Origin of the sequence: Pseudomonas sp. S11P7 (assembly GCF_023195435.1) — a bacterium.
GTDB lineage: Bacteria > Pseudomonadota > Gammaproteobacteria > Pseudomonadales > Pseudomonadaceae > Aquipseudomonas > Aquipseudomonas fluorescens_G.
The window spans coordinates 5,770,831-5,995,943 of sequence record NZ_JALPKS020000002.1 but is presented as its reverse complement, the minus strand read 5'-3'; the positions used below and the strand labels follow the sequence as shown (position 1 = coordinate 5,995,943).

Genomic DNA, 225,113 nt, shown 5'->3' with positions numbered 1-225,113 from the left:
TTCCGTGGTGCGTGCGCAAATGCCCGTATTGCGATTTCAACTCGCACACCGCAAGCCCCGTGCTGCCGGAACAGGAATACGTCGACGCGCTGCTGGCCGATCTCGATCAGGATCTGCATGCGGTGTATGGCCGTGAGCTGACCTCGATTTTCTTCGGTGGCGGCACGCCGAGCCTGTTCAGTGCCGAAGCCCTTGGACGTTTGTTGAAGGGCGTCGAGCAGCGCATCCCGTTCGCCGACGACATCGAAATCACCCTTGAGGCAAATCCGGGTACCTTCGAGCAAGAGAAGTTTGTCGCTTATCGCAAGCTGGGGATCAACCGGCTGTCGATCGGCATCCAGAGTTTCCAGCAGGAGAAGCTTGAAGCCCTCGGCCGCATCCATAACGGTGATGAAGCTGTGCGTGCGGCAGGTATGGCGCGCCAGGCCGGGTTCGACAACTTCAACCTCGACCTGATGCATGGCCTGCCGGATCAATCGCTGGACGATGCCTTGGCCGATCTGCGCCAGGCCATCGAACTGCAGCCGACACACATTTCCTGGTATCAACTGACGCTGGAGCCGAACACCATGTTCTGGAACCAGCCGCCAGTGCTGCCGGAAGACGACACGCTGTGGGACATCCAGGAAGCCGGGCAAGCGCTGCTGGCCGAGCACGGTTACGCGCAGTACGAAGTGTCGGCCTACGCCCAGCCCGGTAAACCGGCGCGACACAACCTCAATTACTGGAGCTTCGGCGACTTCATCGGCATCGGCGCCGGTGCGCACGGCAAGCTCAGCCACCCGGACGGGCGCATCGTGCGCACCTGGAAAACACGGCTGCCCAAGGACTATCTCAACCCGGCAAAAAACTTTCAGGCCGGTGAAAAAGCCTTGAGCAACGATGAGCTGCCGTTCGACTTCCTGATGAACGCGTTGCGCCTGACCGCGGGCGTCGAATCACGCCTCTACCCGGAGCGCACCGGCCTGTCGCTGGATACGCTTGCCGAAGGCCGGCGCGAGGCCGAACAAAGCGGCCTGATGCAGGTCGAACCGTCACGTCTGGCGGCCACCGAGCGCGGACAATTGTTCCTCAACGACTTGCTGCAACAATTTCTGAGCTGAGCCCAACGGCGGCCTAAGGATAAACCCATGGATTTGATACTCGACCTGCTCGCCACCGTCTCCCGCTGGAGCCGCAGCAACCTCTCGGAAATCGCCCTGGCACTGGTCGGTTGCCTGCTGGTGCTGTTCGGTGCGGATTTCAAAGGCTGGGTCGAGCAACGCCTGGGCAGCATCGCCGGCGCCCTGCGCGTGCCGCTGATGGCCCTGCTGTGCGTGATCGGCAGCGGCGCCGCACTGATTTACGCCACGCCGTGGGTAGTGAAGGGCTTGAGCCAGTTCAACAACTACAGCCTCGCGCCGGTGTTGCTGGTGGTGCTGGTGCTGATCGGCGTCGTTGCCGACCGCCGCTGATTCCGTAAACACCCCAAAACAACTGTGGGAGCGAGCCTGCTCGCGAAGACGTCTTAACATTCAACATCATCGTTGACGGTCAGACCGCTTTCGCGAGCAGGCTCGCTCCCACAGTTTTTATTGCGTGATGCTTAAGCGAGTTTTTCGAACTTCAGATCCCACACGCCATGGCCAAGACGTTCGCCGCGGCGTTCGAACTTGGTGATCGGGCGTTCGGCCGGGCGCGGTACGCATTTGCCGTCTTCGGCGAGGTTGCGGTACCCCGGGGCGACGTTCATCACTTCCAGCATGTATTCGGCGTACGGCTCCCAGTCGGTGGCCATGTGCAGAATCCCGCCGACCTTCAACTTGCTGCGCACCAGTTCAGCGAAGGACGCCTGAACGATACGCCGCTTGTGGTGACGACTTTTGTGCCATGGATCCGGGAAAAACAGCATCAGGCGATCGAGGCTGTTGTCGGCGATGCAGCGGTTGAGCACTTCGATCGCGTCGCAATCGTAGACCCGCAGGTTGGTCAGGCCCTGAGTCAGTACGCCGTTGAGCAGCGCGCCGACACCCGGACGGTGCACTTCAACGCCAATGAAATCCTGCTCCGGCGCGGCCGCGGCCATTTCCAGCAGCGAGTGGCCCATGCCGAAACCGATTTCCAGCGAGCGCGGTGCCGAGCGGCCGAAGACCTGGTCGTAATCCACCGGCGCATCGGCCAGCGGCAGCACGTACAGCGGCGCGCCCTGGTCCAGGCCGCGTTGCTGGCCTTCGGTCATGCGCCCGGCGCGCATCACGAAACTCTTGATGCGGCGGTGTTGGCGCTCGTCGCCTTCGTCCGGCTGGACAGGCGTGTCGTTCGATTCAGTCATCAATGGCTCTTACTTGATCAGACCATCCAGCGGCGAAGAGGCGCTGGCATAAAGTTTTTTCGGCATACGGCCAGCGAGGTAGGCCAGACGACCTGCGACGATGGCGTGTTGCATGGCTTGCGCCATCATCACTGGCTGCTGGGCGTGGGCGATGGCCGAGTTCATCAGCACCGCATCGCAACCCAGCTCCATGGCGATGGTTGCGTCGGACGCAGTGCCGACACCGGCATCGACCAGCACAGGGATTTTCGCTTCTTCGAGGATGATCTGCAGGTTGTACGGGTTGCAGATGCCCAGACCGGAACCGATCAGACCGGCCAGCGGCATCACGGCGATGCAGCCGATCTCCGCCAGTTGCCGGGCGATGATCGGGTCATCGCTGGTGTAGACCATCACGTCGAAGCCTTCCTTGACCAGGGTTTCCGCGGCCTTGAGGGTTTCGATCACGTTGGGGAACAGGGTTTTCTGATCAGCCAGCACTTCCAGCTTCACCAGGTTGTGGCCGTCGAGCAGCTCACGGGCCAGGCGGCAGGTGCGCACGGCTTCGATGGCGTCGTAGCAACCGGCGGTGTTCGGCAGGAAGGTGTAGCGCTCCGGCGACAGCACGTCGAGCAGGTTCGGCTCGCCTTCGATCTGACCGAGGTTGGTACGGCGCACGGCGAAGGTGACGATCTCGGCACCCGAGGCTTCGATGGCCTGACGGGTTTCTTGCATGTCACGGTACTTGCCGGTACCGACCAGCAAACGCGACTGGTAAGTACGACCGGCCAGCACAAAAGGCTTGTCGCTACGAACGATGCTCATAAGGAATCCTCTTTAGGAGTGAGGGTCTTGCAGAATGCTTCAATAACCAAACGCTGTGAAAACGTCGCGAGCGAAGTAAAGACAAGGCAAAAACAGGCGAGGAAGCGGAGTCTACTGGTTGTAAATGAGCATTCCGAGCCTGTTTTTAACGCAGTATTTACGAGCGCAGCAGTTTTCACAGTGTTTGTGATCAGCCGCCGCCGATGGCGTGCACTACTTCGACGTTATCGCCGTCGTTCAGCGTGGTGTCGGCATGCTGGCTGCGCGGGACGATATCCAGATTGAGTTCGACTGCTACCCGGCGTCCGGTCAGTTCCAGGCGGGTAATCAGCCCCGCAACGGTCTCGCCGTCGGGCAATTCAAGGGGTTCGCCGTTCAATTGAATGCGCATGCACAACGCCGCCATCATTTTTAGGGGCTGGCATTCTAGCCCGATCATGACCTAAAGGTCAGTACCAAGCGTCAAGCGGTTAGCTGCAAACGCCAGGCGGCGAGGCCAAGGCAAACCCAACCGATCAGAAACGCAAGACCGCCGAATGGGGTGATGATGCCGAGCTTGCTGATGCCCGTCAGGGTCAGCAGATACAGGCTGCCGGAGAACAACAGAATGCCGACGGCAAAGGACACGCCGGCCCAAGTGATCAGCCGCCCTGGAATCTGCGTAGCCAGAAGCGCGACCCCGAACAACGCGAGGGTGTGCACCAGTTGATAGGTGACGCCGGTGTGGAAGATCGTCAGATATTCCGGGGTCAGGCGGTTTTTCAGGCCGTGGGCGGCAAACGCGCCCAATGCGACCCCGGTGAAACCGAAAAAAGCGGCCAGCATCAAAAAGCCACGCAGCATTGGGAACTCCAGTCAGACGCAATCGGCAGGGTCTGTATAATGGCCCGCTCCACCGGTTCGGCCAAGCCATCTCTATGCTGCGTTCAATATTCCGTCGTCTTGTGAAGGCTCTGCTCTGGTTCGCCGGGGGCAGCATCCTGCTGGTGCTGCTGTTTCGCTTCGTGCCGCCACCGGGCACCGCGCTGATGGTCGAGCGCAAGGTCGAATCGTGGATCGACGGCGAGCCGATCGACCTGCAGCGCACCTGGAAGCCATGGGACGAGATCTCCGACGATCTGAAGGTGGCGGTCATTGCCGGCGAAGACCAGAAATTCCCCGAGCACTGGGGCTTTGATCTGCGCGCGATCCAGGCCGCCCTTGCCCACAACGAGCTGGGCGGCTCGATTCGCGGTGCCAGCACCCTGAGCCAGCAGGTGTCGAAAAACCTGTTTCTCTGGGCCGGACGCAGTTATCTGCGCAAAGGGCTGGAAGCCTGGTTTACCGCGCTGATCGAGGTGTTCTGGCCCAAGCAGCGGATTCTTGAGGTGTATCTGAACAGCGTCGAATGGGATGACGGCGTGTTTGGCGCCGAAGCGGCGGCTCGTCATCACTTTGGCGTGAGTGCGAAGTCGCTGTCGCGGCAGCAGGCGAGTTATCTGGCGGCGGTGCTGCCTAATCCGCGAGTATGGAGCGCGAGCCGGCCGACCGGTTATGTGTCGCGCCGGGCCGGGTGGATCCGGCAGCAGATGAGTCAGTTGGGCGGTGATAGTTATCTGTTGGGCCTCAATGATTCGCGGCGGGCGCCTTGGGCTGACTGATAGCCCTCCTACGCTCCCGACACTGAAAATCCCTGTGGGAGCGGGCTTGCCCGCGATAACAGTAGTTCAGCCAACGTCTACATGACTGAAACGACGCCATCGCTGGCAAGCCAGCTCCCACAAGGATTGATGCCGCCCTGAAATACGAGCATAAAAAAACGCCCCGATCATCACTGATCGGGGCGTTTTTGTTTGCCGGTGCGCCGGTTACGCGGCGATCGACAATTTGAGCTTGTTCATCGCGCTTTTCTCAAGCTGACGAATCCGCTCGGCCGACACGTTGTACTTCTGCGCCAGGTCGTGCAGCGTGGCTTTTTCCTCGGCCAGCCAACGCTGGTAGAGGATGTCACGGCTGCGTTCGTCCAGCACTTCCAGTGCTTCGTGCAGGTTGGTATTGGAGTTGTCGCTCCAGTCGGCATCTTCCAGCTGACGCGCCGGGTCGTACCGGTGGTCTTCCAGGTAATTGGCCGGCGACTGGAAAGCGCTGTCGTCGTCCGCTTCCGCGGCCGGGTCGAAGGCCATGTCATGGCCAGTCAGACGGCTTTCCATCTCGCGTACTTCTCGCGGCTCGACGCCGAGGCTTTCCGCCACACGGTGGACTTCCTCGTTGTTCAGCCACGCCAGACGCTTCTTCTGGCTGCGCAGGTTGAAGAACAGCTTGCGCTGGGCCTTGGTGGTCGCGACTTTCACAATGCGCCAGTTGCGCAGGATGAATTCGTGAATTTCCGCCTTGATCCAGTGCACGGCGAACGACACCAGACGCACACCCATTTCCGGGTTGAAGCGCTTCACGGCCTTCATCAGGCCGACGTTACCTTCCTGGATCAGGTCAGCCTGAGCCAGACCGTAGCCGGAATAGCTACGGGCAATGTGTACGACAAATCGCAGGTGGGCGAGCACCATCTGCCGAGCCGCCCCCAGATCCTGCTCATAGTAGAGACTCTCGGCCAGTTCACGCTCCTGCTCCGGCGTCAGCAATGGAATGCTGTTCACGGTGTGCACATAGGCTTCCAGGTTCGCACCCGGAACCAACGCGTACGCAGGTTGCAAAGAATTGGTCATGCGAAAAAACCTCCCACTTACATACTCGTGCCTCTCGGCACTGCGAAAAATTGACCGGGAACTCAGGTACAAGTTCCCATAAAAACCGCAAGGTCAATCACGCGCAAAAAAGATTCTACTTCGGCGCCAGCTCCCTGAGATGACGTGCGACTGCAATCCATGCACCGATATAACCCAACAGCACCGCGCCAAGCAAGAGCGACAGACCGTCGGCCACTGGCACGCCGGCCAGGGCGAAATCACTGCCGTACAAGCCGGCCAGTCCAACCACCGCATCGTTCAGCCAGTTCAGGCCGAACGCCAATACACCCCAGGACAACAGCCCTGCACCGAAGCCATACAACGCGCCCATATAAAGGAAAGGGCGACGCACATAACTGTCAGTGCCGCCGACGAGTTTAATCACTTCTATCTCGGTGCGGCGGTTTTCAATATGAAGACGAATGGTATTGCCTATCACCAAAAGTAATGCAGACACCAAAAGCACTGTCAGACCGAAGACAAAGCGGTCGCCCAGCTTGAGGATGGCGGCCAGACGCTCGACCCAGACTAGATCAAGTTGCGCCTGTTGTACCTTGGGCAGCTCGGAAAGTTTTTGTCTTAATGCTTCGAGTGTCGGCTTGTCGACTTCGTTCGGTGTCACCAGCACCACACCGGGCAACGGGTTCTCCGGCAGTTCACGCAAGGCTTCGCCGAGGCCGGACTGCTGCTGGAATTCCTCGAGCGCCTGATCGCGGCCGACATATTCAGCATCAGCGACGCCGGGCATGCCTTTGATCTGCTCGCGCAACGACTCGCCCTGCTCCGGCGTCGCGTCGAGTTGCAGGTACAGCGAGATCTGCGCCGCACGCTGCCAGGAACCGCCGAGACGTTCGACATTGTTCAGCAGCAGCGACAGGCCCATCGGCAAACTCAACGCCACGGCCATCACCATGCAGGTGAAGAAGCTGCCGATCGGCTGTTTGCCCAAACGGCGCAGGCTGTCGAGCAGGCTGGCGCGGTGACTTTCAATCCAGGCGCGGAACAGCGTGGCGAAGTCAGGGCCATCGTCATCGTCGTGTTTTTTTTTTTTCGGCGGCTGCGGATCGGCGGCTTTCGGCGCCACGCGTTCGGAAACCTTCGGGCTGCGTGTCGCACTCATACTCCGGCCTCCCCGTCGCCAATCAAGCGGCCGCGTTGCAGTGTGAGCATGCGGTGACGCATGCGCGCAATCAGTGCCAGGTCGTGGCTGGCGATCAGCACGCTGGTGCCCAAACGGTTGATGTCTTCGAACACGCCCATGATTTCCGCCGCCAGACGCGGGTCGAGGTTACCGGTCGGTTCGTCCGCCAGCAGCAAGGCCGGGCGATGGACGATGGCGCGGGCAATGCCGACGCGCTGTTGCTGACCGGTGGACAGGTCGCCGGGATACAGGTCAGCTTTATCCGACAGCGCCACGCGCTCCAGCGCCGAGTCGACACGCTTGGCGATTTCAACCTTGGACAGGCCAAGGATCTGCAACGGCAAGGCGACGTTGTTGAACACCGTGCGATCGAACAGCAACTGGTGATTCTGGAACACCACACCGATCTGCCGGCGCAGAAACGGAATCTGCGCGTTGCTGATGGTGCTCAGGTCCTGCCCGGCGAGCAGCAGCTTGCCACTGGTCGGCCGCTCCATCGCCAGCAACAGGCGCAACAGCGTGGATTTACCGGCGCCGGAGTGGCCAGTGACAAACAAGAACTCGCCACGACGCACTCGAAAGCTCAGCTCATGCAAGCCGACGTGACCGTTCGGGTAGCGTTTACCGACCTGTTCGAAACGAATCATGAACGCTCCCGCTCGGCAAACAATGCCTGGACAAAGGGTTCGGCTTCAAAAGTACGCAAGTCATCGATGCCTTCACCGACGCCGATGTAGCGGATCGGCAGACCGAACTGCTTGGCAAGGGCGAAGATCACCCCGCCCTTGGCGGTGCCATCGAGCTTGGTCAGCGCCAGGCCGGTCAGTTCGACGGTCTGGTTGAATTGCTTGGCCTGGTTGATCGCGTTCTGCCCGGTGCCAGCGTCGAGCACCAGCAGCACTTCGTGTGGTGCGTCGGCGTCGAGCTTGCCGATGACCCGGCGGACCTTTTTCAGCTCTTCCATCAGGTTGTCTTTGGTGTGCAGACGACCGGCGGTGTCAGCGATCAACACATCGATGCCACGGGCTTTGGCGGCCTGCACGGCGTCGAAGATCACCGAAGCCGAATCGGCACCGGTGTGCTGGGCAATCACCGGAATCTTGTTGCGCTCGCCCCAGACCTGCAACTGCTCGACTGCTGCGGCACGGAAGGTGTCACCGGCGGCGAGCATGACTTTCTTGCCTTCCAGTTGCAGCTTCTTCGCCAGTTTGCCGATGGTGGTGGTTTTGCCGGCGCCGTTGACGCCGACCACCAGAATCACGAATGGCTTGTTCTGCGAGACGATCTTCAGCGGTTGTTCGACCGGTTTAAGCATGGCGGCCAGTTCAGCCTGCAGCGACTTGTACAGCGCATCGGCGTCGGCCAGCTCCTTGCGAGCGACCTTCTGGGTCAGGCGCTGGATGATCTGGGTGGTGGCTTCGACGCCGACGTCGGCGGTGAGCAGACGGGTTTCGAGGTCATCGAGCAAATCGTCATCGATGGTTTTACGCCCGAGGAACAGGCTGGCCATGCCTTCGCCGATGCTGGCGCTGGTCTTCGACAGGCCTTGCTTGAGGCGGGCGAAGAAACCGGCTTTGGTTTCTTCGGTGCGCGGGGCTTCTACAGGAGGCTCGGCAGGTGCTTCAGCCGGCACGACTGGCGCAGCGACAACCGGCGCAGGCACTGTTGCAGGCGCAGGTGCAGGTGCAGGCTCGGGCTCGGGCTCGGGCGCTTGAGTGATCGGTGCCACTGGAGCAGGAACAACCGGCGCCGGCTCGATGACCGCTTCCACCACAGGCTCGGGCTCGACAGCAGGTGCCACAACCATTTCCGGAATCGCCGGCGTCACATGCGGCGCTGCCTCTTCAACGAAGGCCACCGGTTCTTCCGCCACCGGCAAGGTCAGCCACGGTTCGGCGGCCGGCGTCAGCGGCAGTTCGGCAGCGGCCGGCGCTTCAGGCTCGGCTTCAGCCTCCGGTTGCAGCACGGGTTCAGCGATCGGCAGCACAATCGGCGCCGGCTCTTCTTCTATGACAGGTGCTGGCGCTGGGGCAGGCTCAGCAATCGCAGGCGGCTGTTCGACGACGGGTTCCTGCGGTTTTTTCCGCAGCCATCCGAACAGGCTTTTCTTCTCGCCAGCCGCAGCTGGGCTCTTCTTGTCGTCGTTGGAACCAAACATGGAGGACGGCTATCTCACGGTAGCGACGCGCCATAAGGGCGCCCCGGCAAATAAATATTCGATGCAGAACAGACTGTGTTTCACCCAGCTTGTTCACGCGCAACATTTTGTCGAGGCGCTACAGGCACCTCAAGGATCGTTTTTACGATGGTTTAAACCGGCAAAGATCGGCGAAAACGCGGAGTTTAGTGGGAAAAACACAGCTTTGCGCCGCAAACCTATACAGCCTTATCAAACGTTGAAGCCTGATAGGCGTGGTCGCCGGTAAAACGGATCAGTATCCTAGCACCCTCTCGCCCGCTGACGCTAAGACGAAGCAGGCAGCCCAACAGGTTAAAAAACGAATGAATGCTCTAGCCCGCCGCGCTGCAGGCCTGCTGCTTTGCACAGTCTGCCTGCCCCTTTCGGCCCTGGCGGCCGACCCGCAACCAACCCACGAATTCACCCTCGACAACGGCCTCAAGGTCGTCGTGCGCGAAGACCATCGCGCGCCGGTGGTGGTCTCGCAGGTCTGGTACAAGGTCGGCTCCAGCTACGAAACCCCGGGCCAGACCGGTCTGTCTCACGCGCTCGAGCACATGATGTTCAAGGGCAGCGAGAAAGTCGGCCCCGGCGAAGCCTCGCTGATCCTCCGTGACCTGGGCGCCGAAGAGAATGCTTTCACCAGTGACGACTTCACCGCGTACTACCAGGTACTGGCACGCGACCGTCTGGGCGTAGCCTTTGAACTGGAAGCCGATCGCATGGCCAACCTGCGCCTGCCGGCCGATGAGTTCGCCAAGGAAATCGAAGTCATCAAGGAAGAACGCCGCCTGCGCACCGATGACAAGCCGATGTCCAAGGCTTACGAGCGCTACAAGGCGATGGCCTACCCGGCGAGCGGCTATCACACGCCGACCATCGGCTGGATGGCTGACCTCGACCGCATGAAGGTCGAAGAGCTGCGCCACTGGTATCAGTCCTGGTACGTGCCGAACAATGCCACGCTGGTGGTGGTCGGCGACGTCACCCCGGACGAAGTGAAAACCCTCGCCCAGCGTTATTTCGGGCCGATCGCCAAGCGCGACGTGCCGCCGGCGAAAAAGCCGCTGGAACTGGCCGAACCGGGCGAGCGCCAGATCACCCTGCGCGTGCAGACACAACTGCCCAGCCTGATGCTCGGCTTCAACGTTCCCAGCATCGCCACCGCTGAAGACAAGCGCTCGGTCAATGCCTTGCGCCTGATCTCGGCGCTGCTCGATGGCGGCTACAGCGGCCGCATCCCGACGCAACTCGAGCGCGGTGAAGAACTGGTCTCCGGCGGCTCGTCGGACTATGACGCCTACACTCGCGGTGACAGCCTGTTCACCCTGTCGGCCACCCCGAACACCCAGAAGAAAAAGACCATCGCTCAGGCTGAGGCCGGGTTGTGGAAGCTGCTGGAGCAGTTGAAAACCACCGCGCCGTCGGCTGCAGAGCTGGAGCGCGTGCGTGCGCAGGTGATCGCCGGCCTGGTCTTCGAACGTGATTCGATCACCAGCCAGGCCACCGCCATCGGCCAACTGGAAACGGTCGGTCTGTCGTGGAAGCTGATGGACACCGAGCTGGCCGACCTGGAAAGCGTGACCCCGCAAGACATTCAGAACGCCGCGAAAAAGTATTTCACCCGCGAACGTCTCAGCGTCGCCCACGTCCTGCCTTTGGAGACGCCTCATGAGTGAGCGCAAAGCCCCACGCCTGATGCTGCTTGGCCTGATCGCTGTCGCGGTGATCGGCTCGGCGGCGGTTTATCTGTCGCCAAGCGCTGACAGCCATGCCAGCGAAGCGCTGGATAACGCCAAGTCCACGCAGAAACTGCAATCGCTGGCCGAACTCGACGGCAAGGCGCCGGCCAGCCGCAAGCTCGACGTGCAGACCTGGAGCACCGCCGAAGGCGCCAAGGTGCTGTTCGTCGAAGCCCATGAATTGCCGATGTTCGACATGCGCCTGATCTTCGCCGCCGGCAGCAGTCAGGACGGCAACGCGCCGGGGCTGGCAGTGCTGACCAACGCGATGCTCAACGAAGGCGTCGCCGGCAAAGACGTCGGCGCCATCGCGCAGGGCTTTGAAGGCCTCGGCGCGGACTTCGGCAACGGCGCGTTCAAGGACATGGCGCTGGCCTCGTTGCGCAGCCTGAGCGCGGCCGACAAACGTGAGCCGGCACTGAAGCTGTTTGCCGAAGTGGTGGGCAAACCGACCTTCCCCGCCGACTCGTTCGCGCGCATCAAGAACCAGATGCTTGCCGGTTTCGAATACCAGAAACAGAACCCCGGCAAACTCGCCAGCCTCGAGCTGATGAAAAGCCTGTACGGCGATCACCCGTACGCGCATTCCAGCGACGGCAATCCGCAAAGCGTGCCAAAGATCACCCTCGCGCAGCTGCGTGATTTCCACGCCAAGGCTTACGCCGCCGGCAACGCGGTGATTGCGCTGGTCGGTGACTTGTCGCGCGCCGAAGCCGAGGCGATTGCCAATCAGGTTTCCGGCGCACTGCCTAAAGGTCCGGCGTTGGCGAAGATTGCAGCGCCACAGGAGCCGAAAGCCAGCGTCAATCACATCGAGTTCCCGTCGAAGCAGACCAACCTGATGCTTGCGCAACTGGGCATCGACCGTGACGATGCGGATTACGCCGCGCTGTCGATGGGCAATCAGATCCTCGGTGGCGGCGGCTTCGGCACACGCCTGATGAGCGAAGTGCGCGAGAAACGTGGCCTGACCTACGGCGTGTATTCGGCATTCAGCCCGATGCAGGCGCGCGGCCCGTTCATGATCAACCTGCAGACACGCGCGGAAATGAGCGAAGGCACCCTGAAACTGGTCCAGGACGTACTCGCCGATTACCTGAAAACCGGGCCGACACAGAAAGAACTCGACGACGCCAAACGCGAACTGGCCGGCAGCTTCCCGCTGTCCACTGCGAGCAATGCCGATATCGTCGGCCAGCTCGGGGCGATGGGCTTCTATAATCTGCCGCTGAGTTATCTCGACGATTTCATGCGTCAGTCGCAGAGCCTGACCGTCGAGCAAGTGCGCGACGCGCTGAACAAACACCTGAGCACGGACAAAATGGTCATCGTCACCGCTGGCCCGACCGTGCCGCAAAAGCCGTTACCGGCCCCATCTGATAAACCTGCCGAGCAACCGCTCGGGGTTCCGGAGCATTAATGGCGACTCGTTCCCCTAAAAAACCTGCGCATAACGTCCACAACGGTGTGAACCAGTTGCGCATCATTGGCGGCCAGTGGCGCAGCCGCAAGCTGAGCTTCCCCGACGCGCCGGGCCTGCGCCCGACGCCGGATCGCGTGCGTGAAACCCTGTTCAACTGGCTGGCGCCATACGTTGAAGGCGCCAAGGTGCTGGACCCGTTCGCCGGCAGCGGCGCGCTGTTTCTCGAAGCGCTGTCCCGTGGCGCGGCGATGGGCCAGGCGCTGGATGCCAGCAACATCGCCGTGTCCAGCCTGAAAGAACACCTCGGCACTTTGCGCTGCACCAACGGCCAGGTGCAGACCGCGGACGCCTTGCGCTATCTGGAAACCCAGACTGCAACGCCGTTCGATCTGGTGTTCCTTGATCCGCCGTTCAACCAGAACCTGCTGCCGGCGGTGTGCACGCTGCTGGAAGAGCGGCAGTGGCTGGCGACCGATTCGTGGATCTACACTGAAAGCGAAACTGCGCCGTCGACCCTCGGCCTGCCGGGCAACTGGCGCCTGCACCGCGAACAGAAATCCGGTCGGGTCTACTACGCGCTGTGGCAGCGTTCGACGCCAGTCGACGCCTGACCTGAAGGCGCGCGACAACCTGCGGCAAGGGAGCCTCCTCCCTTGCCCTACGCACATCGAGAACCATCGTGCCCCCTTCGTCTGAACGCTTCGTCCCCGCCTTCGGCCTCGGTAATCCGCATCTGCAGACCTTGTGGGGACCGCTGTGGCGCAAAACCGTACACATCGAACGCGAGCGTGAGCGCTTGTGGCTGGAAGACGGCGATTTTCTCGACCTCGACTGGCACGGCCCGCACAGCGCCGAAGCGCCGTTGGTGCTGGTGTTGCACGGGCTGACCGGTTCTTCCAACTCGCCTTACGTGGCGGGCATTCAAAAGGCCTTGGCTGATCAGGGTTGGGCCAGCGTTGCGCTGAACTGGCGTGGCTGCTCGGGCGAACCGAACCTGCTGCCGCGCAGCTACCATTCCGGCGCCAGCGAAGATCTGGCCGAGACCATCCAACACTTGCATGCGAAACGCCCGCTGGCGCCGCTGTTTGCGGTCGGCTACTCACTCGGTGGCAACGTTCTGCTCAAGCATCTTGGCGAGACCGGCAGCGGCAGTGGCCTGCTGGGCGCGGTGGCGGTCTCGGTGCCGTTTCGCCTCGATCAATGTGCCGACCGCATCGGCCAGGGTTTTTCCAGGGTTTATCAGGCGCACTTCATGCGTGAGATGGTCGCCTACATCAAGAACAAGCAGCGGCAGTTTCAGCATGACGGTCGTGAGGATGGCCTGGCGAAACTGGCGGCGCTCGGTTCGCTGGAAAACATGCGCACGTTCTGGGATTTCGATGGCCGGGTGACCGCGCCATTGCATGGTTTCAACGATGCCGAGGATTACTACCGGCGCGCTTCGAGTCGCTATTTCCTCGGCGAGATTCGCACGCCGACCCTGATCATCCAGGCGGCGGACGATCCATTCGTATTCCCGCACAGCCTGCCGCAGGCTGATGAGCTGTCGGCCTGCACGCAATTCGAGCTGCAGCCGCGCGGCGGGCATGTCGGGTTTGTCGATGGCTCGGTTCGCAAGCCCGGTTATTACCTGGAGCGACGGATTCCGCAGTGGCTTTGCGATATGAACCGTTGACTCATTGTGGGAGCGAGCCTGCTCGCGAAAGCGGTGTGTCAGTCAAAAACTTATGACTGACGGGACGCCTTCGCGAGCAGGCTCGCTCCCACAAGGGTACTGCGGCGTTATTCGCCCGTGGCAATGCCTCGCGATGGCTCGTTGATCCACTCGCTCCACGACCCGGCATACAGCGCACCCAGCGGGTAACCGGCCAGGCACAGGGCGAACAGGTTATGACACGCCGTCACCCCCGAGCCGCAGTAGGCAACCAACTCCGACGGCGAGCGATCGCCCAGTTTTGCCGCAAAACGCTGCTTGAGCTGAGCGGCCGGCAGAAAGCGCCCGTCGCTGCCGAGGTTCTCCGTGAACGCCGCGCACTGCGCACCGGGAATGTGCCCGGCGACCGGATCGATCGGTTCCACTTCACCCTTGAAACGTGGCAGCGCGCGGGCATCGATCAAGGTCAATGACGGTTGACCCAGGCGTTGCTGCAATTGCTCGGCGCTGAGCAGCAGGCTCATGTCCGGCTGGCCGCTGAAATGGCCGCGGGCAACGGTCGGCGGATCCAGACTCAGCGGCAGCCCCGCCGCATGCCAGGCCTTGAGCCCGCCGTCGAGAATGAACACACCGTCGCGCTTGCCCAGCCATGCCAGCAACCACCACGCCCGTGCCGCGTAGGCGCCCGGGCCGTCGTCGTAGAGAACAACGTCGCTGTCATTGCTGATGCCCCAATCTCGCAGGCGTTCGATCAGCGCCGCCGGCTCGGGCAGCGGATGACGGCCGCTCACGCCTTTGATGACTTTTCCGCTCAGGTCCCGTTCGAGATCGGCGAAGCTCGCTTCGGCGATGTGCCCTTCGGCGTAGCTGCGCTGACCGTAGTCGGGGTCTTCGAGGGCGAAGCGACAATCGAGAATCACCAGTCCCGGCTGCGCCTTGCGGGCGTCCAGTGCGACGGGGCTGATCAGTTGCGCAATCGGCATAACGGGCTCCTGGGTATCAACACAAAAGGCTTATTTGACGTCTTCGAGGGCCTGGGCCAGCGGCACGTAGAACTCCTCGAACAGCGCATTGACCTCGTCGCGCGCCTGCGCGGTGACAAACCCGGCCTCCAGCACCAGCACCTGATACACGCCACGCTTGATGGCTTGTTCGCTGAGGTGATTGGAGTTTTCCCGGGTGGTGCACAGAAACCGCACCCACGAAGTCAGGATGATCCACGCGTTGAGGGTCAGGGATTCGATCTGCACGCGGTCCATGTCGAGAATCCCGGCGGCGACAAACCCTTCGTAGATCGCCGCGCCCTGAATCACGCAGCGCTGGGAAAAACGCCGGTAACGCGCGGCCAGCTCCGGATCGCTGTCGAGCAGATGTTCGAGGTCACGGTGCAGAAAGCGGTAGCGCCACATCGCCGAGAGCAGTTCCTTGAGATAGAAACGCTTGTCCTCGACCGTCGCTGCGCGGCCCTGCGGCGGGCGCAGAAAGCTGTCGACCAGGCTTTCGTATTCACTGAACAGCACGGCGATGATCGCCTGCTTGTTGGGGAAGTGGTAGTACAGGTTGCCCGGAGAAATCTCCATGTGGGCGGCAATGTGATTGGTGCTGATACTGCGCTCGCCCTGCTGATTGAACAGTTCGAGGCTGTTGAGCACGATACGCTCGCTGGTTTTTATTCGTGGGGCCATGGCTTGAGCTTTAATTCAGGGTGCGTGTGGGGGCATCTTACGACCTAACCGGAAATGGATAAAACACTGCGGTGCAGGGAAGTCATTTGACTTTCTAGAGCATAGACTCTAAAAAGTTCGTCACTACAATAAAATCCGGAGCAGATCATGACTGCCGATATTGCCTACCTACAAACGCTGCAGCCCGCGCTGGCCGAGCTGGATCGGTTGTTCGAGGCGCAACGTTCTGCCTACGCCGCCAATCCGATGCCGCCCGCCGCCCAGCGCCAGCAATGGCTCAAGACACTGGCGGATCTGCTCAGCAGCGAACGGCAGGCCTTGATCGCCGCCATCAGCGCCGATTTCAGCCATCGCAGCGCCGATGAAACCCTGCTCGCCGAACTGATGCCGAGCCTGCACGGCATTCATTACGCCAGCCGTCATCTCAAAGGCTGGATGAAAGCCTCGCGGCGCAAGGTCGGCATGGCGTTCCAGCCGGCTTCGGCAAAAGTGGTGTATCAGCCGCTGGGCGTGGTTGGCGTGATCGTGCCGTGGAATTACCCGTTGTATCTGGCCGTCGGCCCGTTGGTCGGCGCGCTGGCGGCGGGCAATCGGGTGATGCTCAAACTCAGCGAATCGACCCCGGCCACCGGGCTGCTGCTCAAGGAACTGCTGGGGCGAATCTTCCCCGAAGATCTGGTCTGCGTAGTCCTCGGCGAGGCCGATATCGGCGTGGCATTTTCCCGCCTGCGCTTCGATCACTTGCTGTTCACCGGCGCCACCAGCATCGGCAAACATGTGATGCGCGCCGCGGCGGAAAACCTCACCCCGGTGACCCTCGAACTGGGCGGCAAATCCCCGGCCATCGTCTCGCACGACGTGCCGCTCAAGGACGCCGCCGAGCGCATCGCCTTCGGCAAGACCTTGAACGCCGGCCAGACCTGCGTTGCCCCCGATTACGTGCTGGTGCCGGAAGATCGCGTCGGCGCTTTCGTCGAAGCCTACCGCCAGGCCGTGCAAGGTTTTTACCCGACGCTCGCCGACAATCCGGACTACACAGCGATCATCAACGAGCGTCAGCTGGCCCGCCTCAACGGCTACGTCAGCGATGCCACCAGCAAGGGCGCGCTGTTGATTCCGCTGTTCGAACAGGGCCAGGGCCGGCGCATGCCGCACAGCGTGCTGCTGAATGTCAGCGATGAAATGACGGTGATGCAGGACGAAATCTTCGGCCCGCTGCTACCGATCGTGCCTTACCGCGATCTGCAGCAGGCATTTGCTTACATCAATCAGCGCCCACGTCCTCTGGCTCTTTACTACTTTGGCTACGACAAACGCGAACAGCAGCGCGTGCTGCACGAAACCCATTCCGGCGGTGTGTGCCTCAACGACACGCTGCTGCATGTCGCGCAGGACGACATGCCTTTTGGCGGCATCGGCGCGTCCGGCATGGGTCATTACCACGGTCACGAAGGTTTCCTGACGTTCAGCAAAGCCAAAGGTGTGCTGATCAAACAGCGTTTCAACGCCGCCAGGCTGATCTACCCGCCTTACGGCAAAACCGTGCAGAAACTGATTCAGAAACTGTTCATTCGCTAAACGCTGGTCACCGCCGGGTAATAAAAACAATGCACCCAAGCCTGACTGAAACACCCGCGCTGTCGCGCCGTGGCCTGCTGAAATTCAGCCTCGGCGCCACGGCGTTCCTCGCCACCGCTGGCCTCGGCGCCAGCCTCAGTGGCTGCTCGTCGAGCATCGCGGCCAACGGTTTTGTCTCACTGCGCGACGGCGATCTGCTGTTTCTGCGCGCGCTGATTCCGGTGATGCTCGACGGCGCCGTCGCGGCCGAAAAGCTGCCGACTGCGGTCGATGGCACGCTCAAGTCGCTGGACTACAGCCTCGATCATCTGTCGCCGGAAATGCTCAAGCTCACCCGGCAACTGTTCGATGTGCTGGGCATGGCCGTCACCCGCGGGCCGCTCACCGGCATCTGGGGCAGTTGGGAAAATGCCAGCGCCGACGCCATGCGGCACTTTCTCGAGCGCTGGGAAAACAGTTCGTTAAGTCTGTTGCGCATGGGGCATAGCTCGCTGCAGCAGATGGTGATGATGGCGTGGTACACGCGCCCGGAATCCTGGGCGCACTGCGGTTATCCGGGGCCGCCCACCGTTTGAAATCGGCGGCGCGGCCTTCGCGAGCAGGCTCGCGAAGAGGCCAGTCGCCACACCTTGCATCCAAAAATAATAAAAGAGAGCCCGACCGATGCCCGTACCCGATCCTTTCCGCGAAGGCCTCGCCCGCGGCTGGAAAACCTACAACGGTTCGCAACTGACCGACGACCTGACCCTTGAAGCCGACGTAGCGATCATCGGCAGCGGCGCTGGCGGCGGTACCACTGCGGAAATTCTCAGCGCGGCCGGCTACAAAGTCCTGCTGATCGAAGAAGGCCCGCTGAAAACCAGCTCCGACTTCAAGATGCTTGAAGCACAGGCCTACAGCAGTCTCTATCAGGAAGGCATCGGGCGCATGAGCAAGGACGGTGCGATCACCATCCTGCAAGGCCGCGCGGTCGGCGGCACGACGTTGATCAACTGGACCTCGAGCTTCCGCACCCCCGATCCGACCCTCGAACACTGGGCCCGCGAACACAACGTCAAAGGCCACAGCCCGGCCGAGATGGCGCCGTGGTTCGAAAAAATGGAGCAGCGCCTCGGTGTTGCGCCATGGTTGGTGCCGCCGAACGCCAATAACGACGTGATCCGCAAAGGCTGCGAACAGCTCGGCTACAGTTGGCATGTGATCCCGCGCAACGTGCGCGGCTGCTGGAATCTCGGTTATTGCGGCATGGGCTGCCCGGCCAATGCCAAGCAATCGATGCTGGTCACGACCATTCCGGCGACGCTGGAAAAGGGTGGCGAGCTACTGTACCTGGCGCGCGCCGAGAAACTGCTGATCAGCGGCGACAAGGTGACCGGTCTGCAATGCGCGGCCATGGACGAGCGCTGCGTCGAGCCGAGCGGTCGGCGCATCACCGTGCAGGCGCGGCATTACGTGCTGGCCGGCGGCGGCATCAACAGCCCGGCGTTGCTGTTGCGTTCGGACGCGCCGGACCCGCACGGAAACCTCGGCAAACGCACCTTTCTGCACCCGGTGAACATGTCCGCCGCGCGCTTCGATGAGGTCATCAACCCGTTCTACGGCGCGCCACAGTCGATCTACTCTGACCATTTCCAGTGGAAGGACGGCACCACCGGACCGATGGCCTTCAAACTCGAAGTGCCGCCACTGCACCCAGCGCTCGCGGCGACGTTGCTCGGCGGCTTCGGCGCAGAAAATGCGCAGCACATGGCCGACCTGCCGCACACCCACGCCATGCTCGCGTTGCTGCGTGACGGTTTTCATCCGGACAGCACGGGTGGCGCGGTCGAGCTGCGCGGCGACGGTTCGCCGGTGCTCGACTATCAGGTTTCGCCCTACGCCTGGGACGGTTTGCGCCGGGCCTTTCATGTCATGGCGGAAATCCAGTTCGCCGGCGGCGCGAAATCGGTGATGCCGATGCACGCCGACGCCCGCTACGTGAAAACCCTGGGCGAAGCGCGCAGCCTGATCGACGGGCTGAGCCTTGAGCTGTATCGCACGCGCCTGGGCAGCGCCCACGTGATGGGCGGCTGCGCCATGGGTGAGGATGCCAAAAGCGCGGTAACCGACAGCCTCGGGCGTCATCATCAATTGGCCAATCTGTCGATTCACGATGGCTCGCTGTTCCCCACCAGTATTGGCGCCAACCCGCAATTGTCGGTGTATGGCCTGACCGCGCAATTGGCGACGTCCCTCGCCGATCGGCTGAGAAACCCATGAAAAAACCGATGATTGCCGGCGTCTATAGTGCTTTCTTACCGCACAGGCGACTTGGCCGACCGGTTAGGCTGCGATACCATCCGACTCCCCAACGGACTCCCGCCAGGACGACGCGATGAACCGAGTGTTGTACCCAGGTACCTTCGACCCTATTACCAAGGGCCATGGCGATCTGGTCGAACGCGCCTCGCGCCTGTTCGACCATGTGATCATTGCCGTCGCCGCCAGCCCGAAAAAGAACCCGCTGTTCCCGCTGGAACAACGCGTGGAACTGGCGCGCGAAGTCACCCGGCACTTGCCGAACGTGGAAGTGGTCGGCTTTTCGACGCTGCTGGCGCATTTCGCCAAAGAGCAGAACGCCAATGTGTTCCTGCGTGGCTTGCGCGCGGTGTCGGACTTCGAATACGAATTTCAGCTGGCCAACATGAACCGTCAGCTGGCGCCGGATGTGGAGAGTCTGTTTCTCACGCCGTCGGAACGTTATTCGTTCATTTCCTCGACGCTGGTGCGGGAAATTGCCGCGCTGGGCGGCGATATCAGCAAGTTCGTCCACCCGGCCGTGGCCGACGCGCTGACCCTGCGCTTCAAAAAGTAACGACCGTTCAAACGGCGCCCGCGTGCACTGCGGGCGCCAATGCGGCACAATTGCGCGCATTGATTTATAGCGCCCGGGCCTGCCGCCCCGGCTGGAGTTAGCATGTCCCTGATCATCACCGACGATTGCATCAATTGCGACGTCTGCGAACCCGAGTGCCCGAACGCCGCCATCTCCCAGGGCGAAGAGATCTACGTGATCGACCCCAACCTGTGCACCCAGTGCGTCGGCCACTACGACGAACCGCAGTGCCAGCAGGTCTGCCCGGTGGATTGCATTCCGCTGGACGAAGCGCATCCGGAGACTGAAGAGCAGTTGATGGAGAAGTACCGCAAGATCACCGGCAAGGCCTGATTCTTCAGCGCCTGTCAGGTCCTCTTCGCGAGCAGGCTCGCTCCCACATTTGAAATGCATTCCCATGTGGGAGCGAGCCTGCTCGCGAAAGGGCCATCAGCAGCACCACAAAAACCCCGCTCACTCGCGCTGCTCAAACCCCTCCCCCGTGCACCCCAGACACCGCACAAATGCCGCCTTCGCCGGGTCGACCACCAGCGCCTGCCCGGCATCGCCGACGCCGCCGCCCAGCGCGGTGAACGGCAACGACACGACAAACGCTCCGGCACCGATCACCGTGGCCACGACCAATAATGGCCGGGCGATCAATAGATCGCCGAGCATGGCGTAGGCCGGTGGGTTCTGGATGGTGTAGCGCGGATCACCGCTGCCGTTTTCCGAGGCCCGGGCAACCAGGCTGGAACACAACAGCAGTGTGACGAAGAGGACTTGCAGGCATTTCATGGCGCGATCCTTCGGGCTGAACAGTGAGACTCCTCACTATAGACCCAAGGATTTTTTCAGGTCTGGCAGCGCGGGCAGAACACACTGGCGCGCTGCCCGAGCTTGACCTCGCGCAGGCCGGTGCCGCAGACCTTGCAGTGCTCGCCGCCTCGCCCGTAGACAAACAGCTCCTGCTGGAAATACCCCGGTTGCCCGTCGCCGCCGATGAAATCACGCAACGTGGTGCCGCCGCGCTCGATGGCCGCAGCGAGGATGCGTTTGATCTCGATCGCCAGCTTCAGATAGCGCCCTCGGGAAATTCCACCGGCCGCTCGGCGCGGGTCGATACCGGCGGCGAACAGCGCTTCGGTCGCATAGATATTGCCGACCCCGACCACCACGGCGTTATCCATGATGAACGGCTTGACCGCCATCGCCCGCCCGCGCGACAGCTGAAACAGCCGCTCTCCATCGAACAGGTCGGTCAACGGCTCCGGGCCGAGGCGAATCAGCAATTCATGATTGAGCGGATCGCTGCTCCACAACATCGCGCCGAAACGCCGTGGATCGGTGTAGCGCAGCGCCAGTCCCGACTCCAGCTCGATGTCGACGTGCTCGTGCTTGAGCGCCGGCAATCCGGCTTCGACCAGGCGCAGATTGCCCGACATGCCCAGATGGCTGATCAGCGTGCCGACTTCGGCATTGATCAACAGGTATTTGGCGCGGCGCTCGACCAGCACGATGCGCTGCCCCGACAGGCGCACGTCGAGGTCTTCGGGGATCGGCCAGCGCAGCCGCCGATCCCGCACGATGACCCGGCTGACGCGCTGGCCTTCCAGGTGCGGAGCAATGCCGCGGCGGGTGGTTTCGACTTCCGGCAACTCAGGCATGCTGTCCTCGAATCAATGCGCGCCGAGGTCGCGGATCGTTTGCTTGAGGGTTTCGAAGTCGTAGTCCGACAGGCCGACGTAGTCGAGCACCAGCGGGCCGACGGCGTTCCACTCGAAGTCTTCAGTCTGGTTGCCCAGCACCCGGTACGACGCGCAGATGTGCTCGGCCATTTTCAGGATCGCCAGGAGGTTTTTCAGCTGGCTGTTCTTCGACGACTCGTCGCTGAAAATCGCCAGGGCGTTGTGGTGGTTGGCGATGGCCGCGCTGACATGCTCCGGCAGGCGCCAGGACTTGGCGGTGTAATAACCGACTACCGCGTGGTTGGTGTTGAACACACGATTTTCCGTGTCGACCACACGGCATTCCGGGCTGGCACTGGCGTAGGCCTCTTCCAGCACGGTCATGTAATCGGGGAAGCGCTGCAGCATCAACGGCACACCGCAATCGTGGAACAGGCCCAACGCATAGGCTTCATCGCCAGCCTGGGTGCCGATGCGCTTGGCCAGGGTCAGGCAGGTCATCGCCACGTCCTGAGCGGTGTCCCAGAAACGGTTGAGGGTGACGATGGTGTCGTCGTTCATTTCGCCCTTGATCGACTGCGCGTTGATCAGGTTGATGATCGAACGGCTGCCCAGCAGGTTCACCGCGCGCTGGATCGAGGTGATCTTGTTGCTCAGGCCGTAATAAGGCGAATTGACGATCTTCAGCAGCGCGCCGGACAGGCCCGGGTCCTGGGAGATCAGCTTGGCGATCACCTCCAGGTCGGGGTCGGGCATGTACTGCTCCATTTGCAGATCCACCATGATCTGCGGTTGCGCCGGCACACTGATGCCTTGCAGCGATTGTTGAATCTGTTCGGTGGTCAGCTCTTGGGACATAAGTACACACTCTGGGACAGGCGGCGATTCTAACCGCTGAAACCGCGGGGCGACACACCGACGGGCACATAGTCGGAACTTTCATTCAAGCCCAGGCTTCGGAATCTGTAGGGCGCATAAGACCTGAATGGTTCATTGCGAAAGAAAAATCTCCACAGACTCAGGAGCTTACCGATGGCAACTTCCCTCAATGGCAAACGCGTGGCTATTTTGGTTACCGATGGTTTCGAACAGGTCGAAATGACCGGTCCCAAGGATGCCCTGGAGCAGGCCGGCGTGCAGGTCGATATCCTTTCGGCAGAAACCGGTACGGTCAAAGGCTGGAACCACGACAAACCGGCGGACGATTTTCCCGTCGCCAACACCTTCCAGGCTGTGAGCATCGATCAATACGATGCCGTACTCCTGCCTGGCGGCGTGCAGAATTCCGACACGATCCGTATTGATCAGGACGCCCAGCATCTGGTCAAGACCGCCGCATCGGCCGGCAAGCCGATTGCCGTGATTTGCCATGGCAGCTGGCTGCTGATCTCGGCGGGACTGGTCAATGGCAAGACCATGACGAGTTATAAAACCGTCAAGGACGATCTGGTCAACGCCGGTGCCAACTGGGTCGATCAGGAGGTGGTCAAGGACGGCAACCTGATCAGCAGCCGCCAGCCGGACGACGTGCCGGCGTTCAGTCAGGCCCTGATTGACGCATTGGCTGCGTAAGCGCTGAAATCGCTTTCGCGCGCAGGCTCGCTCCCACAGGTATTAGCGATACCCATGCGGGAGCGAGCCTGCTCGCGAAGACGGCATCCGCGTTTCATCGCCGATCAAACCCGACACAAGTCGCAACACGCTATACTCCCGCTCTTTTTTCCGGAGCGACGTCATGTCCCTGCCTAGCTTGCGCCTCAAAGCCAACGCCGACCGTCGCCTGCGCGCCGGTCACCTGTGGGTCTACAGCAACGAAATCGATGTAGCCGCCACCCCGCTGCATGGCTTCAACGCTGGCGATCAGGCCATCCTCGAAGCCGCCGGTGGCAAGCCGTTGGGCATCGTCGCAATGAGCCCGAACAACCTGATCTGTGCCCGCCTGCTGTCGCGCGACATTAAAGTAGCGCTGGACAAATCCTTGCTGGTGCACCGTTTGAACGTGGCCCTGTCGCTGCGCGAGCGTCTGTTTGACAAGCCGTTCTACCGTCTGGTCTACGGCGATTCCGACCTGCTGCCAGGCCTGGTCGTCGACCGTTTTGGCGACATTCTGGTGGTGCAGATCGCTTCGGCGACCATGGAAGCGCACAAGGACGACGTGATCGCCGCCCTGACCCAAGTGCTCAAGCCAAGCGGCATTCTGTTCAAAAACGACTCCGCTGCCCGCGATGCCGAAGGCCTCAACCGCTACGTCGAAACCGTGTTCGGTCTGGTCCCGGAATGGGTTGCACTGGAAGAAAACGGCGTGAAGTTCGAAGCGCCGGTGATTCAGGGGCAGAAAACCGGCTGGTTCTACGACCACCGTATGAACCGCGCCCGTCTCGCCCCTTACGCCAAAGGCAAACGCGTCCTCGACCTCTACAGCTACATCGGTGGCTGGGGTGTGCAAGCGGCGGCCTTCGGCGCCAGTGAAGTGTTCTGCGTCGACGCTTCGGCATTCGCGCTGGACGGCGTTGAGCGTAACGCGGCGCTGAACGGTTTCGCCGACAAGATGACCTGCATCGAAGGCGATGTCTTCGAAGCCCTGAAAGAACTGAAGGCCAGCGAAGAGCGCTTCGACGTGATCGTGGCCGACCCGCCCGCCTTCATCAAGCGCAAGAAAGACATGAAAAACGGCGAAGGCGCCTACCGCCGCCTGAACGAGCAAGCCATGCGCCTGCTCAACAAGGACGGCATCCTGGTCAGCGCTTCGTGCTCGATGCACCTGCCCGAGGACGACCTGCAGAACATCCTGCTGACCAGCGCCCGTCATCTGGATCGCAACATTCAGTTGCTGGAGCGTGGCGGTCAAGGTCCGGACCACCCGGTGCACCCGGCCATCGCCGAGACACGCTACATCAAGAGCATCACCTGCCGCCTGCTGCCCAACAGCTGATTCACGCGGATTACGGGGAGCCAGCAGGCTCCCCGTTTGTTTTGCACGCTGCCCCCGGCGTGACTTCTTCGATCTTTCCTCAAACTTCCTACGATTACTTTCCTCCATACATGCAGGACGTTTCTCTGCGCACCTTAATTAATGAAACTTTGCCTACAAGTTACTTCAAGCACAACGACAGCTCCGACAAAATTACTGGATTTTTCCTACCTAATATCCGCTTGCCAATAATCCATTACAAACTATTATGAAGTTGTCACCACGAGGTGACTTCAACTATCAATGAACATGGAGTTCACATCATGAAACGCATTTCTCTGGAAAGTAAAAAACTCGCAAACCTGGCTTTTCTGGTTGCCGCTAAAGCCCGTTAAGTAAGGCAGGACGCCGGGGGAGTGCCGGCAACCCGGCGTCCTTTTAGACTTTACCCAGAGTGAATCGCCCCCATGCACATCAATCCCTTTCTCTTCATATTGCCGCGCCCTTCCGGACAGGTTATATGGAACTATAAAAACCATACCCAATATGAACTTGGTCTCGACCATACAATTCGCCTGGCGCACCTGATCGACAACCCCAAACTTTTCGACCCGCAAAACATCATAGACACAGAACTATTAAACGCAGGCATTCTAACTATTTCAAAACTCGACAACTTATCCTGGGGCTGGGACGAATTGTCGAAGATTTATCATATTGGCACTCAAAATATTCCGTGTGAACATACGCCCCAGAATATCCAGGAGTGGTCCAGGCACTATCTGGCGCATTGCAATGAAGTGCTCGCCGCACCGCCACCGGCGACAGATCGTCCGGGATGCAAGGCTGCGCAACGCATTGCCTTGCCCCGGCCTCGCGCCTTGAAAGACGAGAGCCTGACGCGCGCCCTGCTGCAACGCAAAACCTGTCGCACCTACACAGGCGCAGCGGTCACGCTGGATGATGTCGGTACACTGCTTTATCTCTCTTTCGGTTATCTCGAAGAACGCGAGCATGACCGCGACGACAGCATCGCCCACGGGCTCGGCGCCCGCCGAAGCAGCCCTTCCGCCGGCGGGCTGAACGCCTGCCAAGCCTTTCTGCTGGTACAGAATGTCGATGGTCTGGATCCGGGCGTCTACAGCTACCACCCGGCCGAGCATTCGCTGAGCCCGGTCAATCCTTTGCCAGAACCCGCGCTGGGCCAATTGCTCGCTGGCCAGCATTTCATCAATGACCTGCCATTGGGTATTTTCATCACCGCTCGTTTTGACTGGCTCTGGTGGAAATACGAACACTCAAGGGCCTATCGCATGGCCTTCGTCGAAGCCGGCCATCTGTCGCAGACTTTCCAGTTGGTCGCTACGGCGCTCGGCCTCAATACCTGGCTGACCGGTGCGTTTGCCGATCGGCAGGTCGAAGCCCTGCTTGCTCTTGAGGACAGCGCCGAACAACCGCTGTTCTTCGTCGGCTGCGGGCACAGTGACGGCCAGGCGATGTGCGACGAGATGCACGAACTGTTGAGCGAGGGCCACGCATGAGCCTGACGACTGCCGAGCCGGATGAGGCGCCGGTGTCATGGGCACTCAAGTTCACCCTCAAGGATTGGGAAAGCCGCGCCTCGGTGCGCAGCAGCACCCACGACTACCTGTTACCGGACGACGTGGCCCTGCAACTGCAAACCCGTCACTGGTTTCCTCCGGCCTTCATTGCCTATCTGGCGCATCCGGCCGTTCAGGCAGCAGGGCGCGACGTGCAGCACCGATTGTCCGCCAACCACCTGGTGCACTTTCTCGATTACACCACCCTGCTCGAACACCGCATCGTCAATCGCGCCGTGGAAGTGATCGTGCACCGCGAGCTGCCGGTTTTCGTGCCGCTGGCGATGAAACACGCGGCGTTGCAGCTCTACACCGACGAGGGCTACCACGCGTTGTTCTCCAATCGGCTGGCTGAGCAGATCGCCGGGTTCTATGGCATCACCGGGCGTCCTGCCCTGCCGAAGCGCATCGCACGCCTTAACGCCTTGATCGCCCGCACCCCGGAAAAGCATCGACCACTGGCATGGTTTCTGCTCGGTTTCGTTTCCGAAACCATCATTGCTCGCGAGCTGCTCGACGTTTGCCGCGACAGCCTGGTGTCCAGCGTCAGCGACATGCTGCGCGATCATCTGACCGACGAGGCCCGCCATAGTCGTTATTTCGCCGAAGTGTTCCATTATTTGTGGCTGTCGATGCTCAGCCGCCAGCGCACCTTCGTGAGCAGAACCCTGCTGGAAATCATCGGCATTTTTTTCGAGGCCGACGAACGCTGGCTGCAACAGAGCCTTCGCGGCGCCGGCATTGCCGAGGCAGACGTGATGGAAATCGTCAGTGGCATGGCCACCGTGCAGGCCAATCGCGCACGGGCGCGATCAGGTGCCGTCGCCACGCTGGATGCACTGCACAAGGCCGGTTTTTTTGCACTGGCCCATAACCGGACACTTTTTGCCAGGGCAGGACTGATCGATGCATAACGTAACAGCCGTGGTAACCGCCGGGCAGCGTCGCGCAGCGGTGAGCCTGTTACTGGCGATGGTGCTGCTTGGCGTGTTCCCGCTGGATGTATTGCTGCCCTCATTTCCAGCATTGGCGGTGCACTTTGCCCGTTCACCGGCAGACATTGCGCTGTCGATCAGCCTGTTTGCGGTGGGCATTGCATTTGCCCAGTTGTTGATCGGCCCCTTGTCAGACGTGATCGGGCGCAAGGGCTTGCTGCTGGCGGGCATGAGCGTGTCGATGCTCGGCGCAGCCGGCTGCGTGATGACCCGTGATTACACCCTGTTCCTGGTGTTCCGGGTCATGCAAGCAGTGGGTTGCGGATGCTTCGTGCTGTCCCAGGCGCTGGTGCAGGATCTGTTCAAAGGGGCTGAGCGCGACCGACTGCGCATCCTGATGGTCACGGCCACCGGGATTTTCATCTCGGTGTCGCCGCTGGCGGGCACCTTTCTGCAGGCCACGCTCGGCTGGCGCGGCAGTTTCTGGGTGTTCATTGCGCTGTCCGCCGTGGTGCTGGTCAAGGCCTGGGTGTTTTTGCAAAACAGCCGGCCGGCTGACAGTGGTGCGCGGGTCGGCTTCATTCGGTCCTATCGCCGCGTGTTGGGAGATGTCGAATTCGTCGGTTATTGGCTGATCTCGGCGTTTGCCTTCGCCTGCCATTTTTCCTTCATCGTGATCTCGCCGCTGATCTTCATGGATCAACTGCAGCTCGCGCCCTATGACTTCTCCTTGATCTTGCTGGTGTACGGTGCCGCCTACGTGGTCGGCGGCATCCTTGCCGCCTTGCTGAACCGGCGCATCACCCCGGTTCAGCAGATATTCACCGGGCTCGGCCTGATATTGGTCGCGGGGCTGGCAATGCTGTATCTGGCCGCCGAGCATGCGCTGGCCCCGGTCACGGTGCTGATCCCGATGCTGATCTGCACCGCCGGCACCACCATTGCCCGGCCTGCCGCGACATCCCGGGCCATGGGCCTGTTTCCTGAAAACGCCGGCACCTCGGCTTCGGCGGGCAGCACGATCATTTTCATTTGCGGCGGGCTGATCAGCGCGTTGATCAGCCTCAGCCCGAGCAATCTGCAAACGACGCTGGGTTACTGCTTCGTGCTGCTGAGCGCAATAGCGCTGCTGCTCAACCATCGGCTCAACCGTCGCGCCAGTCACGTTGCTGCCAATGCCGTGGCACAACCCGGCGGCGATTGAAGCTGCCAGTCGTCATTCCACACCGACCGTCTGCACGGCGCAACGCGTTGCGCCATTCCCTCCAGACGCCAGCGGTGTAGAATCGCCTCATTCATCGCCATTCATCCCCGGCGGGTTTATGAGCTCAGGCTGAGACCAGCGGCGATCCCGCAACGTCATCGGCAACTTGCGTAACGCACGACTATTTCCGTGGGTTGCAGAGGTCCATAGAAGCTCACTCCCCTTTAGCACCTGATTAGCACCTGATTAGCCGCCCGGAGTGTTCCATGCCAGATTATCGTTCCAAAACATCCACCCACGGCCGCAACATGGCCGGCGCCCGCGCACTGTGGCGCGCCACGGGGATGAAAGATGACGACTTCAAAAAGCCGATCATCGCCATTGCCAACTCGTTCACCCAGTTCGTACCGGGCCACGTGCATCTCAAGGATCTGGGCCAACTGGTCGCCCGCGAAATCGAACGTGCCGGCGGTGTGGCAAAGGAATTCAACACCATTGCCGTGGATGACGGCATCGCCATGGGCCACGACGGCATGCTCTATTCGCTGCCGAGCCGCGAGATCATCGCCGACTCCGTCGAGTACATGGTCAACGCCCACTGCGCCGACGCCATCGTCTGCATCTCCAACTGCGACAAGATCACCCCGGGCATGTTGATGGCAGCGTTGCGCCTGAACATTCCGGTGATCTTCGTTTCCGGCGGCCCGATGGAAGCCGGCAAGACCAAACTCGCTTCCCACGGCCTCGATCTGGTCGACGCCATGGTGATCGCCGCCGACTCCAGCGCCTCTGACGAGAAAGTCGCCGAGTACGAGCGCAGCGCCTGCCCGACGTGCGGTTCGTGCTCGGGCATGTTCACCGCCAACTCTATGAACTGCCTGACCGAAGCACTGGGCCTGGCCTTGCCGGGCAACGGTTCGACCCTCGCCACCCACAGCGACCGCGAGCAACTGTTCCTGCAGGCTGGCCGTACCATCGTTGAGCTGTGCAAGCGTTACTACGGCGAGAACGACGACTCGGTGCTGCCGCGCAACATCGCCAACTTCAAGGCGTTCGAGAACGCGATGATGCTCGACATCGCCATGGGCGGTTCGACCAACACCATCCTGCACTTGCTCGCCGCCGCCCAGGAAGCCGAGATCGATTTCGACCTGCGCGACATCGACCGCCTCTCGCGCAGCGTTCCGCAGCTGTGCAAGGTTGCGCCGAACATTCAGAAGTACCACATGGAAGACGTGCACCGCGCCGGCGGCATTTTCAGCATCCTCGGTTCGCTGGCCCGTGGCGGCCTGCTGCACACCGACCTGCCGACCGTGCACAGCCGCAGCATGGAAGAAGCCATCGCCAAGTGGGACATCACCCAGACCAGCGACGAAGCGGTGCACCATTTCTTCAAGGCCGGCCCGGCAGGCATTCCGACGCAGACCGCGTTCAGTCAGTCGACCCGTTGGGAAACCCTGGACGACGACCGTGAAAACGGCTGCATCCGCAGCTTCGAGCACGCCTACTCGAAAGAAGGCGGCCTCGCTGTGCTGTACGGCAACATCGCGCAGGATGGTTGCGTGGTGAAAACTGCGGGTGTCGACGAGTCGATCCACGTCTTCGAAGGCAACGCGAAGATCTTCGAAAGCCAGGACAGCGCCGTGCGCGGCATCCTCGCTGACGAAGTGAAGGAAGGCGACATCGTCATCATTCGCTACGAAGGCCCGAAAGGCGGCCCAGGCATGCAGGAAATGCTCTACCCGACTTCGTACCTGAAATCCAAAGGCCTGGGCAAAGCCTGTGCATTGCTCACTGACGGCCGTTTCTCCGGCGGCACGTCGGGCCTGTCCATCGGCCATGCTTCGCCAGAAGCGGCCGCCGGCGGCGCGATCGGCCTGGTACAGGATGGCGACAAAGTGTTGATCGACATTCCGAACCGCTCGATCAACCTGTTGGTCAGCGACGAAGAACTGGCGGCACGCCGCGCCGAGCAGGACAAGAAAGGCTGGAAACCGGTCGAACAACGTCCACGCAAAGTCACCACCGCGCTCAAGGCCTACGCCCTGCTGGCGACCAGCGCCGACAAGGGCGCTGTGCGCAACAAAGCGATGCTCGACGGTATTTAAAACAGCTGCAAGCACCAAGCTGCAAGCAGGAGCTGCGTTGCTCTTACTTGCAGCTTGTAGCTTGTAGCTTGCCGCTTGCCGCTATCAGCTGCGTTTATTGAATATCTTCAGGCTTGACGATCACCCAGTTTTTATCCGCCGTCACCGGCAACCCCTCCTTGGCCTGCGCCGCAGCGTGCTTGGCCATCATGCCGTTGATTTGCGTCATGTACTTGTCCTTGCGGTTGATCCACAAGTGGATGCCGCCCTTGGCCACGTCGACATCGTGGAACAGCATGTAGCCGTCGCTGGTCGGGGTGTCGCCGCCGACCAGTACCGGTTTTTTCCATTCATCGATGTAGGTGAGGATCGCCGCGTGCTTGCCGGCCATCCACGTCGCCGGGGTCCACAGGTAGGGCGTCAGCTCCAGACCGAGGTTGGCCTTCTCGTCATACTTGCCCGCTGTAATCTGCTTACGCGCGGTGGTCAGTTCATTGGTTTCACGATTCTTCAACAGTGTGGTCACGCCAATAACGTTCTGCGGTTTGACGTTGTAGCCGTACTTCGGGTCTGCCGCGACCATGCGCACCAGTTCCTCGGAGGCGGCGGTCATCACGTAGACCTCGATGCCGTTTTCCATCAGCTTGTTGTACAGCTCTTGCTGGCCGGTGAAGATCTTCGGCGGATTGACGTCGAGCGTCTTCACCACATCGCCTTCGTAATAGGTCGCCGGCACCGGTTTGCCCGAGGCCATCAGCTCATCGACGTAGCCCTTGAGCTCCTTGAGGGTGAAGCCGGAAAACACTTGCGCCACCCACGGATAGCAGACCATGTCGTCGACTTCGCAGAGGCGATAGTAGTAACTGAACAGGCTCTCCTTGTGCTCCGCGGTGTCCTTGAACGGCATCAGTTTCAGCGACGGATCGAGTTTGTCGCGGGTGATCAGGCCCCTGTTTTCCATGAACGGCAACAAGGACTCTTCGAGGTCGTAGCGGTAACTGGTGTTGTCCATGTCGAACACCGCGTAATTACCCTTGTTGGCATTGGCGGCGATCATCGCGTCCAGCGCCTTGGCCTGATCCGCCGGCCAATGCTTGAGATCCGTCGCAAATGCCTGGCCGGCAAGGCCAGCCGCCAGTGCCACCGCCAACAACGTGCGTGCAATTCTCATAGCGCTACTCCCCGATCGAAAGAGTTCGACGCTAACAAATAAGTGTGACAACCCTCGCCTGTCTGCGACCGAACACGTCCGTATTGCGCCAGATGCATTGCCGACAGCGACACGCGCTTATTCCAAAAACGACGGACACCCAGTGATTTCGGTATTAAATCATTGCAAATCAAGCTGTTAGGCTTTCCGGTTCGCAGCAGCCCCGGATGGCTGTTGGCACAGCCTTTTCTGGAGTCCTCATGAATCTACCGTTGATTCTCAACCTGCTGGTGTTCCTTGCCCTGCTCGTCGGTCTGGCGCAAACCCGCCACACCACCTGGAGCCTGGCGAAAAAAGTCCTGCTGGCGCTGGTGCTCGGCGTGGCGTTCGGCGTGGCGTTGCATACGATTTACGGTGCCGGTAATCCAGTACTGAAAGCCTCGATCGGCTGGTTCGATCTGGTCGGCAACGGCTACGTGCAGTTGCTGCAGATGATCGTCATCCCGCTGGTGTTCGCCTCGATCCTCAGCGCGGTGGCGCGTCTGCACAACGCTTCGTCGCTGGGCAAGATCAGCTTCCTGACTATCGGCACGTTGCTGTTCACCACGGCGATTGCCGCGCTGATCGGCATCGGCCTGACCAACCTGTTCGGCCTCACCGCCGAGGGGCTGGTTGCCGGCACGCAGGAAATGGCTCGCCTGCAAACCATTCAGAACGATTACGCCGGCAAGGTCGCCGACCTGAATGTGCCGCAACTGCTGCTGTCGTTCATTCCGCAGAACCCGTTCGCCGACCTGGCGCGAGCCAAGCCGACCTCGATCATCAGTGTGGTGATTTTCGCCGCGTTCCTCGGCGTGGCTGCGCTGCAACTGCTCAAGGATGATGTCGAGAAAGGTCAAAAAGTGATCAACGCCATCGACACCCTGCAAGCCTGGGTGATGCGTCTGGTGCGGCTGGTGATGAAACTGACCCCGTACGGCGTGCTGGCACTGATGACCAAAGTGGTTGCCGGTTCCAACCTGCAGGACATCATCAAGCTCGGCAGTTTCGTCGTGGTGTCGTACCTGGGTCTGGGCCTGATGTTCGTGGTTCACGGCCTGCTGGTGTCGGCGGCCGGGATCAACCCGCTGCGGTTCTTCAGCAAGATCTGGCCGGTGCTGACGTTCGCCTTCACCAGCCGTTCGAGCGCGGCGACCATCCCGCTGAGCATCGAAGCGCAGACCCGGCGCCTGGGCATTCCGTCGTCGGTGGCGAGTTTTGCTGCATCGTTCGGTGCGACCATCGGCCAGAACGGTTGTGCCGGCCTGTACCCGGCCATGCTGGCAGTGATGGTTGCACCGACCGTGGGCATCAACCCGCTGGATCCGTTATGGATCGCGACGCTGGTGGCGATTGTGACCTTGAGTTCGGCGGGTGTGGCCGGTGTTGGTGGCGGCGCGACTTTCGCCGCGCTGATCGTGCTGCCGGCGATGGGGTTGCCGGTGTCGCTGGTGGCACTGCTGATTTCGGTTGAGCCGCTAATCGATATGGGGCGTACGGCGTTGAACGTCAGTGGTTCGATCACCGCGGGGGCGATTACCAGCCAGGTGATGCAGCAGACCGATAAAGCGCTGCTGGATGCTGATGAGCATGCGGAACTCGCTCAGGCTTAAGCCAAGATGGTCGTTCCCACGCTCCGCGTGGGAATGCAGCCCGTGACGCTCCGCGTCACTTGGACGCAGAGCGTCCCTTGAGGCATTCCCACGCGGAGCGTGGGAACGATCTATGCGCGCTCCCAGACTTCGAAGCTGTACGCCGGCTTATCTTCAACCGCCGGGTTTTCCACGTTGGAAACCAGCGTCCACTGGTTTACATCAAACTGCGGAAACCACGCATCCCCTCCCGGGCTCAGCGCAACGCGGGTCAGGTACAGACGATCGGCTTGAGCCAGCCCTTGCGCATACAACTGTGCGCCGCCAATCAGCATCAGCTCATCGACGCCTTGCTCTTTCGCCCATTCCTCGGCGCGAGCCACGGCGGCGTCCAGCGACGGATACACTTCGGCGCCTTCGAGCGACAGGTCGGTCTGGCGGCTGACGACGATGTTCAAGCGCCCCGGCAACGGCCGACCGAGCGAATCCCAGGTCTTGCGGCCCATGATGATCGGCTTGCCGAGGGTCATGGCCTTGAAATATTTGAAGTCCCCCGGCAGGTGCCAGGGCATGCTGTTATCGACGCCGATCACGCGGTTTTCACCGAGGGCTGCGATCAGGCTGAGGGGCAGTGATTTAGTCATGCCGGCGAGGATACCAGAGCCGCGCTTACCCCGATAAGCGCCACAGCGGTTATGCTCAACGCTCATTTAAGCGACGGGACGCCGCGTGACTGAACTGACTCCACTGCAAAACCTCTGGCTGACCGAAACCATCCGCCTGCGCGAAGAACACGCAGGCCCCCTGGATGATCTGGAAGCCAATCGTCTGGCGCGCACCGGTGGCGGTGATCTGCCGAGCCGTATTCAGCGCCGCGCGCGATGGCTGGCCGACCGCGACGGGCTGACGCCGGCACTAAGGCACTGGCTGCAAGGCGCTCGTCTGGCGCTGGTGCTGCTGAGCCTGTTCGCCGTGTTGAGCGGCGCCGGGCTGGCCTTCGCCGCACTGGGGCAAACCCCGGTCAACGTCTTCTGGGCCTTGGGCAGCCTGCTCGGGCTGAACCTGATTCTGCTGCTGAGCTGGGCGCTGGGCCTGGTGTTTGCCGGTGAACACGGAGCGACGCTGGGCCGCGTGTGGCTGTGGCTCAGCGAAAAACTCGCCCGCGACGCCAAAGCCGCGCAACTGGCGCCGGCACTGCTGTTGCTGCTGCAACGCCGCAAACTCAATCGCTGGGCACTCGGCACGCTGGTCAACGGTTTGTGGTTGCTGGCCATGCTCAGCGCCTTGATCGTACTGCTGATGCTGATGGCGACCCGACGCTACGGCTTCGTCTGGGAAACCACGATTCTCAGCGCCGAAACGTTTATCCACATGACCCGGTCCTTGGGCAGCTTGCCGGCGCTGCTCGGCTTCACTGTGCCAACGGTGGAAATGATTCGCGCCAGCGGCGACGCCGCGCTGGATATCGAAAGCGCCCGGCAAGCCTGGGCCACATGGCTGGTCGGCGTGCTGGTGGTTTACGGCGTGCTGCCGCGCCTGCTGTTGACGCTGCTGTGCTTCTGGCGCTGGAACTGCGGTAAAGCCGCGCTGCGTCTGGACCTCAACCTACCCGGCTACGCGCAATTGCGCGAGCGGCTGATGCCGACCAGCGAACGCCTCGGCGTCAACGATCCTGAGCCGGCGCAACTGCACCGCGTCGAAAGCAGCGTCGACAAACTCGCCAGCGAAGGCGCGTTGCTGGTCGCCATCGAACTCGACGAACAACGCCCCTGGCCGCCCGCGTTACCGAAAAACGTCAGCAACGCCGGCATCCTCGACAGCCGCGAGTCGCGGCACAAGCTGCTCGAACAACTCAGCCGTTTTCCCCCGGCACGCCTGGCGATTGCCTGTGATCCACGGCGCTCGCCGGATCGCGGCAGCCTCGCGCTGATCGCCGAACTGGCGCGCAATGCCGGCGCCACCCGCGTCTGGCTGCTGCAAGCGCCGCCCGGCGAAGCGCTGGATGCTGATCGCTTGGGTGACTGGCATATCGCTCTGCAACAGCTCGAGCTGCCCTTCGCCGACTGCGCGCCGCTGAACTGGCTGGAGACGGGCCATGATTGATCTGCGCAAAGCGCCGCTGAAACTCGCGGTGGTCGGCCACACCAACGTCGGCAAGACCTCACTGCTGCGCACGCTGACCCGCGATGTCGGCTTCGGCGAAGTCTCCCATCGCCCGAGCACCACACGACATGTCGAAGGCGCACGGTTGTCGGTGGACGGCGAGCCGCTGCTCGACCTCTACGACACGCCGGGATTGGAAGACGCCATCGCCCTGCTGGATTTTCTCGAACGCCTGGAACGCCCCGGCGAACGCCTCGACGGCCCGGCGCGGCTGGCGCGGTTCCTCGAGGGCAGCGAGGCACGCCAGCGTTTCGAGCAGGAAGCCAAGGTGCTGCGACAACTGCTCGCCTCTGATGCCGGCCTGTACGTGATCGATGCCCGCGAACCGGTATTGGCCAAATATCGCGACGAACTGGAAGTGCTCGCCAGTTGCGGCAAACCGCTGCTGCCGGTGCTGAATTTCGTCAGCAGCGCCAACCATCGCGAACCCGATTGGCGTGAAGCGCTGGCACGCCTTGGTCTGCATGCACTGGTGCGTTTCGACAGCGTGGCGCCGCCGGAGGATGGCGAGCGGCGCTTGTATGAAAGCCTGGCGTTGTTGCTGGAAACCGCCCGCCCGCAACTCGAGCGATTGATCGCCGATCAACAGGCCCAGCGCCTCGCCCGTCAGCAGAGTGCGGCACGCTTGATTGCCGAATTGTTGATTGACTGCGCCGCCTGCCGACGCAGCGTGATCAGCGAGGCCGAACAGGAACAGCAGGCGATCAGCGAATTGCGCAAAGCGGTGCGGCAGCGTGAGCAGAAATGCGTCGAAGCGCTGCTCAAACTCTACGCGTTCCGCCCACAGGACGCGGCGGCCAGTGATTTGCCGTTGCTCGACGGGCGTTGGGGCGATGATTTGTTCAATCCGGAAACCTTGAAACAGCTCGGCGTACGGGTCGGCGGCGGCATCGCAGCAGGCGCGGCCGCCGGGGCTGGCGTCGATCTGCTGGTTGGCGGCATCACCCTCGGCGCAGCGGCCTTGGCCGGGGCGATCGCCGGCGGCGCCCTGCAAACGGCGCGCAGTTATGGCAGCCGCTTGCTTGGCAAGATCAAGGGTCAGCGGGAATTGACCGTGGATGATGGCGTGTTGCGGTTGTTGGCGTTGCGGCAGCGGCAGTTGGTGCTGGCGCTGGATCAACGAGGGCATGCGGCGATGGACGCGGTTCAGGTTGCAACACCTGTGGATAAAACCTGGCGCGAAGGCAAATTGCCTGAAGCCTTGAACAAGGCCCGGGCGCATCCGCCGTGGTCGTCGCTCAATCCGCATCCGAAGCTGAATCAGGCGGAAAGGCAGGAGCAGGTTGAGTCGTTAGCCAAAGAGCTCTAGTGCCTGGCCTGGCCCCATCGCTGGCAAGCCAGCTCCCACAGGGATCTCGGCTGATCACGAAAATTGTATTCACCGAAAAACCTGTGGGAGCTGGCTTGCCAGCGATGGCAGCAACCCGGTTCCAAGACCTAAGCAGCCAATAACCGCGCTGCTTTCTCTTTCAGCACACCCAAATCAATCACCGGCACCGCCACCTCCTTCGCCAATTCATCCCACTGGCGCATCCGCAGGCTGAGCGCACACAGCGGATCCCGCTCAAACGCCCGCGCCTCGGCCTCCGTCATCACCCCGCCCTGATACGCCAGCGTGCGCCGACTCGCCTCACTCAAGCGCTCGAAATACCCCGGTTCGCGCAGCGTCAGATAACGCTTGGCCTGAACGTGATACTCCACCAGCCGCGCCAGCCGCTCACTGAAACCCGCCTCACGCAGATAATCCGCACCCAGCCGTTCATGGCTGACCACGCCATAGCCACCCATGTTCTGCGCGCCCTCGGCGCACAAATGGCCGATGTCGTGGAAGAACGCCGCGAGCACCACTTCATCATCGCAGCGCTCAGCCATGGCCAGCTCGGCGGCCTGCGACATGTGCTCGAGCTGCGACACCGGTTCACCGATGTAATCACTGGCGCCGAAACGCTCATACAAGCCGAACACCCGCGCCACCACTTGTTCCGGATTCATGCCTCCTCCAGCAACTGCGCAATGTTGCGCTCGGCCATGGCCGGGCCGACGCTCATGCCGACGCCGGTGTGCATCAGCGCCACGCTCAAACCCGGTGCCGGGCGCAGGAATGAGAACGGCCCCGGCCCGCGAGCACCATAGACGCCCTGCCAGCGCTCGACTACCTGCACCTTGCAACCGAGGGTCTGTTCGGCCAGTTCGAGCATCCAGTTATCCACTTGTTCGGCATTGAACGGTGACGGATCGCTGCCGTAATGGTGCGAGTCGCCGATGATCAGTTCGCCATGCGGCGTCGGGCTGATCAGCAGGTGGATGCCGTTGTCGTGCAGGTGCGGTTGCTCGCGCAGGATCTGCGCCTGCACCGCCGCCGCTTCGGGCAGATCGGCGAAGGCGCCGTAGTGCACGCAGCTCAGCCCGGTGAGCAAGGCGTGTTGCAGGTTCAGCTCACTGTGCGGTTTGGCGCGCAGCATCTGCAGGCGACAGACCTGCGGTTCGAGCGCAGCAATCGGCTCGGCGAGCAAGGTCTGATAATCGTGGCCGGAGCAGACGATGATCTGCGGCGCGGTAAAGCTGCCGGCGGTGCTGTGCAGCCGCCCTGGCTCGACGTCGCGTACCAGGCTGGAGAAGTGGAACTTCACGCCGAGGTCGCGGCGCAGGTAGTCAATCAGCGCCGGAATCGCTTCGCGCGAATACAGCTGTTGATCATCCCGGCCATGCAACGCGGCGCGGTGATGGCTGAATTGACCGCCATACAGATCGCGCAACGCGGCACCGCGCAGCAGCTCGACGTTGTAGCCGTGTTCCTGCGCACGACCGGCACAGAACGCTTCGAGCAGCTGTTCTTCGGCTTCGCTGCGGGCGAACAGGTATGAGCCGTTGCGCTTGATCTGCAGACCGCCGAGTTGCGCCCAGTCGCCCCAGATCTCGCGGCTGGCCTTGGCCAGTTCCAGCATGGTGCCGGGCGGCTGGCCGGTGACCAGCGCCTGGCCGAAGTTGCGCACCGAGGCGCCGAGGGGCGTGGCGGTGCGTTCAAACACGGCAACTTTGAGTCCGCGCTTGGCCGCCGCGTAGGCGTGGGACAGGCCGAGGATGCCGGCGCCGACGATGAGCAGGTCTTTGTGGTGTGTCATATCGCTACCTCAATGATCGTGCCCACGCTCTGCGTGGGCATGCAGCCGAGGACGCTCCGCGTCCTTTGTGACGCAGAGCGTCACGGGATTCATTCCCACGCGGAGCGTGGGAACGATCAGGTTCAGGACTACTGGCGCGGGCCAGCCCTGGCAGCTTGAGAATATTTACTTGGCAGCGACTTTCTCGGACTTGCCGTCATAGCGCTTGCGCCACTCGGTGAGGATCTCGTCGCGATTCTTCGAGGCCCAGGCGAAGTCGTTCTTGATCAGACGCTGCTCGTAATCGGCGGGCAGCTCGGTCTGCGGTTTGGCGATCCCTGGTTGGGCAAGCACGGCGAAGTTCTCTTTGTACAAATCCATCGCCTCGGCGCTGGCGGAGAAATCGGCGAGTTTCTTTGCCGCCTCTTCGTGCGGCGTGCCTTTGATTACGGCTGTCGCTTCGATCTCCCAACCCAGGCCTTCCTTCGGCAGGATGATGTCCAGCGGCGCGCCCTGGCGCTTGAGCTGAACGGCCGGGTATTCAAAGGAAATGCCGATCGGGAATTCCCCCGCCGCCGCCAGTTTGCACGGCTTGGAACCGGAGTGAACGTACTGGCCGATGTTCTGGTGCAGGCCGTCCATATACGCCCAGCCCTGCTTCTCGCCGAAGGTTTGCAGCCAGGCGCTGACGTCGAGGAAACCGGTGCCGGACGACGCCGGGTTAGGCATAACGATCTTGCCCTTGTACTCAGGCTTGGTCAGGTCCTGCCAGCTCACTGGCTTGGTCAAACCCTGTTTTTCGGCCTCGACCGTGTTGAAGCAAATGGTCGCCGCCCAGACGTCCATGCCGACCCACGCTGGCGGGTTGGCGGCGTCGCGGTAGTTTGCGCCGATCTTGCCGAGGTCCTTCGGCGCGTAGCTTTGCAGCATGCCTTGTTGATCGAGGATCGCCAGACTGGAAGCGGCCAGGCCCCACACCGCGTCAGCCTGCGGCCGCGCCTTCTCGGCGAGGAGTTTGGCGGTGATGATCCCGGTGGAGTCACGTACCCATTTGATCTCGACGTCCGGGTTGGCTTTCTCGAACGCTTCCTTGTAGGACTTCAACTGCTCGGCTTCGAGGGCGGTGTACACCGTCAACTCGGTTTTCGCCGCGAAGGCATTCAGGCTGAAAGTAGCGAGCACAGCAGCGGCCAGGGCCATAGGCTTGAACATGATCGGTTTCCTGTAAGTGAGTTGAATCAGTGACCGGGCGCGGTTTGCCGCCAGGCCTGGGAACGGCGCAGCAAGCCGCGCGAAGCCCACGCCAGCAGCAAGGACACGCCCGCCGAGGTGAACAGAATCAGGGTCGACATCGCCGCCGCGCCGCCGACGTTGCCGGCGTCATCCATGTTCAGCACCGCGACCGCCGCGAGAATGGTGTCGGGGCTGTAGAGAAAGATTGCCGCCGACACCGTGGTCATCGCCGAGACGAACAGGTAACGCACGATGTCCAGCAGCGCCGGCAGGCAAATCGGTGCGGTCACGCGCAGGTAATGCCGATACAGCGGTGCTTTGAGCGACAGCGCCGCCGCTTCAAACTCGGCATCGAGCTGGCGCAGCGCGGTGGTCGCGGTCATTTGCGCGGTGGTCAGATAATGCGCAATGGTGCAGATGATCAGCAGCGTCATCGTCCCGTAGAGCACATGCAGTGGGTTGCCGCTGAGGTTGAAGAAGAAAACGTAACCCAGGCCAAGTACCAGCCCCGGTACGGCCATTGGCACGAAGCTGAGCATGCGCAAAGCCAGGTTCAAACCGCGCTGGGTGCGGGTTTTCTCCATCAGATAGGCGCCGGTAAAAATCAGCACACTGCCAATCAGCGCCGTACCCAGCGCCATCTTCAAGCTGTTGCCGTAGGCCAGCCAGCCACCGCCAGCGGTCTCGTTGAACTGGTAATGGTTGAGCGACAGCGACAGGTTGTACGGCCAGAACTTCACCAAGGATGAGAACACCGCCATGCCGAACACCAGGATCAATGCGGCGCTGATCAGCACGACAATCGCCAGATAGCAGCCGTCGCGCAGTGTCGACGGCGCCGGTTTGAACACCTGCGCGCGACCGCTCATGGAGTCGCCATGCCGACGCCGCAGCCAGGCATCGACGGCGAAGCTGAACAGCGCCGGCAACAGCAACACCATGCCGATCAACGCGCCGCGCCCGAATTGCTGTTGGCCGACCACAGCTTTGTAGGCCTCCAACGCCAGCACTTGATAATCACCACCGACCACCACCGGCACACCGAAATCGGTGATGGTCAGGGTGAATACCAGACAGAACGCGGCGAACACTGCCTGCCGAGTCGCCGGCCAGGTGATGCTGCGGAACGCCTTGGCCCGGCTGGCGCCCATGCTCGATGCGGCGTCGAACAGGCGCGCATCGGCCAGCGACAGTGCCGACAGCAGAATCATCAGCGCATGCGGGAAGGTGTAAATCACCTCGCCGAGCACGATGCCCCAGAATCCGTAGATGTTGTCCGAGAGCAGCCCGCGCAGCATGCCTTGGTTACCGAACAGATAGACCAGCGCAATCCCCGGCAGCATCGACGGCGCCATCAGTGGCAGCAAAGAAATGCCGCGCCAGATGCCCTTCGCTGGGATCAGCGTGCGTTGCAACGCGAAGGCAAACAGGTAGGCCAGCGGTACGACAATCGCCGCGACGCTGAGGGAAACCTTCAGGCTGTTGCCGAGCAGCCAGTGGAAATTCGCGCTGGTTACCAACTCTTTCGCCGCGAGCAAACCACCGCCCTGCCCGGCCTCACCGCTGAAGCCGCGCCAGAAGATTGCCAGCAAGGGCAGCAGTACCGCGACGCCGAGCAACAGCAGCAAGAGGATTTTGCCGCCGACGACAAAGATCCGATCGCCGATTTCGGCACGGGAAGTCTGCCGTACCTGCTTGGTCGGCAAGGGCAAGGCAATCCCGGCGCTCATCAGGCAAACACCTGCAGGCTGCGCGGCGGCAAGGCGACCATGATCTGCTGGGCGCCTAGACGCGGCATGGCTTCCGGTGCCAGTTCGGCAAGCAGCGCATGGCCGGGCAATTGATCGAGTTCAAAGCTCATGCGGCAGCGGTTGCCGAGAAAGGTGATCTCGCGGACCTTGGCCGGGAACAGGTTTTCTTCGTGCACCGGCGGATTGACGTTGATCGCCTCCGGGCGGCAGAACAGTCGACCCGAGGCGCTCTGCACGCTGCCATCGGCCAGACGCAGACTCATTCCGCCGACCTGGGCATGACTGTCGCTGCTGCGCTGGAACGGCAGCCAGTTGCCCTGACCGACAAACTCGGCCACGAACGGCGTGGCCGGACGGTTGTAGATCTCCTGCGGAGTAGCGTATTGCTCAACGCGGCCGTTGTTCATCACGGCGATGCGGTCGGCCATCAGCATGGCTTCGTCCTGGTTGTGCGTGACCATCAGGGTGGTGATGCCGAGGTTGCGCTGCAGTTGGCGCAACTCGGTGCACAGATGCTCACGAACGCGAGCGTCGAGGGCCGACATCGGCTCATCGAGCAACAACAGCGACGGTGCCGGCGCCAGCGCGCGGGCCAGCGCAACACGCTGTTGTTGGCCGCCAGACAATTGGCCGGGGTACTTTTTCTCGCTGCCGGTGAGGCCGACCAGCTCAAGCATCTGCCCGACGCGGCGGCGTACTTCGTCGCGACCGCTGCCGGCGAGGCCGTAGGCGATGTTCGCTTCGACGGTCAGATTGGGGAACAGCGCGTAGGACTGGAACAGAATTCCGTAGTCCCGCGCTTGCGGGGCGAGGTGCGAGACGTCGCGGTCGCCGAGGTACAACTCCCCGCTGTCCTGCTTCTCCAGCCCGGCGATGCAGCGCAACAGCGTGGTCTTGCCACAGCCCGACGGGCCGAGCAGGCACACCAGTTCACCAGCGGCGACATCAAGCGAGACGTTATCCAGCGCGGTGAACGCGCCGAAGCGCTTCTGCACGCCGCGCACTTTCATCGGCGCGCCGGGATTGGTCAGGGCAGTTGCGATGGCAGGATTCATGGACAGGCCTCATCAAACGGATGAAGCCAATCCTAGGGTTGTAATGCGTCCGTCATGTGGCAGTGAGGCAAAAAGCGCCGATAGTGACATTCGGGGATTTTGGTTCACCGCCGACCAACAGATCGTTCCCACGCTCCGCGTGGGAATGCCTCAACGGACGCTCCGCGTTCGGCCTTTGGGACGCAGAGCGTCCCGGGCTGCATTCCTTTGCTGCGCGTGGGAACGATCATTACGCGGGGACATTTCCTGGGCCAAGCCGAGAAACGCCGCCGGCAATCGCGCACCCTTCCTCTCTTTGAGGCAATACAGGTACTCCGGAATCTGCGGTGCATTCTCGATGCTCAGCACACGCAACTGCGGATCGTGCGGCACTTCCTGGCGGGCGATGATGCTGATGCCGATGTTGCGCAGCACCGCCTCGCGGATCGACTCGCGGCTGCCGATCTCCAGCAACGGCCCGAAGCTCACGCCGGCACTGGCCAGCAACTCTTCGGTCAGGCGTCGTGTGGTCGAGCCGGACTCACGCATCAATAAGGTGTGCCCGGCCAGCGCCGCCAACGCCACATGCGTCTGCGTCGCCAATGGATGGTTGCGATGCACCGCCAGCACCAGCGGATCGGTGCCGAGCACCCGGCGAATCAGCCGCGCATCATCCAGCAGCTGCGATGACGCGGCGATATCCACCCGGTAATCCTCCAGCGCTTCGAGCACTTGCTGCGAGTTGCCGATTTCCACCGACACTTCCACCTGCGGCAAGCGTTCGCGAAAGGTCTTTACCAGATCGAGGATGTAATACGGTGCCGTCGCGGCGATGCGTAACGTGCCTTGCACCTGGCCGCTGTTGCGCAGGAAGAACTCGATATCGGCTTCCTGCTGCAACAGCGTCTTGACCATCGGCAGCAACCGCGCACCCTCGTCACTGACGCTCAGACGCCGACCCCCGCGGTAGAACAGTTCCACCGAATACTGGCTTTCCAGATTGCGAATCTGCGTGGTCACGGTCGGTTGGCTGAGACCGAGTTTCTTCGCCGCCAGCGTGATGCTGCCCAGGCGGGCGACCATGTAAAACGCTTTCAGCTCGGCACTCAGCACAACCCATCCTCATCACTTACTTGCGCAGCAGGCGCAAACCGTTGAACACCACCAACAGACTCACGCCCATGTCGGCGAACACCGCCATCCACATGGTGGCGAGCCCGGCGAAGGTTACCCCAAGAAAGATAGCCTTGATCACCAAGGCCAGGGCGATGTTCTGTTTCAGAATGCTGGCGGTGTTGCGCGAGAGGCTGATGAACGCCGGGATCTTGCGCAGATCGTCGTCCATCAGAGCAACATCGGCGGTTTCGATCGCAGTGTCGGTACCGGCAGCGGCCATGGCAAAACCGATCTCGGCGCGAGCCAGTGCCGGCGCGTCATTGATGCCGTCGCCGACCATGCCGACACGGTGGCCTTTTTTATACAGATCTTCGATGGCTTGCAGTTTATCGGTCGGCAGCAGATCGCCTCGGGCTTCGTCGATACCGACCTGTGCAGCAATCGCCTCGGCCGTGTGCACGTTGTCGCCGGTGAGCATCAGGGTTTTCACCCCGAGTTCATGCAACTGACGAATCGCCTCGCGGCTGCTTTCCTTGACCGTGTCGGCCACGGCGAACAGCGCCAGCGGGCCAGAACTGTCGAGCAGCAACACTACGGACTTGCCCTGCTTCTCCAGCGCGAACAGTTTTTCTTCCAGTTGCGGCGAGCACAGGCCCAGGTCTTCAACCAGCCGATGGTTGCCCAAGTGATAGGTCTGGCCATTGATCTGGCCTTTGACGCCGCGCCCGCCGAGCGCTTCGAAGTTATCCACAATCGGCGCGGCGAGGTCTTTATCCACAGCGGCACTGGCGATAGCCAGCGATACCGGGTGATCGGAACGCCGGGCCAAGGCGGCGGCGATGGCCGGCGCGGTGCTCTCGGCAGTGGCCTCCAGGCACAGGTAATCGGTCTGCACCGGTTTGCCGTGGGTGATCGTTCCGGTTTTATCCAGCGCCAGATAATCGAGCTTGAAACCGCCCTCCAGGTACACGCCGCCCTTGACCAGAATACCTTTGCGCGCCGCCGCAGCGAGGCCGCTGACGATGGTCACCGGGGTGGAAATCACCAGCGCACACGGGCATGCAACCACCAGCAGCACCAGGGCGCGATAGATCCAGTCGAACCACACGGCGCCCATGAACAGCGGCGGGATGATCGCCACGGCAAGGGCAAACACGAACACTGCCGGGGTGTAGATTTTCGAGAATTGATCGACGAAACGCTGGGTTGGTGCACGGGCACCCTGGGCCTGTTCGACGGCATGGATGATCCGCGCCAGGGTCGAGTTGTTCGCCGCCGCGCTGACCGTGTATTCCAGCGAACCGGCCTGGTTGATAGTGCCGGCGAAGACTTTGTCACCGACGGTTTTTTCCACCGGCAGGCTTTCACCGGTGATCGGTGCCTGATCAATCGTTGAGTTGCCGCTGACCACCTCACCGTCCAGCGCGATGCGCTCGCCCGGCTTCACCCGCACGCGGGCGCCGAGTTCGACGCTTTTCACCTCTTGTTCGACCCAGTTTCCGTCCGCCTGCAATACCGTGGCCTGTTCCGGGGTCATCTGCATCAACCCACTGATCGCATTCCGGGCCCGGTCCAGCGAACGCGCTTCGATCAGTTCGGCAACGGTGAAGAGGAACATCACCATCGCCGCTTCCGGCCACTGGCCGATGAGGATCGCGCCGGTCACGGCGATGCTCATCAGCGCGTTGATGTTGAGGTTGAAGTTTTTCAGGGCAATCCAGCCCTTTTTGTACGTACCGAGGCCGCCGCTGAGGATCGAGACCAGTGCAATGATCGCCACTACCCAGGTCGGCGCGGCATCAGTGAAGTGGATGACTTCGGCAGCCAGCGCCGCGACCCCGGACAGCGCCAGCGGCCACCAATGCTTTTTAACCGGCGCCGGAGCCGGCGCTTCGACACCCGCCTCAAGTGGCTCGGCGTGCATGCCAATCGACTTGATTGCGTCCACGATCGGCGCGGTGTCCGGCAAGCTGTGGGTGACGCCGAGCACGCGGTTGATCAGGTTGAATTCCAGCTGCTCAATGCCGGGCAGTTTGCCCAGCTTGTTCTGGATCAGCGTCTGCTCGGTCGGGCAGTCCATCGCCTCGATGCGGAAGCTGCTCAGTTGCGCATCGGCGCTGGTCTTTTCGCTCAGTTGCACCAAGGCAGGCGCGGCGGCTTGCGACGAGCAGCAGGCATCTGCGTGCGAATGAACCGGGGCCGGCGCAGCTTTCGAAGCGCAGCAGGAATCGCCGCCGTGCTCATGTTTGTGCACAGGCTGCAATTTATGACTGTGATCGTGGCCGTCGCCGGGCTTGTGGGTGTGCTGGGAATCGCTCATTGGTCGCGTCCATGGAGGTGCCTGTTGCCAAGTAAAGACCCTGTAGCCACTATAGGGTCAAGCACCCTTTGGAGATGACCGTCATGAAGATTGGCGAACTGGCGAAACTCACTGACTGCGCGGTGGAAACCATCCGTTACTACGAACGCGAGAACCTGCTGCCGGAACCGGCCCGCAGCGACGGCAACTACCGCGTCTACACCCAGGCCCACGCCGAACGTCTGACGTTCATCCGCAACTGCCGCACCCTGGACATGACCCTCGAAGAAATCCGCAGCCTGCTCGCCCTGCGCGACAGCCCGCAAGACCAGTGCGAAAGCGTCAACGCACTGATCGACGAACACATCCAGCATGTGAAAGCGCGGATTGATGGGTTGATGGCGTTGCAAACGCAACTGCTCGACCTGCGCCAGCGCTGTGGCGAAGGGCCGGAGGCGGATCAATGCGGGATCTTGCAGCGGCTGGAAGTAAGTGGCGGCGTGGTGGCGACCGAGGTCGAACACTCCCATGTGGGCCGTAGCCACGGCCACTGAAAACACGGAATATCCCTGTGGGAGCTGGCTTGCCAGCGATAGCGGTCTGTCAGTCACATTAATGTTGAATGTGCCACCGCAATCGCTGGCAAGCCAGCTCCCACAGGTTTAATGGCAGACCTTCAGACCGCCATCGGCGCGGTCATCGGCGCATGGTGCTCGTAGCCTTCCAGCGAAAAATCGCTCGGCTCGACCCGCTCCAGCCATTCCGGCTGATAAACCCCAGTCTTGGCAAACTCCGGCACGCGGTCGGAAATTTTCAGTTTCGGCATGGCGAACGGCTCGCGCTTGAGCTGTTCGTTGAGCATGTCCAGATGGTTTTCGTAGACGTGCGCATCACCGATGAAATAGGTGAACCAGCGCGGCGTGTAGCCGGTCAGGCGCCCGATCAGGCTCAGCAGCGCGGCGCCTTCGGTGAGGTTGAACGGCGTGCCGAGGCCCAGGTCATTCGAACGGATGTAGAGCGTCAGGGAAATCTCTTTGGTCTCGACGTTCGGGTGGAACTGGTACAGCAGATGGCACGGCGGCAGGGCCATTTCATCGAGCTGAGCAACGTTCCAGCCGTGGAACAGAATACGGCGGCTGCCCGGATCCTTGATGATCGTGTCGACGCACTGGCGCACCTGGTCGATGGCTTTGTACAGCACCACGTAGGCCTGGCCGTCTTCTTCGCCCTGGGCGATCTGCTTGTAGCCGTTGCTCAGAGTTTGTTCGATGGCGGCGGTGTTGCTCAGCGGGATCTGCTTGTACGCCGGCCATTTGCGCCATTGCACGCCGTAGATCTCGCCGAGGTCGTCGTCGCCCTGACGGAACGGGTTGGCCAGCCACTGCGCGTTTTCGTTGGCATTCTGGTCCCAGACCTTGCAGCCCAGCGCACGAAATTCGGCAGCATTGTTCACTCCACGGAGGAAGCCGCACATCTCGCCGATCGCCGATTTGAAGGCCATTTTGCGCGTGGTGATCGCCGGGAAGCCTTCCTGCAGATCGAAACGCAGCATCGCCCCCGGAAAACTGATGGTGTTGATGCCGGTGCGGTTGGCCTGTTTGGTGCCGTTCTGGATGACGTGCGAGACCAGTTCGAGATATTGCTTCATGAGTTACCTGTGTCCTTTGAGCCCCGGCGTCGCGCGCCGGGGTTCGTAGTTTAAGCCGTCGGGGCGAGCGGCGCTGCCGGGGCGCGACGATAGGCCAGCCAGATCAGGAACAGCCCGCCGATGATCATCGGCACACACAGCACCTGACCCATGGTCAGCCAGTTCCAGGCCAGATAGCCCAGCTGGGCATCCGGTACACGGACGAACTCGACGATGAAACGGAAGATGCCATAGAACAGCGCGAACATGCCCGACACTGCCATGGTTGGCCGCGGTTTGCGCGAGAACAGCCAGAGAATCAGGAACAGTGCGACGCCTTCGAGGGCGAACTGATACAGCTGTGACGGGTGACGCGGCAGTTGCGCCGGGTCGCTGAACGGCGGGAACACCATCGCCCATGGCACGTCGGTGGCCTTGCCCCACAACTCGGCGTTGATGAAGTTGCCGATGCGCCCGGCGCCCAGACCGATCGGCACCATCGGCGCGACGAAGTCCATCAACTGGAAAAACGACTTGCCGTTACGCTTGCCGAACCACAGGGCCGCGAGCATCACACCGATGAAACCGCCGTGGAACGACATGCCGCCCTTCCACACTTCGAAAATCAGCGTCGGGTTGGCCAGATAAGCGCTCAGGTCGTAGAACAGCACATAACCCAAGCGCCCGCCGACGATCACCCCCATCGATAGCCAGAACACCAGATCGGAGAGTTTCTCCTTGCTCCAGGTCGGGTCGAAACGGTTGAGCCGGCGCGACGCCAGCAGCCACGCACCGCCGATGCCGACGAGGTACATGAGACCGTACCAGTGGATTTTCAGCGGACCGATGGCCAGGGCCACCGGGTCGATCTGCGGGTAAGGCAGCATTGCGACTCCTCGTAAGAGTGAAACCAGAATTCCCGGGCGACGCTGCCACCACAGGATTAAGCCAGGATTTTTACAGCAGGAAGCTCAACCCGACGCTGAACAGCAAAGCGGCGAACAGCCGTTTCAGCAAGCGCGGCGACAACCTGTGCGCCAGACGCGCGCCGAGACGGGCGAAGACCATGCTGGTCAGGGCAATGCCCAACAACGCCGGCAAATACACAAAACCGAGACTATGCGGTGGCAACAACGGATCGTGCCACCCCAGAATCATGAAACTTGCCGCACTGGCCAACGCGATCGGCAGCCCACAGGCCGACGACGTCGCCACGGCCTGCTGCATCGGCACGCTGCGCCAGGTCAGAAACGGCACGGTCAGCGAGCCGCCACCAATACCGAAAATCGCCGAGGCCCAGCCAATCACCGTGCCCGCCGCAGTCAGACCGAGTTTACCCGGCACCGTTCGGCTGGCCTTGGGTTTGACGTCCAGCGCCAGTTGCACGGCGACCAGCAGGGCGAACACGCCGATGATCTTCTGCAGGTTCGGCCCGGAAATCGCCTCGGCCGTCAGCGCACCGAAACCGGCACCGAGCAGAATGCCGACGGTCATCCACAGGAAGATCGGCCAGCGCACCGCGCCCCGGCGGTGATGCTCACGCACGGCGTTGACCGAGGTGAAGATGATCGTCGCCAGCGACGTGCCGACCGCCAGATGCGTGAGGATCGACTGATCGAAACCCTGCAGGGTGAAACTGAACACCAGCACCGGGACGATAATGATCCCGCCGCCGACGCCAAACAGCCCGGCCAGTGCGCCCGCACAGGCGCCCAGCGCCAGATAGAGCAGAAATTCCACGAGCGTCTCCCCAGACCGCATCCGCAAAACAGGAGCGGCATGGTAACGGATGCACACCCTTTGGCTCCACTGGCGATGGATGCACGGACACCGGATGCGTAGAGTGAGCAAAAATCACACAAGGACCACCTTATGTGCCTGATCGTTTTCGCCTGGCGCCCGGGCCATGCCCAGCCGCTGATCGTCGCGGCCAACCGAGACGAGTTCTACGCCCGGCCGAGCCTGCCACTGGCGCCCTGGCCGGAGGCGCCGCACGTGCATGCCGGGCGTGACCTGGAGGCTGGCGGCACCTGGCTGGGAATTGGCGCCAACGGGCGCTTTGCCGCGCTGACCAACATTCGCGATCCGCAGCAGCCACCGGCGCTGAAGTCGCGCGGGGAACTGGTGGCGCGTTTTCTCAGCGGCAATGCGTCGATTGATGATTATTTGAGCGATGTGGTTGGCCGCGCCGGGGAATATGCTGGGTTCAATTTGCTGCTCGGCAATAGTCACGAGCTGTGGCATTTCAATGCGCGGGCGTCCGAGCCGGTGATGCTCGCTCCGGGGTTTATGGCTTGTCCAACGCCGGGCTCGATACGCCGTGGCCGAAACTGCTCAAGGCCAAAGCGGCACTGAACGCCGTGCTGGACGATCCGCAGCCGGAGCGGTTGCTGGAATTATTGAGTGATGCACAGACGCCGCCCGAAGCCGAGTTGCCGGATACAGGGGTGGGGATGGCGACTGAAGCGCTGCTGTCGAGTGTGTTTATTGCCAGCCAGAGTTACGGGACGCGGGCGAGTACCGCGCTGGTGGTGCAGGCGGATGGGACGCGGCGGATGGTTGAGCGCAGTTTTGGTCCGTATGGGGGGCATCTTGGCGAGGTGGAGATTTGTGTTTAGTAAAAGCTTACCCTCACCCCAGCCCTCTCCCCGAGGGAGAGGGGGCCGACCGAGGTGTCTGAAGTTGTTCATCGACCTGAAAGCCCGAGTCGATTATGGATTCGGCAAAAATTTTTCAAGCCGGAGAAATTCCACAGCCTCCCCAATCAGTCCCCTCTCCCCCTGGGAGAGGGTTAGGGTGAGGGGCTTTTGATCTTCAGAGCGCTTTGTTAACCACCGGCGCATTCATCTTCGCCAACCCAAGATTCTTCAGCGCCAATTGCAACGAGCTGTGGATAACTTGCGGGTTATCAATGGTCATCAACTCCGCCAACAATTCCTGCGCCTTGCTCAGATTGACCTGACGCAGCATCCACTTGACCTTCGGCAAGTTGGTGGCGTTCATCGACAGGCTGTCGAACCCCATCGCCATCAACAGCACCGCCGCCGCCGGGTCACCGGCCATCTCGCCGCAGATACTCACCGGTTTGCCTTCGGCATGCGCATCACGCACGACAGTTTGCAGGGCTTGCAGCACCGCCGGGTGCAGGTAGTCGTAGAGATCAGCTACACGCGGGTTGTTGCGGTCGACCGCCAGCAGGTACTGGGTCAGGTCGTTGGAACCGACCGAGAGGAAGTCGACCATCCGCGCCAGTTCTTTGGTCTGGTACACCGCGGCGGGGATTTCGATCATCACGCCGATCGGCGGCATCGGCACGTCGGTGCCTTCGTCGCGCACTTCGCCCCAGGCCCGGTGAATCAGGTGCAGGGCTTCTTCGAGTTCGTGGGTGCCGGAGATCATCGGCAGCAGAATCCGCAGGTTGTTCAGGCCTTCGCTGGCCTTGAGCATTGCACGGGTCTGCACCAGAAAGATTTCCGGGTGGTCGAGGGTGACGCGAATGCCGCGCCAGCCGAGGAACGGGTTGTCTTCCTTGATCGGGAAGTACGACAGCGACTTGTCGCCGCCGATGTCGAGGCTGCGCATGGTCACCGGCTGCGGATGGAACGCGGCGAGCTGCTCACGGTAGATCGCCAGTTGTTCCTTCTCGCTCGGGAAGCGCTGGTTGATCATGAACGGCACTTCGGTGCGGTACAGACCAACGCCTTCGGCGCCACGCTTCTGCGCCCGCGCCACGTCCGCCAGCAGACCGGTGTTTACCCACAGCGGCATGCGGTGGCCGTCGAGGGTCACGCACGGCAGATCGCGCAGGGCGTCGAGGCCCAGCGCCAGTTGTTTCTCTTCTTCGACGATTTCCGCGAACTGCTTGCGCAGCACTTCGCTCGGGTTGGTGTAGACCTCACCGCGCACGCCATCGACGATCATTTCGATGCCGTCGACCTTGGCGTACGGCAGATCGACCAGACCCATCACCGTCGGAATGCCCATGGCCCGGGCGAGGATCGCGACGTGGGAGTTACCCGAACCAAGTACCGATACCAGACCGACCAGCGTGCCTTCCGGCACTTCGCCAAGCATCGCCGGGGTCAGTTCTTCACTGACCAGAATGGTTTTTTCCGGGTAGACCAGGTTCTGCTGACGCTCTTCCTGCAGATAGGCCAGCAGGCGACGGCCAAGGTCTTTGACGTCCGAGGCGCGCTCACGCAGGTAGGCGTCGTCCATCAGTTCGAAACGGTTGACGTGATCGGTGACCACCTGACGCAGCGCGCCCTGGGCCCACTGGCCGGTCTTGATCACCGTGGTGACTTCGCTGCCCAGCGAGGCATCGTCGAGCATCATCAGGTAGACGTCGAACAGCGCCCGTTCTTCCGGGCGCAACTGGGTCGCGAGTTTGGCCGACAGCGTGCGCATGTCGGCACGCACGCCTTCGATAGCAGTCTTGAACAGCGCCAGCTCGGCGTCGATGTCGGTGATGGTCTTGTCCGGGACCACGTCCAGATCGGCCGGCGGCAGCATGACCACCGCGGTACCGACCGCCGCCCCCGGCGAGCCCGGCACGCCGACGAACTTGGCTTCCTGAATGCCCTTGCCCTGCCGGCCCAGGCCGCGGATCGAACCGGTGGCCTCGGCGTGGGCGATCACCCCGGCGAGCTGTGCGCTCATGGTCACGAGGAAGGCTTCTTCGCCCTCGTCGAACTGACGGCGTTCTTTTTGCTGGATGACCAGCACGCCGACCACGCGGCGGTGGTGAATGATCGGTGCACCGAGGAACGAGGCGTAGCGCTCTTCACCGGTTTCGGCGAAATAGCGATAGCGCGGGTGATCCGCGGCGTTTTCGAGGTTCAGGGGTTCTTCACGCGTGCCGACCAGACCGACCAGACCTTCGTTGGGTGCCATGCTGACCTTGCCGATCGAGCGCTTGTTCAAGCCCTCGGTGGCCATCAGGACGAAGCGGTTGGTCTCGGGATCAAGCAGGTAGACCGAGCAGACCTGGCTGCCCATGGCCTCTTTGACGCGCAACACAATAATCCCCAACGCCGCCTTGAGATCCTTGGCGGAGTTAACTTCCTGGACGATCTTGCGCAGCGTATTGAGCATGGCTCGGGGTCGAACTCCGTCGTCAGTCGCGCGCTAAAAGGCGCGGGGCAAGCTCTTTGAGAGCGCGTCGATACACCTCGCGCTTGAATGTCACCACCTGGCCCAACGGATACCAATAGCTGACCCAGCGCCAGCCATCGAATTCCGGTTTACCGGTCAAATCCATCCGCACCCGCTGCTCGTTGGAGATCAGGCGCAGGAGAAACCATTTCTGTTTCTGGCCGATGCACAGCGGTTGGCTGTGGGTACGCACCAGGCGTTGCGGCAAACGATAGCGCAACCAGCCCCGGGTACAGGCCAGTATTTCAACATCTTCACGTTCCAGGCCAACTTCTTCGTTCAGCTCGCGGTACAAGGCGTCTTCCGGCGTCTCCTCGGGGTTGATTCCCCCTTGCGGAAACTGCCAGGCGTCCTGATTGATACGGCGAGCCCATAGCACCTGGCCGGCGTCATTCGTCAGAATGATCCCGACATTGGGACGGAAACCATCGGGGTCGATCACGGCAACAACCTCGCAAACGCATGTCGCCGCATTGTTCCACAAAGGTTGATCAGGCGGCAACGAAGCTTCCGAGCTTATGTGCACTCTTGTGAAAAGACCGTATTCTTGTCGCCTTTTTACTGACTTTTCAGCGGGTAACTGCAATGCGCCTGGCTCTATTCGATTTGGACAACACCCTTCTGGGCGGCGACAGCGATCACGCCTGGGGCGACTATCTGTGCGAGCGCGGCTTCCTCGATCCGATCGCCTACAAGGCGCGCAACGACGAGTTCTATCAGGATTACCTGGCCGGCAAGCTGGATAACGCGGCATACCTGAATTTCTGCCTGGAGATCCTCGGCCTCACGGAAATGGCCGTGCTCGACGCCTGGCACAGCGATTACATGCGCGACTGCATCGAGCCGATCATGCTGCCCAAGGCGCTGGAACTGCTGAAAAAGCACCGCGACGCTGGTGACAAACTGGTGATCATCACCGCGACCAACCGCTTTGTCACCGCACCGATTGCCGTTCGCCTGGGCGTGGAAACCCTGATCGCCACCGAATGCGAAATGATCGACGGCCGCTACAGCGGGCGCAGCACCGACATTCCGTGCTTCCGTGAGGGCAAGGTGACGCGTTTGAATCGTTGGCTCGAAGAGACCGGCTATTCGCTGGAGGGCAGTTATTTCTACAGCGATTCGATGAATGACTTGCCGTTGCTGGAGCAGGTGGCGAATCCGGTGGCGGTTGATCCGGACCCGAATCTGCGCGCCGAGGCCGAGAAGCGCGGTTGGCCGGTGATCAGTCTTCGCGGCTGAAATGGCCATCGCTGGCAAGCCAGCTCCCACAGGTTTTTCGGCTGGTCACACAATCTGTGTTCACTGAAAATCCTTGTGGGAGCTGGCTTGCCAGCGATAGCGGCGACGCGGTCTCGAGCCTTAAACCGGCTTGGCCCCCATCAACCCCGCGATGGCGAGAAATCCAACGCCGCTGACAATCGCCAGCGCCAGATTGAATCTGCGATTGCCCACCCCGGTTGTCCACAACCGATCCAGCCGTACCAGCAGCCAGACCGCACTGAACGTGGCCACCGCATAGATCACGCTGGACCCCAGAATCCACAATTGCCCCAATGGCCAGCCAATCAGGTGCACCAGCCACCAGCCGGTAAACGGCATGCTGAGGATACCCAGCAGCATCAGACACCAGATAAACAGCCAGGGCCGCCGCATCGTCGTGGCCGGCCCTTCGCTGCGATTACGCCAGGTCAGGACGGCGATCAGCAGCCCGCTCGCGAGGATGACCACGGTCGCCACGACGTGGAGGACCTTCAGGGTTGTCAGGGTTTCCATGTGTTTCTCTTCCTTGGGCCATGCCCTTCAGCGTAGCCGCTCAGCCAAGAAACAGTTGATAGGCCGGGTTCTCGCTTTCATCCCAGTACGGGTAGCCGATTTCCGCCAGTGCCGCTGGCACCCGATGGCGCTCGTCATGGGGAACCTGCAGGCCCGCGACCACACGGCCGTCGGCAGCGCCATGGTTGCGGTAGTGGAACATTGAAATGTTCCAGCGCCCGCCAAGTTTATTGAGGAAGTTGAACAGCGCCCCCGGGCGTTCCGGGAATTCGAAGCGGAACACCATCTCGTCGATGACATGCGCCGCGTGCCCGCCGACCATGTGGCGAATGTGCAACTTGGCCAGTTCGTTGTCGGTCAGGTCAACCACCGGGAAACCCTGCTCGGTCAGGCTCGCCAGCAGTGCGCTGCGCGGGTCGTTGTCCGGGTGCGTCTGTACGCCAACGAAGATGTGCGCTTCGCTGCCGGTGTTGTAGCGGTAGTTGAATTCGGTGATCTGGCGTTTGCCGACGGCCTCGCAGAACGCCTTGAAGCTGCCGGCCTTTTCGGGAATGGTCACGGCAATGATCGCTTCACGGCCTTCACCCAGCTCGGCGCGTTCGGCGACGTGGCGCAGGCGGTCGAAGTTGACGTTCGCGCCGGAGTCGATGGCGACGAAGGTCTGGCCGCTGACACCGCGCTGCTCAACGTATTTCTTGATCCCGGCCACGCCCAGCGCGCCGGCAGGCTCGGTGATCGAGCGGGTATCGTCGTAGATATCCTTGATCGCCGCGCAGATCTCGTCGGTGCTGACGGTGATCACTTCATCGACGTAGTCTTTGCAGATTTCAAAGGTGTACTGACCGATCTGCGCCACCGCCACGCCGTCGGCAAAAATGCCCACGGTCGGCAGAACCACACGCTCGCCCGCCGCCATCGCCGCTTGCAGGCAATTGGAATCGTCCGGCTCGACACCGATGACCTTGATGTCCGGACGCAGGTATTTCACGTACGCCGCGATGCCGGCGATCAGACCGCCGCCGCCCACCGGAACGAAAATCGCATCCAGTGGCTGCGGGTGCTGACGGAGGATTTCCATCGCCACAGTGCCTTGCCCGGCAATGGTGTGCGGATCGTCGTACGGGTGGATGTAGACGTAGCCTTTTTCATCGACCAGTTTCAGCGAATAGGCCAGCGCCTCCGGGAACGAATCACCGTGCAGCACCACTTTGCCGCCGCGCGAACGCACGCCCTCGACCTTGATTTCCGGGGTGGTCTTGGGCATGACGATGGTGGCTTTGACGCCCAGCACTTTCGCCGCCAGCGCCAGGCCCTGCGCATGGTTGCCCGCCGACGCGGTGACTACGCCGCGGGCGCGTTCTTCGTCGCTCAGTTGCGTCAGCTTGTTGTAGGCCCCGCGAATCTTGAACGAGAACACTGGCTGCAAGTCTTCGCGCTTGAGCCAGATGTCATTGCCCAGCCGCTCGGAGAGCTGACGGGCGTTGTGCAGCGGGGTTTCTACGGCAACGTCATAAACGCGCGAGGTGAGGATCTTTTTGACGTACTGTTCAAGCATCGGAAAGCATCACTGAGCGGTTGGGCGGGACCCGGGAGTCTAACCCGGCTTTTGCCGATGCGACCACACGAATCCAGAGGTTTTAGCCGCGCTTGCGGCTATAATGCCGGCCTTTCTGCCCACCCCTTGCCCGCTTCGGAGCCCGCATGACCCAGGATCAACTCAAACAGGCCGTGGCCCAGGCCGCCGTCGACTTCATCCTGCCGAAACTCGACGACAAGAGCATCGTCGGCGTCGGCACCGGCTCCACCGCCAACTGCTTCATCGATGCCCTGGCCCAGCACAAGGGCGCTTTCGATGGCGCCGTCGCCAGCTCCGAAGCCACTGCCGCGCGGCTCAAGGGCCACGGCATTCCCGTGTATGAGCTGAACACCGTCAGCGATCTGGAGTTCTACGTCGACGGCGCCGACGAAAGCGACGCGCACCTGAACCTGATCAAGGGCGGCGGCGCCGCGCTGACCCGCGAGAAGATCGTCGCGGCCGTGGCCAAGACCTTCATCTGCATCGCCGACGCCAGCAAACTGGTGCCGGTACTGGGCGAGTTCCCGCTGCCGGTCGAAGTGATCCCGATGGCCCGCAGCCACGTGGCGCGCCAACTGGTGAAACTCGGCGGCGACCCGGTGTACCGCGAAGGTGTACTGACCGACAACGGCAACATCATCCTTGATGTGTTCAACCTGCAAATCACCAACCCGGTCGAGCTGGAAGCGCAGATCAACGCGATCGTTGGCGTGGTCACCAACGGCCTGTTCGCCGCGCGGCCAGCGGATCTGTTGTTGCTGGGGACCAGTGAGGGTGTGAAAACCCTTAAGGCTGAATAAGCCAGACTGCCCACCTTGGTGTGGGCAAATGAAATACCTGTGGGAGCTGGCTTGCCAGCGATAGCGGCTTGTCAGTCAACAATGATGTTGAAAGTGATGGCCTCATCGCTGGCAAGCCAGCTCCCACAGTGTTTTGGGGTGTTGGTCAGGGCTGTGCCGGTTTCTTGAAGACATAAAACAAATTCGGCTCGCTCACCAGATACAACGTCCCCTCATCATCCATCGCAATGCCTTCAGCCTGCGGCACGGTCTTCTGCAAACCCTGCCGACCACCGCTGATGGACATGGTGCTCAGCGGGCGCCCGTCGACATCCAGTTCCAGAATCAGCCGCGACTCATCCGACAGCGCCAGCAAATGCCCGCTGCGCTCGTCGTATTGCAGGCTCGACAGATCGCGCACGAACATCCCCGCGTCGCGCTTGGGGTTGTTGATCACATGCACCGCGTAGGATTTTTCCGGATTGAAATGCGGGAAGCCGTGCACTTCATAGATCAGCATAGGGTTGCGCTCTTTGGCGACAAACAGGCGCTTGCCCACCGAATCGTAGGCCAGCCCTTCGAAGCCCTTGTTGCTGGCCATGTGCACACCGAGGGTCATTTGCTCGGCATCGTCGGCATCGAGAAACGTGGTGTCGGCATCCAGGTGCACCTTGATCAGGCGCTGCTGGCGCTCGTCGGTGATCACGTAGGTATCGGCGCTGATGAACTCGACCGCTTCCGGATCGCCGAAGCCGACCAAAGCGATACGCCGCAGAATCTGGCCTTGCAGCGACAGCTCGATCAGCTCCGAATTTTTGTTGGTGACCGTGAACAGGCTCTTGCGCACCGGGTCGTAGGTCAGCGCTGACACGTCATCGTCCAGGCCTTCGATTACCCGCGCCTCGATGTCCACACGATATTGATCCAGACCGATGGCCTCGCCGCTCAGCGGCTGCCACAACGTATGCAGGTTAAACCAGGCGCGCTCGAACAGGCGCATGTACTGGCCGATGCCGATCAATGCGATCAGGGCAATCACCGACAGGAAAATAACCAGAGGCTTGGGACGGGCAAGTCGACGCATTCGGATGGGCTCGGGAGCAGAACAGGCGGATGAAATATCACGCCTGTCTGAACTGAAGCTTAATGGCCACTTGCCTGTCAGGACAATCAGACTTGTCCGAAATTGCAGCGAGGGCTGTTATTGCTGTTTTTCGAAGCGATAGAACAGGTTCGGCTCGCTGACGATATACAGCGTACCGGCCTCATCCATGGTCACGCCTTCGGCGCGCGGGATGGTGTCTTTCAGGCCATTGAAATTACCCAGCAGGGTCATGAAGCTGACCTGCTCGCCTTTTTCATCCAGCTCCAGCAGCAGGTGCGAATCGGCCGACAATACCAGCAGATGGCCGGTGCGCGGATCGATCTCCAGCGCGGAGAGGTTACGGATATCCAATTCATCGCTGGCGAGTTTCTGCTTGTCGCCTTTGAGTGTCTGGCTGCCATCGCTTTTCCAGGTGAACAGCGCCGGCGGCCGCTCCTCGCCCAGCAGCAACTGCTGGTTGCGCGCATCCCAGGTAATCGCCTCGAAGGCCTTGTTCTGGTCTTTCGACGGACCAAGGTCATATCTCGGGAAATCCGCGATGTTCAGTTCGCGGGTGCTGGCATCGACCTTGACGATCGACAGCGTGTGCTGACGTTCATCGACAATCGCCATCAAGCCGTTTTCCATGACGGTCAGGCCTTCCGGATTGCTCCAGCCCACCAGCGGCATCTTGCGCAGGACCTCGCCTTGCAGGCTCAGCTCAACCAGAAACGGGTTTTTGCCCATCACCGAAAACAGCGTTTTGCTCTGCGGGTTATAGGACAGGTCCGAAGCCTCGTCCTTTTCCATGCCCGGCAGCGGCTTGGCATCGATTACCACGTGGTAATCCGGCAGCCAGATGCTCTCCTTCTGCTCGGCCTTGCTCTCGAATCGCTCAAGTACCCACAAAACGCCGCGATCGTCCCAGTGCATGGCGAACGCCAGCGCATAAGCGGCGGCCAGCGCGAGCAGCAACCAGACATACCAGCGCAGGGCAAAACGCGAGCGGCGGGGAGTTTTGAGCTGAGTTTGAGATGACATCGAGGGACGCGTTCCGAAAATTCAGGCTATGGGTAATAGCACAAACAGGCCGGCTCAGACGCCAGGATCCGCAGAATTATCCGTACAGGATGTGAAAAAAACGGCAAATGGCGGGATTGCCCTGCGCGTTTGCCAGCAGCCACACAGAACAAATGTAGGAGTGAGCCTGCTCGCGATGGCGGTCTGTCAGTCGACATGGCTGTTGGCTGACAGACCGCCATCGCGAGCAGGCTCACTCCTACAAAGGGTTTTGCGGTGTGACGGTTAGCGCACGCTGCTCTCGAAGCGGCTCGCGCCCACCAGTTCAAGGACGATGTCGTCGCCGACGTTCAGCGGGCCGACGCCCACCGGCGTGCCGGTGAGGATCACGTCACCGGCCTGCAGCGAGAAGCAGCCGGCCATGTGCTGGATCATCGGCACGATCGGGTTGAGCATGGCGCTGCTGTTGCCGTCCTGGCGCACTTCGCCGTTGATGGTCAGGCGGATGCCAATGTCGGTCAGATCGGGGAATGTGCTGCCAACCACAAACGGCGCCAGTACCGCTGCGCCGTCAAACGACTTGGCAATTTCCCACGGCAGGCCCTTGGCTTTCAGTTCGGCCTGCTTGTCGCGCAGGGTCAGGTCCAGCGCCGGGGCGAAACCGGAGATCGCATCGAGCACTTCTTCGCGGCTCGGCTTGGTCGACAGCGGCTTGCCGATCAGCACGGCGATTTCCGCTTCGTAGTGCACCGAACCGCGCTCGGTGGGAATGCTGAAACCGCCTTCCAGCGGCACCACGCAACTGCCCGGTTTGATGAACAGCAGCGGCTCGGTCGGGACCGGGTTGTCCAGCTCCTTGGCGTGCTCGGCGTAATTACGGCCAATGCACACGACTTTCCCGATCGGGAAGTGGATGCGTGTGCCGTCGACATACTGGTGCTGATAGCTCATTTACCGACTCCTGCGTTCATTGATTCATCAGAGATTGCTGATCAAACCGCGAAAATCTTGCCCGGGTTCATGATGCCGTTCGGGTCGAACACCGCTTTGACCGCTTTCATGTACTCGATCTCGGCCGGCGAACGGCTGTAGGTCAGGTAATCACGTTTGGTCATACCGACGCCATGCTCGGCGGAAATCGAACCGTTGTACTTCTCGACGGTTTCAAACACCCACTTGTTGACCGTGGCGCACTTGGCGAAGAACTCGTCCTTGCTCAGGTTATCCGGCTTGAGGATGTTCAGGTGCAGGTTGCCGTCGCCGATGTGGCCGAACCAGACGATTTCGAAGTCGGGGTAGTGCTCGCCGACGATCGCGTCGATTTCCTTGAGGAACGCCGGGACTTTCGAAACGGTGACCGAGATATCGTTCTTGTACGGCGTCCAGTGCGAGATGGTTTCGGAGATGTACTCGCGCAGCTTCCACAGGTTGTGCAGCTGGGTTTCGCTCTGGCTCATCACGCCGTCGAGCACCCAGCCCTGTTCGACGCAGTGCTCGAAGGTTTCCAGGGCGCTGTTGGCCACTTCTTCGGTGGTCGCCTCGAATTCGAGCAGGGCGTAGAACGGGCAGTCGGTGTCGAACGGCGCTGGCACATCGCCGCGGCCCATGACTTTGGCCAGGGCCTTGTCGGAGAAGAATTCGAACGCGGTCAGGTCGAGCTTGCCCTGGAAGGCGTGCAGCACCGGCATGATCGAGTCGAAATCAGCGGTGCCGAGGACCATCGCCGTGAGGTTTTTCGGTGCGCGATCCAGGCGCATGGTCGCTTCGACGACGAAACCCAGGGTGCCTTCGGCGCCGATGAACAACTGGCGCAGATCGTAACCGGTGGCGTTCTTGATCAGGTCCTTGTTCAGTTCGAGCACGTCGCCCTTGCCGGTGACCACTTTCATGCCGGCGACCCAGTTACGGGTCATGCCGTAGCGAATCACTTTGATCCCGCCGGCATTGGTGCCGATGTTGCCGCCAATCTGGCTGGAACCCGCCGAGGCGAAGTCGACCGGGTAGTACAAACCATTTTCTTCGGCGACGTTCTGCAAATGCTCGGTGACCACGCCCGGCTGACACACGGCGGTGCGATCCGTGAGATTCACATCAAGAATCTGGTTCATGTAATCGAACGAGACCACCACTTCGCCATTTGCCGCCACCGCAGCAGCGGACAGCCCGGTGCGCCCGCCCGATGGCACCAGCGCGACCTTGTGGGTATTGGCCCAGCGCACCACGGCCTGCACCTGCTCGATGGTCTTGGGAAACACGATGGCACTCGGCGCCGGGGCGAAGTGCTTGGTCCAATCCTTGCCGTAAGCATTCAGGGAGTCGGCGTCGGTCAGGACCTTGCCGGGCTCGACCAGGGTCTTCAGTTCATCAATCAGCGCAGGATTGGTCATCGACAGAACTCTCGAACAATTCATGGTCATCCTGAGAACGCTTCACGTCGCAGGAATGAGTGTTTAGCGGGGTGGCTATGCTAGCATACCGACCCCGCAGGACAGTGCCCAAGGCCAGATCCGCGGTGACGGCTTTGTTGCCGTGCGGGTCAGCTCCAGGCTGCTCCCTCCCTGCCATTTTTCTCCGGGATACAGGTTTACGCAGATGAGCAAGACTTCTCTCGATAAGAGCAAGATCAAGTTCCTTCTTCTCGAAGGCGTCCACCAATCGGCTGTCGACGTCCTCAAGGCGGCGGGCTACACCAGCATCGAGTACCACACCAGTTCTCTGCCGGACGCCCAGCTCAAGGAAAAGATCGCTGACGCTCACTTCATCGGCATTCGTTCGCGCACGCAACTGACCGAAGAGATCTTCGATCACGCGAAGAAGCTGGTCGCGGTCGGCTGTTTCTGCATCGGCACCAACCAGGTTGACCTGGGCGCAGCCCGCGAGCGCGGCATCGCTGTGTTCAACGCGCCGTACTCCAACACCCGCTCGGTCGCCGAGCTGGTATTGGCCGAAGCGATCCTGCTGCTGCGCGGCATCCCGGAGAAAAACGCTTCCTGCCACCGTGGCGGCTGGATCAAGTCCGCAGCCAACTCCTTCGAGATCCGCGGCAAGAAGCTGGGCATCGTCGGCTACGGCTCGATCGGCACGCAATTGTCGGTTCTGGCCGAAGGTCTGGGCATGCAGGTGTTCTTCTATGACACCGTGACCAAGCTGCCGCTGGGCAACGCCACGCAGGTCAACAACCTGCACGAGCTGCTGGGCATGTCCGATATCGTCACCCTGCACGTTCCGGAAACCGCGGCTACCCAGTGGATGATCGGTGAAAAGGAAATCCGCGCCATCAAGAAAGGCGGCATCCTGATCAACGCCGCGCGCGGCACCGTGGTCGAGCTTGACCACCTGGCGGCAGCGATCAAGGACAAGCACCTGATCGGTGCCGCCATCGACGTGTTCCCGGTCGAGCCGCGCTCCAACGACGAAGAGTTCGAAAGCCCGCTGCGTGGCCTCGACAACGTGATCCTGACCCCGCACATCGGTGGCTCGACCGCCGAAGCGCAAGCCAACATCGGTCTGGAAGTGGCGGAAAAACTGGTCAAGTACAGCGACAACGGTACGTCGGTGTCGTCGGTCAACTTCCCCGAAGTGGCCCTGCCGGCTCACCCTGGCAAGCACCGCCTGCTGCACATCCACGAGAACATCCCGGGTGTGATGAGCGAGATCAACAAGGTCTTCGCCGAAAACGGCATCAACATCTCCGGTCAGTTCCTGCAGACCAACGAGAAGGTTGGCTACGTGGTGATCGACGTCGACGCCGAATACTCGGAGCTGGCGCAAGAGAAGCTGCAACACGTCAACGGTACTATCCGTAGCCGCGTTCTTTTCTAAAGAAGCAGCGGCAAGCTACTAGCTTCAAGCGGCAAGGGAAAAGCGCTTTTGCTTTTACTTGAAGCTCGTAGCTTGAAGCTTGCAGCGATAAAAAGGAGCCCGCAGGGCTCCTTTTTATTCCACGTTAACGGTGATTTTCTTCGAGACGATGGGCGGGTCGAACGCCATGTGGCCGCTGTCACCCAGTTCCAGCTGCAAGGTGTGCTTGCCCGGAGCGAGCTTGATGTCAGCCTGGGTCTGCGCCTTGCCAAAGTGCATGTGGTTGGCGTCGGTAGGAACTACTGAACCGGCCGGCACGATTTCCTTGGCGTCGATCAGCAGGTGATGATGCCCGGTGTTCTTGGTGACATCACCGGCAGGTGCCAGCGCGACGTTTTTGGTACCAAACTTGACGGTGAACGTCTGGGAAACCGTAGCCCCGTCCTCGGGAGAAACGATGAACACTTCGGCGCCTTTTGGCGCCGGCGTCGCCGCACTGGCCAGCACCGAAACACCCATCAGCACACCGGCCAACGCTGCACGTGACATAAAGCTTTTCATTTTCTTCTCCAGTTTTTCCGTAAAATCCGCACGGTCATGACAACTTCATGACCATTCGTTGTCGAAGGCACTCGACAACCATAGCAAAGCGAGCCTGAATCAGAGCATCGCCATAATGATTTCAAAGGAGTGACCATGCGCTTTCTGCCTGGCCTGATCTGCCTGCTACCCCTTCTGAGCCCGCTGGCTCACGCCGAACTGATTGATGACGTCAACGACCGTGGCGAGCTGCGCATAGCCCTTGAGGCTAATACACCGCCCTTCAATTACAAGGAAGGCGACACCCTGACAGGGTTCGAGGTCGAGCTTGGGCAACTGCTGGCCAAGGAGCTGGATGTGCGCGCCGACTTCATCGTCACCGACGAAGGCGATCTGCTCCAGGGCGTCGAGAGCGGCAAGTACGACGTCGCGCTGAATCACATAGCACTGACACCCGAACTCAAGGATCGTTTCGACTTCAGCGCGCCATATGGCAAGGTCGACGGGCAGTTGCTGGCGAAGAAGGATGAGACGCCACGGCCGATGGTGCTGGTGCAGGCGTTGAACGCAGAGCAGCCGAAGGCGGTTGAGCCGGTGGAGCTGGTGATTCCGTTTCAGAAGGGTAATCCGGCGTTTCAGGCCAGTCTTGCGAGCGCGATGCAACGGATCAAGGACGACGGACGTTTGGCGGCGCTTACCGAGAAGTGGCTAAAACCTTAAAAGCCCCTCACCTAGCCCTCTCCCGGAGGGAGAGGGGACTGAATGGGGGATGCTTTAGAAATCCGCCGACTTGGGATTGCTATACCGAATCCGAAATCGACTGACCATGGCTTCGTTGACACCATAATCGATCGGTCATGGCTGTGTTGAATCCATAGTCGAAAAGGTCTTTCAGGTCGATGCAAGGCGCCGGACAACTCGGTCGGCCCCTCTCCCCTTGGGAGAGGGCTGGGGTGAGGGCAACGATTGCGGATCAGTCCAAACCCGCCAAGGCCACCGCGACCTCAGCCAATTCAAGCTCGCTGAACACCCGCACGCCGTGGCGCTTGAGCAACGCCGCCGTCACCCCTTCGCCGCTGACCTTCACGCCACTGAATGTCCCGTCATACGTCAGCAGATTCCCGCACGACGGACTGTTGGCCTTGAGCACCGCCACCCGAATGCCGTGCTTTTGCACCAACGCCAGTGCCTGCCGCGCACCGTCGAGAAACTGCGCGCTGACATCCTCACCCTCGGTGGTGATCACTGCCGCCGTGCCATCCAGCACCTCGCCACCCTGCCCGCCCGGAATCTCCGCCGCCGACCGTGGCGTTGGCAGTCCGCCTGCGACCTCAGGACACAACGGCACCACTCGCCCGTCGGCAATCCACTGTTCAAGCAGATCAAACGGCCCATTGGCCCCGCCGTCGTAGCGCACGCGATGGCCCAACAGGCAGCGGCTGACCAGAATCCTGTGCATCTCAGAACGGCTCGTTGCCACGGCGGCGGAACCAACCCGTCAGCGACAGCCGCTCGCGGTTGGCCGGCAGCACTTCATGGGGCACTTCGCCAGAAAGAAACACTACCAGACAGCCGCCGGTAGGCTGCACGTCATGCACGCGGTCTTCATTCAGATACATGCGCAGCTGGCCGCCATCCTCTGGCAGCCAGCCATCGTTGAGGTACACCACCACCGAAACCATGCGCTTGTCATCGTCGCGAAAACGGTCGACATGCCGGCGATAAAACGCGCCGGGCGGATACAGCGCGAAGTGGCATTCGAAATCTTCGAGACCAAGAAACAAACCGCGATTGAGCGCTTCGCGCAGGCTCTCCATCAGGTTCAGATAACGGTCGCTGGCCTCGGCCTGGCCCGGGTCGATCCATTGGATATGATCGCCGCGGATCCCCTCGCGAATCTCTGAAAACGGCCCGCGCCCGACCGCCGCCGGCGCCAGCTCACCCTCGGCTTCACGTTTGCGGCACTCGGCCGCCAGCTCGCGGGTCAGACCGGCGGGCAGGAAAATGTTCTGCTGCGACCAGCCATGCTCGGCCAGGTCGTCGACAATGCGTAACAGCAGTGGGTGTTCAGAGGATATTTGCATGGCGCGCATAGTATGCCTGCGGCAACAAATCCGACAGAGCCACGCAGCGGCTTGATACGAATTCTCGACAAGTACCGGCACCGCACGGAGAATAGTCCGCTGCTGACAGGAGTCCCTATGCGCCGTTTGCTTTTTTCACTGTTGATGTTCTGTGTGTTGCCCGCCTGGGCGGACGGCTACGACCAGTTGTACAAGGTCGCCGGCTGGCCAGATCAACGTGCGCATTTCAATGACGCCCTGAGTGCCGCGCAGCAGCGCTATCAGAACAGCCTGCCGCCAGCGGTGTTCCAGGCGCTGGTCAATAACAGCAACCAGCGCTTTGCCCCGCAGGCCGTGGATCAACGCGCCGAGGCGCAACTGCGGCAGAAACTCGCCGACCCGAAACCGGCGCTGAGCTTCTTCCAGTCACCGCTGGGCAAGAAAATCGTCGCCGCCGAACTGCTCGCGACCCGCCGCGATCAACTGGCGAAAAACGCCAAGGGCCTGCCGAAAATGCAGGCCAGCGACAACCGCCAACTGATCATCGGCCACCTCGCCCAGGCCTTGCCGGCGCGTGAAGCCGGGGCGGAGGTCAGCCTGGCGATTGCCGGCGTCGCGGCGGACAGTCTCAGTTCAATGATTCCGGGCCTGCTCGGTGGCGGTCAGGCGCAGGGCATGCTCAACGGCCAGCGCCAGCGTTTGATGGACCAGATTGGCGCTGACCTGAACAACACGCTGCTGTACGTCTATCGCGACCTGTCGGATGAAGAGTTGGAAGAGTTCGCGACCTTTGCCGAGTCGACGGAGGGCAAGGCTTACTACCAGGCGGCGCTGGCGGCGATTCGCGCGGGGCTTGCGGTCGGCCAATGATCTTCATCGCCTGACAGGCCCTCATCGCTGGCAAGCCAGCTCCCACAAGTTACTGGGGTGTTCCATAGATTTTTGATCAATGCAAAACCCTGTGGGAGCTGGCTTGCCAGCTCCACAAGTCACTGGGGTGTTCCATAGATTTTTGATCAATGCAAAACCCTGTGGGAGCTGGCTTGCCAGCGATAGGGCACTCACTAGCACTAGAGATTCCGGCCCCTGATCCGCTTGCTCAAGAACTCGAAATACTCTTCGCGCATCTGCGCCGTTTCATTGGCCAGATGATGCCGCGCCTCGGCCAGCAACAGGATCTGCGGCCGGTCGAATTTCCACTTCAACACTTGCAGGTTGTGCTGCCAGTCCACCGTCATGTCCGCCTGCCCCTGAATGATCAGCGGCCGTCGCGGGCTTTTTTTTGCGTGCTCGACGCGAATGATCCAGCGCGACAACGCGCCCACCCATTGGGTCGGCAAGCGCCGCGGCTGCAACGGATCGGCCTGCAGGAACGGCAGGAAAGCCGGGTCATTGGAGTTCTCGCTGAAGCGCCGCGCGACCCCGCGAACGAACGGCCGGAGCAGGTAATAACTGAGCTGCGACCAGCCCCAGGCCCGTGGTCGCACCAGCGGCGCCAGCAAAATCACCTGGCCCTGCGCCGGGCTGCCCTCGCCATGATTGAGCAGATGATCGACCACGATCGCCCCGCCGGTGCTTTGCCCGCACAAGTGCCACGGTTGCGGCAGCGCGATCGACTGCGCTTCGGCGAACAACGCCTGGAGCATGTGCTGATATTCCGCGAAATCGCGAATGCTCGCCCGTGGCCCGCTCGACAGGCCATGCCCCGGCAAGTCGCAGGCGATCACGGCAAAGTCCTGATCCAGCGCCCACTCGATCACATGCCGATAGAGCCCTGTGTGATCGTAATAACCGTGCAGCAGGAACAGCGTCGCCTTGACCTTCTCCGGCCACCAGCAATGGCTGACCAGTTCGTAGCCATCGACTTCGAAACGGCCCATGCCGCGCCAGACATCGCGCTCGGGAAAATCGGTCTGGTAGAAGCGCTGATACGCCTTCGCCTCGTCCGACAGCGGTTGCCACTCGGCCAGAGGCTTGAGGCTCGCGCGGATTTGATCGGGGTCGAAAGTATCAGGCATGCGGACATTCCAAAGCGGTAAACGGACTTTATCGGCCTGCGATATTCATCTGTCGCGGCAAGCATGGCAAGCTAGCCCGCCTCTGAGGAACCAAATCCATGCGTTCGCCCTACCGCACCGCACTGTTCGCCAGCCTGCTCGCGCTGATCTGCGCCGGCGTGCTGTGGGCCGCGTATGACTGGTTTCAGGGCCGTTATCTGCGCGCATTCAGCGAGCACACGGCAGTGTTTTCCGGCGATCCGCTGCGCCTGCCGGACGACCTCGCCGGGCCGGGTAACATCCGCCTCGTGCACTTCTGGGACCCGGCCTGCCCGTGCAACGTCGGCAACCAACAGCACCTGAGCGAGATGGTCGAGCAGTTCGGCGCCCGCGGTGTGGAGTTCTTTGCGGTGCAGAAACCCGGCAGCCACGGCCAGTTGCCGGCGACCCTCGCCAGCCTGAAAACCATCGTCGTCCTGCCCGGTTCTGAGCAGATCCCGGCCAGCCCGGCCGTGGCGATCTGGGACCGCAGCGGCAAACTGGCCTATTTTGGCCCGTACAGCGAAGGCCTGACCTGCAATTCCAGCAACAGCTTCATCGAACCGATTTTGCATGCGCTGACGGAAGATCGACCGGTCAACGCCACGCACACACTGGCGGTGGGTTGTTATTGCCCCTGGCCAGTGGAGGCGAAGTAAGGCATTCCGGACATTTAAAGGATTGCGCTGCACGGCACAGAGCCTTTGTGCTAATTGTTTGCAGCCCGACGGGCGGCAACTCCCGCCTGCACAAGGAGTCACCATGAAGCGCGTGTTCACCCTTCTCGCTTTGCTCATTGTCGCCCTGCTCGGCGCCCTGGGCTGGTACGTCTACAGCAAACAACCGACGCGCCAGGGCCAGGTCGAGCTGCGCAATCTGCAGGGCTCGGTGACCGTGCGCTACGACGAGCGCGGTGTGCCGCACATTCGCGCCGAGAACGAAACCGACCTCTACCGCGCCCTCGGCTATGTGCATGCGCAGGACCGGTTGTTCCAGATGGAAGCCATGCGCCGTCTCGCCCGGGGTGAGCTGGCCGAGGTGCTTGGGCCGAAACTGCTCGACACCGACAAACTGTTTCGCAGCCTGCGCATTCGCGAGCGCGCCGCCAGTTACGTCGCCAGTCAGGATAAACAGTCGCCGGCGTGGAAGGGCCTGCAAGCCTATCTGGATGGCATCAACCAATATCAGGACAGCCACGCTGCGCCGATCGAGTTCGACGTGCTGGGCATCCCCAAGCGGCCGTTCACCGCCGAAGACAGCATCAGCGTCGCCGGTTACATGGCTTACAGTTTTGCTGCGGCGTTTCGCACCGAGCCGCTGCTGACTTTCGTGCGCGATCAACTCGGCGCCGATTACCTCAACGTGTTCGACCTCGACTGGCAGGCCAAAGGCGTCCTCGCCAACGATCACAACCACGCTGCGCCCGCCCTCGCCGCTGGGGACTGGAAAGACCTCAACGCCCTTGCCCGCCTCAGTGAGCAGGCGCTGATCGAAAACGGCCTGCCGCAGTTCGAAGGCAGCAACGCCTGGGTCATCGCCGGCAGTCGCAGCCAGAGCGGCAAGCCGTTGCTGGCTGGTGACCCGCACATCCGTTTCTCGGTGCCGTCGGTGTGGTACGAGGCGCAGCTGTCGGCGCCGGGTTTTGCGCTGTACGGTCATCATCAGGCGCTGGTGCCGTTCGCGTTCCTCGGCCACAACATGGATTTCGGCTGGAGCCTGACCATGTTCCAGAACGACGATCTGGATCTGATCGCCGAAAAGGTCAACCCGGACAACCCCAATCAGATCTGGTATCGCGGCCAGTGGACCGATCTGCTGGTCAGCGAGCAGCAGATCAAGGTGAAAGGCCAGGCACCAGTGACCCTCACCCTGCGCCAGTCGCCCCACGGCCCGATCGTCAACGACGCACTGGGTGCGGCGGCGGGCAAAACCCCGATCGCCATGTGGTGGGCGTTTCTCGAAACGCCAAACCCGATCCTTGAAGGTTTCTATCAGCTCAACCGCGCTGACACCCTGACCAAGGCCCGCGTCGCTGCAGCGAAAGTCCAGGCGCCGGGGCTGAATCTGGTTTATGCCAATGCCAAGGGCGATATCGCCTGGTGGGCCTCGGCGTTGCTACCCAAGCGCCCGGCCGGAGTCAGGCCGGAATTCATTCTCGACGGCAGCACCCATCAGGCGGACAAGGACGGCTACTACCCGTTCAGCGCCAACCCGCAGGAAGAGAACCCGCCGCGCGGCTATATCGTCTCGGCCAACTTTCAGCCCGTGTCGCCGACCGGCATGCCGATTCCCGGTTATTACAACCTTGCCGATCGCGGGCAGCAGCTCAATCGTCAGCTCAGCGACAAGAACCTGAAGTGGAGCAATGAAGCCAATCAGAAGCTGCAACTGGGCACCGCGACCGGCTACGGCCCGCGCCTGCTCGCACCGCTGCTGCCGGTGTTGCGCGAGGTGGTGAGCGATCCCGCGCAACTGAAACTGGTTGAGCAACTGGCGCAGTGGCCCGGCGACTATCCGCTGGATTCGGTCAGTGCGACGCTGTTCAACCAGTTCCTCTATGACCTGGCTGATGCGGCGATGCGCGATGAGTTGGGCAACGAGTTTTTCGACACGCTGCTGTCGACACGGGTGATTGATGCAGCACTGCCGAGGCTGGCGGCGAATGCCGATTCGCCGTGGTGGGACAACCGCAGCACACCCGCGAAGGAAACCCGCGCCGATATCGTCCGCGCGGCATGGCAGGCAAGCCTGCAGCACCTGAAGCTGACCTTCGGCGACGATGTGGCGGCGTGGCAATGGGGCGCGGCGCATACCCTGACCCATGGCCATCCACTGGGGCAGCAGAAACCGCTGGATCGTCTGTTCAACGTCGGGCCGTTCGCGGCGCCGGGCAGCCATGAAGTGCCGAACAATCTTTCAGCAAAGATCGGCCCGGCGCCGTGGCCGGTGACCTACGGGCCGTCGACACGGCGATTGGTGGATTTCGCTGATCCGGCGCATGGGCTGACGATCAACCCGGTGGGCCAGAGCGGCGTGCCGTTCGACAGTCACTACGACGATCAGGCCGAGGCGTATGTGGAGGGGATCTACGTGCAGGCGCATTTCAGCGAGGAAGAAGTGACGGCGAATACGCGCAGCACCTTGAAGTTGTTGCCGGCTCGGGGGCGCAGTAGTTTTGCGCTGACTGGACTGGCCTCATCGCTGGCAAGCCAGCTCCCACAGGGTTTTGTGTCGATCACAAATCATGTGAACACCAGAGAAACCTGTGGGAGCTGGCTCGCCAGCGATGAGGCCCTGAAAGCCACCAAGAGGCTTCAAAGCACCAGCGCAAAATTCATCCGAAACTGCTGCGGCGTCACCCCCAGCCGCCGGTTGAACACGCTGCGCATATGTTGTGCATCGCGAAACCCGCACTGATAGGCCACGGTCTTCAGCGGCGCTGCGGTGCTTTCCAGCATCACCCGCGCCGCATCAACCCGCGCGCGCTCAACGAACTCTGCCGGCGTGACTTTCGCCTCACGGGCAAACACTCGAGAGAAATTGCGCGCACTCATGTTCGCCGCACTGGCCAGATCGGCAATTGTCAGATCGCCGGTGAGATTGGCCAGCACATACAGTTGCACCATCGCTACTGCTGACGTCGGCTCGGCATGCGGGGTGAGGAACGGGCTGAACTGCGACTGCCCACCGGAGCGCTGGGTGAACACCACCAGCCGTTTGGCCACGCTGAGCGCCACCTCGGCGCCGTGATCCCGCGCCAGCAGATACAACGACAGATCGATCCCCGCCGTGACCCCGGCCGAGGTGTAGAGCCTGCCATCCTCGACGTACAAGCGATCAGCCTCGACTTGCGTGGTCGGGCACAACTGCGCCAGGGCCTCGGCATCGTTCCAGTGAGTGGTCACCGTGCGCCCCTCCAGCAGCCCCGCCCGCGCCAGCATGAACGCGCCATTGCAGATCGAACCGAAGCGCTGCGCCCGCGCGCAGGCATCGCGCAGCCAGCTGTCGAATGCGCTGCCAAAATCCATGAACGGCAACTGCGGCCCACCGGCGACCAACAACAGGTCATAGGGCTCGAGCGCTTCGCTGAAATGCCGATGGGCAGTCACGCTCAGGCCGTTGGAACAGGCCATCGCCCCGCGCTCGACGCCAATCACTTCCAGCCGATAGTGATCCGGTGATGCGAGGAAACGATTAGCCTCGGCAAACACGTCCATGGGACCGCTGACGTCCAGCGACTGCACGCCGGGAAACACCACGATGGCGACGGTTTTGTTCATGCTGTGGAGCTCCGCTGGGGCTGTTTGCCGAGTTGGCACGATTTGCAGGTTGATTGGCAAGGATCGCAGGCACGCCTCGATTGTTCGCTATGCGCACGGGGAACAGACTTTCCTCATCAGCGCCACAACGGCGTTTTCGACGAGGCAACCCTTATGAGCACCCGCATCGCCGGCATCAAAATCCCTGACAGTGCCCTCGCCCGGGCCACTACCGAGTACATTCGCGACCTCGAATCCGACCTGCTCTATCACCACTCGCGCCGGGTGTTTCTGTTCGGCGCACTGAGTGGCGAGCGCCAGCAACTGGCCTACAACCCGGAGCTGTTGTACGTCGGCGCGATGTTCCACGACCTCGGCCTGGTCGAAGGCCATCGCAGCGCTGAAGAACGTTTCGAAGTGGACGGTGCGAATGCGGCAGCCGCATTTCTCAAGCCGTACGGACTGAGCGACGACGATATCGAGCAGGTCTGGCTATCGATTGCCTTGCACACGACACCGGGCGTGCCAAAGCATTTGCGCCCGACCGTGGCGCTGGTCACTGCGGGAGTGGAAATGGATGTGCTGGGCATGGATTACGCGGCGTTCAGCAGCGTGCAGCGTGAGGCGGTGGTGCATGCGCATCCGCGCGGCGAAGGTTTCAAGGAATGCATCATCTGCGCGTTTGCCGACGGTTTGCGCCATCGCCCGCAGACCACGTTCGGCAATGTGAAGACTGATGTGCTGATGGATCAGGAGCCGGGGTTCAAACCGATGAACTTCGTTGAAGTGATCCGCAATTCTCCCTGGATTTCCTGACCGCAGAAAAACCTGTGGGAGCGGGCTTGCCCGCGATGGCGTCTTTACAGTCAACATCAATGTCGAATGTCAGATAGCTATCGCGGGCAAGCCCGCTCCCACAGGGATATGGATTGGTCTTGAAAAAGCAACCAACCCGACAGGGCTTACGCCGCTTCCGGACTCGGTGCGCGACGCGCGTCCGGTTGCTTCCATGAATCGGCCGCGCTTTCTTCGATGGCTTGCTGAATGGCTTTCTTGCGTGCTTCTTCGGCGCGGCGGCTGAAGAACCAGACAAGGAAGGTTACCAGCGATACCGCCAGCAGAATCAGACTGGCCACGGCGTTGATTTCCGGCTTCACGCCCAGGCGCACCGCCGAGAACACTTCCATCGGCAGGGTCGTCGAACCCGGCCCGGAAACGAAGCTCGCCAACACCAGGTCATCCAGCGACAGGGCGAACGACATCATGCCGCCCGCTGCCAGCGACGGTGCGATCATCGGGATGGTGATCAGGAAGAACACCTTCCACGGCCGCGCGCCGAGGTCCATCGCCGCCTCTTCGATGGACAGGTCCAGCTCACGCAGACGCGCCGACACCACCACCGCCACATACGCCGCACAGAACGTGGTGTGGGCGATCCAGATGGTGACGATGCCGCGCTCCTGCGGCCAGCCGATCATCTGCGCCATGGCCACGAACAGCAGCAACAGCGACAGACCGGTGATCACTTCCGGCATGACCAGCGGCGCCGTCACCAGACCGCCGAACAGCGTGCGGCCCTTGAAGTGCGTGATGCGGGTCAGCACGAAGGCCGCCAGCGTACCCAGTGCCACCGCCGCTACCGCCGTGTAGCAGGCGATTTCCAGCGAGCGCAGCACCGAGCCCATCAGTTGCGAGTTATCGAGCAGGCCGACGTACCACTTCACCGACCAGCCGCCCCACACCGTCACCAGTTTGGAGGCGTTGAACGAGTAGATCACCAGGATCAGCATCGGCAGATAGATGAAGATCAGACCCAGTACCAGCATCAGGCTGGAGAAACGGAAGCGCTTCATTCTTTACCCTCCATTTCCTTGGCCTGACTGCGGTTGAACAGGATGATCGGCACGATCAGGATCGCCAGCATCACCACCGCCAGGGCGGACGCCACCGGCCAGTCACGGTTGTTGAAGAATTCCTGCCAGAGCACTTTACCGATCATCAGGGTTTCCGGACCGCCGAGCAGTTCCGGGATAACGAACTCACCGACCACCGGAATGAACACCAGCATGCAGCCGGCAATGATGCCGTTCTTGGACAGCGGAATGGTGATTTTCCAGAAGCTGTTGAAGGTGCTCGAACCGAGGTCCGAGGCCGCTTCGAGCAGACTGTTGTCGTGCTTCACCAGATTGGCGTACAGCGGCAGGATCATGAACGGCAGGTACGAATAGACCACGCCGATGTACACCGCCAGGTTGGTGTTGAGGATCTGCAGCGGCTCGTCGATCAGGCCCATGCTCATCAGGAAACCGTTGAGCAGGCCGTTGTTGCTGAGAATGCCCATCCACGCATAAACGCGGATCAGGATCGCCGTCCAGGTCGGCATCATGATCAGCAGCACCAGTACCGTTTGCAGCTCTTTGCGCGCACTGGCGATGGCGTAGGCCATCGGATAACCGATCAGCAGGCACAGCAGCGTGCTGATGAAGGCCATCTTCAGCGAGCCGAGGTAGGCGGCGATGTACAGCTCGTCGTCGCCCAGCAGCGCGTAATTGCCCAGGTTCAGCAGCAATTGCAGCTTCTGCTCAGCAAACGTGTAGATCTCGGTGTACGGCGGGATCGCGACGTCGGCTTCGGCAAAACTGATCTTCAGGACGATGAAGAACGGCAGCATGAAGAACAGGAACAGCCAGATGAACGGCACACCAATGACCAGTTGCCGGCCATTGGGGATGATCCGGTTGATGCGGCGTTTGAATTTGCGCATGTTCATGAGCGAAGTACCACGCCGCTATCATCTTCCCACCACACGTAGACCTGATCGCCCCAGGTCGGACGTGCGCCACGGCGTTCGGCGTTAGCGACGAACGACTGCACCAGTTTGCCGCTTGGCAACTCGACGTAGAACACCGAGTGACCGCCCAGATAGGCAATGTCGTGAACCTTGCCGCTCGACCAGTTGTACTCGCAGGTCGGCATCTCGGCGGTCACCAGCAGCTTCTCGGGACGAATCGCGTAGGTGACCGACTTGTCCTGCACCGAGGTGCTGATGCCGTGGCCGACGTAGATCTGCCGGTCGAGGTCCTTGCAGGTGATGGTCGCGTGGCCCTCGGCGTCGTCGATCACTTCGCCTTCGAAGATGTTGACGTTGCCGATGAATTCGCAGACCAGTCGGCTGGTCGGGGTTTCGTAGATGTCGATCGGGCTGCCGATCTGCGCGATCCAGCCCAGGTGCATGATCGCAATGCGCTCGGCCATGGTCATGGCCTCTTCCTGGTCGTGGGTCACCATCACGCAGGTCACGCCGACGCGCTCGATGATTTCCACCAGTTCCAGCTGCATCTGCGAACGCAGTTTCTTGTCCAGAGCGCCCATCGGCTCATCGAGCAGCAGCAGTTTTGGCCGCTTGGCCAGCGAGCGCGCCAGTGCCACGCGCTGACGCTGCCCGCCGGACAGTTGATGCGGCTTGCGTTTGGCGTACTGGCTCATCTGCACCAGTTTGAGCATTTCGGCCACGCGGGCGTCGATCTCGGCCTTGGGAATCTTGTCCTGCTGCAGGCCGAAGGCGATGTTCTGCGCCACGGTCATGTGCGGGAACAAGGCGTACGACTGGAACATCATGTTGATCGGACGTTCGTACGGCGGCATGTCGGTGATGTCGACGCCGTCGAGGAAAATGCGCCCCTCCGTGGGCCGTTCAAACCCTGCGAGCATGCGCAGCAGGGTGGATTTGCCCGATCCCGAACCGCCGAGCAGGGCGAAAATCTCGCCTTTCTTGATTTCCAGGGACACGTCGTCCACGGCAATCGTCTCGTCGAACTTCTTCGTGACCCGGTCGATTTTGACCAGCACCTGTTTTGGTGTCTGGTCGCCCTCGAGGGCTTTCTTGTAGGCGCCGGAGGCAACTGCCATTTACGAAACTCCCAACAGAAGCAGCGGTTCGCCACGCAAGACGAACACTGGATAGTTTGTGCGTTATTTGCCCGACTTGACCTTGGTCCAGTTGCGGGTCATCAAACGCTGAATATTGGCTGGCAACTCGGTCGACACGTAGGTCTTGTCGAGGACTGCTTGCGGCGGGTAGACCGCTTCGTCGGTGCGGATGGATTGTTCCATCAGCTTGTCCGAACCCGGGTTGGGGTTGGCGTAACCGACGTAATCACTGACCTGGGCGATCACCTCAGGTTTCAGCAAATAGTTGATGAAGGCGTGAGCCTCTTTGACGTTGGACGAGTCCTTGGGGATCGCCAGCATGTCGAACCACAGCGCGCCACCCTCTTTCGGAATCGAGTAGGCGATGTTCACGCCTTTCTTGGCTTCCTCGGCACGGTTCTTCGCCTGGAAGATGTCGCCGGAGAAACCGATCGCCACGCAGATGTCGCCGTTGGCCAGATCACCGATGTACTTCGAGGAATGGAAATAGGTCACGTAAGGACGCACCGCGAGCAGCTTGGCGGTGGCTTTTTCGTAGTCCTTGGTGTTGGTGCTGTTGGCGTTCAGGCCCAGGTAATTGAGCATGGTCGGCATCATTTCATCGGCCGAATCGAGGAACGCGACGCCGCAGCTGTGCAGCTTCTTGATGTTTTCCGGCTCGAACAGCACGGCCCAGGAATCGATCTTGTCGATGCCCAGCACAGCCTTGACCTTGTCGACGTTGTAACCGATGCCGTTGGTACCCCACAGGTACGGCACGGCGTAAAGATTGCCGGGATCGTTCTGCTCCAGGCGCTTGAGCAGCACGGGGTCGAGGTTGGAATAGTTCGGCAGTTGCGCCCTGTCGAGTTTCTGGAAGGCGCCGGCCTTGATCTGTTTGCCGAGGAAGTGGTTCGACGGCACGACCACGTCGTAGCCGGTGCGGCCGGCGAGCAGCTTGCCTTCCAGGGTTTCGTTGGAATCGAAGACGTCGTAGACCGGTTTGATCCCGGTCTCCTTTTCGAAGTCGGCCAGGGTCGATTCGCCGATGTAATCGGACCAGTTATAAATGTGCACCGTACCGGCGGCCTGGGCTCCGACAGCGAGGGTCAGGCCGGCTGCGGCCAGCAGGGCTTTGCGCAAAGAAGAAAATACAGGCAAGTGGAGGTCCTCTAAATGGATTGGGCCCAAGTTGCCCCGCGCTGCATGACAGCCATGGCTGCCCGACAACAAAACCGGCGCGCAACTTACCCTCGAAAAACCGATCCAGCAAAACTTTCTGTCATTTAATTGCTCCGCTGGCCGCCATCGCGGAAACGACGGCCAGCGGTTGCTGCGACAAACCGGCTTATTTGCCCGATTTGATCTTGGTCCAGCTGCGGGTGATCAGGCGCAGAGTCGCCGCGTCCAGGTCACTGATCGCGTAGAGCTGTTTCTTCACTTCAGCCGACGGGTAGATGCTCGGATCGCTGGTGATGTCCTTGTCCACCAGTGGCGTGGCCGCCTTGTTGCCGTTCGGGAAACGCACGGCGTTGGTAATGCCGGCCATCACTTGCGGCTCGAGCAGGTAGTTCATGAACTTGTAGGCGGCTTCGACGTTTTCGGCATCCTTGGGAATGGCGACCATGTCGTAGAAAGTACCGGCGCCTTCTTTTGGAATGGTGTAGGCCAGTTTGACCTTGTCACCGGCTTCCTGAGCGCGGGTCTTGGACTGCTCCAGGTCACCCGAGTAACCGACGGCGACGCAGATGTTGCCGTTGGCCAGGTCCGAGATGTACTTGGAGGAGTGGAAGTAGGCAACCGACGGACGAATCTTCAGGAACAGGTCCTCGGCGGCTTTCAGGTCAGCCTTGTCCTTGCTGTTGGTCGGTTTTCCCAGATAGTGCAACGCCGCCGGAATCATCTCGGTCGGGGCGTCGAGGAAGCTCACGCCGCAGCTTTTCAGCTTTTCCATGTTTTCTGGCTTGAACACCACGTCCCACGAATCGATCTTGTCGATGCCCAGCGCAGCCTTGACCTTGGCCGGGTTGTAGCCGATGCCGATCGAGCCCCACATGTACGGGAAGGCGTGTTTGTTGCCTTGGTCGCTGGCGTCGCCAACGGCCTTGAGCAGGTCTTCGTCGAGGTTTTTCCAGTTTGGCAGCTTGGACTTGTCCAGCTCCTGGTAAACCCCGGCCTTGATCTGCTTGGCGAGGAAGTTGTTGGAAGGCACCACGATGTCATAACCGGACTTGCCGGCCAGCAGCTTGGCTTCCAGGGTTTCGTTACTGTCGAAGACGTCGTAGACGACTTTGATCCCGGTGGCTTTCTCGAAGTTGGCCACGGTGTCCGGCGCGATGTAATCGGACCAGTTGTAAACGTGCAGTACCTTGTCGTCCGCGTGAACCGCACCCGCCATCATGCCCGCCACGGACAGCGCGAGAAGTGTCTTGCCAGCAAGCTTTTTACCTAATGCCTTCATGCGTCATGCTCCAAATTTTTCTTTTTTGAACCACATTGTTCAGCGGCCGAACCCGGACAACTGGAACCGCGGCTAGTCTGGCAAGATCCGAGGCGGTCTTTCAACAAAAGACCAGCCTTTCTGACAGCTTTGAACGAGCAAGCCGCAACCTGCTCGCTCAAAGCCTAGCACTTAGCCCTGCAGCGCACCGAGGGTCAGGTCCAGACACTTGCGTGCCTTTGTAACCAACTCATCGATCTCGGCTTTGCTGATCACCAGCGGCGGCGCGATGATCATCGTGTCACCCACCGCGCGCATGATCAGGCCGTTGTCGAAGCAGAACTGCCGGCAAATCATGCCCACGCCTTTACCTTCGTAACGCTTGCGCGTGGCCTTGTCCTGCACCAGCTCGATCGCCCCCAGCAGACCGACGCCGCGAACTTCACCCACCAACGGATGATCGTTCAGCTCGCGCAGACGTTTCTGCAAATACGGTGCCGTTTCGTTGTGCGCGTTCTCGATAATCTTTTCATCGCGCAGGATGCGGATGTTTTCCAGACCCACCGCGGCTGCCACCGGATGCCCGGAATAGGTGAAGCCGTGATTGAAATCGCCGCCTTCGTTGAGCACCGCCACCACGCTGTCACGGACGATCAGGCCACCCATTGGGATGTAGCCCGAGGTCAGGCCTTTGGCAATGGTCATCATGTCGGGTTTGAGGTCGTAGAAATCGCTACCGAACCACTCACCGGTGCGACCGAACCCACAGATCACCTCATCCGCCACAAACAGAATGTCGTATTTGGCGAGGATTTCCTTGATGCGCGGCCAGTAGGTGTCGGGCGGAATGATCACGCCACCGGCACCCTGAATCGGCTCGGCAATAAAGGCACCGACGTTGTCGACGCCGACTTCGAGAATCTTCTCTTCGAGCTGATTGGCCGTCCAGATGCCGAACTCTTCTGGCGTCATGTCGCCGCCTTCGGCAAACCAGTATGGCTGCGCGATGTGCTCGATGCCCGGGATCGGCAAGTCGCCCTGCTCATGCATATAGGTCATGCCGCCGAGGCTGGCGCCGGCCACGGTCGAACCGTGATAACCGTTCTTGCGGCTGATGATGACTTTCTTGTTCGGCTGGCCTTTGATCGCCCAGTAGTGGCGAACCATACGCAGCATGGTGTCGTTGCCTTCGGAGCCGGAACCGGTGAAGAACACATGGTTCATGCCTTCCGGTGCAACGTCGGCAATCGCCTTGGCCAGTTGCAGCGCCGGCGGATGCGCGGTCTGGAAGAACAGGTTGTAGTACGGCAGTTCGCGCATCTGTTTGGCGGCAGCATCGGCCAGTTCATCGCGGCCATAACCGATCGCCACGCACCAGAGCCCGGCCATGCCGTCGAGGATCTTGTTGCCTTCGCTGTCCCACAGGTAAACGCCCTTGGCATTGGTGATGATCCGCGGGCCCTTCTCTTTCAGTTGCTTGAAATCGCTGAACGGGGCCAGGTGATGATCACTGCTGAGTGCTTGCCACTCACGGGTTTGCGGGTTGTTGCTGGTCATGCCAATTCTCCTTGTTATCGGTGAAGGCGCGCCGCCTGCACGGCGCGCCCGGCGTATCAGACGGCGAAGAGCAGGTACTCACGCTCCCAGGAACTGATCACGCGCTTGAAGTTTTCATGCTCGGCCCGCTTGACCGCGACGTAGCCTGTGATGAAAGTCTTGCCGAGGTATTTCTCGACGGTCTTGCTGTTTTCCATGCGCTCCAGCGCGTCTTCAATGGTCAGCGGCAGGCGCAGGTTGCGGCGCTCGTAGCCACGACCCACCACGGGCGCGCTCGGGTTGAGGCCTTCGACCATGCCGATGTAACCGCAGAGCAGGCTCGCGGCGATCGCCAGGTAGGGGTTGGCATCGGCGCCCGGCAGACGGTTTTCCACACGGCGGTTCTGCGGGCCGGCGTCCGGCACGCGCAGGCCGACGGTGCGGTTTTCTTCGCCCCACTCGACGTTCACCGGTGCCGAGGTATCCGGCAGGAAGCGGCGGAACGAGTTGACGTTGGGGGCGAACAGCGGCAGCAATTCCGGGATCAGTTTCTGCAGGCCACCGATGTGGTGCAGGAACAACTGGCTCATGGTCCCGTCTTCGTTGGAGAAGACGTTCTTGCCGGTGTGGATGTCGATGATGCTCTGGTGCAAGTGCATGGCACTGCCCGGCTCGCCGGTCATCGGTTTGGCCATGAACGTCGCGGCCACGTCGTGCTTGAGCGCGGCTTCACGCATGGTGCGTTTGAACACCAGAATCTGGTCGGCCAGCGACAACGCGTCACCATGACGGAAGTTGATTTCCATCTGCGCCGTGCCGTCCTCGTGGATCAGCGTGTCGAGGTCCAGCTCCTGCAATTCGCACCAGTCGTAGACGTCTTCGAACAGCGGATCGAATTCGTTCGCCGCTTCGATGGAGAACGACTGACGACCGATTTCCGGGCGACCGGAGCGACCAATCGGCGGCTGCAACGGATAGTCAGGGTCGTCACTGCGCTTGGTCAGGTAGAACTCCATCTCCGGCGCGACGATTGGCTGCCAGCCCTTGTCGGCATACAGCTTGAGGACTTTCTTGAGGACGTTGCGCGGCGACAGCTCGATCGGGTTGCCTTGCTTGTCGTAGGTATCGTGGATCACCTGCGCGGTCGGCTCGATGGCCCACGGCACCAGGTACACGGCGTTCTGGTCGGGGCGGCAGATCATGTCGATGTCGGCCGGGTCGAGCAGTTCGTAATAGATGTCGTCTTCGACGTAATCGCCGGTCACGGTCTGCAACAACACGCTTTCCGGCAGACGCATGCCTTTCTCGGCGATGAACTTGTTGGTCGGGGAGATCTTGCCACGGGTGATGCCGGTCAAGTCGCCGATCATGCATTCGACTTCTGTGATCTTGCGGTCTTTCAACCAATCGGTGAGCTGGTCGAGGTTGGTACTCATAAATGCCTCTGGGCTGAGTCTCCTGACGCGATGTCAGGCAAGTTTGACGCTGAGAGCGTCGCGTTAAAGGGGGCTTGCTCGCGCAGTGCCGGCTTACGCCTGGCACCGCGCATAGACAATGAACGAGGAGCTTACCTGCCCTTGACGCTGGCGTTGCATTTCCTGTGCACATTCAAGGCGTGCAGAATCGTGAGCACGGCTGGGGAAGCGGCACAGGCTGTGACGATGAAAGCGATCTATATTGAAAGGAGACGCCATAAACAGGATGCTGTCGTCTGCGTCCAGAATATCGGACGCTGCCGTTTGACGAGTCGCTGCGCAGGGCTGCGTCGACAAGCTGCGAGCCTGATTGGCCGCGCTACGGACGGATGGATCGCCACTGATGTGATAAGCATGCAGACCGGACTGTTGCGAGCAGTCGGTGACGCCGATTAACGGCAGGCGAGACATGAAGCACCCCGGTATTATTGCTGTTATGGGTTTGATCGGAGCTTAGCCTTGTTCATTTTTTTACACAACACCCCCGTAAAAAATACAACACGGCCTGCTCAAGCCTGCGGGTGCCCGACACATGCAGGACGCAAAAACGCCCCGAAATGCCCCATAAATGCCCTCACGGCGCTTTTTTAGGGCGAAAAAGGCCTCGCTTGACTTCGGCAGGCCGTTCGGGTTGACTGAAACCAGAAAAGATCAATGATTGATATTTTTAACAACAAAGGTGTTGCATCATGTCGGTACCCCCGCGTGCCGTTCAGCTTAACGAAGCGAACGCGTTCCTTAAGGAACATCCTGAGGTTCTGTACGTTGACCTTCTGATTGCGGATATGAATGGTGTGGTGCGCGGCAAGCGCATCGAACGCACCAGCCTCCACAAGGTTTACGAGAAAGGCATCAACCTGCCGGCCTCTCTATTTGCTCTGGATATCAATGGTTCGACGGTGGAAAGCACCGGCCTGGGCCTGGACATCGGCGACGCCGATCGTATCTGCTATCCGATCCCCGATACCCTGTGCAACGAGCCATGGCAGAAGCGCCCGACCGCGCAACTGCTGATGACCATGCACGAGCTCGAAGGCGACCCGTTCTTCGCCGACCCGCGTGAAGTGCTGCGCCAGGTGGTGACCAAGTTCGACGAACTGGGCCTGACCATCTGCGCCGCGTTCGAACTCGAGTTCTACCTGATCGACCAGGAAAACGTGAACGGCCGTCCTCAGCCGCCACGCTCGCCAATCTCCGGCAAACGTCCACATTCGACTCAGGTCTACCTGATCGACGACCTCGACGAATACGTCGACTGCCTCCAGGACATTCTGGAAGGTGCCAAAGAACAAGGCATCCCGGCCGATGCGATCGTCAAGGAAAGTGCCCCGGCGCAGTTCGAAGTGAACCTGCACCACGTCGCCGACCCGATCAAGGCTTGCGATTACGCGGTACTGCTCAAGCGTCTGATCAAGAACATCGCTTACGACCATGAAATGGACACCACCTTCATGGCCAAGCCGTACCCAGGCCAGGCAGGCAATGGTCTGCACGTGCACATTTCGATTCTGGACAAGGCTGGCAAGAACATTTTTGCCAGCGAGGATCCCGAGCAGAACGCCGCGCTGCGTCACGCGATCGGCGGTGTGCTCGAGACCCTGCCCGCGCAGATGGCGTTCCTCTGCCCGAACGTCAACTCGTACCGTCGTTTCGGCGCGCAGTTCTATGTACCGAACTCGCCGTGCTGGGGTCTGGACAACCGCACCGTGGCGATTCGCGTACCGACCGGCTCTGCCGATGCCGTGCGTATCGAACACCGCGTTGCCGGTGCCGACGCCAACCCGTACCTGCTGATGGCCTCGGTACTGGCCGGTGTGCATCACGGTCTGGTCAACAAGATCGAGCCGGGCGCGCCTGTCGAAGGCAACAGCTACGAGCAGAACGAGCAAAGCCTGCCGAACAACTTGCGCGATGCCCTGCGCGAGCTGGACGACAGCGAGGTGATGGCCAAGTACATCGATCCGAAGTACATCGATATCTTCGTCGCCTGCAAGGAAAGCGAACTGGAGGAGTTCGAACACTCCATCTCCGACCTTGAGTACAACTGGTATCTGCATACCGTTTAACGGGTTTGCCGCTTCAGCAAAAACGCCGTTGGCTATTCAGTCAGCGGCGTTTTTTTATGGCCGCCTGCGGCGGATCGCTGGCAAGTCGAGACGTCGCACCGCAGCTCCCACATGGAGTTTCGTGTGGGATGAAGATCCGGATTCGCTGGAGATCAATGTGGGAGCTGGCTTGCCAGCGATGGCGGTTGACGAGACAACAAAGGAACCGGCTCGTACAATGCCCGCTGCCCCGCAGGAGACTTCCATGACGCGTCCCGCCACCGTCCGCAAACCCCGCGCCCGCAGTCAGGCGCGCATCGATTCGATTCTCGACGCCGCGCGCACGCTGCTGGCCGCCGAGGGCGTGGCGAGCCTGTCGATCTACAGCGTGGCCGAACGGGCGCAGATTCCGCCCTCCTCCGTGTACCATTTCTTCGCCAGCGTCCCGGCGCTGCTCGAAGCGTTGACCGCCGATGTGCACGCAGCCTTTCGCGCCTGTCTGCAAGCACCAATCGATCATGAGGCCTTGCGCGACTGGCGCGATCTGTCACGACTGGTCGAACAACGCATGCTCGAGATCTACGGCGAAGACGCCGCGGCACGCCAGTTGATCCTCGCCCAGCACGGGCTGACGGAAGTGACCCAGGCGGACCGCCAGCACGATCTGGAACTGGGCGAGCTGATGCACAAACTGTTCGACCATCACTTTGAACTGCCAAAGCTGCCGGACGATGTCGATGTGTTTGCCTTGGCGATGGAACTGGGCGACCGCGTTTATGCACGTTCGGTGCAACAGCACGGGCAGATCACGCCGCGCATGGCCGAGGAAGGGATGCGCGTGTTCGATGCCTACATCGGCCTGTATCTGCCGCCCTACCTGCCGAAGCGCTGAGGCATGATCGCTCCCACGCTCTGCGTGGGAATGCAGCCCGTGACGCTCCGCGTCACTGGACGCGGAGCGTCCCTAGAGGCATTCCCACGCGGAGCGTGGGAACGATCAAGAAAACCCCGAAGGGCTCGCACCCTTCGGGGTTGTTGTTTATCCACTGGTTTACAACTTGGCGATCGACACCTCAGTGGATTTCACAAAGGCAATCACCTCACTGCCCACCACCAGTTCCAGCTCTTTCACGGAACGGGTGGTGATCACCGAAGTGACGATGCCCGAAGCGGTCTGCACGTCGATTTCCGACAGCACGTCGCCGAGGACGATTTCCTTGATCGAGCCTTTGAACTGGTTGCGCACGTTGATGGCTTTGATAGTCATGATATTTCTCCTGAGGTCGAAATAAGCGGCAAGTAGCAAGCTACAAGCTGCAAGCAAAAGCACAGCGCCTTGACTTGCAGCTTGAAGCTCGAAGCTTGCAGCTGCTTTATTGCGCCCAACGCAGTTGCGTAGGCAAGGGTGAAACAGGTTCCGGCGTCGGCGGTTCGCCGGGCAGGGACAGAACACGGTTGAGCACTTCGGTTTCCAGTGCGGCCAGGCGATGCGAGCCACGGACCCGAGGGCGCGGCAGTTCGACGTGCAGGTCGAGACCGACTTTGCCGTCCTCGATCAGAATCACCCGGTCGGCAATCGCCACCGCTTCGCTGACATCGTGGGTCACCAGCAGCACGGTGAAGCCGTGTTGCTGCCACAGGCGTTCGATCAGCTGCTGCATCTCGATGCGGGTCAGCGCGTCCAGCGCGCCGAGTGGCTCGTCGAGCAGCAGCAGGCGCGGTTTATGAATCAGCGCCCGGGCCAAGGCGACACGCTGTTTCTGTCCGCCCGACAACGCGGCCGGCCATTCATTGGCGCGATCGGCCAGCCCCACCGCTTCGAGTGCTTCCAGCGCTTGCGCCCGCCAGTTGCCCGCAAGGCCCAGGCCGACGTTGTCGATGATCTTTTTCCACGGCAGCAGACGCGCTTCCTGAAACATCAAGCGAGTGTCATCGCGCGCATCGCTAAGCGGCGCGGACCCGGCGAGCAGGTCGCCGCCAGTCGGTTGATCGAGCCCGGCGAGCAAGCGCAGCAAGGTGCTTTTGCCGCAACCGCTGCGCCCGACCACGGCCACGAATTGCCCCGCCGGAATGTGCAAATCGATATCGCGCAATACCTGGCGCGAGCCAAAGGTTTTCTGCAGGTTGCGCAGCGCCAGCGGAATCCCGCGCAGCAGGCGTGGCGGCTGTTGAGCAGTCATGCCGCACCTCCCTTGGCCACCTGGTAGGCCGGATGCCAGCGCAACCACACCCGTTCAAGCCCGCGGGCAGCGAGGTCGGCCAGTTTGCCCAGCACGGCGTAAAGCAGGATCGCCAGCACCACCACATCGGTCTGCAAAAATTCACGGGCGTTCATCGCCAGATAGCCGATGCCCGAGCTGGCCGAAATGGTTTCAGCGACGATCAGCGTCAGCCACATGAAACCCAGGGCAAAGCGCACGCCGACCAGAATCGACGGCAGCGCGCCGGGCAGAATCACCTGGCGGAACAGGCTGAAACCGCTCAAGCCATAACTGCGCGCCATCTCCACCAGCGCCGGGTCGACGTTGCGGATGCCGTGATAAGTGTTGAGATAAATCGGGAACAACGTGCCAAGTGCCACCAGAAAAATCTTCGCCGACTCGTCGATGCCGAACCACAGGATCACCAGTGGAATCAGCGCCAGATGCGGCACGTTGCGGATCATCTGCACCGAGCTGTCGAGCAAGCGCTCGCCCCACTTCGACAGGCCGGTGATAAAGCCCAGCACCAGACCGATGCTGCCGCCGATGGTGAAGCCAAGTGCCGCGCGCCAGCCGCTGATGGCCAGGTGCGTCCAGATTTCGCCGCTGCGCACCAGACTGACGCCGGCTTCGAGCACCGCCACCGGCGCCGGCAGAATCCGCGTCGACAACCAACCGGCCGACACCGACAACTGCCACACCGCCAGCAGCAACACCGGCAACGCCCAGGGCGCGAGCCTGTGGATAAATTTCTTCATGGCCGCGCCTCGGCTCTGCGATGCGGCTTTGGGCAGGATGTCGTTGGCGACCATCTCGCCGAACGGGCTGACGTAACCGGCGCTTTTCGGCAATTCCGGGCGTTCGACGTCGAGGTGCGGAAACAGCAGTTCAGCGACGCGATAGGATTCTTCGAGGTGTGGATAACCGGAGAAGATGAACGTGTCGATGCCCAGATCCGCGTATTCCTTGACCCGCGCCGCCACGGTCGGGCCGTCGCCGACCAGCGCCGTGCCGGCACCGCCGCGCACCAGACCGACGCCGGCCCACAGGTTGGGGCTGACTTCGAGGTTGTCGCGGCTGCCGCCATGCAGCGCGGCCATGCGTTGCTGGCCGACCGAATCGAAGCGCGCCAGCGACGCCTGCGCACGCTGGATGGTGTCGTCGTCCAGATGCGAGATCAGTCGGTCCGCCGCTTGCCAGGCTTCGGCATTGGTTTCCCGCACGATCACATGCAGACGAATGCCGAAGCGTACGGTGCGCCCGAGTTTGGCGGCTTTGGCCCGGACTTGGGCGATCTTCTCGGCCACCGCAGCCGGCGGCTCGCCCCAGGTCAGGACCATTTCCACTTGCTCGGCGGCCAGATCCTGCGCCGCTTCAGACGAGCCACCGAAATACAGCGGCGGACGCGGTTGCTGGATCGGTGGATAGAGCAACTTGGCGCCTTTGACGCTGATATGTTCGCCGTCGTAATCAACGGTTTCGCCTTCCAGCACACGGCGCCAGATGCGGGTGAATTCCACCGAGGCCTGATAGCGTTCTTCGTGGTTGAGGAACAGACCGTCGCCCGCCAATTCTTCCGGGTCGCCGCCAGTTACCAGGTTGAACAGCGCACGGCCGCCGGACAAACGATCCAGTGTTGCAGCCTGACGCGCCGCCACCGTAGGGGAAATGATCCCGGGGCGCAGGGCGACCAGAAACTTCAGACGCTGGGTCACCGGAATCAACGAGGCCGCCACCAGCCACGAGTCTTCGCAGGAACGTCCGGTGGGAATCAGTACACCGCCGAAACCAAGGCGATCGGCCGCTTGTGCAACTTGCTGCAAATAACCGTGATCCACCGCGCGGGCGCCTTCAGCGGTGCCAAGGTAATGGCCGTCGCCGTGGGTAGGCAGGAACCAGAAAATATTGAGGCTCATGGAGTGGTCTCCTTGTGGATTCGAATTACTGCGCTGGGGAGCTTTGGGCCACAGTGGCCGGCGGGGTCCAGATCACGTCCTTGATGCTCAGCGGCTTGGGAATCAGCTTGAGCTGGAAAAACGTGTCGGCGATTTTCTGTTGCGCGGCGACCACTTCCGGGGTCAGGAACAGCGCGCCGTAGCCTTGGCGTTTCACCGAGGTCAGGGTGATGTCCGCCGGCAGACCGAGCAGTGGCGCCACCTGTTGGGTGACGTCTTGCGGATTGGCTTGCGACCATTCGCCGACCGCGCGCACTTCTTCGACGAGGGTCTTGATCACCTCGGGATTTTTCTGCGCGTAAGGTTTGGTGGCGAGATAGAACTGGTGGTTGTCGACGATGCCTTTGCCGTCACGCAGGGTATGCGCCTGCAGTTGTTGCTCGGCCGCGGCCTGATACGGATCCCAGATCACCCAGGCATCGACACTGCCGCGCTCGAACGCTGCGCGGGCATCGGCCGGTGGCAGGAACACGGTTTGGATGTCGCTGTACTTGAGGCCGGCATCTTCCAGCGCGCGCACCAACAGGTAGTGGACGTTGGAGCCTTTGTTCAGGGCAATTTTCTTGCCTTTGAGATCGGCCACCGATTTGATCGGCGAGTCTTTCGGCACAAGGATCGCTTCGCTGTGCGGCGCGGGTGGTTCGTAAGCCACGTAGAGCAGATCGGCGCCAGCGGCCTGGGCGAACACAGGCGGGGTTTCGCCGGTCACGCCAAAGTCGATCGAACCGACATTGAGACCTTCGAGCAGTTGCGGGCCGCCGGGGAATTCAGTCCATTGCACGTCGACGCCTTGAGCGGCCAGACGTTTTTCCAGCGTACCTTTGGCCTTGAGCAGCACCAGCGTGCCGTACTTTTGATAACCGATCCGCAAGGTCTCGGCTTGAGCTTGGGTAATAGCGCCGATGGACACAGCCGCAGCAAACAGAGCGACCAGACCACGACGCAAAAATACAGGGCGCATGGCGCTCTCCTTTTTGCTGTTGGGTTGTGGCTGCACCTGCTTGCCCGTTGGCGGGCGAGTAAGGCCAGTACTTCAAATTTCGATGCGACTCAAATGCTCCAGCGAGCACTTAATAAACGTTCGTTCAACAGGCCCGGCTCCAGCGGTTTCGGCCGGCGCGCCATGGCCCCGACAAACTGCTCCAGCGCTTCATGCAGTCGCAATTCCAGGGTGGGCGCCAGTTGCGCATCGGCACTGCCTTCGCCGTAAGCGATCTGGCTGTCTTCGGCAAAAATCCCCTGGAGCATTTCCTGGGCTTTCAACGCCGACAGCACTGGCTTGAGGGCGTAATCGACCACCAGCATGTGGGCGATGCTGCCACCGGTGGCCATCGGCAAGACGACCTTGTGGCTCAGCGCACGTTCGGGCAGCAGATCGAGCAGGGTTTTCAGTGCGCCGGAGAACGACGCCTTGTATACCGGCGTAGCGATGAGCAGGCCGTCGGCGTTTTCGATCTGTTGCAACAGGTCGAGAACCTTGGGACTGTCGAAGCGCGCGTGGAGCAAATCTTCAGCCGGGAAGTCCCGCACCTGATAACTCACCACTTCCACTCCGTGCTGTTGCAGCCAGCGTTGCGAACGCTCCAGCAGCACTGCGGAGCGAGAGCGCAGGCTGGGGCTGCCACCCAGTGAGACGACCAGCATTGAGACGACTCCTTAAACGTTAGCGGCGATTCGCAGGTTGCGATCTCGCTTCAATGGAATGACCTTACCAGCAGATTTATATATCCATAAATCATATTTATTCATTTGGTTATGCGTTTTGGAGATATATCAGCCGTTGTTATTCAGGCGAAAAAAAGGCCGTCGAAACGGCCGAAATTCCCCTGTTTTGTGGCTACACGCTGATCGTTCCCACGCTCTGCGTGGGAATGCCGCCCGTGACGCTGTGCGTCACAGTGGACGCGGAGCGTCCATGGATGCGCTCCCACGCAGAGCGTGGGAACGATCATTTCCGGGGGTTATTTGTTCGGCTGCGGCGTCAGGCGCAGGTACGGCTTCACCGCGCGATAGCCTTTCGGGAAGCGCTGCTTGATCTCGTCTTCATCCTTGAGCGACGGCACGATCACCACGTCTTCACCGTCCTGCCAGTTGGCCGGGGTGGCCACCTTGTGGTTGTCGGTGAGCTGCAGCGAGTCGATCACCCGCAGGATCTCGTGGAAGTTGCGCCCGGTGCTCGCTGGATAAGTGATGGTCAGGCGAATCTTCTTGTTCGGGTCGATGACGAACAGCGAACGTACGGTCAGGGTATCGCTGGCATTCGGATGGATCAGGTCGTAGAGGTCAGACACCTTGCGATCGGCATCGGCCAGGATCGGAAAATTGACCACGGTGTTCTGGGTTTCATTGATGTCTTCGATCCACTTGTGGTGCGAATCCACCGGGTCGACTGACAGCGCAATGGCTTTGACGCCGCGCTGGCTGAACTCGTCCTTGAGCTTGGCGGTGAAACCCAGTTCGGTGGTGCATACCGGCGTGAAGTCTGCCGGATGAGAGAACAGCACGCCCCAGCTATCGCCCAGCCATTCGTGGAAACGAATCTTGCCGGCGCTGGAATCCTGTTCGAAATCGGGGGCGATGTCGCCAAGTCTGAGGCTCATGATGCGGCTCCTGTTGGAGTTGTTGGAGACCTCAACTGTAGCTCGGGATTTACCATCATGAAAAAGAATAAATAACTCGATATCTAGACCTTTATCGAATATTAAATATCTGTTCACTGGACCCTTGGCGAGATCGCGCCGAACATCGGCCTCGAGGTTCGAGAAGGCCTTGAGTTGCAGTAAAGAGGGAAACTTCGAGACAGGCTTACGGGGGTGGGCCTGACCCGAAAACGCAAAGCCCCGTCCGGCGCAATGCCGGACGGGGCTTTTTTACGTCTGCGAATCGAGCCGCGCTATTACAACAGCGGGATCGAGTAGCTGACGATCAGGCGGTTTTCGTCCTGGTCGCGCTGACCCGGAATGTCGTTACGCCACATGGCGTTTTTCCACATTACGCCAACGTTTTTCAGCGGACCTTCAGGCACGACGTAACCGATGGTGAAGTCGCGCTCCCACTCGGAACGGCCGGTAGCATTGGTGCTGACTTGACGGTCACCTACTTTACCGGTGGTGTCGATGTTATCGCCACGCAGATAAACCACGCCAGCGGTCAGGCCAGGTACGCCAACCTTGGCGAAGTCGTACGAGTAGCGTGCTTGCCAGGTACGTTCGCCAGCGCGCGCGAATTTGGCAATTTGCATGTCGGTAGTGATGTAAGCCGACGAGCCGTCACCTTGGTTCAGCCAAGGGAAGTCGCTGTTACCGTTGCTGACCTGATAACCGCCACCGAAAGTGTGACCTTCAACGGTGTACAGGAACAAACCACTGTAAAGGTTGTTGTCGACTTTGCCTTTGGTGATGCCAGTACCGTAGTCACCGGTGGTGTAGTAAGCCGGGTCATTACCATTGGCGCCATCGTCACGGCTGTTGAAGTAACGAAAATCAGACTTCAATACACCCGGGCCGATTGCCCAGTTGTGCACCAGGCCCAGGAAGTGCTGCTTGTAGTAATCCTGCAGATTGCCGTAGTAGTACTGAGCAGTCAGGTCTTTGGTGATTTTATAGTCACCGCCACCGTAAATGAACTTGTTGCTGTCGCGGCCGGCAGCGGTGTGAGCATTGGAGCCGGCGATAGACAACTCTTCGTTATTACTCGAGTTACGGCCCTTGGCGTGCTCGATCTGGCCACCGACGAGCGTCAGGTCCTTGATCTCGTTCGAAGTGATCTGGCCACCCTGGAAGGTTTGTGGCAGCAGACGACCGTCGTTGGTCACGATGACCGGCAGTTTCGGCTGCAAGGTACCCAGTTTCAGCTCAGTCTGGGAAATCTTGGCTTTGGCAGTCAGACCAAGGCTGGAGAAGTTATCAACAGCTTCGCCGTTGGACTTGCTCGGGAAAACCGTGCCGCCATAAGAAGTCGAAGTTGCACCATTGGTGCCGCCGCCCGAATCCAGACGCACGCCGACCAAACCGATAGCGTCGATACCGAAGCCTACGGTGCCTTGGGTGTAACCGGAAATGAAGCGCAGATCGAAACCCTGGCCCCACTCTTCCTGCTTGTTCTGAGCCTTGGCGGCTTTGGTGTCGCCATCACGGTTGTCAGTGTTGATATAGAAGTTACGCAGCCCCAAAGTAGCCTTGCTGTCTTCGATGAAACCGGCGGCGCCTGCCTGCTGCGCCATAACCCCTACGGCCACAGCCAGGGCCAAGGTGGACTTGTTCATGTATCGCTCCTCTCGTTTCTAATTCTTTATCTGCGGTTCCGGATCGTTCGCCCGAAATCCTCAATACGTAAATCGCAGCTGACCGCTACCCCCAGTCAAAGCCGCGGAAGAATACATCGGCGTAACCCTGAAAAGAATTGAATAACTCTTTTTCATAGCAACAAAGCCTAAGGAAGCGCACACCGACCCGTGATATCGGCCGGCCATCACGATTCCTGAACCCAAACAGGGCTCCAGCGACAAAATCTGCACAAGAATGGCGCCTGTTAGGGTTGGAAGCACTGTAGGCCGGCGCCTTAAATTCTAAAAAGAATTAAAAATTATCTCGTTACAGCTATCAGGAATATAAAAAGGCGAGCAAAAAAAGGCCTCGCCCTTCGGCGAGGCCTTTTCTGTGGGACGTTTACAGGAAGCTATAGGTGTAGTTGAAGATCAGACGGGTCTGATCCTGGTCAGCGATATTGATCTCGCTGCCACGGTACACGCCATTACGCAGCGTCACGCCGAAGCCTTTGAGAGCGCCCTGTTGAACGGTGTAATCGATGCGCATGTCGCGCTCCCATTCCGACATGTCGCTGCCGGTACCGTTGGTGGCCTTGATGTTCTCGCCATGCAGATAGGCGACGGACGCTTTCAGGCCCGGCACACCCAGACCGGCGAAGTCATAGGAATACTGACCGAACGTGGTGTTCTCACCGGCACGGACGAAGCCGTTCACCATGGCATCGGTGAACAGGTAGAAGCTGGTGCCACCGGCGCCTTCCGGACGGCCGTTGCCATCGACCACGTTGCCCTGGTTCAGATAGACAAAGCCGCCGTCATCATTGACCCGTTGATGGCCGAGCAGGAACGCGTTGCCACCCAGGGTATAGGTGAACATTGCACTCCAGGTTTTGTTGTCGACTTCGCCCGGATTGCGCGCATAACCGCCGTTGTTGTTGAAGCGGTAGCCAACATCGCCGTTCTTGCCATCGGAACTGCTGTCGAAATAACGGATGTCAGTCTTGAACGACTGGTTGGCGCTGATCGGGTAAACGTGCACCAGACCGAAGAAATTCTGCTTGTAGTAGTCTTCCAGATTCGCGAAGTAATACTGCAGCGTCAGGTCTTTGGTGACTTTCCAGTCGGCGCCGGCATAACGGAACTGGTTGCTGTCTTCGGTCCCGCCCGCTACAGCCAGGCCAGTGGTATTCGACGACGCGCGGCCTGCGGCATGTTCCAGCTGACCCGCGTTGAAGGTGACGTTGTCGATTTCCTTGGAAGTAATCGTGCCGCCTTCAAAGGTTTGCGGCAGCAGACGGCTGTCGTTGGCGACCAGGATCGGCATGTTCGGCTGCAGTGCACCGCCGTAATGCGCTTCGGTCTTGGAGAAGCGTGCCTTGACGTTGCCCGCCACACGGCTCCATTCGTCGACCGCCGAGCCGTCACTGTCGCTCGGGAAGAAGGTGTTGGAGTCCGGATGATGACCTTTGCCACCGTCCAGGTGAATGCCGACCAGGGCCTGTGCATCAAAACCGAAACCGACGGTGCCTTGGGTAAAGCCCGACAGGTAGTCGAATTTCAGGCCTTCGGCCGTTTCGCGCTGATCCGCACCGCCGTCGCGGTTGTCAGCGTTGTAATACATCGTGCGAGAACTGACGGAGGCCTTGCTGTCTTCGATGAAACCGGCGGCGCCTGCCTGCTGCGCCAAAACCCCTACGGCCACAGCCACGGCCAAGGTGGACTTATTCATTGTCTAGCTCCTCTCATTTTTCTAATTCTTGTATGCCTGGCCCCGGATCGATGCCCGTGGTGCCGAAGGTTCACGATTAGCGCCAGAGCGTGACCCACAAGTCAATCGTAACTTTGTGTGTCTACGACCAACGTCTAAGGTGCGTTTTTTTCCGTCCGTGCAAAGTCATGAATTCGCCATGACTCTGAAAAGAATGAACACTTCTTTTCTAATACCCTTTAGGAATTTCGCCGCCCCGCGGGCCCTTTCGCACTCTCCCGCGCCAACTTCAGCAAAAGTCCTAAAAGCACTAAAGCACCCACGTAACTGTTTCGCACTGTCACAAAAGCGAAATCGTTCCTTCTCATCCCGCGCGATCAAGCGCGCACTATCCGATTCAATTGTTACAGTTTGTGTATCAGCCGCAACGCTGCAAAACTTTTTCTACAGCCACGGTTTTATCCCGCCATGAGCATGAGCATCAGGCAGACAAGGTCTGAATTTGAAGGAGGGTTGCTGAGAGAAGCGTCTTGCGGCCGCGCCATTAGCGTTCGGCTGAGTAAGCGTGGCCCTGCTGGCGATGCCGGCAGGGCCACGGATATTAGGTGACGATCAGATGGATTTTTCGAAGATCTTCGAATTGCGCTGATAGTTGTACAGCGACGCCCGCGCCGCTGGCAGGCGCTCGACACTGCTCGGCTCAAACCCGCGCTCGCGGAACCAGTGCGCGGTGCGTGTGGTGAGCACGAACAAGGTCTTCAAACCCTGCGCCCGCGCACGGGTTTCGATGCGCTCGAGCAATTCATCACCGCGACCGCCATGGCGATACTCCGGATTCACTGCCAGGCAAGCCAGCTCGCCGGCATCGGAATCGGCAATCTGATACAGCGCCGCGCAGGCGATGATCATGCCCTCACGTTCGACCACGCTGAACTGCTCGATCTCGCGCTCCAGCACTTCGCGTGAACGGCGCACCAGAATGCCCTGCTCTTCCAGCGGACTGATCAGGTCGAGCAAGCCGCCGACGTCTTCAATCGCCGCCTCGCGCACCAGTTCGAATTGCTCCTGCGCGACCAGCGTACCGCCGCCGTCACGGGTGAACAGTTCGGTCAGCAGCGCGCCGTCTTCGGCGTAGCTGACGATATGGCTGCGCGCCACGCCGCCCCGACAGGCTTCGGCGGCGGCATCGAGCAGTTCTGCCTGATAATTGCTCATGCCCAGACGCTGCAAATGCGCCGGCACTTGCTGCGGACGCAGTTCGCGCACCAGTTTGCCGTTCTCGTCGATCAGGCCGAGCTCGGCGCCGAACAACAGCAGTTTGTCCGCGCCCAGATCGATGGCGGCGCGGGTGGCGACGTCTTCGCAGGCGAGGTTGAAGATTTCACCGGTTGGCGAGTAGCCCAGCGGCGACAGCAGCACGATCGAGCGCTCGTCGAGCAGGCGGTTGATGCCCTTGCGGTCGACCCGGCGCACTTCGCCGGTGTGGTGATAATCAACGCCTTCGAGCACGCCGATCGGCCGTGCAGTGACAAGGTTGCCGCTGGCCACGCGCAAGCGCGAGCCCTGCATCGGCGAGGAGGCCATGTCCATCGACAGCCGCGCTTCGATGGCGATGCGCAACTGGCCGACCGCGTCGATCACACATTCCAGCGTCGCCGCGTCGGTGATGCGCATGCCGTGATGGTAATGCGGGGTCAGGCCGCGTGCGGCGAGGCGGGTTTCGATCTGTGGGCGCGAGCCATGCACCAGCACCAGGCGCACGCCGAGGCTGTGCAACAGGACCAGATCGTGGACGATGTTGCCGAAATTCGGATGCTCAACGCCGTCGCCGGGCAGCATGACGACGAAGGTGCAATCGCGGTGGGCATTGATGTAAGGGGACGCGTGACGAAGCCAATTAACGTATTCGGGCATGTACCTGGACCTGTAATAAAGAGCAGCCGAAAAAAGGGGCGAAACGAAAAACGCACAGCGGGCTGATGGTTATCGTCGGAACAGGCTTGGCGACACGCGCGCTCTCCTCATGAATACGGGTTGGGGTGGTGGCAATTTACAGCGTTCGGTCAGACAAAACACAGATCCCCTGTGAGTGAGTCTGCTCGCGATAGCGTAACTCCCGTCAATATCTCCGGTGACTGACTCACCGCTATCGCGAGCAGGCGAAGGCCTACAGATACAGCATTCAATTCATACAGGTTGGTCCGGGCTCAGGCAGTAATGTTCAATCAACTGCCGCAATAGCTGCACGGTAGGCTGCAAACGTGACATTTCAAGGTATTCGCCAGGCTGGTGCGCGCAGGCGATGTCGCCGGGGCCGAGCACGATGGTTTCGCAGCCAAGGCGCTGAAGATAAGGCGCTTCGGTGCCGAACGCCACTGCTTCGGCGCGATGGCCGGTGAGCTTTTCAGCGATGCGCACCAATTCTGCGTCTTCGCTCTGCTCGAACGGTGGCACTTCCGGGAACAATGGTTTGTAGTCGATCCTGACCTGATGCCGCTCGGCCACCGGGTTGAGCTTGCGCAGGATTTCCGCGCGCAGAACCTTCGGGTCCATGCCCGGCAGCGGGCGCAAATCGAATTCCAGCGAGCACTGGCCGCAGATCCGATTGGGGTTGTCGCCGCCGTGGATGCAGCCGAAATTCAGGGTCGGCTGCGGCACGCTGAATTGCGGATTGTTGAATTCGCGCTGCCACAACAGGCGCAGGCCGCGCAGCTCGCCGATCGCATCGTGCATTGCTTCAAGGGCGCTGTGGCCCAGGCGCGGATCAGACGAATGCCCACTTTGGCCAAGGATATCGATGCGCTCCATCATGATGCCTTTGTGCATGCGGATCGGCTTGAGCCCGGTCGGCTCGCCAATCACCGCCGCGCGACCCAGCGGTTGCCCGGCCTCGGCCAGCGCGCGGGCGCCGGACATCGAGCTTTCTTCATCGCAGGTAGCGAGGATCAGCAGCGGTTGCCTGAACGGCTGATCGAGCAGGGGCTGCACGGCCTCGATGATCAGCGCGAAGAAACCCTTCATGTCACAACTGCCGAGACCGACCCAGCGGCCATCGACTTCGGTGAGTTTCAGCGGGTCGGTCTGCCACAGGGCATCGTCGTAAGGCACCGTGTCGCTGTGCCCGGCCAGCACCAGCCCACCGGGTCCGCTGCCAATGCTGGCGAGCAGGTTGAATTTGCCCGGACTGACCTGCTGGATATCGCAGGAAAAACCCAGATCGCCCAGCCAGCCGGCAAGCAGGTCGATCACCGCCCGGTTGGATTGATCGAGGCTGGGTTGGGTACAGCTGACCGATGGCGCGGCAATCAGCGCAGCGAACTGGTCTTGCATGGATGGCAAAGGCATCGCTGACTCCAACTACCGGATTGAAGTCCATCATAGAACCATCCGGCGCTCGGAATAAACCGCCGCAGGGCGTAGGAAGTTTGACTCCTGTACACTGCACGGCCTTGGCAGCCACACCTTCCCCCGGCTGCGCTCCCGATACTCTGGATTTTCCGGCCATGCAGAAAGAAACCGAAATCAAACTCCGCGTCAGCCGCGAAACCCTCGCTGCCCTGCGCGAGCACCCGCTGCTGAAGAAACGCAACAAAAGTGGCTGGGAACGCCGTGAGTTGATGAACCAGTACTTCGACACCCCAGAGCGCGATCTGGCCCAGGCCAAGGTCGCCCTGCGCCTGCGCAAGGATGGCGACGAGGTCATCCAGACCTTGAAGACGCGCGGCCAGAGCGTCGCCGGTCTGTCCGAGCGTAACGAGTACGACTGGAAACTGCCGAAAGCCAAGCTCGATGTGAAGAAACTCGACGGCGAATGCTGGCCCGAGTCGCTGGCCGAGCTGGACAAGAAAACCCTCAAGCCGATCTTCACCACCGACTTCGTCCGCGAGCGCGCCGAAATCGCCTGGGGCCGTGGCAAGACCAAGGTGGTCATCGAGGCCGCGCTGGACCTCGGTCACGTCGTAGTCGGCAAGCAGAAAGAAGAAATCTGCGAGCTGGAACTCGAGTTGCGCGAAGGCGAGCCTGCCGCGCTGCTGGAACTGGCCGCCGAGCTGGCTGAAACCCTCGCCTTGATGCCGTGCGACATCAGCAAGGCCGAGCGCGGTTATCGCCTGTACGACGCCAACAGCTACTCGCTGAGCCTGCCGGCACCGGAGCTGACCCCGGAAACCCCACTCGACGACGCTTTCGCCGCGCTGAGCTGGCACTTGCTCGGCAGCAGCCAGCGTCTGGCCGAACAGTATCGTTTCAACGGCCACTGGCGCCTGCTGCAGGACTGGGTCGAGAACCTCGCAGAAATGCGCGCGCTGCTCAGCAGCCTCGGCCAGGCCGCGCCGCGTCAGTCGACCCATGACCTGCGCGTAGCACTGGATGCGTTGCTGGAAGACTGGCGCCCGCTGGTGCAGGTCGGCATCGAAGACGAAGATGTACGCAAAGCCGCACCGGAGCAGTTCCTCGAAGAACTGGAAGATCCGCGCTGGGGCCTGTTCTCGCTGAGCACGTCGCGCTGGTTGCTGGCCCGCACCTGGACCGCCGACCGAAACGTGCGTGGCAACCGTCAGGGCGGCGCGCAGTTGCACAGCTGGTTGCCGCGCCTGCTCGGCGAGGAAGCCACGGCCTTGCAACTGCAGCGTTATCAGCAGCAGCCGGAAGACCTCGCCGAACAACTGCCGCGCATCGAGCGCATTCAGGTCTGGCTGCATCACGCGCGCAACGTGCTGGAAATCCCGGAAATGGATCGCCTCTATGGCGAGCTGAACAAGTTGGCGCAACTGGCCAACGAGCCAACCATCACTGACGAACTGCTCGATGCGCGCAAGCAGCAAGCGATCGCGGTTTACCAGAATCGCGCGTGGAAAATGCTCCTGCGCAGCTAAACCGGTTTCGCACCGTGATCGTTCCCACGCTCTGCGTGGGAATGCCTCAATGGACGCTCTGCGTCCGCTTTGGGACGCAGAGCGTCCCGGGCTGCATTCCCACGCGGAGCGTGGGAACGATCAGGGTAGAACCGGCAGGCTGGTAGTGGATTTGATTTCCGACAACGCCACTATCGAATTCACTTCCTGTATCCCCGGCACCAGCGACAGCTTTTCAAAGAAAAACCGCTCATACGCCTCGATGTCCGCCGCGACAATGCGCAACAGAAAATCCACCGCGCCCATCAACACATAACATTCCAGCACTTCCGGGAAGCCGCGAATCGCCTCGGTGAACTCGGTGAAATTCGAACGCCCGTGGGCGTTGAGTTTGATCTCGGCGAAGATCTGCGTGTTCAGACCAATCTTCTTGCGGTCGAGCAAGGTCACCTGACCGCGAATGATCCCCTCCTCCTTCATCCGCTGAATCCGCCGCCAGCACGGCGATTGCGACAGACCGACCTGCTCGGCGATCTGTGCGCTGGACAACGAAGCGTCCTCTTGCAGCAGAGCGAGTATCTTACGGTCGTAGGCGTCCAGCTCGCTGTGCATAGAAAAACCCCAGAAAGTAAATATTGCGAATTGATCACGCCAATTAGTCGCCAATATCATCGATTTTAGCCAAGAAATACCCGCCAGCGAATGTAAAAATTTCTTCAGTGATCTGGAGACTTGCCATGCCGCACCTTGAAGCCGTAAACAGCGCCCCGACCCGCGCCGACGTGTGGAACGTCAGCAACGCCCATTGCCTGGCGCAGTATCAGATTCTTGCCGAGGCTGAGCCGGATCTGTTGGTGCGGGTGCTGAACCTGTTCGCCTTGCAGTTTCTTACGCCCGAGCAGGTCAACGTGCAACGCACGGATGATCTGCTGTCGATCGACCTGATCATGGGCGGCCTGAGCTGGCACCGCGCACAAGTGATTGCGGAAAAACTTCGTAACCTGATCAGCGTCTGCTCGGTCGATTTGCGAAACGCCGACAGCGCTTGGGATGCCCCGGCACAAGCCACCGGCTGACAAACCCGGCAACGGCTTCGTCGGGTAGTGGCCCAACGGTCCGCAGCGCCACGGCTATTCTTTTGCGCACTGTCGCTTGAAAAGGAAGCCCGCATGTCCGTTCAACTCGCTCTTCAGGACCGCTGGCTGGACCTCAACGAAGTGCTGCGCGAACTGGTCGCGCAAGGCTTCATCTGCCAGGACGCCGCCGAGCAGGCGTTGAATGCACGTCGCCGTCACGCTGCGCACGCGCAGAAGCATCCGCTGGAGTTCATCGCCAGCCAACAACTCGACGACCTCAGCCGGCCAGGCAAGCACCTGGACCTGGAAAGCCTGACCCTGTGGCTGGCGCAACAGGCCGGCCAGCCGTACCTGCGCATCGATCCGCTGAAAATCAACGTTGCGGCGGTCACGCCGTTGATGTCCTACGCCTTCGCCCAGCGGCACAAGATTCTGGCCGTGGCCGTGGATCGCGACTCGGTGACCGTCGCCAGTGCCCAGCCGTATGTCACCGGTTGGGAGGCCGACCTGACCCATGTGCTGAAGTTGCCGATCAAACGGGTGGTGGCCAACCCGGCGGACATCCAGCGTTTCAGCGTCGAATTCTTTCGCTTGGCGAAATCGGTCAGCGGCGCCAGCAATGCCGATGCGCAGGGCGGCAACCTCGGCAACTTCGAACAACTGCTCAACCTCGGCGCCAGCGATCAGGAACCAGACGCCAACGACGCGCATATCGTCAACATCGTCGACTGGCTGTTCCAGTACGCCTTTCAGCAGCGCGCCAGCGATATCCACATCGAACCGCGCCGCGAGCAAGGCACCGTGCGTTTTCGCATCGACGGCGTGCTGCACAATGTCTATCAATTCCCGCCGCAGGTGACCATGGCGATTGTCAGTCGCCTGAAAAGCCTCGGCCGCATGAACGTTGCGGAGAAGCGCAAACCGCAGGACGGCCGGGTCAAGACCAAGACCCCGGACGGCGGCGAAGTGGAGTTGCGCCTGTCGACGCTGCCTACGGCATTCGGCGAAAAAATGGTCATGCGGATCTTCGACCCGGAGGTGCTGCTCAAGGATTTCGATCAACTGGGCTTCAGCGCCGACGACCTGCGCCGCTGGCAGGACATGACCCGCCAGCCCAACGGCATCATTCTGGTCACCGGGCCGACCGGTTCGGGCAAGACCACCACGCTGTACACCACGCTGAAAAAACTGGCGACGCCCGAGGTCAACCTCTGCACCATCGAAGATCCGATCGAAATGGTCGAGCCGGCCTTCAACCAGATGCAGGTGCAGCACAACATCGAACTGAGTTTCGCCGCTGGCGTGCGTGCGCTGATGCGACAAGACCCGGACATCATCATGATCGGCGAGATCCGCGACCTTGAAACCGCAGAAATGGCGATTCAGGCCGCGCTCACCGGGCACTTGGTGCTATCGACCCTGCACACCAACGACGCGCCGAGCGCGATCAGCCGTCTGCTCGAACTCGGCGTGCCGCATTACCTGATCAAGGCTACGGTGCTCGGCGTCATGGCCCAGCGTCTGGTGCGCACCCTGTGCCCGCACTGCAAGGCGCCGCAGACCCTGGACGAGGACGACTGGCAGACGCTGACCCGGCCCTGGCAGGCGCCGTTGCCGGGCCATGCGCAACGGGCGATCGGCTGCGTGGAATGCCGCGATACCGGTTATCGCGGCCGCGCCGGGGTTTACGAAATCATGCAATTGAGCGACAGCCTCAAGGCGTTCATTACCCCGGACACCGATCTCACCGCGATCCGCCGTCAGGCCTTCAAGGAGGGCATGCGCAGCCTGCGCCTGTCCGGCGCGCAGAAAGTCGCGGCGGGGCTGACCACGGTTGAGGAAGTGTTGCGCGTCACACCGCAAAGCGAGCAGAGATAGTCCACCACGGAACCGGATCCGGGAACGACGATCCAACGCCGTAGTTAATCCCCCAGGAGTCACCTCATCATGCGTCTCAAACTTGCTGTCGCCACCATGGCCCTGTTGTCCCTTCCCGTCGGTTCGGCCATGGCGGACAGCTTTTGGCGTAACGTCATCTCGTCCGGTGCCACCACCGGCTCCACCTATCTGACCTTCAAGGATCACAAGCTGATCGTCGCCGCTCAGGACGATGCCGGCAGCTTCGTCGCCAGCGACGGCGGCATTCGTGGCCCGTACCTGGAAGCGGCGATGCAGAAAGTCCGCGCCGACAATCCGGGCCTGCAAGCGTCGGACATGGAACTGGCGAATGCGATTCTGGCGAAGAATGCCGTGGCTGCTGAATAAGCCTTGTGCAGATGAAAATGCCGCTCGATTGAGCGGCATTTTTTTGCCCGGATTTCAGTCCCACCCCATAACCCTGTGGGAGCGAGCCTGCTCGCGAAAGCAATCTTTCACTCAACACTTTCGGTGACTGAATCACCGCTTTCGCGAGCAGGCTCGCTCCCACAGGGAAGGTGTGCTTGCCGGGGAATCAGCGGTAATCGTCCACCGGGACACAAGCGCAGAACAGATTGCGATCGCCGTAAACGTTATCCACCCGATTCACCGCCGGCCAGTACTTGTGCGCCTTGGTGTGCGCATCCGGGGTAATTCCTTGCTCGATGCTGTACGGCCGCTCCCAGACGCCGGTGACATCGGCCAGGGTATGCGGCGCGCGTTTGAGCGGGTTGTCTTCTGTCGGCCAGTTACCGTTCTGCACTTCGCTGATCTCGGCTCGAATGCTCAGCATCGCGCTGATAAAACGATCCAGTTCAGCCTTGGATTCACTTTCGGTCGGCTCGACCATCAGCGTGCCCGGCACCGGAAAGGACATGGTCGGGGCGTGGAAACCGTAATCCATCAGGCGCTTGGCCACGTCTTCTTCGCTGATGCCGGTCTGCGCTTTCAGCGGACGCAAATCAAGAATGCATTCATGCGCCACCCGCCCGTTACGCCCGGTGTACAGCACCGGGAACGCGCCGGATAAATGCTGGGCCAGATAATTCGCCGCCAGGATTGCCACTTCACTGGCATCGGCCAGTTGCGGGCCCATCATGGCGATGTACATCCAACTGATCGGCAAAATGCTCGCACTGCCCCACGGCGCGGCGCTGACTGCGCCGTTCTGCGGCAGTGGCCCGTCGATCGGCACCACCGGATGGTTGGCCACGAAAGGCGCCAGGTGCGCGCGGATCCCGATCGGTCCCATGCCCGGCCCGCCACCACCGTGCGGGATGCAGAAGGTCTTGTGCAGATTCATGTGTGAAACATCAGCGCCGATGTCCGCCGGCCGCGCCAGTCCCACCTGCGCATTGAGGTTGGCACCGTCCATGTACACCTGCCCCCCATGCTGGTGGATCACTTCACAAATCTCGCTGATGCCCTCTTCGTACACCCCATGCGTCGACGGATAGGTCGCCATCAGACAGGACAGCTTGTTTCCCGCTTCAGCGGCTTTGGCTTTCAGATCATTGAGGTCGACATTGCCGGCCTCGTCGCATTCGACAATGACCACGCGCATGCCGGCCATCTGCGCCGACGCCGGGTTGGTGCCATGGGCTGACGCCGGAATCAGGCAGATGTCGCGCGCGCCCTGCTGGCGGCTCTCGTGATATTTGCGGATCGCCAGCAGCCCGGCGTATTCGCCCTGCGCGCCGGAATTGGGCTGCATGCAGAACGCATCGAAGCCGGTGATCGCGCACAGCCAGCGCTCCAGCTCCTCGATCATCAACGTATAACCCACCGCCTGCTCGCGCGGTACGAACGGGTGCAGGTTGGCGAACTGCGGCCAGGTGATCGGGATCATTTCGCTGGTGGCGTTGAGTTTCATCGTGCAGGAGCCCAGCGGGATCATCGACTGGTTGAGCGCCAGGTCCTTGTTTTCCAGTTGCTTGAGGTAACGCAGCATCTCGGTTTCGCTGTGATGGGCGTTGAACACCGGATGACGCAGGTACGGCGTGGTGCGTTGCAGGGCGCCAGGAATTCCAGAGCCAATTTCCTCGGCATCCAGCGCGTCGACGTCCAGACCATGATCGGCGCCAAGCAGCACGTCGAACAGCCGCGCCACGGTGCTTTCATCGCAGGTTTCGTCGAGGCTCAGACCGAGGTGGCCACGGCCCAGAATGCGCAAATTGATCTGCGCGGCCTTGGCACTTTCGATGATCGCGGTCTGTGCCCCGCCGACGTCCAGTGTCAGCGTATCGAAGAATTGCGCATTGACTCGCTTGATGCCATGGCGCTCAAGCCCTGCGGCGAGAACGCAGGTCAGCCGATGCACGCGCTGGGCGATTCGCCGCAGACCTTCCGGGCCGTGATACACCGCATAAAAACTGGCGATGTTGGCCAGCAGCACCTGAGCCGTGCAGATGTTCGAATTGGCCTTCTCCCGGCGGATATGTTGCTCGCGGGTCTGCAACGCCATGCGCAACGCGACATTGCCCCGGGTATCTTTCGACACGCCGATGATCCGCCCCGGGATCGCCCGTTTGTATTCTTCGCGGCTGGCAAAGAACGCCGCGTGCGGGCCGCCATAACCCATTGGCACGCCAAATCGCTGCGACGAACCGAATACCACGTCCGCGCCCAGTTCGCCCGGTGGTGTCAGCAGCAACAGGCTCAACAGATCGGTGGCGACGCAAGCCAGCGCCTGCTGCGCATGCAAGTGGGCGATCAGCGGTCGCAGATCGCGAATCTCGCCATGGGTGTCGGGGTACTGCAGCAGCGCGCCGAACACCTCGTGTTGTTTCAGGTTATCCACAGCGTCGACGATCAGCTCGAAGCCGAAACCTTCCGCGCGGGTCTGCACCACGGAAAGGGTTTGCGGATGGCAGTTTTCATCGACGAAAAACACATTGCTCTTCGACTTCGCCACGCGTTTGGCCAGCGCCATGGCCTCAGCCGCCGCCGTGGCTTCATCGAGCAGCGAGGCGTTGGCCAGTTCGAGGCCGGTGAGGTCGATGGTCAGTTGCTGGAAATTCAACAGCGCTTCGAGCCGGCCCTGAGCGATCTCTGGTTGGTACGGCGTGTACGCGGTGTACCAGCCGGGATTTTCCAGCACGTTGCGTAGGATGACGGTCGGCGTCAGGGTGCCGTGGTAGCCCATGCCGATCAGGCTGGTCCAGACCTGATTCTGCTCGGCATAGCCGCGCAGTTTCGCCAGCGCCGCCGGTTCGTCGAGGGCCGCCGGCAAGTCCAGCGCACGGTTGAAGCGAATCGCCGGCGGCACGGTCTGCTCGATCAATTCGACCCGACTGCCGAGGCCGAGGCTGTCGAGCATCGCCTGTTGCTCGGCGGTATCTGGGCCGAGGTGGCGGCGCGCAAAGGCATCGGGATCGCGTAACTGGCGCAGGGACGGCAACTGGGACATGACGGGCTCTCCTGGCGGCTGCTGGGCGTCAATGCAACACGGTCAAACCAGCATAGCAGTCTGTGTGACAAGCTATTTTAAGTGCTCCGCATAACCCTGTAGGAGTGAGCCTGCTCGCGATAGCGGTGTATCAGTCAACAAAAGGTGCCTGAAAGAACGCTATCGCGAGCAGGCTCACTCCTACAGGGGATTTGTGTCGTGCATAAAAAAACCCCGACGAATCGGGGCTTTGGATATTGCTGACGTCTTACTCGCCGATGGCAGCCTTGTACGCCGCAGCATCCAGCAGCTTGTCCAGCTCGGCCTTGTCGCTTGGCTTGAGCTTGAAGATCCACGCGCCGTACGGGTCGGAGTTGAGCAGCTCGGGCGAACCGCCCAGCTCTTCGTTGATCGCGATGACTTCACCACTGACCGGGGCGTAGATGTCGGAAGCGGCTTTCACCGACTCGACCACACCGGACTGATCACCCGCAGCGAACACCTTGCCCACTTCGGTCAGTTCAACGAACACCACATCGCCCAGCGCTTCCTGCGCGTGATCGCTGATGCCCACGGTGACGGTGCCGTCGGCTTCCAGACGCGCCCATTCGTGACTTTCGGCAAAACGCAGTTCGGCAGGGATATCGCTCATCTTCAGTGTCCTCAGGAATTGGTCAGCGGTCGGCCCGCCGGAAAAAGGTTAGATCAAAGTCTTGCCATGACGCACGAAGGTCGGTCTGACCACTCGCACCGGATACCACTTGCCACGGATTTCCACTTCGGCGCGGTCGGCAGTCGCCATCGGAACACGCGCCAGGGCAATCGATTTGCTCAGCGTAGGAGAGAAACTACCACTGGTGATCTCTCCTTCGCCAACATCAGCGATACGCACCACCTGATGAGCGCGCAAAACACCGCGTTCTTCCAGCACCAGGCCGACCAGTTTGTGCGCGACACCGGCGGATTTTTCCGCTTCCAGCGCCGCGCGGCCGATGAACTGGCGCGCGGCCGGTTCCCAGGCGATGCTCCAGGCCATGTTCGAGGCCAGCGGCGAAACGTCCTGATGAATGTCTTGCCCGTAGAGGTTCATTCCGGCCTCGACCCGCAAGGTATCGCGAGCGCCGAGGCCGATCGGGGAAATCCCGGCGCCGACCAGATCGTTGAAGAACCCTGGCGCCTGATCAGCCGGCAGGCAGATTTCCAGACCATCCTCGCCGGTGTAACCGGTGCGCGCGATGAACCAGTCGCCGTCGCAGTAGCCTTCGAAGGGTTTGAGCTGCTGGATCAGGGTCGCACGGGACTGAGTCACCAGTTCGGCAATCTTGTGCCGGGCCTGCGGGCCTTGAATGGCGAGCATCGCCAGCTCACTGCGTTCGTGCAACTGCACGTCGTAACCGCCGAGCTGGGCACTCATCCACGCCAGATCCTGATCGCGGGTGGAGGCGTTGAACACCAGCCGGTACGCGTCGTCGAGGCGGTAGACGATCATGTCATCGACGATGCCGCCGCGCTCGTTGAGCATGGTGCTGTAGAGCGCCCGGCCGGGACGATGCAGGCGGTCGACGTCGTTGGCCAGCAAATGCTGAAGCCAGGCTTTGGCCTGGGGGCCGCTGACATCGATCACGGTCATGTGGGAAACATCGAACACCCCGCAATCGCGGCGCACTTCGTGGTGCTCCTCGACCTGCGAGCCGTAATGCAGTGGCATGTCCCAACCGCCAAAATCGACCATCTTCGCGCCGAGCGCGAGGTGCAGGTCATACAGAGGCGTACGCTGTCCCATGGGTTTCTCCTTCCGGGCGTGGCGAAGGTGCGGACCGCCGCCAAGCGGACGAAAGCCTTGATGAACAGGGCTTTCAGCCGATTCCAGCGTACGGGTCTGTCAGACGGACCGCTCCGAATGCCGCGCATTGTAGCCGCATGATGTAGGACTCACTACTAAGTGTTTCGGTGCGCGGAACGACGAATCAGGCCGATGACCGGCAACAATCCGACCAGAACCAGCGTCAACGCCGGCAAGGACGCCCGCGCCCACTCGCCTTCACTGGTCATTTCAAAGATGCGCACTGCCAGCGTGTCCCAGCCAAACGGGCGCATCAGCAGGGTTGCGGGCATTTCCTTGAGCACATCGACGAACACCAGCAGCGCCGCGCTCAGCGTGCCGGGCAGCAGCAACGGCAGATACACTTTGAAAAACAGTCGCGGCCCACTGACACCCAGGCTACGTGCCGCTTCGGGCAAAGACGGCCGTATACGCGCCAGACTGCTTTCCAGCGGCCCGTAGGCGACCGCGATAAAGCGCACCAGGTACGCCATCAGCAATGCCGCGAGACTGCCGAGCAGCAGCGGCTTGCCGGCACCGCCGAGCCAGGCGGACATCGGAATCACCAGTTCGCGATCCAGATAACTGAACGCGAGCATGATCGATACCGCCAGCACTGAACCCGGCAGCGCATAGCCAAGGTTGGCCAGGCCGACGCCGGAATTGATCGCCGGCGTCGGCGCCAGCCGTCGGGCGAACGCCAGCAGCAAGGCGACGCTGACCGTGATCAGCGCCGCCATCCCGCCCAGATACAACGTGTGCAGAATCAGCCCGGCATAACGCTCATCGAGATCGAAGCGCCCGCGCTGCCAGAACCACACCACCAGTTGCAGCAGCGGAATCACGAAGGCGCAGGCGAACACCAGACCGCACCAGCTCATCGCCGCAAAGGCCTTGAGCCCGCGCAAGTGATACAGCGCTTTCACTCTTGGCCGTTCGTTGCCCGCCCGATTCGCCCCGCGGGCGCGACGCTCGCCGTACAGCACCAGCATCACCACCAGCAGCAACAGGCTGGCCAGTTGCGCCGCGCTCGACAGGCTGAAGAAGCCATACCAGGTCTTGTAGATGGCCGTGGTAAAGGTGTCGAAGTTGAACACCGACACCGCACCAAAATCCGCCAGGGTTTCCATCAGCGCCAGCGCCACGCCGGCACCGATCGCTGGCCGCGCCATCGGCAGTGCGACGCGCCAGAATGCCTGCCATGGGGACTGGCCAAGCACACGCGCGGCTTCCATCAGGCCCTTGCCCTGAGCGAGGAACGCGGTGCGTGCCAACAGGTAAACGTAGGGATAGAAGACCAGCACCAGCACGATGATGACCCCGCCGGTGGAGCGCACCCTTGGCAGACGCAGGCCGCTACCGAACCACTCACGCAAAACGCTCTGCACCGGGCCGGCGAAGTCGAGCAAGCCGACGAAAACGAACGCCAGCACATAGGCGGGAATGGCGAAGGGCAGCATCAGCGCCCAGTCGAGCCAGCGCCGACCGGGGAATTCACACAGGCTGGTGAGCCAGGCGAGGCTGACGCCGAGCAGCGTCACGCCGAAACCGACGCCCAGCACCAGCGTCAGCGTGTTGCCGAGCAGGCGCGGCATCTGGGTTTGCCACAGGTGCGACCAGATCTGCTGATCGATGGTCTGCCACGACAGCAGCAGAACGCTCAGGGGCAACAGCACCAGCGCGGCGATGGTGAAGACGATGGGGTACCAGCGGCGTTGGGCGGGGTGGGCCAAGAAGACAATCTCGTTTAAATGATTGTGCCCACGCTCTGCGTGGGCACACATCCTGTGATGCTCTGCGTCACGCTTTCAGCGGCACGACGCAGAGCGTCGAGGGCTGCATTCCCACGCCGAGCGTGGGAATGATCAGGACAGCAGAATCAGTTCCAACCCGCCCGATCCATCATCCGGATCGCCTCAGCCTGACGCTTGCCCGCCACTTCCACCGGCAGGGTATCGGCAACAAACTTGCCCCACGCTGCCACTTCCTCGGAAGGCGCCACCGCCGGGTTGGCCGGGAACTCCTGGTTCACGTCCGCAAAAATCTTCTGCGCTTCTGGCGTGGTCATCCATTCAACCAGAGCCTTGGCCGCTTCCGGGTGCGGCGCATGCTTGGTCAGGCCGATGCCCGACAGATTGACGTGCACGCCACGATCGGCCTGATTTGGCCAGAACAGCTTCACCGGCAGCTCAGGCTTCTGCTTGTGCAGGCGCCCGTAGTAATAGGTGTTGACGATGCCGACATCGCATTGCCCGGCGCTGATCGCTTCGAGCACGGCGACGTCATCGGAGAACACGTCGGTGGACAGGTTGTTGACCCAGCCCTTGAGGATCTTCTCGGTCTTCTCCGCGCCGTGGACTTCGATCATGGTGGCGGTGAGCGACTGGTTATAAACCTTCTTCGCGGTGCGCAGGCACAGGCGACCTTCCCAGTTCTTGTCGGCCAAGGCTTCGTAGGTGGTCAGCTCGCCCGGTTTTACCCGCTCGGTGGAATAGGCGATGGTCCGCGCGCGCAGGCTCAGGCCAGTCCAGGCGTGCGTGGACGAGCGATATTGCAACGGGATATTGGCGTCGATGGTTTTCGAGGTAAACGGCTGCAGGATGCCCATCTGCTCGGCCTGCCAGAGGTTGCCGGCGTCGACGGTGAGCAGCAGGTCGGCGGTGGCGTTTTCGCCTTCGGCCTTGATGCGCTGCATCAGCGGCGCTTCCTTGTCGGTGATGAACTTGATTTTCACCCCGGTCTTGGCGGTGTAGGCATCGAACACCGGTTTGATCAGCTCATCGATGCGCGACGAGTAAACCACCACCTCATCGGCGGCCTGGGCAGTGGTGCTGCCGATCAGGGTCAGGGCCAGTGCAGTCAGAAGACGCTTGGGTGCCAACATGGGAGTGGTCTCTCGGTCGGGAAATGAGGGCCAAATGATAAGGACTCACATTTACCATCACAATCGAACACTTGGGGAAGGCGTTACCAGATGTTGCACAGCGTTATTTTTGTGTCGGGTTAGCCGACGCCATCGCTGGCAAGCCAGCTCCCACAAGGTTTTCGGTGTGTCCAACATTGATGTTTCACACCGACCACTGTGGGAGCGGGCTTGCCCGCGATGAGGCCATCAGCCTCGATGAAGGTGTCAGGGTTTGGCCAAGGCCGGCAGATCACCGGTCAACCCAAGGGCTTCACGCACAAACAAAGCCTTGGCCTCCGGCATTTTTTCGACGAGCTTCAACCCGGTATTACGCAACCAGCGCAGCGGCAGCGGATCAGCCTGGAACAACCGCTCAAAGCCTTCCATCGCCGCCATCAACGCGAGGTTATGCGGCATCCGCCGACGCTCGTAACGGCTCAGTACTTTCACATCCGCCAAACGCTCACCGCGCTCCGCAGCCTGCAACAGCACCTCGGCCAGCACCGCCGCATCGAGGAAGCCCAGATTCACCCCCTGCCCCGCCAACGGGTGGATGGTGTGCGCCGCGTCGCCGATCAACGCCAGCCCTTCGGCCACGTAGCGTTTCGCATGACGCTGACGCAATGGCACGCAGACGCGCGGATCGGCGCTGATGATTTCACCCAGGCGCCCTTCGAAGGCGCGTTCCAGTTCAGCGCAAAACGCGTCTTCATCAAGCGCCATCAAGCGCTCGGCTTCGCTCGGCGTGGTCGACCAGACGATTGAACACCAGTCCTGCTGGCCGTCACGCTCCAGCGGCAGAAAGGCCAGCGGCCCGTGATCGGTGAAGCGCTGCCACGCGGTCAACTGATGCGGTTGGCTGCTGCGCACGCTGGTGACGATGGCGTGATGCAGGTAATCCCATTCGCGGGTCGCCACGCCAGTCAGGCGGCGTACCGCCGAGTTGGCGCCGTCCGCGGCGATCACCAGCGGCGCACGCAATGTGCGCCCGTCCGCCAGGGTCAGCAGCCAGTCGTCGCCGGAGCGACGCATCTGCTCCAGTCGCGCATTGGCCAGCATGCCCAAGTCACAGTCGTGCAAGCGCTCGAGCAAGGCATCCTGCACCACGCGGTTTTCGACGATGTGCCCGAGCACATCGGCATGCACGCTGCTCGCCGAAAAGTGAATCTGCCCGGTGCCGCTGCCGTCCCACACATGCATGTCGGTGTATGGGCTGGTGCGCCGTTCGACGATGCCGTACCAGACGCCAAGGCGTTCGAGAATCCGTTGACTGGCCGCCGACAGCGCACTTACCCGCGGCTCGAACGGCGCCTCGGCAGCAAACGGTTTGACGCTCAACGGGCTGCCGTCGAGCAACAGCACTTCCAGGCCGCTGTCCTGCAACGCCAGCGCCAGGGCGCTGCCGACCATTCCGGCTCCGACAATCAGCAGATCTGCGCGCATTTCCATGCTTTAAGCCTGTCTCGCTTGCGGCTTGAGCCGCACGTAAAGGGTTTTACCGACCCGCGCCACCAGATGGCCGGCGCCGTCATGAATATCGACCTGCAACTGCGGCAGGTATTTTTCGCCATCGGCGGTCTGCCGGCGGATCTCGGCGAGCAACGTCTCGTCGATGGTGAACCGGGCGAACACCGGGCCTTTGCCCGGCGCGATGAAATCGATGTCAGCGGCCTTGTCCCAGACGATGTAACGCGGACCAAGGTTTTCCATGAGCATCAGCATGAAGAACGGATCAACCATCGAATACAGACTGCCGCCGAACTGGGTACCGACGTAGTTGCGGTTGTACCAGCCCAACCCCATCGACACCCGGACATCGCGAAAGTCATCGCTGATCTGCCGAACCCGCACCCCGGCGCCCAGATAGGGCGGGTAGAACGTCATCACCCAGCGCATCAGCCGCGCCTTGCCGAACCTGGCGATCAACCACTTAAGCATCCGGTCGCGTTCCCAGGCCCATGGCCTGACGGGCAAACCAGCGCTTGGCCGGCGGCAGCAGCTCAAGGCCGAGCAGGCCGATGTTGCGCCCCAGCGAAACCAGCGGCTGGGTGCTGCCGAACAGGCGCGTGACCTGATCGGAAAAACCGACGGTGAGGTCCTGATCCAGCCGCTGGCGTTCGCGATAGGCCTGCAACGTGGCGAAGTCGCCCAGCGCTTTATCGCTGGGCAGCAACGCGGCGGCCAAGGCATCGGCGTCACGCAACGACAGGTTGAAACCCTGGCCGGCAATCGGGTGCAGACTGTGCGCAGCGTTGCCAAGTACGGCCAGATGCGAACGCACCTGCTCCTCGGCTTCAACCAGAGAAAGCGGATACAGGTGCCGCGCGCCGACCTGTTTCAGCGTGCCGAGGCGGTAACCGAACACGCCCTGCAATTCGCTGAGAAAATCCCGTTCGCTCAACTCGGCCAGACGCTGCGCGTCCATGCCCAGACGGGTCCAGACCAGCGCGCAACGGTTGTCCGGCAACGGTAGCAAGGCCATCGGGCCTTCGTCGGTAAAGCGCTCGAACGCCATGCCGTTGTGCGCTTCGCTCGGGGTGATGTTGGCGATCAACGCGCTCTGGTTGTACGAACGCGTGCGCACGTTGATGCCCAACTGCTCGCGCAGCCCGGAGCGACCGCCATCGGCGAGCACCGCCAGATCGCATTCAAGGGTGGTTTCATCGTTGAGCGTCAGGCGATAGCCGTCGGGCAACGGCTCCATTCGCGAGACTTCGGCCGGGCAGCGCCAGGTGATCACGTCTTTGTCGAGGTGTTGCCACAGGCACTGGCCGAGCCAGGCGTTCTCCACCACATAGCCGAGCGCCGGCACGCCCTCTTCCATCGCCGACAAGCGCGCGGTGGAGAAGCGCCCGCGATCAGAAACGTGAATCTGCTTGATCGGCTCGGCTCGGCGGGAGATCTCCTGCCACACGCCCAGCCGTTGATAAATCTGCCGCGAGCCGAAAGACAGCGCCGACGAACGTGCGTCGTAGCTCGGCTGCCAGCTGTCGCCCGGGGCAAACGGTTCGATCAGGACGATTTTCCAGCCACGGGCCTTGGCCCCGGCCTGCAAAGCCAACGCCAGACTGGCGCCGACCAGACCGCCACCGATGATTGCCAGATTGACTCGACTCATGCCGCGTGTGTCCTTGCCTGTGCCATCAACGCTTCGATTTCGGCGACGGTCTTCGGCACGCCGCCGGTGAGGATTTCACAACCGGTTCGGGTCACCACCACGTCGTCCTCGATGCGCACACCAATGCCGCGCCATTTCTTCGCGACGTTCTGATTGTCCGGGGCGATGTAGATGCCCGGTTCCACGGTCAGCGCCATGCCGACCTCCAGCACCCGCCATTCGCCGCCGACCTTGTATTCGCCGACGTCATGCACATCCATGCCCAGCCAGTGGCCGGCGCGGTGCATGTAAAAGGCCTTGTAGGCTTCGCTGGCGATCAGTTCGTCAAGGTTGCCCTGCAGCAAACCAAGCTTCACCAGCCCCGAGGTGATCACTCGAACCGTGGCTTCGTGCGCCTGGTTCCAGTGTTTGTTAGGAGCGATTTCGGCAAAGGCTGCTTCCTGCGAAGCAAGCACCAATTCGTAGATCGCCTTCTGCTCCGGCGAAAACCGGCCATTGACCGGCCAGGTGCGGGTGATATCGCTGGCGTAGCAGTCGATCTCGCAACCGGCGTCGATCAACACCAGATCGCCATCCTTGAGCAGCGCGTCGTTCTGCTGGTGATGCAGAATGCAGCTGTTGCGCCCGGCGGCGACGATCGAGCCGTAGGCCGGCATCTTCGCCCCGCCCTTGCGGAATTCGTAATCCAGCTCGGCTTCGAGGCTGTATTCATAGAGGCCCGGGCGACTGGCCTGCATCGCGCGGATATGCGCTTGCGCCGAAATCCGCGCGGCTTCGCGCATCACCTTCACTTCTGCCGCCGATTTATACAGACGCATGTCGTGCAGCAGATGATCCAGGGCAACGAATTCGTTCGGCGGCTGGGCGCCGAGGTGGGCCTTGGAGCGGATCACGTTGATCCAGTCCATCAGGTGCCGGTCGAATTCGGCGTTGCTGCCCATCGCCGAATACACCCGGTCGCGACCTTCGATCAGGCCCGGCAGGATGTCGTCGATGTCAGTGATGGGAAAGGCGTCGTCGGCGCCGTACTCGCGGATTGCGCCTTCTTGTCCTGCGCGCAGACCATCCCACAATTCGCGTTCGGCGTTGCGCTCACGACAGAACAGGATGTATTCGCCGTGCTCACGACCGGGCATCAGCACGATGACGGCTTGTGGCTCGGGAAAACCGCTGAGGTACTGGAAGTCGCTGTCCTGGCGATAGACATGCTCGACGTCGCGGTTGCGGATCGCCACCGCGGCGGCGGGCAGGATTGCGATGCTGTTGGGTTCCATCTGCGCCATCAGCGCCTTGCGGCGCCGGCTGTATTCCGCTTTGGGGATATGGGTCATGGGCAGATGGCTTTCCCTGGCACGCGATTAATGCAGCGACGGTTTGGCGGCCGCTTCGTCGGTTTTCTTGGTTTCGGTGAACAGCAGCAACGGAGCGACGCGCAGGTACTCCATCACTTCCATGTAGTCGTTTTCGCCGTCATCGGACTCTTCCAGCGCGTCTTGCACCTGGGCGATGGCGGCCAGATCCTGCAGCACTTCGGTGGCTTCCGTGCTCAAGGCATATTCGCGACGGGTCAGACCGAAGCCGGTAAGGAAGCCCTGGCACCACTGGCCCAGTGCAGCCGCGCGCTCGGTGAGCGGTGCGTCGTCGGTCGGCAGCAGCAGAACAACGGTCATGTCGTCGCTGGTGAGCTCGCCCTTGACCATCTCTTGCAGGCCGATCAGGGCGTTGCGGACGTTGTCCTGGATGTCGCCTTCGAGCAGTTCGCCGGCGTCGATCAGCCAGCCTTCGTGGTCGAAGCCGGCGCCGGCGCAACTGCGTCCGAGCAGCACGCCGTGCAGTTCGGCAGGCGAGACGTTGTGGCCGCTGGCAGTCAGCAGGGTGGCAAAGGCTTGGTACGGGGAATTCGCAATGGTCATGGGCAGCTAGGCGCCAGACGGCGCTATGTCTAGAATGAAGGCCTTGTATCCTACATCGACAGACTCGCCAAGACTATTAAAGGCTGTCCGCCAGCTATCCCATCAGACAGACTCCAACCCAGTGGACACAATGGAAGACACCGACCTGCAAGCGCTGATGGCCAGACTCGAACTGCTGATTGGCCGAGTCGAGCAACTAAAGAGTCAAAACGCACTCTTACTAGCTCAGGAAAAGACCTGGCGCGAGGAACGCGCTCACCTCATTGAAAAAAACGAAATCGCCCGGCGTAAGGTCGAATCGATGATTTCGCGCCTCAAGGCCCTGGAGCAAGACTCATGAGTTCAAGCAATAGCGTCACCGTGCAGATCCTCGACAAAGAATATTCGATCATCTGCCCGCCGGAAGAACGCAGCAATCTGGTCAGTGCCGCGCGCTACCTCGACGGCAAGATGCGCGAGATCCGCAGCAGCGGCAAAGTCATCGGCGCCGATCGCATTGCCGTGATGGCCGCGCTGAACATCACCCACGACCTGTTGCACAAAGAAGAGCGCCCGGACATCCAGGCCAGCGGTTCGACCCGCGAACAGGTGCGCGACTTGCTCGATCGTGTCGATCTGGTCCTGGCCGACGATCAGAGCACCGTCAAGGGCTGATTCGCCTGGCAGCTTGAGGTATACTCGCGGCACTCCCTGGGGTGCTTGCCAGTTGACGATGTCCCGGAGCCGATTCGCACTACCCTGGAAGTTGCACGTTGGGCTGGTGTGCATGTCCGCTAGACGGAAAGCCTTAAAGTCTACTGCTTCTTCCACCTTGAACTTTCGGGTTCAAGGGCTGAGTTGACAGCGGTACATCCGGGGAGCCTGATTCGAATCCGATGTCGGTTTATGCCGACATCGGATTTTTTATGCGTACGTTTTCGCTCCACCCTGCCGAAGCCGAACCATGACCGAACCCGCGCTGCTGCCCCGCCCGCAACTCCGCCGCCTGCTGCGCAAGGCGCGCCGCTCGCTGAGCAAAGCCGAGCAACACCAGGCTGCCAAAGGCCTGTTCCGGCAACTGGCGCAAGACCCGCATTTTCGTCGGGCGAAACACATTTCCCTCTATCTGCCCACCGACGGCGAAATCGATCCGCGTCTGCTGCTGCGCGAAGCCCAGCGCCGGGGCAAGGCAACCTATCTGCCGGTACTCAGCGCCTGGCCGCGGACCAAGATGGTTTTCCAGCGGGTTCGTCCCGGTGAAAAGCTCAAACCCAATCGCTTTCGCATTCTCGAGCCGCAGGCCAATCTGAGTCGGCAACGCAAGGTCTGGGCACTGGATCTGGTGCTGTTGCCACTGGTCGGGTTCGACGATGTCGGCGGGCGACTGGGCATGGGCGGCGGTTTCTATGATCGCAGCCTCGCCTATCTGGGTCGGCGCCAGAACTGGCGCAAGCCGACGCTATTGGGCCTGGCCCATGAATGTCAGAAGGTCGAACGTCTGGCGCAGGCGAGCTGGGATGTACCGTTACAGGGCACGGTCACCGACAAGGCGTGGTATTTCGCGTGACAGGACGCCGCCAGAACAGCGGCGTCGAAGAAGACTGTTTCAGCGCTTGAAGGCCGTCGACTGTTGCACTTGTTGTGCAATCTCAATCGGTGCATCCGCCTTGTTCGCCCACAGGCTCTGCGCGTAACCGGTGGTCACGACGCCCAGGCCGAACAAAATTACCAAAGTCCATAGTAGATCCGGTTTGCGTTTCATCGATTGCCCCCCTCAAGGCACATCATCACGATGACAGCAGCGGTTTCCGTGTGTAGGCCGTGCAGCAGCGTCAAGCTTTAAAGGCCGGCATTTTGCGACAACGTGAACCTGTGCGCAAACGCTGACGTCAACCGACTGTCGGTTTGTCATAAAATTGCCCGACAACCTGCCCAACGACCGTTTCAGGAGCACCCAACATGGCCTATTGGCTGATGAAATCCGAGCCCGACGAGCTCTCGATCAAAGGCCTGGAGAAGCTCGGCAAGGCGCGCTGGGACGGGGTTCGCAATTATCAGGCGCGCAATTTCCTGCGGGCAATGGCGGTAGGCGATGAATTCTTTTTCTATCATTCCAGTTGCCCGGAGCCGGGGATTGCCGGCATCGGCAGGATCATCGAAGCGGCGTACCCGGACCCCACCGCACTGGAGCCGGAAAGTCATTACTTCGATCCCAAGGCTACGGCGGAGAAAAACGCCTGGAGCGCGATTGATGTCGAGCACGTCGAGACGTTTGCGCGAGTGCTGAAACTGGATTATCTGAAGCAGCAGACCGCGCTGGCCGAGATGCCACTGGTGCAGAAGGGCTCGCGGTTGTCGGTGATGCCGGTGACAGCGGAGCAGTGGGCGGCGGTGATTGCGCTCAAGCCCTGATTCATTTGGCGCCTGCCAAAAATGCAATCGCTGGCAAGCCAGCTCCCACAGGGATTTTCAGTGGGCACATAATTTGTGACCATCCGAAAAACCTGTGGGAGCTGGCTTGCCAGCGATGGGGCCAGCCCGGACAACACAAGACTTACTGGATGATCAGGTTGTTGAACAACAGATCCTCAACCACCGGCTTGCCGGTCTCATCATTCATCACTTGCTGCGTCTGCTTCAGCGCTTCCTGACGCAGTTTTTCCTTGCCTTCGATGCTGCCCATCGCTTCGGTGCTCTGCTGCGTGAACAGTGCCACCAATTGATTGCGGATCAGCGGCTCGTTGGCCTTGACCAGTTTGGTCGCTTCTTCACCGGTCACGCGCAGGGCCACATCGGCCTTGTAGACCTTGAGCTTGGGCGTGCCATCGAGGCCGTAATTGCCGACGAACGGCGGGCTCAGGGTGATGTAATTGACCTTCGGCGCTTCGCCTTCTTTGGCTTCTTCGGCCAGCGCTGCCACAGGCAGAGACAGGGCCAGCAACAACATGATCCACGCTTTCACAATTCGCTCCTTATCCGGTTTGCGGCCTAGCATAACGACCCGCCGCACAAGCACAAGCTTATGCCTGACTATCAGGGCCGGGCATGCTCGTTGACCCGTTGATTCACACACCTACACTTATCGGCCATCACTCCCAAAGGAATAGCCCTGATGAAAGCCGTGCTGTGCAAAGCCTTCGGCCCTGCCGAATCGCTGGTGCTGGAAGACGTCGCCAGCCCTGTCGCCAAGAAGAATGAAATCCTGCTGGACGTGCACGCCGCCGGGGTCAATTTCCCGGACACGCTGATCATCGAGGGCAAGTACCAGTTCAAGCCGCCCTTCCCGTTCTCGCCGGGTGGTGAAGCGGCTGGCGTGGTTCGCGAAGTCGGGGAAAAGATCAGCCACCTGAAAGTCGGCGACCGGGTCATGGCCCTGACCGGCTGGGGCAGTTTTGCCGAGCAGGTCGCGGTGCCCGGCTACAACGTGCTGCCGATTCCGCCGTCGATGGATTTCAATACGGCCGCCGCGTTCAGCATGACTTATGGCACCTCGATGCACGCGCTCAAGCAACGCGCCAACCTGCAGCCAGGTGAAACCTTACTGGTGCTTGGTGCCTCCGGCGGTGTCGGTCTGGCGGCAGTGGAAATCGGCAAGGCCATGGGCGCGCGGGTCATCGCTGCGGCCAGCAGCGCCGAAAAGCTCGAAGTAGCCAAAGCCGCTGGCGCCGATGAGCTGATCAATTACAGCGAAGCCAATCTGAAGGATGAAATCAAACGCCTCACCGACGGCCAGGGCGCCGACGTGATCTACGACCCGGTCGGCGGCGACCTGTTCGATCAGGCCATCCGCGCCATCGCCTGGAACGGCAGGCTGCTGGTGGTCGGCTTCGCCAGCGGGCGCATACCAGAGCTGCCGGTCAACCTCGCGTTGCTCAAAGGCGCGGCCGTGCTCGGCGTGTTCTGGGGCTCATTCGCCCAGCGCCAGCCGCAGGACAACGCGGCCAACTTTGCGCAACTGTTCGGCTGGTTCGCCGAGGGCAAGTTGAAACCGCTGGTATCGCAGGTTTATCCACTGAGCCATGCGGCGCAGGCGATCAATGATCTGGGGCGGCGCAAGGCAGTCGGTAAGGTCGTGGTGCAGGTGCGCTGAGCCCACAGAGCGATCCGGGGCAGTCGCCCGGATCGTTCTGGCGCTTGAGGCCGCGACTCATAAAAGCTGGCGAATGTCCTCAGGTAGCAAAGTCATGAACTTGCTCGTGGGCCGCTCCCGACACCGTACAACGATGTCAGATACCCTTCGGTTGAGCTTGGCGATAAGAGACAAACGTTGCTCGTTCGATAACTGATGCTGGAAGAACGTATTCGACAGGTAGCCACGTGTGTAATGGAACGGCAGGGAATCGACCCAGGAATATTCCGCCACATTCGCCAGGTGGGCATTCACCTCTCGACACGGTAGCGCCTTGATCCATTGATTGATGCCGGGTGGGGCCTGGAGGCGAAAGCCCAGCGGCGCGACAACCTCCTGCTCGGCCGGTTTATCGCCCTCGACCGTCCACGGCTTGAATCGCCAGTCCTTGACCGCCGCCAGGGCGGACTCCGCCAGCGCCGGGTGATCACTTTGCAGGACACTGACTTTGTTCACCGAGCCATCGGCATGCACGGTGAATGAGACCCTCACGTCTCCGGTGATTCCGGCTCGCTGCAATACCCGCGGATACTCAGGACCGGGATTGGATTCGGGGATCAGAAACACTTCACCTGCCTGACTCGTAGTGGCTGACACCAACAGCAACAGCAACAGCATGCCTATCCAGTTCATATCGCTCCCTTGCGCTCGGTTCGAGCCTGGAAAAGCAATCAGGTTAGGTCGTCGTCGCAGGCTTGAGCAGTTGCTGACGTCCTGTTCACGCGCAGGACATTTCCGAAAGACATGACCTTAAATACCCCGAAAAACCGCAGAAACCGGCCACGGTAACTATTCCCACAACGCCCTGCTCTTACGTCTGAGCGACATGTTCATAAAGGAACGCTCGACTGCCCACATTTCCGCTTTTTAGCCGACATGAAGCGGTGCTATTTTCAGTAACGAAACTGTAACATTCGCATCCGCAGTCAAAACAAGAAAACTGGAGCTCTTGAATGTTTGCTTTCTTTCGTCCTGCCGCACATCAGGCTCCTTTGCCTGAAGAAAAAATAGACAGCACCTACCGGCGCCTGCGCTGGCAGATCTTCGCCGGTATCTTCATCGGCTATGCCGGTTACTACCTGCTGCGCAAGAACTTCTCGCTGGCCATGCCGTACCTGATCGACGAAGGCTACAGCCGCGGTGACCTGGGTCTGGCGATGTCGGCGATCGCCATCGCCTACGGCCTGTCGAAATTCCTCATGGGCCTGGTGTCCGACCGTTCCAACCCGCGCTTCTTCCTGCCTTTCGGCCTGCTGGTGTCGGCCGGGGTGATGTTCATTTTCGGTTTCGCGCCATGGGCAACATCCAGCGTGACCATGATGTTCATTCTGTTGTTCATCAACGGCTGGGCGCAGGGTATGGGCTGGCCGCCGAGCGGGCGGACCATGGTGCACTGGTGGTCGCAGAAGGAACGTGGCGGCGTGGTCTCGGTGTGGAACGTGGCGCACAACGTCGGTGGCGGCCTGATCGGCCCGCTGTTTCTGATCGGTATGGGCCTGTTCAACGACTGGCACGCGGCGTTCTACGTACCGGCGGCGGTGGCGCTGGGCGTGGCGGTGTTTGCTTTCATCACCATGCGCGACACCCCGCAATCGGTCGGCCTGCCGCCGATCGAGCAGTACAAGAACGATTACCCGGAAGGCTACGATGCCAGCCACGAAGACGAATTCAGCGCCAAGGAAATCTTCGTCAAATACGTGCTGCGCAACAAAATGCTCTGGTACATCGCCCTCGCCAACGTCTTCGTCTACCTGCTGCGCTATGGCGTGCTGGACTGGGCGCCGACCTACCTGAAAGAAGCCAAGGGCTTCACCGTGGACAAAACCTCGTGGGCGTATTTCTTCTATGAGTGGGCAGGTATCCCGGGCACGCTGCTGTGCGGCTGGATGTCGGACAAGATCTTCCGCGGCAACCGTGGCCTGACCGGCATGGTGTTCATGGCTCTGGTAACGGTCGCGACCCTGGTTTACTGGCTGAATCCGGCTGGCAACCCGATGGTCGACATGATCGCCCTGCTGTCGATCGGCTTCCTGATCTACGGCCCGGTGATGCTGATCGGTCTGCAGGCGCTGGAACTGGCACCGAAGAAAGCCGCTGGTACCGCAGCGGGTTTCACCGGTCTGTTCGGTTATCTGGGCGGTTCGGTGGCGGCCAGTGCGGCGATGGGTTACACCGTCGACCACTTCGGCTGGGATGGCGGGTTCGTCTTGCTGGTCGGCGCTTGCCTGTTGGCAATGGCCTTCCTGGCCCCAACGCTGTGGCACAAGCAAGTCGCCAGTCAGAGCCGTGAAGCGGTCGCCTGATCGCAGGTTGACTGACAGCGCTTGAGCCGCGCCTCCAGATTTCGATCCGGCATGGCGTGGCTGCGCAGGGCGTGTGCGGTCTGCTCGACATAATCGCGAGTGGTGCCGTAACGCCCGCTGGCGCTGGCGAATACCTGGCTCAGCACATGGTCCGGCAGGTTGCCGGCATAGCTGGGCAGGTGCCGCTCCAGGACAAAACCCAACGCCTGCACCTGAGTGCCATCTTCGAGCCGGCAGTTGAGCCAGTGCGGCCGATACGACGGCACCGGCATCTCGCGTTTCCACAAGGCGTACAGCGCGGAATCGAGATTGTCTTCGGGCAGCCGATAAGCGAAGCCGCTGCATGAACCGCCCCGATCCAGACCGAACACCAGCCCGGGCATCTCCGGCGTGCCGCGGTGTTCATGCGACCACAAATAGAGCCCACGGTGATAACCGTGCACGCGACCGCGCATTCTTTCGACCGCCGTGCATTCCGGGCGCCAGATCAACGAACCGTATGCGAACAGCCACACCGGCCCGCCCTTGTGGCGCGCCATGGTCGATTGCATGGAGGCAAGCAATTGCTCGTGGGTCAACTGCGGCCCGAGTTCGAGCCGCGGAGGGTAAGCCAGGTTCAGAAAAGCGTTTTCAATGGCGCTCATGGCGAATAGCGTTCAGCTCCCCGCGGGTGAAGAATTACTAATAGAACGCACCGCTGTAACAATAAGGCACATATGTTTTCAGGCAAATTAAGTGCCATGGCACAACGATTATCTAACTGCCTGATGGATATATAACCTACCGATATTTATGCCATTACTTAAATACCGATCGGCTATATATGACGTTATATGGAATCAGGAACGCGGTGCGTAGGCAAATACGTCAGCGCGCATTTGATGGGCATCCATCCCCGCCTCGACCAGCGCGTCCAGGGTGCCGTAGACCATGGCCGGTGAACCGCTGGCGTAGACGTGCAAAGGCTTGAGATCGGCGAAGTCTTCGCACACCGCTTCGTGCAGCATGCCGCAGCGCCCTTCCCAGCCGCACTGATCGCTGACGACCTTGTGCAGGAACAGGTTGGGCAGTTTCAGCCATTCATCCCAATGTTCGATCTGGTAGAAATCTTCCGGACGGCGCACGCCCCAATACAGATGCACCGGGTGCTTGAAGCCATTGGCGCGGCAGTGCTCGATCAGGCTGTGAATCTGGCCCATGCCGGTGCCGGCGGCGACGAGTACCAAAGGGCCGTCAGGCAGTTCAGCCAGATGGGTGTCGCCGAACGGCAACTCGACGCGCACCATCGGGTTGCGTTGCAGCTGCTCGATCAGGCTCAGCGCACTGGCTTCGCGCGCCAGCACATGGATTTCCAGATCACGCCCGCCGTGCGGCGCAGAGGCCATGGAGAACGCTGATTTCTCGCCGCTCTCGCGTTCGATCATCAGATATTGCCCGGCGTGATAACGCGGCGGTTTTCCGGCCGGCGCACGCAGACGCACGCGCCAGGTGTCGCCGCCCACTTCGCGGCATTCGATGACCTGGCAGGCCAGGCTGCGCACCGGCAGCTCGCCGAGCGCAAGCACGCCATCCCAGAGCAGCACGCAGTCTTCCAGCGGCTCGGCGATGCAGGTGTAGAACTCGCCGTGATCATGGACCTGGCCGTCCTGCTCGACGCGACCTTCAACCAGCAGCGCCGCGCACACGTGACAATTGCCGTTGCGGCAGCTTTGCGGGCAATCGAAGCCCAGGCGCCGCGCGCCGTCGAGAATCCGCTCACCGGGCTGTATCTCGAGCACTGCTCCGGAAGGCTGCAGGGTTACACGCATCAATCTATTCCTAACTGATTCCAGATGGCATCGATCCGTTGAGTCACGGCGTCGTCCTTGACGATCACGCGGCCCCACTCGCGGGTGGTTTCGCCCGGCCACTTGTGGGTGGCATCCAGGCCCATTTTCGAGCCCAGGCCGGAAATCGGCGAGGCGAAATCCAGATAGTCGATCGGGGTGTTGTCGATCATCACCGTGTCGCGCTTGGGGTCCATGCGCGTGGTGATGGCCCAGATCACATCGTTCCAGTCACGGGCGTTGATATCGTCGTCAGTGACGATAACGAACTTGGTATACATGAACTGTCGCAAAAACGACCAGACACCGAGCATCACGCGCTTGGCATGCCCCGGATACGACTTCTTCATCGTCACCACGGCCATGCGGTACGAGCAGCCTTCCGGCGGCAGGTAGAAGTCGGTGATCTCCGGGAACTGCTTCTGCAGAATCGGTACGAACACTTCGTTCAGCGCCACGCCGAGAATCGCCGGCTCATCCGGCGGCCGGCCGGTGTAGGTGCTGTGGTAGATCGGCTTGATCCGGTGGGTGATGCGCTCGACGGTGAATACCGGAAAGCTGTCGACTTCGTTGTAATAACCGGTGTGGTCGCCGTACGGGCCTTCATCGGCCATCTCGCCGGGATGGATCACGCCTTCGAGGATGATTTCGGCGGTGGCGGGCACTTGCAGATCGTTGCCACGGCATTTGACCAGTTCGGTGCGGTTACCGCGCAACAGACCGGCAAAGGCGTATTCGGAGAGGCTGTCCGGCACCGGCGTTACCGCACCGAGAATGGTCGCCGGGTCGGCGCCAAGGGCCACGGACACCGGGAACGGCTGGCCCGGATGCTTTTCGCACCATTCGCGGAAATCGAGGGCGCCGCCACGGTGGCTGAGCCAGCGCATGATCACCTTGTTGCGGCCGATCACTTGCTGACGATAGATACCGAGATTCTGGCGTTCCTTGTTCGGGCCTTTGGTGACGGTCAGGCCCCAGGTGATCAGCGGGCCGACGTCGCCGGGCCAGCAGGTCTGTACCGGCAGCATCGCCAGATCGACATCATCACCTTCGATGACCACTTCCTGGCACACCGCGTCCTTGACGACTTTCGGCGCCATCGAAATGATCTTGCGGAAAATCGGCAGTTTCGACCACGCGTCTTTCAAGCCCTTCGGTGGCTCCGGCTCCTTGAGGAAGGCCAGCAGCTTGCCGATCTCGCGCAGCTCGCTGACCGACTCGGCGCCCATGCCCATGGCCACCCGCTCGGGCGTGCCGAACAGGTTGCCGAGCACCGGAATGTCGTAGCCGGTGGGTTTCTCGAACAGCAGCGCCGGGCCCTTGGCCCGCAGCGTGCGATCGCACACCTCAGTCATCTCCAGCACCGGCGAGACGGGAATCTGGATGCGTTTCAACTCTCCGCGCTGCTCAAGCTGCTGCACGAAATCCCGAAGATCCTTGAATTTCATTGACGATGGCACCCTCAAAATAGGCGTACATCCTACCTGCTCTGACGGGCAAACAGCAGCCCGTCAGTGCCCGGCATCGCTCATTGGCGGCTGGTGCCCAGCAACATCGGCGCAAACAGCGGGCTCAAACGCGCGCTGCCGGCGTCGGAAAGATGATCGGCATCCTTGTATTGCGAATGGCCGCCGACATCGATCATGCACAGACCGTCCTTGCACATCAGCGGCGTCGGGTCGATGACATGCACGCCAGGGTCGGCGGCGCTCATCGAGCCGAACAGACCGGTGAAAAACTGCTGCCGTGCCAGATGCTCAGCCAGCGGGCGACCCAGTCCTTCGGCCGAGCGACCAATTCGCGCCAGGCTGGTCAAGCGGCTGATGTAGCTCTTGTGCTGCAACGGCACTTCCTTGAACAGCCAGACTTGTACCCCCGCTTCGCGCAGTTCGCTGACTTGCGCCTTGATCGCCGCCGCCATGCGTTGCTCCGATTGCGCCACATTGCGTGAGGGATCGAGCAGGAACTGCTTGTCGCCGTCGCCGTCCTCACGCCCGTAGACGTAAAGGCTCCAGTTCGCCGCCAGCACCACATCCTTGATGCCCAGATCGCGGACCAGCTGCATGTTGCGCTGATTGAACTGCTTGCACTGCGCACGCAAGGCGTCGTCGATGATCGGCGGGCACCCAGTCAGGCTATACAGCCAAACGGGCTGGCCGTCACGCTGGCTGTTGCCTTCGATGGCCGGCAGCAGCGCGGCGGTGTGGCTGTCGCCCCAGAACATCTTGGTCGGCGCGATCTGTTGGTCACCGCCCACGCGACAGGCCTTGTCCAGGGTCTTGTCCTTGCTCATGTGCATGCACTTCATTTGCCCGGCGTTCCATTCCTGGGACTGTGCATATTCAAGTGCTTTGCCGCTCAGACGCTGCGGCACGCCGTCGGCCGAACGGATGGCCGAGCCAACCACCGCCAGCGCGGCGATGGACACCAGGCCACCGACCAACACCGAGTTACGGCTGGCAAACACACGCTTTTCGCGAAACGGCAATTCGACATAGCGCAGGCTCAGCCACGCCAGTGCCACGGCCAGGGCGATCCAGCCAAATGCTTCGAGCGGCTGGATGCCATCGATCGAGATCGCGTTGGCATACACGTAAATCGGCCAGTGCCACAGATACAACGAATAGGACAGCAGACCGATCCACACCATCGGCCGCAGGCTCAACACCTGGCCAGCCAGTGTCGGGCCGCGCGCACCTGACCAGATCAAGGCAGTCGTACCGAGTACTGGCAGCAGGGCTGCCCAGCCCGGGAACACCGTGGATTTGTCAAAGGTGAAAACCGCCAGCAGCACCGCCGCCAGCCCGCCCAGGCCGACCGTTTGCCGGACCCACAGCCGCGGCGCATGTTTGGCCACCGGCAGTACCGCGAGCATGGCGCCGCAGAGCAATTCCCAGGCGCGGGTCGGCAGAGAGAAGAAGGCGAATTCCGGGCGCCGCTCGATGTAGACGATGTTCAGCCCGAACGACACCAGCAGCACGGCGAACAGCATCCAGCGCCAGTGCCGGACATAGCGCATCAACAGCACCATCATCAGCGGGAAGAAGATGTAGTACTGCTCCTCAACGGCCAGCGACCAGGTATGCAATAAGGGTTTGAGATCGGAGGCCGGTTCGAAGTAGCCGTCCTCGCGCATGAACAGAATGTTGGAAATGAACAGCGACTGGTAACGGATCGTCCGCCCCAGATCGGACAGGTCCTTGGCGGTCAGCAGTAACCAGCCCAGCGCCAGCGTCACCACCACGACCACGGTCAGTGCCGGCAGGATGCGTCGGGCGCGACGACCCCAGAAATCGAGGAAACTGAAGCGCTGGGCACTGATTTCACGGAACAGGATCGAGGTGATCAGAAAACCGGAGATGACGAAAAAAACGTCGACGCCGACAAAGCCGCCGCTGAATGTATTGAATCCGAAATGGAACAGCACGACGGGAAGAACCGCGAGTGCGCGTAAACCGTCGATATCACGGCGATTGCCAAACGTGTGCATGTAAAACCTTACCTGTTCTGGATACAAAGTCCCTTGAAGGCGCGAAGTTATCAGTCGGGCAAACTTCAATCCAGATACAAATAAATCGCGGGCAAAAAAAGCGCCCCTTACGGAGCGCTTCTTTCAACGGCTTGCGTGTTACTTGCGCTTCATCGACAAGAAGAACTCGTCGTTGGTCTTGGTCGTTTTCAGCTTGTCGACCAGGAACTCGATGGCAGCGACTTCGTCCATCGGGTGGAGCAGCTTGCGCAGGATCCACATGCGCTGCAGTTCGTCGTCGGCGGTCAGCAACTCTTCGCGGCGGGTGCCGGAGCGGTTGATGTTGATGGCCGGGAACACACGCTTTTCGGCGATCTTGCGATCCAGCGGCAGTTCCATGTTGCCGGTACCCTTGAACTCTTCGTAGATCACTTCGTCCATCTTCGAGCCGGTTTCAACCAGCGCGGTGGCGATAATGGTCAGCGAACCGCCTTCTTCGATGTTACGCGCGGCACCGAAGAAACGCTTCGGCTTCTCCAGAGCGTGGGCATCGACACCACCAGTCAGGACCTTGCCGGAGCTCGGGATCACGGTGTTGTAGGCGCGGGCCAGACGGGTGATCGAGTCGAGCAGGATCACCACATCTTTCTTGTGTTCGACCAGACGCTTGGCCTTCTCGATCACCATTTCGGCCACTTGAACGTGACGGGTCGGCGGCTCGTCGAACGTCGAGGCAACCACTTCGCCGCGCACGGTGCGCTGCATTTCGGTCACTTCTTCCGGACGTTCGTCGATCAGCAGCACGATCAGGTGCACTTCAGGGTTGTTACGCGCGATGTTCGCCGCGATGTTCTGCAGCATGATCGTCTTACCGGCTTTTGGCGGTGCAACGATCAGACCGCGCTGGCCCTTGCCGATCGGCGCGCACAGGTCGATCACCCGACCGGTCAGGTCTTCGGTGGAACCGTTACCGGCTTCCATCTTCATGCGCACGGTCGGGAACAGCGGGGTCAGGTTCTCAAAGAGAATCTTGTTTTTCGCGTTCTCCGGACGATCGAAGTTGATCGTATCGACCTTGAGCAGTGCGAAATACCGCTCGCCTTCCTTCGGAGGGCGGATCTTGCCAACGATGGTGTCACCGGTGCGCAAGTTGAAGCGGCGGATCTGGCTCGGCGAGACGTAGATATCGTCCGGGCCGGCCAGGTAGGAAGCGTCTGCGGAGCGCAGGAAGCCGAAGCCGTCCTGGAGAATCTCCAGCACGCCATCACCGGAGATTTCCTCGCCGCTTTTCGCGTGTTTTTTCAGCAGGGAGAAAATCACGTCCTGCTTGCGCGAACGGGCCATATTTTCTATGCCCATCTGTTCGGCTAATTCGAGCAGTTCGGTAATCGGCTTTTGCTTGAGTTCAGTCAGATTCATATAGGAATGACGTAATCATTTATGGAGGGGGGGAAATTAAGCTTTTGGCTTAATGAGGCCGCGCCGCGGAGAAGGCGACAGGATCGCGAACTAATTCGAAAAGGAGTGCGTCGGCGACGGCTAGCAGGGGGCAGTGGAGAAACCAGTGCGGGGCCGAATGTACCACCTGAGTTTCGGAGCGTCTAGCCCTGAATACGCAAAAAGCCCCGCGATTTGCGGGGCTTTTTTTAACGTTTACCGTGACGCTTAGATGTTGGCGTCGAGGAAAGCCGCCAGCTGCGACTTCGACAGTGCGCCGACCTTGGTCGCTTCAACGTTGCCGTTCTTGAACAGCATCAGCGTCGGGATACCGCGCACGCCGTGCTTGGCCGGGGTTTCCTGGTTTTCGTCGATGTTCAGTTTGGCGACGGTCAGCTTGCCCTTGTAGGTCTCGGCAATCTCGTCCAGAACCGGTGCGATCATTTTGCAAGGGCCGCACCATTCAGCCCAGTAGTCGACCAGGACAGCGCCTTCGGCCTTGAGTACGTCGGCTTCGAAGCTAGCGTCGCTAACGTGTTTGATCAGATCGCTGCTCATGGAATTCTCCAGGTTGTAAGCAAAAAAACGTGGCCCATCATAGCCGCCCTTCCCCTGTTCAGGAAGCCGCAGTTGATTGAGTCTTGCTATGGTGACTGATGAGTTTGGATATGGTTCAAGTCAGCCGGCGGCGGGGGCGATGAAGGTAATTCCGGTGCGCAGGGCGGCGTTGCGCACGTGTTCCTGCATGGCTTTCTGCGCCGCAGCTGACGCGCGGCGTGTGAGGGCGCGGAGGATCTTGCGGTGTTCCTGCCAGGTTTCCAGGGCGCGCTCGGCGCGGATGAACGGTAGTTTCTGGCTCTCGAGAAAGATTTCGGCGCTGGCCGTGAGGATGCTCAGCATCGCCTGATTGCCGCTGGCCAGCAGAATCCGTCGATGAAATTCGAAATCGAGTTTTGCCGCTGCTTCGAAATCGCCGGCGCGCAATTGCTCACGCATCGCCGCAACATTGTCCTCCAGCGCATCCAGGTCGAACGTACTCAACGTCACCGCCGCCAGCCCCGCGGCAAACCCTTCCAGCGCATAGCGCAACTGAAAGATATCCAGCGGCGAGGCCTGTGCCGCAAAGGCCCAGCCCGGTGCGCTGTCGCCATTGGCCAGTTCCACCGGGGCCTGCACGAACACCCCTTTGCCCGGCTGGATACTGACCACACCCAGCGCACTCAGCGACGACAGCGCCTCCCGCAACGACGCGCGGCTGACGCCCAGCTGCAGGGCCAGATCCCGTTGCGACGGCAAGGCATCGCCGGCGCCGAAGCCCTGTTCGGTGATCAGTTTGCGGATCGCTTGCAGCGCCACTTCGGGTACCGCACGGGAAATCGAGTTCATGGTTTTTCGGACGCGCCAGGGTCAATGTGCGGCTAGTTGTAAAACTATTCGGCGGGCCCGGCAAGTCGTGCCCCAGCGGGGTTCGGTGCGCACCGGCGATGCGCCATCGGGGTGCGAAAAGCCTCTTGACTGTTCAGACCAGTAAGACCGAACGAAGCCGCTGAAACCGCGGCCTGGGGCAATGAAAGCGCAGTCTTGGCACGGCCCATGCTCTGTCTGATCGCAGAAATCACTTCCCGCCGATCCGGAGATTGTCCATGACCCAGCGTTACAGCGCCCTCCTCGCTTCCCTGTTTGCCGGCCTGTTGCTGTGCCAGGCCCCCGCTCACGCCGACGGTCTGGACGACGTGGTCAAACGCGGCACACTGAAAGTCGCGGTGCCCCAGGACTTCCCGCCGTTCGGTTCGGTCGGCCCGGACATGAAACCCCGCGGCCTGGACATCGACACCGCGAAGCTGCTGGCCGACCAGCTCAAGGTCAAACTTGAGCTGACTCCGGTCAACAGCACCAACCGCATTCCGTTCCTCACAACCGGCAAGGTCGATCTGGTGATCTCCAGCCTCGGCAAGAACCCCGAGCGCGAGAAGGTCATCGACTTCTCCCGCGCCTACGCCCCGTTCTACCTCGCCGTGTTCGGCCCGCCGGACGCCGCGATCAGCACCCTCGACGACCTCAAAGGCAAAACCATCAGCGTCACCCGTGGCGCCATCGAAGACATCGAGCTGAGCAAAGTCGCCCCCGAAGGCGTCACGATCAAGCGCTTCGAGGACAACAACTCGACCATCGCCGCCTACCTCGCAGGGCAAGTCGACCTGATCGCCAGCGGCAACGTGGTGATGGTCGCGATCAGCGAGAAGAACCCGAAACGCGTGCCGGCACTGAAAGTGAAGCTCAAGGATTCTCCGGTGTATGTCGGCGTGAACAAGAACGAAGCCGCGCTGCTGGCCAAGGTCAACGACATCCTGACCACCGCCAAGGCTGACGGTGCGTTGGAAAAGAATGCGCAGACCTGGTTGAAAGAACCGCTGCCGGCCGATCTCTGATCGACGACGCGGGAGACTTCTCATGGCTTATCAGTTCGATTTCCTGCCGGTGGTGGAAAACACTGACCTGCTGCTGCGAGGCGCGCTGTTCACCCTTGAGCTGACCGCCATTGGTGCGGTGCTCGGGGTCGGCGTCGGCATTGTCGGCGCGCTGGTGCGGGCGTGGAATATCCGCCCGTTCGCGGCGATTTTCGGCGTCTACGTCGAGTTGATCCGCAACACGCCGTTTCTGGTGCAGTTGTTCTTTATTTTCTTCGGCTTGCCGTCGCTCGGCGTGCAGATTTCCGAGTGGCAGGCGGCGGTGCTGGCGATGGTGATCAACCTTGGCGCTTACTCGACCGAAATCATCCGTGCCGGCATTCAGGCGATTCCGCGCGGACAGCTGGAGGCGGCTGCCGCGCTGGCGATGAGTCGTTTTGAAGCGTTCCGGCATGTGGTGCTGCTGCCGGCGCTGGGCAAGGTCTGGCCGGCGCTGAGCAGCCAGATCATCATCGTCATGCTCGGCTCGGCGGTGTGTTCGCAGATCGCCACCGAAGAGCTGAGCTTCGCCGCCAACTTCATTCAGTCGCGCAACTTCCGCGCCTTTGAAACCTATGCGCTGACCACGCTGATCTATTTGTGCATGGCGCTGCTGATCCGCCAACTGCTCAACTGGATCGGCCGGCGCTATATCAGCAGGAGCCGGGCATGAGCGACTTCACCTTCTGGGACATCCTGCGCAACCTGCTCACCGGCCTGCAATGGACACTGGCGCTGTCGCTGGTGGCGTTCATTGGCGGCGGCATCGTCGGGTTGCTGATCCTGATCATGCGCATTTCGAAAAACTCGCTGCCGAGCAGCATTGCCCGGACCTGGATCGAGCTGTTTCAGGGCACGCCGCTGTTGATGCAGCTGTTTCTGGTGTTCTTCGGCGTGGCCCTGGCCGGGGTCGAAATCTCGCCGTGGATGGCCGCAGCGATTGCTCTGACCCTGTTCACCAGCGCCTATCTGGCGGAGATCTGGCGCGGTTGCGTCGAGTCGATCCCCCATGGCCAGTGGGAAGCCTCGGCGAGCCTGGCGCTCAATCCGCTGGAGCAATTGCGTTACGTGATCCTGCCGCAGGCGCTGCGCATCGCCGTGGCGCCGACCGTGGGCTTCTCGGTGCAGGTGGTCAAAGGCACTGCTGTGACCTCGATCATCGGCTTCACCGAACTGACCAAGACCGGCGGCATGCTCGCCAATGCCACGTTCGAACCGTTCATGGTCTACGGCCTCGTCGCCCTCGGCTATTTCCTGCTCTGCTACCCCTTGTCCCTCAGTGCGCGCTACCTGGAAAGGAGACTGCATGCCTCTGCTTAGAATTTCCGCCCTGCATAAATACTACGGCGATCACCACGTTCTCAAAGGCATCGACCTCAGCGTCGAGGAAGGCCAGGTGGTGGCGATCATCGGCCGCAGCGGCTCGGGCAAATCGACCCTGTTGCGCACGCTCAATGGGCTGGAGTCGATCAATGACGGGGTGATCGAAGTCGACGGCGAATACCTCGACGCCGCCCGCGCCGACCTGCGCAGCCTGCGGCAGAAAGTCGGCATGGTGTTTCAGCAGTTCAACCTGTTCCCGCACCTGACCGTGGGCGAAAACGTCATGCTCGCGCCCCAGGTGGTGCAGAAAGTGCCGAAGGCCAAAGCGGCCGAACTGGCGCGCGAGATGCTCGAGCGGGTCGGCCTGGGCGAGAAATTCGACGCCTTCCCGGATCGGCTGTCCGGCGGCCAGCAGCAGCGCGTAGCAATCGCCCGGGCCTTGGCGATGTCGCCCAAGGTGCTGTTGTGTGACGAGATCACCTCGGCGCTCGACCCGGAACTGGTTAACGAAGTGCTCGCCGTGGTCCGGCAACTGGCCAAGGAAGGCATGACGCTGATCATGGTCACCCACGAAATGCGCTTCGCCCGCGAAGTCGGCGACAAACTGGTGTTCATGCACCACGGCAAGGTGCATGAAGTGGGCGATCCGAAGGTCTTGTTCGCCAATCCGCAGACGGCGGAGCTGGCGAACTTTATTGGTACCGTCGAAGCGACTGCCTGAAAGATGTGTGGTGCCTTTGAGGGCCTCATCGCGGGCAAGCCCGCTCCCACAGGGTTCGATGCAGGAACAGAATCGTGCGTTCAGCGCTAAAACCTGTGGGAGCGGGCTTGCCCGCGATTGACCGCGCGGCGGTCACCGACTTTCATCGGTGTATCAAGGGTTTGCGCCGTGCGCGTTGGCGTCAGCGTGTGATCGTGGCACGATGGCAGGGTTATCGACCGAGACCCCCTGACCATGCCGCAATCCCAAGCCAAGAATCTGTCCCTGATCGCCGCAATCGACCTGGGCTCCAACAGCTTTCATATGGTCGTGGCCAAGGCCCAGAACGGCGAAATCCGCATCCTCGAGCGCCTCGGCGAGAAGGTGCAACTGGCCGCCGGCATCGACGACGCGCGCCAGCTCAACGAAGAATCGATGCAGCGCGGTCTCGACTGCCTCAAGCGCTTCGCTCAACTGATCAACGGTATGCCGCTGGGCGCCGTGCGCATCGTCGGTACCAACGCCCTGCGTGAAGCGCGCAACCGGATCGAATTCATTCACCGCGCCGAAGAAATCCTCGGCCACCCGGTGGAAGTCATCTCCGGCCGCGAAGAGGCACGTCTGATCTACCTCGGCGTTTCTCACACTCTCGCCGACACACCGGGCAAACGTCTGGTCGCCGACATCGGCGGCGGCAGTACCGAGTTCATCATTGGTCAGCGCTTCGAGCCACTGCTGCGCGAAAGTCTGCAGATGGGCTGCGTCAGCTTCACCCAGCGCTATTTCAAGGACGGCAAGATCACCCCGGCCCGTTACGCTCAGGCGTACACCGCGGCGCGGCTGGAGATCATGAGCATCGAGCATGCCTTGCACCGCCTGACCTGGGATGAAGCGATCGGCTCCTCGGGCACCATCCGCGCGATCGGCCTGGCGCTGAAGGCCGGCGGCCACGGCACCGGTGAAGTCAACGCCGAAGGCCTGGCCTGGCTCAAGCGCCGGCTGTTCAAGCTTGGCGATGTCGACAAGATCGATTTCGAAGGCATCAAACCTGACCGCCGCGCGATCTTCCCGGCCGGTCTGGCAATTCTCGAAGCAATCTTCGACGCCCTCGAACTGCAACGCATGGATCACTGCGAAGGCGCCCTGCGTGAAGGCGTGCTCTATGACCTGCTAGGCCGCCATCACCACGAGGACGTGCGCGAACGCACCCTGACCTCGCTGATGGAGCGCTACCACGTTGACCTCGAACAAGCGGCGCGGGTCGAACGCAAAGCCTTGCACGCGTTCGATCAGGTCGCGGCAGACTGGGAGCTGGATGACGGCATCTGGCGCGAACTGCTGGGCTGGGCGGCGAAAGTCCACGAAGTCGGCCTCGACATCGCGCACTATCACTATCACAAGCACGGCGCCTATCTGATCGAGCATTCGGACCTCGCCGGCTTTTCCCGCGAAGACCAGCAGATGCTCGCTCTGCTGGTACGCGGCCACCGGCGCAATATTCCCAAGGACAAGTTCGCCGAATTCGGCGATGACGGCATCAAGCTGATTCGCCTGTGCGTGCTGCTGCGCTTTGCCATCCTGTTCCACCATATTCGCGGCACGCAGGCGATGCCGCAGGTAGTGCTGCATGCCAATGGCGATAGCCTTGAGGTGGAATTCCCGGAGAACTGGCTGGATGAAAATCAGCTGACCCAGGCGGATTTCGGGCTTGAGGCGGACTGGCTGACGCGGGTGGGGATTGTGCTGACGGTTCACTGAGTTAAATCGCAGGCACAAAAAAGGCGATCCGTTGGGATCGCCTTTTTATTGGGCTTGGCTTGGGAGCGGAGGTGACGCTTTCCCCTCACCCCAGCCCTCTCCCGAGGGAGAGGGAGCCGATTTCCTTTGGCCTCAAGGTCTGAGTTCGACTCGGTATTTCAGGTCGGCGTAACTCGCCCATACAACCCGGTCAGTCCCCTCTCCCTCCGGGAGAGGGTTAGGGTGAGGGGCTCTTGCTTTTGCTCTCGGCTTTGCTTTAGCTGCTCACCGGCAAAATCGGACTCCCCAACCGCTCCAGCAACGTCGCCTGTGCACTGCGTGGGTTCTGGTTGCCGGTCGGCGTGTTGCGGATATAGCGACCGTCCGATTGCAGGCTCCAGCTGTGGGTGTTGTCGGTCAGGTACAGCTCCAGCTCTTTCTTCACGCGGGTCAGCAATTTTTTGCCTTCCACCGGGAAACAAGTCTCGACGCGCTTGTCGAGGTTGCGCTCCATCCAGTCGGCGCTGGAGAGGAACATCTGCTCGTCGCCGCCGTTGAGGAAATAGAACACCCGCGTGTGCTCGAGGAAGCGGCCGATAATCGAGCGCACGTGGATGTTGTGCGAAACCCCGGCGATGCCCGGCCGCAGGCAGCACATGCCGCGCACCACCAGATCGATGCGCACGCCCGACTGGCTGGCCTTGTACAGCGCGCGGATGATCTTCGGATCGGTCAGCGAGTTGAACTTGGCGATGATGTGCGCCGGTTTGCCGTCGAGCGCAAATTGCGTCTCGCGGGTGATCATGTCGAGCATGCCTTTCTTCAGGGTGAACGGCGCATGCAGCAGCTTTTTCATGCGCAGGGTCTTGCCCATGCCGATCAACTGGCTGAACAGTTTGCCGACGTCTTCGCACAAGGCGTCGTCGGAGGTCAGCAGGCTGTAGTCGGTGTAGAGCTTGGCGTTACCGGCGTGATAGTTACCGGTACCGAGGTGCGCGTAACGCACGATTTCGCCGGCCTCGCGACGCAGGATCAGCATCATCTTGGCGTGGGTCTTGAAGCCGACCACGCCGTAGATCACCACCGCACCGGCCGCTTGCAGGCGGCTGGCCAGTTGCAGGTTGGACTCTTCGTCAAACCGCGCACGCAGTTCGATGACCGCGGTGACTTCCTTGCCGTTCCGCGCGGCGTCCACCAGCGCATCGACGATCTCCGAGTTGGCGCCGGAGCGGTACAGCGTCTGACGCACAGCGAGAACGTGCGGGTCTTTCGCCGCCTGACGCAGCAGGTCGACCACCGGGGTGAACGACTCGAACGGGTGCAGCAGCAGGATGTCCTGCTTGCTGACCACGCTGAAGATGTTTTCGCTGTTCTGCAGCAGTTTCGGGATCTGCGGAGTGAACGGCGTGTATTGCAGCTCCGGGTGACTGTCCAGACCGGTGATGCTGAACAGGCGCGTCAGGTTGACCGGGCCGTTGACCTGATACAGCTCGGTCTCGCTCAGGTTGAACTGCTTGAGCAAGTAGTCCGAGAGGTGTTTCGGGCAGGTGTCGGCAACTTCCAGACGCACCGCATCACCGTAGCGCCGCGAGAACAACTCGCCACGCAGGGCGCGGGCCAGGTCTTCGACGTCTTCGGAGTCGAGCGCGAGGTCGGCGTTCCGGGTCAGCCGGAACTGGTAGCAGCCTTTTACCTTCATGCCCTGGAACAGGTCATCGGCGTGCGCATGAATCATCGACGACAGGAACACATAGTTGTCGCCGGCGCCGCCGACTTCTTCCGGGACCTTGATGATCCGTGGCAGCAGGCGCGGCGCCGGGATGATCGCCAGACCGGAGTCACGACCAAAGGCGTCGATACCTTCGAGCTCGACGATGAAGTTCAGGCTCTTGTTCACCAGCAACGGGAACGGGTGCGTCGGGTCGAGGCCGATCGGGGTGATGATCGGCGCGATCTCGTCGCGGAAATAACGGCGCACCCAGGTCTTGAGCTTGGTCGTCCAGTTGCGCCGACGGATGAAGCGCACCTGATGCTTTTCCAGTTCCGGCAGGAGGATGTCGTTGAGGATCGCGTACTGACGATCAACGTGACCGTGGACCAGCTCGCTGATCCGCGCCAGCGCCTGATGCGGCTGCAAGCCATCAGCGCCGGCCTGTTCACGGGCGAAGGTGATCTGCTTTTTCAGCCCGGCGACGCGGATTTCGAAGAATTCATCAAGGTTGCTGGAGAAGATCAGCAGGAACTTCAAGCGCTCCAGCAACGGGTAGGACTCGTCCAGCGCCTGCTCCAGCACGCGGATGTTGAACTGCAATTGCGAAAGCTCGCGGTGGATGTACAGGCTGCTGTCATCCAGACCGGGAATGGCAATCGCCGGCACCGCCGCTGCGGGTTCGGCGACCGGCGCGGGTGGCGCAGGCTCGAGTTCCGGCGGAGTCTCGGCGATCTGTTCGACCACCGGTTGAGCTTCTTTTACGGCAACTTCAGTGAGTCCTTCGGTATTCATCGCATGTTCCTGGGAGGGCTATTTCTGCTCTCGTAACAATTGAGCGGCACGAACGGCAAAGTAAGTCAGGATGCCATCTGCGCCGGCACGTTTAAAGGCGGTCAGTGATTCAAGAATCACCGCTTCGCTCAACCAGCCATTCTGAATGGCGGCCATGTGCATGGCGTACTCGCCACTGACCTGATAGACGAAGGTCGGCACCTTGAAGGCATCTTTGACCCGAAAAAGAATGTCCAGGTACGGCATGCCGGGCTTGACCATGACCATGTCCGCGCCTTCGGCCAAGTCCGCACCGACTTCGTGCAGCGCTTCGTCGCTGTTGGCCGGGTCCATCTGGTAGGAGGCCTTGTTGGCTTTGCCGAGGTTGCTGGCCGAGCCGACCGCATCGCGGAACGGGCCGTAATAGGCGCTGGCGTATTTGGCCGAGTAGGCCATGATCCGCACGTTGACGTGGCCGGCAATTTCCAGCGCTTCACGAATGGCCTGAATGCGACCGTCCATCATGTCCGACGGTGCTACGACTTGCGCACCGGCTTCGGCATGGGACAGCGCCTGGCGGACCAGTGCGTCGACGGTGATGTCGTTCTGCACGTAGCCCTCTTCGTCGAGGATGCCGTCCTGGCCGTGAGTAGTGAACGGATCCAGCGCCACGTCGGTAATGACGCCCAGTTCCGGAAAACGCTGACGCAGCGCGCGCGTAGCGCGCTGAGCAATGCCTTGCGGGTTCCAGGCTTCGGCAGCGTCGAGGGATTTGAGTTCCGGTGGAGTGACCGGGAACAGCGCCAGTGCCGGAATCCCCAACTCGACCCACTTGGCCGCTTCTTCGAGCAGCAAGTCGATCGTCAGCCGCTCCACGCCCGGCATCGACGCCACGGCTTCGCGGCGATTTTCACCGTCGAGCACGAACACCGGCAGGATCAGGTCATCGACCGTCAGCACGTTTTCCCGTACCAGCCGACGCGAAAAATCATCACGGCGGTTGCGACGCAGACGAGTGGCAGGGAACAGACGATTGGCGGGGGTAAAGCTCACGGCGGACTCCTGAGCCCGGGCAAACGGGCGAGCGTGACAGTTATAGACGGCCATTATGACCAACAGGTGACAGTTATGTGTGCCCCGTGTCACGTAGCCGCATTCCATTGTCAGCGTAGGAAATGTTCACGTCGAGACACATTTGGACACTTTCATGAATGTGTCCGAAGGGTTAGGCTGCGCGTTCATTTCGCCAGCACCCAGACAATGCTCCAACAATTTCTGCACGACTTTGGCTACTTTGCCTTGTTTCTCGGCACGTTCTTCGAAGGCGAAACCATTCTGGTGCTCGCAGGCTTCCTCGCGTTCCGCGGATACATGGACATCAACCTGGTGGTGGTCGTGGCCTTCTGCGGCAGTTATGCCGGCGATCAGCTGTGGTACTTCCTCGGCCGCAAGCACGGGCGCAAACTGCTCGCGCGCAAACCGCGCTGGCAGCTGATGGGCGACCGTGCGCTGGAGCACATCCGCAAGCATCCGGACATCTGGGTCCTGAGTTTCCGTTTCGTCTATGGTCTGCGCACGGTGATGCCGGTGGCGATCGGCCTGTCGGGTTACCCGCCGGGCCGTTATCTGTTGCTCAACGGCATCGGCGCGGCGATCTGGGCCACGGCACTGGCAGCGGCGGCGTATCACTTCGGTGCGGTGCTCGAAGGCATGCTCGGCAGCATCAAGAAATACGAGCTGTGGGTACTGGGCGCCTTGCTGATTCTCGGCCTCGGGCTGTGGCTGCGCCGACGCTTCAAGAATGCGCGCCTGGCCAAACAGATTTATCAGGACGAGCAACTGGCCAAAGCCGCCGAGGCCGAACAGTTGCGCAACGCTGAAGCGTCCAGCCCAGCCGAACCCAAGACCCCGACCGAATAAAGCGCCGCACGCTCTCATGCCTGCGGCCATGCCCAGTGCGCCGGGTCTTCACTCCCCCCTGTTTCTCCTCCCGGCACGCTTGCGTCGCCCGCAAAAAATGAACACCCCGCCGCCGTTGCGATCCATGAAGAGAGGGTTCTGTGCCCGATACCGCCGCCCGTTCCGCCTATGGCAACGCGCGACGATTTAGTGGACATTGAGCGCCATGAATCTGGAGAGAAACCCATGAGCAAAAAAGTTGCAGTGATCCTGTCCGGCAGTGGCGTCTACGACGGCGCCGAGATCCAGGAAAGCGTCATCACCCTGCTGCGCCTCGATCAACGTGGCGCGCAGGTGCAGTGCTTCGCGCCGAACATCGCGCAATTGCATGTGATCAATCACCTGACCGGCGAGGAGATGCCCGAGTCGCGCAATGTGCTGGTGGAATCGGCGCGCATTGCCCGGGGCAACGTTAAGGACATCCGCGACGCCGACGTCGAGGAGTTCGACGCGCTGATCGTGCCGGGTGGTTTCGGTGCGGCGAAAAATCTTTCGAATTTCGCCATCGAAGGCGCTGGCTGCAGCGTGCAACCTGAAGTGCTGGCCCTGGCCGAGGCGTTTGCCGAAGCGGGCAAGCCAGTCGGGCTGATCTGCATTTCCCCGGCGCTGGCAGCGAAGATCTACGGCCCGGGCGTGATCTGCACCATCGGCAACGATGCCGACACCGCCGCAGCCATGAGCAAAATGGGCGCGACTCACGAAGAGTGCGCGGTGACCGAGATCGTCGAAGACAAGGCGCGCAAGCTCGTCACTACCCCGGCCTACATGCTGGCGCAGACCATCAGTGAAGCGGCGTCGGGCATCAACAAACTGGTCGACCGCGTGCTCGAGTTGACCCACGAAAACGACGCCTGATCATTGCCTGCATGCAAACCCGACTGTGGGAGCGAGCCTGCTCGCGAAAGCGCTAGATCAGGCAACTCTGTGTTGAATGACCCACCGTCTTCGCGAGCAGGCTCGCTCCCACAGGGACTTGTGTAGGGCTCAGGGCTTGCGGATGAGCCGGGTCAGAATCCGGTCCAGCGCATTGGCAAACGCCTGCTTCTCCCGTTCGCCAAACGGCGCCGGGCCGCCACTGACCTGCCCCTGTTCACGCAGATCGGTGAACAGGTTGCGCACCGCCAGGCGCTCACCCATGTTCTGCGCATCGAACTCCTTGCCGCGCGGATCCAGCGCTGCCACGCCTTTCTTCACCAAGCGGTCGGCCAACGGGATATCGCTGCAGATCACCAGCTCACCGGGCACCGCATGCTCGACCAGATAATCGTCAGCCGCATCCGGCCCGCTCGGCACCACGATCAGTTTGACGATTGCCAGCCCCGGCTTGGTTTGTGGCTGCCCGGCCACCAGCACCACTTCGAACTGGCGCTTGAGGGCGAATTTCACCACCAGATCCTTCGCCGCCCGCGGGCAGGCGTCGGCATCGATCCAGACACGCATTTTCTTTCTCCAAAAACAAAGGCTCGCCCCCACAGGATACACACCGACCCTGTGGGAGCGAGCCTGCTCGCGAAGTGAGCGCCAGCGAATGCTGGTTAAACGGCGACGCGGCGTTTCTCAGCCATCCAGCTACGCCCATACAGCACAACAATCGCCACAATCGCCACCGCCTGCGCCGCCAACGAATAGGCATCGGCGTGAATACCCAGCCAGTCGAAGTCGAAAAACGCTACCGGCCGTGTGCCGAAGATCCCGGCCTCTTGCAGTGCTTTCACGCCATGACCGGCAAACACCACCGACAACGCGCACAGCAGCGCCGCGTTGATGCTGAAGAACAGCGTCAGCGGCAGCTTCGCCGAACCGCGCAGGATCACCCACGCCAGCCCGACCAGCAGCACCAGCGCCGTCGCCCCGCCCGCCAGCACGGCGTTGTGCCCGGCAGGTCCGGCCTGCAGCCACAGGGTTTCGTAGAACAGGATCACTTCGAACAGCTCGCGATACACCGAGAAGAACGCGAGGATCGCAAAACCGAAACGCCCACCACCGCCGACCAGACTGCTCTTGATGTAATCCTGCCAGGCGGCCGCATGCCGGCGATCGTGCATCCACACACCGAGCCACAACACCATGACACTGGCGAACAGAGCCGTCGCACCCTCAAGCAATTCACGCTGCGAACCGCTGACATCAATCACGTACGCCGCCAGCGCCCAGGTGCCCAGGCCGGCCAGCAATGCCAGCCCCCAGCCAACGTTGACGCTGCGCACCGCCGATTGCTGGCCGGTATTGCGCAGGAACGCGAGGATCGCCGCCAGCACCAGAATCGCTTCCAGGCCTTCGCGCAGCAGAATCAGCAGCCCGGAGATGTAGCTCAGCGACCAGCTCAGGCCATCGCTGCCCAACAGGCCGGCCGACTCCTTGAGTTTGGCCTTGGCCGCGTCCAGACGTTGCTCGGCCTGCTCGACCGGCAGGCCGTCCTGCAAGGATTGCCGATACGCCATCAGCGATTTTTCGGTGTCCTTGCGCACGTTGGCGTCGACGTTATCCAGCGAACTTTCGACCAGCTCGAAGCCTTCCAGGTAAGCCGCCACCGACAGGTCGTACGCCTGATCGTGCTCACCGGCGCGGTACGCCGCCAGACTCTTGTCCAGCGTCGCCGCGGTGTAGTCGAGCAACTGCGCCGGGCCACGCTTGACCTGCGGCGGCTGCGCCCGTTGCGCACGGAACGTCGCCGCAGCTTGCGGGCCTTCAGCGGCCTGCACTTCGGCGGGAGTCTGGCGGGCCAGATCGGCGATGTTGTAGGTCTTGTCGGCTTTTGCCGCCGTGGCATCGGCACTGAAACCGGCGATGTAGGTCGCCAGATCCCAGCGTTGCCGATCGTCGAGCTGATCGGCAAACGCCGGCATGTCAGTGCCTTCGACGCCTTGGCCGAGGGTGTTGTAAATCGCGTACAGGCTCAGATGATCGAGCCGCGCCGCGTCACGCAGATTCGCCGGCGCCGGAGACATGCCGAGCGCGGCCGGGCCGTCACCGGCACCGCTGTCGCCGTGGCACACCGAGCAGTTCTGCGCATACAGCGGTGCGCCGCGAGTCGGGTCGGGGGTGATGATCGGCGCCTGGCTGACTTCGTATGCCACCGCCAGTTGCGCACCCAATTGCCGCGCCTGCCGCGCCACATCGGCACCGTCCTGCCTGGCGCTGATCGCAGTGTGCAAGGCGCTGACGCCCTGCTCCAGTGCAGCTTTTTCCGGTTTGGCCGGCATGCCGGCAATCAACCCTTGCAGCGCTTGGGTGAATTCCAGTTGCTCGCGGTATTCGGCGTCATCGACGACCTTTCCCGCCTCGACTGTTGGCGGGTAATCCGCGCTGATGTAATCGAGCAGGTGCAACGCCTGCGGCGCGCCTTCCACGGTTTCGGCCAGCAGCGGCAGGCTGCTCAGGGCCAACAACGGGAACAGCAGCCAGGCCAGCAATCGGGACGAGGCAGTCATGAACGAATCTCAAATGGAAATGCGAAGTTACATATTGTTCACTTCGAAGGCGTTTCCCTCAAGCTTTCTCGGTATCGGCAGGGAATCTTTGCAAGGTCCGAGCACTATGCCACCATCGGCACCCGCAACGGGCAGCCGCCCCCACCCATCAAGGAAGACTTGTTTCATGCGCCATTGCCTGCTGTTTTCGCTGCTGCTGACCGCCGTTGTGCAACTGGTCGGCTGCGGGGCATATCGCAACTACGATCTGGAGCTGGAGCAGACCACCGAGCAATTGAAGCAGGGTAACGTTGACGGCTCCCTCGCCTTGATCGAGGCGCACAACCCGGACGAGCAAAAAGACCTGCTCTATTACTTCGAGAAGGGCGCGGTGCTGAGTGCGGGCGGCGCACTGCCGCAGAGTCAGGCCGCCTGGCGCAGCGCCGAGCAAATGGTCATCGAGCGCCAGGACACCATCGAAACCCCCGGCGACAAGCTGTTGGCAGCGATGGGCAAGGAATGGGGCAGCATCATCAATGACAAACTGCGTCGCTATGACGGTTATGACTATGAAAAGGTCATGCTGACCACGCAGATGGCCCTGAATCAATTGGCGGTGAATGACTTCGACGGTGCCCGCGCCGACATCAAGAAAACCCACGAACGCGAAGCGTTGATCGCCCGACAGCGCGAGCTGGAATACGAACGCGTCGAAGAAGCAGCGAAAAAACAGGGCGTTCGCGTGCATTACAAGGATCTGCAGGGTTATCCGGTGGTAATGCTCGACGCACCGGCGGTGATCGCCCTGAAGAACGGCTATCAGAGCGCCTTCAGTCACTATCTCGCCGGCTTCACCTACGAAGCGCTGGGCGAAAAGGACCTGGCTGCACCCGGCTACCGCCAGGCCATCGAGCTGCGCCCGGATCTGCCGTTTTTCCAACAGGCGCTGCGCGACCTCGACAGCCCCGGCCTCAAGGCCGGCGAGAGCGATGTGCTGATCATCGTGCAAAGTGGCCTCGCACCGGCGCGCAGTTCGCTGCGTGTGCCTTACCCGGTCAAACTGGAGGATGGTCAGGTCATCGTCGCCAACATCTCGTTCCCGGTGATGGTGCCCGACACGTCGACGCCGGCGTTCAACCAAATCAGCATCGATGGCCGGCAGAAGAAGCTGACCATGGTCAACAGCATCACGGACATGTCCTTGCGCACCTTGCGCGACGACATGCCCGGCATCATCCAGCGCACCACCTATCGAGCCTTCCTCGCTGCTGACGTGCAGGGCAGGGATAACCGACGCGACCCGAGCAAAGCGTCGTATGTGACCCACTGGGACGGTTTCGAACACGCCGACACGCGCACCTGGCGGACACTGCCCAATCTGACCCAGGTAGTGCGTCTGCGCCTGAAACAAGGCGAGCATTTGATCACCTTGCCTGGTGCCGTCGGCAGCGCGCCGCTGAAGATCCGTATCGATCAGAATCGCCAGGTCATCTCCGTGCGCGCGCTCGGCGCCAGAGTGTTTGCCAACGGCAGCGCCTTCCAACCCTCCCGCGCAGCGGCGCCAAGCGCAGTAGCGGACTCGACAAGATAGTGGCATCGAATCATTCAGCGCCATCAAAAAGGCATTACATGGCCATCACGCCACGCTTATAATGCCGCGCCCTCGCCCCCGCGAGCCGGCATCAAAGCTCCTCTCGCAAGAGGAATTGGCAGGAGGCCAGCGCCACTGTCGATCGGTCACATCAGCCCGACCAGCACCCGCGGCTGCAGTTATCGCTACTCAGGGAAGAAGTACCCATGGCATTCCGCGCTCCCACTCTGCTCGCGCTCAGCGCTGTCACGCTGCTGTCCGGCTGTTCAGCCTTTCGCAATTACGACTCCGAACTGGCTCAAACCAATCAGCAACTGGCCACCGGCAACGTTGACGCTGCACTGACCTTGCTGGAAAAGAACAACAGCGGCACCGACAAAGACCTGCTTTATTACTTCGAAAAAGGTGAATTGCTGCGCGCCAAGGGCGACTTGTCCGGCAGCCAGAATGCCTGGACCAGTGCTGATCAAGTGGTCGGTCAGTGGGAAGATGCGGTCAAGCTCGACAGCGCGAAGTATCTCGCCCAGTTCGGCAGTTTCCTGGTCAACGACAAAGTCCGTCGCTACGAAGGCTATGACTACGAGAAAGTCATGCTGACCACGCAGATGGCCCTGAACCTGCTCGCGGTCAACGATTTCGACGGCGCCCGCACTGCGATCAAGCGCACTCACGAGCGCGAAGCGGTGATCGCCGACCTGCGCGACAAGGAATACCTCAAGAGCGAAGAAGAGGCCGAGAAGGAAGGGATCAAGACCCAGTACAAGGATTTGCAGGGTTACCCGGTCGCCAGCCTCGACGCCCCGGAAGTGGTCGGCCTGAAAAACAGCTACCAGAGTGCGTTCAGCCACTACCTCGCCGGCTTCGTCTACGAAGCACTGGGCGAAAAGGACCTGGCTGCACCGGGCTATCGCAAAGCCGCCGAGTTGCGCCCGAACACACCACTGCTGGAGCAGGCGCTGGTCAATCTCGACAAGCCGGGCAAATCCGATGACAGCGACATCCTGATTGTGGTGCAAAGCGGTCTGGCCCCGGCCCGTGACTCGATCCGCGTGCCGCTGCCGTTGCCAATCTCCAACAACGTGGTGATCACCCCGCTGTCGTTCCCGATCATCAAACCGGACACCTCCACCGCGCCGTTTGCGCAGATTGGCGTCGACGGCAAGCAAGTCGACCTGACCGCGCTCAACAGCACCACTGCCATGTCGCGCCGTGCGTTACGTGACGATATGCCGGGGATCATCGTGCGCACCACCGTAAGGGCGATCACCAAAGGCGTGGCGCAGAAGAAGATCAACGAAACCAACCCGCTGGCCGGTCTTGCCGTGGGTATTTCTTCAGCGGTGCTCGAAGGTGCCGATACCCGTACGTGGCGCACCCTGCCAGATAACACCCAAGTGGTGCGTCTGCGCTTGAAGAAGGGCGAACATCAGGTCACCCTGCCGAGCGCCGTGGGCGGCTCGGTAGTCAAGGTCAACGTCGACCAGCGTTACCAAGTGATCAGCCTGCGCGCCGTGGGCAATCAAGTGTTCGCCGGTGGCCTCGCGGCCCACGTCGTTCCGAATGCCGCTGCGACCAGCGTCGCCAGCCTCAAACAACCTTAAGAACGGAGTCTTTGCATGCGCTTCAAACTCATCGCCGTCGCCGCCCTCGCCTTGCTGGCGAGCGGCTGCGCCACCCCGCCGCCGCCAGAGCCAGGCAGCGCCGCGAGCAAAGTAGTGGCCATGGGCCCGCAGAAACACATCGTTGTCGGCGCCATGCGAGTGGCCCGCGAAAACGGCTTCATGACCGTTAACGTGCAATTGAGCAACACCCTCAACAGCAACAAGATCTTCTACTACCGCTTCGCCTGGCTTGGCGCAGAAGGGTTCCCGGTCGCCGAAGAAGAAGTCTGGAAAAGCCAGATGATGTACGGCGCCCAGACCAGCTTCATTCAGGCCATCGCCCCGACCCCGAAAGCGATGGATTTCCGTCTGGAAATCAAAACGCCTTAAGCCCGTCACCCTATTCCTGATTCAGAGATCACTCCCATGTTTGCACGCTTTTCCTGCATCGCTGTCATCGCCCTGCTGGCCTCCGGTTGCGCCAACACCTCGCCGACGCTGGGCAGCAAGAACATCAGCTACGGCGACACCAAAGCGGTAGAAACCGTGACCAACGAATTCGGCTCGACCGACCTGCAAATGATCGCCGAGTCGATGACCCGCTCGCTGGCCCAGTCCGGCATTTTGCAGGGCCGTCCGGTGGTTCAGGTCTACGACGTGAAGAACAAGACCAGCGAGTACATCGATACCCGCGAAATCACCACCAGCATCAAGACTCAGTTGATGAAGACCGGCGTCGCGCGTTTCGCCAGCGACAACAATGCGATGCAGAGCCAGGTTGACCAGCTCAAGCTGCAAAACCAGAGCGGCCTGTACAAAAAGAGCACCGTGGCCAAGACCGGCAACATGATTGCCGCCAAGTATCGCATCGAAGGCTCGATCAGCTCGATCGTCAAGCGCAGCAGCGATTACAAGGACGTCTTCTACAAATTCAGCCTGCAACTGATCGACGTCGAAAGCGGTCTGGCCGAGTGGATGGACGAAAAAGAGATCCGCAAAACCACGGAGCGTTAAGCAATGCGTGCATGGATTGGCATGATGGCCCTGGCTTGCGCGTTCAGCGTGCAAGCGGCCCCGAAAGTCGCGGTGACGGATCTGGCGTACCAGGAACGCGTGGAGCAATACATCCACATCGTTTCGGCGCAGAGCAATCACCGCGAGGGTTACTACAGCTCCAGCGGTTCCTCGAGCTACAACGAGATCGAAGCGACCACCAGCTACATCGAGCAGGGCGAGTTGCGCAAATTCACCGGCGACATCGAAGGTGAGATCCTGCGTACCGGCATGTTCCAGCTGGTGCAGGGCACGCCGTACACCGCCTCGTCCAAGGGCGATGTGTACGACGTGATCAAGCGCATCAAGGCCGGCAATTTCAAGGGCGCCGATTACGTGCTGTTCGGCACGGTGTCGGATATCGATTTCACCCAGGACATCAACGAGCTGGCGCACACCGACAGCTATTCGGCGGTACTGGGCCTGACGCTGGTGGCAGATTTCAGCCTGATCAACACCAGGACCTACGAGATCACCTCGGCCTTTACGGCGATGGGCGAAGCGCAGGACACCAAACTGGTGAACCATCGCGACATCAAGATCTCGCTGAACCGTCCACGGGTGGTCCGCGAAGTGTCGAAGGCGCTGGGCGAAGACGTGGCCGGGCAGCTGAGCATGCAGCTCGGTGGTGACGGTTATGAGCAGCCCCGTGAGGCACCACAGCGCAACAATCTGCCGCGCGACACCGCGCCGGTGATCCTGCGCTGAGTGATCGTTCCCACGCTCAGCGTGGGAATGCATCCCGGGACGCTCTGCGTCCCACGCACAAAAAAGGCGACCCGCAAGGGTCGCCTTTTTGTGCCGGCGCGGTTTACGCAGCCGCTTTGCGCAACGTCGCCATAAACGCCGCCGCACCAATGAACAGCCCGGCAAACGTGCGGTTCATGCGGCGCTGCTGCTTCGGCGTGCGCAGCAAACGCAGCACCTTCGACGCCAGCCCGGTATAGCCCGCCATGACGATCAGATCGACACAGATCATCGTCACCCCGATCACCAGATACTGAATCAGCAACGGCGCATGCGGGTTGATGAACTGCGGCAGTACCGCAAGCATGAACACCAGCGCCTTGGGATTACTGATGTTCACCAAAAACCCGCGGAACACCAGCGCCAGCGGCTTGCCGATCGGTCGCACCGCGGCGTCATCGCTCATGTCCATCGGCAGCGCACGCCACTGTTTGATTGCCAGATAGACCAGATAGGCCACGCCGAACCATTTGATCGCATGGAACGCTGTGGCGGAAGCCGTTAGGATCGCGCCGACCCCGGCGCCGACAATCGCAATCTGTACGGCCAGACCGATCTGCAGGCCGAGGGCATTCCAGTAACCGCGCCAGAAGCCGTATTGCAGACCGCTGGACATCGACGCGATGGCGCCGGCACCCGGCGACAGGCTGATCACCCAGCAAGCGGCGAAAAACGCCAGCCATGTTTGAAGCTCCATCGCACACCTCGACTGATGCTTGTGACAAAGACATAAGCTAATGCGGCTGTGGCTGGATGACTATCGATTTTTTGCTGGATGTTGCGGTGCTACTGAGGACATCTTCGCGAGCAGGCTCGCTCCTACATTAGACCGCGATCAAAATGTGCGAGCGAAGGCGCCAGATCAGGCGCCGGAAATCTACTTCTCGAACCCGCTCGACGGAAACACATCCGTCCCGCGCCAGCGCCGCACCGAACGCTGGAAGAACAGGCTGTTGGGCACCTGCACCATGGCGCTGCCGGTACCCAGTTCTTCGGCCTCAATCAAGGTGGTGTAGAGCAGATTGATCGCCACCACCCGCCCTTTGACCCCCGGTTTGTCGGTGGTGTCGACCAGCTCGACGACGTCGCCCAGGCGGAACGGCCCGACGGTAAAGATCAGGATTGCGCAGAGCAGGTTCGACAACACGCTCCACATGGCGAAGAACGCCACCGCCGCCACCGCGACGAATCCGGAGAGTGCGGTCCACAGCACGGTCGCTGAAACCCCGAGGCGTTCCAGCACGAAGATCACCGCGCTGCCCATGATCAGCCAGCGCAATACACCGCGCAGCGGCATCAGCAGTTGTGGCGGGAACGGATAGCGCTCACCCAGACGGGTCAGCCCCCGGGCGACCACGCGCTGGGTCAGGTAGCCGGCGAGCAGGATGAGCAGAATCTGCACGCCGAGCCAGATCGGCTCGATCCACATGGCCGGCAGCGGCAGCTTGAACGCTTCCATCAGGACAGCGCCTCCAGCTCCGCCTGCATGCTTTCCAGAGTCTCCAGCGCTTCCATCCAGGCTTCTTCAAGCTCGGTTTCGCGAACCTTCAATCTGGCCTGTTCGGCGAGCAGATCACGCAATTCGTTCTTGCGCGCCGGCTCGTAGATGTCGCTATCGCCGAGACTGGCGTCGACCTTGGCAAGTTTTTCATGCAGCTTGCCCAGCTCGGCTTCGAGCTTGTCGGCTTCACGCTTGTGCGGCGCCAGTTGCTGACGCAGCGCCGCAGCTGCCTGACGCTGGGCTTTCTTGTCGGTTTTGTCCGGGTTGACCGGTGTGTTGTTCACCGGCGCGTTGCGCTGACGGTACTCGACCAGCCAGCGCGCGTAGTCTTCAAGATCGCCATCGAACTCTTCAACCTTGCCATCAGCGACCAGGTAGAAATTGTCGGTGGTGCTCTTGAGCAAATGCCGATCGTGAGACACCACCAGTACCGCGCCGCTGAATTCCTGCAGGGCCATGGTCAGCGCCAGGCGCATTTCCAGATCGAGGTGGTTGGTCGGTTCGTCGAGCAGCAACAGGTTCGGTCGTTCCCAGGCAATCAGCGCCAGCGCCAGACGAGCCTTTTCACCACCGGAGAAATTCAGCACCGGCTCATCGATCCGCGCACCGCGGAAGTCGAAACCGCCGAGGAAATCACGCAAGGTCTGCTCACGCTCGGTCGGTGCCAGACGCTGCAAGTGCAGCAACGGGCTGGCCTTGGCATCCAGCGAGTCGAGCTGATGCTGAGCGAAGTAGCCGACCACGGTGTTTTCGCCGCGAGTGAGGCGCCCGGCCAGCGGTTCGAGTTCGCCGGCGAGGTTCTTGATCAGCGTCGATTTACCCGCACCGTTCGGCCCCAGCAGGCCGATGCGTGCGCCCGGGGTCAGTTGCAGCTTGACCTTCTCCAGGATGGTTTTATCGCCATACCCCAGACGCGCATCGGACAGGTCGATCAGCGGGCTGGAAATCTTGCTCGACTCGCGGAAGACGAAATCGAACGGCGAGTCGACATGTGCCGCTGACAGTTCTTCCATCCGCTCGAGGGCCTTGATCCGGCTCTGCGCCTGACGGGCCTTGGTCGCTTGTGCCTTGAAGCGGGCGATGTAGCTTTCCATGTGCGCACGCTGCGCCTGCTGCTTCTCGTAGGCCTGTTGCTGCTGGGCCAGACGCTCGGCACGGGCGCGCTCGAACGCGGTATAGCCGCCGCGGTAGAGGGTCAGCTTGCGCTGATCGACGTGGGCCACGTGATCGACCACTTCATCGAGGAAGTCGCGGTCGTGGGAAATCAGCAGCAAGGTACCCGGATAGCTTTTCAGCCATTCTTCGAGCCAGATGATCGCGTCGAGGTCGAGGTGGTTGGTCGGTTCGTCGAGCAGCAGCAGGTCCGACGGGCACATCAAGGCCTGCGCCAGGTTCAGACGCATCCGCCAGCCACCGGAGAAATCGCCGACCTGACGATCCATCTGCTCGTTGCTGAACCCGAGACCGGCGAGCAGCTTGCGCGCCCGCGCATCGGCGGTGTAGCCGTCAGCGCTGTCGAGCTCGGCGTGCAGACGCGCCAGTGCGGTGCCGTCATGGGCTTCTTCGGCCGCGGCGAGGTCGCGCTGCACTTCACGCAGGCGCAGGTCGCCGTCGAGCACATAGTCGACCGCCAGGCGCTCGAGCGTATCGACCTCCTGACGCATGTGCGCGATGCGCCAGTCGGCCGGCAGCAGGCAATCGCCCGAATCCGGGTGCAACTCGCCACGCAGCAAGGCGAACAGGCTGGATTTGCCGGCGCCGTTGGCACCGATGAGGCCGGCTTTGTGGCCGGCGTGCAGGGTCAGCTCGGCGTCTTCTAGCAGACGTTGCGGGCCACGCTGTAAAGTCAGGTTCTGAAGTCGGATCATAATGGCGGCGGAGTCTACCAGCTTCGCTCACAACTGGCGCGAGTAGCACGATGTCCTCTGACCTGTGGAGCTTTGCCCTGAATGTTTACGCCCGAGCGGGCGTGGAGGATGCCTGCCTGCAATTGCAAACAGCGGGCGCCAATATCTGCCTGCTGTTGTGCGGGTTATGGCTGGAACAACGCGAGGTGGCGTGTGATGAGCAACGCGTGAGTCTGCTGCGCACGCTGACCGATCCTTGGGACGCCGAGGTGGTACAACCGCTGCGTACATTGCGCCTGCAATGGAAAACCCGGGCGGTCGACGATGCTGTATTGAAAGGTATGCGCGAGCAGATCAAGTCACTCGAGCTTGAGGCTGAGCGAGTGTTGCTGTCACGGCTTGAGGGTGTCGCGCAGGCATGGCCCCGGAACGCTGCCGGTTCGACCACCTGGCTTGAAGAGCTGACTGGTGCGGCGGCCAGCCCGAACCGCGACGCGCTGCAAGTGCTGCGCGTCGCGGCAACCGGCACTTAGGAAGCGCTGGTAGGGTTGTTGCTGGCGCTCGATGCGGCGGCTGGCGATGGCGCAGTCGTAGGGATCGAGGTAGAAGCGGCAGGTGCAGCGGCGGCCGGGGTGGCTGGCGCGGCAGGTTTGGCAACTGGAGCGGTGGCCGGTTTGGCGGCAGCTGGTTTGGCAGCGGCTGGCTTCTTCGCGGCGGGTTTTGCGGCAGGTTTTGCAACTGGCTTGGCGGCAGTTTTTGCAGCGGCAGGCTTGGCAGCGGCTGCGGCTGGTTTAGCAGCGGCGGTTGGCTTGGCTGCCGGTTTGGCGGCGGCTTTCACTGCTGGTTTTGCAGCTGGCTTGGCGGCAGTTTTTACAGCTGGTTTTGCAGCAGCCGGTTTTGCGGCCGGTTTGGCAGCTGCGGTTTTCGCTGGAGCGGCTTTGGTCGCGGCAGGTTTTGCAGCGGGTTTGGCGGCGGCAGTTCTAGCGACAGGCTTGGCGGCAGCTGGTTTGGCAGCGGTGGTTTTCGCCGCCGGTTTTGCAGCGCCCGCCGCAGCCGGTTTTTTCACCGCAGGTTTCGCCGCGGCTTTCACTGCCGGTTTGGCCGCGGTTTTCACCGGTGCCTTGGCAGCAGGTTTGGCCGCCGTTTTAGCAGCAGGTTTAGCTGCTGCGGTTTTCGCCGGAGTCTTGCTGGCAGCCGGTTTGGCAGCGACTTTCTTCGCTGGTGCTGCGGCTGGTTTGGCAGCGCGGGAAGACAGGACTTTACCCACAGCTTCTTGCACGCGACCGACACCCTGGGCCAGCTTCAGACTTTCCTGGGCATCACGCTTGAGCTGCAGAATGTAGCTGCGCGTCTCGGACTGACGATCCTTCAACGCATCGAGCAGGTCTTCCAGCTCTTTCACCGCGCCTTTGGCTTTGGTCTGTGCCTTGGCTTTGCCGGCAGTTGCGGCGTCCTGCAATTTGGTGCGCGATTTGTGCAGTTTTTCCTGCGCCTTGCCGCGTTGCTTTTCCAGCTTGGCGAGCAGTTTTTCAGCATCAGCCAAGGCTTGCGAGCAAGCGTTTTCCAAATGCTCGAGCAGGCTGCCCGAGAGTTGTTGGAGTAAGTGCAACGGAGTATTTACAGGCTTCTTGGTGGCCGACATGGTTTACCTCCTGGCTGACGTGAGTGCGGCTCATACTAGACCTCTGCTGATACCGCCGCTAGGGCATCTTGACAGTATCGAAACCGTTGCGTTGCACCGAAGCGAAAATGTCATGCAGGAAAACCAAAGCAGTTCACCGTTGCAGCGCTTTGCGCTGGCATAATCCAGCGCATCTCAGGTCGGAGAGTGCCCATGTCGCGCTACGTTTTCTTAACCCTCTGCATGCTTTTATCCGTCGCTCATGCCGACGAAAAAAATACCGCGAATGATGCTCATGACCTGGCTTACAGCCTTGGGGCGAGTCTTGGCGAGCGCCTGCGTCAGGAGGTTCCGCAGTTGCAGATTCAAGCGCTGATCGAGGGCTTGCAACAGGCTTATCAAGGCAAGCCATTGGCGTTGAGTGAAGCACGTATCGAGCAGATTCTGGCTGACCATGAATCGAAGAATGCCGAGCAGGCATCGCTGCATTCGAGCGACGCCGCGATGGAAAACGAACAGCGTTTTCTGACGGCTGAAAAAGCCAGACCCGGCGTGAAGGAATTGGCCGACGGCATCCTGCTGACCGAACTTGTTCCGGGTAACGGTGCGAAGGCCGGCCCCGATGGCAAGGTGCAGGTGCTGTATGTCGGCAAGCTACCGGACGGTACCGTGTTCGATCAGAACAGCCAACCGCAGTGGTTCAATCTGGACAGCGTGATTGCCGGTTGGCGCACCGCGTTGCAAAACATGCCGGTGGGGGCGAAATGGCGATTGGTGATTCCATCGGATCAGGCTTATGGTGCTGATGGCGCCGGCGACCTGATCGCGCCGTTCACGCCGCTGGTGTTTGAGGTGGAATTGCGTGGCGCGACGAGCTGATCAGGTATAAAAAAGGTGCGCTTTGGGCGCACCTTTTTTTGCTCAGGCTTCAATCATCAGGCCTGAACCGGCTCCTCAGTCTTGTGTGCTGTATGCAGCACTTCGATCAGGCAGTCTTCGAGTTCAAAGCGTTCGTGCAGCAGACCGCCCAGCTCCTTGAATTTCTCGGCGACGCATTTGCCTTCATCGCACAGGTCGTTGAACGCGAGCAGCTTCTCGGTGATGACGTCGATGCGCGGATAGATCGTCTCGGCGAGTTCCAGACCGCGTTTGTCGTTGAACGCCTTGGCTTCGCCGGTCAGCTGTTCGTAGATTTCGAAGTGGCCTGCCGATACGTAATCGACCAGCACGCCGCAGAATTCCTGCAAGGGCTTGCGACTCTCCGACAGTGCTTCAGGCTGCGCACCGAGGTTGTCGTAGGCGACGATCAGTTCTTGACGCTCCTGCAACCAGCGGTCGATCAGCAGATTAACTCCACCCCAGCGTTCCTGAGCATTCTGACAACTTTCGAGCATGGCGATCTCTCTTCCCTTGTGGGTCATGCTGCTCTACACCCGCGCCCCTGTTTTGATATGGCTTGGGGGACGATCGGGCAGAGCGTCATCGAGCAACACGATTCCAATGACACGTGCGGGCCAGATTATGCCCGCGCGCTTATGGCTTCAAGGTACGCAGGAGATAAAGTTCATACAAGTGTTTAATCACGCAGCAGCAGCGTGTGCGACGCTTCGCCGCTGAGCGGGCGTTGCAGAGCAGTCCAGACCAGCCGCAGCAATTGATACACCGCCAGAATCGATACCGCGACGAAGAACAGCAGACTCCATTCCGGAATGCTCAGATCGAATAGCGTCCAGGTAATTTCCGCGCATTCAGCGCCGCCGCTGAGCATTCGTTGTAGCGCACAGAGCCACGACAGCCCACCGAGAAACGCTTCGGGAACCGCTGGGCAATGGTGCAGTTGCAGCACCGGGTCACTCTGAATCAACACCTGCCGCCAGGCAGCCGTGGTGCCCCCAGACTCGCGCCCAGGGTCAGCAGCCAGTAAAACCCCAGACCGATGCGCTTGGGGCCGTGCACCGCTGCCACCCCGCTGCAAACGCAGAGCAGCGTGAGAAACAGGCGCTGCACCAGACACAAACTGCAAGGCGCGAGGCCGACAGCGTATTCAAGATAATAGGAAGCTCCCAGAGCAATGGCCCCCGCAATGAAAGCCATGAAGAACAAGGAGCGTGAGCAGGCCAACGACATGGCTTTTCCGTAACAGTAGAGACAGGCGGTTACGGTAGAGGAAAGCGTGTCAGCCTTTCAAGGCGATGCCCTGCGGACAGTTCACCAGAGGTGTAGGGAAAACCCGACAGGTTCGAGAGGAATTGATGTAGCACGCTGTAGGACTTTGTCCCGCAGCCGCCTTGAAGATCGAATTTCAGCGGTAGGCGGTAGCGAGGGAGACACCTCCCCCGCCCGTTTCAGACCGCTGTCGGCACCGGCAACGGCGCCGCCAGCAAACGCTCATCCAGCAGGCCAAGGCCTTCCTGGAACAGTTGATTGCTGCGCTCGGTATCGCCCAATTGCGCCAGCAGCCTTGCCAGCTCGGCACAGGTTTCCGGATTGCGCTGCACACGCAGGCTGCTTTCCAGGTAATCGCGCGCCTTGCCCCACAGACTGGTTTGCAGACACAGCCGGCCCAGGGTCAGCAGCAGGCTCGGATCGTTCGGGTGATCCTTCAACCAGCCTTCAGCAGTTTGCAACTGACGGGCTGGATCGCTACCGCGCACCAGACCGTAAAGGCGGGCCAGATGGCTGTCGTATTTGCGCTTGAGCGCGGTACGCAATACCTCTTCGGCCTCGACCTGAGCGCCCAACTGGCGCAGTTGTTCGGCATACGCCAGCACCAGCGAAGGCTCTTGCCGTTGCGCCGAGGTCAGTTGCTGCCAGGCGCGAGTCAGCGATTGCAGGCCCACGCTGCCGTCTTCCTCGCGCTGCGCGGCCAGCGACAGATTTTCGCCCCAGGCGCGGCGCTCCAGTTCTGCCAGCTCCGCCGGTGGCAGAACCTTGTCCTTGCGCAGCTCCGGCAGCAAACGGATCACCGCCGACCATTCGCCGCGCTGCTGATACAAACGCTGCAACTGGCGCAGCGTCTGTGCATTGTGCGGATGCCGCTCGTGCATCGCTTGCAAAGTCACCAGCGCACCGTCGGTATCGCCACGATCAGTCTGCAATTGCGCATGGCTCAAGGCGATCGCCAGTTCCGCCTGCGGCTGACGTTCCAGAGCGCGCTCAAGCAAACGATCGCAGTCCTCGTAATGACCTTGTTCGTTCGCCGCGCGGGCGGCGCCAAGGTAGTAGAGGAGCGGCTGGCGCTCGGCTTCGGCGGCTCGCGACAGATGCCGCTGCGCACTGGCCCAGCGGCCTTCGGCCAGATCCAGCTGACCATGTTCGATCGCCACCTGCACGCGCCGGCTGCGGTTACGCCGCGACCACGGATTGACCACCCCGCTGGAGGTCATGATCAATTCGATCAGCGCCTTGATGCCCCAGACGATCAGCCACAACACGGCGATGACCGCCAGCGTCGCCCACAGGCTCGATTCATAGCGGAAGCTCTTGTAGGCCACCAGCACGTAACCGGAATGTTCGGCAATCGCCAGCCCCAGTGCCGCCGTCGCCGCGATCACCAGAAACACGATCACATACAGGCGTTTCATGGCGTAGCCTCCTGCGCGGTGTTGGCGGCAGGCTTGGCAAACGGTTTCACCGAGTCTTCAGCGTTGACGTTGCGTCGCTCAAGATAGGCTTGCACCGCGCTGAGGGTGCCGGCCAGATCCGGTGTCACGACGGTCACCGGCTCCTTGCTCAACTCGCCGACCTGCTCGAGCATCACCTTGCTTTGCGGATTGTCCGGATTGAAATTGCCCTTGAGCACGTCACGCGCTTCGGCCAGCGCCTGGGTATACACCGACGCCTGTCCGTTGAGGGCTGCCCACTGCGCCTGCTCCAGCGCCAGGCTCAGGGCCAGACGCACCTGACTCAGGCTTTGCCCGGCCAGCAATGGCTTCACATTCTTGTCGGCGTTGAAATCGATGCGGATATAGCGCGACACCTTGTCCCACCACTGCGCCCAGCGACTGGCGCCGTCGCCGTCGGCGGTCAGGCCCAGCAGCGATTCGCCGCGGTCCTTGTACTCCGGCGCCAGCTCGGTGAGATTGATGACCTGATCGCGCAGCGCGCCCAGACGCAGGAACAGACCGGTGCGGTCCGGCTGCTCGGTACTGCGCAGCGCCACCAGGGTTTTCGCCACTTGCTCGCGCGCAGCGAACGAACCCGGGTCGTTTTGCTCGCGAAGAATCTCGTCAGCGCCCTGCACCAGCGCCTGAGCGCTGCTGATGTCCTGCAAGGCTGACAGGCGCAGGCTGGCCAGACGCAGCAGATGTTCGGCTTCGGCCAGACGCCAGTCCTTGCGGCTGGCGCCCAGTACGGTTTCCAGACGCTGATTGAGGCGCTGCTGATCGCCCTGCAACTGCGTCACCAGACGCTGGCGTTCGGCAAGTTCGTCGGCCCCCGGCAGTTGCGCAAGGCGCTCGGTCAGGCGCTGCTCGTTGAGCTTCAGGGTCTGCGCCTGATCGTTCAACGCCTGCACCTGGCCGGACTGCTGCTGGGTGTTGGTCTGCAGGTGACGGACCTGCCAGACACCCCAGCCACCGATCGCGACACCGGCGGCGCCAAGCAACAGGGCGACGATGGCCAGTCCATTGCCTCGGCGCGGCTCTACGGCCGGCGGTGGAGTTTCAACCTGGGTATCGATCACAGGTTGCACATCATCTTTAGGCAAGGCTGTTTCGCTCACGTATCCATCCTTTGCATCAGAGAACGGCCACGGGATATTCCCGTAATGCCGTCAGCAAAGCCGCGGCACTCGCGCCGCGGCAATCCACAACTGTTTGAGCCCCGGCGGCACGTGCCAGCTCGGCGACTCTGGGGCTTGGTACAAACAACGGCAACTGCGCGATGTCTGGCCAGGCTTCCCCGGCCATTTGGCGCAGGTGCTCGAAACCCTGTCCACTGCTGACCACCACGCCGTTCAAGCGTTCCGCTTCGATCCGCCGTGGCAGTTCTTGCGGCGCATAGCCCGGCAGCTCGCGTCGATACAGTTCCAGATACTCGACACTAGCACCTGACTCGCGCAGACGCTCGGCGAGCAGCTCGCGCCCGCCCTCGCCACGCAGGATCATCACCCGCGCGCCAGGCTGGCCGAGCACCTTGAGCAGACGCGGCAATTGCAGCAAGGCTTCGCTGTCATCGCCGGCGTCTGGAAAATGCACATCCAGACCATGCTCGCGGAGAATCTGCCCGGTAGCCGCGCCGACACTGAACCACGGCATGGTCAGTGGCTGCCGCTCGAGCGTATCAAGCAGATCCAGGGCAATGCGTGCCGCCGGCTTGCTGACCACGATCACCGCGTTGCAATCCGCCAGCCGCATCAGCGCCTGACGAATTGTGGCAGACACCGGCAGCGGAGCTATTTCCAAAAGCGGCAGGCAACTGCTGAAAATCCCCTGCGCGGCCAACGTCTCGGCCAGCGCCGCGCAGTCGTCCGCAGGGCGTGTCAGCAGCAGGCGCCAGCCAGTCACTCGTGACCTGCCTCGCCGTATACCGCTTTAAGGATGTCGTCGGCGCCCTGGCGCAGCAAGTCTTCGGCGACCTGCACGCCCAAGGCTTCAGCCTCGCCGCGCGGCGCACGCGCTTCAGCGCTGAGCAACTTGCCGCCACTGGGCTCGCCGACCAGACCGCGCAGCCACAATTGCTCGCCTTCGAGCACGGCATAGCAGGCGATCGGCACCTGGCAGCCGCCATTCAAATGTTTGTTGAGTGCACGTTCGGCGCTGACGCGCGACGAGGTGTCGGCGTGATGCAAAGGCGCGAGCAAAGCGTGGATGTGCGTATCGGCGCTGCGGCATTCGATGCCGACCGCGCCCTGACCACCGGCCGGCAGGCTGTCATCAACGCTGATCGCCGAGGTGATGCGCTCTTCGAAACCGAGGCGGATCAGACCGGCCGCCGCGAGGATGATTGCGTCGTACTCACCGGCATCGAGCTTGGCCAGGCGCGTATTGACGTTGCCACGCAGGAAGCGGATCTGCAGGTCCGGGCGACGCGTCAGCAACTGCGCCTGACGACGCAGGCTGGAGGTGCCGACGATGCTCCCGGCCGGCAGTGCTTCGAGGCTGGCATAGGTATTGGAAACGAAGGCGTCGCGCGGGTCTTCGCGCTCGCAGATGCAAAACAGCCCGAGGCCTTCAGGGAAGTCCATCGGCACGTCTTTCATCGAGTGCACGGCGATGTCGGCTTCATTTTCCAGCAGTGCGGTTTCCAGCTCCTTGACGAACAGGCCCTTGCCGCCGATTTTCGACAGTGGCGAGTCGATCAGCTTGTCGCCGCGACTGACCATGGGCACCAGCGTTACCTGCAAGCCGGGATGGGCCGCTTCCAGTCGGGCTTTAACGTATTCGGCCTGCCAGAGGGCCAGCGCACTTTTACGGGTGGCGATGCGGATTTCGCGAGAGGACATGGATCAATCCGTACTGAATAGATACGGCGGATAATAACAGCTCAGCCAAATCCACTTTGACCTGAATCAGAAACGACGTGGCCTCCCTGGCCTGTGATGCCTGGTATCAAAGAGTTGAAGCCGCCCGGAGTGACCGGGTCAAAGCCCCTGCATCATTTTGCGTACGCCGGCGACATGACGGCGGCTGACGATCAACGCATCGCCATTGAGGCCTTTGAGAAACAGCTGGAAATGCCCCAGTGGCGTACGTTGCAAACGCTCGATGCGGTCGCGGGCGACCAGCGCGTTGCGGTGGATCCGCACGAAGCGCTCGCCGAACTCGTCTTCCAGCGCCTTGAGCGGCTCGTCCAGCAACACCTCACCGGCCTCGTGGCGCAAGGTCACGTACTTGTGATCGGCAATGAAGTACACCACCTGATCCAGCGGGATCAGCTCGATGCCTTTGCGAGTACGGGCGCTGATGTGGCTGCGTGGACCGTTGCCGCTTTCGGCAGCGGGACGGGTCAGCGACGAGAGTTGTGCCCGGTTGGGACGCTCAGCCCGCTTCAGGGCTTCATGAAGATGTTCAGTTCGCACGGGTTTCACCACATAGCCCACGGCACAGGCCTGCAGGGCTTCCACGGCAAATTCATCGGGGCTGGTGCAAAACACCACGGCCGGCGGCGTTTCGCGTTCGCACAGTCGGGCAGCGACCTGCAGGCCATCGAGGCCCGGCATGCGGATATCGAGCAAGACGATATCCGGCTTGTGGCTGTCGATCAGTGCCAACGCCTCCTCGCCATTGGTGGCGCTGGGCTCCAGAACTGTATAACCCTCAAGCTCGCTCACCATTCGGCTGAGGCGCTCGCGAGCCAGTGGTTCGTCATCAACGATCAGGACATTCATATTGCGCTGGATTCCTGCGTGAGTCTCGCACAAGGATAGCTAGACAGGTGAAGTGACGTCCGTCACCGCGATCCACGCTAAGACTAGCCCGAGCGCCAAAAAGTGCCGTACGTCGGCCAGCAATATTTGCCAGTGTCCGGGTCGTACTGCTCGAAGCCCGCTGTTTCTTGCGTTTTTCACGGGGTTTGCCGAAGGACAATCCACCCACCCCCTCTTCTTATAGTCGGCGCCCTGCCCTTTGCGCGAGACAAAGCCACGCCGACCCCTACGTCCAACTGTAGACGTTCGTCGGAGCGATATTGCTCAATCGAAAAATATCCTTGCGCAAATTCCCGGCGGGCAGCACCGGCCAAGGCCGACATGCGCCGAAAAAAACGTATCGACCGGTGTCAGCGACAGGATTGGCAACCCTGTTATTATCCGCGCCAGCGTTTCACGCCTTCTTTCTTCAAGCCGATACGAGCGAATTCACGAGCACTGACAAGACCAATCAGTCCTGGGGCGGCCGCTTCAGTGAACCCGTCGACGCCTTCGTCGCCCGCTTCACCGCCTCCGTCACTTTCGACCAGCGCCTGTATCGCCACGACATCATGGGCTCGATCGCCCACGCCACCATGCTGGCCAAGGTCGGCGTGCTGACCGATGCCGAGCGCGACAGCATCATCGACGGCCTGAACACCATTCAGGGCGAAATCGAGGCCGGCCAGTTCGACTGGCGCGTCGACCTCGAAGACGTGCACATGAACATCGAAGCGCGCCTGACCGATCGCATCGGCGTGACCGGCAAGAAGCTCCACACCGGGCGCAGCCGCAACGACCAGGTCGCCACCGATATCCGCCTGTGGCTGCGTGACGAAATCGATCTGATCCTTGCCGAAATCACTCGCCTGCAAAATGGCCTGCTCGAGCAAGCCGAGCGTGAGGCCGCCAGCATCATGCCGGGCTTCACCCACTTGCAGACCGCACAGCCGGTCACTTTCGGTCACCACATGCTGGCCTGGTTCGAAATGCTCAGCCGCGATTACGAGCGTCTGGTCGACTGCCGCAAGCGCACCAACCGCATGCCGCTGGGCAGCGCCGCGCTGGCCGGCACCACGTACCCGATCGATCGCCAATACACCGCGCAACTGCTGGGCTTCGACGCTGTTGGTGGCAACTCGCTGGACAACGTCTCCGATCGCGATTTCGCCATCGAATTCTGCTCGGCCGCGAGCATCGCGATGATGCACCTGTCGCGCTTCTCCGAAGAGCTGGTGCTGTGGACCAGCGCGCAGTTCCAGTTCATCGATCTGCCCGACCGTTTCTGCACCGGCAGTTCGATCATGCCGCAAAAGAAAAACCCCGACGTACCGGAACTGGTGCGTGGCAAGACCGGCCGTGTGTTCGGCGCGCTGATGGGCCTGCTGACCCTGATGAAAGGCCAGCCGCTGGCCTACAACAAGGACAACCAGGAAGACAAGGAACCGCTGTTCGACGCCGCCGACACTCTGCGTGATTCGCTGCGCGCGTTTGCCGACATGATCCCGGCGATCAAGCCCAAGCACGCGATCATGCGTGAAGCTGCACTGCGCGGCTTCTCCACCGCGACCGATCTGGCCGACTACCTGGTACGCCGTGGCCTGCCGTTCCGCGACTGCCACGAAATCGTTGGCCACGCGGTGAAATATGGTGTCGATACCGGCAAGGATCTGGCCGAGATGAGCCTGGAAGAGTTGCGCCAGTTCAGCGACCAGATCGAGCAGGACGTGTTTGCCGTGCTGACGCTGGAAGGCTCGGTGAATGCGCGTGACCATATCGGCGGAACGGCACCGGCGCAGGTCAAAGCTGCGGTGGCCCGCGGTCAGGCATTGATCGCCAGCCGCTAAAAGTTAAAAGCATCGCGAGCAGGCTCACTCTACATTGGAATGCGCTCCCCTGTAGGAGTGAGCCTGCTCGCGATAGCTGCTTTCAACTCACTACAAACCTCACTTCTTGGCAGCAATCATCGCCAAAAACGCCGGCATCGCCGCATCCTTGTCTGCGGCAATCCTCTGCACATGCGGATTCTGCTCAAGCCGCTCCAGCAGCGCCTTCGCCTGTGGCATGTCTGCCAGCCAATCGATCCCGAACAGCTTCTGCCCGACCGCACACGCCAGCGGCACGCTGTAGAGGAAATACAGATCCGCGATGCTCAGGCTGTCGCCCGCCACATACGGGGCGAACTTGCCGTGCCGGCCCAGCGCGGCAAAACCGAGCTGCAGTTCAGTGCGGGTCTTTTCCTTGATCGCGTCTGGCAGGGTCATGCCGAAAAAGGCCTCGCCGTAACAGGCGCGACCCGGCAGCTCGATGTACAGCTCGATTTCCTTGGCGATCGCCAGTACCTGCGCGCGTTCGAACGGGTCGCTCGGCAACAGTGGCGTGCCTTTCTGAGTCTGCTCGAGATATTCGAGGATGATCGCGGTTTCGTTGATGTAACCGGCGTCGACGCCGAGCACCGGCACCTTGCCGCGCGGGCTGATGGCCAGCGATTCTGCGGTTTGCGTCGGATAAAACGTCACTTCTTCGAAAGGCAGGCCTTTTTCCAGCAGCGCCAGTTTGACCATGTTGTAGTAATTGCTGACAGAGAAACCGTAGAGCTTGAACATCACAGAGCCTCCAGGCCGTGCGGGGTGGGCAGTGCCTGTTTATAGATCGCCACGGTGATTCCCGCCAGCAGCATCACTCCACTGAATGCGGGTAAACTGGCGCCTTTCCATGAGGAGCCTGCCATGAGCGAGCCGACAGATATCGTCAACGATGACGACGAAGAAGCATTCACCGAGGCAACGCTGATCGAAGCCATCGAAAACCAGATCGAGAGCGGCAACCCGCCGGCGGCTAAAGCGACGTTCAACAAGCTAACGTTGGTGGGTGTCGAGCGCGAAGAGATCCTCGAACTGATGGCGCATGTGCTGGCTTGCGAGATTGACGCGATGCTGGATGAAGACCGCGCGTTCGATACCGAATGGTACGAAGCGGCGCTGCGTAAATTGCCTGAGCTGCCACCAGAAAAGCAGTAACAGCACCGTATCCTGTGGGAGCGAGCCTGCTCGCGAAAGCGGTACACCAGCGAAACAACGCTGAATGACACTCCGCTTTCGCGAGCAGGCTCGCTCCCACACAATTTGTCACCCATCTATCCTGCCGGTGGCCGAGCCCCGACTACACTGGAATCCGTCTCAAGACAAAATCCCTTGATCTGAGCACTGGACAGGCCGCACTCGCGGGTTCACCTTAGGGGCGCTGTCGTCCAATTCCTAGAAAGTCTGGAGTCCTTATGTCGCTTACCCCTGAGTTGGTTGCCGAACTGGAAGTCCTCGCACTCTTTCCCCTGGACAGTTCCCAGGAAGGTCTGAAAATTCATCAGACCGCTGCCCCGAAACACATCGCCGCTGCCCAGCGCCTGTTTGATAAAGACCTCACCGACCAGCCCGATGGCGGCTATCTGACCAGCCTCGGTCGCGATGCCGCGCAAAACGTGCAAACCGTGCTGACCATTTTGAAAGAGCAGGAAACCGCCTGATTCCCTGACTTCGCCCACGGAAACTCCTGCCACGGGATTTCCGCGGGCCTGCCGTTCCGCGAACGGTAGAAACCTGACGTCAAAAAACAAATTCAGCTGAAACTCCCGCTGCGCTACGGCTAAACTGCCTCCCATTCCGAGACCTCTACGTCCGAGCCTGCGAGCCGGTTTGAGCTGACATGACGCGCACCCACGAAATCCGCCCCGACCTGGACGAGGGCATTGACCGCAAGACGCTCAGCCAGCTGCGCGCGCGTTTTCTCAAACTCAATGAAGGCCGCCTCGGCCGCGCCCTCGAAGGTCTATCGACCCGGCAACAGAGCGTGCTGACGCTGCTGCCGCTGTTCTTCCACGTCAATCATCCGCTGTTGCCCAGCTATGTCTCGGGCAGCACGCCGGCCGGCCTGTCGAATTACGAGCCCGACACCGACACCCTCGCCGAAGCCCAGCGCCTGACCCGCTCGTTCTCGTACAAGCCGCGCCATGGCAGCAACCCGCCGCGACCGATCCACGGCCTGTTCCTGATGGGCAGCCTCGGCACGTTGGCCCAGGCCGACCAGAGCGATATGGACGTGTGGGTGTGCCACGCGCCGGATCTGAGCGAGAGCGAGCTCGCCGAGCTGCAGAGAAAATGCCAGTTGCTCGAAGCCTGGGCAGCAAGTCAGGGCGCGGAGGCGCACTTCTTTCTGATCGATCCGGTGCGCTTCGTCAAAGGCGAACGCGACTCGCAGCTCAGTTCGGAAAACTGCGGCAGCACACAGCACTATTTGTTGCTGGACGAGTTTTATCGCACGGCCATCTGGCTGGCCGGGCGCACGCCGATCTGGTGGCTGGTGCCGGTGTATGAAGAAAGCGCCTACGACGCTTACACCCACACGCTGCTGTCGAAGCGTTTCATTCGCGCCGACGAAACCCTCGATCTCGGGCCCATGGCGACCATCCCGCCGGGCGAGTTCATCGGCGCCGGGTTGTGGCAATTGTTCAAGGGCATCGAGTCGCCGTACAAATCGGTGCTCAAGCTGCTGCTGACCGAGGTTTATGCCAGCGAACACCCGCACGTGCAGTGCCTAAGCCTGCGTTTCAAGAAAGCCGTGTTCGCCAATCAACTGGACCTGGATGAGCTGGACCCGTACATGGTCGTGTACCGGCGCATCGAGGAATACCTGAATGCCCGCAATGAGCCGGAACGCCTCGAGCTGGTGCGCCGCGCGCTGTACCTCAAGGTCAACCGCAAGCTCACCGGCAACAGCCGCACCCAGAGCTGGCAACGCTCACTGCTCGAACGACTGGCCAACGAGTGGCATTGGGATCAACGGCAACTGACTCTGCTCGACAGCCGCAGCCAGTGGAAAGTCCGCCAGGTCAGCGCCGAACGCCGCGCGCTGGTCAACGAGTTGAATTACAGCTATCGCTTCCTCACCCAGTTCGCCCGCACCGAGCAGACCGTCAGCCTGATCAACAAGCGTGATCTGAACGTTCTCGGTCGTCGCCTGTATGCAGCGTTCGAGCGCAAGGCCGACAAGGTCGAGTTCATCAACCCCGGCATCGCCCCGGATCTGGCCGAAGACACCCTGACCCTGGTGCAGTCGCGCAATAAAAAGGAGCCGGGGCAAACCCAGTGGGGCCTGTACAACGGCAGCCTGACCGCGCTGGAGTGGGAACACTTCGCGCCGATCAAGCGCAGCCGCGAACTGCTCGAACTGCTGACCTGGTGCCACCGCAACGGCGTGATCGACAGCAGCACGCGGCTGGCCCTGCATCCGGGCAACAGCGACCTGAGCGAGTTCGAGTTGTTCAACCTGCTCGGTAGCCTGCAACAGTGCATCGCCCTGCCCTTGCCCACCGTGGCCGAGGAAGCGCTGCTGCGCGCCGCCGTGCCGAGCGAAGTGCTGCTGCTGGTCAACGTCGGGATTGATCCGCTCAAACATCACCGCGATCTGAATATCCTGATGACCACCGAGCGCACCGACTCGCTGAGCTATGCCGGCGTGCGCGAAAATCTGGTGCTGACGCTGGATCAGGTCACGCTCAACAGCTGGAACGAAGTGCTGGTCAACCGCTTCGACGGGCCGCACGCCCTGCTCGACTGCCTGCGCGATTACCTCAACAACCTGCCGCGTGGGCCGTTACAGCCGTCGCTGAAAGTGCGCTGCTTCTGCCACAACCGCGCGCAATTCATTGCCCGTCGCGTCGAAGAAATCGTCGACACCGCACAGACCCTGCTGCTCAGCGAGCTGAACCATCGTTACTTGATTCAGGTGCAGCAGCACTATCACGTGCTGGAACTGGTGCCGGGCCAGGTCAACCATGTCGCCCTCGCCACATTGCCAGCGCTGCTCGACTACCTTGGCGAAGAACAGCCGCGCTACAGCCCGTTGCACCTGGACCCGATGGCGCTTGAGGAGCACGACCTCGCGCTGATCCTGCCGATGGGCCAGCCGGAATGCATTCAGGTGTTCTACCGCATTACCGAACACACCGCCGAGCTGTACGTGCTCGATGAGTTCAATGCGCTGTGGCAGCAGCATCTGCCGTACCACGACGAGCAGAGCCTGCTGGTACCGTTGCAGCGTTTCCTCCAGTCGATCCTGTTCCGCCGCGAAGCCATACTGCCCATGGAAGCGGGCCCCGAGAGTCGCCTGGAAATTCTGTATTACCAGTTGTTGCCTTCAGGTCCGGGACGCGCGCGCCGGGTCGAAACGCGGTCCGCCCCGCAGACGCCGGTCAACAAGCCGTTCTATGACGTGCAAGCGATCGTCGGCAAAGCCGCACCGGGCGAAGTGCAGGTCACCTTGTATTGCAATCAGCGGGAATTCAGCGAGCTGGAGCATGGCGACCAGCTGTTCAGCGTGGTCGCCCGCGAGATCGTCGAGCAGCGCCGCGAAGCCGAGCGCTACCGTTGCTACATCACCGACCTCGACCTCTCGGGCCTGCTCGGTGACGGGCAGAGTTCGAGCAATCTGTATCTGCGTTACAAGGCTGACCTGGAGCGCGCTCTGAACGAGGCGCTTGAACAGGTCTGACGCGGGGCTTACACGGGAAAATCGCCACCGTTGGCCGGCTGCGACTCGACTTCCAGCAGGGTCAGTTTGAGGGTTTTGCCACCCGGTGCCGGCCAGTCGATGTGCTGCCCGACCTTCAGGCCCAGCAGCGCACTGCCGACCGGGGCGAGAATGGAGATCTTGCCCTCAAGAGCGTTGGCATCCTTGGGATAGACCAGCGTCAGGTGGTAATCCTTGCCACTGCCTTCTTCGCGGCAATGCACACGGGAATTCATGGTCACGACGTCCGCCGGCACTTCATCGTGGCCGACCACGTTGTCGGCGCGATCCAGCTCGGTTTGCAGCGCGATCACGCCCGGCGCAGCCTGGTCTTTCTCGCTCAGGCTGTCGATCAAGCGCTCCAGACGTTGCACGTCCAGACGGGTAAGGGTGATGGAAGGTGCGGTCATGATCCGGGCAGACTCCTTTCTTCTGCACAAAAAAAGCAAAACCCCGCCAAAAAAGACGGGGTTTTTACCAGGCCTCGGTGGTTTGAGGCGTTCGCGGACACTATCACAGCTCAAAAAATATACAAGTCACGTCCCACTGGATTGCTTGCGCTGTGACGCTTGGGCGACGATCACCCGGCGCCGCTGGTCATCCGCCGAGCGCCATTCGCGAATGTCTTCGACGTGGCGCGCGCAGCCGAGACAGACTTTATGTTCGTCCAGCCGACATACGCCCGTGCACGGCGAAGGCACCGCCGGGCTGACGTTGCTGTAGAGCGGTTTTGGCGGGCGAACAGGCGCTGCATCAGTCACGAATCACAGACCTTCGAAATCGAATTCAACACCAGCCTGCTGCTTGACGATGCGCTCGAGCATTTCGCCCAACTGCTCTTCGCTCTTGTCGCACATCCAGCGCTCGCTTTCTTCGTCATAGTCGAAGTGGAAGCCACCGGACACCGCCGCCAGCCACAGCTGACGCAGCGGCTCCTGGCGGCTGAAGATCAATTGGCTGCCGTTTTCGAACTTGACGGTCAGCACACCGGCCGAGCTTTCCAGGTCGATGTCCAGATCGCTTTCATCAAAGATGTCTTCCAGTTTTTCCTGGGTCTCATCGACCAGATCGTGGAAACGGGCTTCGGACAAACTCATTGCGGCAACCTCAAAAATTGTCTGATCAGGCTCAAGCGCCGAAAGATACGGACGCTGCCGGCCGATTGCAAAGGATAACGACCAAGCGCCTGCAGCGCCTCCCTGTGCGAGCGAACCTGCTCGCGAAAGCGCGGTGTCAGGCGCTGAAGGTGTCGAATCTACCGGCCCCTTCGCGAGCAGGCTCGCTCCCACAGGGACGCTGCGGCTGACTTGGGTACCCCGCCAGACGGGAGGGCCATTACATAGGCAAGCTGCCGGGTGGCCGGTATACTCCGGCGCAATTAACGCATTTTCAAGGATTTCGCCATGAAGCGCCTGATCTCTTCCCTTGCTGCGCTCGTCGCGGTTGCCTGCCTCGTTTCGGCCTGCGGTCAAAAAGGCCCGCTGTACCTGCCCGATGACAATCAGGACCCGGCCGAACAAGCCCAATCGTCGCAAAAGCAGCCGTCCAAAGCACACAAGCACGACGTTTACTAAGGGATCGCCATGGACGCTTTTAACTACCGCGGCGGTGAGCTGTTCGCGGAAGGTGTGGCGCTGTCGGCCATCGCCGACCGCTTCGGCACCCCGACCTACGTATACTCGCGCGCGCACATCGAAGCCCAGTATCTGGCCTACGCCGATGCGCTGGCCGGCATGCCGCACCTGGTCTGCTTTGCGGTCAAGGCCAACTCCAACCTCGGCGTATTGAATGTCCTGGCGCGTCTGGGCGCCGGTTTCGACATCGTTTCGCGCGGTGAACTGGAGCGTGTGCTGGCCGCTGGCGGCAGTGCCGACAAGATCGTTTTCTCCGGCGTCGGCAAGACCCGTGACGACATGCGTCGCGCCCTCGAAGTCGGCGTGCATTGCTTCAACGTCGAATCCACCGATGAGCTCGAGCGCCTGCAAGTGGTCGCCGCCGAGCTGGGCGTGCGCGCCCCGGTGTCGCTGCGCGTCAACCCGGACGTGGACGCCGGCACCCACCCGTACATTTCCACCGGTCTCAAAGAGAACAAGTTCGGCATCGCCATTGCCGACGCCGAAGACGTGTACGTGCGCGCCGCGCATCTGCCGAACCTGGAAGTGGTCGGCGTCGACTGCCACATCGGTTCGCAACTGACCACGCTGCCGCCGTTCCTCGATGCTCTCGATCGCCTGCTGGATCTGGTCGACCGCCTCGGCGATTGCGGCATTCACCTGCGCCACATCGATCTCGGTGGCGGCCTGGGTGTGCGTTATCGCGATGAAGAGCCACCGTTGGCCGCCGATTACGTCAAAGCCGTCCGCGAACGCCTCGAAGGCCGCGATCTGGCGCTGGTGTTCGAGCCAGGCCGTTTCATCGTTGCCAACGCCGGCGTACTGCTGACGCAGGTCGAGTACCTCAAGCACACCGAACACAAGGATTTCGCCATCGTCGATGCGGCGATGAACGACCTGATCCGCCCGGCGCTGTATCAGGCATGGATGGACGTCACCGCGGTCAAACCGCGCGAGACCGCCGCCCGCACCTATGACATCGTTGGCCCGATCTGCGAAACCGGCGACTTCCTCGCCAAGGACCGTGAGCTGGCGCTGGCCGAAGGCGACTTGCTGGCCGTTCACTCGGCCGGTGCCTACGGTTTCGTCATGAGCTCCAACTACAACACCCGCGGCCGCGCCGCCGAGGTGCTGGTAGACGGTGATCAGGTTTTTGAAGTGCGCCGCCGCGAAACCGTGGCCGAGCTGTTTGCCGGCGAAAGCCTGCTGCCGGAGTAACCCATGCTGCTGCGTTTTACCAAAATGCACGGCCTGGGCAATGACTTCATGGTTCTCGACCTGGTCAGCCAGCACGCGCACATTCAGCCCAAACACGCCAAGCAATGGGGCGACCGTCATACCGGCATCGGCTTCGACCAGTTGCTGATCGTCGAAGCCCCGAGCAACCCGGACGTGGATTTCCGTTACCGGATCTTCAACTCCGACGGTTCCGAGGTCGAGCAGTGCGGCAACGGTGCGCGCTGCTTCGCCCGGTTCGTGCTCGACAAGCGTCTGACTGCGAAACGGCAGATCCGCGTCGAGACCAAGGGTGGCATCATCGAACTGGACGTGCGTAACGACGGGCAGATCGGCGTCAACATGGGCGCGCCACGCCTGGTGCCGGCAGACATTCCGTTCGAGGCGCCAGCGCAGGCCAGCAGCTATCAGCTGGAAGTCGACGGCACCACCGTCGAACTGGCGGCCGTGTCGATGGGCAACCCGCACGCGGTACTGCGCGTGCAGGACATCAACAGTGCACCGGTGCATGAGCTGGGGCCGAAAATCGAACACCATCCGCGCTTTCCGGCGCGGGTCAATGTCGGTTTCCTTCAGGTCATCGACCGCCACCGTGCGCAATTGCGCGTATGGGAACGCGGCGCCGGGGAAACCCAGGCCTGCGGTACCGGCGCATGCGCGGCGGCTGTCGCGGCCATCAGCCAGGGGTGGATGGATTCGCCGCTGTTGATCGACCTGCCCGGCGGGCGTCTGTCCATCGAGTGGGCCGGCCCCGGCCAACCGGTGCTGATGACCGGTCCGGCAATGCGTGTATATGAAGGACAAGTGCGTCTTTGAGTGAGCAGAAACCATGACCGATAAGCCTCAGGTACCCGCCCGACAGTCCGACGAATCCGCGTCCGCGAATCTGGAAGCGGCAGCAGTCGCCGCCTACCTCGAGGCTCATCCGGACTTCTTCGTCGAGCACGAAGAACTGCTGCCGGCCATGCGCATCCCGCACCGTCGCGGTGACACCGTGTCGCTGGTCGAACGGCAGATGACCATCCTGCGCGATCGCAACATCGAGATGCGTCACCGCCTTTCGCAGCTAATGGATGTTGCCCGCGATAACGATCGCCTGTTCGACAAGACCCGCCGCCTGATCCTCGCCCTGATGGACGCTTCAAGTCTGGAAGACGTGGTGATCAGTGTCGAAGACAGTCTGCGCCAGGATTTCCAGGTGCCGTTTGTCAGCCTGATCCTGCTCGGCGACAACCCGGCACCGGTCGGTCGCTGGGTCACGCACGCTGACGCCCAGGTCGCCATTGGCGGCCTGCTCACAGAGGGTAAAAGTGTCAGCGGCAGTCTGCGCGAGCACGAACTCGATTTCCTCTTCGGCGAAGAACAGCGCAAGCAGATCGGCTCGACCGCCGTGGTCGCGGTCAGCCATCAAGGCATCCACGGCATTCTGGCGATCGCCAGCCGTGATCCGCAGCATTACAAAAGCTCGGTCGGCACGCTGTTTCTCAGTTACATCGCCGAAGTCATGGGCCGTGTGCTGCCACGGGTCAACAGCTCCCTGCGCTCGGTACGCTGAACATGGAACGGCAACTGGACGCTTACTGCGAACACCTGCGCAGTGAGCGCCAGGTGTCGCCGCACACGCTGTCGGCCTACCGCCGCGACCTCGATAAAGTCCTCGGCTGGTGCATCAAGCAGAACATCGGCAGCTGGGCCGCGCTGGATATCCAGCGCCTGCGCAGCCTGATCGCTCGCCTGCATGCGCAAGGCCAGTCCTCGCGCAGCCTCGCCCGCCTGCTTTCGGCCGTACGCGGGCTCTACCACTACCTCAACCGTGAAGGCCTGTGTGATCACGACCCGGCCACAGGTCTGGCGCCGCCGAAAGGCGAACGTCGCCTGCCAAAAACCCTGGATACCGACCGCGCGCTGCAACTGCTCGAAGGTGCCGTTGAGGATGATTTTCTGGCACGCCGTGATCAGGCGATTCTCGAACTGTTTTATTCCTCGGGCCTGCGCCTTTCCGAGCTGACCGGGCTCAATCTCGATCAACTCGATCTGGCCGACGGCATGGTTCAGGTGCTCGGCAAGGGCAGTAAAACCCGCCTGTTGCCGGTGGGTAAAAAGGCCCGCGAAGCCATCGAACAGTGGCTGCCGCTGCGAGCGCTGACCAACCCGGCGGACGATGCCGTGTTCGTCAGCCAGCAAGGCCGGCGCCTCGGCCCGCGAGCGATTCAGGTACGCGTCAAACTGGCTGGCGAGCGCGAACTGGGGCAGAACCTGCACCCGCACATGTTGCGGCATTCTTTCGCCAGCCACTTGCTGGAATCCTCGCAGGACCTGCGCGCCGTGCAGGAACTGCTCGGCCACTCCGACATCAAGACCACGCAGATCTACACCCACCTGGACTTCCAGCACCTGGCCGCGGTCTACGACAGTGCCCACCCCCGGGCCAAACGCATGAAAGGCGATGATTCATGAGCATTCAGTTGATCACCTTCGACCTCGACGACACCTTGTGGGATACCGCGCCAGTGATCGCCAGCGCCGAAACCGTCCTGCGCGAATGGCTTGCCGAGCACGCAGCGAATCTGGGCGCGGTGCCGGTCGAGCATCTGTGGTCGATTCGCGAACGCGTGCTGAGCAACGAGCCCGGACTGAAACATCGCATCAGCGCCTTGCGCCGGCGCGTGCTGTTCCATGCGCTGGAAGAATCCGGCTACGCCCACGTCGAGGCCTCGGAGCTGGCGGACAGGGCGTTTGAAGTGTTCCTGCACGCGCGGCACCAGATCGAGGTGTTCCCCGAGGTCCAACCGGTGCTGGAGATCCTCGCCAATCACTACGCGCTGGGCGTGGTCACTAACGGCAATGCTGATGTACGCCGGCTGGGGCTGGCAGACTTCTTCAAGTTTGCCCTGTGCGCCGAAGACATCGGCATCGCCAAACCGGATGCGCGGCTGTTTCATGAAGCGCTGCAGCGCGGTGGTGCGACCGCCGAAACCGCCGTGCATATCGGCGATCACCCGGGCGATGACATTGCCGGCGCGCAGCAGGCCGGGTTGCGGGCGATCTGGTTTAACCCGGCGGGCAAGGCCTGGGAAGCAGAGCGCGCGCCGGATGCCGAGATTCGCAGCCTGAGCGAGCTGCCAGCCGTACTCGCACGCTGGAACTCCTTGCACTGAATCCGAATTTACATCACTCCCTGTGGGAGCTGGCTTGCCAGCGATGAGGCCGGCACATTCAACCCATGTCGCCTGACAGGCAGCCATCGCTGGCAAGCCAGCTTCCACAGGATCTGCGTCGCCCTCACACTTTTATCTCAGACATGAAAAAGCCCGCAGCGACGGCGGGCTTTTTCAGCAAGCGAGCGACACGCCTCAGATAGGGCGGCTGCCGTACTTGTTGTCCGGCTTCTTGGGCGGATCGGCGACCACGTTGGCCTCCACTTCCTGCACCTTGCCACCGCGCGCAAGGAACTCTTCCATGGCCTTGGCCAGGGCGTCGCGCTCCTTGTTCTTGGCTTCGATACTCGGCAACTCATCCAACGACACCGCAGCCTTGGCTTTGCCTTTGGCAGCCGGGGCCGGCGTACCGTCACCGCCATCGTCTTCAGCAACGTCTTCCGCTGCTGCTTCCAGACCTTCCTCGGCCTCGTCTTCGTCGCCTACTTCGAGGTCGTCGTTTTCCAGATCATCGTCGCTCATGTTCTACCTCATGACTTGCGAAAAGCAGATTAGTTATAGACCAGCTTTGGCGACTGTCGAAAGTCGCCGGAAAAAAATCGGTAACCATTGATGACCAACGGTTCATGCCCCTTCACCGTGCAAGGTGGCGAGGACTTTACGGGCACCGCCATGATCACGGTGCTCGCCCAGATAAACGCCTTGCCAGGTTCCCAGTGCCAGGCGACCTGCCGATACCGGCAGGCTGATCTGGCAGCCAAGCACGCTGGCCTTGAAGTGCGCCGGGAGGTCGTCCAGGCCTTCGTCGTTATGCTCATAGCCGTCTGTTCCTTGTGGGATCAGACGATTGAAAAATCGTTCGAAGTCGCGACGTACCGCCGGATCGGCGTTCTCGTTGATGGTCAACGACGCCGAGGTATGCTGCAGCCACAAATGCAACAGACCGATCCGACACTGCCTGAGTTCAGGCAGGTTTTCGATCAGCTCATCCGTCACCAGATGAAAGCCCCGGGGCCGTGCCCGCAGGGTTATCAGAGTCTGTTGCCGCATACAGTTCTCCGCACGTTCGGGGCGCATTCTAGCGCGCTCTGGGAAAAAACAAAGACCCTAATATTCCCGCAATGATGTAAGCCATTCGCCGGGTAAAAACGCCACGGGTAAACACGACCAAAGCCGTACGAAAAATCCTTTCAGCTGCTCCCACAGTGACAAATCACGGACAAAAAAATGCCCGGCGAGCCGGGCAATTTTTTTGCTGCGCGTACTTACAGGTTGTAGCCGCGTTCGTTGTGTTGTGCCAGATCGAGGCCGACCGATTCTTCTTCCTCGGTCACGCGCAGCCCCATCACCGCATCCAGGACCTTGAGGATGATGAAGGTGACGATCGCGGTGTAGATCACCGTGAAGCCGACGCCTTTGATCTGAATCCAGACCTGTGCGCCGATGTCGGTCACGGTGCCGAAGCCGCCCAGTGCAGGCGCTGCAAACACACCGGTGAGGATCGCGCCGAGGATACCGCCGATACCGTGCACGCCGAACGCATCCAGGGAGTCGTCATAACCGAGTTTGCGTTTCAGGGTGGTGGCGCAGAAGAAGCACACCACGCCTGCCGCCAGACCGATCACCAGTGCGCCCATCGGGCCTACGGTGCCAGCGGCCGGCGTGATCGCGACCAGGCCGGCAACCACACCCGAGGCGATGCCCAGTGCGCTTGGCTTACCATGGGTGACCCATTCGGCAAACATCCAGCCCAGTGCCGCAGCGGCGGTGGCGATCTGAGTAACCAGCATTGCCATACCGGCAGTGCCGTTGGCGGCCGCAGCGGAGCCGGCGTTGAAGCCGAACCAGCCGACCCACAGCATGGCCGCGCCCATCAGCGTGTAACCGAGGTTGTGCGGAGCCATCGGGGTGGTCGGGAAGCCTTTGCGCTTGCCCAGTACCAGGCACGCCACCAGACCGGCGATACCGGCGTTGATGTGCACCACGGTGCCGCCGGCGAAGTCGAGTACGCCCCAGTCCCACATCAGGCCGCCGTTGCCGGACCAGACCATGTGCGCGATCGGCGCATAAACGAGGGTGAACCAGACGCCCATGAAGATCAGCATCGCGGAGAACTTCATGCGCTCGGCGAACGCACCGACGATCAGCGCCGGGGTGATGATCGCGAAGGTCATCTGGAAGGTGATGAACACTGCTTCAGGAAACAGCGCCGCCGGGCCAGTGATGCTCGAAGGCGTGACACCGGCGAGGAACGCCTTGCCCATGCCACCGAAGAACGAATTGAAATTGACGACGCCCTGCTCCATGCCGGTGGTGTCGAAGGCAATGCTGTAGCCATAAATGACCCACAGGATGCTGATCAGACCGGTAATGGCGAAGCACTGCATCATCACGGAAAGAATGTTTTTCGAGCGGACCATGCCGCCGTAGAACAGCGCCAGGCCAGGAATGGTCATGAACAGCACGAGGGCCGTCGAGGTGAGCATCCAGGCAGTGTCGCCGGAATTGAGGACTGGGGCCGCCACTTCGTCTGCCGCCATTGCAAGGCCGGGCATTACGATGGACAACAGGGCTCCTAGCCCTGCGAATTTACGCAGAGTCATATTGTTTTCTCCTGGGGCGTTGGGTTTGTGGCGGCGTTAGATCGCGTCGGTATCGGTTTCGCCGGTACGGATGCGGATCGCCTGTTCCAGATTGACCACGAAGATCTTGCCGTCACCGATCTTGCCGGTGTTGGCGGCCTTGGTTATCGCTTCGATAACCCGGTCCAGATCCTTGTCGTCGATGGCCACGTCGATTTTCACCTTGGGCAGAAAATCGACCACATATTCCGCGCCGCGATACAGCTCGGTGTGACCCTTCTGCCGGCCGAAGCCTTTGACTTCAGTAACGGTAATGCCCTGCACGCCGATTTCGGACAGCGACTCGCGCACGTCGTCCAACTTGAACGGCTTGATGATGGCAGTGACTAGCTTCATGAAACTCTCTCCCGAATTGGTGGACTTGCCCCAGGAAAACAAACCCGACTCAAGTCTAAGCGCAGTGCCTGGCTTTGTAACGCATCGTCGGCCTTGCCTGCCCGACTGACGCCAGCTAACCGCATCCAGACGAAACTCCCCGCTCCGTCTGCCGCACTGCATTCGTCACAGCGACTGCATCAGTGCATGGGTCGAGGGTGACTAAGCAGAAACCTTGCCATCTCGCCAAAATCCCCTGATTTCAATCCTTTGGCCGCTACCACAGGCGCTATTGCGCAAAGCGCCGCACCGATACGCACAACAACGGTGCGCGGCCGTCCGTCCGCCTGCGCGAAAAGCGTGCATCCCCGACCACGGGATTGACTATAGACACTGCGTGATACACTGCCGGCCATTGTTTCCAGGACCTCCACCATGCTCGCGCCCAAAGACTTCCTCGACGCCCTGAGCGGCACCGCCTCCCGCCTGTTCAGCGGCGACACCCCGCTGCCGAAAGCCGAAATCGAAAGCCAGTTCAAGATGCTGCTACAAAGCGCCTTCAGCAAACTCGACCTGGTCAGCCGTGAAGAATTTGATAGTCAAATGGTGGTGTTGGCCCGAACGCGTGCACGGCTTGAGAGCCTTGAAGCGAAGGTTGCCGAGATGGAAGCGAAGCTGACGCCGCCAGCGGAATAAGACCGCAATCTACTGTGGGAGCTAGCCTGCTATCGATTGGCGTAGTGCACATTTGGGAAGCCCATAGTGCCGATTTGCTCAAGCATGGTTGCCAGACTGCCGATGGGGTAGCAGCGCTTGTTGCGAAAATGATCGTTCCGGGAGCACAAATCTATTGTGAGTTCAAAGAACAGCGATGTGGAAACAGGGTCGCGGTACTGAGGACATCTATGGGAACACTGATTCTTGAACCGCGACACGAGCGCGCCACAGGATTTGGTTACTTCGTGGTGACTCGGTATCCGCAAAAACGCGCACATGGCACGTTGGTGGGGCAAATATCACGAGTACCATTAAATCAAAAATAAAAAAGGCGTCCGATGGACGCCTTTTCAATATTTTTGAGGAGTAGTCGCAGCGATTCTTTAGCTCCAGGCTTTACGGCCTTGGGTTCAGAATCCGACAGGCTAGCCCATCGTCACTACTTCAGCGAAACCAGCTTCTCTGCTGCCGAAAATGCGGGGGAGCTTTTGCTGGTGCCCAGTCCCGACGAATGCGCAGTTGCAGCCCTCAAGCGGAATGATCCGTCAATGCCGGTGCAGAGTCAACGCTCCAATTTACGCAAGCAGTGACAGCCCATCGGGTTTTGATACGTCTTGTAAACCTCTATTCGACCACCGAGACCCGGCTCAACTACCCTTCAAAAACCCGCAGGAAGCGGCCCCCGATTCAGCTCAAGGAACGACCATGTCCCTCTCCATCGTCCACAGCCGCGCCCAGATTGGCGTGGAAGCCCCCGCTGTCACCGTCGAAGTCCATCTGGCTAACGGTTTGCCATCGCTGACCATGGTCGGGCTGCCCGAGGCGGCGGTGAAGGAGAGCAAGGACCGGGTGCGCAGCGCGATCATTAATTCCGGGCTGCAGTTTCCGGCGCGGCGGATCACTTTGAATCTGGCCCCGGCGGATCTGCCCAAGGATGGCGGGCGATTCGATCTGGCGATTGCCTTGGGGATTCTCTCGGCGAGTGTGCAGGTGCCGTGCCTGACGCTGGATGAGGTGGAGTGTCTGGGCGAACTGGCGTTGTCTGGCGCGGTACGGCCGGTGCGTGGCGTCCTGCCGGCAGCTCTGGCGGCGCGCAAGGCTGGGCGCGCGTTAGTGGTGCCGCGAGCGAATGCGGAAGAGGCGTGTCTGGCTTCGGGACTTAAGGTGTTTGCGGTCGATCACTTGCTGGAAGCGGTGGCGCATTTCAACGGGCATACGCCGGTTGAGCCTTATATCTCTGACGGCTTGATGCATGCCAGCAAGCCTTATCCCGACTTGAATGAAGTGCAGGGTCAGATGGCAGCCAAACGTGCGTTGCTGATTGCTGCGGCCGGGGCGCATAACCTGCTGTTCAGCGGGCCTCCGGGTACCGGTAAAACATTGTTGGCAAGTCGTCTGCCGGGGCTTTTGCCGCCGCTGGCCGAGAGTGAAGCGCTGGAGGTCGCGGCGATCCAGTCGGTCGCCAGCGGTGCGCCGCTGACCCATTGGCCGCAGCGCCCCTTTCGCCAGCCGCACCATTCGGCATCCGGGCCGGCACTGGTCGGTGGCAGCTCGAAACCGCAACCCGGAGAAATCACTCTCGCCCATCACGGCGTGTTGTTTCTCGACGAACTGCCGGAGTTTGATCGCAAGGTACTCGAGGTTTTGCGCGAGCCGTTAGAGTCCGGGCACATCGTGATTGCCCGAGCCAAGGATCGCGTGCGGTTTCCCGCGCGGTTTCAGTTGGTGGCGGCGATGAATCCCTGTCCCTGTGGATATCTTGGCGAGCCGAGCGGCAAGTGCTCGTGCACACCGGACATGGTCCAGCGCTATCGCAACAAACTGTCGGGGCCGCTGCTGGACCGGATCGATTTGCACCTGACCGTGGCGCGCGAAGCGACGGCTCTGAACCCGCAGGTCAAGCCGGGCGAAGACAGTGCCAGCGCTGCCGCGTTGGTTGCCGAGGCCCGTGAACGACAGCAAAAAGGCAGGGCTGCGCCAATGCCTTTCTCGATTTGCCGGGACTGAAACGCCATTGCAAGTTATCCACAGCCGATGAAACCTGGCTGGAAACCGCCTGCGAACGCCTGACCCTGTCGCTACGCTCGGCCCATCGCTTGCTCAAGGTCGCCCGTACGCTGGCGGACCTCGAGCAAGCCGACGCCATCAACCGTGAGCACTTGGCCGAGGCGCTGCAATATCGGCCGGCGACACCTTAGTGTGCGGTCAGATCAACCAGCGGCGTTTGCCGAACTTCGGTTTCACGCCCCGCCTGGATTTCATTGACACGCTTCAGGGCGTTATCCACAGCGCCCTTGTCCGCGAGCAGGCTGTAACTGATCTGGAACTGCTGGCTGGCTTTCGGGGCAATGGTCGGCACCAGTTTCAGCGGACGCTGATAGCGGCGGTTGTAGGAAAAACTCGTCCCCGGTTCCAGGCCAGTGACATAGCCCTGCCCTTGGGTATCGGTATTTTTCCACAGGGAGAACACCGGCAGCTGCGCGGTATTGAAGCCGACCGAGACGCCAAGACTACCGGCCTTGTTATGCAGCACAGTCAGCGTTTGTCCCTTGGCATCGGCGTAGGGCACGACGTTGTAGACAGTTTCGTCGTAGTCCTTGGTCGGCTCGCGATAGGTCTGCCAGTCGGGCAGATCGCCCTTGGCCTTGTCGTTGAACGGCGAGACCTGTTTGACCGGCGCGGCAAATCGGGCGCCTTGCTCAAGAAATGGCGTGCTGAAATTGCTGTGATACAGCGCCTGATATTCCTTCGGATAATCGCCATTGTTGGTCAGCGTATCGTTGAGACTGAAGGCGGCGCTGCCTGGGACCGTGACCAGTTCGGTGGCCACGGAGAAGTCGACTTTCTTGAACGCCTGCTCCTTCAACTCGCCACGCAGGCTGATGGCATAGGGCGGTTTTTCGTCGATGTGCAGGGTGACGGTACTGGCCGGGATGTTGGCGGCGCGACCGTGCAGAGTCAAAAGTTCACCATTGTCCATGCCCGGATGGCCAACCCATTCATAACCACAGCGGGTCACCAGTTCGTTGAAACCTTCCAGCCAGCCCAGACCACCGCGTCCGTTGAGTTCGATGAAGGCTGGGTTGACCACCTCCTTGACCGGCGAATCCCAGCCCATGCGCACGTCGCCGACGGATGCCTGCAAGACGTTCATGCCACGGGTCGGCACTACGGAAAGTTTCATGGTGCCGTTATCAATATCGACGATGCTCACGCCTTCCTGCCGGCCGCCGTGCAGGGTGCGCAGGCTGACAGAAAAGGGCTTGTCGGTTTTCACGCCCAGTTGCGCACTGGTGATGGTCCAGTTTTGCGCGGGCTTGTTGCTATCGAGCAGGACGTAATCCCAAGCCATGGCGTGGGAAGCAGCAGAGAGTGCGCCGAGTGCGACGGCGAGTTTGAGCGGGGTCATGGCAGCAGCCTTTATTGGAGTTGTGCCATTTTTATAGCGCTGCGGAAACGTTTCAGCAAGTGTATTAGATCGACAGATCGCATGTTCTGCCGAAGATCTTCATTGACGCAATCGCGAGCAGGCTCGTTCCCACAGGGGATCCGGGTTTTCACAAAATCTGTGAATCACACCGAACACTGTGGAAGCGAGCCTGCTCGCGAAAGCTATTTCAAACGCGCATCAACGAAAGCGATCAACCTCGGAACGCAAGTCCGCCGCCAGTTTCTCAAGCTCTTTGGCGGTTACCGCCAGATTGGAAACCACTTCGCGTTGTTCACTGTTAGCCAAAGCAATGCTCTGCAAGTTACTGCTCAACAATGTCGCGGTGCTGCTCTGCTCCTGCGTCGCCGTAGTGATCGCGGCAAACTGCTGGCCGGCCGAACGGCTCTGCTCATCGATACGCGCCAGCGCCGAGGCGACATTGGCGTTGCGCGACAGGCCTTCCTGCATCAGCACATTTCCCTGCTCCATGGTGCTGATCGCGTTGCCGGTTTCCTGCTGGATGCTGTGGATCATGCTGGAAATTTCATCGGTGGCCTGACGGGTGCGCGAGGCCAGGCTGCGCACTTCGTCGGCGACTACGGCAAAGCCGCGACCTTGCTCACCGGCACGCGCCGCTTCGATCGCCGCGTTGAGTGCCAGCAGGTTGGTCTGCTCGGCGATCGAGGTAATGACACCGACGATGCCGCCGATTTCCTGGGAACGCTGACCGAGGGTATTGATGACGGTGGCGGTGCTGTTGAGAGCGCCTGCGATTTGTTCCAGCGAGGACGAGGCTTCTTCCATCGAGCTGCGGCCGATCTGCGTCTGCTGAGCGTTCTCCTGGGCCAGACGCTGGGTGGCGCTCATGTTGTCGGCGATGTTCAGCGAGGTCGCGCTGAACTCTTCCACCGCGCCGGCCATGCTGGTGATCTCGCCGGACTGCTGCTCCATGCCGTCATAAGCCCCTCCGGACAAACCGGAGAGCGCCTGCGCTCGGCTGTTGACCTCTTCGGAAGAGCGGCGGATGTGCTCGACCATGGTCGACAAGGCCTGGCTCATCTGGTTGAACGCACGGGACAACTGACCGATTTCATCGTTGCTCGACACGTTCAGACGCACGCTCAGATCACCTGCGCCCAAGGCTTCAGCCTGACGCACCAGGTCACTCAACGGCGCCAGTTTGCTGCGCAGCAGCCAGACCACCGAACCGACCGCCAGCAACATCGCCAGCAGGCTACCAATCGCCAGTTGCGTGCCGACGCTCCAGGTCACGGCGCGAATCTCGGCTTTCGGCATGCTCGCCACCACCGACCACGGGCCACCTTCGAACGGCACGGCAATGCTGTAGAAATCTTCGCCTTGGTCGCTCCAGAATTCGCCTTTGCCCGGGGTTTTCACCAGTGCGTTGATGGCTGGCACTGCCTGGTCCAGCGACTCTACACCGGCGATCGGCACCAGCCATTTGTTCTGCTCGTCGAGCAGGGCCAGCGAGCCGGTCTGGCCGATGCGGAAACGCTTGAGATTGGCGAACTGGGCGTTCTGCGCATCGGTGTAATCGAAGCCGACGTACAGCACAGCAATGATCTTGCCGCTGCCATCGCGCACCGGCGTGTACTGCGACATGTAATAGCGCTCGAACAGCAGCGAGCGGCCGACGTAACTCTGCCCCGCCATCAACTTCGCGTAAGCCGGGTTGGCATGATCGAGCACGGTGCCGATGGCGCGGGTGCCGTCCTGCTTGCTGACGTTGGTGCTGACGCGAATGAAGTCTTCGCCGCTGCGCACGAACACCGTGGCCACACCGGCGGTCATCTGCTTGAACTCGTCGACTTCCTTGAAGTTGTTGTTCAGCACTTCGTTGCCCAGATGCAGGCCCGGGGTCTGCACGCCGGCCACGGTTACGGGCTGGTCAGGGTGCACGCTCAAGCCGCTGCCAAAGCGCTTCTCGAACAAGCCGCTCAGGCGCAGGGTGCTTTCGCGCAGCGTGCCGTGGAACGTGCTCAGTTGGTCGGCCAGCAGCCGCGCCTCACTGGCCAGATGCTCTTCACGGGTGGCGAGGTTGGCAGAGTCCAGCGAACGCAGGGCGAACACCGTACTGCCGCTGATGACAATCGCCAGTATCACGGCGAGGGCGAGGCCCAGCTGCGAGGCGATCCGAGCACGAGGTTGAGACATGAACAGCTCCTGGCCGAGCCACCGAATCCTCCTTGATCGCGGTAAATGCCCGGAAAAATATTCTAATAATGGGGGTGCAGCGTGGAACCGGCACGACGGTTCCACTTGCTCATAGTCGGCGGTGAATCCGAATACTTGAGCGCGCAACGTGGGTATGGCGTAAGGCCTGCATTGTCGCCGCTCCAACGTTTCAGCTCAAGCGCGCCACAGCTGGCAGTTCCATGGCGCGGACTTCGCCTTGCAGGAAATCGCTGAGGCGGCGCAAACGTTCACCTCCCGGACGGGTTTTCGGCCACACCAGGTAATAACTCAGGCCGCTGGCGACCGCCGTCGGCCACGGCAGGCTCAGGCGTCCCTGGGCGACATCTTCGGCGACCATCAGCAAATCGCCCATCGACACACCGTAACCGCGCGCCGCAGCAATCATCCCCAGCTCGAGGGTATCGAACACCTGCCCGCCCTTGAGTGACACCTGGTCCGACAACCCCATGCATTCCAGCCAACTGCGCCAGTCGCGACGGTCGGGGGTCGGATGAAGCAATTCGGTGCTGGCCAGCCGCGCCACGTCCCACGGCTGGTCGTTGAGCAGATTGGGCGCGCCGACCGGGATCAGCTCTTCGGCAAACAACAGGCTGGCTTCCCAGTCCGGCGGAAAATGGCCGTCGCTCAGCAGCACCGCGCAATCGAACGGCTCGTCATTGAAATCCACCGAATCGATGTCCATCCACGCACTGGTCAGTTGCACTTCGTTGCCTGGTTGCAGATGGCGGAAGCGACTCAGGCGCGCCAGCAGCCAGCGCATGGTCAGAGTCGATGGCGCTTTCATGCGCAGGATGTCGTCTTCGGCACGCAGGGTGTTGCAGGCGCGCTCCAGCGCGGTGAAACCTTCGCGAATACCCGGCAATAAAAGCCGCGCGGCTTCGGTCAGTTGCAGATTGCGCCCGCTGCGCTGAAACAACCGACAGGCAAAGTGTTCTTCGAGGGTGCGGATATGTCGACTCACTGCACTCTGGGTAATCGACAACTCTTCAGCAGCGCGGGTGAACGAACTATGCCGCGCCGCCGCTTCGAATGCGCGCAGGGCATACAACGGTGGGAGACGACGGGACATGCAGATAGCTCCGGTGGCGGGATGCGGCCAACTTAGCAGAATTGCCGCAGGATGAGTTTTAATCATGCCACCCATCCTTTTTATCCCTTTGTGCAATCACGCTCACACGCCGAGAATCGACGCTCTCCTGTTCCCTCTGAATCGAGTGGTGATGACATGCAGCATCCTGTGCGTAGCGAACTCTGGGCCATTTTGCGGCTGGCCGGGCCGCTGATCGCTTCGCAGTTGGCGCACATGCTGATGGTGCTGACTGACACATTGATGATGGCTCGCCTGAGCCCCGAGGCCTTGGCGGGTGGCGGTCTGGGTGCAGCGAGCTACTCGTTCGTATCGATTTTCTGCATCGGCGTGATCGCCGCTGTCGGCACGCTGGTGGCGATCCGGCAGGGTGCCGGCGACATCATCGGCGCAGCGCGCCTGACTCAGGCCGGTTTATGGCTGGCGTGGCTGATGGCGCTGGTCGCCGGCCTGTTGTTGTGGAACCTCAAACCGGTGTTGTTGCTGTTCGGCCAGACTGAAACCAACGTTAACGCCGCCGGGCAATTTCTGATCGCCCTGCCCTTCGCCCTGCCGGGTTATCTGAGCTTCATGGCCTTGCGCGGTTTCACCAGCGCCATCGGGCGGGCGACGCCGGTGATGGTCATCAGCCTCGCCGGCACCGTGGCCAACTTCCTGCTCAATTACGCCTTGATTACCGGCATGTTCGGCCTGCCGCAACTCGGGCTGACCGGTATCGGTCTGGTCACGGCAATTGTTGCCAACTGCATGGCGCTGGCGCTGGCCTGGCACATTCGTCGGCATCCGGCTTACGACGCTTACCCGCTGCGTGCCGGGCTGGCGCGGCCCAACCGGCAATACCTGAAGGAGCTGTGGCGCCTCGGCCTGCCGATCGGCGGCACCTATGCGGTGGAAGTCGGTTTGTTTGCCTTCGCCGCGCTGTGCATGGGCACCATGGGCAGTACGCAGATGGGCGCGCATCAGATTGCGCTGCAGATCGTTTCGGTGGCGTTCATGGTGCCGGCCGGCATGTCCTACGCCATTACCATGCGCGTCGGTCAGCATTACGGCGCCGGGCAATTGCTCGATGCGCGCATGTCAGGTCGCGTCGGCATCGCTTTCGGTGCAGTGGTGATGCTCGGTTTTGCCTTGGTGTTCTGGCTATTGCCGAACGAACTGGTCGGGTTGTTCCTTGACCATGACGACCCGGCGTTTGCCGAGGTGATCCGCCTCGCGGTGAGCCTGCTGGCCGTGGCGGCCTGGTTCGAGCTGTTCGATGGCACGCAGACGATCGCGATGGGCTGTATCCGTGGGCTCAAGGATGCCAAGACTACGTTTCTGGTCGGGCTTGCTTGCTACTGGCTGATCGGCGCGCCGGCGGCGTGGTGGATGGCGTTTCACCTGAACTGGGGACCGACCGGGGTCTGGTGGGGACTGGCCCTCGGGTTGGCGTGTGCAGCGGTGAGCCTGACGCTGGCGTTTGAATGGAAAATGCAGCGGATGATTCGGCGCGAGCCGCAATCTCAGGGTTTCAACATCCCTCAGCCTGAATGACATTTACCTCTGTGGGAGCGAGCCTGCTCGCGAATGCGATCGGTCAGTTACATACCTTTTGCCTGACACACCGCTTTCGCGAGCAGGCTCGCTCCCACAGGGTTAGTGGTTACAACCGGGATCGTGTTTAGCTTACGATTTCCAGCGCCGGCTGCTGACTCGATCCAGACACCAGGTACTCCACCAGCTCCGCCAGCGGCAACGGCCGGCTGATCAGGTAACCCTGCACCTGATCGCAGCCAAACCCGCGCAGCAATTGCAACTGCTCGGTGGTTTCCACGCCTTCGGCCACCACTTCCAGATGCAGGTTGTGCGCAAGATTGATCATCGCGTGCACCAGTTTGCGGTTCTCTTCACGCTGTTCCATGCCGCCGACAAAACTTTTGTCGATCTTCAGCAAGGTGATCGGCAGGCTGTTGAGGTGCACGAATGAGGAGAACCCGGTGCCGAAATCATCCAGCGAAAAGCGCACGCCGAGGCGGCCGAGGGCGTCCATGGTCTGCTTGACCAGATCGCTGCGGCGCATCACCGCGGTTTCGGTCAGTTCGAATTCCAGCCATTGCGCCTCGACGCCACGTTCGAGAATCAGCCGGCTCAGGGTCGGCAACAACTGGCTGTCCTGAAACTGGCGGAACGACAAGTTGATTGCCATGTGCAGCGCTGGCAAGCCTTGCTCGCGCAGCGCTCGCATGTCGCGCAGAGCGCGGGAAATCACCCAATAGCCCAACGGCACGATCAAACCGCTCTGCTCGGCCAGCGGCACGAACTCGCTCGGCGGCAGCAGGCCGCGCTCGCCGTGACGCCAGCGCACCAGAGCTTCGAGGCCGACGATCTGGCCGTCTTCAAGGTTCAGCCGAGGCTGGTAATGCAGCTCCAGCTCATCGCGCCGCAGCGCCCGGCGCAGCTCGCTTTCCAGATCGGCCATGCTCCGCGCGTTGCGGTTGATGCGCTCGTTGAAGATATGAAAGGTGCAGCCTTGGGTACTTTTGGCTTGCTGCATGGCAATGTGCGCGTGCCACATCAGCGGGTCGGCGCCGGCCTGCGCGCGGGCGTGGGCGATGCCGAGGCTGGAGCCGATCAACAGGCTCTCGCCATCGACCCAATACGGTTCGGCCAGTGCTTCGGTGATGCGCTCGGCCATCCACTCGGCCCGCTCGGGCGCGCGGCGGGTGTCGATCAGCAAGGCGAATTCGTCGCTGCCCAGGCGCGCCAGTTGATCACCGGCCTCAAGCTGGCTTTTCAGGCGCGCGACGACTTGCAGGATCAGCCGGTCGCCGGCCTGATGGCCAAGGGCGTCGTTGGCGTGGCGAAAGTTGTCGAGGTCGAGATGCCCGAGAGCCAGACCACGGCCGTCATTTTCCGCCAGACGTGCCGTCAGCAGGGTCTGGAAACCCTGGCGGTTGGCGATACCGGTCAGCGGATCCTGTTCGGCCAGGCGCTGCAAGGTGTTTTCGAGTACCCCGCGCTCGCGCACATGGCGCAGGCAACGGCGCAACATCCCGGCATCGAGGGCATCGAACGCCAGCCAGTCACTGACCCCATCCGGCGCCGTGGCCGGTTCGTGATCGAGCAGCAATACCGTCGGCAGGCTGCAACGGCCCGGGGCCGGTTGCAACGCCGGAATGGTCAACAACACCGCGTGGCGGTTGTCTTCGAACAGGCTGCTGACCGACTCCCAGCTCGGCGCGCTGATCAGCACCGCCGCGCTCCCCATGGGCGCCAGACACTCGCGCAATAACGCTGTCCACGCTGGCTCTTCGGCCAGTAACAGCAAACGCAAGGGCTCGACAGGCGTAGACAAGCTGACTCCCTAGACTCTGCAATGATGTGGGCTGGGCATTATGCCGTTGTGCGAAACATTGACCAATGAGCATGATCACCAAAGCCGGACAAAACGTTATCTTTGGTCACAAACGAGAACATTAGCCGCAAAATCACCGCGCATCCTGCGTGAAAGTAACAAAACCGGCAAATCCGCATCGCGTGCTACGTCACAAGTCGGACAGAGCAGCACAATTCGCTGAGCCTGTTAAAATGCCGGCCCATTTCGTCAACGACTCCCGAATTTTCGTATGTCCCGACTCAATCCCCGGCAGCAAGAAGCCGTGAACTACGTCGGCGGCCCTCTATTGGTGCTCGCCGGTGCTGGCTCCGGCAAGACCAGCGTGATCACGCGCAAAATCGCGCACCTGATCCAGAACTGCGGCATCCGCGCCCAGTACATCGTCGCCATGACCTTTACCAACAAGGCCGCGCGCGAGATGAAAGAGCGGGTCGGCACCCTGCTGCGTGCCGGCGAAGGTCGCGGCCTGACGGTCTGCACCTTCCACAACCTGGGCCTGAACATCATCCGCAAGGAGCATGCGCGGCTGGGCTACAAACCCGGTTTCTCGATCTTCGACGAGACCGACGTCAAAGCCCTGATGACCGACATCATGCAGAAGGAATACGCAGGCGACGACGGCGTCGACGAGATCAAGAACATGATCGGCGCCTGGAAAAACGACCTGATCCTGCCGCCGCAGGCGCTGGAAAACGCGCGCAACCCCAAGGAACAGACCGCCGCCATCGTCTACACCCACTACCAGCGCACGCTCAAGGCGTTCAACGCGGTGGACTTCGACGACCTGATCCTGCTGCCGGTGAAACTCTTCGAAGAACACGCCGACATCCTCGAAAAGTGGCAGAACAAGGTGCGTTACCTGCTGGTCGACGAATATCAGGACACCAACGCCAGCCAGTACCTGCTGGTGAAGATGCTGATCGGCAAGCGCAACCAGTTCACCGTGGTCGGCGACGACGACCAGTCGATCTACGCCTGGCGCGGCGCGCGCCCGGAAAACCTGATGCTGCTCAAGGACGATTACCCGTCGCTGAAAGTGGTGATGCTCGAACAGAACTACCGCTCGACCAGTCGCATCCTGCGCTGCGCCAACGTGCTGATCTCGAACAACCCGCACGAATTCGAGAAGCAGCTGTGGAGTGAAATGGGCCACGGCGACGAGATCCGCGTCATTCGCTGCCGCAACGAGGACGCCGAAGCTGAGCGCGTGGCCATGGAAATCCTCAGCCTGCACTTGCGCACCGACCGCCCGTACAGCGATTTCGCGATTCTCTATCGCGGTAACTATCAGGCCAAACTGATCGAATTGAAGCTGCAGCACCATCAGGTGCCGTATCGCCTGAGCGGCGGCAACAGTTTCTTCGGTCGCCAGGAAGTGAAGGACCTGATGGCCTACTTCCGCCTGATCGTCAACCCGGACGACGACAACGCCTTCCTGCGCGTGATCAACGTGCCGCGCCGCGAAATCGGCTCGACCACCCTGGAAAAACTCGGCAATTACGCCACCGAGCGCAAGATCTCGATGTACGCCGCCACCGATGAAATCGGCCTCGGCGAGCATCTGGACAGCCGCTTCACCGATCGCCTGTCGCGCTTCAAGCGCTTCATGGACAAGGTCCGCGAGCAATGCGCCGGCGAAGATCCGATCTCGGCGCTGCGCAGCATGGTCATGGACATCGACTACGAGAACTGGCTGCGCACCAACAGCTCCAGCGACAAGGCCGCCGACTACCGCATGAGCAACGTCTGGTTCTTGATCGAGGCGTTGAAAAACACCCTCGAAAAAGACGAAGAAGGCGAAATGACCGTCGAGGATGCGATCGGCAAACTGGTGCTGCGCGACATGCTCGAACGTCAGCAGGAAGAAGAGGACGGCGCCGAAGGCGTGCAGATGATGACCTTGCACGCGTCCAAGGGTCTGGAATTCCCGTACGTGTTCATCATGGGCATGGAAGAGGAAATCCTCCCGCACCGCTCCAGCATCGAAGCCGACACCATCGAAGAAGAACGCCGCCTGGCCTACGTGGGCATCACCCGCGCCCGTCAGACCCTGGCGTTTACTTTCGCCGCCAAGCGCAAGCAGTACGGCGAAATCATCGACTGCGCACCGAGCCGCTTTCTCGATGAACTGCCGCCGGACGATCTGGCCTGGGAAGGCAACGACGACACCCCGACCGAAGTCAAAGCCGTGCGCGGCAATAACGCTCTGGCCGACATACGCGCGATGTTAAAGCGCTAGAATTGACCCCTTTTTACTAGACCTTCGGCGCACCAGGCGCCAAATGAGGACAGCTTCATGGAAGCATTGCAGCAGAAAATCCGCGAACAAGGCATTGTGCTTTCCGACCAGGTCCTGAAGGTCGACGCCTTCCTGAACCACCAGATCGACCCGGCCCTGATGAAGCTGATCGGCGACGAATTCGCCGCGCTGTTCAAGGACTCGGGCATCACCAAGATCGTCACCATCGAAGCGTCGGGCATTGCCCCGGCGATCATGACCGGTCTGAACCTCGGCGTGCCGGTGATCTTCGCCCGCAAGCAGCAGTCCCTGACCCTGACTGAAAACCTGCTGTCGGCGACCGTCTACTCGTTCACCAAGAAGACCGAAAGCACCGTGGCGATTTCCCCACGCCACCTGACCAGCAGCGACCGCGTGCTGATCATCGACGACTTCCTGGCCAACGGTAAGGCTTCCCAGGCGCTGATCTCGATCATCAAACAGGCCGGCGCCACCGTGGCCGGTCTGGGCATCGTCATCGAGAAGTCGTTCCAGGGCGGCCGCGCCGAGCTGGATTCGCAGGGCTACCGCGTCGAGTCGCTGGCCCGCGTCAAGTCGCTGAAGGATGGCGTCGTCACCTTCATCGAATAAACCAGCAGCACCGCAATATCCCTGTGGGAGCGAGCCTGCTCGCGAATGCTTAGGGTCAGTCGACATCTTGATTGACTGATACACCGCTTTCGCGAGCAGGCTCGCTCCCACAGTGGGTTTTGCGCTGGGCATTTATTGCGCGGTGGCTTTGAGGCCGGTGAGCAACAGGCGTTGGAAAAGCTCTTCTTTCAGGCCTTCGGGGTTTGTGAGCTGCATCCGTTCCAGATGTTCCGGAAACGCTGATGCCTCCGGCGCATCCAGCGCTGCCTTGCCCAGTTCCAGTATTTCGGTCAGCTTGAATTTGCTCTTCAGCCAGTTCAGCGCGCGCAGCAGATCCCGCTCGATCGCGGTGAAATCACAGCCCAGCGGATACTCCGGAAACAGATTCGGATGCCGTGCGGCGATCGCCTGCAAGCGCTGCGGTGTGTTGTCGGCAAAACGCGGATCGAGGCGGAAATCCTTCGGCAGCTTGCCGACCTTTTGCGCCTGTTCGATCAGCCCCGGCTGGAAGCGCGAGTCGCTGATATTGAGCAGCGCTTCGATCACCGCCGCGTCGGGCTTGCCGCGCAGATCGGCGATGCCGTATTCGGTGACGACGATATCGCGCAGATGTCGCGGAATCGTGCAATGGCCATATTCCCAGACGATATTCGAACTGACCTCGCCGCCCGACTCGCGCCAGCTGCGCAGGATCAGGATCGAACGTGCGTCATGCAGTGCATGGCCTTGGGCGACGAAGTTGTACTGCCCGCCAACGCCGCTGAGCACGCGGCCGTCCGCAAGTTGATCAGCCACCCCGGCGCCGAGCAGGGTCATGGTGAACACGGTGTTGATAAATCGCGCATCGAGGCGCTGCAAACGCTTGAGCTCTTCTTGTCCGTACAACTCGTTGATGTAGCTGATGCGGGTCATGTTGAATTCGAGCAGTTTGCTTTGCGGCAGCTCACGCAAACGCTCATAAAAACTGCACGGGCCGAGAAAGAAGCCACCATGCACGCAGATGCCGTCGGGCTGCGCTGCCTCGTCAAGGGTGCCGGCGTTGGCCTGCTGCTGCGTCGGCACGTCGGGGTAGACCTTGCGCCGAATAATTCCCGCCTCGGCCAGCACCAGCAGACCGTTGACGAACATTTCACTGCAGCCATACAAACCTTTGGCGAACGGTGCGGTGCCGCCCTCACGCTCGATCAGTTGCGCCCACTGGCTCAGATTGACGTCATCAAGCAACGCCCGATAACCGACGTTGTCAGCCTGACGGGCGAGCAACGCCGCGGTCAGCGCATCGCCCATCGAACCGATACCAATCTGCAGCGTGCCGCCGTCGCGCACCAGGGTGCTGGCATGTAAACCGATGAAGTGATCCTGGAAACCGACGGGCATGTTCGGCGTCGAGAACAGCGTGCTGCTGTCCTTCTCGTCGATCAGCAAATCAAAGGTGTCGATGTCGACTTCGGCATCCCCGGGCATGTACGGCAGATCGGTGTGAACCTGGCCGACCAGCACAATCGTCTCGCCAGCTTCGCGGCGTTTGGCGATCATTGGCAACAAGTCGAGGGTGATGTCCGGGTTGCAGCTCAGGCTCAGGCGGTCCGGGTGTTCACTGCTGCTGGCGAGCAATTGCGCGACCAGATTCAGGCCGGCGGCGTTGATGTCGCGGGCAGCATGGCTGTAGTTGCTGCTGACGTAATCCTGCTGGGCCGGGGCGCTGTTGAGCAGACTGCCGGGCTGCATGAAAAACTGCTGGACGCGGATGTTGGCGGGCAGGCTGTCGCGCTGCAGCTCGGCGAGAAAATCAAACTCGGGGTAATCACCGAAAACCCGTTCGACAAAGGGTTCGATAAAGCGCTTGTGCAAACCATCGCCCAGACTCGGCCGTCCCAGACACAGCGCGGTGTAGATCGTCAGCTGGCGCTCGGGCAGGTCCTTGATGCGCCGGTACAGCACGTTGACGAAGTGGTTGGGCTTGCCCAGCCCCAGCGGCAGGCCCATGTGGATATGCGCTGGCAAGCGTGCGAGCACGTCATCCACTGCCTGTTCGATCGAACACAACTGCACCATCTGAAGCCTCCCGCCCGTTCCGTTGATAGGGGTAGACCGAGATTGCCTTGAGTTTGCTGCAAAGGACAGCCCAAAGTCCTGGACGATTGTCGGCCACGGGAGTTCTTTATAGCTGGAGATCGCTTGCCCTCACCTAGCCCTCTCCCGGAGGGAGAGGAGACTGAATGGGGGATATTGAAGAGATACACCGACTTGAAAATGATGTGCTGAATCCATAATCGCTAAGGTCATTCAGGTCGATGTAGAGTGCCAGACACCTCGATCGGCCCCCTCTCCCTCCGGGAGAGGGCTGGGGTGAGGGTCAGGGTTTTGAATTAATCGAAAGAGCAAAAACCACAAGCACAAAAAAACCGTCCGAAGACGGTTTTTTACGTCCAGAGCGCCGCTGATTACAGACCGGACATCTCTTTGATCGCACCCTTGAGCTCATCATCGGTGCAATCAGCGCAGGTGCCTTTCGGTGGCATGGCGTTGATGCCGGTAATGGCTTTGGCGAGGATGCCGTCCAGACCACCCTGGTGATCAGCCCGCTCTTTCCAGGCGGCCTTGTCGCCGATTTTCGGCGCGCCCAGCAGGCCGCTGCCGTGGCACGCGTTGCAGTGCTTGGCGATCACGTCTTTAGGCGCCTTGGCTCCACCACCGCCGCCAGCGCTTGCAACCACTTCCATCCCTTTGCATTCCTGCCCCTGAACACACACCTGGCCGACCGGCTCGAGGCGTTTGGCAATGTCGTCGTTAGTCGCAGCTTGAGCGCTGACAGCCCAGAGGGCCAGTACGGTTGCTGGTGCAGCCAGCATTTTCATAATTAGGTTCACGCGTTCACCCTCAATGGTGGCTATTCACGCCTGCGGCCACGGTTCGCAGGCGGGCGCAAGTATAGCGGGTAGCCCGCCACACTGAAACAACCCCATTTTTAAAGGGGTCTTGTTGCGCATCGTCAAACGGTTCGGGCGCCTTGGCCATCAGGGCCTGGCGCCTCTTGCTCTAGAAATTCGCCGGTGTGGCTGCGCTGATCAGTCGCGCAGGCACATCGAAAGGATTACGGAAACGATGCGGCTTGGTACTTTCAAAATAGTAGCTGTCGCCGGCTTCGAGGATAAAAGTTTCCAGGCCGACCACCAGTTCCAGCCGACCTTCGACCAGAATCCCGGTTTCCTCGCCTTCGTGGGTGAGCATTTCTTCGCCGGTATCAGCGCCCGGCGGGTAGATTTCATTGAGGAAGGCGATGGCCCGGCTGGGGTGCGCGCGGCCGACCAGCTTCATGGTCACGGCGCCGTCGGAAATGTCGATCAGCTCGTTGGCCTTGTAGACGATCTGGGTCGGCTGATCTTGCAGGATCTCTTCGGAAAAGAACTCGACCATGGACATGGGAATGCCGCCGAGCACTTTTCTCAGCGAACTGATCGAAGGGCTCACGCTGTTCTTTTCGATCATCGAAATGGTGCTGTTGGTGACGCCCGCGCGTTTGGCGAGTTCGCGCTGGGAAAGCCCTTTGAGCTTGCGGATCGATTGCAGTCGTTCACCGACGTCCAAGGCGGGAGCCTCCTGATGTTGTAAGAATATTGAGCGTTATCATGGCGACAGCGTTCAGTATTTACAACACTCGGTCCCCGCGCTCGCGTCAAGCCTCGGAATAGAGCCTTGGCACCCGGCGCAGGTTGCAGAAGATCTGATAGGGGATGGTATCCGCCCACTGCGCCACGTCGCTGGCGAGGATGTTTTTGCCCCACAACTCGACGGTCGAACCGAGGCCGGCCTCCGGCACGTCGGTGAGGTCAATGCACAGCATGTCCATCGACACGCGCCCCAACAGACGGCTGCGCTGACCAGCCACCAGCACCGGCGTGCCGGTCGGCGCCTGACGTGGATAGCCATCGGCATAACCCATGGCGACCACGCCGATGCGCATCGGCTTGTCGGTGATGAATTTTGCGCCGTAACCGATTGGCTCACCGGCCGGCAACTCACGCACACTGATGACTTTCGATTCCAGGGTCATCACCGGTTGCAGGCGTTCAGCGACGGCGTTGGCTTCTTCGAACGGGGTCGCGCCGTAGAGCATGATGCCAGGGCGAACCCAATCGCTTTGGATGTCTGGCCAGCCAAGCACCGCAGGCGAATTGCGCAGGCTGACTTCTGCCGCCAGGCCCTGGCGCGCTGCCTCGAATACGGCCACCTGATCGGCGCTGCTTTGCGCGTGCAGTTCATCGGCACGGGCGAAGTGGCTCATCAACACGATCTTCGCCACTTTGCCGCTGGCCAGCAGGCGCTGATAGGCGGCCGGGTAGTCTTTTGGGTGCAGGCCGACACGGTGCATGCCGGAGTCGAGCTTCAACCACACCGTGATCGGTTTGCTCAACGCTGCCTGTTCGATGGCTTCGAGCTGCCACAGCGAATGCACCACGCACCAGAAATCATGCTCGACGATCAGCGCCAGCTCATCCGCCTCGAAGAAACCTTCCAGCAGCAACACCGGCGCGCGAATGCCGGCCGCGCGCAACTCCAGCGCCTCTTCGATGCACGCCACGGCAAACCCGTCGGCCTCGGCTTCCAGCGCCTGGGCGCAACGCACCGCGCCATGGCCGTAGGCGTCTGCCTTGATCACCGCCAGCGCTTTCGCGCCGGTGACTTCACGGGCAATTCGGTAGTTGTGGCGCAGGGCTTGAAGGTCGATCAGGGCACGGGCAGGACGCATGGCGGCGGACTTCTAGGCAGTCATGGAAGAAAAACCGGCGCCGACTGGCGGCGTGAACCACCAACAGCGCCGGGAGAGGGATCTTAGTTACGGCTTACGGCAGCGCAGCAACGATGGAGATCTCGACGAGGATGCTCGGCTTGGCCATTTTCGCTTCGACAGTGGCACGCGCCGGCGCGGCGCCTTTGGGCAGCCACTGGTCCCACACCGAGTTCATCCCGGCAAAGTGCGCCTCGATGTCGTTCAGGTAGATCGTCGCCGAGAGCAGATGCTGTTTGTCGGTGCCGGCCAGATCGAGCAGACGCTCGATATTGGCCAGTACGTCGCGGGTCTGCTGTTCAATCCCGGCATCGAAGTCGTCGCCGACCTGCCCGGCCAGGTACACCGTACCGTTGTGGCTGACGATCTGACTCATGCGCTCATTGGTGAGCTGGCGCTGGATTGACATGTTTTGCGGACTCCTGGGTCTGGTTGCCGTAACGGGAAATATCGAGGCCATCGGCACTGATCTGCGGTTTTTTCTTCGCCATCAGATCGGCCAGCAAACGCCCGGAACCGCACGCCATGGTCCAACCCAGGGTGCCGTGACCGGTGTTGAGGAACAGATTCTTGAACGGCGTGGCGCCAACGATCGGCGTGCCGTCCGGCGTGGTCGGCCGCAGACCGGTCCAGAAACTTGCCTCGGCCAGATTGCCGCCCTGAGGATAAAGGTCGTTGACGATCATCTCCAGGGTTTCGCGCCGACGCGGGTTCAGCGACAGGTCAAAACCGGCGATCTCGGCCATGCCACCAACGCGGATGCGGTTGTCGAACCGGGTAATTGCAACCTTGTAGGTCTCGTCAAGAATGGTCGAGGTCGGCGCCATGTCCGGGTTGGTGATCGGCACGGTCAGCGAGTAACCCTTGAGCGGATATACCGGGGCCTTGATGCCCAGCGGCTTGAGCAATTGCGGCGAGTAGCTGCCCAGCGCCAGTACGTAGCGATCAGCGGTTTCCAGTTTGCCGTCGATCCACACGCCATTGATGCGGTCACCGGCGTAATCGAGTTTCTGGATGTCCTGGCCGAAGCGGAATTCCACACCGAGCTTGCGCGCCATTTCGGCGAGACGCGTGGTGAAAATCTGGCAGTCGCCGGTCTGGTCGTTCGGCAAGCGCAGGGCGCCGGCGAGAATATCGGTGACGCCGGCCAGCGCCGGTTCGACGCGGGCAATGCCGGCGCGATCAAGGACTTCGAACGGTACGCCGGAGTCTTTCAGCACGGCGATGTCCTTGGCGGCGTTATCCAGTTGCGCCTGGGTGCGGAACAACTGCGTAGTGCCGAGGCTGCGGCCTTCGTAGGCAATGCCGGTTTCGGCGCGCAGTTCGTCGAGGCAGTCGCGGCTGTACTCTGACAGTCGCACCATGCGCTCCTTGTTCACCGCATAGCGGCTGGCGGTGCAGTTGCGCAGCATCTGCGCCATCCACAGGTACTGGTCGATGTCGGCGGTGGCCTTGATTGCCAGCGGTGCGTGGCGTTGCAACAGCCACTTGATCGCCTTGAGCGGGACGCCCGGCGCGGCCCACGGCGAGGCGTAGCCCGGCGAGACCTGGCCGGCGTTGGCGAAACTGGTCTCCATGGCCGCGGCGGGCTGCCGGTCGACCACCACCACTTCAAACCCGGCACGGGCCAGATAGTAAGCACTGGCGGTACCGATGACGCCGCTACCCAAGACCATGACGCGCATTTTCAATCCCTCATCGCGGCTTTGTGCCGAGCTGTGTTGTTCGAGCAATGATGCGCGCAGTGTAAAAAAGAAACGCCAGTGCTTTTCACTATATAAGCGCCTATATTTGGCGACAATTCTCGGCAAAAACCCTTTTCACGGAGGCGCATCCCCTATGCGGACCAACACCCAGACCAAGCGCGAGCTGGACAAGATCGACCGCAACATCCTGCGGATCCTGCAGGCAGACGGGCGCATTTCGTTTACCGAACTGGGGGAAAAGGTCGGTCTCTCCACCACGCCCTGCACCGAGCGCGTGCGGCGTCTGGAGCGCGAAGGAATCATCATGGGCTACAACGCCCGGCTCAATCCGCAGCATCTGAAGGGTAGCCTGCTGGTGTTCGTCGAGATCAGCCTCGACTACAAATCCGGCGACACTTTCGAAGAGTTCCGACGCGCGGTGCTGAAATTGCCCCACGTACTGGAATGTCATCTGGTGTCAGGGGATTTCGATTATCTGGTGAAGGCACGGATTTCCGAGATGGCCTCGTACCGCAAATTGCTTGGCGACATACTGTTGAAGCTGCCGCATGTGCGCGAATCAAAGAGCTACATCGTCATGGAAGAAGTCAAAGAGAGCCTGTGCCTGCCGATTCCTGACTGATCACCGCAATGATCGTTCCCACGCAGAGCGTGGGAACGATCGCTTACACCAACACCTGCCGATTCGCCGCCATGTACTCGAAAATCTGCTTCTCCACCCGCGGATGAATCAGCTCCACCGGCCGCCGCTCATTCGGGCAGGGCAAAGTCTTGGTCGTACCAAACAACCGGCAAATCAACGGCCGCTCTTCATACACCGTGCAACCATTCGGCCCCAGGTGCACACAGTTGAGTTCTTCCAGCGCGGCGTCCTGCTCGGCGCGGGTCTTGCGCGGCAGTCGGGCCATTTCCTCGGGCGACGTGGTCACCGGCCCGCAGCAGTCGTGGCAGCCGGGGACGCACTCGAATGAGGGAATCTGCTGACGCAACGTGCGGATTTTCTGGCTGTTGCAGCTCATCGAAACGGTGACCGTGGGGAAATGGACGGCAATTGTGCCGCAAAAGACTTGAGCCAGACACCGTATGCCGACCAATGTTGCCCGTGTTCAGCCGTGCGGCTTATGCTCCGGCAAATTTTCTCGACGCCGCCTCAGGATGACGCCCATGACCGCCCGCGCCCACACTTTCGCGAGCCAACCCCACGCCGCCTCTTACTACGCCGCCAGCAGCCTGCCGCAGCCTGACCATCCGCGGCTGCAAGGTGAAGTGCTGGCCGACGTCTGCGTGGTCGGTGGCGGGTTTTCCGGGTTGAACACCGCGCTGGAGCTGGCTGAGCGCGGCTTCAGCGTCGTCCTGCTGGAGGCGCACCGGATCGGTTGGGGCGCCAGCGGGCGCAACGGCGGCCAGCTGATTCGCGGCGTTGGTCATGGCCTCGATCAATTTGCCAACGTCGTCGGCACCGACGGCGTGCGGGCGATGAAACTGATGGGCCTGGAAGCGGTGGAGATCGTTCGCCAGCGCGTCGAGCGTTTCCAGATCGCCTGCGATTTGACCTGGGGTTACTGCGACCTGGCTAACAAGCCATCTGATCTGCAGGGCTTTGTCTCGGATGTCGAAGAGCTGCGCAGCCTTGGCTATCGCCACGAAACCCGGCTGTTGCAAGCCAATGAGATGCACACCGTGGTCGGCTCCAGACGCTACGTTGGCGGTTTGATCGACATGGGCTCCGGGCATTTGCACCCGCTGAATCTGGCGCTCGGCGAAGCCTGGCGGCGCAACAATTGGGGGTGAAGCTGTTCGAGCACTCGGCGGCGATCCGCATCGATTACGGCACCGAAGTGAAGGTGCACACGGAACAGGGTTCGGTACGGGCGAAGACCCTGGTGCTGGGCTGCAACGCCTATCTGAATGATCTGAATCCGCAGCTCAGCGGCAAAGTCCTGCCGGCCGGCAGCTATATCATTGCCACCGAACCACTGAGCGAAGAGCAGGCGCACAGCCTGCTGCCGCAGAACATGGCGGTCTGTGACCAGCGTGTCACGGTGGATTACTTCCGGCTCTCGGCTGATCGACGCCTTTTGTTCGGCGGCGCCTGCCATTACTCGGGCCGTGATCCGAAAGACATCGCCGCGTATATGCAGCCGAAGATGCTCAAGGTGTTCCCGCAACTGGCCGGGGTGAAGATCGATTACCAGTGGGGTGGGATGATCGGCATCGGCGCCAACCGCTTGCCGCAGATTGGCCGCCTCACCGATCAACCGAATGTGTATTACGCCCAGGCTTACGCCGGGCACGGCGTCAATGCCACGCACCTGGCGGGCAAACTGCTGGCCGAGGCGATCAGTGGGCAACAGGGTGGGGGTTTTGATCTGTTTGCCAAAGTGCCGCACATCACCTTTCCCGGCGGCAAGCATTTGCGCTCGCCGTTATTGGCGTTGGGGATGTTGTGGCATCGGCTGAAAGAATTGCTCTGACAGCTTTTAGAGATCGTTCCCACGCAGAGCGTGGGAATGCATCCAGTGACGCTCTGCGTCACAGCGGACGCGGAGCGTCCGGGGCGGCGTTCCCACGCAGAGCGTGGGAACGATCAGTGACGGACGATACAGATCTCAGATCCGCCAGAACGGCTTCAACCCCTCCTCCAGTGCCTGCTCACGGGTCAGGCCGATATCCTTGAGCTGATCCGCCGTCAGCGCCAGCAATGCCTTGCGCGTGTGCAGACGATGCCACAACAGACCCCAGCGACTCAGGCCGGACGGTGCATTGCGCAGTTCATTGCGCGCCCGCTCCTTCTGCCCTGCCGCCAGTTCCTGACTGTGTAACGTCAGCCGCACATCGCTCAAGCCGTTCATTTTTGTCGCTCCTGTTTACTTGGGTAGCCCGAGATTCCATGATGCGCGGGCGGGCAAAAGCATTACAGATTCAAAGTACCTGTATTAACTCCATACAGATTCATGGATCTGTCGACTGAATGATCAATTTTTGCCGCATCTGTACTGGTTTTCACCAAGACGCATCGAGGCCACCATGACTCTGTATGTAAACCTTGCCGAATTGCTCGGCACCCGCATCGAACAGGGCTTCTATCGGCCCGGCGACCGCTTGCCCTCGGTGCGCGCCTTGAGCGTCGAGCACGGAGTCAGTCTGAGCACGGTGCAGCAGGCCTATCGCATGCTCGAAGACAGCGGCCTCGCCACGCCGAAACCCAAGTCCGGCTACTTTGTCCCGGTCGGTCGCGAACTGCCGGAGTTGCCTGCGGTGGGCCGCCCGGCGCAACGGCCGGTGGAGATTTCGCAATGGGATCAGGTGCTGGAGTTGATCCGCGCGGTGCCGCGCAAGGACGTCGTGCAATTGGGGCGCGGCATGCCCGACGTTGGCTCGCCAACGATGAAACCGCTGCTGCGCGGCCTGGCGCGAATCAGCCGGCGGCAGGACATGCCCGGCCTGTATTACGACAACATCCACGGCAACCTCGAACTGCGTGAGCAGATCGCGCGCCTGATGCTCGATTCCGGCTGCCAGTTGAGCGCCAGCGATCTGGTGATCACCACCGGTTGCCACGAGGCGCTGTCCACCAGCATCCATGCGATCTGCGAACCGGGTGACATCGTCGCAGTGGACTCGCCAAGCTTCCACGGCGCCATGCAAACGCTCAAAGGCCTGGGCATGAAGGCGCTGGAAATCCCTACTGACCCGCTCACCGGCATCAGCCTCGACGCGCTGGAACTGGCCCTCGAGCAATGGCCGATCAAGGCCATTCAGCTCACGCCAAACTGCAACAACCCGCTCGGCTACGTCATGCCCGAGTCGCGCAAACGTGCGCTGCTGACGCTGGCCCAGCGCTTCGATGTGGCGATCATCGAAGACGATGTGTATGGCGAACTGGCGTATTCCTACCCGCGTCCGCGCACGATCAAATCCTTCGACGAAGACGGCCGCGTATTGCTGTGCAGCTCGTTTTCCAAAACCCTGGCGCCGGGGCTGCGCATCGGTTGGGTCGCACCCGGCCGTTACCTGGAGCGGCTGCTGCACATGAAATACATCAGCACCGGCTCGACCGCGCCGCAGCCGCAGATTGCCATCGCCGAATTTCTCAAGGCAGGGCACTTCGAACCGCACTTGCGGCGTATGCGCATGCAATACCAGCGCAATCGCGATGCGATGATCGATTGGGTCACGCGCTATTTTCCCGCCGGCACCCGCGCCAGTCGCCCGCAAGGCAGTTTCATGCTCTGGGTCGAACTGCCGGAAGGTTTCGACACGCTGAAACTGAATCGGGCGCTGCACGATCAGGGCGTACAGATCGCCGTCGGCAGCATCTTTTCCGCCTCGGGCAAATACCGCAATTGCCTGCGGATGAACTACGCTGCCAAACCAACGGCACAGATCGAAGACGCGGTGCGCAAGGTCGGCGCCGCCGCGATCAAATTACTCGCCGAGAGCGACTGACCTTTTTGCGTGCCCGGCGTCCAAAATGCCGACCTTAGCCGCCAACCGGAACGATCCTACGTGAGCCTCAGACAGCCCCTACTCGCTTTGCTGTTACTCGCCTCGTTCCTGAGCGGCTGCGCCAGCCTCGATGTGCCGCGCGAACCGAGCCAGGCCTTGCCGGCGTCGGACTCTGCTTTCGGTCGTTCGATTCAGGCCCAGGCTGCGCCCTATCAGGGGCAATCGGGGTTTCGCCTGTTGTCTGACAGCGGCGAAGCATTTACCGCCCGCGCCGAGCTGATTCGCAACGCGCAGGTCAGCCTCGACTTGCAGTACTACATCGTTCACGACGGCATCAGCACCCGCATGCTGGTGGAGGAAGTGCTCAAGGCCGCCGACCGTGGCGTGCGCGTGCGCATACTGCTCGACGACACCACCAGCGACGGCCTCGATCAGATCATCGCCACCCTGGCGGCGCATCCACAGATTCAGATTCGCTTGTTCAACCCTTTGCATCTGGGCCGCAGTACGGGCGTCACGCGGGCGGCGGGACGGCTGTTCAACCTGTCCGTGCAACACCGGCGCATGCACAACAAGTTATGGCTGGCGGACAACAGCGCGGCGATTGTCGGCGGGCGCAATCTGGGCGACGAGTATTTCGATGCCGAGCCCAACCTGAATTTCACCGACATCGACATGCTCAGCATCGGCCCGGTCGCCGAGCAGCTCGGGCACAGTTTCGATCAATACTGGAACAGCGCGCTGAGCAAGCCGATCGAGGAATTTCTTTCCGCCAGACCGAGCGCCGCTGACCTGCAGAACACCCGCACGCGCCTGGAAGAGTCGCTGGAAGAAACCCGCAAACAGAATCACGCGCTGTACCAACAGTTGATGAAATTCAAGACCGACCCGCGCATGGACATCTGGCGCAAGGAGCTGATCTGGGCGTGGAATCAGGCGTTGTGGGATGCACCTAGCAAGGTGCTGTCCAAGGGCGAGCCTGATCCGCACCTGCTGCTGACCACGCAACTGGCGCCGGAACTGACTGGAGTGAGCAAAGAGCTGATCATGATTTCGGCGTATTTCGTGCCGGGTCAGCCGGGGCTGGTCTACCTGACCGGGCGCGCCGACGCCGGGGTTTCGGTGAATCTGCTGACCAACTCGCTGGAGGCCACCGACGTGCCGGCGGTGCATGGCGGTTACGCGCCGTATCGCAAAGCGTTGCTGGAGCACGGGGTGAAACTGTATGAACTGCGGCGCCAGCCTGGGGACAACTACGGCAGTGGCCCGCGGGTGTTCTACAGCAAGTCGTTTCGCGGTTCGGATTCCAGCCTGCACAGCAAGGCGATGATCTTTGATCGGCGCAAATCGTTTATCGGCTCGTTCAACTTCGACCCGCGCTCAGTGCTGTGGAACACCGAAGTCGGCGTACTGGTCGACAGTCCGGAACTGGCCGAGCATGTACGCGCACTGGCGCTGCAAGGCATGGCGCCGAACCTGAGCTATCAAGCGAAGCTGGAAAACGGCAAGGTCGTCTGGGTCACCGAGGACAACGGCCAGATGCACACGCTGACCAAGGAACCGGGGAGTTGGTGGCGGCGTTTCAATTCGTGGTTCAGCACCAGCGTAGGCCTGGAGCGCATGCTGTGAATCCTTTTGCAGGTGATTCTTGTGGGAGCGAGCCTGCTCGCGAAAGCAGTTTCACATCCAGCAAATGAGCCGACTGATGCACCGCTTTCGCGAGCAGGCTCGCTCCCACAAAGGATGTGCTCAGGCAGCTTCTGCCGTTGTGCCAAACGCGCCTTGCCGCAACAGCAACAGCACCAACCCGAACGCCCCGGCCGCCATCAGCAGCGGCAGCGCATGCCCGTTGATCCACTGACTGCCCGCCCCTGCTGCCAGCGGCCCGACCAGACAACCGATCCCCCACAGCTGCGCGATATGCGCATTGGCGCGCACCAGCGCATCGTCGCGATAACGCTCGCCGATCAAAATCAGTGACAGCGTGAACAACCCGCCGGCACTCGCACCAAACAGCACCCACAACGGCCAGATCAGCAGCGTGTCGAGCAGCAATGGAATCGCCAGACTCGAGAGCATTAACACCACCGCGCAGCCAGCAAACAAGGTGCGCCGCGACAGATAATCGGCCAAGGCGCCAATCGGCAATTGCAGCAACGCATCACCGACCACCACGGTGCTGACCATGGCCAAGGCAATTTCTGCGGTGAAACCCTGTTGCAGGCAATACACCGGCAGCAACGTCAGGATCATCGCCTCGAACGCGGCGAACAACGATACGGCCCAGGCGATCGCCGGCAGTTCGCGAGCGAAGCCCCACAGGTCGATGAAGGTCACGCTGCTCGCTTCACTGCTGGGCGCCCCACTGCGCCCCAGCAATAACAATGGCGAAACGGTCAGCAAGCCAACGCCGACCCAGAAACCGTAGTCATGCTCAGTGCCGAGCGCACCCAACAGCAACGGCCCCGACAGTTGGCTCAGCGCATAACTGCTGCCATACAACGCGACCAGGCGCCCGCGCCACTGCTCGACCACCAGTTGATTGATCCAGCTTTCGCCAAGGATGAACACGATGGTCAGAATCACCCCGATCAGCAGGCGCAGCAGCAGCCAGATCGGATAACTCGGCAGCAACGCCAGCAGGCCGATCGATAAGGCTCCGGCCCACAGGCACAGGCGCATCAGATTCGCCGTGCCGAAATACGCGGCGAGGTGGCTGGAAACCTTCGCGCCCAACAACACACCGATCGCCGGCATCGCCGCCATCACGCCGATGGCGAAAGCACCGTAGCCCCAGCCCTCAAGACGCAGCGACACCAACGGCATGCTCACGCCCAGCGCCAGACCCACACTCAAGACTGACGCCAACACGGCGAAATACGTTGCCCACCGCATGTTCCACGCTCCTGTGGATATTTTTATGTGCACCACAAAACCATTGTGGGAGCGAGCCTGCTCGCGAAAACGGTTTCACATTCAGCATGCTGGCTGACTGATACACCGCTTTCGCGAGCAGGCTCGCTCCCACAGGGGATCTCTGTATGGCCGGGAGCCTGATTTACTCAGGCCCCTAATGAATCACAGCTTGATCCAGGTCGCTTTCAGCTCGGTGTACTTGTCGAACGCATGCAGCGACTTGTCGCGGCCGTTGCCCGACTGCTTGAAGCCGCCGAACGGCGCAGTCATGTCGCCGCCGTCGTACTGGTTGACCCACACGCTACCGGCACGCAGGGCTTTGGCGGTCAGGTGCGCCTTGGAGATGTCCTGCGTCCACACCGCTGCGGCCAGGCCGTATGGCGTGTCGTTGGCGATCTGAATGGCTTCTTCGGCGCTGTCGAAAGCAATCACCGACAGTACCGGGCCGAAGATTTCTTCCTGAGCGATTTTCATCGCATTGCTCACGCCATCGAAAATCGTCGGTTCAACGTAAGTGCCGCCGGTCTCCTGCAGAATGCGCTTGCCGCCCGCGACCAGTTTGGCGCCATCGCTGTGGCCGGATTCGATGTACGACAGCACGGTATTCATCTGCTGGGTATCGACCAGCGCGCCGACGTTAGTCGCCGGATCCAGCGGATTGCCCGGTTTCCAGGTTTTCAGCGCCTCGATCACCATCGGCAGGAATTTGTCCTTGATCGAACGCTCGACCAGCAGACGGGAGCCGGCGGTGCAGACCTCGCCCTGGTTGAAGGCGATCGCACTGGCAGCGGATTCGGCAGCGGCTTGCAGATCCGGCGCATCGGCAAACACGATGTTCGGGCTCTTGCCGCCTGCTTCCAGCCAGACGCGCTTCATGTTCGATTCGCCGGAGTAGATCATCAGTTGCTTGGCGATCTTGGTCGAACCGGTGAACACCAGCGTGTCGACATCGTTGTGCAAGGCCAGCGCCTTGCCGACGGTGTGGCCATAGCCCGGCAGCACATTGAGTACGCCTTTCGGAATCCCGGCTTCAACGGCCAGCGCAGCGATGCGGATGGCGGTCAGCGGCGATTTTTCCGACGGTTTGAGGATCACCGAGTTACCGGTCGACAGCGCCGGACCGAGCTTCCAGCACGCCATCATCAGCGGGAAGTTCCACGGCACGATCGCGCCCACCACCCCGACAGGCTCGCGGGTCACCAGGCCCAGTTGATCATGCGGCGTAGCGGCCACTTCGTCGTAGATCTTGTCGATCGCTTCGCCGCTCCAGCTCAGCGCTTGCGCTGCGCCTGGCACGTCGATGTACAGCGAGTCGCTGATCGGTTTGCCCATATCGAGGGTTTCGAGCAGGGCCAGTTCTTCAGCGTGCTGCTTGAGCAGGCTGGCAAAACGGATCATCGTGGCTTTGCGTTTGCTTGGCGCCAGGCGCGACCACACGCCGGAATTGAACGTGGCGCGAGCATTTTCCACAGCGCGTTGGGCGTCGGCGGCGTCACAGCTGGCGATCTTGCCGAGCAGACGGCCATCGACCGGGCTGATGCATTCGAAGGTTTCGCCGGAAACGGCGTCGGTGTATTCGCCATTGAGGTAGGCGCGGCCTTCGATCTTCAGGTCGCGGGCGCGTTGTTCCCAGTCGGCACGAGTCAGGGTGGTCATTCGGGTGTCCTCCTCTTATTGAATACGAACGCCGCAAGCGCTGCGGCGTTCATCAAGAATACTGCCCGGCCAGCCTGCATATCGGCCCAAGGCACCCGCCACCCTAAACCAGCGGCCGGGGTTGTTTCAATATATTTGACATAAGCCGGCCATACGGCCTTGCAGTGTTCAATTTAATAAACATAGACTTTCGCCCATTCCAGTCAACGCGCCGTCATCACGGGAGAAAACAACAATGAGCATCCAGAACGTCGTCGATATCAGCCTGACCGGCAGCGAAGCCGAACGCTATCGCCCGGACCCGGCCAAAGTGCTCAAGGGCGACCCGGAGCAAGCCGTGTTCCATCAATACGAAAGCCCCTGCGGGCAGATGGGCGCGGGCGTTTGGGAAGGTGCGGTGGGTCAGTGGACGGTGAATTACACCGAGCATGAATATTGCGAGATTCTGCAGGGCGTTTCGGTGCTGCGCGACAGCGACGGCAATGCCAAGACCTTGCGGGTCGGCGATCGTTTTGTGATTCCAGCGGGGTTCCGTGGGACCTGGGAAGTGCTGGAAGCCTGCCGCAAGATCTATGTGATCTTTGAACAGAAGGCTTAAAATTTTCGCCGGCTGATCCGGCCCTATCGCTGGCAAGCCAGCTCCCACAGTGATTGCCGGCGCTCAGAGATTCTGTGTCATGCACAAAACCTGTGGGAGCTGGCTTGCCAGCGATGAGGCCCGCGCCGGCACTACAAAATTCAAGCGCACAAAAAGGCCCGTATCGTGAGATACGGGCCTTTTTCGTAAGTCGGGAAAAATCAATTACTTGATTTTGCCTTCCTTGTAGATCACGTGCTTGCGAACAACCGGATCATATTTCTTGATCTCGATTTTGTCCGGGGTAGTACGCTTGTTCTTGTCGGTAGTGTAGAAGTGACCAGTACCGGCGCTCGAGATCAAACGAATCAATTCACGCATGATTAGCTCCCTTAAATCTTGCCATCGCGGCGAAGTTCGGCGAGCACGACAGTGATGCCACGCTTGTCGATGATACGCATGCCTTTGGCAGATACGCGCAGACGCACAAAACGTTTCTCTTCTTCAACCCAGAAGCGGTGATGCTGCAGGTTCGGCAGGAAACGACGACGGGTTTTGTTGTTTGCGTGGGAAATGTTATTCCCAGTCACCGGACCCTTACCGGTAACTTGACATACTCTCGACATGCCTCAGCCCTCTAAAACCACATGCCCAACCCGGCATGGGTTGGCCGCTTAATCTCTCAGTCATTTGGCGCCAGGCGCCGCGTTTCTTTAGAGGTCTTACCGGCTACACCTACAGTGAAGGAACCGGGCCCCTAGAAAAGAGCGCTGCTTTATACCAGAAAGACCGGGGTGCAACAACAATCGGTGTGCAATCAATCAGCAAAAAGGCGTTTTTTCGCCCGGCGGACGCCTTGAATAAAGGCTGACGGCGGTTTTTACCACTCGTCGTAGAAAATCCCTTGCAACGGCATTTCAGACTTTTCCCTGCTCACCGCCACCTGAGGCAGTGTCGTCGCGACGCCCTGAAAATGCAAAAAGGGGATAGTCATTTGCAATTCAGACCTCTAGGGTAGGACTTTTCCAGACTGCACTTGCAGATGGGCCTTCGATCTGTAAAGGAAACCGACCATGCGCCTCGCTGCCCTACCCCTTTTGCTTGCCCCGCTGTTGCTAAGCCCTCTGGCCCAGGCCGCCGCGCTGAGCGTGTGTACCGAGGCCAGCCCCGAAGGGTTTGACGTGGTGCAGTACAACTCGCTGACCACCACCAATGCCTCCGCCGATGTGCTGATGAATCGTCTGGTGGATTTCGACACTGCCAGCGGCAAGGTCGTGCCGAGCCTGGCCGACAGCTGGGAAGTCAGCACTGATGGGCTGACGTACGTATTCAAACTGCATCCGCAGGTGAAGTTTCACACCACCGACTATTTCAAACCGAGCCGTGAACTGACCGCCGAAGACGTCAAATTCAGCTTCGACCGCATGCTCGACCCGGCCAACCCGTGGCACAAAGTCGCGCAGAGCGGCTTCCCCCACGCGCAATCAATGCAGTTGCCGGCGCTGATCAAGAAGATCGATGCACTCGACCCGCTGACCGTGCGCTTTACCCTTGATCATCCAGATTCGACCTTCCTCGCCACCCTGAGCATGGGCTTCGCCTCGATCTACTCAGCCGAGTACGCCGACAAGTTGATGAAGGCTGGCGCGACTGACAAGCTCAACAGCCAGCCGATCGGCACCGGCCCGTTCGTTTTCAATCGCTTTCAGAAAGACGCGGCGATCCGCTACAAGGCCAATCCGGAATATTTCCGTGGCAAGCCTGCGGTCGATCCGCTGATCTTCGCCATCACCCCGGACGCCAACGTGCGCCTGCAAAAGCTGCGGCGCAATGAATGCCAGATCGCGCTGTCGCCGAAACCACTCGACGTACAGGCCGCGCTGAAAGAGCCGACGCTGAAAGTCGAAAAGACTGATGCGTTCATGACCGCTTTCGTCGGCATCAACAGCCAGCATCCGCCGCTGGACAAGCCGGAAGTGCGCCAGACCATCAACCTGGCCTTCGACAAGACCAACTACATCAAAGCCGTGTTCGAAGACACCGCCGAAGCTGCCAACGGCCCGTATCCGCCGAACACCTGGAGCTACGCGAAGAACCTGCCGGGCTACCCGCACGACGTGGCCAAAGCCAAGGCGTTGCTGGCCAAGGCCGGGCTGAAGGATGGTTTCCAGACCACAATCTGGACGCGGCCATCGGGCAGCCTGCTCAACCCGAACCCGAGCCTCGGCGCGCAGATGTTGCAGTCGGACCTGGCTGAAATCGGCATTCAAGCGGAAATCCGCGTCATCGAATGGGGCGAGCTGATTCGCCGCGCCAAGGCTGGCGAGCACGATTTGCTGTTCATGGGTTGGGCCGGTGACAACGGCGACCCGGACAACTTCCTCACGCCGCAGTTTTCCTGCGCAGCGGTCAAGTCCGGCACCAACTTCGCCCGCTACTGCAATGCCGATCTGGACAAGCTGATCAGCGCGGGCAAGACCACCAGCGAACAAGGCGTGCGCACCAAGCTGTACGAACAGGCGCAGGCGCAGATCCAGCAACAGGCATTGTGGCTGCCGCTGGCGCACCCGACGGCTTATGCGTTGACTCGTAAAGACGTGCAGGGTTACTCCGTCAGCCCGTTCGGCCGCCAGGACTACTCCAGAATCAGCCTCAAGCCCTAAGCGGCAAGCCCCAAGCCAGAGCCGAACGCGCACGGCTCTAGCTTGCCGCTTGTAGCTGCATACTTGCCGCTGCCTTTTTACATCCAGCCACACTCCGCCATCGACAGCGGTTCGCCATCGCCGACGATGAAGTGATCCAGCACCCGCACGTCGATCAGTTCCAGGGTCTTTTGCAGGCGCTTGGTCAGCAGCCGATCCGCCTGACTGGGGTCGGTGTTCCCGGAGGGATGGTTGTGACACAAAATCACCGCCGCCGCGTTATTGGCCAGCGCGCGCTTCACCACTTCCCGGGGATGCACGCTGGTGTTGTCGATCGAGCCGCGAAACAGTGCTTCGAAATTCAGCACCTGATGTTTGGAATCGAGAAACAGGCAGCCAAACACTTCGTGCGGCTCGTGCCGCAGCATCGCTTTCAGGTAGTCGCGCACCACTTGCGGGTTTTCCAGTGCCGGTTTCTGCCGGGATCGTTCGGCCAGATGGCGCTTGCTCATTTCCTGCGCGGCTTGCAGTTGCGCAAACTTCGCCGGCCCGAGCCCCATTTGTTTACTGAATGCGTCCTGATCGGCCTCGAGCAGTAAACGCAGGCTGCCGAATTGCTTCAGCAGATGTCGCGCCAGGTCCACGGCGCTTGTTCCGGGTACCCCGGTGCGCAAAAAAATCGCCAGCAACTCAGCGTCCGAAAGACTCCCTGCCCCGTGCTCCAACAACCTTTCCCGCGGCCGCTCTGCCGCCGGCCAATCGCGAATACTCATACACACTCCCTGTCTGTGGGTGCCGCTGTTCCGTAGCGGTCGCTGTGATATCGTAGCCCATCTTTTTGGCGGTCGATTCAACCCTGGGGAGGGTCATCGCGCCGCCGTCATCAATGAAATGAAAGGCAGACCTATGCAGCGGCTGTATCGGAAACGCATCGTTCTGGGCGTCGGCGGCGGCATTGCGGCCTACAAGAGCGCCGATCTGGTTCGCCGCCTGATCGACCAGGGCGCCGAAGTGCGCGTGGTCATGACCCATGGCGGCGCCGAGTTCATTACCCCGCTGACCATGCAGGCGCTGTCAGGCCACCCGGTGCACCTCGACTTGCTCGACCCGGCCGCCGAAGCCGCGATGGGCCATATCGAACTGGCAAAGTGGGCCGATCTGGTGTTGATCGCCCCGGCCACCGCCGACCTGATTGCGCGCCTGGCGCAAGGCATCGCCAACGATCTGCTGACCACGCTGGTGCTGGCCACCGACGCCGTCGTCGCCGTCGCACCGGCAATGAATCAAGCGATGTGGCGCGATCCGGCCACCCAGGCCAACCTGCAACTGCTTGAAAGCCGAGGCCTGAAGACCTTCGGCCCGGCGTCCGGCAGCCAGGCCTGCGGCGACGTCGGCATGGGCCGCATGATGGAAGCCACCGAGCTGGCGCTGCTCGCCGCCGACTGCTTCCAGCGTCAGGCACTGACCGGCAAGCATGTGGTGATTACCGCCGGCCCGACTCAGGAAAACATCGACCCGGTGCGCTACATCACCAACCACAGCTCCGGCAAAATGGGCTTTGCCCTCGCGGAAGCCGCAGTGGAAGCCGGCGCCCGCGTCACCCTGATCAGTGGCCCGGTGCACCTGCCGACCCCCGATCGCGTCACGCGGATCGACGTGGTCAGCGCCCGCGACATGCTCGCCGCTTGCGAGTCGGCGATTCCGTGCGACGTATTCATTGCTTCGGCAGCTGTGGCGGATTACCGCCCGGAAGTCGTTGCCCCGCAAAAACTCAAGAAAGACCCTACGAGCGGTGACGGTTTCGTCCTGCAAATGGTGCGCAACCCGGACATCCTCGCCAGTATCGCGACCCGTCCGGATCGTCCGTTCAGTGTCGGCTTCGCTGCCGAGACCGAACACCTGCTCGACTACGCTGCACGCAAGCTGAAGGACAAGAATCTCGATTTGATCGTCGCCAATGACGTCGCCAACCCGAGCATCGGTTTCAACAGCGAAGAAAACGCCTGCAGCGTCATCGACGGTGAGCTGCACGCCACGGTTTTCGCCCAGACCAGCAAGGGCAAGATCGCCCGCCAGCTGGTCACTTTTATCGCCGAACGTCTGAACCAGGTTTAATTTACATGCACGCTTTGCAAGCCAAGATCCTCGACCCACGCATCGGCACCGACTTCCCGCTGCCGCAATACGCCACCCCGGGCTCCGCCGGCCTCGACCTGCGCGCCATGCTGGATCAGGACACCGTGATCAAGCCGGGTGAAACCGTGCTGATCCCCACCGGCCTGTCGGTCTACATCGGCGACCCGAACCTTGCTGCGCTGATCCTGCCGCGTTCGGGCATGGGCCATAAACACGGCATCGTGTTGGGCAACCTTGTCGGCCTGATCGACTCCGACTACCAGGGCCCGCTGATGGTGTCCTGCTGGAACCGTGGCCAGAGCGATTTCACCATGACCGTCGGCGAACGTCTGGCGCAACTGGTACTGGTGCCGGTGGTGCAAGCGCACTTCGAAATGGTCGAGGAATTCGTCGAAACCGAACGCGGCACCGGTGGCTTCGGGCATACCGGTACGAAGTGATCCGCTCGGCTGATCCTGTGGTGAGCCAGCTCGCTGGCGCACCACAAACCGAAATTGTCATCTGCAAGGTTTAGCGCGGTAAATCAAGGCATTGGCCGGCCAAAGCCCTGCTGCACGGGGTGTCATGGCCCTTTCATAGCACGAACTCTCTGTGGAAAACGCCGTCATACCCTTCAGTTTGAGCCTGCCGTCGAACGATTCGTCGGCCTGTCCCGCCACTTTCCAGATGGAGCATTTGTGCAGATGAGCACTCCAGCCAAGATCGCCCCGACCCTCCCCGAGAGCATTTTCCGCGCCTATGACATTCGCGGCACGGTGCCGGATTTTCTCAACGGTGAAACCGCTTACTGGATTGGCCGCGCCATCGGCTCGCAGAGCCTGGCCCAGGGCGAGCCGAATGTGTCGGTCGGTCGTGACGGCCGCCTGTCCGGCCCGGAGCTGGTTGCCGAGCTGATTCGTGGCATCGCCGAGAGCGGTTGCCATGTCAGCGATGTCGGCCTGGTGCCGACACCGGCGCTGTACTACGCGGCCAACGTGCTGGCCGGCAAATCCGGGGTGATGCTGACCGGCAGCCACAACCCGTCGAATTACAATGGCTTCAAGATCGTCATCGCTGGCGACACCCTCGCCAACGAACAGATTCAAGTGCTGCACCAGCGCATCAAGAACAACGACCTGAGCAGCGGCCAGGGCAGCGTCACCCAGGTTGAAATTCTCGACCGCTACAACACCGAAATCGTCCAGGACATCAAACTGGCCCGTCGCCTGAAAGTCGTGGTCGACTGCGGCAACGGCGCGGCCGGCGTCATCGCCCCGCAACTGATCGAAGCGCTGAACTGCGAAGTCATTCCGTTGTTCTGCGAAGTCGACGGCAACTTCCCCAACCATCACCCGGATCCGGGCAAGCCGGAAAACCTTGTCGACCTGATCGCCAAGGTCAAGGAAACCAACGCCGATATCGGCCTGGCTTTCGACGGCGACGGCGACCGCGTCGGCGTGGTAACCAACACCGGCAGCATCGTTTACCCGGATCGCCTGCTGATGCTGTTCGCCCGTGATGTGGTGGCACGCAACCCGGACGCGGAAATCATCTTCGACGTCAAATGCACCCGCCGCCTGGTGCCGCTGATCAAGGAATACGGTGGTCGGCCGCTAATGTGGAAGACCGGTCACTCGTTGATCAAAAAGAAAATGAAACAATCCGGCGCATTGCTGGCCGGTGAAATGAGCGGGCATATCTTCTTCAAGGAACGCTGGTTCGGTTTCGATGACGGCATCTACAGCGCTGCACGCCTGCTGGAGATCCTCAGCAAGGAAAAATCCACCGCGGAGGAGCTGTTTGCGACTTTCCCGAACGATATTTCTACGCCGGAAATCAATATCCATGTGACCGAAGAGAGCAAATTCAGCATCATTGATGCACTGCACGATGCTCAGTGGGGTGAAGGCGCTGACCTCACCACCATCGACGGCGTGCGGGTCGATTACGCCAAAGGCTGGGGCCTGGTGCGCGCCTCCAACACCACTCCGGTGCTGGTGCTGCGCTTCGAGGCCGATGACGAGGCTGAATTGCAGCGCATCAAGGATGTGTTCCACGCCCAACTGAAACGCGTTGCACCTGATCTCCAACTACCGTTCTGATCCACCCGGAGCCCTGAATGACCCTCGAACGCGAAGCCGCCGCCAACACTGCCAAGGTCCTGTCCGAAGCACTGCCTTACATCCGACGCTATGTCGGCAAGACCCTGGTGATCAAATACGGCGGCAACGCGATGGAAAGCGAGGAGCTGAAAACCGGCTTCGCCCGCGACATCGTGCTGATGAAGGCCGTGGGTATCAACCCGGTGGTCGTGCACGGTGGCGGCCCGCAGATCGGTGATCTGCTCAAGCGCCTGTCGATCGAGAGCCATTTTGTCGACGGCATGCGCGTGACCGACGCGGCGACCATGGACGTGGTGGAAATGGTCCTGGGTGGTCAGGTCAACAAGAGCATCGTCAACCTGATCAACCGCCACGGCGGCAGCGCCATCGGCCTGACCGGTAAAGACGCCGGGCTGATTCGTGCGAAGAAGCTCACCGTGTCCCGGCAGACCCCGGAGATGACCCAACCGGAAATCATCGACATCGGTCATGTCGGCGAAGTGGTCGGGATCAACACCGAGCTGCTGAACCTGCTGGTCAAAGGCAACTTCATCCCGGTGATCGCGCCGATCGGTGTGGGGGAGAACGGCGAGTCGTACAACATCAACGCTGACCTGGTGGCCGGTAAGGTTGCCGAAGCGCTGAAAGCCGAGAAGCTCATGCTGCTGACCAACATCGCCGGCCTGATGGACAAGTCGGGCACCGTGCTGACCGGGCTGAGCACGCAACAGGTCGACGACCTGATCGCCGACGGCACCATCTACGGCGGCATGCTGCCGAAGATCCGTTGCGCGCTGGAAGCGGTTCAGGGCGGTGTGGGCAGTTCGTTGATTATCGACGGTCGCGTGCCGAATGCGATTCTGCTGGAAATCTTCACCGACACCGGTGTGGGTACGCTGATCAGCAATCGCAAGCGTCCGTAAGCAGTCGCGCAAACAAAAAGCCCCCGCTCAGTCTGGCTGAGCGGGGGCTTTTTTTGCTGCAAAACCCAAGTGGAAGACCCCATGTGGGAGCGAGCCTGCTCGCGAATGCCGACTTCCATTCAACATTGATGTCGACTGGCAGGACGCTTTCGCGAGCAGGCTCGCTCCCACAAAAGCCGGCGCTTAGACGCCGAACCGGGCGCGGTATGCTTCCACCGCCGGCAAATGCTGCTTGAGCTGCGGATCGTCAGCGAGGAACTCCAGCACCTGATTCAGCGAAACAATGCTGATCACAGGAATACCGAAATCGCGCTCGACTTCCTGGATCGCCGACAGTTCGCCGTTGCCGCGCTCCTGACGGTTCAGGGCGATCAGCACGCCCGCGGCCTTGGCGCCCTCCTGCGAGGCGATAATCTGCATCACTTCGCGGATTGCGGTGCCGGCGGTGATCACGTCATCGATGATCAGCACGTCACCGGTCAGCGGCGCGCCGACCAGGCTGCCGCCTTCGCCGTGAGCCTTGGCTTCCTTGCGGTTGAAGCACCATGGCAGGTCGCGGTCATGATGTTCGGCAAGCGCAACGGCAGTGGTCGCGGCCAACGGGATGCCTTTGTAGGCCGGGCCGAACAGGACGTCGAAAGGAATGCCGCTTTCGGCGATGGCGGCGGCGTAGAAACGCCCCAGCTGCGCCAGGGCCGAGCCCGAGTTGAACAGGCCGGCGTTGAAGAAGTAGGGACTGGTGCGCCCGGACTTCAGGGTGAACTCACCGAAGCGCAAAACGCCGCGATCGATGGCAAAACGAATGAAATCGCGCTGATACGCTTGCATGAAAAAAACCCCAAATACCACGGATTTAGCTAATTAGCTTGACGCCGTGTATCATACACGCACGCGATTTTTGGGGCCATTTATGCGGATCATCAGTGTGAACGTCAATGGTATTCAGGCGGCAGTCGAGCGCGGTTTGCTCAGTTGGCTGCAAGCACAGAATGCCGACGTCATCTGCCTGCAGGACACCCGTGCCTCCGCCTTTGAACTGGACGACCCAGCCTTCCAACTGGATGGCTACTTCCTTTATGCCTGCGATGCTGAAGTCCCTGCCCAAGGCGGCGTGGCTTTGTATTCGCGGTTGCAACCGAAGGCTGTCATCAGCGGTCTCGGTTTCGAGACGGCCGACCGCTACGGGCGCTACCTGCAAGCAGATTTCGACAAAGTCAGTATTGCCACCTTGCTGCTTCCTTCGGGGATGAACGGCGATGAGGACTTGAACCAGAAGTTCAAGCTCATGGACGACTTCGGCAAGTACCTGGACAAACAGCGGCGCAAACGTCGCGAGTACATTTATTGTGGCTCGCTGTACGTGGCGCAGCAGAAGCTCGACATCAAGAACTGGCGCGACAGCCAGCAGTCTCCAGGCTTCCTGGCGCCGGAACGGGCCTGGATGGACGAGATTGTCGGCAACATGGGCTATGTCGATGCGTTGCGCGAAGTCAGCCGCGAGGGCGATCAGTACAGCTGGTGGCCGGATAACGAACAGGCCGAGATGCTCAATCTGGGCTGGCGCTTCGATTATCAGATCCTGACGCCAGGTCTGCGGCGCTTCGTACGCAGCGCGCGCCTGCCGCGTCAGCCGCGGTTCTCGCAGCACGCGCCGCTGATCGTCGACTACGACTGGACGCTGACCATCTAAGCGTCGGATCGCCGCCAGAAAATGCCCGCATCGTCAGATGCGGGCATTTTTTTGTCTCGAACAAAGACGCGGCCTAGACAGCGGCGAACAACGGCAAGGCCAGGTACAGCTTGATCACGATGACATTGATGATGTCAATGAAGAACGCTCCGACCATCGGCACCACCAGAAAGGCAATCTGCGACGGCCCATAGCGCTGCGTCACCGCCTGCATGTTGGCGATGGCCGTAGGCGTGGCACCCAATCCGAAACCGCAATGCCCCGCAGCCAGTACGGCGGCATCGTAGTTGCTACCCATCACCCGGAATGTCACAAAAATCGCGAACAGCGCCATGACCAGCGCCTGCACAGCGAGAATGATAAAGATCGGCAAAGCCAGCGCCGCCAGATCCCACAACTTCAGCGACATCAGAGCAATGGCCAGAAACAGCGAAAGGCTGACGTTGCCGAGCACTGAGACTTCGCGCTCGAACACCTGATACAAGCCCAGTGCCGACAGACCATTGCGCAACACGACGCCCACGAACAGCACGCAGACAAACGTCGGCAGCTCGAAGGCAGTGCCCTGCAGCACGCCGTTCAACAGGTTGCCAGCCAACAGGCTGACGGCAATCAACGCCAAAGTCTCAACGAATGAAAACGGCGTGATCGAGCGCTCCTTGTTCGGCTGCTCAAAGCCTTTTGGCAGTCGCGGAGCTTTTTCCTGATTGCAGCCCGGCACTTGCACACGCTTGATCAGCAAGCGCGCAACCGGCCCGCCGATCAGTCCGCCGAGGACCAGACCGAACGTCGCCGAGGCCAGCGCCAGTTCCGAGGCAGATGCCAGCCCATACTTTTCGCTGAACACCGTTCCCCAGGCAGCACCCGTGCCATGCCCGCCCGCCAGGGTGATCGAACCGGTCAGCAAGCCCATCAGAGGATCAAGTCCGAGCAGGGTTGCCAATCCGATACCCATCGCGTTCTGCACCACCAGCAAGCCGATAACTGCCAGCAGGAATATGCCGACAACGCGGCCACCCTTTTTCAGGCTGGCGAGGTCGGCACTCAAGCCAATTGTCGCGAAGAACGCCAACATCAGCGGCGTTTGCAGGGAAGTATCAAAGCGCACTTCAATATCAAACGTGCGCAGTATCAATAACAGCACGGCGACGACCAGACCGCCCGCCACCGGTTCGGGAATATTGTAACTTCGTAAAAAGCCGACACGCGTAACAAGTCCGCGCCCCAGCAGTAACACTAATGAAGCGGCCACGAGCGTGCCGTAGAAATCGAGCTGAATCATGTGGATTATTCTTGGCTATGTATTCAGGAGGCGAGCGTGTACCTGGGCTCGACTCGTGAACCGGCTGATTTTATCAACACTGATTACTGGAAAATTCAAGAGCCTTCAATGGCTTGAACATATCGAAATGTTTCAAATGAAACATTACACCGCGCAACTTTAACAATCAGCCAGCACCAATAACAAGCACATAGATAAACACTTGCTTATACAGTTGTGACTAAAAATGTAGCAATTAAATATTCATAAATAAATACTCGACCGTAAATCGACAACAGACTATTCCTACAACAGAAAACACTTTATTGAATTGCAAAAAAAGCCCCGACAGGTCGGGGCTTTTTTATTTGGTGCCCTAGCGGGCCGTTATTTGATCAGCCGCCAGGTGAATGGATAACGGTAGGGAAATCCCTTATTGGCCTTCACCGCAGCGATGATCGGCATGACCAACGCGCAAATCACCACCGGAACAATCAAAACATACCCGATCAGCACCACCATTAGCCCCACACAGATGAGCATGGCAATGGTCATGGTGATCTGAAAATTCAGCGATTCCTTACCCTGCGCATCGATAAACGGGTCAGTCTCACGCTTCATCTGCCAGAGGATCAGCGGGCCGAGCAGACTTCCAAAGGGAAATACGCTACCCAGAAAGCTGGACAAGTGACAAAACATCGCCCACTGGCGAATCTCCTGACTCGGTTTGGGCAGCACGTCTTGCTTGTCACTCATCGCGTCCTCCTTGCGGCTGTGAATTGGCTCAGTCGGCCAATGCGGCTTTTTGCAGTTCGAAAATCTCGTTCATGCCTTTCTTCGCCAGTTCCAGCATGGCATTCAAATCTTCAGGCTGGAACGGCGCGCCTTCAGCGGTGCCCTGAACCTCGATGAAACCACCGGTGCTGGTCATTACCACGTTCAGATCGGTCTCGGCAGCGGAATCTTCAAGATAGTCCAGATCCAGCACCGCCTCGCCCTGATACATGCCGACCGATACCGCGCCGATCATCTGCTTGAGCGGATCACCGCCTTTGAGGCCGCCACGTTTCTTGATCACTTTCAGTGCATCGACCAGCGCAACCATGGCGCCGGTGATCGATGCCGTGCGGGTGCCGCCGTCAGCCTGGATAACATCGCAGTCGACGTACAGGGTGACGTCGCCCAGCTTGGACATGTCCAGCGCCGCGCGCAGGGAGCGGCCGATCAGACGCTGGATTTCCAGGGTGCGGCCACCCTGCTTGCCGCGGCTCGCTTCACGCTGGTTACGCTCGCCGGTGGCGCGCGGCAGCATGCCGTATTCAGCGGTCAGCCAGCCCTGGCCCTGACCTTTGAGAAACCGCGGCACGCCGTTTTCGACGCTGACGGTGCAGATGACTTTGGTATCACCGAATTCGACCAGCACCGATCCTTCGGCGTGTTTGGTGTAGTTGCGGGTAATGCGGATCGAGCGGAGCTGATCGGCAGCGCGACCACTTGGACGTTTCATAGGGAATACCTGTACTGAGGACGGAAAACTACCGCGCATTATAGAGCGGTGCACCGCGCCTGGGCACTGGTTAAAAAGCCGGGGCGACCGGTGAAGGTTGTGAAACGCACGTTACCGACGGGCTGCAGCGCTTTGTCACACCGTGTGTTTGGGCGCATTCGCTGCACTGCGCTACAATCCTGCGCCTTTGCTGCCAGTCGGCTTACATTCATTGATATCGCGCCTGCGGAACATCCCTGCTGCGCCGATCTGCATTGCGAGGTCACCGCCATGGTGCACAGCATGACCGCCTTCGCCCGCGTCGAGAAAGCCGGCGCCCAGGGCACCCTGAGCTGGGAACTGCGCTCGGTCAACAGCCGCTATCTGGAACCGCACCTGCGTCTGCCGGAGTCGTTTCGCGACCTCGAAGGCGCCGTGCGCGAAGCGTTGCGTCAAGGTCTGTCGCGGGGCAAGCTCGAATGCACCCTGCGGTTCACTGAAGAAAGCACTGGCAAGGCGCTGCAGGTCGACCGCGAGCGCGCGGCGCAACTGGTCGCCGCTGCCGAAACCATCGCCGGCTTGATCAGCAACCCCGCTGCACTGAACCCCTTGGAAGTGCTGGCCTGGCCCGGCGTGCTGGTGGGTGATGCGACGGATCCACAAGCGCTGAACGCTGAAGCCCTGGCGCTGTTCAATCTAGGCTTGAAAGAATTGAAGGCCGGCCGCGAGCGCGAAGGCGCGGAGCTGGCCCGCTTGATCAATGATCGCCTGACCTCCATTGAAGAAGACGTCGTGACCCTGCGCGAGCTGGTCCCGCAAATGCTCGCCACCCAGCGCCAGAAGGTCCTCGACCGCTTCGCCGACATGAAGGCCGAGCTGGATCCGCAGCGCCTGGAACAGGAAATGGTCCTGCTCGCGCAAAAAAGCGACGTCGCCGAAGAACTGGATCGCCTGAGCACTCACATTATCGAAGTGCGCCGGGTGCTCAAGTCCGGGGGCGCCGCCGGGCGGCGCCTCGACTTCCTGATGCAGGAGCTCAACCGCGAAGCCAACACACTGGGCTCCAAAGCCTTCGACCCGCGCAGCACCCAGGCCGCCGTCAACCTCAAAGTGTTGATCGAGCAGATGCGCGAACAAGTGCAGAACATTGAGTAAGGCTACCCCGACATGACCCAACACACCGGCACCCTGTACATCATTTCCGCGCCATCGGGCGCGGGCAAGAGCAGCCTGGTCAAGGCCTTGACCGACGCTGACCCGGAGATTCGCGTTTCCGTCTCCCACACCACCCGCGCTATGCGCCCGGGCGAAGTGGACGGCGTGAACTATCACTTCGTGACCCGCGAAGAGTTCGTGAAAATGGGCGAACACGGTGACTTCCTTGAACGCGCCGAAGTCTTCGGCAACTTCTACGGCACTTCGCAAAGTCGCCTGCAGCAGACACTGGACGAAGGCCATGACCTGATCCTGGAAATCGACTGGCAAGGCGCCGAGCAAGTGCGCAAGCTGATGCCCCAGGCACGTTCGATCTTCATTCTGCCGCCATCGCTGCAAGCCCTGCACCAGCGCTTGACCAACCGCGGCCAGGACAGTGACGAGATCATCGACGGGCGGATGCGCGAAGCGGTCAGCGAGATGAGCCACTACGTCGATTACGATTATCTGATCATCAACGATGATTTCGCCCACGCGCTGGACGATCTGAAAGCGATTTTCCGCGCCAATCAGCTGCAACAAAAACGCCAGCAGGTGCGTTTCGGCAAATTGCTGGCCGAACTGCTCGGTTAAAACAGCCCTTTCCAAAATGCCTGCAAGCGCTTTACATTGGTGCTTGCAGCGCGTTGAAGGGCTTGGTCAAAAAATCAGCGCTTCCCTAATCGCTGGTGATTTTTTAAACTGCTGAGTCCGCTTGCCCATTCGGGCAGCGCGCATATTGCATTCGCTCCGAGGAATACCATGGCCCGCGTAACCGTTGAAGACTGCCTAGAACACGTGGAAAACCGCTTTGAGCTGGTCATGCTCTCTACCAAGCGTGCCCGTCAACTGGCCACCGGCGGCAAAGAGCCACTGGTTCAGTGGGAAAACGACAAGCCGACTGTTGTCGCGCTGCGTGAAATTGCTGAAGGCCTGATGAGCTACGAGTTCATCGCCGAGCAGGAAATCGTCCAGGATGAACCGCTGTTCGCAGCGTTCGAGGACGAGTCCAACGAGGCCGTCTAAGCCTATGCCTGGTCGACGTAGCACGGCGCGGGATCACAGCTTGCGGCAGGATTTATCATGCCGAGCATAGACGCCCTCGCCGATCGCTTATCGACCTACCTCGGCAACGACCAGGTCAACCTGGTCCGCCGAGCGTATTTCTACGCCGAACAAGCCCATGACGGTCAGCGCCGTCGCAGCGGCGAGGCGTACGTCACCCATCCTCTTGCGGTGGCGAATATTCTGGCCGACATGCACATGGACCATCAGAGCCTGATGGCCGCGATGCTGCATGACGTGATCGAAGATACCGGCATCGCCAAAGAGGCGCTGCAAGCGCAGTTCGGTGAAACCGTGGCCGAACTGGTCGACGGGGTCAGCAAACTGACCCAGATGAATTTCGAGACCAAGGCCGAAGCCCAGGCGGAAAACTTCCAGAAAATGGCCATGGCCATGGCGCGCGACATTCGCGTGATCCTGGTCAAGCTCGCCGACCGCCTGCACAACATGCGCACGCTGGAAGTGCTGTCCGGGGAAAAGCGCCGGCGCATCGCCAAGGAAACCCTCGAAATCTACGCGCCCATTGCCAACCGCCTGGGCATGCACGCGATCCGTATCGAATTCGAAGATCTCGGCTTCAAGGCCATGCACCCGATGCGTTCCGCGCGGATCTACCAGGCGGTCAAGCGCGCACGGGGCAACCGCAAGGAAATCGTCAACAAGATCGAAGAATCCCTTGGTCATTGCCTCGCTATCGACGGCATCCAGGGCGAAGTCAGCGGTCGCCAGAAACACCTCTATGGCATCTACAAGAAAATGCGCGGCAAGCGTCGGGCCTTCAACGAGATCATGGACGTCTACGCGTTCCGGATCATCGTCGACAAGGTCGATACCTGCTACCGCGTGCTAGGTGCTGTGCATAATTTGTACAAACCGTTGCCGGGGCGCTTCAAGGATTACATCGCAATCCCCAAGGCCAACGGCTACCAGTCGCTGCACACTACGCTGTTCGGCATGCACGGCGTACCGATCGAAATCCAGATCCGCACCCGTGAAATGGAAGAGATGGCCAACAACGGCATCGCCGCCCATTGGCTGTACAAATCCAGCGGTGATGAACAGCCGAAAGGCACTCATGCCCGCGCCCGCCAGTGGGTCAAAGGCGTGCTGGAAATGCAGCAGCGCGCCGGCAACTCGCTGGAATTCATCGAAAGCGTAAAAATCGACCTGTTCCCGGACGAGGTCTACGTGTTTACGCCCAAGGGCCGGATCATGGAGCTGCCGAAAGGCTCCACCGCAGTCGACTTTGCCTACGCGGTGCACACCGACGTCGGCAACAGCTGCATCGCCTGCCGGATCAACCGCCGTCTCGCACCGCTGTCCGAACCGCTGCAAAGCGGCTCCACGGTCGAGATTGTCAGCGCCCCCGGCGCCCGGCCGAACCCGGCGTGGCTCAACTTCGTGGTCACCGGCAAGGCGCGCACGCACATTCGCCACGCGCTGAAACTGCAGCGCCGCTCCGAGTCCATCAGCCTTGGCGAACGCCTGCTGAACAAGGTCCTCAACGGTTTCGACAGCTCGCTGGAGAAGATTCCGGCCGAACGCGTCAAGGCGATGCTCACCGAGTACCGCCTCGAACTGATCGAAGACCTGCTCGAAGACATCGGCCTGGGCAATCGCATGGCCTATGTGGTCGCCCGCCGCCTGCTGGGCGAAGGCGAGCAACTGCCAAGCCCGGAAGGCCCGCTGGCGATTCGCGGCACCGAAGGTCTGGTACTCAGTTACGCGAAATGCTGCACACCGATCCCGGGCGACCCGATTGTCGGCCACCTGTCGGCGGGCAAAGGCATGGTCGTGCACCTGGACAACTGCCGCAACATCAGCGAAATCCGGCACAACCCGGAAAAATGCATCCAGCTCTCTTGGGCCAAGGATGTCACCGGCGAATTCAACGTTGAACTGCGTGTCGAGCTGGAGCACCAGCGCGGCCTGATCGCCCTGCTGGCCAGCAGCGTCAACGCGGCTGACGGCAATATCGAAAAAATCAGCATGGACGAACGCGATGGTCGCATCAGCGTCGTGCAGTTGGTGGTCAGCGTCCACGACCGTGTGCACCTGGCCCGTGTGATCAAGAAACTGCGCGCCTTGACCGGAGTGATCCGCATCACCCGCATGCGTGCATAACCTGCCTATTACAAGGAGTCCTACATGACCAAAACCGTCATCACCAGCGACAAGGCCCCGGCCGCCATCGGTACTTACTCCCAGGCCATCAAGGCAGGCAACACCGTGTACATGTCGGGCCAGATCCCGCTGGACCCGAAAACCATGGAACTGGTCGAAGGCTTCGAAGCCCAGACCGTTCAGGTCTTCGAGAACCTCAAAGCAGTGGCCGAGGCCGCCGGTGGTTCGTTCAAGGACATCGTCAAGCTGAACATCTTCCTCACCGACCTGAGCCACTTCGCCAAGGTCAATGAGATCATGGGCAAGTACTTCGACCAGCCGTACCCGGCACGCGCCGCTATCGGCGTGGCAGCCCTGCCAAAGGGTTCGCAGGTTGAAATGGATGCCATTCTGGTCATCGAGTGATGCGCACGGCGCGGCCTTCAATGCCGCGCCGACTGCCGCAAGAAAAGGCTTTGAAAGGATTCCACCATGCGCAAAGCGCTAGCTCTCTCGCTGCTCGCCCTGCTCCTCGGCGGCTGCGCCAGCGACCCTGCCGACCGCGATATCAGCGGCACCTGGATCAATCAGGTGGCGATCGATGCCGCCGCCAAGGGCGGTCCCCTGCGCGAAGCGCTTCAGGCCTATGGCCCGAATCTGGAATGGGACGTCAACACCAAGGCCGGTCAGGCCCGCTACACCAACGGTTTTGAAAACGTCGAAGGACGGCTGCTGGGCGAAGAGTCCGGCGCCTGGAAAGTCGACTTTTATGGCAGCTCTGCGAGCGAGCTGAAACGCGACGGCAATCATCTGCAGCAAGCAGCCAGCGATAACGAACCGGAACAGCTGTTCGACCGCGCGCAGATTCCGGTCCCGGAAGGCGCACCGATTGGTGCCAGCTTCGAACGCGCACTGTATTCGGCGTACATGGGCGGCAACTGGAAAATCGTCAGCGGTGAGGGCGAAGGCGCCACTGTGCAGTTTCAGGCGGATGGCCAGGTCACCGGCCTGCCGGGCGCCGACCGCTATGCCTTGTGCCTGGCGGGAGATTGCGCGTCGATGAGCAACGGCAACGACAGCATGTGGCTGCAGCTCAATGGCCAGGGCAACAACTGGATCTTTGTGCGCAAAGGCAATGAGCTGGAGATTCTGCAGGCAGTGAATGCTGCGCTGGCGGATGAACAACCCCAATTTGCCGCGGGTGAGCGCAAGTGGTTGCTGGAGAAGCAGTAACCGTCTCTGAATTCCCAGGAATCCCCCTGTAGGAGTGAGCCTGCTCGCGATAGCGGTGTATCAGTCGACATTGAGGTGTCTATTGCGCCGCTATCGCGAGCAGGCTCACTCCTACAGTTGTTTTGTGTGGTCAGGAAGTCAGCATTTCCCTTCAAGAATCGCTGCGTAGCCTTCGCGGTAGGTTGGGTAAGTCGGCAGCCAACCCAATGCCTTAACCCGCGCATTGCTGCAACGTTTGCTGCCGGTGCGCCGCACACTGGCGTCGTCCGCCCATTCAGTCACACCCAGATATTCGCGCAACCAGCCCACGACTTCGGCTAGCGGCGCTGGCGCATCGTCGACGCCGATATACAACTGATCAAGCTTCACGCCCTGCCGGTCTTTTTCCAGCAAAAACGCCAGCAGCCCCGCCGCGTCATCAGCGTGAATCCGGTTGCCATACAGCGGCGGCTCGACCGCCACGCGGTAACCGCGACGCACTTGGGTCAGCAGCCACTCACGGCCCGGGCCGTAAATGCCGGTCAGACGCAGAACGCTGGCCGGAATACCGCTGCTGAGCGCGACCTGTTCGGCTTCGAGCATCAACCGCCCGGAATAACCGGCCGCGACAGTCTCTGAGGTCTCATCGACCCACTCCCCGCCCTGCTGCCCGTAAACGCTGCTACTGGAGACGAAAACCAGGCGTTCCGGCGCTTGCCCGTAGTCATTCAGCCAACCGAGCACGTTCTGCAGACCCTGCACGTAGGCCTTGCGATATCCCTCTTCGTCATGGTCAGTCGCCGCGGCGCAATAGACCACGTAATCGATAGCGCCGACCGGCCAGTTCGCCGGGCATTCTTCACTGAACAGGTCGCCGGCGACGCCAATAACGCCGTCCGGCAGGCGCGCAACATTGCGCCGAAGACCATAAACGTCCCAGCCGGCAGCCAATAGTTGCGTGGCCAGACGACTGCCGACATCACCACAACCGGCAATCAAAACAGAAGGCGCGGACATCAGAAAACTCCCATCGGAAAGGCACAGACTAGCGTCGGCGGAGGACGAACGGCTAGCAATGAAGGAAAAAAAGATACTCTATTACTTTTGTTAACAAGAATTACTTGCAATAATGCACGTCACTTTTGTTCTCGGCCTCACGAGGCCTGGAAGAGCATTACCGTTTTTCAATCTCAGGTCCGGCCAGCATGACACGTAATCAAACTCCCGCTTCGCCAACCAATCGACCTCGCGCCTGGAGCGCGGTGGCGGCTCTGTTGCTCAGCCTGATGCTGGCGCCGCCCGCCGCGTTCGCCGACGCCCAGGCCCCGGCCGCGCCAGCCGCTACCGAGCAGAACGCAGCGGCCGCCGCGCCCGCTGCACCGGCTGCCACCGATCCGGTGCAGAGCGTGCAAGCCGTCGACGCACCTGAAGTTCTCGAAGCCGACAACAGCCTGGGCATGGCCCACGACCTGTCGCCATGGGGCATGTACCAGAACGCCGACATCATCGTGAAAATCGTGATGATCGGTCTGGCCATCGCGTCGATCATCACCTGGACCATCTGGATCGCCAAAGGCTTCGAGCTGATGGGCGCCAAGCGTCGTCTGCGTGGCGAAATTGCCGCACTGAAAAAAGCCACCACCCTTAAAGAAGCCAGCGCCACCGCTGGCAAAGAAGGCACCCTCGCCAATCTGCTGGTGCACGACGCCCTCGAAGAAATGCGCCTGTCGGCCAACAGCCGCGAAAAAGAAGGCATCAAGGAACGCGTGAGCTTCCGCCTCGAGCGTCTGGTCGCGGCCTGCGGTCGCAACATGAGCAGCGGCACCGGCGTACTCGCCACCATCGGTTCCACCGCACCGTTCGTCGGCCTGTTCGGTACCGTGTGGGGCATCATGAACTCGTTCATCGGCATCGCCAAAACCCAGACCACCAACCTTGCCGTCGTTGCCCCGGGTATCGCTGAAGCGCTGCTGGCCACGGCGTTGGGTCTGGTTGCCGCGATTCCGGCGGTGGTGATCTACAACGTCTTCGCCCGCTCCATCGCCGGTTACAAGGCGCAGGTGTCCGATGCGTCGGCAGAAGTCCTGCTGCTGGTCAGCCGCGACCTCGACCACCAGCCTGAGCGCAGCTCGCAGCCGCACATGGTCAAAGTGGGGTAATCGGCCATGGGCCTGCATTTGAAAGAAGGCGCAGACGACGATCTGGCCGAGAACCACGAAATCAACGTCACGCCGTTCATCGACGTGATGCTGGTGCTGTTGATCATCTTCATGGTGGCCGCGCCGCTGGCCACCGTGGACATCAAAGTCGACCTGCCCGCCTCGACCGCCAAACCGGCGCCGCGGCCAGAGAAACCGGTGTTTCTCAGCGTGAAAGCTGACCAGCGCCTGTTCCTCGGCGACGACGAAGTGAAAGCCGAAGCACTCGGCGCCACGCTCGACGCCAAGACCCAGGGCAAGAAAGACACCACCATCTTCTTCCAGGCCGACAAAGGCGTGGATTACGGTGACCTGATGAGCGTGATGGATAACCTGCGCGCTGCCGGTTACCTGAAGGTCGGTCTGGTCGGTCTCGAGACGGCAGCCAAGAAATGATCAACACGCGCCATAAGCTGACGCGTTACAGCGGTAGCCTGGCCGTGGTGCTGGGCGTGCATGCGCTGGCCATCGCGCTGGCGCTGAACTGGACCACTCGCCCGCCCATCGAATTGCCGCCACAGGCAATGATGGTCGAGCTGGCACCAGTGCCCGCCCCGCCACCGCCGGCTCCGCCAAAAGTCGTCACACCGCCACAACCACCGGCGCCGGTGGAAGAGCTGCCGATGCCGAAACTGGCCGAAGCACCGAAAGCGGAAATCGCGGTACCGAAACCCAAGCCGAAGCCAAAGCCCAAACCGCCGAAGCCGGTCGAGAAGAAGCTGCCTGACCCGCCGAAGGAAAAACCTTCCGAGGAAAAGCCGGCCGATACCCAACCGACCCAGGCGCCGACGGAGAAATCCGCCCAGCCGGCACCGGGCCCGTCGCCAGCACAACTGGCGGCCAAGGCCAGTTGGCAAGGCACCCTGCTCGCGCATTTGCAGAAGTACAAGAAATACCCGCAAAGCGCACAGGCACGGGGCAAGGAAGGCTTGAACCGTCTGCGCTTTGTCGTTGATGGCGAAGGTAACGTGTTGTCGTTCGAGCTGGTGGGTCGCTCCGGCAACGCCGATCTGGACCGGGCCACCCTGGACATGATCCGCCGCGCGCAACCGCT

General features: G+C 61.0%; 208 protein-coding genes, 1 other RNA gene and 10 pseudogenes (2 of these 219 only partly in view). 95 read left to right on the top strand and 124 right to left on the bottom strand.

The window, feature by feature from the left end:
• Both hemW and M0746_RS27425 read left to right on the top strand, forming a co-directional pair.
• Positions 1–1,103, top strand: partial view of a radical SAM family heme chaperone HemW gene (gene hemW, locus M0746_RS27430; RefSeq protein ID WP_258451272.1) — the 3' portion only. Its footprint begins 103 nt before the window's first position; the window shows 1,103 of its 1,206 coding nt (coding positions 104–1,206); the start codon falls outside the window, past its left edge; the stop codon is at positions 1,101–1,103.
• A gap of 27 nt (positions 1,104–1,130) precedes the next feature.
• Positions 1,131–1,454 (top strand): DUF3392 domain-containing protein, encoded by a 324-nt coding sequence (locus M0746_RS27425; protein ID WP_003229134.1) that lies wholly within the window; start codon positions 1,131–1,133, stop codon positions 1,452–1,454.
• A gap of 131 nt (positions 1,455–1,585) precedes the next feature.
• Here M0746_RS27425 and trmB read toward each other — a convergent pair whose 3' ends face one another.
• From trmB to M0746_RS27405, 4 genes are all read right to left on the bottom strand, one after another.
• Complete coding sequence (gene trmB, locus M0746_RS27420) at positions 1,586–2,311, bottom strand: tRNA (guanosine(46)-N7)-methyltransferase TrmB (RefSeq protein ID WP_253496804.1); 726 nt, start codon at positions 2,309–2,311, stop codon at positions 1,586–1,588.
• A 9-nt stretch (positions 2,312–2,320) separates the two neighbouring features.
• The gene (locus M0746_RS27415) at positions 2,321–3,115 is read right to left on the bottom strand and encodes a thiazole synthase (RefSeq protein WP_258451271.1); all 795 of its coding nucleotides are present in this window, start codon (positions 3,113–3,115) and stop codon (positions 2,321–2,323) included.
• Between the two features lie 190 nt (positions 3,116–3,305).
• Positions 3,306–3,506: a sulfur carrier protein ThiS gene (gene thiS, locus M0746_RS27410; RefSeq protein ID WP_258451270.1), complete on the bottom strand. Its 201-nt coding sequence runs from the start codon at positions 3,504–3,506 to the stop codon at positions 3,306–3,308.
• A gap of 71 nt (positions 3,507–3,577) precedes the next feature.
• A complete protein-coding gene (locus M0746_RS27405; RefSeq protein WP_258451269.1) occupies positions 3,578–3,958 on the bottom strand; it encodes a DUF423 domain-containing protein in 381 nt (126 codons plus the stop codon).
• A gap of 74 nt (positions 3,959–4,032) precedes the next feature.
• Between M0746_RS27405 and mtgA the strand changes: the two genes are divergently transcribed.
• Entirely contained in the window at positions 4,033–4,755 is a 723-nt protein-coding gene (gene mtgA / locus M0746_RS27400) for a monofunctional biosynthetic peptidoglycan transglycosylase (protein WP_258451268.1), read from the top strand.
• A gap of 207 nt (positions 4,756–4,962) precedes the next feature.
• On the opposite strand, the gene rpoH is transcribed toward mtgA, so the two are convergent.
• The 4 genes from rpoH to ftsY form a co-directional block, all read right to left on the bottom strand.
• The gene (gene rpoH / locus M0746_RS27395) at positions 4,963–5,817 is read right to left on the bottom strand and encodes an RNA polymerase sigma factor RpoH (RefSeq protein WP_016772717.1); all 855 of its coding nucleotides are present in this window, start codon (positions 5,815–5,817) and stop codon (positions 4,963–4,965) included.
• Between the two features lie 115 nt (positions 5,818–5,932).
• A complete protein-coding gene (gene ftsX, locus M0746_RS27390) occupies positions 5,933–6,958 on the bottom strand; it encodes a permease-like cell division protein FtsX (RefSeq protein WP_093097439.1) in 1,026 nt (341 codons plus the stop codon).
• Positions 6,955–7,626 carry a cell division ATP-binding protein FtsE gene (gene ftsE, locus M0746_RS27385; protein WP_064380087.1) on the bottom strand — a complete coding sequence of 224 codons (672 nt, stop codon included), beginning with the start codon at positions 7,624–7,626 and terminating at the stop codon, positions 6,955–6,957. The genes ftsX and ftsE overlap by 4 nt, the downstream gene beginning before the upstream one ends.
• A complete protein-coding gene (gene ftsY / locus M0746_RS27380) occupies positions 7,623–9,137 on the bottom strand; it encodes a signal recognition particle-docking protein FtsY (protein ID WP_258451267.1) in 1,515 nt (504 codons plus the stop codon). Before ftsY ends, ftsE begins: the two co-directional genes overlap by 4 nt.
• On the opposite strand from ftsY, the gene M0746_RS27375 reads away from it, so the two are divergent.
• The 5 genes from M0746_RS27375 to M0746_RS27355 all read left to right on the top strand — a co-directional run bounded on the left by M0746_RS27375 (position 9,136) and on the right by M0746_RS27355 (position 13,998).
• The gene (locus M0746_RS27375) at positions 9,136–9,405 is read left to right on the top strand and encodes a hypothetical protein (protein WP_208939397.1); all 270 of its coding nucleotides are present in this window, start codon (positions 9,136–9,138) and stop codon (positions 9,403–9,405) included. The two genes, ftsY and M0746_RS27375, sit on opposite strands and share 2 nt — an antisense overlap.
• A 76-nt stretch (positions 9,406–9,481) precedes the next feature.
• A complete protein-coding gene (locus tag M0746_RS27370) occupies positions 9,482–10,837 on the top strand; it encodes a M16 family metallopeptidase (protein WP_208939396.1) in 1,356 nt (451 codons plus the stop codon).
• A complete protein-coding gene (locus tag M0746_RS27365) occupies positions 10,830–12,320 on the top strand; it encodes a M16 family metallopeptidase (protein WP_258451266.1) in 1,491 nt (496 codons plus the stop codon). Before M0746_RS27370 ends, M0746_RS27365 begins: the two co-directional genes overlap by 8 nt.
• Entirely contained in the window at positions 12,320–12,934 is a 615-nt protein-coding gene (gene rsmD / locus M0746_RS27360) for a 16S rRNA (guanine(966)-N(2))-methyltransferase RsmD (protein ID WP_258451265.1), read from the top strand. The genes M0746_RS27365 and rsmD overlap by 1 nt, the downstream gene beginning before the upstream one ends.
• 68 nt (positions 12,935–13,002) lie before the next feature.
• A complete protein-coding gene (locus tag M0746_RS27355; RefSeq protein ID WP_258451264.1) occupies positions 13,003–13,998 on the top strand; it encodes a hydrolase in 996 nt (331 codons plus the stop codon).
• A gap of 107 nt (positions 13,999–14,105) precedes the next feature.
• Here M0746_RS27355 and M0746_RS27350 read toward each other — a convergent pair whose 3' ends face one another.
• Both M0746_RS27350 and M0746_RS27345 read right to left on the bottom strand, forming a co-directional pair.
• Positions 14,106–14,960, bottom strand: coding sequence for a sulfurtransferase (locus M0746_RS27350; RefSeq protein ID WP_258451263.1), 855 nt, complete (start codon positions 14,958–14,960; stop codon positions 14,106–14,108).
• Positions 14,961–14,990: 30 nt separating this feature from the next.
• A complete protein-coding gene (locus M0746_RS27345; protein ID WP_122596593.1) occupies positions 14,991–15,662 on the bottom strand; it encodes a TetR/AcrR family transcriptional regulator in 672 nt (223 codons plus the stop codon).
• 147 nt (positions 15,663–15,809) lie between these two features.
• On the opposite strand from M0746_RS27345, the gene M0746_RS27340 reads away from it, so the two are divergent.
• The 5 genes from M0746_RS27340 (at position 15,810) to M0746_RS27320 (ending at position 20,448) form a co-directional block, all read left to right on the top strand.
• Positions 15,810–17,240 (top strand): coniferyl aldehyde dehydrogenase, encoded by a 1,431-nt coding sequence (locus M0746_RS27340; RefSeq protein WP_258451262.1) that lies wholly within the window; start codon positions 15,810–15,812, stop codon positions 17,238–17,240.
• Positions 17,241–17,269: 29 nt separating this feature from the next.
• Positions 17,270–17,815, top strand: coding sequence for a twin-arginine translocation pathway signal protein (locus M0746_RS27335; RefSeq protein WP_258451261.1), 546 nt, complete (start codon positions 17,270–17,272; stop codon positions 17,813–17,815).
• Between the two features lie 88 nt (positions 17,816–17,903).
• Positions 17,904–19,499: a GMC family oxidoreductase gene (locus tag M0746_RS27330; RefSeq protein WP_258451260.1), complete on the top strand. Its 1,596-nt coding sequence runs from the start codon at positions 17,904–17,906 to the stop codon at positions 19,497–19,499.
• A gap of 115 nt (positions 19,500–19,614) precedes the next feature.
• Complete coding sequence (coaD, locus tag M0746_RS27325) at positions 19,615–20,094, top strand: pantetheine-phosphate adenylyltransferase (protein WP_042606545.1); 480 nt, start codon at positions 19,615–19,617, stop codon at positions 20,092–20,094.
• Positions 20,095–20,196: 102 nt separating this feature from the next.
• Positions 20,197–20,448, top strand: coding sequence for a YfhL family 4Fe-4S dicluster ferredoxin (locus tag M0746_RS27320; protein ID WP_003195146.1), 252 nt, complete (start codon positions 20,197–20,199; stop codon positions 20,446–20,448).
• Positions 20,449–20,568: 120 nt separating this feature from the next.
• Here M0746_RS27320 and M0746_RS27315 read toward each other — a convergent pair whose 3' ends face one another.
• Genes M0746_RS27315 through M0746_RS27305 form a run of 3 tightly spaced genes read right to left on the bottom strand, consistent with a single transcriptional unit; the run spans position 20,569 to position 22,586 of the window.
• Positions 20,569–20,892, bottom strand: coding sequence for a multidrug transporter (locus M0746_RS27315; RefSeq protein WP_258451259.1), 324 nt, complete (start codon positions 20,890–20,892; stop codon positions 20,569–20,571).
• A gap of 56 nt (positions 20,893–20,948) precedes the next feature.
• Positions 20,949–21,761 carry a bifunctional DNA-formamidopyrimidine glycosylase/DNA-(apurinic or apyrimidinic site) lyase gene (mutM, locus tag M0746_RS27310; protein WP_090287192.1) on the bottom strand — a complete coding sequence of 271 codons (813 nt, stop codon included), beginning with the start codon at positions 21,759–21,761 and terminating at the stop codon, positions 20,949–20,951.
• 12 nt (positions 21,762–21,773) lie between these two features.
• Positions 21,774–22,586: an HDOD domain-containing protein gene (locus M0746_RS27305; protein WP_208941026.1), complete on the bottom strand. Its 813-nt coding sequence runs from the start codon at positions 22,584–22,586 to the stop codon at positions 21,774–21,776.
• 228 nt (positions 22,587–22,814) lie between these two features.
• On the opposite strand from M0746_RS27305, the gene M0746_RS27300 reads away from it, so the two are divergent.
• From M0746_RS27300 to ilvD, 6 genes are all read left to right on the top strand, one after another.
• On the top strand, positions 22,815–23,354 hold the full coding sequence (locus M0746_RS27300; protein ID WP_208939386.1) for a type 1 glutamine amidotransferase domain-containing protein: 540 nt from the start codon (positions 22,815–22,817) through the stop codon (positions 23,352–23,354).
• A gap of 163 nt (positions 23,355–23,517) precedes the next feature.
• The gene (locus tag M0746_RS27295; protein ID WP_093429813.1) at positions 23,518–24,714 is read left to right on the top strand and encodes a class I SAM-dependent rRNA methyltransferase; all 1,197 of its coding nucleotides are present in this window, start codon (positions 23,518–23,520) and stop codon (positions 24,712–24,714) included.
• Between the two features lie 446 nt (positions 24,715–25,160).
• The gene (locus tag M0746_RS27290; RefSeq protein ID WP_258451258.1) at positions 25,161–26,234 is read left to right on the top strand and encodes a SagB/ThcOx family dehydrogenase; all 1,074 of its coding nucleotides are present in this window, start codon (positions 25,161–25,163) and stop codon (positions 26,232–26,234) included.
• Positions 26,231–27,208 carry a diiron oxygenase gene (locus M0746_RS27285; protein WP_258451257.1) on the top strand — a complete coding sequence of 326 codons (978 nt, stop codon included), beginning with the start codon at positions 26,231–26,233 and terminating at the stop codon, positions 27,206–27,208. The genes M0746_RS27290 and M0746_RS27285 overlap by 4 nt, the downstream gene beginning before the upstream one ends.
• Positions 27,201–28,433, top strand: a complete 1,233-nt coding sequence (locus tag M0746_RS27280; RefSeq protein WP_258451256.1) for an MFS transporter — start codon at positions 27,201–27,203, stop codon at positions 28,431–28,433. Before M0746_RS27285 ends, M0746_RS27280 begins: the two co-directional genes overlap by 8 nt.
• Before the next feature lie 266 nt (positions 28,434–28,699).
• Positions 28,700–30,541 carry a dihydroxy-acid dehydratase gene (gene ilvD, locus M0746_RS27275; protein ID WP_208939381.1) on the top strand — a complete coding sequence of 614 codons (1,842 nt, stop codon included), beginning with the start codon at positions 28,700–28,702 and terminating at the stop codon, positions 30,539–30,541.
• 94 nt (positions 30,542–30,635) lie between these two features.
• Here ilvD and M0746_RS27270 read toward each other — a convergent pair whose 3' ends face one another.
• The gene (locus M0746_RS27270) at positions 30,636–31,691 is read right to left on the bottom strand and encodes a haloacid dehalogenase-like hydrolase (protein ID WP_258451255.1); all 1,056 of its coding nucleotides are present in this window, start codon (positions 31,689–31,691) and stop codon (positions 30,636–30,638) included.
• A 239-nt stretch (positions 31,692–31,930) separates the two neighbouring features.
• Here M0746_RS27270 and M0746_RS27265 point away from each other — a divergent pair, with 239 nt between their 5' ends.
• A complete protein-coding gene (locus tag M0746_RS27265; protein ID WP_258451254.1) occupies positions 31,931–33,322 on the top strand; it encodes an L-cystine transporter in 1,392 nt (463 codons plus the stop codon).
• Positions 33,323–33,432: 110 nt separating this feature from the next.
• Here the strand turns inward: M0746_RS27265 and M0746_RS27260 are convergent, their stop codons facing one another.
• Complete coding sequence (locus tag M0746_RS27260; protein ID WP_258451253.1) at positions 33,433–33,945, bottom strand: dihydrofolate reductase; 513 nt, start codon at positions 33,943–33,945, stop codon at positions 33,433–33,435.
• 85 nt (positions 33,946–34,030) lie between these two features.
• Here M0746_RS27260 and M0746_RS27255 point away from each other — a divergent pair, with 85 nt between their 5' ends.
• On the top strand, positions 34,031–35,404 hold the full coding sequence (locus M0746_RS27255) for a DUF2868 domain-containing protein (protein ID WP_258451252.1): 1,374 nt from the start codon (positions 34,031–34,033) through the stop codon (positions 35,402–35,404).
• Positions 35,397–36,773: a GTPase/DUF3482 domain-containing protein gene (locus M0746_RS27250; protein WP_258451251.1), complete on the top strand. Its 1,377-nt coding sequence runs from the start codon at positions 35,397–35,399 to the stop codon at positions 36,771–36,773. Before M0746_RS27255 ends, M0746_RS27250 begins: the two co-directional genes overlap by 8 nt.
• A gap of 128 nt (positions 36,774–36,901) precedes the next feature.
• Here M0746_RS27250 and M0746_RS27245 read toward each other — a convergent pair whose 3' ends face one another.
• The 7 genes and pseudogenes from M0746_RS27245 to M0746_RS27215 all read right to left on the bottom strand — a co-directional run bounded on the left by M0746_RS27245 (position 36,902) and on the right by M0746_RS27215 (position 46,019).
• Positions 36,902–37,456, bottom strand: coding sequence for a phosphonate degradation HD-domain oxygenase (locus M0746_RS27245; RefSeq protein ID WP_258451250.1), 555 nt, complete (start codon positions 37,454–37,456; stop codon positions 36,902–36,904).
• Positions 37,453–38,586 (bottom strand): TIGR03364 family FAD-dependent oxidoreductase, encoded by a 1,134-nt coding sequence (locus M0746_RS27240; protein WP_258451249.1) that lies wholly within the window; start codon positions 38,584–38,586, stop codon positions 37,453–37,455. Before M0746_RS27240 ends, M0746_RS27245 begins: the two co-directional genes overlap by 4 nt.
• Positions 38,587–38,751: 165 nt before the next feature.
• Positions 38,752–39,777 carry a putative 2-aminoethylphosphonate ABC transporter substrate-binding protein gene (locus M0746_RS27235; RefSeq protein WP_007912988.1) on the bottom strand — a complete coding sequence of 342 codons (1,026 nt, stop codon included), beginning with the start codon at positions 39,775–39,777 and terminating at the stop codon, positions 38,752–38,754.
• A gap of 26 nt (positions 39,778–39,803) precedes the next feature.
• Complete coding sequence (locus M0746_RS27230; RefSeq protein WP_258451248.1) at positions 39,804–41,528, bottom strand: putative 2-aminoethylphosphonate ABC transporter permease subunit; 1,725 nt, start codon at positions 41,526–41,528, stop codon at positions 39,804–39,806.
• Positions 41,528–42,604 (bottom strand): putative 2-aminoethylphosphonate ABC transporter ATP-binding protein, encoded by a 1,077-nt coding sequence (locus M0746_RS27225; protein WP_258451247.1) that lies wholly within the window; start codon positions 42,602–42,604, stop codon positions 41,528–41,530. Before M0746_RS27225 ends, M0746_RS27230 begins: the two co-directional genes overlap by 1 nt.
• Positions 42,605–42,838: 234 nt before the next feature.
• Positions 42,839–43,696 (bottom strand): annotated as a pseudogene (locus tag M0746_RS27220) (LysR family transcriptional regulator); the annotation flags it as partial.
• A gap of 16 nt (positions 43,697–43,712) precedes the next feature.
• Positions 43,713–46,019: a heavy metal translocating P-type ATPase gene (locus M0746_RS27215; protein ID WP_258451246.1), complete on the bottom strand. Its 2,307-nt coding sequence runs from the start codon at positions 46,017–46,019 to the stop codon at positions 43,713–43,715.
• 83 nt (positions 46,020–46,102) lie between these two features.
• On the opposite strand from M0746_RS27215, the gene cadR reads away from it, so the two are divergent.
• On the top strand, positions 46,103–46,552 hold the full coding sequence (cadR, locus tag M0746_RS27210; RefSeq protein ID WP_093097372.1) for a Cd(II)/Pb(II)-responsive transcriptional regulator: 450 nt from the start codon (positions 46,103–46,105) through the stop codon (positions 46,550–46,552).
• Between the two features lie 122 nt (positions 46,553–46,674).
• On the opposite strand, the gene M0746_RS27205 is transcribed toward cadR, so the two are convergent.
• From M0746_RS27205 to M0746_RS27195, 3 genes are all read right to left on the bottom strand, one after another.
• Positions 46,675–47,646 (bottom strand): thymidylate synthase, encoded by a 972-nt coding sequence (locus M0746_RS27205; RefSeq protein ID WP_208939368.1) that lies wholly within the window; start codon positions 47,644–47,646, stop codon positions 46,675–46,677.
• 50 nt (positions 47,647–47,696) lie between these two features.
• Entirely contained in the window at positions 47,697–48,512 is an 816-nt protein-coding gene (lgt, locus tag M0746_RS27200) for a prolipoprotein diacylglyceryl transferase (RefSeq protein WP_258451245.1), read from the bottom strand.
• 70 nt (positions 48,513–48,582) lie between these two features.
• Positions 48,583–49,365: a sulfite exporter TauE/SafE family protein gene (locus M0746_RS27195; RefSeq protein ID WP_258451244.1), complete on the bottom strand. Its 783-nt coding sequence runs from the start codon at positions 49,363–49,365 to the stop codon at positions 48,583–48,585.
• Between the two features lie 132 nt (positions 49,366–49,497).
• On the opposite strand from M0746_RS27195, the pseudogene M0746_RS27190 reads away from it, so the two are divergent.
• A pseudogene (locus M0746_RS27190) lies at positions 49,498–50,243 on the top strand (NRDE family protein).
• Between the two features lie 196 nt (positions 50,244–50,439).
• Here the strand turns inward: M0746_RS27190 and ptsP are convergent.
• Positions 50,440–52,719: a phosphoenolpyruvate--protein phosphotransferase gene (gene ptsP, locus M0746_RS27185; protein ID WP_203419888.1), complete on the bottom strand. Its 2,280-nt coding sequence runs from the start codon at positions 52,717–52,719 to the stop codon at positions 50,440–50,442.
• A 22-nt stretch (positions 52,720–52,741) separates the two neighbouring features.
• Entirely contained in the window at positions 52,742–53,221 is a 480-nt protein-coding gene (locus M0746_RS27180; protein ID WP_003229203.1) for an RNA pyrophosphohydrolase, read from the bottom strand.
• A 143-nt stretch (positions 53,222–53,364) separates the two neighbouring features.
• Here M0746_RS27180 and M0746_RS27175 point away from each other — a divergent pair, with 143 nt between their 5' ends.
• Positions 53,365–54,021 (top strand): histidinol-phosphatase, encoded by a 657-nt coding sequence (locus tag M0746_RS27175; RefSeq protein WP_258451243.1) that lies wholly within the window; start codon positions 53,365–53,367, stop codon positions 54,019–54,021.
• 120 nt (positions 54,022–54,141) lie between these two features.
• Here M0746_RS27175 and M0746_RS27170 read toward each other — a convergent pair whose 3' ends face one another.
• Together M0746_RS27170 and ilvA are read right to left on the bottom strand one after the other, a co-directional pair.
• A complete protein-coding gene (locus M0746_RS27170) occupies positions 54,142–54,555 on the bottom strand; it encodes a DUF2269 domain-containing protein (RefSeq protein ID WP_258451242.1) in 414 nt (137 codons plus the stop codon).
• Between the two features lie 40 nt (positions 54,556–54,595).
• The gene (gene ilvA, locus M0746_RS27165) at positions 54,596–56,110 is read right to left on the bottom strand and encodes a threonine ammonia-lyase, biosynthetic (RefSeq protein WP_208939362.1); all 1,515 of its coding nucleotides are present in this window, start codon (positions 56,108–56,110) and stop codon (positions 54,596–54,598) included.
• Between the two features lie 146 nt (positions 56,111–56,256).
• Here ilvA and rpiA point away from each other — a divergent pair, with 146 nt between their 5' ends.
• Both rpiA and M0746_RS29640 read left to right on the top strand, forming a co-directional pair.
• Positions 56,257–56,931 carry a ribose-5-phosphate isomerase RpiA gene (gene rpiA / locus M0746_RS27160; protein WP_007913886.1) on the top strand — a complete coding sequence of 225 codons (675 nt, stop codon included), beginning with the start codon at positions 56,257–56,259 and terminating at the stop codon, positions 56,929–56,931.
• A gap of 157 nt (positions 56,932–57,088) precedes the next feature.
• A pseudogene (locus M0746_RS29640) lies at positions 57,089–57,193 on the top strand (hypothetical protein); the annotation flags it as partial.
• Here the strand turns inward: M0746_RS29640 and M0746_RS27155 are convergent.
• From M0746_RS27155 to M0746_RS27140, 4 genes and pseudogenes are all read right to left on the bottom strand, one after another.
• Positions 57,155–57,910 (bottom strand): annotated as a pseudogene (locus M0746_RS27155) (SdiA-regulated domain-containing protein); the annotation flags it as partial. The pseudogenes M0746_RS29640 and M0746_RS27155 sit on opposite strands and share 39 nt — an antisense overlap.
• Positions 57,911–58,111: 201 nt before the next feature.
• Positions 58,112–59,035: an SdiA-regulated domain-containing protein gene (locus M0746_RS27150; protein ID WP_258451241.1), complete on the bottom strand. Its 924-nt coding sequence runs from the start codon at positions 59,033–59,035 to the stop codon at positions 58,112–58,114.
• A 264-nt stretch (positions 59,036–59,299) separates the two neighbouring features.
• Positions 59,300–59,965 carry a fumarylacetoacetate hydrolase family protein gene (locus M0746_RS27145; protein WP_203419893.1) on the bottom strand — a complete coding sequence of 222 codons (666 nt, stop codon included), beginning with the start codon at positions 59,963–59,965 and terminating at the stop codon, positions 59,300–59,302.
• Positions 59,966–60,006: 41 nt separating this feature from the next.
• Entirely contained in the window at positions 60,007–61,401 is a 1,395-nt protein-coding gene (locus tag M0746_RS27140) for an FAD-binding oxidoreductase (RefSeq protein ID WP_093097352.1), read from the bottom strand.
• Between the two features lie 205 nt (positions 61,402–61,606).
• On the opposite strand from M0746_RS27140, the gene serA reads away from it, so the two are divergent.
• Entirely contained in the window at positions 61,607–62,836 is a 1,230-nt protein-coding gene (gene serA / locus M0746_RS27135; RefSeq protein WP_090287262.1) for a phosphoglycerate dehydrogenase, read from the top strand.
• Between the two features lie 114 nt (positions 62,837–62,950).
• Here serA and M0746_RS27130 read toward each other — a convergent pair whose 3' ends face one another.
• Positions 62,951–63,376: a DUF4399 domain-containing protein gene (locus M0746_RS27130; protein ID WP_258451240.1), complete on the bottom strand. Its 426-nt coding sequence runs from the start codon at positions 63,374–63,376 to the stop codon at positions 62,951–62,953.
• Between the two features lie 135 nt (positions 63,377–63,511).
• On the opposite strand from M0746_RS27130, the gene M0746_RS27125 reads away from it, so the two are divergent.
• A complete protein-coding gene (locus M0746_RS27125; RefSeq protein WP_258451239.1) occupies positions 63,512–64,075 on the top strand; it encodes a transporter substrate-binding domain-containing protein in 564 nt (187 codons plus the stop codon).
• 253 nt (positions 64,076–64,328) lie between these two features.
• On the opposite strand, the gene M0746_RS27120 is transcribed toward M0746_RS27125, so the two are convergent.
• The gene (locus M0746_RS27120; protein ID WP_258451238.1) at positions 64,329–64,814 is read right to left on the bottom strand and encodes a DUF523 domain-containing protein; all 486 of its coding nucleotides are present in this window, start codon (positions 64,812–64,814) and stop codon (positions 64,329–64,331) included.
• Position 64,815: 1 nt separating this feature from the next.
• Positions 64,816–65,448, bottom strand: coding sequence for a 2OG-Fe(II) oxygenase (locus tag M0746_RS27115; RefSeq protein ID WP_208939356.1), 633 nt, complete (start codon positions 65,446–65,448; stop codon positions 64,816–64,818).
• A gap of 108 nt (positions 65,449–65,556) precedes the next feature.
• On the opposite strand from M0746_RS27115, the gene M0746_RS27110 reads away from it, so the two are divergent.
• Positions 65,557–66,288, top strand: a complete 732-nt coding sequence (locus M0746_RS27110) for a DUF2059 domain-containing protein (RefSeq protein WP_208939355.1) — start codon at positions 65,557–65,559, stop codon at positions 66,286–66,288.
• Between the two features lie 200 nt (positions 66,289–66,488).
• On the opposite strand, the gene M0746_RS27105 is transcribed toward M0746_RS27110, so the two are convergent.
• On the bottom strand, positions 66,489–67,436 hold the full coding sequence (locus tag M0746_RS27105; protein ID WP_258451237.1) for an alpha/beta hydrolase: 948 nt from the start codon (positions 67,434–67,436) through the stop codon (positions 66,489–66,491).
• A 98-nt stretch (positions 67,437–67,534) separates the two neighbouring features.
• Between M0746_RS27105 and M0746_RS27100 the strand changes: the two genes are divergently transcribed.
• Together M0746_RS27100 and M0746_RS27095 are read left to right on the top strand one after the other, a co-directional pair.
• The gene (locus M0746_RS27100; protein ID WP_258451236.1) at positions 67,535–68,113 is read left to right on the top strand and encodes a DUF6436 domain-containing protein; all 579 of its coding nucleotides are present in this window, start codon (positions 67,535–67,537) and stop codon (positions 68,111–68,113) included.
• 103 nt (positions 68,114–68,216) lie between these two features.
• A pseudogene (locus tag M0746_RS27095) lies at positions 68,217–70,616 on the top strand (penicillin acylase family protein); the annotation flags it as partial.
• A gap of 152 nt (positions 70,617–70,768) precedes the next feature.
• Here the strand turns inward: M0746_RS27095 and M0746_RS27090 are convergent.
• Entirely contained in the window at positions 70,769–71,734 is a 966-nt protein-coding gene (locus M0746_RS27090) for a GlxA family transcriptional regulator (protein ID WP_258451235.1), read from the bottom strand.
• A 153-nt stretch (positions 71,735–71,887) separates the two neighbouring features.
• On the opposite strand from M0746_RS27090, the gene M0746_RS27085 reads away from it, so the two are divergent.
• Positions 71,888–72,529 (top strand): HD domain-containing protein, encoded by a 642-nt coding sequence (locus M0746_RS27085; protein WP_258451234.1) that lies wholly within the window; start codon positions 71,888–71,890, stop codon positions 72,527–72,529.
• A gap of 146 nt (positions 72,530–72,675) precedes the next feature.
• Here the strand turns inward: M0746_RS27085 and M0746_RS27080 are convergent, their stop codons facing one another.
• From M0746_RS27080 to M0746_RS27045, 8 genes are all read right to left on the bottom strand, one after another.
• Positions 72,676–73,566: an ABC transporter permease subunit gene (locus M0746_RS27080; RefSeq protein WP_090287284.1), complete on the bottom strand. Its 891-nt coding sequence runs from the start codon at positions 73,564–73,566 to the stop codon at positions 72,676–72,678.
• Positions 73,563–74,444 (bottom strand): ABC transporter permease subunit, encoded by an 882-nt coding sequence (locus tag M0746_RS27075; protein WP_172833310.1) that lies wholly within the window; start codon positions 74,442–74,444, stop codon positions 73,563–73,565. The genes M0746_RS27080 and M0746_RS27075 overlap by 4 nt, the downstream gene beginning before the upstream one ends.
• Before the next feature lie 35 nt (positions 74,445–74,479).
• A complete protein-coding gene (locus tag M0746_RS27070; protein ID WP_203419905.1) occupies positions 74,480–75,622 on the bottom strand; it encodes an ABC transporter ATP-binding protein in 1,143 nt (380 codons plus the stop codon).
• Between the two features lie 63 nt (positions 75,623–75,685).
• On the bottom strand, positions 75,686–76,783 hold the full coding sequence (locus M0746_RS27065) for a polyamine ABC transporter substrate-binding protein (RefSeq protein WP_274705854.1): 1,098 nt from the start codon (positions 76,781–76,783) through the stop codon (positions 75,686–75,688).
• Positions 76,784–76,970: 187 nt separating this feature from the next.
• Positions 76,971–78,083 (bottom strand): polyamine ABC transporter substrate-binding protein, encoded by a 1,113-nt coding sequence (locus M0746_RS27060; protein WP_258451233.1) that lies wholly within the window; start codon positions 78,081–78,083, stop codon positions 76,971–76,973.
• Between the two features lie 171 nt (positions 78,084–78,254).
• Positions 78,255–79,619, bottom strand: a complete 1,365-nt coding sequence (locus M0746_RS27055; protein ID WP_258451232.1) for an aspartate aminotransferase family protein — start codon at positions 79,617–79,619, stop codon at positions 78,255–78,257.
• A 56-nt stretch (positions 79,620–79,675) separates the two neighbouring features.
• Entirely contained in the window at positions 79,676–81,034 is a 1,359-nt protein-coding gene (locus M0746_RS27050) for a glutamine synthetase family protein (RefSeq protein ID WP_203419909.1), read from the bottom strand.
• 93 nt (positions 81,035–81,127) lie between these two features.
• Positions 81,128–81,484: a glutamine amidotransferase gene (locus tag M0746_RS27045; protein ID WP_258451231.1), complete on the bottom strand. Its 357-nt coding sequence runs from the start codon at positions 81,482–81,484 to the stop codon at positions 81,128–81,130.
• A 278-nt stretch (positions 81,485–81,762) separates the two neighbouring features.
• Between M0746_RS27045 and M0746_RS27040 the strand changes: the two genes are divergently transcribed.
• Together M0746_RS27040 and M0746_RS27035 are read left to right on the top strand one after the other, a co-directional pair.
• Complete coding sequence (locus tag M0746_RS27040) at positions 81,763–83,139, top strand: glutamine synthetase family protein (protein ID WP_016772657.1); 1,377 nt, start codon at positions 81,763–81,765, stop codon at positions 83,137–83,139.
• 244 nt (positions 83,140–83,383) lie between these two features.
• On the top strand, positions 83,384–84,010 hold the full coding sequence (locus tag M0746_RS27035; RefSeq protein ID WP_208939345.1) for a TetR/AcrR family transcriptional regulator: 627 nt from the start codon (positions 83,384–83,386) through the stop codon (positions 84,008–84,010).
• 159 nt (positions 84,011–84,169) lie between these two features.
• Here the strand turns inward: M0746_RS27035 and M0746_RS27030 are convergent, their stop codons facing one another.
• The 11 genes and pseudogenes from M0746_RS27030 to argE form a co-directional block, all read right to left on the bottom strand.
• Positions 84,170–84,385 carry a TOBE domain-containing protein gene (locus M0746_RS27030; RefSeq protein ID WP_003229256.1) on the bottom strand — a complete coding sequence of 72 codons (216 nt, stop codon included), beginning with the start codon at positions 84,383–84,385 and terminating at the stop codon, positions 84,170–84,172.
• Positions 84,386–84,491: 106 nt separating this feature from the next.
• Entirely contained in the window at positions 84,492–85,298 is an 807-nt protein-coding gene (gene ssuB, locus M0746_RS27025) for an aliphatic sulfonates ABC transporter ATP-binding protein (RefSeq protein WP_258451230.1), read from the bottom strand.
• Positions 85,295–86,077, bottom strand: a complete 783-nt coding sequence (gene ssuC / locus M0746_RS27020; RefSeq protein WP_258451533.1) for an aliphatic sulfonate ABC transporter permease SsuC — start codon at positions 86,075–86,077, stop codon at positions 85,295–85,297. The genes ssuB and ssuC overlap by 4 nt, the downstream gene beginning before the upstream one ends.
• A 12-nt stretch (positions 86,078–86,089) precedes the next feature.
• Positions 86,090–87,235 (bottom strand): annotated as a pseudogene (gene ssuD / locus M0746_RS27015) (FMNH2-dependent alkanesulfonate monooxygenase); the annotation flags it as partial.
• A 25-nt stretch (positions 87,236–87,260) separates the two neighbouring features.
• Positions 87,261–88,235 (bottom strand): sulfonate ABC transporter substrate-binding protein, encoded by a 975-nt coding sequence (locus tag M0746_RS27010; RefSeq protein ID WP_208939342.1) that lies wholly within the window; start codon positions 88,233–88,235, stop codon positions 87,261–87,263.
• An 89-nt stretch (positions 88,236–88,324) separates the two neighbouring features.
• The gene (gene ssuE / locus M0746_RS27005; RefSeq protein WP_258451229.1) at positions 88,325–88,918 is read right to left on the bottom strand and encodes an NADPH-dependent FMN reductase; all 594 of its coding nucleotides are present in this window, start codon (positions 88,916–88,918) and stop codon (positions 88,325–88,327) included.
• A 317-nt stretch (positions 88,919–89,235) separates the two neighbouring features.
• Positions 89,236–89,874, bottom strand: a complete 639-nt coding sequence (locus M0746_RS27000) for a peroxiredoxin (protein ID WP_208939340.1) — start codon at positions 89,872–89,874, stop codon at positions 89,236–89,238.
• Positions 89,875–90,170: 296 nt separating this feature from the next.
• Positions 90,171–91,538 (bottom strand): OprD family porin, encoded by a 1,368-nt coding sequence (locus M0746_RS26995; protein WP_208939339.1) that lies wholly within the window; start codon positions 91,536–91,538, stop codon positions 90,171–90,173.
• A 403-nt stretch (positions 91,539–91,941) separates the two neighbouring features.
• On the bottom strand, positions 91,942–93,270 hold the full coding sequence (locus M0746_RS26990; RefSeq protein WP_208939338.1) for an OprD family porin: 1,329 nt from the start codon (positions 93,268–93,270) through the stop codon (positions 91,942–91,944).
• A gap of 591 nt (positions 93,271–93,861) precedes the next feature.
• Positions 93,862–95,163: an amino-acid N-acetyltransferase gene (argA, locus tag M0746_RS26985; protein ID WP_208939337.1), complete on the bottom strand. Its 1,302-nt coding sequence runs from the start codon at positions 95,161–95,163 to the stop codon at positions 93,862–93,864.
• A gap of 273 nt (positions 95,164–95,436) precedes the next feature.
• Entirely contained in the window at positions 95,437–96,594 is a 1,158-nt protein-coding gene (argE, locus tag M0746_RS26980) for an acetylornithine deacetylase (protein ID WP_258451228.1), read from the bottom strand.
• Positions 96,595–96,752: 158 nt separating this feature from the next.
• On the opposite strand from argE, the gene M0746_RS26975 reads away from it, so the two are divergent.
• Positions 96,753–98,123: a CYTH domain-containing protein gene (locus M0746_RS26975; protein WP_258451227.1), complete on the top strand. Its 1,371-nt coding sequence runs from the start codon at positions 96,753–96,755 to the stop codon at positions 98,121–98,123.
• Between the two features lie 120 nt (positions 98,124–98,243).
• Here the strand turns inward: M0746_RS26975 and M0746_RS26970 are convergent, their stop codons facing one another.
• Positions 98,244–98,714, bottom strand: a complete 471-nt coding sequence (locus M0746_RS26970; protein ID WP_258451226.1) for an Lrp/AsnC family transcriptional regulator — start codon at positions 98,712–98,714, stop codon at positions 98,244–98,246.
• A gap of 125 nt (positions 98,715–98,839) precedes the next feature.
• Between M0746_RS26970 and M0746_RS26965 the strand changes: the two genes are divergently transcribed.
• From M0746_RS26965 to M0746_RS26955, 3 genes are all read left to right on the top strand, one after another.
• Complete coding sequence (locus M0746_RS26965) at positions 98,840–99,178, top strand: hypothetical protein (protein ID WP_208939332.1); 339 nt, start codon at positions 98,840–98,842, stop codon at positions 99,176–99,178.
• Positions 99,179–99,271: 93 nt separating this feature from the next.
• Complete coding sequence (locus M0746_RS26960) at positions 99,272–101,056, top strand: GspE/PulE family protein (protein ID WP_258451225.1); 1,785 nt, start codon at positions 99,272–99,274, stop codon at positions 101,054–101,056.
• 66 nt (positions 101,057–101,122) lie between these two features.
• The gene (locus tag M0746_RS26955) at positions 101,123–101,443 is read left to right on the top strand and encodes a DUF2388 domain-containing protein (RefSeq protein ID WP_258451532.1); all 321 of its coding nucleotides are present in this window, start codon (positions 101,123–101,125) and stop codon (positions 101,441–101,443) included.
• Positions 101,444–101,630: 187 nt separating this feature from the next.
• Here the strand turns inward: M0746_RS26955 and gcvP are convergent, their stop codons facing one another.
• From gcvP to M0746_RS26905, 10 genes are all read right to left on the bottom strand, one after another.
• Positions 101,631–104,504, bottom strand: a complete 2,874-nt coding sequence (gene gcvP / locus M0746_RS26950; protein WP_258451224.1) for an aminomethyl-transferring glycine dehydrogenase — start codon at positions 104,502–104,504, stop codon at positions 101,631–101,633.
• Positions 104,505–104,751: 247 nt separating this feature from the next.
• Positions 104,752–105,135, bottom strand: a complete 384-nt coding sequence (gene gcvH / locus M0746_RS26945; protein WP_024014734.1) for a glycine cleavage system protein GcvH — start codon at positions 105,133–105,135, stop codon at positions 104,752–104,754.
• A 48-nt stretch (positions 105,136–105,183) separates the two neighbouring features.
• Positions 105,184–106,266: a glycine cleavage system aminomethyltransferase GcvT gene (gcvT, locus tag M0746_RS26940; protein ID WP_258451223.1), complete on the bottom strand. Its 1,083-nt coding sequence runs from the start codon at positions 106,264–106,266 to the stop codon at positions 105,184–105,186.
• A gap of 155 nt (positions 106,267–106,421) precedes the next feature.
• The gene (locus tag M0746_RS26935; protein WP_258451222.1) at positions 106,422–108,038 is read right to left on the bottom strand and encodes an ABC transporter permease; all 1,617 of its coding nucleotides are present in this window, start codon (positions 108,036–108,038) and stop codon (positions 106,422–106,424) included.
• Positions 108,039–108,184: 146 nt separating this feature from the next.
• The gene (locus tag M0746_RS26930; RefSeq protein WP_258451221.1) at positions 108,185–109,189 is read right to left on the bottom strand and encodes an extracellular solute-binding protein; all 1,005 of its coding nucleotides are present in this window, start codon (positions 109,187–109,189) and stop codon (positions 108,185–108,187) included.
• 246 nt (positions 109,190–109,435) lie between these two features.
• Complete coding sequence (locus M0746_RS26925) at positions 109,436–110,653, bottom strand: 2-octaprenyl-3-methyl-6-methoxy-1,4-benzoquinol hydroxylase (RefSeq protein WP_258451531.1); 1,218 nt, start codon at positions 110,651–110,653, stop codon at positions 109,436–109,438.
• A 9-nt stretch (positions 110,654–110,662) separates the two neighbouring features.
• The gene (locus M0746_RS26920) at positions 110,663–111,148 is read right to left on the bottom strand and encodes a DUF4442 domain-containing protein (RefSeq protein WP_258451220.1); all 486 of its coding nucleotides are present in this window, start codon (positions 111,146–111,148) and stop codon (positions 110,663–110,665) included.
• Positions 111,141–112,328, bottom strand: a complete 1,188-nt coding sequence (ubiH, locus tag M0746_RS26915; RefSeq protein ID WP_258451219.1) for a 2-octaprenyl-6-methoxyphenyl hydroxylase — start codon at positions 112,326–112,328, stop codon at positions 111,141–111,143. The genes M0746_RS26920 and ubiH overlap by 8 nt, the downstream gene beginning before the upstream one ends.
• The gene (pepP, locus tag M0746_RS26910) at positions 112,325–113,659 is read right to left on the bottom strand and encodes a Xaa-Pro aminopeptidase (RefSeq protein ID WP_258451218.1); all 1,335 of its coding nucleotides are present in this window, start codon (positions 113,657–113,659) and stop codon (positions 112,325–112,327) included. The genes ubiH and pepP overlap by 4 nt, the downstream gene beginning before the upstream one ends.
• Positions 113,660–113,686: 27 nt before the next feature.
• On the bottom strand, positions 113,687–114,241 hold the full coding sequence (locus tag M0746_RS26905; RefSeq protein WP_258451217.1) for a YecA/YgfB family protein: 555 nt from the start codon (positions 114,239–114,241) through the stop codon (positions 113,687–113,689).
• A gap of 130 nt (positions 114,242–114,371) precedes the next feature.
• Here M0746_RS26905 and M0746_RS26900 point away from each other — a divergent pair, with 130 nt between their 5' ends.
• The 4 genes from M0746_RS26900 to M0746_RS26885 all read left to right on the top strand — a co-directional run bounded on the left by M0746_RS26900 (position 114,372) and on the right by M0746_RS26885 (position 115,787).
• Positions 114,372–114,581, top strand: coding sequence for a TIGR02449 family protein (locus M0746_RS26900; protein WP_007911197.1), 210 nt, complete (start codon positions 114,372–114,374; stop codon positions 114,579–114,581).
• Entirely contained in the window at positions 114,578–114,895 is a 318-nt protein-coding gene (locus tag M0746_RS26895; RefSeq protein ID WP_208939322.1) for a cell division protein ZapA, read from the top strand. Before M0746_RS26900 ends, M0746_RS26895 begins: the two co-directional genes overlap by 4 nt.
• Before the next feature lie 30 nt (positions 114,896–114,925).
• A non-coding RNA gene (gene ssrS, locus M0746_RS26890) (6S RNA) lies at positions 114,926–115,104 on the top strand.
• An 80-nt stretch (positions 115,105–115,184) separates the two neighbouring features.
• Positions 115,185–115,787: a 5-formyltetrahydrofolate cyclo-ligase gene (locus M0746_RS26885; protein WP_258451216.1), complete on the top strand. Its 603-nt coding sequence runs from the start codon at positions 115,185–115,187 to the stop codon at positions 115,785–115,787.
• A gap of 39 nt (positions 115,788–115,826) precedes the next feature.
• Here M0746_RS26885 and M0746_RS26880 read toward each other — a convergent pair whose 3' ends face one another.
• On the bottom strand, positions 115,827–115,982 hold the full coding sequence (locus tag M0746_RS26880; RefSeq protein ID WP_090287349.1) for a hypothetical protein: 156 nt from the start codon (positions 115,980–115,982) through the stop codon (positions 115,827–115,829).
• 197 nt (positions 115,983–116,179) lie between these two features.
• On the opposite strand from M0746_RS26880, the gene M0746_RS26875 reads away from it, so the two are divergent.
• Positions 116,180–116,632: an EVE domain-containing protein gene (locus M0746_RS26875; RefSeq protein ID WP_093097240.1), complete on the top strand. Its 453-nt coding sequence runs from the start codon at positions 116,180–116,182 to the stop codon at positions 116,630–116,632.
• A gap of 142 nt (positions 116,633–116,774) precedes the next feature.
• Here M0746_RS26875 and M0746_RS26870 read toward each other — a convergent pair whose 3' ends face one another.
• On the bottom strand, positions 116,775–117,182 hold the full coding sequence (locus M0746_RS26870) for a flagellar basal body-associated protein FliL (RefSeq protein WP_041476900.1): 408 nt from the start codon (positions 117,180–117,182) through the stop codon (positions 116,775–116,777).
• A 150-nt stretch (positions 117,183–117,332) separates the two neighbouring features.
• Between M0746_RS26870 and M0746_RS26865 the strand changes: the two genes are divergently transcribed.
• The gene (locus M0746_RS26865; RefSeq protein ID WP_258451215.1) at positions 117,333–118,310 is read left to right on the top strand and encodes an NADPH:quinone oxidoreductase family protein; all 978 of its coding nucleotides are present in this window, start codon (positions 117,333–117,335) and stop codon (positions 118,308–118,310) included.
• Between the two features lie 57 nt (positions 118,311–118,367).
• On the opposite strand, the gene M0746_RS26860 is transcribed toward M0746_RS26865, so the two are convergent.
• Complete coding sequence (locus tag M0746_RS26860; RefSeq protein WP_258451214.1) at positions 118,368–118,982, bottom strand: energy transducer TonB; 615 nt, start codon at positions 118,980–118,982, stop codon at positions 118,368–118,370.
• 320 nt (positions 118,983–119,302) lie between these two features.
• Between M0746_RS26860 and glpT the strand changes: the two genes are divergently transcribed.
• Positions 119,303–120,652 (top strand): glycerol-3-phosphate transporter, encoded by a 1,350-nt coding sequence (glpT, locus tag M0746_RS26855; RefSeq protein WP_024014747.1) that lies wholly within the window; start codon positions 119,303–119,305, stop codon positions 120,650–120,652.
• Here glpT and M0746_RS26850 read toward each other — a convergent pair.
• From M0746_RS26850 to M0746_RS26820, 7 genes are all read right to left on the bottom strand, one after another.
• Entirely contained in the window at positions 120,628–121,296 is a 669-nt protein-coding gene (locus tag M0746_RS26850; protein ID WP_258451213.1) for a gamma-glutamylcyclotransferase, read from the bottom strand. The two genes, glpT and M0746_RS26850, sit on opposite strands and share 25 nt — an antisense overlap.
• Before the next feature lie 195 nt (positions 121,297–121,491).
• Positions 121,492–122,460 (bottom strand): CDP-6-deoxy-delta-3,4-glucoseen reductase, encoded by a 969-nt coding sequence (locus M0746_RS26845; RefSeq protein ID WP_258451212.1) that lies wholly within the window; start codon positions 122,458–122,460, stop codon positions 121,492–121,494.
• Positions 122,460–123,926 (bottom strand): 4-hydroxy-3-polyprenylbenzoate decarboxylase, encoded by a 1,467-nt coding sequence (gene ubiD / locus M0746_RS26840; protein WP_039757427.1) that lies wholly within the window; start codon positions 123,924–123,926, stop codon positions 122,460–122,462. Before ubiD ends, M0746_RS26845 begins: the two co-directional genes overlap by 1 nt.
• Positions 123,927–124,006: 80 nt before the next feature.
• Positions 124,007–125,968 (bottom strand): acyltransferase family protein, encoded by a 1,962-nt coding sequence (locus tag M0746_RS26835; RefSeq protein ID WP_258451211.1) that lies wholly within the window; start codon positions 125,966–125,968, stop codon positions 124,007–124,009.
• Between the two features lie 138 nt (positions 125,969–126,106).
• Positions 126,107–127,366 carry a transcription termination factor Rho gene (gene rho, locus M0746_RS26830; protein WP_003229334.1) on the bottom strand — a complete coding sequence of 420 codons (1,260 nt, stop codon included), beginning with the start codon at positions 127,364–127,366 and terminating at the stop codon, positions 126,107–126,109.
• 246 nt (positions 127,367–127,612) lie between these two features.
• Complete coding sequence (gene trxA / locus M0746_RS26825) at positions 127,613–127,942, bottom strand: thioredoxin TrxA (RefSeq protein WP_003206727.1); 330 nt, start codon at positions 127,940–127,942, stop codon at positions 127,613–127,615.
• Between the two features lie 120 nt (positions 127,943–128,062).
• Positions 128,063–128,770, bottom strand: a complete 708-nt coding sequence (locus tag M0746_RS26820) for a FadR/GntR family transcriptional regulator (RefSeq protein ID WP_258451210.1) — start codon at positions 128,768–128,770, stop codon at positions 128,063–128,065.
• A 257-nt stretch (positions 128,771–129,027) separates the two neighbouring features.
• On the opposite strand from M0746_RS26820, the gene M0746_RS26815 reads away from it, so the two are divergent.
• The 5 genes from M0746_RS26815 (at position 129,028) to ppx (ending at position 133,612) form a co-directional block, all read left to right on the top strand.
• Entirely contained in the window at positions 129,028–129,813 is a 786-nt protein-coding gene (locus M0746_RS26815; protein ID WP_258451209.1) for a transporter substrate-binding domain-containing protein, read from the top strand.
• Between the two features lie 22 nt (positions 129,814–129,835).
• Positions 129,836–130,504: an amino acid ABC transporter permease gene (locus tag M0746_RS26810; RefSeq protein WP_090287369.1), complete on the top strand. Its 669-nt coding sequence runs from the start codon at positions 129,836–129,838 to the stop codon at positions 130,502–130,504.
• Positions 130,501–131,151 carry an amino acid ABC transporter permease gene (locus M0746_RS26805; RefSeq protein ID WP_208939309.1) on the top strand — a complete coding sequence of 217 codons (651 nt, stop codon included), beginning with the start codon at positions 130,501–130,503 and terminating at the stop codon, positions 131,149–131,151. Before M0746_RS26810 ends, M0746_RS26805 begins: the two co-directional genes overlap by 4 nt.
• Entirely contained in the window at positions 131,138–131,875 is a 738-nt protein-coding gene (locus M0746_RS26800; protein ID WP_203419941.1) for an amino acid ABC transporter ATP-binding protein, read from the top strand. The genes M0746_RS26805 and M0746_RS26800 overlap by 14 nt, the downstream gene beginning before the upstream one ends.
• Positions 131,876–132,109: 234 nt before the next feature.
• Positions 132,110–133,612, top strand: a complete 1,503-nt coding sequence (gene ppx / locus M0746_RS26795) for an exopolyphosphatase (protein WP_208939308.1) — start codon at positions 132,110–132,112, stop codon at positions 133,610–133,612.
• Positions 133,613–133,868: 256 nt separating this feature from the next.
• Here the strand turns inward: ppx and ppk1 are convergent, their stop codons facing one another.
• Both ppk1 and hemB read right to left on the bottom strand, forming a co-directional pair.
• A complete protein-coding gene (gene ppk1 / locus M0746_RS26790) occupies positions 133,869–136,094 on the bottom strand; it encodes a polyphosphate kinase 1 (protein WP_208939307.1) in 2,226 nt (741 codons plus the stop codon).
• Between the two features lie 18 nt (positions 136,095–136,112).
• Positions 136,113–137,126: a porphobilinogen synthase gene (gene hemB, locus M0746_RS26785; protein ID WP_093097196.1), complete on the bottom strand. Its 1,014-nt coding sequence runs from the start codon at positions 137,124–137,126 to the stop codon at positions 136,113–136,115.
• A gap of 207 nt (positions 137,127–137,333) precedes the next feature.
• On the opposite strand from hemB, the gene M0746_RS26780 reads away from it, so the two are divergent.
• Entirely contained in the window at positions 137,334–137,993 is a 660-nt protein-coding gene (locus tag M0746_RS26780) for a DedA family protein (protein WP_203419945.1), read from the top strand.
• Between the two features lie 225 nt (positions 137,994–138,218).
• Positions 138,219–138,887, top strand: coding sequence for an isoprenoid biosynthesis glyoxalase ElbB (gene elbB / locus M0746_RS26775; RefSeq protein WP_258451208.1), 669 nt, complete (start codon positions 138,219–138,221; stop codon positions 138,885–138,887).
• Positions 138,888–139,016: 129 nt separating this feature from the next.
• On the opposite strand, the gene M0746_RS26770 is transcribed toward elbB, so the two are convergent.
• The gene (locus tag M0746_RS26770) at positions 139,017–139,472 is read right to left on the bottom strand and encodes a YaiI/YqxD family protein (protein ID WP_258451207.1); all 456 of its coding nucleotides are present in this window, start codon (positions 139,470–139,472) and stop codon (positions 139,017–139,019) included.
• A 95-nt stretch (positions 139,473–139,567) separates the two neighbouring features.
• Complete coding sequence (locus M0746_RS26765; RefSeq protein WP_258451206.1) at positions 139,568–141,463, bottom strand: FTR1 family protein; 1,896 nt, start codon at positions 141,461–141,463, stop codon at positions 139,568–139,570.
• 166 nt (positions 141,464–141,629) lie between these two features.
• On the opposite strand from M0746_RS26765, the gene M0746_RS26760 reads away from it, so the two are divergent.
• The 5 genes from M0746_RS26760 to M0746_RS26740 all read left to right on the top strand — a co-directional run bounded on the left by M0746_RS26760 (position 141,630) and on the right by M0746_RS26740 (position 146,395).
• On the top strand, positions 141,630–143,033 hold the full coding sequence (locus M0746_RS26760; RefSeq protein WP_258451205.1) for a COG3014 family protein: 1,404 nt from the start codon (positions 141,630–141,632) through the stop codon (positions 143,031–143,033).
• Positions 143,034–143,239: 206 nt separating this feature from the next.
• The gene (locus tag M0746_RS26755) at positions 143,240–144,634 is read left to right on the top strand and encodes a COG3014 family protein (RefSeq protein ID WP_208939302.1); all 1,395 of its coding nucleotides are present in this window, start codon (positions 143,240–143,242) and stop codon (positions 144,632–144,634) included.
• Positions 144,635–144,649: 15 nt separating this feature from the next.
• Positions 144,650–145,024: a YcfL family protein gene (locus M0746_RS26750; RefSeq protein ID WP_090287397.1), complete on the top strand. Its 375-nt coding sequence runs from the start codon at positions 144,650–144,652 to the stop codon at positions 145,022–145,024.
• Positions 145,025–145,060: 36 nt separating this feature from the next.
• Complete coding sequence (gene lpoB, locus M0746_RS26745) at positions 145,061–145,648, top strand: penicillin-binding protein activator LpoB (protein ID WP_039757415.1); 588 nt, start codon at positions 145,061–145,063, stop codon at positions 145,646–145,648.
• A gap of 3 nt (positions 145,649–145,651) precedes the next feature.
• Positions 145,652–146,395: a penicillin-binding protein activator LpoB gene (locus M0746_RS26740; protein ID WP_258451204.1), complete on the top strand. Its 744-nt coding sequence runs from the start codon at positions 145,652–145,654 to the stop codon at positions 146,393–146,395.
• Between the two features lie 103 nt (positions 146,396–146,498).
• On the opposite strand, the gene rhtB is transcribed toward M0746_RS26740, so the two are convergent.
• From rhtB to M0746_RS26725, 3 genes are all read right to left on the bottom strand, one after another.
• Entirely contained in the window at positions 146,499–147,131 is a 633-nt protein-coding gene (gene rhtB, locus M0746_RS26735; RefSeq protein ID WP_258451203.1) for a homoserine/homoserine lactone efflux protein, read from the bottom strand.
• 180 nt (positions 147,132–147,311) lie between these two features.
• On the bottom strand, positions 147,312–147,893 hold the full coding sequence (locus M0746_RS26730) for a mechanosensitive ion channel family protein (protein WP_093097147.1): 582 nt from the start codon (positions 147,891–147,893) through the stop codon (positions 147,312–147,314).
• Positions 147,893–149,803 carry an ATP-binding cassette domain-containing protein gene (locus tag M0746_RS26725; protein ID WP_258451202.1) on the bottom strand — a complete coding sequence of 637 codons (1,911 nt, stop codon included), beginning with the start codon at positions 149,801–149,803 and terminating at the stop codon, positions 147,893–147,895. Before M0746_RS26725 ends, M0746_RS26730 begins: the two co-directional genes overlap by 1 nt.
• A 50-nt stretch (positions 149,804–149,853) precedes the next feature.
• Between M0746_RS26725 and M0746_RS26720 the strand changes: the two genes are divergently transcribed.
• Positions 149,854–150,315, top strand: coding sequence for a TIGR02444 family protein (locus M0746_RS26720; RefSeq protein WP_258451201.1), 462 nt, complete (start codon positions 149,854–149,856; stop codon positions 150,313–150,315).
• Here the strand turns inward: M0746_RS26720 and M0746_RS26715 are convergent.
• Positions 150,312–151,424: an AlgP family protein gene (locus M0746_RS26715; RefSeq protein ID WP_258451200.1), complete on the bottom strand. Its 1,113-nt coding sequence runs from the start codon at positions 151,422–151,424 to the stop codon at positions 150,312–150,314. The genes M0746_RS26720 and M0746_RS26715 overlap by 4 nt on opposite strands.
• Positions 151,425–151,616: 192 nt before the next feature.
• On the opposite strand from M0746_RS26715, the gene M0746_RS26710 reads away from it, so the two are divergent.
• Entirely contained in the window at positions 151,617–152,282 is a 666-nt protein-coding gene (locus M0746_RS26710) for an FKBP-type peptidyl-prolyl cis-trans isomerase (RefSeq protein WP_258451199.1), read from the top strand.
• Positions 152,283–152,338: 56 nt separating this feature from the next.
• On the opposite strand, the gene rsd is transcribed toward M0746_RS26710, so the two are convergent.
• The 7 genes and pseudogenes from rsd to M0746_RS26675 form a co-directional block, all read right to left on the bottom strand.
• Positions 152,339–152,797 (bottom strand): sigma D regulator, encoded by a 459-nt coding sequence (gene rsd, locus M0746_RS26705; RefSeq protein WP_258451198.1) that lies wholly within the window; start codon positions 152,795–152,797, stop codon positions 152,339–152,341.
• Between the two features lie 182 nt (positions 152,798–152,979).
• A pseudogene (locus tag M0746_RS26700) lies at positions 152,980–153,530 on the bottom strand (disulfide bond formation protein B).
• Between the two features lie 218 nt (positions 153,531–153,748).
• On the bottom strand, positions 153,749–154,987 hold the full coding sequence (locus M0746_RS26695; RefSeq protein WP_258451197.1) for a heme biosynthesis protein HemY: 1,239 nt from the start codon (positions 154,985–154,987) through the stop codon (positions 153,749–153,751).
• Positions 154,984–156,126: a uroporphyrinogen-III C-methyltransferase gene (locus tag M0746_RS26690; protein ID WP_258451196.1), complete on the bottom strand. Its 1,143-nt coding sequence runs from the start codon at positions 156,124–156,126 to the stop codon at positions 154,984–154,986. The genes M0746_RS26695 and M0746_RS26690 overlap by 4 nt, the downstream gene beginning before the upstream one ends.
• 16 nt (positions 156,127–156,142) lie before the next feature.
• Positions 156,143–156,910: a uroporphyrinogen-III synthase gene (locus M0746_RS26685; protein ID WP_258451195.1), complete on the bottom strand. Its 768-nt coding sequence runs from the start codon at positions 156,908–156,910 to the stop codon at positions 156,143–156,145.
• Positions 156,907–157,848 carry a hydroxymethylbilane synthase gene (gene hemC / locus M0746_RS26680; RefSeq protein WP_258451194.1) on the bottom strand — a complete coding sequence of 314 codons (942 nt, stop codon included), beginning with the start codon at positions 157,846–157,848 and terminating at the stop codon, positions 156,907–156,909. Before hemC ends, M0746_RS26685 begins: the two co-directional genes overlap by 4 nt.
• 138 nt (positions 157,849–157,986) lie before the next feature.
• Positions 157,987–158,733, bottom strand: a complete 747-nt coding sequence (locus M0746_RS26675) for a LytR/AlgR family response regulator transcription factor (RefSeq protein WP_258451193.1) — start codon at positions 158,731–158,733, stop codon at positions 157,987–157,989.
• A gap of 401 nt (positions 158,734–159,134) precedes the next feature.
• Here M0746_RS26675 and argH point away from each other — a divergent pair, with 401 nt between their 5' ends.
• Positions 159,135–160,598, top strand: a complete 1,464-nt coding sequence (gene argH, locus M0746_RS26670) for an argininosuccinate lyase (protein WP_258451192.1) — start codon at positions 159,135–159,137, stop codon at positions 160,596–160,598.
• A 99-nt stretch (positions 160,599–160,697) separates the two neighbouring features.
• Here argH and M0746_RS26665 read toward each other — a convergent pair whose 3' ends face one another.
• Positions 160,698–161,357: a glutathione S-transferase family protein gene (locus tag M0746_RS26665; protein ID WP_258451191.1), complete on the bottom strand. Its 660-nt coding sequence runs from the start codon at positions 161,355–161,357 to the stop codon at positions 160,698–160,700.
• Entirely contained in the window at positions 161,357–161,482 is a 126-nt protein-coding gene (locus M0746_RS26660) for a hypothetical protein (RefSeq protein WP_258451190.1), read from the bottom strand. Before M0746_RS26660 ends, M0746_RS26665 begins: the two co-directional genes overlap by 1 nt.
• On the opposite strand from M0746_RS26660, the gene M0746_RS26655 reads away from it, so the two are divergent.
• The 3 genes from M0746_RS26655 (at position 161,481) to M0746_RS26645 (ending at position 165,297) form a co-directional block, all read left to right on the top strand.
• On the top strand, positions 161,481–161,771 hold the full coding sequence (locus M0746_RS26655) for a hypothetical protein (RefSeq protein ID WP_258451189.1): 291 nt from the start codon (positions 161,481–161,483) through the stop codon (positions 161,769–161,771). The genes M0746_RS26660 and M0746_RS26655 overlap by 2 nt on opposite strands.
• Positions 161,772–162,028: 257 nt before the next feature.
• On the top strand, positions 162,029–162,274 hold the full coding sequence (locus M0746_RS26650; protein ID WP_186549670.1) for a TIGR02647 family protein: 246 nt from the start codon (positions 162,029–162,031) through the stop codon (positions 162,272–162,274).
• A gap of 179 nt (positions 162,275–162,453) precedes the next feature.
• On the top strand, positions 162,454–165,297 hold the full coding sequence (locus tag M0746_RS26645; protein ID WP_258451188.1) for a class I adenylate cyclase: 2,844 nt from the start codon (positions 162,454–162,456) through the stop codon (positions 165,295–165,297).
• A gap of 8 nt (positions 165,298–165,305) precedes the next feature.
• On the opposite strand, the gene rnk is transcribed toward M0746_RS26645, so the two are convergent.
• The 3 genes from rnk to cyaY all read right to left on the bottom strand — a co-directional run bounded on the left by rnk (position 165,306) and on the right by cyaY (position 166,412).
• A complete protein-coding gene (gene rnk, locus M0746_RS26640; RefSeq protein WP_258451187.1) occupies positions 165,306–165,725 on the bottom strand; it encodes a nucleoside diphosphate kinase regulator in 420 nt (139 codons plus the stop codon).
• Positions 165,726–165,851: 126 nt separating this feature from the next.
• Entirely contained in the window at positions 165,852–166,076 is a 225-nt protein-coding gene (locus M0746_RS26635; protein WP_208939283.1) for a DUF1289 domain-containing protein, read from the bottom strand.
• Positions 166,077–166,079: 3 nt separating this feature from the next.
• Positions 166,080–166,412, bottom strand: a complete 333-nt coding sequence (cyaY, locus tag M0746_RS26630) for an iron donor protein CyaY (RefSeq protein WP_047596732.1) — start codon at positions 166,410–166,412, stop codon at positions 166,080–166,082.
• A gap of 306 nt (positions 166,413–166,718) precedes the next feature.
• Here cyaY and lptM point away from each other — a divergent pair, with 306 nt between their 5' ends.
• The 6 genes from lptM to M0746_RS26600 are packed head-to-tail and all read left to right on the top strand — an operon-like array spanning position 166,719 to position 171,322.
• Entirely contained in the window at positions 166,719–166,889 is a 171-nt protein-coding gene (lptM, locus tag M0746_RS26625) for an LPS translocon maturation chaperone LptM (RefSeq protein WP_090287444.1), read from the top strand.
• Positions 166,890–166,898: 9 nt separating this feature from the next.
• Positions 166,899–168,146 carry a diaminopimelate decarboxylase gene (gene lysA / locus M0746_RS26620; protein ID WP_093097067.1) on the top strand — a complete coding sequence of 416 codons (1,248 nt, stop codon included), beginning with the start codon at positions 166,899–166,901 and terminating at the stop codon, positions 168,144–168,146.
• Positions 168,147–168,149: 3 nt separating this feature from the next.
• Positions 168,150–168,980: a diaminopimelate epimerase gene (gene dapF, locus M0746_RS26615; RefSeq protein WP_258451186.1), complete on the top strand. Its 831-nt coding sequence runs from the start codon at positions 168,150–168,152 to the stop codon at positions 168,978–168,980.
• A gap of 13 nt (positions 168,981–168,993) precedes the next feature.
• Positions 168,994–169,719: a DUF484 family protein gene (locus M0746_RS26610; protein ID WP_090287450.1), complete on the top strand. Its 726-nt coding sequence runs from the start codon at positions 168,994–168,996 to the stop codon at positions 169,717–169,719.
• A 2-nt stretch (positions 169,720–169,721) separates the two neighbouring features.
• Positions 169,722–170,621 carry a tyrosine recombinase XerC gene (xerC, locus tag M0746_RS26605; protein ID WP_208939281.1) on the top strand — a complete coding sequence of 300 codons (900 nt, stop codon included), beginning with the start codon at positions 169,722–169,724 and terminating at the stop codon, positions 170,619–170,621.
• Entirely contained in the window at positions 170,618–171,322 is a 705-nt protein-coding gene (locus tag M0746_RS26600; protein WP_258451185.1) for an HAD family hydrolase, read from the top strand. The genes xerC and M0746_RS26600 overlap by 4 nt, the downstream gene beginning before the upstream one ends.
• Positions 171,323–171,517: 195 nt before the next feature.
• Here M0746_RS26600 and sutA read toward each other — a convergent pair whose 3' ends face one another.
• The 4 genes from sutA to glnK form a co-directional block, all read right to left on the bottom strand.
• Entirely contained in the window at positions 171,518–171,844 is a 327-nt protein-coding gene (gene sutA, locus M0746_RS26595) for a transcriptional regulator SutA (RefSeq protein WP_258451184.1), read from the bottom strand.
• Positions 171,845–171,946: 102 nt separating this feature from the next.
• Positions 171,947–172,372 (bottom strand): secondary thiamine-phosphate synthase enzyme YjbQ, encoded by a 426-nt coding sequence (locus tag M0746_RS26590; RefSeq protein WP_258451183.1) that lies wholly within the window; start codon positions 172,370–172,372, stop codon positions 171,947–171,949.
• Between the two features lie 215 nt (positions 172,373–172,587).
• On the bottom strand, positions 172,588–173,925 hold the full coding sequence (locus M0746_RS26585) for an ammonium transporter (protein WP_258451182.1): 1,338 nt from the start codon (positions 173,923–173,925) through the stop codon (positions 172,588–172,590).
• 36 nt (positions 173,926–173,961) lie between these two features.
• On the bottom strand, positions 173,962–174,300 hold the full coding sequence (gene glnK, locus M0746_RS26580) for a P-II family nitrogen regulator (RefSeq protein ID WP_002555808.1): 339 nt from the start codon (positions 174,298–174,300) through the stop codon (positions 173,962–173,964).
• A gap of 414 nt (positions 174,301–174,714) precedes the next feature.
• On the opposite strand from glnK, the gene M0746_RS26575 reads away from it, so the two are divergent.
• Positions 174,715–174,975: an accessory factor UbiK family protein gene (locus M0746_RS26575; RefSeq protein ID WP_007920416.1), complete on the top strand. Its 261-nt coding sequence runs from the start codon at positions 174,715–174,717 to the stop codon at positions 174,973–174,975.
• Between the two features lie 726 nt (positions 174,976–175,701).
• A pseudogene (locus M0746_RS26570) lies at positions 175,702–177,194 on the top strand (YifB family Mg chelatase-like AAA ATPase).
• Here the strand turns inward: M0746_RS26570 and M0746_RS26565 are convergent.
• From M0746_RS26565 to M0746_RS26555, 3 genes are all read right to left on the bottom strand, one after another.
• Positions 177,191–178,405, bottom strand: a complete 1,215-nt coding sequence (locus tag M0746_RS26565; protein WP_258451181.1) for an aldose 1-epimerase family protein — start codon at positions 178,403–178,405, stop codon at positions 177,191–177,193. The pseudogene M0746_RS26570 and the gene M0746_RS26565 overlap by 4 nt on opposite strands.
• A 219-nt stretch (positions 178,406–178,624) precedes the next feature.
• Positions 178,625–180,601 carry a methyl-accepting chemotaxis protein gene (locus M0746_RS26560; RefSeq protein ID WP_258451180.1) on the bottom strand — a complete coding sequence of 659 codons (1,977 nt, stop codon included), beginning with the start codon at positions 180,599–180,601 and terminating at the stop codon, positions 178,625–178,627.
• A gap of 190 nt (positions 180,602–180,791) precedes the next feature.
• Positions 180,792–181,712: a LysR substrate-binding domain-containing protein gene (locus M0746_RS26555; protein ID WP_258451179.1), complete on the bottom strand. Its 921-nt coding sequence runs from the start codon at positions 181,710–181,712 to the stop codon at positions 180,792–180,794.
• A 156-nt stretch (positions 181,713–181,868) separates the two neighbouring features.
• Here M0746_RS26555 and M0746_RS26550 point away from each other — a divergent pair, with 156 nt between their 5' ends.
• The gene (locus tag M0746_RS26550) at positions 181,869–183,263 is read left to right on the top strand and encodes a NorM family multidrug efflux MATE transporter (protein ID WP_258451178.1); all 1,395 of its coding nucleotides are present in this window, start codon (positions 181,869–181,871) and stop codon (positions 183,261–183,263) included.
• A 127-nt stretch (positions 183,264–183,390) separates the two neighbouring features.
• Here the strand turns inward: M0746_RS26550 and M0746_RS26545 are convergent, their stop codons facing one another.
• Positions 183,391–185,064 (bottom strand): putative bifunctional diguanylate cyclase/phosphodiesterase, encoded by a 1,674-nt coding sequence (locus M0746_RS26545; protein WP_258451177.1) that lies wholly within the window; start codon positions 185,062–185,064, stop codon positions 183,391–183,393.
• A gap of 271 nt (positions 185,065–185,335) precedes the next feature.
• Here M0746_RS26545 and rep point away from each other — a divergent pair, with 271 nt between their 5' ends.
• Together rep and M0746_RS26535 are read left to right on the top strand one after the other, a co-directional pair.
• Positions 185,336–187,345, top strand: a complete 2,010-nt coding sequence (gene rep, locus M0746_RS26540) for a DNA helicase Rep (RefSeq protein ID WP_206414469.1) — start codon at positions 185,336–185,338, stop codon at positions 187,343–187,345.
• A 57-nt stretch (positions 187,346–187,402) separates the two neighbouring features.
• Positions 187,403–187,975: a xanthine phosphoribosyltransferase gene (locus M0746_RS26535; protein ID WP_203419986.1), complete on the top strand. Its 573-nt coding sequence runs from the start codon at positions 187,403–187,405 to the stop codon at positions 187,973–187,975.
• Between the two features lie 132 nt (positions 187,976–188,107).
• Here M0746_RS26535 and M0746_RS26530 read toward each other — a convergent pair whose 3' ends face one another.
• The 6 genes from M0746_RS26530 to dadA all read right to left on the bottom strand — a co-directional run bounded on the left by M0746_RS26530 (position 188,108) and on the right by dadA (position 194,449).
• Positions 188,108–190,030 carry an acetyl-CoA hydrolase/transferase C-terminal domain-containing protein gene (locus tag M0746_RS26530; protein ID WP_258451176.1) on the bottom strand — a complete coding sequence of 641 codons (1,923 nt, stop codon included), beginning with the start codon at positions 190,028–190,030 and terminating at the stop codon, positions 188,108–188,110.
• A 389-nt stretch (positions 190,031–190,419) separates the two neighbouring features.
• On the bottom strand, positions 190,420–190,833 hold the full coding sequence (locus M0746_RS26525) for a c-type cytochrome (protein WP_342454970.1): 414 nt from the start codon (positions 190,831–190,833) through the stop codon (positions 190,420–190,422).
• Between the two features lie 181 nt (positions 190,834–191,014).
• Positions 191,015–191,563 carry a cupin domain-containing protein gene (locus M0746_RS26520; protein WP_016772566.1) on the bottom strand — a complete coding sequence of 183 codons (549 nt, stop codon included), beginning with the start codon at positions 191,561–191,563 and terminating at the stop codon, positions 191,015–191,017.
• Between the two features lie 88 nt (positions 191,564–191,651).
• Complete coding sequence (gene alr, locus M0746_RS26515) at positions 191,652–192,725, bottom strand: alanine racemase (RefSeq protein ID WP_258451175.1); 1,074 nt, start codon at positions 192,723–192,725, stop codon at positions 191,652–191,654.
• Positions 192,726–192,819: 94 nt separating this feature from the next.
• Entirely contained in the window at positions 192,820–193,173 is a 354-nt protein-coding gene (locus M0746_RS26510; protein ID WP_034152045.1) for a RidA family protein, read from the bottom strand.
• Positions 193,145–194,449 (bottom strand): D-amino acid dehydrogenase, encoded by a 1,305-nt coding sequence (gene dadA, locus M0746_RS26505; protein WP_208939267.1) that lies wholly within the window; start codon positions 194,447–194,449, stop codon positions 193,145–193,147. Before dadA ends, M0746_RS26510 begins: the two co-directional genes overlap by 29 nt.
• A 154-nt stretch (positions 194,450–194,603) precedes the next feature.
• Between dadA and M0746_RS26500 the strand changes: the two genes are divergently transcribed.
• Positions 194,604–195,092, top strand: coding sequence for an Lrp/AsnC ligand binding domain-containing protein (locus M0746_RS26500; protein ID WP_010465173.1), 489 nt, complete (start codon positions 194,604–194,606; stop codon positions 195,090–195,092).
• A gap of 43 nt (positions 195,093–195,135) precedes the next feature.
• Here M0746_RS26500 and M0746_RS26495 read toward each other — a convergent pair whose 3' ends face one another.
• Positions 195,136–195,489: a YkgJ family cysteine cluster protein gene (locus tag M0746_RS26495; RefSeq protein ID WP_122604554.1), complete on the bottom strand. Its 354-nt coding sequence runs from the start codon at positions 195,487–195,489 to the stop codon at positions 195,136–195,138.
• Positions 195,490–195,634: 145 nt separating this feature from the next.
• Here M0746_RS26495 and M0746_RS26490 point away from each other — a divergent pair.
• Positions 195,635–196,944: pseudogene (locus tag M0746_RS26490) on the top strand (NAD(P)/FAD-dependent oxidoreductase).
• 135 nt (positions 196,945–197,079) lie between these two features.
• Here M0746_RS26490 and M0746_RS26485 read toward each other — a convergent pair.
• On the bottom strand, positions 197,080–197,322 hold the full coding sequence (locus M0746_RS26485; RefSeq protein WP_258451174.1) for a DUF1127 domain-containing protein: 243 nt from the start codon (positions 197,320–197,322) through the stop codon (positions 197,080–197,082).
• A gap of 175 nt (positions 197,323–197,497) precedes the next feature.
• On the opposite strand from M0746_RS26485, the gene M0746_RS26480 reads away from it, so the two are divergent.
• Positions 197,498–198,919 carry an aminotransferase-like domain-containing protein gene (locus M0746_RS26480; RefSeq protein ID WP_258451173.1) on the top strand — a complete coding sequence of 474 codons (1,422 nt, stop codon included), beginning with the start codon at positions 197,498–197,500 and terminating at the stop codon, positions 198,917–198,919.
• A 60-nt stretch (positions 198,920–198,979) separates the two neighbouring features.
• The gene (locus tag M0746_RS26475; protein ID WP_258451172.1) at positions 198,980–200,548 is read left to right on the top strand and encodes a phospholipase D family protein; all 1,569 of its coding nucleotides are present in this window, start codon (positions 198,980–198,982) and stop codon (positions 200,546–200,548) included.
• 120 nt (positions 200,549–200,668) lie between these two features.
• Here M0746_RS26475 and M0746_RS26470 read toward each other — a convergent pair whose 3' ends face one another.
• Positions 200,669–201,814, bottom strand: coding sequence for an MFS transporter (locus M0746_RS26470; RefSeq protein WP_258451171.1), 1,146 nt, complete (start codon positions 201,812–201,814; stop codon positions 200,669–200,671).
• 183 nt (positions 201,815–201,997) lie between these two features.
• Positions 201,998–203,491, bottom strand: a complete 1,494-nt coding sequence (locus M0746_RS26465) for an aldehyde dehydrogenase (protein ID WP_090287506.1) — start codon at positions 203,489–203,491, stop codon at positions 201,998–202,000.
• A gap of 235 nt (positions 203,492–203,726) precedes the next feature.
• On the opposite strand from M0746_RS26465, the gene M0746_RS26460 reads away from it, so the two are divergent.
• On the top strand, positions 203,727–204,089 hold the full coding sequence (locus tag M0746_RS26460) for a cupin domain-containing protein (RefSeq protein WP_208939260.1): 363 nt from the start codon (positions 203,727–203,729) through the stop codon (positions 204,087–204,089).
• Positions 204,090–204,293: 204 nt separating this feature from the next.
• Here the strand turns inward: M0746_RS26460 and rpmG are convergent, their stop codons facing one another.
• Both rpmG and rpmB read right to left on the bottom strand, forming a co-directional pair.
• The gene (rpmG, locus tag M0746_RS26455; RefSeq protein ID WP_003177274.1) at positions 204,294–204,449 is read right to left on the bottom strand and encodes a 50S ribosomal protein L33; all 156 of its coding nucleotides are present in this window, start codon (positions 204,447–204,449) and stop codon (positions 204,294–204,296) included.
• Positions 204,450–204,460: 11 nt separating this feature from the next.
• The gene (gene rpmB / locus M0746_RS26450) at positions 204,461–204,694 is read right to left on the bottom strand and encodes a 50S ribosomal protein L28 (protein ID WP_007920377.1); all 234 of its coding nucleotides are present in this window, start codon (positions 204,692–204,694) and stop codon (positions 204,461–204,463) included.
• 447 nt (positions 204,695–205,141) lie between these two features.
• On the opposite strand from rpmB, the gene M0746_RS26445 reads away from it, so the two are divergent.
• A complete protein-coding gene (locus tag M0746_RS26445) occupies positions 205,142–206,731 on the top strand; it encodes an ABC transporter substrate-binding protein (protein ID WP_258451170.1) in 1,590 nt (529 codons plus the stop codon).
• A gap of 77 nt (positions 206,732–206,808) precedes the next feature.
• Here M0746_RS26445 and radC read toward each other — a convergent pair whose 3' ends face one another.
• Positions 206,809–207,483 carry a RadC family protein gene (radC, locus tag M0746_RS26440; protein WP_203420000.1) on the bottom strand — a complete coding sequence of 225 codons (675 nt, stop codon included), beginning with the start codon at positions 207,481–207,483 and terminating at the stop codon, positions 206,809–206,811.
• A gap of 133 nt (positions 207,484–207,616) precedes the next feature.
• Here radC and coaBC point away from each other — a divergent pair, with 133 nt between their 5' ends.
• The 4 genes and pseudogenes from coaBC to argB all read left to right on the top strand — a co-directional run bounded on the left by coaBC (position 207,617) and on the right by argB (position 211,850).
• Positions 207,617–208,825, top strand: a complete 1,209-nt coding sequence (gene coaBC, locus M0746_RS26435; RefSeq protein WP_258451169.1) for a bifunctional phosphopantothenoylcysteine decarboxylase/phosphopantothenate--cysteine ligase CoaBC — start codon at positions 207,617–207,619, stop codon at positions 208,823–208,825.
• A gap of 5 nt (positions 208,826–208,830) precedes the next feature.
• Positions 208,831–209,286 (top strand): dUTP diphosphatase, encoded by a 456-nt coding sequence (gene dut / locus M0746_RS26430; protein WP_208939256.1) that lies wholly within the window; start codon positions 208,831–208,833, stop codon positions 209,284–209,286.
• Positions 209,287–209,550: 264 nt separating this feature from the next.
• Positions 209,551–210,927, top strand: a pseudogene (locus M0746_RS26425) (phosphomannomutase/phosphoglucomutase); the annotation flags it as partial.
• Between the two features lie 17 nt (positions 210,928–210,944).
• A complete protein-coding gene (gene argB / locus M0746_RS26420) occupies positions 210,945–211,850 on the top strand; it encodes an acetylglutamate kinase (protein WP_016772548.1) in 906 nt (301 codons plus the stop codon).
• Between the two features lie 183 nt (positions 211,851–212,033).
• Here the strand turns inward: argB and pyrE are convergent, their stop codons facing one another.
• A complete protein-coding gene (gene pyrE, locus M0746_RS26415; RefSeq protein ID WP_258451168.1) occupies positions 212,034–212,678 on the bottom strand; it encodes an orotate phosphoribosyltransferase in 645 nt (214 codons plus the stop codon).
• 82 nt (positions 212,679–212,760) lie between these two features.
• Between pyrE and M0746_RS26410 the strand changes: the two genes are divergently transcribed.
• On the top strand, positions 212,761–213,540 hold the full coding sequence (locus M0746_RS26410; protein ID WP_007920349.1) for an exodeoxyribonuclease III: 780 nt from the start codon (positions 212,761–212,763) through the stop codon (positions 213,538–213,540).
• Positions 213,541–213,613: 73 nt separating this feature from the next.
• Here M0746_RS26410 and gltS read toward each other — a convergent pair whose 3' ends face one another.
• The 3 genes from gltS to rph form a co-directional block, all read right to left on the bottom strand.
• A complete protein-coding gene (gene gltS, locus M0746_RS26405) occupies positions 213,614–214,822 on the bottom strand; it encodes a sodium/glutamate symporter (RefSeq protein ID WP_258451167.1) in 1,209 nt (402 codons plus the stop codon).
• A 366-nt stretch (positions 214,823–215,188) separates the two neighbouring features.
• Positions 215,189–215,557, bottom strand: a complete 369-nt coding sequence (locus M0746_RS26400; RefSeq protein WP_208939252.1) for a DUF4870 domain-containing protein — start codon at positions 215,555–215,557, stop codon at positions 215,189–215,191.
• A gap of 28 nt (positions 215,558–215,585) precedes the next feature.
• Positions 215,586–216,308 carry a ribonuclease PH gene (rph, locus tag M0746_RS26395; protein WP_090287527.1) on the bottom strand — a complete coding sequence of 241 codons (723 nt, stop codon included), beginning with the start codon at positions 216,306–216,308 and terminating at the stop codon, positions 215,586–215,588.
• Between the two features lie 270 nt (positions 216,309–216,578).
• Between rph and M0746_RS26390 the strand changes: the two genes are divergently transcribed.
• The 6 genes from M0746_RS26390 (at position 216,579) to M0746_RS26365 (ending at position 221,882) form a co-directional block, all read left to right on the top strand.
• Entirely contained in the window at positions 216,579–217,442 is an 864-nt protein-coding gene (locus M0746_RS26390) for a YicC/YloC family endoribonuclease (RefSeq protein WP_208939251.1), read from the top strand.
• Between the two features lie 12 nt (positions 217,443–217,454).
• Positions 217,455–218,075, top strand: coding sequence for a guanylate kinase (gmk, locus tag M0746_RS26385; RefSeq protein WP_039757364.1), 621 nt, complete (start codon positions 217,455–217,457; stop codon positions 218,073–218,075).
• Between the two features lie 168 nt (positions 218,076–218,243).
• Complete coding sequence (rpoZ, locus tag M0746_RS26380; RefSeq protein ID WP_008030604.1) at positions 218,244–218,507, top strand: DNA-directed RNA polymerase subunit omega; 264 nt, start codon at positions 218,244–218,246, stop codon at positions 218,505–218,507.
• A 57-nt stretch (positions 218,508–218,564) separates the two neighbouring features.
• On the top strand, positions 218,565–220,670 hold the full coding sequence (gene spoT / locus M0746_RS26375; protein ID WP_007920338.1) for a bifunctional GTP diphosphokinase/guanosine-3',5'-bis pyrophosphate 3'-pyrophosphohydrolase: 2,106 nt from the start codon (positions 218,565–218,567) through the stop codon (positions 220,668–220,670).
• A gap of 24 nt (positions 220,671–220,694) precedes the next feature.
• On the top strand, positions 220,695–221,075 hold the full coding sequence (locus M0746_RS26370; protein ID WP_003229509.1) for a RidA family protein: 381 nt from the start codon (positions 220,695–220,697) through the stop codon (positions 221,073–221,075).
• A 66-nt stretch (positions 221,076–221,141) separates the two neighbouring features.
• Positions 221,142–221,882, top strand: a complete 741-nt coding sequence (locus M0746_RS26365; RefSeq protein ID WP_258451166.1) for a hypothetical protein — start codon at positions 221,142–221,144, stop codon at positions 221,880–221,882.
• Between the two features lie 138 nt (positions 221,883–222,020).
• Here the strand turns inward: M0746_RS26365 and M0746_RS26360 are convergent, their stop codons facing one another.
• Positions 222,021–222,878, bottom strand: coding sequence for an SDR family oxidoreductase (locus M0746_RS26360; protein ID WP_258451165.1), 858 nt, complete (start codon positions 222,876–222,878; stop codon positions 222,021–222,023).
• Between the two features lie 188 nt (positions 222,879–223,066).
• On the opposite strand from M0746_RS26360, the gene exbB reads away from it, so the two are divergent.
• The 3 genes in view from exbB to M0746_RS26345 are tightly spaced (at most 6 nt apart) and all read left to right on the top strand, a layout consistent with a single transcriptional unit that may run on beyond the window.
• On the top strand, positions 223,067–224,020 hold the full coding sequence (gene exbB / locus M0746_RS26355) for a tonB-system energizer ExbB (protein ID WP_258451164.1): 954 nt from the start codon (positions 223,067–223,069) through the stop codon (positions 224,018–224,020).
• A gap of 6 nt (positions 224,021–224,026) precedes the next feature.
• Entirely contained in the window at positions 224,027–224,455 is a 429-nt protein-coding gene (exbD, locus tag M0746_RS26350; RefSeq protein ID WP_090287539.1) for a TonB system transport protein ExbD, read from the top strand.
• Positions 224,452–225,113, top strand: partial view of a TonB family protein gene (locus M0746_RS26345; protein ID WP_090287542.1) — the 5' portion only. It continues 85 nt past the right edge of the window; the window shows 662 of its 747 coding nt (coding positions 1–662); it begins with the start codon at positions 224,452–224,454; the stop codon falls past the right edge of the window. The genes exbD and M0746_RS26345 overlap by 4 nt, the downstream gene beginning before the upstream one ends.

Excerpts from the sequence above, each read along its gene's own strand:
- M0746_RS27050 (WP_203419909.1), bottom strand. The coding sequence starts at position 81,034 with ATGAGTACCAACCTCGACCAGCTCACCGATTGGTTGAAAGACCGCAAG.
- M0746_RS26800 (WP_203419941.1), top strand. The coding sequence starts at position 131,138 with ATGCCTCTGCTTAGAATTTCCGCCCTGCATAAATACTACGGCGATCAC.
- M0746_RS26730 (WP_093097147.1), bottom strand. The coding sequence starts at position 147,893 with ATGGAAGCGTTCAAGCTGCCGCTGCCGGCCATGTGGATCGAGCCGATC.
- rpoH (WP_016772717.1), bottom strand. The coding sequence starts at position 5,817 with ATGACCAATTCTTTGCAACCTGCGTACGCGTTGGTTCCGGGTGCGAAC.
- gcvP (WP_258451224.1), bottom strand. The coding sequence starts at position 104,504 with ATGTCCCAGTTGCCGTCCCTGCGCCAGTTACGCGATCCCGATGCCTTT.
- M0746_RS26610 (WP_090287450.1), top strand. The coding sequence starts at position 168,994 with ATGACCGATAAGCCTCAGGTACCCGCCCGACAGTCCGACGAATCCGCG.
- ftsE (WP_064380087.1), bottom strand. The coding sequence starts at position 7,626 with ATGATTCGTTTCGAACAGGTCGGTAAACGCTACCCGAACGGTCACGTC.
- lptM (WP_090287444.1), top strand. The coding sequence starts at position 166,719 with ATGAAGCGCCTGATCTCTTCCCTTGCTGCGCTCGTCGCGGTTGCCTGC.
- sutA (WP_258451184.1), bottom strand. The coding sequence starts at position 171,844 with ATGAGCGACGATGATCTGGAAAACGACGACCTCGAAGTAGGCGACGAA.
- M0746_RS27150 (WP_258451241.1), bottom strand. The coding sequence starts at position 59,035 with ATGTCATCTCAAACTCAGCTCAAAACTCCCCGCCGCTCGCGTTTTGCC.
- M0746_RS26480 (WP_258451173.1), top strand. The coding sequence starts at position 197,498 with ATGACTCTGTATGTAAACCTTGCCGAATTGCTCGGCACCCGCATCGAA.
- spoT (WP_007920338.1), top strand. The coding sequence starts at position 218,565 with ATGCCGAGCATAGACGCCCTCGCCGATCGCTTATCGACCTACCTCGGC.
- M0746_RS27145 (WP_203419893.1), bottom strand. The coding sequence starts at position 59,965 with ATGAGCTATCAGCACCAGTATGTCGACGGCACACGCATCCACTTCCCG.
- M0746_RS27285 (WP_258451257.1), top strand. The coding sequence starts at position 26,231 with ATGAGCCTGACGACTGCCGAGCCGGATGAGGCGCCGGTGTCATGGGCA.
- M0746_RS26815 (WP_258451209.1), top strand. The coding sequence starts at position 129,028 with ATGACCCAGCGTTACAGCGCCCTCCTCGCTTCCCTGTTTGCCGGCCTG.
- M0746_RS26810 (WP_090287369.1), top strand. The coding sequence starts at position 129,836 with ATGGCTTATCAGTTCGATTTCCTGCCGGTGGTGGAAAACACTGACCTG.
- M0746_RS27345 (WP_122596593.1), bottom strand. The coding sequence starts at position 15,662 with ATGGCCCCACGAATAAAAACCAGCGAGCGTATCGTGCTCAACAGCCTC.
- rpiA (WP_007913886.1), top strand. The coding sequence starts at position 56,257 with ATGACCCAGGATCAACTCAAACAGGCCGTGGCCCAGGCCGCCGTCGAC.
- M0746_RS27060 (WP_258451233.1), bottom strand. The coding sequence starts at position 78,083 with ATGAAGGCATTAGGTAAAAAGCTTGCTGGCAAGACACTTCTCGCGCTG.
- M0746_RS26755 (WP_208939302.1), top strand. The coding sequence starts at position 143,240 with ATGGCATTCCGCGCTCCCACTCTGCTCGCGCTCAGCGCTGTCACGCTG.
- M0746_RS26845 (WP_258451212.1), bottom strand. The coding sequence starts at position 122,460 with ATGCGTGTAACCCTGCAGCCTTCCGGAGCAGTGCTCGAGATACAGCCC.
- rho (WP_003229334.1), bottom strand. The coding sequence starts at position 127,366 with ATGAATCTGACTGAACTCAAGCAAAAGCCGATTACCGAACTGCTCGAA.
- M0746_RS26895 (WP_208939322.1), top strand. The coding sequence starts at position 114,578 with ATGAGTTCAAGCAATAGCGTCACCGTGCAGATCCTCGACAAAGAATAT.
- M0746_RS26820 (WP_258451210.1), bottom strand. The coding sequence starts at position 128,770 with ATGAACTCGATTTCCCGTGCGGTACCCGAAGTGGCGCTGCAAGCGATC.
- M0746_RS27080 (WP_090287284.1), bottom strand. The coding sequence starts at position 73,566 with ATGAAGCGCTTCCGTTTCTCCAGCCTGATGCTGGTACTGGGTCTGATC.
- M0746_RS26900 (WP_007911197.1), top strand. The coding sequence starts at position 114,372 with ATGGAAGACACCGACCTGCAAGCGCTGATGGCCAGACTCGAACTGCTG.
- M0746_RS26590 (WP_258451183.1), bottom strand. The coding sequence starts at position 172,372 with ATGCGGCAACAGACTCTGATAACCCTGCGGGCACGGCCCCGGGGCTTT.
- M0746_RS26675 (WP_258451193.1), bottom strand. The coding sequence starts at position 158,733 with ATGAATGTCCTGATCGTTGATGACGAACCACTGGCTCGCGAGCGCCTC.
- ubiD (WP_039757427.1), bottom strand. The coding sequence starts at position 123,926 with ATGAAATTCAAGGATCTTCGGGATTTCGTGCAGCAGCTTGAGCAGCGC.
- M0746_RS26750 (WP_090287397.1), top strand. The coding sequence starts at position 144,650 with ATGCGCTTCAAACTCATCGCCGTCGCCGCCCTCGCCTTGCTGGCGAGC.
- M0746_RS26460 (WP_208939260.1), top strand. The coding sequence starts at position 203,727 with ATGAGCATCCAGAACGTCGTCGATATCAGCCTGACCGGCAGCGAAGCC.
- ilvA (WP_208939362.1), bottom strand. The coding sequence starts at position 56,110 with ATGCTTGAACAGTACGTCAAAAAGATCCTCACCTCGCGCGTTTATGAC.
- M0746_RS26995 (WP_208939339.1), bottom strand. The coding sequence starts at position 91,538 with ATGAACAAGTCCACCTTGGCCCTGGCTGTGGCCGTAGGGGTTATGGCG.
- M0746_RS27245 (WP_258451250.1), bottom strand. The coding sequence starts at position 37,456 with ATGAATCCGGAACAAGTGGTGGCGCGGGTGTTCGGCTTGTATGAGCGT.
- ftsY (WP_258451267.1), bottom strand. The coding sequence starts at position 9,137 with ATGTTTGGTTCCAACGACGACAAGAAGAGCCCAGCTGCGGCTGGCGAG.
- M0746_RS26565 (WP_258451181.1), bottom strand. The coding sequence starts at position 178,405 with ATGACCCCGCTCAAACTCGCCGTCGCACTCGGCGCACTCTCTGCTGCT.
- M0746_RS26710 (WP_258451199.1), top strand. The coding sequence starts at position 151,617 with ATGTCGCGCTACGTTTTCTTAACCCTCTGCATGCTTTTATCCGTCGCT.
- M0746_RS26645 (WP_258451188.1), top strand. The coding sequence starts at position 162,454 with ATGACGCGCACCCACGAAATCCGCCCCGACCTGGACGAGGGCATTGAC.
- lysA (WP_093097067.1), top strand. The coding sequence starts at position 166,899 with ATGGACGCTTTTAACTACCGCGGCGGTGAGCTGTTCGCGGAAGGTGTG.
- M0746_RS26555 (WP_258451179.1), bottom strand. The coding sequence starts at position 181,712 with ATGTCCCGTCGTCTCCCACCGTTGTATGCCCTGCGCGCATTCGAAGCG.
- M0746_RS26875 (WP_093097240.1), top strand. The coding sequence starts at position 116,180 with ATGGCCTATTGGCTGATGAAATCCGAGCCCGACGAGCTCTCGATCAAA.
- cadR (WP_093097372.1), top strand. The coding sequence starts at position 46,103 with ATGAAGATTGGCGAACTGGCGAAACTCACTGACTGCGCGGTGGAAACC.
- M0746_RS26600 (WP_258451185.1), top strand. The coding sequence starts at position 170,618 with ATGAGCATTCAGTTGATCACCTTCGACCTCGACGACACCTTGTGGGAT.
- M0746_RS27415 (WP_258451271.1), bottom strand. The coding sequence starts at position 3,115 with ATGAGCATCGTTCGTAGCGACAAGCCTTTTGTGCTGGCCGGTCGTACT.
- dapF (WP_258451186.1), top strand. The coding sequence starts at position 168,150 with ATGCTGCTGCGTTTTACCAAAATGCACGGCCTGGGCAATGACTTCATG.
- mtgA (WP_258451268.1), top strand. The coding sequence starts at position 4,033 with ATGCTGCGTTCAATATTCCGTCGTCTTGTGAAGGCTCTGCTCTGGTTC.
- M0746_RS27010 (WP_208939342.1), bottom strand. The coding sequence starts at position 88,235 with ATGCGCCCTGTATTTTTGCGTCGTGGTCTGGTCGCTCTGTTTGCTGCG.
- M0746_RS27270 (WP_258451255.1), bottom strand. The coding sequence starts at position 31,691 with ATGAGAATTGCACGCACGTTGTTGGCGGTGGCACTGGCGGCTGGCCTT.
- pepP (WP_258451218.1), bottom strand. The coding sequence starts at position 113,659 with ATGACCCATATCCCCAAAGCGGAATACAGCCGGCGCCGCAAGGCGCTG.
- M0746_RS26885 (WP_258451216.1), top strand. The coding sequence starts at position 115,185 with ATGACCGAACCCGCGCTGCTGCCCCGCCCGCAACTCCGCCGCCTGCTG.
- M0746_RS26835 (WP_258451211.1), bottom strand. The coding sequence starts at position 125,968 with ATGCACACGTTTGGCAATCGCCGTGATATCGACGGTTTACGCGCACTC.
- M0746_RS26850 (WP_258451213.1), bottom strand. The coding sequence starts at position 121,296 with ATGAGCGCCATTGAAAACGCTTTTCTGAACCTGGCTTACCCTCCGCGG.
- M0746_RS26550 (WP_258451178.1), top strand. The coding sequence starts at position 181,869 with ATGCAGCATCCTGTGCGTAGCGAACTCTGGGCCATTTTGCGGCTGGCC.
- M0746_RS27405 (WP_258451269.1), bottom strand. The coding sequence starts at position 3,958 with ATGCTGCGTGGCTTTTTGATGCTGGCCGCTTTTTTCGGTTTCACCGGG.
- M0746_RS27375 (WP_208939397.1), top strand. The coding sequence starts at position 9,136 with ATGGAGGACGGCTATCTCACGGTAGCGACGCGCCATAAGGGCGCCCCG.
- argA (WP_208939337.1), bottom strand. The coding sequence starts at position 95,163 with ATGCCCGAATACGTTAATTGGCTTCGTCACGCGTCCCCTTACATCAAT.
- M0746_RS26495 (WP_122604554.1), bottom strand. The coding sequence starts at position 195,489 with ATGAGCTGCAACAGCCAGAAAATCCGCACGTTGCGTCAGCAGATTCCC.
- M0746_RS26510 (WP_034152045.1), bottom strand. The coding sequence starts at position 193,173 with ATGTCAATCCAGCGCCAGCTCACCAATGAGCGCATGAGTCAGATCGTC.
- M0746_RS27340 (WP_258451262.1), top strand. The coding sequence starts at position 15,810 with ATGACTGCCGATATTGCCTACCTACAAACGCTGCAGCCCGCGCTGGCC.
- M0746_RS26575 (WP_007920416.1), top strand. The coding sequence starts at position 174,715 with ATGCTCGCGCCCAAAGACTTCCTCGACGCCCTGAGCGGCACCGCCTCC.
- M0746_RS26960 (WP_258451225.1), top strand. The coding sequence starts at position 99,272 with ATGTCCGTTCAACTCGCTCTTCAGGACCGCTGGCTGGACCTCAACGAA.
- M0746_RS27230 (WP_258451248.1), bottom strand. The coding sequence starts at position 41,528 with ATGAGCGCCGGGATTGCCTTGCCCTTGCCGACCAAGCAGGTACGGCAG.
- rpmB (WP_007920377.1), bottom strand. The coding sequence starts at position 204,694 with ATGTCGAGAGTATGTCAAGTTACCGGTAAGGGTCCGGTGACTGGGAAT.
- M0746_RS26535 (WP_203419986.1), top strand. The coding sequence starts at position 187,403 with ATGGAAGCATTGCAGCAGAAAATCCGCGAACAAGGCATTGTGCTTTCC.
- argB (WP_016772548.1), top strand. The coding sequence starts at position 210,945 with ATGACCCTCGAACGCGAAGCCGCCGCCAACACTGCCAAGGTCCTGTCC.
- M0746_RS27320 (WP_003195146.1), top strand. The coding sequence starts at position 20,197 with ATGTCCCTGATCATCACCGACGATTGCATCAATTGCGACGTCTGCGAA.
- ppx (WP_208939308.1), top strand. The coding sequence starts at position 132,110 with ATGCCGCAATCCCAAGCCAAGAATCTGTCCCTGATCGCCGCAATCGAC.
- M0746_RS27055 (WP_258451232.1), bottom strand. The coding sequence starts at position 79,619 with ATGACCAGCAACAACCCGCAAACCCGTGAGTGGCAAGCACTCAGCAGT.
- M0746_RS27030 (WP_003229256.1), bottom strand. The coding sequence starts at position 84,385 with ATGACTATCAAAGCCATCAACGTGCGCAACCAGTTCAAAGGCTCGATC.
- exbB (WP_258451164.1), top strand. The coding sequence starts at position 223,067 with ATGACACGTAATCAAACTCCCGCTTCGCCAACCAATCGACCTCGCGCC.
- M0746_RS26765 (WP_258451206.1), bottom strand. The coding sequence starts at position 141,463 with ATGACTGCCTCGTCCCGATTGCTGGCCTGGCTGCTGTTCCCGTTGTTG.
- dadA (WP_208939267.1), bottom strand. The coding sequence starts at position 194,449 with ATGCGCGTCATGGTCTTGGGTAGCGGCGTCATCGGTACCGCCAGTGCT.
- ftsX (WP_093097439.1), bottom strand. The coding sequence starts at position 6,958 with ATGAGTGCGACACGCAGCCCGAAGGTTTCCGAACGCGTGGCGCCGAAA.
- ssuE (WP_258451229.1), bottom strand. The coding sequence starts at position 88,918 with ATGCTGGTCGTCTCACTGGGTGGCAGCCCCAGCCTGCGCTCTCGCTCC.
- xerC (WP_208939281.1), top strand. The coding sequence starts at position 169,722 with ATGGAACGGCAACTGGACGCTTACTGCGAACACCTGCGCAGTGAGCGC.
- M0746_RS27425 (WP_003229134.1), top strand. The coding sequence starts at position 1,131 with ATGGATTTGATACTCGACCTGCTCGCCACCGTCTCCCGCTGGAGCCGC.
- rsmD (WP_258451265.1), top strand. The coding sequence starts at position 12,320 with ATGGCGACTCGTTCCCCTAAAAAACCTGCGCATAACGTCCACAACGGT.
- M0746_RS26530 (WP_258451176.1), bottom strand. The coding sequence starts at position 190,030 with ATGGTGCAGTTGTGTTCGATCGAACAGGCAGTGGATGACGTGCTCGCA.
- ssuB (WP_258451230.1), bottom strand. The coding sequence starts at position 85,298 with ATGACTGCTCAACAGCCGCCACGCCTGCTGCGCGGGATTCCGCTGGCG.
- rpmG (WP_003177274.1), bottom strand. The coding sequence starts at position 204,449 with ATGCGTGAATTGATTCGTTTGATCTCGAGCGCCGGTACTGGTCACTTC.
- M0746_RS26525 (WP_342454970.1), bottom strand. The coding sequence starts at position 190,833 with ATGAAAATGCTGGCTGCACCAGCAACCGTACTGGCCCTCTGGGCTGTC.
- M0746_RS27335 (WP_258451261.1), top strand. The coding sequence starts at position 17,270 with ATGCACCCAAGCCTGACTGAAACACCCGCGCTGTCGCGCCGTGGCCTG.
- M0746_RS26360 (WP_258451165.1), bottom strand. The coding sequence starts at position 222,878 with ATGTCCGCGCCTTCTGTTTTGATTGCCGGTTGTGGTGATGTCGGCAGT.
- M0746_RS26470 (WP_258451171.1), bottom strand. The coding sequence starts at position 201,814 with ATGCGGTGGGCAACGTATTTCGCCGTGTTGGCGTCAGTCTTGAGTGTG.
- elbB (WP_258451208.1), top strand. The coding sequence starts at position 138,219 with ATGAGCAAAAAAGTTGCAGTGATCCTGTCCGGCAGTGGCGTCTACGAC.
- M0746_RS26905 (WP_258451217.1), bottom strand. The coding sequence starts at position 114,241 with ATGACCATTGCGAATTCCCCGTACCAAGCCTTTGCCACCCTGCTGACT.
- M0746_RS26970 (WP_258451226.1), bottom strand. The coding sequence starts at position 98,714 with ATGCACAGCGAGCTGGACGCCTACGACCGTAAGATACTCGCTCTGCTG.
- M0746_RS26865 (WP_258451215.1), top strand. The coding sequence starts at position 117,333 with ATGAAAGCCGTGCTGTGCAAAGCCTTCGGCCCTGCCGAATCGCTGGTG.
- M0746_RS26365 (WP_258451166.1), top strand. The coding sequence starts at position 221,142 with ATGCGCAAAGCGCTAGCTCTCTCGCTGCTCGCCCTGCTCCTCGGCGGC.
- thiS (WP_258451270.1), bottom strand. The coding sequence starts at position 3,506 with ATGCGCATTCAATTGAACGGCGAACCCCTTGAATTGCCCGACGGCGAG.
- rhtB (WP_258451203.1), bottom strand. The coding sequence starts at position 147,131 with ATGGAGCTTCAAACATGGCTGGCGTTTTTCGCCGCTTGCTGGGTGATC.
- lpoB (WP_039757415.1), top strand. The coding sequence starts at position 145,061 with ATGTTTGCACGCTTTTCCTGCATCGCTGTCATCGCCCTGCTGGCCTCC.
- cyaY (WP_047596732.1), bottom strand. The coding sequence starts at position 166,412 with ATGAGTTTGTCCGAAGCCCGTTTCCACGATCTGGTCGATGAGACCCAG.
- dut (WP_208939256.1), top strand. The coding sequence starts at position 208,831 with ATGCACGCTTTGCAAGCCAAGATCCTCGACCCACGCATCGGCACCGAC.
- M0746_RS27105 (WP_258451237.1), bottom strand. The coding sequence starts at position 67,436 with ATGCCTGATACTTTCGACCCCGATCAAATCCGCGCGAGCCTCAAGCCT.
- trxA (WP_003206727.1), bottom strand. The coding sequence starts at position 127,942 with ATGAGCAGCGATCTGATCAAACACGTTAGCGACGCTAGCTTCGAAGCC.
- M0746_RS27350 (WP_258451263.1), bottom strand. The coding sequence starts at position 14,960 with ATGCCGATTGCGCAACTGATCAGCCCCGTCGCACTGGACGCCCGCAAG.
- M0746_RS27090 (WP_258451235.1), bottom strand. The coding sequence starts at position 71,734 with ATGAACAAAACCGTCGCCATCGTGGTGTTTCCCGGCGTGCAGTCGCTG.
- M0746_RS27295 (WP_093429813.1), top strand. The coding sequence starts at position 23,518 with ATGTCCCTGCCTAGCTTGCGCCTCAAAGCCAACGCCGACCGTCGCCTG.
- M0746_RS27215 (WP_258451246.1), bottom strand. The coding sequence starts at position 46,019 with ATGAGCGATTCCCAGCACACCCACAAGCCCGGCGACGGCCACGATCAC.
- hemC (WP_258451194.1), bottom strand. The coding sequence starts at position 157,848 with ATGTCCTCTCGCGAAATCCGCATCGCCACCCGTAAAAGTGCGCTGGCC.
- alr (WP_258451175.1), bottom strand. The coding sequence starts at position 192,725 with ATGCGTCCTGCCCGTGCCCTGATCGACCTTCAAGCCCTGCGCCACAAC.
- M0746_RS27125 (WP_258451239.1), top strand. The coding sequence starts at position 63,512 with ATGCGCTTTCTGCCTGGCCTGATCTGCCTGCTACCCCTTCTGAGCCCG.
- M0746_RS27235 (WP_007912988.1), bottom strand. The coding sequence starts at position 39,777 with ATGTTCAAGCCTATGGCCCTGGCCGCTGCTGTGCTCGCTACTTTCAGC.
- lgt (WP_258451245.1), bottom strand. The coding sequence starts at position 48,512 with ATGCTGCCTTACCCGCAGATCGACCCGGTGGCCCTGGCCATCGGTCCG.
- glnK (WP_002555808.1), bottom strand. The coding sequence starts at position 174,300 with ATGAAGCTAGTCACTGCCATCATCAAGCCGTTCAAGTTGGACGACGTG.
- M0746_RS26770 (WP_258451207.1), bottom strand. The coding sequence starts at position 139,472 with ATGCGTGTCTGGATCGATGCCGACGCCTGCCCGCGGGCGGCGAAGGAT.
- M0746_RS26370 (WP_003229509.1), top strand. The coding sequence starts at position 220,695 with ATGACCAAAACCGTCATCACCAGCGACAAGGCCCCGGCCGCCATCGGT.
- M0746_RS26740 (WP_258451204.1), top strand. The coding sequence starts at position 145,652 with ATGCGTGCATGGATTGGCATGATGGCCCTGGCTTGCGCGTTCAGCGTG.
- M0746_RS27265 (WP_258451254.1), top strand. The coding sequence starts at position 31,931 with ATGAATCTACCGTTGATTCTCAACCTGCTGGTGTTCCTTGCCCTGCTC.
- M0746_RS26990 (WP_208939338.1), bottom strand. The coding sequence starts at position 93,270 with ATGAATAAGTCCACCTTGGCCGTGGCTGTGGCCGTAGGGGTTTTGGCG.
- M0746_RS27100 (WP_258451236.1), top strand. The coding sequence starts at position 67,535 with ATGCGTTCGCCCTACCGCACCGCACTGTTCGCCAGCCTGCTCGCGCTG.
- M0746_RS26585 (WP_258451182.1), bottom strand. The coding sequence starts at position 173,925 with ATGACTCTGCGTAAATTCGCAGGGCTAGGAGCCCTGTTGTCCATCGTA.
- M0746_RS26975 (WP_258451227.1), top strand. The coding sequence starts at position 96,753 with ATGCAGAAAGAAACCGAAATCAAACTCCGCGTCAGCCGCGAAACCCTC.
- gcvH (WP_024014734.1), bottom strand. The coding sequence starts at position 105,135 with ATGAGCGATATCCCTGCCGAACTGCGTTTTGCCGAAAGTCACGAATGG.
- M0746_RS27330 (WP_258451260.1), top strand. The coding sequence starts at position 17,904 with ATGCCCGTACCCGATCCTTTCCGCGAAGGCCTCGCCCGCGGCTGGAAA.
- gcvT (WP_258451223.1), bottom strand. The coding sequence starts at position 106,266 with ATGGGACAGCGTACGCCTCTGTATGACCTGCACCTCGCGCTCGGCGCG.
- M0746_RS26485 (WP_258451174.1), bottom strand. The coding sequence starts at position 197,322 with ATGAACGGCTTGAGCGATGTGCGGCTGACGTTACACAGTCAGGAACTG.
- M0746_RS26695 (WP_258451197.1), bottom strand. The coding sequence starts at position 154,987 with ATGAAACGCCTGTATGTGATCGTGTTTCTGGTGATCGCGGCGACGGCG.
- M0746_RS26925 (WP_258451531.1), bottom strand. The coding sequence starts at position 110,653 with ATGCGCGCAGATCTGCTGATTGTCGGAGCCGGAATGGTCGGCAGCGCC.
- ubiH (WP_258451219.1), bottom strand. The coding sequence starts at position 112,328 with ATGAGTCGAGTCAATCTGGCAATCATCGGTGGCGGTCTGGTCGGCGCC.
- rnk (WP_258451187.1), bottom strand. The coding sequence starts at position 165,725 with ATGACCGCACCTTCCATCACCCTTACCCGTCTGGACGTGCAACGTCTG.
- M0746_RS26780 (WP_203419945.1), top strand. The coding sequence starts at position 137,334 with ATGCTCCAACAATTTCTGCACGACTTTGGCTACTTTGCCTTGTTTCTC.
- M0746_RS27240 (WP_258451249.1), bottom strand. The coding sequence starts at position 38,586 with ATGACACACCACAAAGACCTGCTCATCGTCGGCGCCGGCATCCTCGGC.
- M0746_RS27250 (WP_258451251.1), top strand. The coding sequence starts at position 35,397 with ATGATTGATCTGCGCAAAGCGCCGCTGAAACTCGCGGTGGTCGGCCAC.
- coaBC (WP_258451169.1), top strand. The coding sequence starts at position 207,617 with ATGCAGCGGCTGTATCGGAAACGCATCGTTCTGGGCGTCGGCGGCGGC.
- ilvD (WP_208939381.1), top strand. The coding sequence starts at position 28,700 with ATGCCAGATTATCGTTCCAAAACATCCACCCACGGCCGCAACATGGCC.
- M0746_RS27175 (WP_258451243.1), top strand. The coding sequence starts at position 53,365 with ATGCGCCTGGCTCTATTCGATTTGGACAACACCCTTCTGGGCGGCGAC.
- M0746_RS26465 (WP_090287506.1), bottom strand. The coding sequence starts at position 203,491 with ATGACCACCCTGACTCGTGCCGACTGGGAACAACGCGCCCGCGACCTG.
- M0746_RS27205 (WP_208939368.1), bottom strand. The coding sequence starts at position 47,646 with ATGAAGCAATATCTCGAACTGGTCTCGCACGTCATCCAGAACGGCACC.
- M0746_RS27115 (WP_208939356.1), bottom strand. The coding sequence starts at position 65,448 with ATGCGCGCCATGCAAATATCCTCTGAACACCCACTGCTGTTACGCATT.
- M0746_RS26965 (WP_208939332.1), top strand. The coding sequence starts at position 98,840 with ATGCCGCACCTTGAAGCCGTAAACAGCGCCCCGACCCGCGCCGACGTG.
- pyrE (WP_258451168.1), bottom strand. The coding sequence starts at position 212,678 with ATGCAAGCGTATCAGCGCGATTTCATTCGTTTTGCCATCGATCGCGGC.
- M0746_RS27365 (WP_258451266.1), top strand. The coding sequence starts at position 10,830 with ATGAGTGAGCGCAAAGCCCCACGCCTGATGCTGCTTGGCCTGATCGCT.
- M0746_RS27040 (WP_016772657.1), top strand. The coding sequence starts at position 81,763 with ATGTCGGTACCCCCGCGTGCCGTTCAGCTTAACGAAGCGAACGCGTTC.
- M0746_RS26560 (WP_258451180.1), bottom strand. The coding sequence starts at position 180,601 with ATGTCTCAACCTCGTGCTCGGATCGCCTCGCAGCTGGGCCTCGCCCTC.
- M0746_RS26880 (WP_090287349.1), bottom strand. The coding sequence starts at position 115,982 with ATGAAACGCAAACCGGATCTACTATGGACTTTGGTAATTTTGTTCGGC.
- coaD (WP_042606545.1), top strand. The coding sequence starts at position 19,615 with ATGAACCGAGTGTTGTACCCAGGTACCTTCGACCCTATTACCAAGGGC.
- M0746_RS26500 (WP_010465173.1), top strand. The coding sequence starts at position 194,604 with ATGCGGACCAACACCCAGACCAAGCGCGAGCTGGACAAGATCGACCGC.
- M0746_RS26805 (WP_208939309.1), top strand. The coding sequence starts at position 130,501 with ATGAGCGACTTCACCTTCTGGGACATCCTGCGCAACCTGCTCACCGGC.
- M0746_RS27110 (WP_208939355.1), top strand. The coding sequence starts at position 65,557 with ATGCGCCGTTTGCTTTTTTCACTGTTGATGTTCTGTGTGTTGCCCGCC.
- M0746_RS27370 (WP_208939396.1), top strand. The coding sequence starts at position 9,482 with ATGAATGCTCTAGCCCGCCGCGCTGCAGGCCTGCTGCTTTGCACAGTC.
- M0746_RS27280 (WP_258451256.1), top strand. The coding sequence starts at position 27,201 with ATGCATAACGTAACAGCCGTGGTAACCGCCGGGCAGCGTCGCGCAGCG.
- M0746_RS26650 (WP_186549670.1), top strand. The coding sequence starts at position 162,029 with ATGTCGCTTACCCCTGAGTTGGTTGCCGAACTGGAAGTCCTCGCACTC.
- M0746_RS27170 (WP_258451242.1), bottom strand. The coding sequence starts at position 54,555 with ATGGAAACCCTGACAACCCTGAAGGTCCTCCACGTCGTGGCGACCGTG.
- M0746_RS27290 (WP_258451258.1), top strand. The coding sequence starts at position 25,161 with ATGCACATCAATCCCTTTCTCTTCATATTGCCGCGCCCTTCCGGACAG.
- ptsP (WP_203419888.1), bottom strand. The coding sequence starts at position 52,719 with ATGCTCAATACGCTGCGCAAGATCGTCCAGGAAGTTAACTCCGCCAAG.
- M0746_RS26445 (WP_258451170.1), top strand. The coding sequence starts at position 205,142 with ATGCGCCTCGCTGCCCTACCCCTTTTGCTTGCCCCGCTGTTGCTAAGC.
- gltS (WP_258451167.1), bottom strand. The coding sequence starts at position 214,822 with ATGATTCAGCTCGATTTCTACGGCACGCTCGTGGCCGCTTCATTAGTG.
- M0746_RS27045 (WP_258451231.1), bottom strand. The coding sequence starts at position 81,484 with ATGTCTCGCCTGCCGTTAATCGGCGTCACCGACTGCTCGCAACAGTCC.
- ppk1 (WP_208939307.1), bottom strand. The coding sequence starts at position 136,094 with ATGAATACCGAAGGACTCACTGAAGTTGCCGTAAAAGAAGCTCAACCG.
- trmB (WP_253496804.1), bottom strand. The coding sequence starts at position 2,311 with ATGACTGAATCGAACGACACGCCTGTCCAGCCGGACGAAGGCGACGAG.
- M0746_RS27070 (WP_203419905.1), bottom strand. The coding sequence starts at position 75,622 with ATGGCAGTTGCCTCCGGCGCCTACAAGAAAGCCCTCGAGGGCGACCAG.
- mutM (WP_090287192.1), bottom strand. The coding sequence starts at position 21,761 with ATGCCTGAGTTGCCGGAAGTCGAAACCACCCGCCGCGGCATTGCTCCG.
- M0746_RS26860 (WP_258451214.1), bottom strand. The coding sequence starts at position 118,982 with ATGAACTGGATAGGCATGCTGTTGCTGTTGCTGTTGGTGTCAGCCACT.
- M0746_RS27140 (WP_093097352.1), bottom strand. The coding sequence starts at position 61,401 with ATGACCAATCCTGCGCTGATTGATGAACTGAAGACCCTGGTCGAGCCC.
- M0746_RS27085 (WP_258451234.1), top strand. The coding sequence starts at position 71,888 with ATGAGCACCCGCATCGCCGGCATCAAAATCCCTGACAGTGCCCTCGCC.
- M0746_RS26665 (WP_258451191.1), bottom strand. The coding sequence starts at position 161,357 with ATGTTCAAGCTCTACGGTTTCTCTGTCAGCAATTACTACAACATGGTC.
- M0746_RS26410 (WP_007920349.1), top strand. The coding sequence starts at position 212,761 with ATGCGGATCATCAGTGTGAACGTCAATGGTATTCAGGCGGCAGTCGAG.
- rsd (WP_258451198.1), bottom strand. The coding sequence starts at position 152,797 with ATGCTCGAAAGTTGTCAGAATGCTCAGGAACGCTGGGGTGGAGTTAAT.
- rpoZ (WP_008030604.1), top strand. The coding sequence starts at position 218,244 with ATGGCCCGCGTAACCGTTGAAGACTGCCTAGAACACGTGGAAAACCGC.
- M0746_RS26715 (WP_258451200.1), bottom strand. The coding sequence starts at position 151,424 with ATGTCGGCCACCAAGAAGCCTGTAAATACTCCGTTGCACTTACTCCAA.
- M0746_RS27260 (WP_258451253.1), bottom strand. The coding sequence starts at position 33,945 with ATGACTAAATCACTGCCCCTCAGCCTGATCGCAGCCCTCGGTGAAAAC.
- M0746_RS27225 (WP_258451247.1), bottom strand. The coding sequence starts at position 42,604 with ATGAATCCTGCCATCGCAACTGCCCTGACCAATCCCGGCGCGCCGATG.
- M0746_RS27120 (WP_258451238.1), bottom strand. The coding sequence starts at position 64,814 with ATGCACAGGATTCTGGTCAGCCGCTGCCTGTTGGGCCATCGCGTGCGC.
- M0746_RS26400 (WP_208939252.1), bottom strand. The coding sequence starts at position 215,557 with ATGAGTGACAAGCAAGACGTGCTGCCCAAACCGAGTCAGGAGATTCGC.
- M0746_RS27000 (WP_208939340.1), bottom strand. The coding sequence starts at position 89,874 with ATGAGCCTCAGACTTGGCGACATCGCCCCCGATTTCGAACAGGATTCC.
- radC (WP_203420000.1), bottom strand. The coding sequence starts at position 207,483 with ATGAGTATTCGCGATTGGCCGGCGGCAGAGCGGCCGCGGGAAAGGTTG.
- M0746_RS26930 (WP_258451221.1), bottom strand. The coding sequence starts at position 109,189 with ATGTTGGCACCCAAGCGTCTTCTGACTGCACTGGCCCTGACCCTGATC.
- gmk (WP_039757364.1), top strand. The coding sequence starts at position 217,455 with ATGACCCAACACACCGGCACCCTGTACATCATTTCCGCGCCATCGGGC.
- M0746_RS26660 (WP_258451190.1), bottom strand. The coding sequence starts at position 161,482 with ATGGCAGGCTCCTCATGGAAAGGCGCCAGTTTACCCGCATTCAGTGGA.
- M0746_RS26920 (WP_258451220.1), bottom strand. The coding sequence starts at position 111,148 with ATGCTTAAGTGGTTGATCGCCAGGTTCGGCAAGGCGCGGCTGATGCGC.
- serA (WP_090287262.1), top strand. The coding sequence starts at position 61,607 with ATGAGCAAGACTTCTCTCGATAAGAGCAAGATCAAGTTCCTTCTTCTC.
- argE (WP_258451228.1), bottom strand. The coding sequence starts at position 96,594 with ATGCCTTTGCCATCCATGCAAGACCAGTTCGCTGCGCTGATTGCCGCG.
- ssuC (WP_258451533.1), bottom strand. The coding sequence starts at position 86,077 with ATGAAGAAATTTATCCACAGGCTCGCGCCCTGGGCGTTGCCGGTGTTG.
- M0746_RS27130 (WP_258451240.1), bottom strand. The coding sequence starts at position 63,376 with ATGAAAAGCTTTATGTCACGTGCAGCGTTGGCCGGTGTGCTGATGGGT.
- glpT (WP_024014747.1), top strand. The coding sequence starts at position 119,303 with ATGTTTGCTTTCTTTCGTCCTGCCGCACATCAGGCTCCTTTGCCTGAA.
- M0746_RS27035 (WP_208939345.1), top strand. The coding sequence starts at position 83,384 with ATGACGCGTCCCGCCACCGTCCGCAAACCCCGCGCCCGCAGTCAGGCG.
- rph (WP_090287527.1), bottom strand. The coding sequence starts at position 216,308 with ATGAAACGTCCAAGTGGTCGCGCTGCCGATCAGCTCCGCTCGATCCGC.
- exbD (WP_090287539.1), top strand. The coding sequence starts at position 224,027 with ATGGGCCTGCATTTGAAAGAAGGCGCAGACGACGATCTGGCCGAGAAC.
- M0746_RS26720 (WP_258451201.1), top strand. The coding sequence starts at position 149,854 with ATGTCCTCTGACCTGTGGAGCTTTGCCCTGAATGTTTACGCCCGAGCG.
- M0746_RS27315 (WP_258451259.1), bottom strand. The coding sequence starts at position 20,892 with ATGAAATGCCTGCAAGTCCTCTTCGTCACACTGCTGTTGTGTTCCAGC.
- M0746_RS26655 (WP_258451189.1), top strand. The coding sequence starts at position 161,481 with ATGAGCGAGCCGACAGATATCGTCAACGATGACGACGAAGAAGCATTC.
- M0746_RS26725 (WP_258451202.1), bottom strand. The coding sequence starts at position 149,803 with ATGATCCGACTTCAGAACCTGACTTTACAGCGTGGCCCGCAACGTCTG.
- rep (WP_206414469.1), top strand. The coding sequence starts at position 185,336 with ATGTCCCGACTCAATCCCCGGCAGCAAGAAGCCGTGAACTACGTCGGC.
- M0746_RS26390 (WP_208939251.1), top strand. The coding sequence starts at position 216,579 with ATGGTGCACAGCATGACCGCCTTCGCCCGCGTCGAGAAAGCCGGCGCC.
- M0746_RS26760 (WP_258451205.1), top strand. The coding sequence starts at position 141,630 with ATGCGCCATTGCCTGCTGTTTTCGCTGCTGCTGACCGCCGTTGTGCAA.
- M0746_RS27300 (WP_208939386.1), top strand. The coding sequence starts at position 22,815 with ATGGCAACTTCCCTCAATGGCAAACGCGTGGCTATTTTGGTTACCGAT.